This is a genomic window from Polaribacter ponticola (assembly GCF_026191475.2).
In the GTDB taxonomy this organism is placed as follows: domain Bacteria; phylum Bacteroidota; class Bacteroidia; order Flavobacteriales; family Flavobacteriaceae; genus Polaribacter; species Polaribacter ponticola.
Map to the genome: position 1 here is coordinate 2,274,456 of NZ_JAOSLC020000003.1, position 174,031 is coordinate 2,448,486.

Sequence of the window (174,031 nt, forward strand, 5' to 3'; positions counted from 1 at the left end):
AAAAATGAAGTTGATACTAAAATTGTAATTGATTGTAAATCTGAGAATGATGATTTTTTATTTAGTATTTCAGATAATGGAATAGGTATAGATAAAATAGATAACAATAAAGTTTTCGATATTTTTTTTAAGATAAATAACGAAGATAACTTTAAAGGAATTGGAATGGGTTTAGCTATTTGTAAAAAAATTATCGAATTGTATGCTGGTAAAATATGGATAGACTCAGAACTTAATAAAGGAACTATTGTTTATTTTTCTTTACCAAAAATTACATTTTGTTAAACAATTCCTTAAGCGTGCTTTTACTTAATGGCTTATTTAAAAACATAAAAATATTTTCATTAGCTTCTATTTTTTCTTTTTCTTCTGGAATTAATGTTGTTGATAAAACTATAATTCTTGGTTTATTTAAATTAAACTCACTTGTTTTTGTATATAGTTCTATAAACCTGAAACCATCCATAACTGGCATGTTTAAATCTATAAAAATTAAATTGGGTTTTATGAAATCACTTAATTTGTTGGCATAATCTCCTTGATGCATTAAGTAATCTAGAGCATCTTTTCCGTTTTTAGAAAAAACAATATTATTTGTAACAGCTAAACTATCAATTACAATCTGATGAAATCTGTTTGTAGAAATATCATCATCAACAAGCAAAATACAATTAAACTTTTTCAAAATAGTATTAATTTTTGTTGTTAAAATATAAAGTGAACGTACTTCCTTCTCCTAGTTTACTTTCTACTTCAATTTTTCCTCCAGTTTTTTCTAGAATTTTTTTAATTAGATAAAGAGCCAAACCACTACCTTCTTTAACGTCACTTGCTCTTTTGAAAAGACCAAATACATGATTTTCATGTTCTTTTAAGTCTATACCAATTCCATTATCAGAAATAGAAATACAATCGAAGTTTTTTGTAGAAAAAGATTTCACTTCAATTTTTAGATTTCTATCTAAAGACCTGTATTTAATAGCATTATTTAATACGTTTTGTAACATGCTATTTACATAAGGTTCTGAAAAAACAACAGTTTTACAGGCTTTAAAATCAGCACTAATTTCAATTTCATCAATTTTAAATTTATCTTTTAATATTGGTAATATTAATTTGTACGAGCTTTCTATATCTATTTTCTTAAAGTTATCTAAAACTAAAGTTCTTGCTTTTGCAACAGAGATTAAGTTTTCTAAAGTACTATTAGCATTTTTAATATTTTTTTCTATCCAATTGATTGCTTCAACAGAATTTGAGTTTTTTATTGTGTTGTCTTCTTTTAATAAAGAAATAAATGAAGAAATATTATTTATAGGCGCTTTTATGTCATGAGTACTTACATAAGTTAATTCTTCGAGTTCAGATAATACGTTTTTGATATCTGTAATATCTCTCCAAGAAGAAGTATTATATAAAATGTTGCCATTTTTATCTTTAACTGAAGAAACATTAAGGTTTACATCTATAGCACCACTATCTTTTTTATTTATTTTTAATTCTTTGTTGGTTACTTTTCCTGTTTTTACAAAAGTGTTAAAAGCTTCTTTTGCATCTTGTTTATAATCTTTATGGTAAAGGTCAATAATATGCATACCAATAACTTCATTTCTGCTAAAGCCTATTTTGTTTAATAATGTTTGGTTACATTCAATTATTTTACCATTTTTTGGGTTTACTGAAGCAAACATATCTGGTGCACTATCATAAAGTTTATGATATTTTTTTTCTGCAACTTTAAGTTCTTTAGTTCTTTCTAAAACTTTATTTTCTAATATTACTTGAGATTCTTTTAGTTGGGTTATATCTGTGGCTACACCAATATGTTTTATTTTGTTAGTGCCTTCTATTTTTTGAAAAAGAGTGTCTTGTGATAAAAACCATCTATACTCTCCGTTTTTATGCTTTATTCTATACTCAAATTCTAAAACTTCATTTTCTTTAGATTTACTTAAGTTTTTAAAATGAATTATCATTTTTTTAAAGTCTTCTGGATGCAATAAAGAAGGCATTAGATTTTCTTTAAAAGCAAGTATTTCTTCTTTAGTATATTCTAAGTATTTAAATATATCTTTATTAACAAACTCATTAGATTGAGTTTCTTGATTAAAAATATAAAGTATATTTGGCATAACATCTATTACCTTTTGTAAAAAAATATTTTTATTATCCATTTCTAACTCCAACAATTTTAAAGGAGTAATATCTACAAAAGAGATAACTACTCCATCTATATTTTTATTTGAGTCTATAAATGGGTTTAGTCTTTTTAAATACCATGTATCTTCTCCATGAAGTATTTCTTTTTCAAAAGAATTACCAGTTTCTAAGACAGTATTTAAAGTGTCTAAAAAACTTTTGTCTTTTTCTTCTCCAAAAGTAATGTTAAAGTGAGAAATAGATCTCCCCACATCACTTTCAATAATGTTAAAGAATTTTTTAACGCTTGGCGTAAACTTTCTAATATGTAAATTTTTATCTAAAAATATGGTACCTATTTCTGTACTATCAATAAGGTTTTCTAAATATGAGTTTACAGAGGCAACTTCTTCAATTTTTTCTTGATATTCTACATTTACAGTATGTAGTTCTTCATTTACACTTTGTAGTTCTTCATTAGTGCTTTGTAATTCTTCATTAGAGGCTAGTAATTCTTCATTGGTAGCTTGTAGTTCTTCATTAGAAGTTTCTACCTCTTCTACCATTTCTTGTAAGTTAGATTTGGTATCACTTAATTCTTGTTCTAATAAATTAATTCTTTCTCTGTCAATTTCTGCTATGTTTGTGTTTAATTCAGATATTGTATTTATATTGCTATTAAGGTTGATGTTAGATTCGTTTCTATCTATTAAAAATATAATTAAAAAAATATTATACAAGTTAGTTGTTAATGTTTTTATAGGTTTTACAACTAATGTTAGGTTTTTTATTTTATCATCTTTACCACGAAAAATAATATCTTTATAGGTTACTTTTACAGATTCTTTTTCAGCTTTTCTTAAGGCAGTACTTAAGGCCAAAGAAATTTGTTGAGGTAAAATTTTAAAAATATTAAAATTTCTTAATTTTTTTCTGGAAATTCAAAAAAATCTTTAAAATGCCCATCTGCACTTATTAAATCAAAATCTTTATCAACATAAGCACTTGCTGCTCCAGTTTCTTCTAATAAAGTTTCAGATAACGATTCTGTTAATTTCTTTTCAACTAAAGACTGGTTGTTTATTTTTTCTTTTAAATAGGGTTTGGTGCTATAATAAGATTTGTTTGCATACCCTAAATTCATTGTTTTTGTAGGTACTGCATTTTTATAAATTCGCCATTTTCTAGACATTACTTTTAAAGAAGCAGAATGTTGTCCAATAGATTCACTTGGGCCTAAAAACAAGAACTTGTCTGGTTTTAAAGCATAGTGGAAAGTACCAATTATTTTTTGCTGTAAATTTGGTTGTAGGTAAATTAATAAGTTTCTACATACAATTAAGTCCATTTTAGTTAATGGAGGATCGTTAACAATATTGTGTTGAGAAAAGATGATCATCTTTCTAATTTCTGGAGAAATAAAATACAGATCGTCTTTTTTAATAAAATACTTATTTAAAAGTTTATGAGAAATATCTGCAACAATACTTTCTGTAAAAAACCCTTTATTAGCTTTTTTTATAACTTCTTTATCTAGATCTGTAGCAAAAATTTTAACATTAATATCAATGTTATTTTTAGTCATGTACTCTTTAAGAAGTATTGCTAAAGAATAGGCTTCTTCTCCAGAAGAACAGCCTACAGACCATAATTTAATTTTATCAGTTGGTTGTGTGTGTTTAAATAACTCAGGTATAATTTCTTTTTCAATAATTGAAAAAGCTTCAGTGTCTCTAAAAAATTTTGTAACACCAATTAAAAACTCTCTATATAAAATTTCTAATTCGTTTTCATTATCATTCACAAAATTTAGATAATCTCTAATTGTTAGCGTTTTGTTTACACTCATTCTTCTAATAACTCTTCTAGAAAGTGTAGGTAGTTTGTAATCTGAAAAATCGATATTGGTTTTTTTATATACTAAAGAAATTAGCTTTGTAAATTCTTTTTTAAACTCTAAATCTTTATCAGATTTTATATTTGTTAACGTTTTTGGGTGGCTAATAAAGTTTACTAATTCTTTAGGTATATCAGATATAGGAAGTATATAATCTATTAAACCTGTGGCAATAGCACTATTTGGCATGCCATCAAATTTTGCGTTTTTTGGTTCTTGTACCATAAGCATACCTCCTTGGTCTTTTATGTATCTTAGACCTCTTGAACCATCAGATCCAGTACCAGATAAAACGATACCAATAGAATTCTCTTTTTGATCATGTGCTAATGATTTAAAAAAGATATCTATAGGTAAGTTTAATTCAAAACCTTTGGGTTTGTCTTTTAAAAATAAAGTACCATTATCTATGGTCATATTTTTTTAGGTGGAATTAAATATACATTCCCAGCTTCAATTATAGTGTTGTTTGTCACTTCATGTATAGGCAGTTTTGTGTTTCTAGAAAGTAAATCTGCCATTAGACTTTTAAAATCTGGAGATAAATGCTGTACAATTACTATAGCATGATTAAAATCTTCAGGTAAATGGGCGAAAAATATTTTTAAAGCCTCTAAGCCACCTGCAGAAGTTCCTATACCAACAATAAAAAAACTATTTTTAATAGTTTTTTTATAATTTAAATTTTCATCTAGGCTTTTAATCATTTTTCAGGAGTTTGTATTGTCGATAAGTAGTTGTTAACGTAAATATATAAATATTCTATTTAATTTATATACGTCTTTAGTTTATTGTAAAAAAAAGAGTTAACCATTAAGTCAACTCTTTATTTAATACTTCCTCCAAAGTATATTTACAAATATAATAGTTAATGATTGTTTTAAAAAGATTTCATAACGACTATAGCAGACATGAAAACAACTATTTAGGAGATGTTTAAAATTTATTTCCGATTGTAATAGGGGTAATATTTTTAATTAAAGAATATTAGAAAATTAAAATGAAGCAAAAAAAGAGCTAAACAAACTAGTTAGCCCTTTTATACACTTCCCCCAAAGTATATATGCTGTAAAGATAGTATTCAATTAAAGTTTTAAGTAGGAAATGGGAGGACTATTGCGGACAACTAAGTAACCATTAGAGTCATTTTAGGTTTTCAATCATTTAAACAACCAATTAAGACGGTAAACAACTAAAAAGGACATTATTGTTTTTGTATATTATAAATGTTGTATATTTTTGGGTCTTCTAAAAAAGAAGTGTTTAATCTACCTGCACATATAGAATTAAGTATAATTGTTTAGAGGCTATAATTAGCTATATCTTAAAAATTAATAAAACATTAAATAATGAAAACTAAAATATTAATTGTTGATGATTCTATAGATACTAGAGTTTTCGTCACTAGTATTTTAACAAACTATGATGTAATAGAAGCTAAAGATGGGGTAGAGGCTTTAGAGATTATTAGTAATAATGAAATTAACTTGTTAATTACAGATTATAAAATGCCTAAAATGGATGGTTTTGATCTAGTATTAGATATAAAAAAGAAAAACTACGATTTTCCTATCATTATTATTACGGCCTTAACCTCTTTGGAGAAGAAAAAGCGAATGTTAAGATTAGGTATAGATAATTATTTATATAAACCTTTTTTTAAAGAAGAGTTAGTTAGTATCATTGAGAGAGCAATTGTTTATCATAAAACTGTGGTTTTAACCAAGAAAAATCTTGATTTAGCTACAGGTGATCAGTCAGAATTATTTAAGTCTAAAGTTGAAAATATAATTTACACAAATGTAGATAACTTTAATTTTTCTATTGAAATTATGGCTAGAGAATTTAATATTTCAACCAAAACCCTAACCAGAAGAACTAAAGCTATATTTGGCCAAACTCCAAATCAGCTAATGATAGAATGCCGTTTAAATTCCGCTCAAGAAATACTGTTACAAAACCCAAGAATCAGTTTAAAAGAAGTGGCTAAAAGAGTAGGATTAAAAAACACTAGTTATTTAAAAAGTAGACTTACAGATAAGTTTAAGACATTTTATGAAATGTAAATAAACAATAGTTTTTATTTCCCTAAAGGAATAGCTATAACTCCTTCAAATTTTTCGCTAAAAGCTATAATCGCTTTATCTGCCTCAAGTTTTGTTTTGTAATTACCAACTTGTACTTTCCATTCTGGAGCTATATATAATAGTTTGGTGTAAACTCCAGGAAAATTTATTTTAAATTTACTTTGTAGTTTTCTAGCTTTGGTTTCGCTGCCATAAAATATTTGAACCCTATATCCAAAACCAAAATCTTTGTTAAACGATCTTTTCTTTGAAATTAAGTTTTTAATTTCTTTGCTACTATTCGTGTCGTTTTGTGCTGATATAGAGGTAGTACCAATTAATAAAAAAATAAAAAGTAAGATAAGCTTATTGTTCATGAGTAAATTTTCTACAAAAATAACGAGTAAATTTAGATTATATTCACAATAAATATTATTTAGAATTATTATAAATTAATATTTAACATTCTTTTAGCTTTTCAAAATTTAGCAATATGTAGTACTTTTGTGCAACTGTTCAAAAAGCGTTTTTTTGAGCTATTTATACACGATATTAAAAATAGTTTGTAAATATGAGAAGTGTAGCGTTACACAGTAAACTAACTAATGTATTACTAAAGAGTTTTACAATCATTCTGTTTTTTGCATTTAGCTTGTCATCTTATTCGCAAGATGTAGATGAGGCACGTCAAAAAGAAGGTAGAAAATTATTTAAATCTTTATGTGCTTCTTGCCACAAGTTAGATAAGAAATTAGTTGGACCTGCTTTAGCAGGTATAGAGGATCGTAGAGAAAACGATTGGTTGAAAGCATGGATTAAGGACAATGCTGAGTTTCAGAAAACAGATGCAGATGCTGTTGAAGCGGCAGAGTTTTCTCCAACAGCGATGACGGCTTTTCCTCAGTTAAGTGAAAAACAGGTTGATGATATTTTATATTATACAACGGTTGGAGATCCAAAAAAGAAAGTTGAAGCTGAAGTTGCTGGTGCCAGTAAAGGTTCTGATGGGCCTAAGTGGTTAGTTAATATTTTAGCATTAGCTATTATTGTTGCTTTTTTAATTATTGCTGGTTTGTTAAAAACAATTAGCGAATTAAAAGGGGCGCCAAAAACAAAAGGAGCAGTTGCTAGTTTAAGTGATGTTTGGGAAGGTTATAAGCAAAATACATTTTTAAAAGTATTAACAACAATATTTTTATTGCTAATGGGTGCTTATTTTACTTTTGGAACCTTATTTAAGGTAGGTGTTGATGAGGGGTATTCTCCTTTGCAGCCGATTGCTTTTTCTCATAAAGTGCATGCTGGTGATAATCAGATAGATTGTCAATATTGTCACTCTTCTGCAAAGCATAGTAAAACATCAGGAATTCCTTCTGTAAATGTTTGTATGAATTGTCATAAAAACATCTCTGAAGTTGCTGATGATACTAAAGTGGAGTGGGATGGTATAACTTATGGTAAGCCAGAGTTAGATAAGGAAATTGCTAAGATATATGAAGCAGCTGGTTGGGATGCAGATGAGTTAGCGTATACAGGAAATACAAAGCCGGTTAAATGGATTAGAGTTCATAATTTGCCAGATTTCGCATATTTTAACCACTCTCAACACGTAACTGTTGGTGGTCTGAAATGTCAAAAATGTCACGGGCCAGTAGAGGAAATGGATGAAATGCGTCAGTATTCTCCATTAACTATGGGTTGGTGTATCGACTGTCATAAAGAGACTAAGGTAGATTTAAAGGGTAATGAGTATTACTCTAAAATTCATAAGGAATTAGCTAAAAAATATAATGTAGATAAGGTTACCATTGCTCAATTGGGAGGTAAAGAATGTGGTAAATGTCATTATTAATTAGAATTTTAAAAAAATTAAAGATCCACTAAAGATTGTTGTTTTTCAATTTTTAAATCTTTTAATCATTAAACAAAAGCATAAATGGCTTCAAACAAAAAATACTGGAAAAGTGTTGAAGAACTTAAAGGAAGTTCTGTTGTTGAAACGCTGAGTAAAAACGAGTTTGTAGGAGAGATTTCTACGGATCAGTTTTTAGGTGATAAAGAAACATTAGAAAATTCATCTACTTCTCGTAGAGATTTCTTAAAATATGTTGGCTTTACTACTGCTGCAGCTTCTTTGGCTGCTTGTGAAGGCCCAGTTAGAAAATCAATTCCTTATGTTGTAAAACCTAACGATGTAACTCCTGGAGTTGCAGATTGGTATGCAACCTCTATGGCAGATGGATATGATTTTGCTAACGTGTTAGTTAAAACACGTGAAGGTCGTCCTATTCAAATAATGCCAAATAAAGATGCAAACGGAACAACAAGTGCTAGAGTTCAGGCAGCTGTTTTGTCTTTATATGATGAGCAACTAAGATTAAAAGAACCAACTAAAGGTGGTGAAGTTATTTCTTGGTCTGATGTAGATAAAGAAATTGGCGCAAAATTAAACGCATTAAAAGCTGCTAGTAAATCTGTTGTATTATTAACAGGTACAATGGCAAGCCCATCTACAGATAAAATAATTTCTGAGTTTATTGCTACAAATCCAAATGCAAAGCATGTTGTTTATGATGCAATTTCAGAGTCAGGAGCTGCAGATGCAATGTTAGCTATGTATGGTGAACGTGCTTTGCCAAATTATCATTTAGATAAAGCAAAAACAATTGTTTCTTTTGGTGCAGATTTCTTAGGAGATTTTCACGGAGGTTTTGAAAAGCAATTTATTGCTGGTAGAAAGCCAGAAACTGGTCACATGTCTTACCATGTGCAGTTTGAGAGTAATATGTCTTTAACGGGTGCAAATTCAGATAAAAGAGTGGTTGTAAAGCCTTCTGATCAAGTGTTTGCATTAATAAACTTATACAACGCAATTACAGGTTCTAATGTTCCTTCTAAAGAAACATCTGTAGATGCAACTGTAAAAGCAATGGCAACAGAACTAAAGAAATCTGGTTCTAAAGGTGTTGTGTTAACAGGGTTAAATGATAAAAATGCTCAATTAGTTGCATTCGCAATTAATGAAGTGTTAAATAGTGAAATTTTTGATACAAACAACACGTTAAATATCCGTCAAGGTAATGATGCTGAAGTTGCTCAATTAGTTTCAGATATGAAAGCAGGTAAAATTGCAGGATTAATTTCTTACAATGTAGACCCTATTTATTCATTATCAAATTCATCAGATTTTTCTGAAGGATTAAAAAAGTTAGAATTATCGGTAGCGTTATCAACAGAAAATAACGAAACTGTAAACTCTTCTAATTTTGCATTACCAACTCCACACTTTTTAGAGTCTTGGGGAGATACTCAATTTAACGAAGTGACTTATGGTTTAATGCAACCAACAATTCAGCCATTATTTAATACACGTCAAGTTCAAGATGTCTTATTAAAATGGTCTGGAAACGCAACAAAATATTACGATTATTTAAAAGCTTATGCTGCAGATAATGTTTTAAATGGTAGCTCATGGAATACAGCATTGCATAATGGTTTTTATAATAAAGAAACTATAGATACTATAAGTTTTGAATCTACAGTGGAGATTAATAAAGTGTTAAAAGCTTTATTTAATGCTACAAAAGCTTCTAAGTTTGAGTTAAACTTATATGCTAAAACAGGTTTAGGTGATGGTAAACAAGCAAACAATCCTTGGTTGCAAGAATTTCCAGATCCAATAACAAGAGCTTCTTGGGATAATTACTTAACAATGTCTATTACAGATGCAAAAGAATTAGGTTTTGCAAATCCTGTAAAAGATAACGGAGCTATAGATGGTGATTATGCTAAAGTATCTGTTAACGGTAAAGAAGTTATTGTTCCTGTAATGGTGCAACCTGGTCAAGCGAATGGTTCTTTTGGTTTAGCTTTAGGTTTTGGTAAAATTTTTGGGTTAAAAGAAGAAATGCAAGTTGGTGTTAATGCTTATTCATTATACGCAAACGGAAATAATATACAGTATAATGTAGCTATAGAGAAAGTATCTGGAACACATCAGTTTGCTTGTACACAAGTGCAAAAAACAATTGCTGGTCGTCATGATATTTTAAAAGTAGCCTCATTAAAAGATTACTTAAACGTTGCGCCTAAAGATCATAAGAATGGATGGAATAAGCCTGCTTATGTGTCTTACGATCATCAAGAAGTAGAGGCAAATACGATTGATTTATGGGATGAGCACAACAGAGAAGTTGGCCATCACTTTAACTTATCAATAGATTTAACTTCTTGTACAGGTTGTGGTGCTTGTGTTGTAGCTTGTCATGCAGAAAACAACGTGCCAGTTGTAGGTAAAAAAGAAGTAAGAGTTGGTAGAGATATGCACTGGTTGCGTATTGATAGATATTATTCTTCTGAGGTTGAAACTAGAGAAGAAGCTAAAGAATTAGGTTTAAGTAGAGGTGAAATGTATGAAGCATTAGAAACTGAAGCTGTAAACCCAGAGGTTACTTTTCAACCAATGATGTGCCAGCACTGTAATCATGCCCCTTGTGAGACTGTTTGTCCGGTTGCAGCAACATCACATGGTCGTCAAGGTCAAAATCAAATGGCATATAATAGATGTGTTGGTACAAGATATTGTGCAAACAACTGTCCTTATAGAGTTCGTAGATTTAACTGGTTTAATTATGCAGATAATAACGAGTTTGACTTTAATATGAATAATGACTACGGAAAAATGGTTTTAAATCCAGATGTAGTTGTGCGTTCTAGAGGGGTTATGGAAAAATGTTCTATGTGTATCCAAATGACACAAGCAACAATTCTAAAAGCTAAAAAAGAAGGTAGAGCAGTAAATACAGATGAGTTCGAAACTGCTTGTTCATCTGCATGTACAACCGGAGCAATGGTTTTTGGAGATGTTAATAACGAGAAAGACCAAGTAGCTGCATTAGCAGAAGATAAAAGAGCTTATAATGTGTTAGATTACTTACAGACGAAACCGAATGTAATTTATCAAGTGAAAGTTAAGAATACAAACGAAGCGTAATTAAAAATTAAGATATAAAAATATGTCTCATTACGAAGCACCCATAAGGGAACCTTTAGTATTAGGTGATAAAAGTTATCACGATATTACCGAAGACATTGCAAAACCTATAGAGGGTAAAGCAAACAAAAATTGGTACATCGCATTTTATATTTCTTTAGCAGCAATGCTATGGGGATTTGGGTGTATTTTTTATACCGTTGGAACTGGTATTGGAGTTTGGGGATTAAGCAAGAACATTGGATGGGCTTGGGATATCACAAACTTTGTATGGTGGGTAGGTATTGGTCATGCAGGAACACTTATTTCTGCAGTACTATTATTATTCCGTCAAAAATGGAGAATGGCAATTAACCGTTCTGCAGAAGCAATGACAATTTTTGCCGTTTTTCAAGCAGGATTGTTTCCAATTATTCACATGGGTAGACCTTGGAATGGATATTGGGTTTTACCAATGCCAAACCAATTTGGATCTTTGTGGGTAAACTTTAACTCACCATTATTATGGGACGTTTTTGCAATCTCAACGTATTTATCTGTATCATTAGTTTTCTGGTGGACAGGTTTATTACCAGATTTTGCAATGATTAGAGATAGAGCTGTGAAGCCTTTCCAAAAGAAAATTTACGCTTTATTATCATTCGGTTGGTCTGGTAGAGCTAAAGATTGGCAACGTTTTGAAGAAGTATCTTTAGTACTTGCAGGTTTAGCAACACCATTAGTACTTTCTGTACATACAATTGTATCTATGGATTTTGCTACATCTATTAACCCAGGTTGGCACTCAACAATTTTTCCACCTTATTTCGTAGCAGGAGCAATCTTTTCTGGATTTGCAATGGTACAAACATTATTAGGTATTATGAGAAAAGTTACAAATTTAGAAGATTATATTACACGTATGCACGTAGAATATATGAATATTGTAATTATCTTAACTGGTGGAATTGTAGCAGTAGCTTATGCAACTGAATTCTTTATTGCATGGTATACAGGATCTCCTTACGAGAATTATACATATTTATCTGTAGGTGCTGCAACAGGACCATATGCTTGGGCATTTTATTCTTTATTATTCTTTAATATCTTAACACCTCAGATATTATGGTTTAAGAAAATTAGAAGAAGTTTTATATGGTCATTCATTATTTCAATATTTATAAATATTGGTATGTGGTTTGAGCGTTTCGATATTATTGCAATTGTATTAAGTAAGGGACACTTACCATCAACTTGGTGGCGTTTTGAGCCAACATTTGTAGATGTAGGTATCTTTATAGGAACTATAGGATTCTTCTTTGTGTTATTCTTATTATATGCAAGAACATTCCCTGTAATTGCGCAAGCGGAAGTAAAAACGATACTAAAATCTTCTGGAGAGTTTTACAAGAAGAGAAGAGAACAAGGTATACCAACTAAACCAGCTATTGATGTAGCAAATGTAGCAGGTACATCAGATAAATCAACTAAAGAATAATTATGGAATCATCAAAAGTTATTCACGCATTTTATAATGATGATGAAGTTCTAATGGATGCAGTGAAAGCAGTTAAAGCAGAACATCATCACATAGAAGAAGTATTTTGTCCTTTTCCAGTACATGGATTAGACAAAGCAATGGGATTAGCTCCAACAAGATTAGCAATTACTGCGTTTTTCTACGGAATAACAGGTTTGTCTTTCGCAATTTGGATGACTAATTATATGATGATTCAAGATTGGCCACAAGATATTGGTGGTAAACCAAGTTTTTCTTGGTTTGAGAATATGCCAGCATTTGTACCAATTATGTTTGAATTAACAGTGTTTTTTGCAGCCCATTTAATGGTAATTACTTTTTATATGAGAAGTAGAATTTGGCCATTTAAAGAAGCAGAAAATCCAGATCCAAGAACTACAGATGACCATTTCTTAATGGAAATTCCTGTACATGATAATGTAGAAGAATTAACTTCTTTGTTATCTAAAACAGGCGCTGTAGAAATTAATGTAGTAGATAAGCACTAATCAATAATAATGAAAAACTTAAAATTAATTATCGCTTTAGTTACTCTTACAAGTATTATTTCTTGTAATGATAAACGTACACCGCAATTACAATATATGCCAGATATGTATGTATCTGTGCCTTATGACGCTAATGGTGTTGATGGAGTTAAAGGAGAACCAGTAAATCTAAAACCAGTTGCAGGTACTATTGCAAGAGGAGGATATCCTGCTTATGATATTGCTAATACCATTGAAGGTGCAGAAAAAGCAAAGTCAGATTTAAAAAACCCTTTAGAAGCTACAGAAGCTAATTTAGAAAATGGTAAGGCTATGTATACTATATACTGTGCTTCTTGTCATGGTAAAAAAGGAGATGGTAACGGAATTTTATCTCAGAGAGAAAAATTTGAAGGAATTCCTAATTACACGGATAGAGATATAAACGCAGGTAGTATTTATCATGTAATTATGTATGGTAAAAACCTAATGGGATCTCACTCCTCTCAGTTAACATACAATGAACGTTGGCAAATAGTACATTATGTTGAAAAACTACGTACAGATTTAGCTAAATAATTCCAAAAAGAAAGAATACGAAAGATATGTATCAATTCTCAGGTAAATTAAAAACATTATCATTAGCTCTAATTTTATTAGGTGCAATTGGTATTGCATTTAGTTTTTGGTCTGCTCCAAAAACATTAGAAGCTGCTAAAGAAATTATAGCACAACAATCTTCACATGGTGATGGTCATGGAACTTCTCACGAAGAAGTTAAAACTGATGCTCATCATGATGTTAAAGAAGACAATCATGCCTCTACAAAAGAAAGTCATTCAAAAGTAGAATCTCATGGAGAAAATCATGATGATGATCATGCAGAACATGTTTTTCATCAAATGCAAAATAAACCTTGGGCTGCTGTTTATGTAGCACTGTTTTTCTTCTTAGGAATTACATTGTTAGTTTTAGCATTTTATGCTTCTCAAAGAGTTGCACAATCTGGTTGGTCTGTTGTTTTGTTTAGAGTAATGGAAGCTATAACAGCGAACCTTGTTCCTACTTCGATTATAATGATTATTATTGTTGTTACAGCTGTAATGCATGTAAATCATTTATTTCCTTGGATGGGTGATGGTATCTTTGATCCAACAAGTCCAAACTACGATCCAATTATTGATGGTAAATCTTGGTGGATGAATGTTCCGGGTTGGGCAATAAGAAGTGTTGTTTATTTAGCAATATGGAATGCTTACAGATGGTTTATTCGTAAAAACTCTATTAAAGAAGATACTGCGGAAGATGGTGGTAAAACATATAAATTAAACTATAATATTTCTGTAGGTTTTATATTCTTATTCATGATTTCTGAATCTATGATGTCTTGGGATTGGATTATGGGATTAGATCCTCATTGGTTCTCAACATTATTTGGATGGTATGTATTAGCAAGCTTACTAGTAAGTGCTTTAACAGTAATTGCTTTTGTAACTATCTATTTACGTTCTAAAGATGCTTTACCAGGTGTTAATGATTCTCATATTCATGATTTAACTAAATTTATGTTTGGATTCTCTGTATTCTGGACTTACTTATGGTTTGCTCAATTTATGTTAATTTGGTATGCCGATATCCCTGAAGAAACTACATATTTCGTAGCTAGATTTAATGAATATAAATTACCATTTTTAGGTATGGTAGTAATGAATTTTGCTTTCCCAATATTATTATTACTAAACAGTGACTTTAAAAGTTTACCTTGGTTTGTTGTAATTGGTGGTATAGCAATATTAGGAGGTCATTATATAGATATATTTGTAATGATTATGCCTGCAACTGTAGGTGCGCAATGGTCATTTGGTATAGCAGAAATAAGTTCATTGTTATTCTTTTTAGGTATCTTTATTTATGCAACATTTAGTGCATTTGCTAAAGCGAATCCTATTCCAAAAGGAAATCCTTTCCTAGAAGAAAGTGAACATTTTCACTATTATAATATCGAACACAGAGGAGAAGGATCAGGAGATCATCATTAATAAAAGAAAGAATTAAATTAAATAAGAAAAGATATATATGCTAGCTCTATTTTATATTTTTATAGGTGTTGCAATAGGTGTAAGTTTTTGGCAGATTACTAGAATCATGGATTTTAGAAGTGTTATTGCTACAGACGAAGACAATACAAAACAAGGGAGAAACTCAATATTATTTATGGTGTTTTTCTATGCAATTATGATTTACTGCTTAATTGCTATGAACGTATTAATGTTACCAGAATCTGCTTCAATTGAAGGAGAACATGATGATAATTTATTTAACATTACATTTTGGTTAATTGGTATTGTACAATTTATCATGCAGTTTTTAATTTTCTTTTTTACATATAAGTATAAAGGAAATAAAAATAGAAAAGCTAAATTTTATGCCGATAGTCATAAATTAGAAATTATTTGGACTATAATACCTTCTGCTGTTCTAGTTGTTTTAGTAAGTTATGGATTATGGCAATGGAATAATGTAATGGATTTATCTGATGAAGACGATGCAGTAGTAATTGAAGTCTATGCAAGACAATTCGATTGGCAAGCACGTTATGCTGGTGAAGACAATACTTTAGGCTTAGGTAATGTAAACTACATTAAAGGTATTAATTCTATTGGAGTTGATATGAATGATAAAAATTCACAAGACGATAAGCAAGTTACAGAATTGTATTTACCCAAAGGAAAGAAAGTTCACTTTAAGTTTAGATCTCAAGATGTATTACACTCAGCTTATATGCCTCACTTTAGAGCACAAATGAATTGTGTACCTGGTATGGTAACTGAATTTGGTTTTACACCTAAATTTACTACTGAGGAGATGAGACAACAATCAGAAGTAATTGCAAAAACTGCAGGTATTAATAAAATAAGAAAAGCTAAAGGTGAAGATCTTTACGAGTTTGATTATTTGTTACTATGTAATAAAATCTGTGGAGCATCACATTACAACATGCAAATGAAAATTACTGTTGTAGAACAAGAAGAATATGATAAGTGGATTGCAGAACAACCTACTTTAGCTACTGTTATTAAATAATTAAATTAAGATACTACAAATAAATAGATTATGTCAGAACATCATCATAAAGAAACATTTGTAACAAAATACATTTTTAGTCAAGATCATAAAATGATTTCTAAGCAGTTCTTAGTAACTGGTATGATTATGGGAATCATTGGTGTGCTAATGTCTATGTTATTCCGTTTGCAAATTGCATGGCCAGAAAAATCTTTTTCTATCGTTGAAGCTTTTTTAGGACCTCATCAAACAGATGGAGTAATGAACCCAGATATGTACTTAGCATTAGTTACTATACATGGTACTATTATGGTATTCTTTGTACTTACTGCAGGATTAAGTGGTACATTTTCAAACTTATTAATTCCATTGCAAATTGGTGCTAGAGATATGGCATCTGGTTTTTTGAATATGATTTCTTATTGGTTATTCTTTTTGTCAAGTGTAATTATGGTAATATCATTATTTGTAGAAGCAGGACCAGCATCAGCAGGATGGACAATTTACCCACCTTTAAGTGCATTACCTGAAGCAATTCCAGGATCTGGTGCAGGTATGACATTATGGTTAGTTTCTATGGCTATTTTTATTGCTTCTTCTTTAATTGGATCTTTAAATTATATTGTTACAATATTTAATTTAAGAACTAAAGGGATGAAAATGACAAGATTACCACTTACAATGTGGGCTTTCTTTATCACTGCAATTATTGGTGTAGTTTCTTTCCCAGTATTATTATCAGCAGCTTTATTATTAATTTTTGATAGAAGTTTTGGTACATCTTTTTACTTATCAGATATTTTTATATCAGGAGAGGTTTTACATTACCAAGGTGGTTCTCCAGTATTATTTGAACACCTATTTTGGTTCTTAGGTCACCCAGAAGTATATATTGTATTAATACCCGCTTTAGGTATTACATCAGAAATCATATCTACAAACTCTAGAAAACCAATTTTCGGATATAGAGCAATGGTTATGTCTATTATGGCAATTGCATTCTTATCTACAATTGTTTGGGGTCACCATATGTTTATTTCAGGAATGAATCCTTTCTTAGGATCTGTATTTACATTTACAACATTATTAATTGCGATTCCTTCTGCTGTAAAAGCATTTAATTATATTACTACACTATGGAAAGGTAATTTGCAATTAAACCCTGCAATGTTATTTTCTATTGGATTAGTTTCAACATTTGTAACTGGTGGTTTAACAGGATTAGTTTTAGGAGATTCAGCTTTAGATATTGCTATTCATGATACGTATTTTGTTGTTGCACATTTCCACTTAGTAATGGGTGTTTCTGCAATCTTCGGTATGTTTGCTGGTGTATATCACTGGTTTCCTAAAATGTATGGTAGAATGATGAACAAAACAATGGGTTACTGGCACTTTTGGATTAGTATAATTTGTGCTTATGGTGTATTCTGGCCAATGCATTTTATTGGTTTAGCAGGTTTACCTAGAAGATATTATTCTAATACAGCTTTTCCGATGTTTGACGATTTAGCTGATGTTAATAAAGTAATAACAATTTTCGCATTAGTTGGAGGAATAGCTCAAATTATTTTTATTGCAAACTTCTTTATTTCAATTTATAGAGGAGCTAAAGCAACTCAAAATCCTTGGAAATCTAATACTTTAGAATGGACAACTCCTGTGGAACACATTCATGGAAATTGGCCTGGAAAAATACCAGAAGTTCATAGATGGGCTTATGATTATAGTAAAAGAGTAGATGCTAACGATGATGATAGTGATTATTTACACGGTCAGGATTATGTATTACAAACTACACCTTTATTAGATGGTGAAGAACCATCTTAGTAAAGTATAACTTATATAAAAAGCCTTTCCAATTCGGAAAGGCTTTTTTTGCTTTTTAAGAACCTTATTTTATCATCATAAATCTATTATCTTTGTTGTATGAATGAAAACTTGAATCCTGAAAACACTAATTTATCAAATGAAGATTTAGACGTTGAAAAAAAATTACGTCCTCTTTCTTTTGATGATTTTACGGGTCAAGATCAAGCATTAGAAAACTTAAAAGTTTTTGTTGAGGCTGCAAACCAAAGAGATGAAGCTTTAGATCATACATTGTTTCATGGTCCTCCAGGATTAGGGAAAACTACATTAGCTCACATTTTAGCTAATGAATTAGAAGTTGGTATTAAAGTTACTTCTGGGCCTGTATTAGACAAACCTGGAGACTTAGCAGGTTTACTTACAAATTTAGATGAACGCGATGTTTTATTTATAGATGAAATTCATCGTTTAAGTCCTATTGTTGAAGAATATTTATATTCAGCAATGGAAGATTATAAAATTGATATTATGATTGAATCTGGCCCAAATGCTAGAACTGTTCAAATCAATTTAGAACCGTTTACTTTAATTGGTGCCACAACTCGTTCTGGTTTACTTACAGCACCAATGCGTGCTCGTTTTGGTATTAGTAGTAGATTGCATTATTATAAAACGGAGTTATTAACAACAATCATTCAAAGAAGTTCTCATATTTTAGGAGTGCCTATCTCTATGGAAGCTGCCATTGAAATTGCAGGTAGAAGTAGAGGAACACCAAGAATTGCAAATGCATTGCTACGTAGAGTTCGTGATTTTGCACAGATAAAAGGTGATGGTTCTATTACGATAGAAATTGCAAAATATGCTTTAAAAGCTTTAAATGTCGATGCTCATGGTTTAGATGAAATGGATAATAAAATTTTAGAAACTATTATTGATAAGTTTAAAGGTGGTCCTGTAGGATTGAGTACAATCGCAACTGCTGTATCTGAAAATACTGAGACAATCGAAGAAGTATATGAACCTTTTTTAATTCAACAAGGGTTTATTATGAGAACCCCAAGAGGTAGAGAAGTTACAGAATTAGCATATACTCATTTAGGAAAAACAAAAGGAAGAAATCAAGGAGAATTATTTTAATAGATGCATTAAATTAGTAGCTTTATTTAAGAATAGTTACTAACTATAAAAATGAAAATAAAAAAATTATACCAATATTAGAATGGTTACCTAACTACAACACTTCACTTTTTAAAGGTGATTTAGTTGCTGGTATAACTGTAGGTATTATTTTAATTCCACAAGGTATAGCCTATGCACTTATTGCAGGTTTGCCACCAATTTATGGTTTGTATTGTGCATTAGTACCACAAATAATGTATGCTATTTTCGGATCTTCTAGACAAGTAGCAATAGGTCCTGTAGCAATGGACTCTCTAATTGTTGCAACAGGTGTTTCTACTTTGGCCTTAGCAGGTTCTGAAAGTTATATTTCTATTGCTATTTTACTGGCTTTAATGGTTGGTGGTATTCAGTTTATAATGGGCGTTTTTAGCCTTGGATTTATTGTTAATTTTTTATCTAAACCAGTTATAACAGGTTTTACATCTGCAGTTGCTCTAATTATAGGATTCAATCAATTTAGAAATTTATTTGGAGTAGATTTTGTTCAGAGCGATCAAATTCAATTTGTAGTGGAAGATATATGGATGCAGATTTCCACGTTTAATAAACATACAACAGTTATCGGATTTATTTCTGTAGTTATTATTATTGTTTTTAGAAAAATCAATAAAAAAATACCAAACGCCTTAATTGTTGTTATCCTTGGAATTATTATTATGAAATATTTCGGGAAAAACTTAAACGATGTTTCTATTGTTAAAGACGTTCCTTCTGGGTTACCTTTTTTTGGCGTTCCAGAGCTTGATTTAGATCAAATGAGAGAGTTATTACCAATTGCATTAACACTTGTTATGGTTGGTTATTTAGAAACTATTTCTATAGGTAAATCTTTAGAAGCAAAACAAGATGAATATAGAATAAGACCCAATCAAGAATTAATAGCGTTAGGGTTAAGTAATATGGTTGGCTCATTTTTTAAAGCATATCCAACTACTTCAAGCTTTTCTAGATCTGCTATCAATCAAGAAAGTGGAGCTAAAACAGGAATGGCTGCTTTAATATCTGTAGTAATGGTAATAATTACGTTATTGTTTTTAACACCATTATTTTATCATTTACCAAAAGCCGTATTAGCTGCCATTATTATAGTGGCTGTTTTTGGTTTGGTTAATTTTAAAGAAGCAGCTTTTTTATGGAAAGCTAATAATTTAGATTTCTGGTTAATGCTTTCTACATTTATTGCAACTTTATTTTTAGGTATAGAATATGGTATTATGGTTGGTGTAGGTTTATCTCTAATAGTTTTAATATTTAGAACTTCTAGGCCTTATGTTACAGAATTAGGAAAAGTACCCAACTCTAACTTTTATAGAAATAAAAACCGTTTCGAAGAAGTAATTATTGATGATGATATTTTAGTTTTTAGGTTTGATGCACAAATTTTTTATGCAAATTCAAGTTATTTTAGAGATAACTTAGACGAAATGGCAGCAAATAAAGGAAAGGCATTAAAATTGATAGTATTAGATGCAGAGAGCATTAATAGAGTAGATAGTACAGGTGTAGAAATGTTAAAAGAGCGCATTAAGTACTATAAGAAAAAAGGAGTAGTTTTTTATTTTGCAGGTGTAAAAGGTCCTGTAAGAGATGATTTTTTTAGAAGTGGTATTTTAGAAATTATAGATATCAATCACTTTTTTATGAAATCTAATCAAGCAGTAAAATTTTATAAAACTGGCGATAGAAAACATCAAGAAAAGTATGCAAAATATATACATCAAGCATACAAGTAATTAGGAATCTAATTGATAAATATCATTTTATACAGATAAAACTAAATGTAATTTTAGCAGTTTAAACGAAGTATTTTAGAATATGATTATAGAACAAATTTACACAGGTTGTTTAGCACAAGGAGCCTATTATATAGAGAGTAATGGAGAAGTAGCAATTATAGATCCATTAAGAGAAGTACAAGATTATATAGATAAAGCAGCTAAGAATAATGCTAAAATTAAATATATTTTCGAAACTCATTTCCATGCAGATTTTGTAAGCGGTCATGTTACCTTAGCAGAAAAAACGGATGCAAAAATAGTGTTTGGCCCTTCTGCAAAAACAAATTTCGATGCAATTATTGCGAATGATAATCAGGTTTTTAAAGTAGGTGATATTACAATTACAGTTTTACATACTCCAGGTCATACAATGGAAAGTAGCTGTTATTTATTAAAAGATAAGAATGGAAATAACCATGCAATTTTTAGTGGAGATACGTTGTTCCTTGGAGATGTTGGTAGACCAGATCTTGCTCAAAAAGGAGCAGTGACTGAAAAAGATTTAGCAGGTTTTTTGTTTGATAGTTTACGTAATAAAATAATGCCTTTAGCAGATGATGTTATTGTTTATCCTGCACACGGTGCCGGTTCTGCTTGTGGTAAAAACCTAAGTAAAGAAACTGTTGGTACAATTGGTAATCAGAAAAAAACCAATTATGCTTTAAGAGCAGATATGACCAAAGAAGAATTTATTAAAGAAGTTACAGACGGCTTATTACCACCGCCTGCTTACTTTCCTTTAAACGTAAAATTAAATAAAGAAGGTTATAAATCATTAGATGAGATTGTTGTAGGTTCTAAAAAACCTCTTACTGTTGCAGAATTTGAATTAATTGCAAATGAAACGGATGCTATTGTTTTAGATGTTCGTCATCAGTTTGAATTTATAAAAGGATTTATTCCTCAATCTATTTTTATAGGTTTAGGAGGTACATTCGCACCTTGGGTTGGCGCCTTAATAAAAGACATTACACAACCAATATTACTTATTACACCTGTTGGAGAAGAAGAAACAACAATAACACGTTTGTCTAGAGTTGGTTTTGATAATGTATTAGGGTATTTAGATGGTAGTTTTGATTCTTGGAAGAAATCAGGTAAAGAAATTGATACGTTAACTTCTGTTTCTGCAGATGTATTAGAACAAAAAATAAATGAAAAAGCTATTGTTTTTGATGTTAGAAAACCGGGTGAATATGAAAATGAGCATATAGAAAATGTACCAAGTATACCTTTAGATTTTTTAAATAACCATATTTCTGAGTTTCCTAAAAAAGGAGATTTTTATGTGCATTGTGCTGGTGGTTATCGTTCTGTAATTGCAGCTTCAATTTTAAAAGCACGTGGTTTTCATAATGTAATTGATGTTGCTGGCGGTTATGCTGCTATTAGAAATACAGGAATTAAAAGAACTGATGTAGCCGTTTGCCCATCAACATTAAAATAAACGAAATGAAAAATATTTTCTCTCTTCTATTGATGAGTTTCTTTTTTATCAATTGTAGTTCTCAAGAAGGTGTTAATACAATTTCTACATCAGAATTAAAAGAGATATTAAAAAAAGGAGATGTTCAATTAATAGACGTTAGAACACCTAAAGAAGTAAAAGCAGGTTTTATAGAAACAGCAAAGTTTGCCAACTATTTTGATGCTAACTTTTACACAAGAGTTTCTAAGCAATTAGATAAAACAAAGCCTGTTTATTTATACTGTAGAAGCGGAAATAGAAGTGGTAAATCTGCAAAAATATTACAAGACAAAGGTTATAAAGTCTATAATGTTTTAGGTGGATATAATAAATGGAAGCAAGAAAAATAAAAATTATGACAACAGATATTCGTATAGAAAATTTAAAGTGTGGTGGTTGTGCAGCAACCATTAAAAAAGGATTATTAAGTATAGATGCTATTGAAGAAGTAACTGTAGATGTAGAAAAATCTATAGTTTCTATAACTTCAGATAATGATAATTTAGAAATTGTAAAAGATAAATTATCTAAATTAGGATACCCAGAAGTTGGTGATAAAAATACCATTGTACATAAAGCAAAATCTTTTGTTAGTTGTGCTGTAGGTCGAATAGATTCATAAAAAAAGCGAGCTTAATACTCGCTTTTTTTATGAGTATCAATATCATAATTAGTAGATAAGCAGCTATGATTTTGAATACAGTTTTACTTTCTGATTTTTATTGATTTAGTACATATTTATCCAACATATCTAAAAATCTTTCATCACTCATTCCTGTTCGATTAAACATAATTATACTTCCAATTCCTTTATCTGGATAAATTCTTATTTCGCAGTAATAGCCACCACCACCTCCTGCATGTGTTACATACTTATTTTCGCCCAATTTCCCACTAAACCATGATAAACACATTCCAGTAGGTTTGCTACTTTTTGTAAAGTTTTCTGTAAAAAGCATTTTCTTGTATTCTTCTTTTATTAACCTACAATTAGGCTTTAATAATTCTTGTCCGTATTTCACTAAAGCAGTAGAATTTCCAACTAAACCTCCGTAAGGAGCACCATTAACATAGAAATTATTAAATGAATTCCATTTCCCTTGAGTTGTATTCATAAATTTAGATTTGTCTATCATAAAGCCCAAAATAGCATTTGAAAAACTGTATTTTTTATGATACCCTTTTGCATGCTGTTTAAAATTGCTTATAGTAAAATCCATTTCTTCATTCTTAATACCTAATATTTCTAAAATATTTACACGAATATATTCTTCATAAGAAATTCCCGAAATATTTTCAATTAGACGACCAAGAAGTACATAACCAAGATTTGAATATGTATATTTTTCATTTGGACCTGATTTTGTCTTTTTGTTTGAGGTAAAGATTTGGTTAAAAAAGTAGTTTCTGTCAAATAGCTTGTGCTCATCTGTTAGATGAATCCAACTTAAAGGTATTGGATTAGGAATGCCACTTGAGTGATTTAATAATTGACGTACGGTAATCCTAGATGAATAAGGAAAATTTGGTAAGTAAGTAATTACAGGTTGTTCTATATCAATTTTTTTCTGTTCTGCTAATTGTAAAATAGCTAAAGCTGTAAATGTTTTAGTTATAGAATATAGATTATAAGTAGTGGTTTTAGATGTCTTCTTATTGTTTTTTATGTCTGCAAATCCTCCTAGAAATTTATGTATGATAGTGTCTTGATTAAAAATAAAATACTGAACAGAAGGAGTTTTATTTTTATGAATTTGTTTAGTTAAAATAGTATCAATTTGGTTCATTTTTCTTGTTTGAGAATTGCAAGTTACACTCAACATTATGGCCATAATTATGAATGTAATTTTTATCATTTGCATATTTTAATGTTTATACAAAGATGATATAGTTCGTTACTATTTTCATTAACAAATGATAAAACCGTATTATCGTACTAATTCACGTCTAAGTCTGCTAAGAGATATATTTGTAATACCTAGATATGAAGCAATGTCTGTATGAGGAATTAGGTTTTCAAGCAAAGGATATTGTTCTCTAAATTTTAGAAGTCTTTCTTTTGCGGTTAAAGAGGCCATTCCAATTTCTTTATCCACTTTATTGGATAGTTCAGTTCGTAAGACAGTATTCCCAAATTCTCTAATGTTTAGATTGTTTACCATCAACATTTCAAATTTTTTGGCACCTATAGTTGCTAAACTAATATTAGTTAGCGATTTAAAGTTTAGCATTGATGCTTTCTTTTGTGTTCTGGTATTATATGGAGAAAGTATTGCTTTCGAACTAAAGAATGAGAGCGTTATCTCTTCACCTTCCGGACTTATTAAAAAACTCTTGCAAATTCCGTCGAGTAGGAAGTATTCTTTTTTGTTAGGTCTATCTTTTTTAATAAAAATCTCTCCTTTTTGATAATTTTCTATTTCTACAAGTGATTCTAGCTCATTTAGCGAATTGACAGATAAAGGGTATATAGAGTTTATTATTTCTTGTATCATTCTATTTGTCTTTTTAGTTGCTAATGTGAGTTTTGATAAGCGTCTTTTTAATATTGAATCAGATACAATAAAGACGACTTATACTCAATATTAGCTAAGTTAGTTTTTTTAAACTAAAAAGTCAATTGGTATATGCTCAGTTTTAACCAAAAAAATCTCAAGCTTTCACTTGAGACTTTTATCACTTTATAAAAAGTTTCTTCTAAAATTTTAAAGTAACACCCACTAAAAAATTTCTTGTTGCCTGTGGGTAAAAACCTGCACCGTCTACGGTTGTTGCAGTTCCTGGATTAGACCAAGTATCATCATAAGTATAATAATAACCTCTGTCTACATATTCTTTATTAAAGATGTTGTTTACCAATGCAGTAAATACAATAGATTTAAAAATTTTATCTGTTTCTAATTCGTAAACGAAATTTAAATCACTAGTAAAAAAACCTTCTAAAACATCTAAGTCAGATACTTTACTATTAATATTACTCATGTATTGTTTACCAACATATTTAGATAAAAAAGCAATTTGTAAGTTTTCTAAAGGTTTGTAAACCAAAGAATTTCCGAAAACAATATCTGGCGAAAAAGTAATTGGCGTATTTCCTAAATTTTGTAAAACACCATCTACGTTTGCATTAAAATCTTTATTCATATTTCTACTTAAAGAAATATTAGGTAATATAGAAAATTGCTCAGAAAGTGTAATATCTGCATCAATTTCTAAACCAAATCTATAACTTTTTCCACTAGATTCACGTAAAGGCTCTCCTGTATTTTGATCTATTGCACCCGTTAATACTAACTGATTTTGATAGTTCATATAATACAAATTGGTGTTTATTTTTACGTTATTATTAGAAAGTCTCCAACCTAATTCGAAATCGTCTAAACTTTCGTGTTGCGAAATCCCGCCTTCAAAATCGTTTCTGTTAGGCTCTTTGTTTGCTCTTGCATACGACGTATAAAAACTGTTATTGTCATCTAACTTATAAGTTAAACCTAATTTAGGGTTAAAGAAACTAAAGTCTTTATCTACATTTATAGGATCTCTGTCAGAAGTTAATCCGTTAGTTGTATAGTTTACAAATCTACCTTGTAAATCTACAAAAGCTTTAAAATTGTCAGAAAGCGTAAAAGTAGCTTTAGAAAAAACACTAAAATCAGACTTTTTAGAATTACTCTCATAATAACGGTCTCTAATATTTGTGTTAGCAGCTAAATCGCTTCCCCAAATAATTTCTCCGTAATGACTGTTTTTGTAGTAGTTTGATGAAAAACCAGAAATAACTTCTACTTTTTCATTCTTATAATTAGCATTAAAGTTTAAAACATAAAAATGATTGTCTAACCATCTATCTACAATTACATCGCTACCATCTACGATTAAATTATCGTAATCTGCGGCATCTCTACCACCTTTAAACTGTTCGTAATAACCTAAACCTCTCGTGTAGTTTAAACCAATATTAGTAGACCAATTTTCGTTTAATTTTTCGTTCCAGTGTAGTTGATAATGATCTTGACTGTAGTTGTCTGTTTCATTGTCATACGTATATGGGTTATATCTTCTATCCGTTGCTAATTGAGCAGCATCTATACCTTCCCAAGATTGGTAGGTATATTCTTTACCTCCAAAAACAATGGCTTTAATTAAAGTGTTTTCATCAGAGTAACTACCTTGTAAAAAGTACGATTTTAAATCAGAAAAAGCTCTGTCTACATAACCATCAGAATAAATTTTAGAAACACGACCTGCCAATTCAAAATGATCGTTTACTTTACCTGTTGTAAATTTTACAGTATGTTTTCTTGTGTTGTAAGAACCAAAAGAGTTAGATATTTCTCCACCAGCATCTTCAGAAATAGCATCCGTTAAAATATTTAAACTTGCACCAAAAGCACCAGAACCGTTGGTAGATGTACCAACACCACGTTGTAATTGTAAACTTTGTGTAGAAGAAGCAAAATCTCCTAAGTTTACCCAAAAACTACCCTGACTTTCAGAATCGTTAAAAGGAATACCGTTTAAAGTAACATTTACTCTAGAAGCATCAGAACCACGAACACGAATGTACGTATAACCAATACCAGCACCAGCATCAGAAGATGAGATTACGTTTGGTAAATAGTTCATTAAAACAGGAATGTCTTGCCCTAAATTACGTTTTGCAATTTCTTTTTTGGTAAGATTAGAATGCGTTACAGGCGCATCTGCTTTTACTCTAACTGCAGCTACTAAAACTTCGTCTAAAAGCGTAGCATTTGGGAATAATGTAAACTCTATTTCTTTGTTTTTAGATACGGAAATTTCTTTCGAAACCGTTTTGTATCCTAAAAAAGAAACCTGAATTGTATAATTTCCTTTACTAAGGTTTACAGAGAACAAACCATCAAAATTGGTAGAAGTTCCTGTATTGTTTTCTTTTACCAAAACAGTTGCTCCTGGTAAAGATTCATTGTTTTCATCTACTACTTTTCCTTTAAGTGTAAATGATTGGGCGTTTACAAGTATACTTGCAAACAAGAATAAAAAAAGGTAATTTTTTTCATTTTAAATAATTTAAAACGAATAAAAAGAGGTAATTATTCTTGTAATTAATATTGAATAATTAGTTGTCATTACGAGGAGTTTACGACGTGGTAATCTCAAGATTGCTTCAGAATAATTCTTCGTAATGACTTTGTTATAAATCCCTAAACAGCATTATCTGTTCTAGGTTCATTGGGTATGATCTCAGCCTTAAAAAGTTGAAAGTTTAGAAAGTTAAAAGTTGTAAAGTCTGTTGAGACTGAAAACTGTTAACTAAAAACTGCCAACTAAAATTAGCACCCCTTTATGAGAACGGCGCAAAAGTAATTTGGATTTTTTTAATAGAAAACAAAAAAGTGATTTTATTTTTAGAAGCTATTTCCAGCTTTCACTACTCGCTTTTTTTATGTTGTATTTATTTTGCTTCTGTATACTTTTAGAGGTAATTTTCTTTTTAAGAATATATCTTTTAATTTAGTTTAATATAAAAAAGAGCTCAAACATGCCGTTCAATCTGGGCTAAACTTGTTTGCTTTTTTAATGTTTAATCTAACTTTGGTTTTTTTCTTAAAGCCTTTTTTACGGAAACTCGTTTCTTATTTTCTGCTTTCCTTTTAACAGAAGCTTTACTAGGTTTAGTAGCTCTTCTTTTTTTGGGCGAATTAAATTAGTTTTTAAAACGGTAATAAAACGTTTTATAGCTATGTCTTTATTTCTGTGTTGAGAACGAGATTCTTCGCAAAATAAAATAAGAATATTCTCTTTTGTTAATTTAGATGAAAGCTTTAATTTTAAAAGTTCTTTTTCGTTAAAAGATAAAGAATTAGAGTTTTCTAAATCAAATGATAGTTCAATTTTAGAAGAAGTTTTATTTACATGTTGTCCTCCAGCACCAGAACTTCTAATCGCTTTAAAGTTTATTTCTTTTAAAATAGTTTCAATATTCATAGTGGATTATTTCTACTTATCGTTTTGCATACTGTAACATCTAGTAATTTTGTAATTCGTAAAATTGTAAAAAGATGTTTTCTTAATAATCATAAGAATTACCAAAATCGTTATTCTGATGCATAAAATGCATGTCTATATCTTGTAAAGAATCTGAAAAAGAATGTAGATTTTCTTTATCAGATATAATTTTATTAATTGCGTCTGTTGCTTTTTTTAATCGGGTTTCTCTATCTCCTTTTAATAAAATATATGGTCTGTTGTGCTTTTTTAAAGCATCTTCAAAGGCATTAAACATTTCTAAACGCAATTCTGGTCTGTCTCTTAAATCATCTTCTTCCCAAGGCGTATCTATATAAGTTAATAGATATAAATCATATTGGTTTTCGCTTGCAGCTTTGTTTAATTTTTCATCAACAAAACCACCATAAAACTCTTCTGAATATACTTTAGTTTCTAACAAATCGGTATCGCAAATAAGTACTTTATCTGCCTTTTTAGCTAAAGTATTTTCTAGTTTCATTTGCCCAATTGCAATAGGGATTAAATCACTAGCTTCACAAGTTTTACGTTCGTTATTCCATTTTTTCTGAAGATATTTTCGTGCGTATTCAGGCGCCCAAACTGTATTGTAATAACGCGCTAATTGTTTAGAAAGTGTTGTTTTTCCTGTAGATTCAGGACCAAATAAAACAACTTTTACGATGTTAATGGGTTTTTGTTTAAGTTTTTTTCCATGCTAAATAACCAAATATGGCAATAAATGTAAATCCTAAGTATTGTAAACTAGTAAATGTAAAACCTTTGTAAAAATATAAAGGTATAGAAATGATGTTACCTGCAATCCAAAAAAGCCAGTTTTCTATTTTTCGTTTTGCCATTAACCACATACCTACAAAGAAAATTGCTGTTGTAATGGTATCTGCATACGCAACCCAAGAAGTCCATTTATCGAACATTTTATAAACTACAAAAACAAAAATAAGTGTTGTAAAAAAGATATAAATAGATGTTTTCTGCTCTTTTTTTGTAGTTCTAGAAATTTGTGTAACATGTGTTTCATCAACTTTACGAGTCCAAATATACCAACCATAAACACTCATTATAAAATAATAACCGTTAATCATCATATCTCCTAAAAGTTCCCATTTTAAAAGCAGATATACAAAAATTGAAGTACTAATCATTCCCGTAGGAAAAACCCAAACCTTATTTTGTTTGGAATACCAAACAGATAAAAAACCAAAAATTACAGCAATAATTTCTAAAGTAGTTTCTGTAGTAGAATAGGTTTTATATTGACCAAAAAGGAAATTGAAAATTTCTGACATTATAGGTTTTTTAAAGTTGTAAATTTAAGGTTTTCTATTTGTTAGAAAAGAGAAACAAATAATATTAAAGATATTTTTTCCTAAAAAAATTGGTGTTTCACCAGTTTTTAATTTAAAAAAACGAGAAAAGTATCCGTAATCAGAAAAGTTAAGCATTTCAGATATAGAAGCTAAGTTATTTTCAGAATGAATAATTAGTCTTTTAGATTCTAAAATAATCCTTTCTGCAATAAGTTCATTTGTAGTTTTATTTATTGTTTTTTGTACAACTCTGTTTAAATGTTTTGTTGTTATGTTTAATTTATCGGCATAAAATTTTGGTAGTTTTTCTGTGTAAAAATTATCATTAATAAGCTTTTCTAAGTTTTCTAAAATAATAGAATAACTATGCGAAACTAGCTTTTCTGTATTCATGTTTGCTGTGTAAGCTCTAGTTAATTCGATATAAATACTATTTATTAGATTTATTATTTTTAATTCTTTTAAAAGGTTATTTTGATGAAACTCTTTATAGATTTCTTCAAATTTAGAAGTTAAGTTACTAGTTTTAGCAAAATCTAATTCTAATAAAGGCGGATTCTGATTCGAATAATAAAAAGGAAATGAGTTAAGCGTATGATCTAAAAACTTTAGTTCATAAAATTCTTGCGAATGGAAAAAAATATATCCTTCTGGTTTAGTACTAAAACTCCAAGAATGTGTTTGCCCTGGTTTTAAAAAGAAAACTTTTCCAGGTTGTACAGCGTACGAATTAAAATCAATTTCATGGCTTCCTAATCCTTCAGTAAAAATTACACATAAGTAAAAGTTATGACTGTGAGGCTTCACTATTAACTTACTATTTAATGCTACATGACTAGAAAAAGTATTGATATAGAAATCTTTTAAAGATTCAGATTCTTGAAACTGATTAATTTTTAAAACAGGTATTTTCATAATGATGTCCTAAAAGTACAAAAATTGGCGAGTAAACTATATATTAAAATTTGTTTTAACATCTTAATTTTGCAGTATTATTAAATTAAGTAATATGTCTAGTGTACTACAAGTCTTAAAATGTAAATGTCCTAATTGTAAAAAAGGAAATATCTTTAGTAATTTAGGAAACCTTCTGTTTTTTAGAGCGCCAAAAATGAATAGTACATGCAACACATGTAATTTTAAATTTGAAAAAGAACCAGGTTTCTTTTTTGGAGCTATGTTTGTAAGTTATGCTCTTGTAGTTGCAGAAATGGTTGCAAGTGTAGTTTTGTTACGATTTTTATTAGGTCTTTCTTTTGTATATGTAATAGCTTCTGTACTTATAATGGTACTTTTATTAAGTACGTTTAATTTTAGAATTTCTCGTTCTATCTGGATTTATATGTTCTATAAAAACAATTAGCATCTTTTCTAAGTAAGGAAAAAATTATTTTAGTAAGCAAATACACAGGTAAAACCTTCAAATTCTAAAAACTGAATATTGTATGAAGATTCTTCGCCATTATATCGTATTTCTCCAGAAGTTTTTTCATCAGCAAATCTAAAATCATCAACGTAAATATGATGTAGAAAGAGTAATTTTTTCTTTCCATATATTTTGTATAAACTTTCTTTTGCTCCCCAAACTATGGTTAGTTTACTAATTAAAGCATCATGATTTGCAATGGTTTTATATTCTTCTACAGGTGTAAATTTATGTGCTATTTTTAAAATTTTATCACGCTGTTTTTCAATATCAATACCAACATGTAAAGTATCAGAAATTATTAAACCAGAAAAAGTAAAGGAATGTGTAATAGAAATGTATTTTCCATCCTTTAAATGCGGTTTTCCAAACTCATCATAAATTAAATCAGCATCAGAATAACCAACTTCTTTTAATAAATGACGCACACTTAAAAAACCTTTTTGGTGTAATTCAGATTTCATTCCATTTAAACGATTTCTACTTTTATCAGTAAGTAAAACGTTCGTATTTAAATCATTAAAAGATTCTTCAATCTTCCAAATTAATACCTTTGTTGTTTTATTAACCGTTAATGTTTTGTAAAGAGCCATATATTTTAAATATCTAAGTAGTATCTTTGCACTTCGAAAAAATAGAATATAAATATACATAATATGAGCACAAAAACCGCTACATACGTACCATTTAAAGTTAAAGATATTTCTTTGGCTGATTGGGGGAGAAAAGAAATTGAATTGGCAGAAGCAGAAATGCCAGGATTAATGTCTTTAAGAGAAGAATATAAAGATAGCCAACCATTAGCAGGATCTAGAATTGCAGGTTGTTTACACATGACAATTCAAACGGCTGTTTTAATTGAAACTTTACAAGCTTTAGGGGCGGAAGTTACTTGGAGTTCTTGTAATATTTTTTCTACACAAGATCAAGCCGCTGCTGCAATTGCTGCTGCAGGAACGCCTGTATATGCATGGAAAGACATGACAGAAGAAGAGTTTGACTGGTGTATTGAGCAAACTTTATTCTTTGGAGAAGACAAAAAGCCATTAAACTTAATTTTAGATGATGGTGGAGATTTAACAAATATGGTTTTAGATCGTTACCCAGAATTAGCTGCTGGAATTAATGGTTTATCTGAAGAAACTACTACAGGAGTTCACAGATTGTATGACAGAGTAAAGGCAGGTACTTTACCAATGCCAGCAATTAACGTAAACGATTCTGTAACTAAATCTAAATTCGATAATAAATACGGTTGTAAAGAATCTGCAGTAGATGCAATTCGTAGAGCAACAGATATTATGTTAGCAGGTAAACGTGTAACTGTTTGTGGTTATGGAGATGTTGGTAAAGGTACAGCAGCTTCTTTTAAAGGTGCAGGTTCTATTGTAACTGTTACAGAAATTGATCCTATTTGTGCTTTACAAGCTGCAATGGATGGTTTTGAAGTAAAAAAATTAGAAACTGTTGTTGCAAATTCTGATATCATTATTACAACTACAGGTAATAAAGACATTATACAAGGTCGTCATTTCGAAGCAATGAAAGACAAAGTAATTGTTTGTAATATTGGACATTTCGATAATGAAATTGACATGGCTTGGTTAAACGCTAATCATGGTAATACAAAAGATACTATTAAGCCACAAGTTGATAAATACAACATTGCTGGTAACGATATTATTGTTTTAGCAGAAGGGCGTTTAGTAAACTTAGGCTGTGCAACAGGTCATCCAAGTTTTGTAATGAGTAACTCATTTACAAACCAGACTTTAGCGCAAATCGAACTTTGGAATAACAAAGAAGCGTACGGAAACGATGTGTATATGTTACCAAAACATTTAGATGAAAAAGTAGCAAAATTACACTTAGCAAAAATTGGTGTTGAGTTAACTGAGTTAAGAGAAGATCAAGCTTCTTATATTGGTGTAACTGTAGAAGGTCCTTATAAACCAGAACATTATAGATACTAAATTATAGTCATTGCGAGGAAGTAATGACGAAGCAATCTCATTTTTAGATTGTAAGAATTTTTAAAAAAACTCTTTCACTTGAGCTGAATTTATTTCAGTTTCTTTGAAGGAGTTTTTTTATTTGGGCGTTTTAGCAGGCTTTCGCTACTCGCTTTTTTGTTGAAAAAACAAAAAGAGCTCAAACAAATCGCTCAATCCTTAACGCAGCTTTCAGAATTTTTAAAGAAAACTGTTACATCGAGTGAATTTGATTTTTTATCAAATTTGTATCGAGATGTTTTATAAAGATTACTTTTTAGTATTTTGCAGAAGCTTAATCAACCTAAAATGCAACTTACCAAAAAAATAGGCTTACTTCTAGGTCCAATATTATTTTTCATCATTCAATTTACACCAATAACATTCGTATCTCAAAAAGCAGATGCAGTAATTGCAGTTGCCATTTGGATGGTAATTTGGTGGATTACAGAAACTGTAAACATAGCAGTTACCGCTTTGTTACCATTAATACTTTTTCCGCTTTTAAAAGTAATGCCAATTGCAGATGTTGGCGCAAATTATGGAAGTCCAATTATCTTTTTATTCTTTGGTGGTTTTGTATTGGCGTTGGCTTTAGAGAAAGTAAACTTACATAAAAGAATCGCTTTAAATATTGTAAAGTTGACAGGTACAACACCAGAAAAAGTGGTGTTGGGTTTTATGTTGGCAACTGCTTTTATGAGCATGTGGATTAGCAATACAGCGTCTACAGTGGTTATGTTACCAATAGCAATATCTGTTATAAAACTATTAATAGATGACAAAGACGGATTTACAAAAGGCGATAAAAATTTTGCATTAAGCATAATGTTAGGAATCGCTTTTGCAGCAAATGCAGGCGGAATTGCAACCGTTATTGGTACACCACCAAACTCAGTTTTAATAGGTTTGTTAGAAAATCAATATAACATTCAAATCTCCTTTTTAACATGGATGAGTTTTGGTTTGCCTTTTTCAATACTAATAATAACTGCAGTGTATTTTGTATTGGTAAAATGGATGTTTCCTTGCAAAGGAATTGTATTTACATCATCAGCAAATTTAATATCAGAAGAAATTAAAAAGCTGGGAAAAATATCCAAAGAAGAAAAAAGAGTACTAATTATTTTTGCAATCACCGTTTTTTTATGGATTACAAGAACTATTATTAATAGCGTATTTCCAGGATTAAAATTGTCTGATACTGTTATCAGTTTAATTGGTGCAGTTTCTTTATTTGCAATTCCTATGAATTGCAAAAAAGGAAATTTTATCTTAGAATGGAATGATACAGAAAAATTAGCTTGGGGAATTTTACTGCTTTTTGGAGGAGGTTTAGCACTCGCAAAAGGGATGGCTTCTAGTGGTTTGGTCGCTTTAATTACAGACACAATTGCAGCAGGTAATTTTAATATACTATTTACAGTTTCTCTATTAATTGTTTTAATGTTATTTATGACGGAGTTAATGAGTAATGTTGCTCTAGTTGCTGTTTTAGCTCCTGTTGTTGCTGGTATTGCAATTGGGTTAAATATTCCTATTCTTAATTTATTAATACCAGTTACAATGGCTTCTAGTTGTGCATTTATGTTACCAATGGCAACGCCACCAAACGCAATTGTTTTTGTAAGTGGCTATGTAAAAGTGAAAGAAATGGTTAGAGCAGGTGTTATTTTAAATATAATTGCTGTGGTGTTATTAATCTTGTATTATCAGTTTATAATTCCTTTATTTTTTTAATTTTAAGATTGTAAATTTTCCGTTTTTATTTAGAATAATAAAATGTAAAACACCTTTAATTGTAATTTGTTTAATTGCTTTTGCATTCTTGTTATTAAAGTAACTTCCGTCATTTAAAAAAGAAAAATTTCCTTCCTTACTTCCTAATAAAACATAGCCTTTAGAAGCATCATATTTAATGGTTTCTACTTCAGCTTCTGAGATGTTTCCAACTCCGAAAATATCAAGAAAACCATCATTATTTATATCAGTAATTTCTATACTTAATGTTGGAGAAAACTGTGCTTCATTTGGTAATTCTTGAACTTTAAATTTTCCGTTTCCTTTGTTTTTTAAAATGATTGATGCAAAACTATGTGTTTGTAAATGAGTTGCTTTTTCTAGTTTTTCTGATCCATAAATTTCTGGCATTGTAGAGGAAGCAAATGCTGCAAATGTTTTTACTTTTTTTCCTAAAAATGGAGTTTGTTGTGTAGAACATTCTTTACCACGAACGGGTAATAAATTGCCTGTTTTAGAAACTTTGCTTAAGGCAATGTCAAAACTTTTATTATCATCAAAATAATCTGCATAAATATGTAGTGGTTTCTCTTTGGTAGGATGAAATTTATTGTTTTTACCCCAATTACCAATTATATAATCTACGTTGCCGTCTTTGTCTAAATCGGCGGCTGTTATGGTTTGAAACCAACCGTTAACATTGGTAACACCTTCTATATTTTTTAAATAGAATTTATTGCTTTTGTTTTCATAAAAAGTAACAGACATCCATTCTCCAATTACAATTAAATCTAAATCTCCATCAGTATCAAAATCAGAGAAAAGAGCATCATTTATCATTTTTAGATTGGAGATATCATCAAATTTTGTATCAATAACATTGGTATATTTTCCGTTATTGTTCTCAAGAAAATAAGGTTTATCAGCTAAAGGATATTGACCATGTTTTACATTGCCGCCAATAAAAATATCTAGATCACCATCATTATCATAATCTGCATATGCAATTCCTTTTGAATTGGTTTTAATGTTTGGTAATGCACCTTTTCTAAAATTTCCTTTTCCATCATTAATATAGATTCTGTCTTGTAGTAAATTACTACCTTTTTCAACCTCATAACCACCAGAAGTTACCAATAAATCTAAATCTCCATCAGTATCAATATCTAAAAAATTGGCATCTGTATCTTCAAATTTTTTATCAATAGTAAAAAGTTTTTTATTTGTTTCTGTAAAGTTTCCGTCTTTAGTTTGAATATACATTGCCGCTTTTTCTCCTTTTGCGTTTCCAACATAAAAATCTTCTAAACCATCATTATTTATATCAGCAATTGCAAAAGCTGAGCTTCTTTCAGATTGTTTTTGCGGTAATAATATTTGGTGCTTAAAATCATCGAAATTATTTTCTTTTTGATGATAATGAATTCCAATATCTGTGGGATTAATTTTGGTAAATAATGCCGATTCAGATTTTTTTACAATTGTGTTATCAGTAGCATCCTTATAATCAATAGTAATTGTAGAATTTATTTTTTGATTTAATAATTTTTGTGATCTCCCATTTTTCCAATCTACAAGAATACTATCAATTTTAGTATTTTCACCTAACCCAAAATTTAATTTATTACTAACGGAAGATTGAAAACCTCTACTTATATATTGTTGTTTAGATTGTTTTAATTCTTCAGAAAAAACAGTAACCGTTGCGCCAATTCCTAAAATGTTTTTTTAGTACCTTTTAAAACTACAGTTACAAAGTTTTTAGTGGCATTGTTTTTATAAATAGAAGCTTCTTCTGCTTGGTTATTTACAATTAAATCTAAATCGCCATCATTATCTAAATCTGAATAAACAGCTCCGTTAGAATTAATTTTAGCTTCAAAGCCCCAATTTTTAGATGTATTTTCAAAAGTTAAATCTTGTTTGTTTCTATAAATATAATTGCTTAATTTATGAGATGGCATCATTTTAATTGCTTGTTCTAGAGAAACTTTTTTACGATTTTTAATGTTATTTCGCATTTGATTTCTAAAATCCTGATTCGATAAATCATGCTCAATTCCGTTTGTTACAAACACATCCTTAAAACCATCATTATCAAAATCTGCAATTAGTGGTGCCCAACTCCAATCTGTTTTTGCGATTCCTGCTAATTGTCCAATTTCAGAAAACATTCCGTTGCCATTATTTAGTTGCAACATATTAGACATGTATTGATGATGATATCCCATATTTACCAATTGATGAAAATTAGAAATACTCATGGTTGCCATGTTTTCTTTACCACGAATATGGTCTTCTGCCATCATATCTAAAACAATTAAATCGGGTTTTAAATCGTTATTAATGTCTGCAAAATCAGAACCCATACTATTGGAAGAAATGTGATTGAAATGTTTTAAAGCTTGGTCTTTAAAAGTTCCGTTTCCTTGGTTAATGTATAAAAAATCGGGTTCTAAAAAGTCATTTGCTACAAAAATATCTGGTAAATTATCGTTGTTAAAATCCCCAATAGAAGCACTTAATCCCCAAGCTTTATTTAAAATCCCTGCTTCCTTGGTAACATTTGTAAAGGTTGTTCCATCATTTCTAAATAATTGATCGGAATTGTATTCTTCTTTTGTAATTTGAAGTCTTGGATCTAGATTTACATTATTTCTAAAATCTTGACGATGATTTACCAAATACATATCTAAATCGCCATCAGTATCAAAATCGAAAAAATAGGCTTGTGTAGAAAAACCGAAATGATCTAAACCATAACTTGCTGCATTTTCTTTAAACGTATTGTTTTTCTGGTTGATAAATAACTTGTTTTTTCTATTCTGATGACTTTGTAAAGAACCCGATTTACAAACGTAAATATCTAACCAACCATCATTATTAATATCTACCATTGTAACACCGGTAGTCCAACCAATTTCATCAGTAACCTTTGCTTTTACAGTGATGTCTTTAAATTCAAAATCGCCATTATTTAGGTATAATTTGTTCGATTCTTGATTAGAAGTAAAGTAAATATCATCTAAACCATCATTATTAATATCTCCAACAGCAACGCCACCACCATTATAAATGTAAGCGTAATTTAAAAAATTAAAATAGAGGTTCTCTTTAACCCTATTTTTAAAATGAATGTTTGTGTTTTCTGCGGATAAAAGACTAAACTGTTTTGTTGTTTTTGTTGGGGAACTGCAAGAAAAAAATAAAACCAAAATGATTAAAAAGAAAAATGTGCTGTTCGGTTTCATTGACGAGTGTTATTTTAATTCTAAAAAGTGATTTATTAAATTGTCTATGGGTCTTCTTATAAAGCTACCTGGTTTAATTTGGTGTTTTTTTAGTTCTTTAATAATATATTTTTTACTAAAAAAAGCAATAGAACCTACAAAATGAATTGAGTTTTCTTCTAATTCATTTTTGTAATGTAAGATATGGTTTTCTACAAATTCTTTTACCCCTTTTTCGATAATTTTTTGAATGTAAATGTCTTCATCATTTTCAAATAAAAACGGAGCAAAATTGGCTAAATATTTATTAGGTGTTTTAGATTGATATATTTTTTTAATAACTTTTTCTTCGGATAAATTAAACTTACCTTCTAATGATAATGATAGTTTTTTGGGTAGTTTTTTTAAAAAATAAGCCCTTAATAATTCTTTTCCAAAATAATTACCGCTGCCTTCATCCATTAAAATATAACCCAAAGCGGGTGTTTTTTGAATGATTTTATTACCATCAAAGAAACAACAATTAGAACCAGTTCCTAAAATACATACAACTGCAGGTTTGTTTGTAGTTGCGTAAACAGCAGCCATCATATCTTCTGCTACCAATACTTTATCTGCATTAAAAAGATCTGAAAATACATTTTTTAAAATCTGATTATTACTTTCTGTATTGCAACCAGCTCCAAAAAAATAAATTTCTTTTATTTTTTCTTTATTATTTTTAATTAAAACTTCTTTACTAATCGTTTTATATAGTTTTTTCTCTTTTAAAATAGCAGGATTTAATCCTTTTGTTCTAAAACGAGTAACTTTTTTACTTGCTTTTTCTATAAGAACCCAATCGCACTTTGTAGAGCCACTTTCTGCTATTAAAATCATGAATTAATATTTAAAAAAAGTGTATGTAAAGACATTATTTTGGCAAGAATATCTTCGCCTTTTTTTCTACTTTTGAGTTTAAATTTATATGTGCAACAATGTTTTCTTTTTCGTTAGAATCTTTAATTTTAAAAGAGCCTTCTGGGAAATATACTTCTAAACCATTTGTTTCGTCTTGTAAAAATAAATCGAATTCGCCGCTAACCCAGTTTAAGAATTGATTGTATTTTTTTGTACATGAAAAAGAAGCTTCTTTTTTGAATTTAAAAATAGAGGATTCCATAAATTTTATTTTTTTGAGTTAGAAATGTCGATTAATAGGTTTAAAGAATTTACAATCATTAACTCAACATCTTCATAAGGCTTCTTTAAGATAATTAGTAGTCTATTAGCTTCTTTTAAATCGTTTTCACTAATTTTATTTTCTTGTAGAGAACTATAAATTATTTTAGAAATGGATGATAAGTTTTTAGACAAAGGTTCTAAAGAAATAAGTTTTGGATTTGAATTCATTTTAGAAAATTCAGTATAATTATTAGACCAGTCTTTTAAATATTGAAATATAAGATTAAGGTGTTTTTGTTTCTTGGTTTTTACAAAAGAAATTACTTCATTGTTAAATGCCATTGCATCTTCTGCATCTGCAGTACATGCGTCTGCAAATAATGTAAAAGGAGAGAATGTTTTATATTCTGTACCGCCTTTATTTCTAGAATACACTTTTAAAGGTTCACATATTTTAGACAACGTTTTTAAAGCTTCATTGTCTTGATAATTGCTGATGTTTCTTAAAATAAATTCTTTGTTTCTGATATGCGTAATGCCTAATTCTTCCAATTGAAAATTGATGGTTTTCAATCTTTTTTGCATGTTATCTATATCATTTACATCTTTAGAAGACCAAAAACGTTCTGCAATTGCAGCTGTTCTAGGCCATATTCTAGAATCAATTGTAAGTGGCGTAACAAGTTCGCTCCACATGGTTGCTTCTGCACCTAAAATTCTTTTACGTTCTTCTTTGGTTAATACTGCATTACCAATAGGATCTACATTATAGTGTTCTTTTACAGATAACATTCTATCTATATAATAACCCGCAGATAAAACTGCCTGATATCCTTTTTTTGCAGCTTCTATTAAAGTACTTTGGTTTAAACCTTCGTGTTTTCCACGCCAAGAATGAATTACTGCGGTTGTTGGAGTAGAGGGCGTTAAAATTTCATCCCAACCCATTAATTTTTTATCTAACTTTTTTAATATTTTTTCTAATTTGATATTAAAATAGGTTTGTAAATCGTGATTCGTTTTTAAATGATGTTTCTTTTTAAAAGCTTGAATTTCTGTGTTTTCATCCCAATGTTTTCCTTCATTTTCATCACCACCAATATGGAAATATTCATCTGGAAATAAAGGTGCAATTTCTCTAAATAGTGTTTCTAAAAAAAGGTATGTTACTTCTTTAGTTGGGTTTAATGTAGGGTCGAAAACGCCCGAAAAACGCTCAACCGTATAATTATAATTATCTTTACTTCCTAATTCTGGATACGCAGATAGAATTGCAGAGGCATGACCTGGAACATCAATTTCTGGTATTACTCTAATTCCTAAATTAGAAGCATAGTTTACAACATCTTTAATTTGTTCTTGTGTATAATACAATCCATCTGCTGCTATTTCTTGTAGCTTCGGATATATTTTAGATTCTATTCTAAAACCTTGATCGTCTGTTAAATGCCAATGAAATACATTTAGTTTTACAGAGGCCATTGCATCTAAATTACGTTTTATAACATTTATTGGGTGAAAATGACGTGATACATCAATCATTAATCCTCGCCAAACAAATCTAGGAGAGTCTTTAATTATTACACCTTCAAAATAGTACCCTTTTTCATTAAAATTAACCAATTGTAAGAGTGTTTCTAATCCTCTTAGAGCTCCAATATCTGTTTTTGCATTGATATGAATTTTATCTTTTTCGATACTTAAAGAATATGATTCATCATCATTCACCGTTAATTGCGAAATATTGCTAAAATTAATTTCTATGGATGCTTTTGTGTTTTTTTTAGGAAATCCTGTATTAATAAAAGCACCAGTTCTGTTTGCTAGTCTTCTTAAAAATTTAACAGAAGCTTTTGCTACTCGTTTATTTAAGTCGTTACCTAAAATAGAAATGGTTAGATTTTTATCAATAAAAAAAGGAGTATTATTTTCTATAACTTTTTGCGGCCAAGGCATTAAATTATACTTTTCAGATAAAGCAGTCTGAGAAAATGCAAATTGGCTAAAAACACCCAATATTATAATTAATAGAATTCTTTTCATTTTAGTTGATTTTTAAATATTTCTCAATAATTTTTCTATTGATACCTGCTGCTTCTACTTTTTCTATTCCAGATTGAATTAAAGTATCTCCTTTTAGTTCTATTAAAAAAGAAAATTGATGGTTTTTAATTTGTGCTACAGTTGTGTATTGTAGCGTTTCTGTATAGTTGTTTTTATTTAATGTGTAAGTACCTGCGCCAGAATAATAATTTTTTGTGCTATTGTATTCTTGGTTAAAGAAAGAGAAATGTGTTTTATTAATTATTTTAATAAATGAAGTATTCGATAATTCTTTTACTTTTAAAGAGTCATTTTCAATAGTTTCCGCATAAATCATTTTCCAAGTTCCTATAATAGAATTCTTATTTAAAGAACTAGATTTTTTAACTTGTGTATAATTACAAGCAACCATAAAAAATAAATGAATTATCAATTTTTTCATGTTAAAAATGGTATCTTTTAAAAGCTTCTATAGCAGCATAATCTGCCAAACCAAAATCGTTGTATTTCTTTGCAGTTAATCTGTTTCTGTCTTCAACTCTTACCCAAAATTCTCTAGAATCTCCACCTTGAAACATAACACCATCTTTTTGAGATTGATGGTAAAAGATTGCATGCCTTTTTCTTAATACTTGGTCTGGACTAAGTGGTACAGCCATTTCTATTTCATGAGAATCCCATTCGTGCCATGCACCTCTGTACAACCAAACCCAACAGTCTTTCATGTAGTCCTTATTTTTAATTTGATCTAAAGCTTTAAAAATAGCATCTAAACAAACTTTATGTGTTCCATGCGGATCAGCTAAATCTCCTGCAGCATAAATTTGATGAGGTTTGATTTCTTCTATTAATTCTATAAGAATATTTACATCAGTTTCAGAAAGTTTACCTTTTTTAATCGTTCCGGTTTCGTAAAAAGGTAAATTTAAAAAGTGTACATTTTTATCTGGTAAACCTAAATATCTTGTTGCTGCTAAAGACTCACTTTTTCTAATGTGTCCTTTTAAAAGCCTTACCTCTTTAGAGTCTATAACATCATTATCTTGTTTACTAGATAAAAAACTGATAATATTATTAGCCTTTTCTAAATCTGGGTTTAGTTCTCTAGATATTTCAGCAAATTTTAAAGCTTCTTCATCAGAAACCGCAATATTTCCAGAGGTTTGATATGCGATATGAACATCATGACCTTGAGCAACTAATCTATCAAACGTTCCTCCCATAGAAATTACATCATCATCTGGATGAGGACTAAAAATAATTACACGTTTTTTTTCTGGATTAGCTCTCTCTGGTCTGTATGTATCATCTGAGTTAGGTTTTCCTCCAGGCCAACCCGTAATTGTTTGTTGTAATGTGTTAAACATTTTTATGTTTAGATCATAAGCAGTTCCTTCTTGAGAAATTAAGCTAGACATACCGTTGTCGTTATAATCTTTATCTGTTAATTTTAAGATAGGTTTTTTTAACAAATCACTCAACCATACAACAGCTTTTAGTTTTAAAGCATCGTTCCAAATACAAGATTTAACTAACCAAGGCGTTTTTACCCTTGTTAAGTCTGAAGAAGCTTCTTCATCTAAAATAAATGAAGTATTATTATGTTGCTGCAGATATGTTGCTGGTACAAGAGAAGAAATTTCACCTTCAATAGTTTCTTGTATAATTTTACTTTTATTGGCTCCCCAAGCCATTAAAACGATTCTTTTTGCATTTTTTATGGTTCCAATTCCCATAGTAATAGCTTTTCTAGGCACATTATCTATACCTATAAAAGAAGGAGCTGCATCTACTCTTGTAATATGGTCTAACGTAATAATTCGAGTTCCAGAATTTATGTGCGAACCTGGTTCATTAAAACCAATATGACCTGTTCTACCAATTCCTAATAATTGAAAATCTAATCCGCCGTAAGATTTAATTTTCATTTCATAATCAATACAATATTGATATAGATTTTCAGAATCTATTGTGCCGTCTGGAACATGAATATTTTCAGGTAAAATATTTACATGATTAAAAAGGTGTTCATGCATAAAATAGTGATAACTCTGAATATTATTTTTTTCCATCGGATAATATTCATCAAGATTAAAAGTAATTACATTACTAAAACTTAAACCTTCCTCTTTATGTTGTCTTACAAGTTCTTCATAAACTTTAATAGGAGATGAGCCTGTAGCTAAACCTAAAATACAATTTTGGTTTTCTTTTTGCTTATCTTTTATTAATTGAGCTATTTCGTTGGCAACTAAAATAGAACCCTCGATAGAAGTGTTGTAAATAACATTATGAATTTTTTCGAACCTTGTGTCTTCAAATTGACCAACTGGTTGATATGCAGTTTTTGTATGTGTAACCATAATAATTTCTTTTCAAAATTTAGAATAATAAAAGTAGGTTTGAATCCTCTTTTTTAAAACTTTTTTCGACTAAAAACAGCAAATCACACATAAAAAACAACCGGAAATACTTTACGTATTTCCGGTTGAGTTAATTAAACAAATAATATGAAGAAACTTCTAAAAGTTACTTCCTGTATCCCACCATAATCTTGTTCCTCCAGTATCAGGCCCATTCAAAAAACCTTTTGCTATAGTTACATTAGCAGCATTTGTATTTACTTCACTTTCTACAAAATTAATTCTTCTAATTTGTATATCAGTATCAATTTTTCCAGCACTATTATTTACTACAACAGGAAATATTCTTGGATATCCAGTTCTTCTAAATTCTGACCAAGCTTCTTGTCCGTCAGGAAACATTGCAATCCATTTTTGAGTGATTATCTGCTCTAATTGCTCTTCATTACTACCAGATGCATTGTATTTTATTTTTACATCACTTGGGTAAGCAATATTATTAGTAGCATTTAAAGCATCTACAAAATCTGCAGGAGTACTTGTATTATCTGCTAAATATGCAGCAACATTTCCAATACCATGTTGTGTAAAAGATGCAGTTACACCAGCTTCGTAATTTTGAGTTGTAGTACCTGCTCCAGTCCAGTTTCTTAAAGCTGCTTCAGCTTTTAAGAAATGTACTTCTGCTGCTGTCATCCAAGTTAATGTTTCACCATCAATTACACTACCAATAGAAGAATGATCTAAATATTGCCCTTTAGCATCAATCTCAATTCCCATTCTAATACCTTTATAGTCTCCACTTAAAGTTGCATCTGCAGATGGATTGAAGTATTTTTCAATTCTATCATCATTATAACCTGTTAAAATAGATTCCATTTCGGCTCCCATTCTAATGTCTCCCCAAGAACCACTAATTACAGTTATTGGATGTGCGAAACCTGTATTTATTATCATTGAAGATTCTAGTAATCCAGCATCACTTTTTAAGGCTAATTCTCCTTGAGTTTTTGCTAATGCAGGATCGATATTAACAACACGTAGAGCTAAACGTAATCTAAGTGAATTTGCAAATTTTCTCCATAATGCAATGTCTCCGTTTAAATTAGACATATCAAATGCTGCAAATTGTGTTTCTCCTTCAAACTGTTTAAGGCCCGATATAGAAGCCGTTAAATCTGAGAAAAATGCTTCATATGCTACTTTTTGAGAATCGTACTCACCTGTAGTTGCAAAATCATTGTACTTTGTATATCTAATTGGACCATAGATATCAGACACTCTATGCATTGCCGTTACTTTAATAATGTTAGATAAATGAACAAATTTTTCTCCAGAAGCATCGCCGGTTTCGGCTACAGCATTGTTAATATCTCTTGCGTATGGCATTACACTATTATAAGCGTCTCCCCAAGGAAAACCATTCCACCCGTCTACTAACGAATAGGTCATGTTATTAACATTACCAGCAAATGGAGTTGGAGGAGTCATATATCCTGAAAAGACATCTCCCATTAAACCTTGCTGCAATTGGTAATTCCAAGCAGGAGTAACATTAAAAACATTTAAAAACATTGGAGTAAAAGATCCTCCAATATGATTATTCATTTGTGTTAAACTTTCTTGTGATAATCCGTTAGGATTTGTATTTACATCTTCAAAATCACTTGTACAGTTACTTAAACTAAGTGCGATTATCGAAGCGAATGTGTATCTTATTATTTTTTTCATCGTCTTAGAATTTTACGTTAATATTTAATCCAATACTTCTTGTTGAAGGCTGACCATAGATGTCTACACCTTGTAGTCCAATACCTGTACTTGAAGCAATGTTCGGGTCAAATGGTGCATCTTTATATAAAAAGAAAAGGTTATTTGCTATTAATGAGAATCTCATAGAATCGAAAAGTGTACTTTTAGATTGTACATTATAACCTAAAGAAACTTCTCTTAAACTTACATTTGTAGCACTATAAACATATTCTCCTAATAAACCTGCTCTACCACCAGTTTTAAGATAATAATCTTGAGCGGTCATTTGTTTTGCAGCACCATTAGCATCTACTACATTTATTATTCCACCATTTGTATTTCGTGCATCTGCTGTTGCTTGTGATACACCGTAGAAGTCATTTACTGCTTCAGTAACACTAACAACATTTCCGCCAATTTTAGCATCAATTAAGAAGTTTAAACTAAAATTTTTGTAATCAAAACTATTACTCCAACCAAGTGTAAAGTCTGGTTGAGCGTGAGCTATTGTTTCAAATCCTGTAGCCTCAATGGTTAAATTACCAGTTCCATCATCTGTTACAATTGCTAATCCATCAGTATTTCTTTTTACTGATTTACCTTGTATGCTTCCAAAATCTTCACCTTCAATTAAAGAAAAACCATAACCATTAACCCCAGGAGCATTAATAATTGCTTCACCATTTTGTAAAGACTCATGAACAGAAACAACTTTGTTTGTATTTGTAGCAAAATTTACAGAGGTATTCCAGTTAAAGTCATCTGTTAAAATAGGTTTAGCATTAATAATTAATTCTATTCCCTTGTTAGATATTTCACCAGCATTTACAATGTTTTGTGTGTAACCTTGTACGTTTGGCTCTGCATCAATAAAGAATATTTGATCTTTAGTTTTAGAACTATAGTATGTAAAATCTACACCAAGTCTGTTTTGTAAAAAACGCCATTCTGTACCAATTTCAAAAGATGTTTGTCTTTCTGGTTTTAACGTTTCACCTTCTTTAACTCCAAAAACGGGTTTCGTAAAGTTGTTTTGTCCTAAAGGAATTGTATTAATTGGGCTTGTAGCAAAAACCGGTAAATCTTTACCAACAACTGCGTACGATGCTCTTACTTTTGCAAAAGAAACGTAATCTGGCATCTCAAACATTTGTGAAAGTACATTTGTTAAACCAACTGATGGGTAAAAGAAAGAATCAGAATCTGTATTAACTAGTGTAGAAGACCAGTCTGTTCTACCTGTTACGTCTAAGAATAACATGTTTTTATAACCAAAGTTAGCAGAACCAAAAATAGATTGTACTTCTCTGTTTGATACTGTTTGTTGAATATTTCTTGTTTCTGCAAAATTAGCAATAGTAAAAATGTTTGGATATGTTAATCCTCTACCAATTCCAGAATCTAAAAATATTTGATCTCCTGTAGAATACTTTGTTAAACTCGTTCCTAAAACACCAGTAAAAGTTAAATCTTCATTGATTTCTGTGTTGTAGTTTGCAATTAAATCTATGTATTGTTGCGTATTTTCTGTTTTTTCTAAAATATATCTTCCAGTTGCTGGAGCTAAGTTTAAATCTGTACCTGCATACATTCTTTTATCAAAAGTAAAGAATGATTTATCATAACTAGCTCTAGATTGTATAGATAACTTCTCATTAACTTTGTATTTAAAAGATAAATTACCTAAAACTCTTTGTGCAATATCTTTACTTGGATTACGGTTTATTAACCAATATGGATTTTGTTGTATGTTCTCATCAAAAGATGTAGCATACTGATCCATCATATTAGTAGCAGAATTAAAATATTCGAATTTGTTTTTATAAACATTTAAGTCTATTCCTACAGGGTTTAAATATAAACCTGTTAATGGGTTAGAGTATAAACCGTTTATAGGTCTGTTGTTAATTCTTTGATCAGATAAATTAACACTTGCAGAAATTTGAAGTTTATCGTCTAAAATATTTACAGTTTCTCTAAATGTAAAATTATTTTTATTTAATTTATTATTTTCAATAACTCCGTTTGCAGTTGTGTTTGCATAAGAAAAATAGGTTTGCGCTATGTTATTACCAGCAGTTAAAGAAACAGACTGTATAGAAGTAAAACCTGTTTTAAAGAAATCGTCTATAGTATTAGATAGTCCAGATGTTTTAGCACCCCAAGACTTCGCATCAGAAACATTTCCGTTAGCCCCAATAGGTTGTCCAACAGAAGCAGATTGATACTCTGTTTGTAGTTTAGGTAAAGACATAACATTGTCTATAGTAAGACTAGAATTTAAGTTTACAGTAATTTTACCGTCTTTTCCTTGTTTTGTAGTAACAAGAATTACACCGTTGGCTCCCTGACTACCATATAAAGCAGCTGCAGAAGCACCTTTTAAAATAGTAATACTTTCTATATCATCTGGGTTAATTAAAGACATAGCATCACCACCATCTCAGTTACCAGCGTCTCCACCAAAAATTCCTCTTCCGTTACCACTATCTCCATTTTGCCCGTTACCACTGTTAGACATTGGTACACCATCTATAACATATAAAGGGTCATTGTTACTTGTAGAAGAGTTTCCTCTTAAAACAACTTTTGTTGCACCACCTACTCCAGAAGCACTTCTTGTAATTGTTAAACCAGCAGATTTACCAGATAAACTATTAATAGGGTTTGTTTGTTTTACTCTTGTTAAATCATCCCCTTTAACATCTTGAGCAGAATAAGTAAGAGTTTTTCTAGACTTCTTAATTCCAAGTGCAGTAACAACAATTTCGTCTAATTGATCTGCATCATCTTCTAAAACTACATTTATTGTATTAGATTCAGATACTGTAATTGTTTTTGTTTTCATCCCTAGAAAAGAAAAACTTAAAATGTCTCCAACAGAAGTAGTAATAGTATATTTACCATCAAAATCTGTTTCTGTTCCTTTTGTTGTACCCTGTACAACAATGCTTACTCCTGGTAAAGTAGAACCGTCTGATTTAGAGGTTACTGTACCAGAAACACTTTTTTCTTGAGCCATACTACTAAAAGTACAGGTAAAAGAAAAAACTGCTATTAGTATTGTGTAAAAATTTTTCATAAAATGTATTAAATTATTAGAATTATTCATGATAAATGTAAAAATGTTAAAGTCTGTTAAAAAATTTAATATACAAACAACATAAAATTAACAATGAATGACATTTTTTTCTAGATGAGATTAGGTTAGATCGTTTTTGTATTGATTTTGTTTTCATTAAAGTCTTATATTTACGACCTTTAGTTCTAATTTTAATTTTTTTCTTGAAGAATATTTTTAAAAACATAAGCTATAAAATACCTATTAAGTATCATTTTATATTTTGGATTAGTTATTTTATTTTAAACGTTGTTAGATGGGGTAGTTATTATCAAGACTACTGGTATTCTTTTAAATCTAATACAGTAACTGTTACTTTAGGAATGCTTTTGGCATACTTTCACGTATATTTTTTACTCCCAAAATTACTTTTTCAAAAAAATAATTAGTTATATAGTTTTCTTTTTTATTGCACTTGCTGTGTTTTATTTAGTTAGAACCGAACTTATATTTTTGTTTATAAATGAGAATGTTTGGCCAGAATCTCAAACCCCACAAAGAGCGTATGCTTTTAATCATATATTAGTCGTTTCATTAATTGGTATTTATGACATTGCATTGGCAACCACACTTAAATTAACAACTAGTTGGATTGTTGACCGAAGAAGAATGGAAGACTTAAAGTCTATGCAGTTAAAAACTGAATTACAGTTTTTGAAAGCACAAATACAACCACATTTCTTTTTTAATACTTTAAATAATCTTTATGCATTAACTTTAGAGAAATCTGCAAAAGCACCAGATGTAGTTTTAAAACTTTCTAAAATAATGGAGTATGTTTTATATGATGCTAAAGAACCAAAAACAACCTTAATTAAGGAAATAAAATATATTCAGAATTATATAGATCTAGAAAAATTAAGACATCAAGATAATGTTAATGTAAAGATCGAAATGAATGGGAATTTAGATAATTGTGTAGTACCGCCTTTATTGTTTTTACCTTTTATAGAAAACTGTTTTAAACACGGTACAAAAGAAGGAAATATATTAGATGTACTTATAAAATTTAGTGTTGTTAACAATGTGCTAACATTTTACGCTAAAAATAGTTTTATTGCTCCTTCTATAGACGAAACACAACATGGAATAGGAAATAAAAATGTACTAAGAAGATTAGAGTTGTTATTTGCAGATAAATATAGCTATCAATCTAAAATTGAAAATAAAAATTATATTATTGAATTAACTATTCAGTTATAATCTATACCTTTAAAATTATGAAAATAAAATGTGTAATTATCGATGATGAGCCTCTTGCTATTAAAGTTGTTGAAAATCATTTAAAAGAATTTCAAAATTTTGAAGTAATTGCTACCTTTAATAATCCAATAGAAGCATTACCAATTTTAGAGAAATCTGAAGTAGATGTTTTGTTTTTAGATATAAATATGCCAAAAATGAATGGTTTAGATTTTGCTAAATCATTAAACTCTAACACGAGTATTATAATAACTACAGCTTATAGAGAATATGCTGTAGAAAGTTACGATCTTAATGTTTTAGATTATTTAGTAAAACCAATACCATTTAACAGGTTTTTAAAATCGATTAACAAAGTTAGTCAACAATATTTTTTAAAAAAAGAGGTAAAACAGAAAGAGGATATTATTAATAATGAATCTTTTATGTTTTTGAAAGTTGATAAAAAATTAGTGAAGATTAATTTTGATGAATTATTATATATAGAAAGTTTAAAAGATTATATAAAAGTATTTACTTTATCTCAAACTTATTTAGTACATAAGTCATTAACAAGTATTACAGAAGAACTTCCAGATAATTTTATAAGAATACATAGGTCATTTACAATTGCTATTGATAAAGTTAAAAGTGTAGAAGGTAATTTAGTTGAAATAGCAGATACAAGAATACCAATTGGTAGAAAGTATGTAAATCATGCTCGTCGTATTATTTTAAATCTAGAATAAAAAAATATCTATTTATTATTAAAAAAGTTTGTTTGTTCCCGTTTTATTGTTGTTGGTAGAATTTTTTCTTCATAAAGAGAAAGAAGTAATAACTTTAAAACATTATTTTTTATAAAAAATTAAGATATGCCATCTAATCAACAAAAGAGCACTTTAGTACCAATTCTTATTATAGCAGGATTATTTTTTATTTTCGGGTTTGTTACTTGGATTAATGGAGCTTTAATTCCATTTATGAAAACTATAAACGAACTAACAGATGCGCAATCTTATTTAGTAGCATCTGCATCTTATATTTCTTTTGTAGTAATGGCTTTACCTGCTTCATATATCATAAATAAAGTTGGTTATAAAAAAGGAATGTCTTTAGGGTTAATTATAATGGCAATAGGAGCATTATTATTTATTCCTGCAGCTAATGCTAGAACTTATTGGGTGTTTTTAGTCGCAATATTTATACAAGGTGCAGGTATGACTTTGTTACAAACGGCTTCAAATCCATATATAACAATTTTAGGACCAATAGAAAGTGCAGCAAAACGAATAGCCATAATGGGAATTGCAAATAAAGTTGCTGGTGCTTTAGGATCTGTAATTTTTGGTGCTATTTTATTATCAGGTATTGATGGAATTAAAGACAAATTAAATGTTGTAGATCCTGAAGAAAAAGCAAATTTATTAAATGCAATGGCAGATAGTGTTGTTACACCTTATATAGTAATGGCAATCGTTTTATTTTTATTAGGTGTTTTAATTAGAAAAGCACCATTACCAAATGTAGAAGCAGAAGAAATTGAGGTTTCTGAATCTAATGAAAAAGCTAAAACAAGTATTTTTCAGTTTCCACATTTATGGTTGGGTGTTTTAGCATTGTTTTTATATGTTGGTGTAGAGGTTATAGCTGGTGATACGATTATTTCTTATGGAATCTCTTTAAACATACCAGTAGAAGAAGCTAAGTTTTTTACGTTATTTACTTTAATGGCAATGGTTGCTACTTATGCTGTAGGTGTTGTTTTAATTCCTAAATTTTTAAGTCAATCTTTAGCTTTAAGAATAAGTGCAGTTTTAGGTATTATATTGTCGTTCTGTATTGTATTTACAACTGGTTTTACTTCTGTACTTTTTGTTGCTGCATTAGGAATTGCAAATGCCTTAGTTTGGCCAGCCATTTGGCCTTTAGCTTTAACAGGTTTAGGTAAATTTACAAAAACGGGTTCTGCATTATTAATAATGGCTATTTCTGGAGGGGCAATTATACCTCCATTATATGGTGCCTTAGTAGATGGTAAAAAAGAAGAATTAATAACATCTGGAGTAAATGAAGTTAGTGCATTAGCAGAAGCTGCTTCTTTTGGATATTGGATTCTTTTACCCTGTTATGTAGTTATTCTATATTATGCTTTTTTTGGCCATAAATTAGGATTAAAAAAAGGTTAATACCTCAATGTTTAAAAAAAGAATTCAATCTGTAGATGTTTTAAGAGGTATTACAATTATAGCAATGATTGTTGTTAATACTCCAGGAACATGGAGTAGTGTATATTCACCTTTTTTACATGCAGAATGGCATGGTTTATCACCTACAGATTTAATATTTCCATTCTTTTTATTTATTGTAGGAATTTCTATTTACTTTGCATATAAAAATAAAGTTAGTAACATGCTAACTTATAGAAAAATTGGAATTAGAAGTTTAAAGTTGATAGGTTTAGGTCTTTTTTTAACTTTTTTATTCCGTATTTCCCTTTTATTAATCAATTTGAAACGGTTCGTATTCCGGGAGTTTTACAAAGAATAGGAATCGTATTTTTTATTACTTCAATCTTTTACTTAAATTTTAATTCCAAAAAACTGTTGTTAATTTCACTAGTAATTTTAATTGGTTATTGGTTAATTTTAGGCTATCTCCCTTTTGCAGATGGAACTTTACCAACTTTTAATAGAGCACTTAATAATTGGGCAAATTATATAGATTTAAAGATTTTAGGAAAACATATGTGGCAAGCAGATTATGATCCAGAAGGTTTGTTTAGTACAATACCTTCCATAGTTACTTGTATTTCTGGTGTTTTAGTTGGTAGAACCTTAGATAATCTTAAAAATATAAAACAACTTTTTTTAATTGCTTTTATATTATTAGTTTCTGGCTATGTTTTTAGTATTTGGTTACCTATTAACAAAGCAATTTGGAGTAGTAGTTTTGTTTTGGTTACAAGTGGTTATGGAACCTTAATTTTGGCTTTAATTTACTATCTGCTAGATGTAAAAGATAGAAAATTTGGAAAAATATTTAAATATGTTGGTATGAACGCGATAACAATTTATTTTTTATCAAGCTTAATCTCAAAAAGTATGTACTTAATTAAAATTGGAGACAATAACAATGTGCATGGTTATATTTATGATACTTTTTTTCGTTATAATTTCTTATCAAATGAGTTATCATCTTTAATTTATGCAGTTGTTGTAGCTATCTTTTATACTTTTTTTGCGTATTTTCTTTATAGAAAGAAAATTTTTATAAAGGTTTAAATTTTACCCTAACCAACCATCTCTATCTAAACTTCTATATTGTATAGCTTCTGCAATATGATCTGGAGAAATATCTGTAACATTTGCTAAATCTGCAATAGTTCTAGAAACTTTTAAAATTCTATCATAAGCACGAGCAGAAAGGTTTAATTTTTCCATAGCTGTTTTTAAAAGTGATAAACTTTCTGGAGATAATTTACAGAACTTACGAATCTGTTTTACGTTCATTTGTGCATTGTAATGTACGTTTTCAAATTCATCAAAACGTTTAGATTGTATTTCTCTAGAAGCTGTAACACGTTTTCTAATATCTACAGAAGATTCTCCTTTTCTTTCTTCGGATAATTTCTCGAAAGGAACCGGTGTTACTTCTATATGAATATCAATTCTATCCAATAAAGGGCCAGAAATTTTACTTAAATAACGTTGCATTTCTTGTGGAGAAGAAGTCATTGGAGAACTAGGATCATTAAAAAAACCACTAGGGCTCGGATTCATACTTGCTACCAACATAAAACTACAAGGATAGGTAACCGTAAATTTTGCTCTAGAAATAGTAACATCTCTATCTTCTAAAGGTTGGCGCATTACTTCTAAAACTTCACGTTTAAACTCTGGTAATTCATCTAAAAATAAAACTCCATTATGCGATAATGAAATTTCGCCAGGTCTTGGATACTGTCCTCCACCAACTAGTGCAACATTTGAAATTGTGTGATGCGGACTTCTGAAAGGCCGTTGATATAAAAGTCCATGATTTTTTGTTTTACCAACAACAGAATGAATTTTTGTAGTTTCCAAAGCTTCATGTAAAGTCATTGGTGGTAAAATAGAGGGTAATCTTTTTGCAAGCATTGTTTTACCAGAACCTGGAGGACCAATTAGTATAATATTATGCCCGCCAGCAGCAGCAATTTCCATGCAACGTTTTATAGATTCTTGCCCTTTTACATCAGAGAAATCAAACTCAGGGAAATCTATGTTTTTATAAAACTCAGCTCTAGTATCTACAATTGTAGGCTCAATTTTTGCATCACCATTAAAATGATTAATTACTTCTAAAATGTTTTCTACACCTAAAACTTCTAAATCATTTACAATTGCAGCTTCTTTAGCATTTTCTTTAGGTAAAATAAAATACTTAAAACCTTCTTCTCTGGCTTTTATAGCCATTGGTAAAACTCCTCTGATGGGTTGTAAACTTCCGTCTAAAGACAGTTCACCCATAATAACGTATTCTTTTATGCTTTCAGATTTTATTTGACCAGAAGCAGCAAGAATTCCCATTGCTAGTGTTAAATCATAAGCAGCACCTTCTTTTCTAATATCCGCAGGTGCCATGTTTATAATTATTTTTTTACCAGGAAGTTTGTAGTTATTGTTATTAAGAGCAGCAGAAATTCTGTAAGAGCTTTCTCTAACTGCGTTATCTGGTAAACCAACTAAATGATAACCAATTCCTTTATCAATATTTACTTCAACAACAATTGTAGTGGCTTCAATACCAAAAACGGCAGAACCATAGACTTTAACAAGCATTTTTTTCTTTAAATATAAAGAATATTGGCGAATAAAAAAATGCAACCAAAAAATTGATTGCATTTTAATAATTTTTTTGATAAAAGCTTATGCAGAATTTCTACTAGCATTAATATTACCAAATAAAGAACGCATTACCATTTTCTCATACACTTCAATTTCTTTAGCGTTTCCTTCAAATTTTTGTAAATCTTGAATTTGTTTTAAAGCGAATTGCTGTATGGTTAATAGAGGTAAAACAATACTCTCTCTAATTTCTATAGATGCTTTACCTACAGGATGGTTTTCCATTAGCTCTGTATGACCAGCAAGTTTTAATAATAAACGTTTTGTGGTTGTATATTCTGTGTAAATTACTTTCCAGAATTCTCCGTATACAGGGTCATCAGCCATGTAAGCAGTTAAGCCAAAGAAAGACTTCGTTAAACTCATCATACTATTTTCTAACAATGTTTTAAAGAAATCTGAAGCATTATAAAATTCAACAATTTCATCAAATCTACCTGCATCTTCATATTTTTTAAGTGCTGTTCCAACACCAAAGAAACCAGGTACGTTTTGTTTTAACTGACTCCAACTACCTACAAATGGTATTGCTCTTAAAGCAGAGAAATCTAATGTGTCTGAATTAGAACGTTTACTTGGTCTACTACCAATATTTGTTTTAGAATAGTATTTTAAAGTACTCATTTTTTCTAAGTACGATAAAAACTGCGGATGATTTTTAAAATCTACATAAGTATCATAACTTGTAGAAGCTAAATCTTGTATAATTTCTCTATGATGATCGTTTAACTGATCTTTGGTAAAAACTTCATTTTTAATACCAGAACTTAATAATTGTTCTAAATTAAATTGCGAAGAATCTTTTGTTCCAAAATTAGAGCTAATTGTTTGTCCTTGTATTGTTAATTGAATCTCTTTGTCTTCGATAGTTGGTCCTAAAGAAGCATAAAATTGATGCGTTTTTCCTCCTCCTCTTGCAGGTGGTCCTCCACGTCCATCAAAGAAAATTACATCAATATCAAATTCTCTAGAGATTTTAGTTAAAGCTTCTTTCGCTTTAAAAATACCCCAATTTGCCATTAAATATCCACCATCTTTTGTTCCGTCAGAAAAACCTAACATAATAGTTTGCTTGTTTTTTCTTTTAGTTAAATGATATCTATAAGGATTGTTAGTATATAAAGTACGCATTACATCGCTTGCGTTTTCTAAATCTTCTACAGTTTCAAATAACGGAATTACATCTACGGGTAAACCGTTTTCAAAACCACATAAGTTTAACATTGCAAAAGTTTGCATAACGTTTAAAGCACTTTGATTATTACTTATAATATATCTATTAGCACCGCGTTCTCCATTTCTTTTTTGAATTGTTTTTAATGCGTAAATAGATTCAATAGTTTTTACAGACATTTCATCTGTTAAAATACTTGGGTCAATATTTCCTTTTATTAAAGATAAAATAGAAACCTGTTCTTCATCAGATAAACGATGATAATTTTTAGGGAAAGTAGTATCACCAGAGGCAAGTAAATCGTCTACAATTTGTGTAAAAGCATCATGATGTACTCTACTATCTTGTCTAATATCTAAAGTAGCAAAATGGAAACCGAAAATTCTTACTTTATTTATAAAATCATTTAACTCTTCAATAAATAAAGAATTATGTTCGTTTCTTATTATCTCTCTAGCATTTTCTAATTCTTCTAATAATATTTTTTGCGAAAAATTAACTTTAGAATAACTTCTTACAACGTGTTTATATAAGCGTTTTTCTATTCTTGATAGTATTTCTTGAACACCATCAAAAGTAAAACGTCTTTTTAAACGTCTTACATCTCTATAATAACTTCTTAAAATAGATTGACGAAGTCTTTCTGCAACATCTAAAGTTATTTGTGTAGTTACAAACGGATTTCCATCTCTATCTCCACCTGGCCAAAAACCAAGATCTATAATTTCATTATCTATCGGGTTTCCGTCATAAACGTTATGCTGAATATAATTGTAAATTTTAGGTATAGAGTGATAAAAAACGTTTTCTAAATACCAAATTAAACTTACAGCTTCATCAAAAGGAGTTGGTTTCGATTTTTTATAAAAAGGAGTTTTTCCTAATTGTGCTAGTAATTTTTTAATAAGTAATAAATCGTCGTTTTGTATTGCTTTATCTAAATCTGTAATAATTCCTAAAACAGAACCTGGATAAAACTGAGTTGGATGTGCTGTTAAAACAATACGTACTTTAAAGTCTTCTAAATGTTTTTTTAAAACTTCAATTTTATCACTTAAAATAGCTGTTTCTTTAGAATTTCTTAATGTACCAATCCCATCCATATTATTTACAATAGGAAAAGCAGCGTCTTCGATAGCATCGAAAAGAACAACTTGACGTTCTATATATTGAATGAATTGAAATAGTAAATCTTTTTTCTTTTTTGGTAGGATTTTCTTGATATTTCTGGAAAAACTTTTCTACTATTTCTGTAGGAGTATTTTCGTTTTCAAATCCTTTTTTACAAATTTCATGAAAAAGTGGTAATAAAACACCAGTATTATTAATGGTATCAAAAGGGAGTGTCATAAAAATGCTGTTGTAAATTTGATATTTAGACAACACATTATCATTAAATCTTGTTAACTTCGGTAATGCAGACATATTCATTCGTTTTATGTTGTGAAATTACAAAAAACCGAAACCATAGAACGCTAGTTATTTTCAATAATAGCCTATTATAATTATCAAAATAATATTAATTATACTATAATTTTTTCAAATAGTTAATTTCTGTAGAAAAGAGTGTTTTATTAGATTAAAAAATAATTTTTTACTGCAAGTTTGGTTGGCGGCATTGTAGATTCCAGCGTGTTGGATCGTTTTTAAGTAAGAAGCCTTTTAATAAATTTTGATCTTGATACCTTTTGTAATCATCATAAATAAATTCTGATGGTTTTTTAGATAAATGCTTCGTGTTTATAGAAAATCGATTTAAATCTAAATCAATAGCATTAACAATTACAAAATCAAAATTAGCTAATTTTAGCTTCTTATTAATTTCATAAAAACCATTTTTATCAATAGAAATGTTAGAAATAGTATAAATACTTACGGGAGTTTTAGTAATTGTTTTGGTCGTTTTTTGAGCAATTAAAGTTGTGTTTAAAAGAGTAAATACAGTAAAAATTAAGTTCGTAATTTTCATAATTCTAAATATTTTTATTTACTATTAAACAACCAAAACCTTACCATTACTTTGTTTTAAAAGTTTGCAAACCTTCTTGTAACCATTTGTAATACGTATCTCTATCTGTATATTGTTGTGTGTTATTTAAGATCTCTAAATCTGGACTCATCAAAATATAATATGGCTGAGATGCATTTTTAAAATTGATTACTTGAAAAGTAGACCATTTATCTCCAATAGTTTTAATTTGTTTAATTTTTCCGTTTTTCTTTAAAAAATCGAATTGTTGGTCTTTGGGTAATTCTTTCTCATTATCATCTACATACAATGAAATTAAAATATAATTGTCTTTTAATGTTTGATAAATATCTGGCTCGCTCCATACATTTTCTTCCATTTTTCTACAATTTACACAAGCCCAACCTGTAAAATCTAATAGAATTGGTTTGTTTGCTTCTTTGGCAGCAGCAAGACCTTCATCAAAATCTTTATAACAATCTAAACCTAAAGGGCAGTCGTTTTCTTGTTCGTAAATACTATAGAATTGTGGTGGCGGAAAACCACTTAACAAGCTTAAATTCCATGTTGGTTCTTTTAAAACACCAGGGCCAATATAAATGATGAATGCAATTACTAAAGCACCAAAAGACATTCTAGAAAACGATAGTTTTTTTACTGGAGAATCGTGTGGGAATTTAATTTTAGCAAATAAGTATAAAGCTAATCCAATAAAAATAATTATCCAAATACCAATAAATACTTCACGTTTTAATAAATTCCAATGTGCAACTAAATCTGCATTTGATAAAAATTTAAAAGCTAAAGCCAATTCTAAAAAACCTAAAATCACTTTTGTAGTATTTAGCCAACCGCCAGATTTTGGTAAAGAATTTAACCAATTAGGAAACAGTGCAAATAAAGCAAAGGGTAAGGCAAGTGCTAATCCAAAACCAGTCATACCTGCTGTTAACTGCATTGCGCCTCCATCTGAAGTTAAAGAACCTGCAAGTAAAGAACCTAAAATAGGACCCGTACAAGAAAAGGAAACAATTGCTAATGTTAATGCCATAAAAAAGATACCAATAATTCCTCCAACAGAAGAAGCAGAATCCATTTTATTTCCCCAAGAACTTGGTAATGTTATTTCGTAGAAACCAAAAAACGAAAAAGAGAAAAACGTTAGAACAGCAAAAAAGAAAATGTTTAACCATACGTTTGTAGAAATTGTATTTAAAATTTCTGGGTCTAAATTATCTAAGAAATGAAAAGGAAGACTTAATAAAATGTATATAAACACAATAAAACATCCATATAAAATGGCGTTAAAAACCCCTTTCTTTTTATTTTCAGACTGTTTTGTAAAAAATGACACTGTTAATGGAATCATCGGGAAAACACAAGGTGTAAGTAGCGCTAATAAACCACCAACAAACCCAAGAAAAAAGATGCTAAAAAGACCGCTTTCACTTTCTGAACCTGAATCTGACACATTCTTAAGTAAAGAAGTATTTTTTAGATTTAATTTTAAGCTATTTGTAAGATTTTTACTTTTTTCGGTTATAGAAACTACTTCTTTTATTGTTTTTCCTCCAAGAGAAATTGTAAAAGGTTCATCAACATTTATACATGCGGTTTCACAAACCTGACCGAAAAAGTTTAACTTAATTCTAGTAATATCTTTATTTATAAGTTGAATTCTTTGGGTAATTGTTGCTTTGTCTTTAAAAACAATTTCTTCTTTTTCCCAAATATCAGAATACTTTTTAAATGTATCTTTTTCATCGGCTTTTCCTACTAGTTTATAACCAGTTTCACCTTCTTTAATTGTTATTTCTAAAGGTAAAGAAGCGTCTTCTGGATTGTGTTGTGAATATAAATACCAACCCTTATAAAGTTTAGCATTAAAAATAACATCATACTCTGTATCTGATATTTTTTTTACAGAAGTCTCAATAATTATTGGGTCTTCTGCTGTTTGTGCGAAACTCGTTATTGCTAAAAGAAAAGTTGCAATGAAAAAGATTTTTTTCATAAAATAATTTTACAAGTAAAAATGAATTATATTTTTAATTCGTCTAATAATTCTGTAAGTTTTTTGTCTGATGGTCTTGGCGCATTTGAGCTAACAATGTTTCCTTTTGGGTCAATTAAAATAAAACGAGGAATCCCTTTTATTAAATAATCTTCTATAAATTGAGATTTCCAGTCATTATCTGCATACAATTGCATACCGCCTAAATCCTTATCAACAATCATTTTTTTCCATTTATCATGGTCTTTTTCTTTGTCGATAGAGATGCTTACAAACTCTATGTTTTTATTGTGATATTTTTTTCAACCTTTTTTAATGAAGGTATTTCTGCAATACAAGGCCCACACCACGTTGCCCAAACATCTATATATACATATTTACCTTTTAAATCATCTAAAGAAGTTGAACCACCTGCATTGTTTTCATACCCAATAAATTTAGGAGAAATGTTTCCTTTTGTTACAGCTTTTAAAGCATTATAACTTTTAGTAATTTCTTCTTTATTTTCTTTATCTGTAGCAGCTGCCATATACATTTTATAGAACTCTTCTAAATCATTTGTGTATGTAATTCCGTATTTAGAAGCATTAAAAAGTAATGCGTTTTTTATTGTTTCATTTTTAATTTTACCAGAAACAGTTAACATAGCAATGTCATATTCTAAAGAATCTGTTTTTATTAGTTCTTCAGCCATTTTACGATAATTTGATGTAACTAAACCATTGTAGTTAGAAGAGAAATTAAAATCTGCTTCGTTTGTATAATCTAAAGCATCTAGTTCATCTAAAAACCCTTCAGAAGTTTTAAAATCTGGTTTTTTAGCATAATAAGAATGGTAACTTTTATATTTATTTAAATTACTTAAAAAAGCATAATTAATATTCTTTTTTTCAAGTTGTTTAAACTCGTCAGAAATTCCTTTAGTATTATAAAGTAGGTATTCTTGAGACTGTTTAAGGTCTTTAAAAGTTTTTAGATATTCATTTTCTTCTTTTATATACACATCAGTTCCTTCACCAACAGATTCTTTATATTTTAAAGCTTTCTTAGATAGATAATTTGCATACGCAGATCCTTTTCCAGTAATTTCTAAAGTAGTTTTTCGCTCTTTTGCATCATAATTTATAGAGATATTGTCACCAGCGGATAGATATAAATTTGTAGTATTTCTACCTTCGTAAACAGCAAATAAAGAGCCATTGTTTAACTTAATCGTATCGTTAAAAGAGCCGTCTTCTGCAAGCGTAATTTCTTTAACAAGAGATCTATCTGCTTGCTTAACTAAAGAAGCTTTTTCAGATGTTGCATTTATGATTTTTCCTGAAATAATAGCGTAATCTATTTTAATTTCTGGCTCACAAGAAACAATTACTATAGCAGCAATAATTAAATATATTTTTTTCATATTAGTGATTTGATTATTAAAGTTTTAAAATTACAAAATAGAATTAAGTTAATTTATAACTTTAACTAAAACTTTAAGTAGGTTCTTCGAGTTCTTGTTAATTGATAATCGTTTGTCTTGTCTATAATTTATAACCCAAATAATTTTGTTATCAGAATTACAAAGTAGCCAAGTATTTTCTTTTTCTAAAAGCGAGAATTTTTCATCTTTAAAATATTTACTCAACTTCTTTTTTCCTTGCATTCCTAACGGATAAAAATAGTCTCCATTTTCTCGTTTTCTTACAATTAACGGAAATTTTAACAAGTCTTTATCAATATAAATTGTCTGTTTATTCTCTGTTGATATCTCTTGTACACTTTCGAAAACTAAATGAATAGGGTTTAGAGTTTCTAGCTCATTTTCTTTGATGAAAAAGGATTCTTCTCTAACTTCTTTAGTTTCATTTGATTTGCTTAACAATAAGAAATCTCTATCCTTTAGTAAGCGATGTGTTTTAGAAAAAACTTGTTTACCAGATTGAGCAGATAGTAGATTGTAAACATCGTTCCATTCTGTAAAATTATATCCTTTTAATAATTGATATAAATAGGCTTTCGGATTTGACAGTTCACGTATTTTATGAATATCAATCTTTATAATTCCGTTTTTAGTAGTAATACAATCTTCGAAAACTTCAGAAATTCTATCTTCTATAACCTGTTTGCTTTCTTGTAAATTTGTTGAGGTTTTTGCAAATGAATCTAATAAATTAGGGTTGATTTCTTTTAATGACGGAATTACTTGATGCCTAATTTTATTTCTAATATATTTTGTTGATGCGTTACTAGCGTCTTCTCTCCATACGATGTTGTTTGTTTTTGCAAATGCAGCAATTTCTTCTCTTGAAAAAGCTAAAAGCGGACGCGCAATATTCCCATTAACTTTTGGGATTCCTGTAAAACCATCTAAACCTGTTCCTCTTGTTAAATTGATAAGAAAAGTTTCTAAATTATCATCTGCATGATGTGCGGTTAAAACAAAATCAAATTTATGGGTTGTAATTAATTCTTGAAACCAATTATATCTTAATTCTCTTGCCGCTATTTGTGTAGAAAGTTTATTTTCTTTTGCGTATTTTTCGGTATTAAAATGTATTGTAAAAATCTGATTAGACGATTTTTGAGATAATTTAACAACAGATTCTTTATCTAAATCACTTTCTTTACCTCGAAGATTAAAGTTGCAATGTGCTAAAGAAATATCAAAATTTAATTGATTACACAATGTTGTTAAAACAACAGAATCTAATCCGCCAGAAATAGCAATTAATAGTTTTTTGTCCTTTAAAAAAGGAAAATTAGCGTTAATATGTTTTTTGAATTTTTGTAGCATTTATACTTCAAAAATAAGGCTTTTAAAGTTGGGAATTTAGCCAATCTACAACATCTTGTAGCATTTCTTCTTTACATAAATCGTTTTGCAATTCGTGGTAACCACCTTTGTATAATTTTAACGTTGCATTATCAGATTTGTTAGCAAATTCTTGCGTTCCTTTATAATCGATAATTTTATCATCAGTTCCATGAAGCAACAACATTTTAGTAGCTAGTTTGTTCGCGTTTTCTATTGCCCATAAACCAGTGTCTATAAAGGTTAAAGAAAAATTAGGACTAATTTTATCATGAACTAAAGGATCGTTGATATACTTTTCAACTTCAACTTTATCTCTAGAAACGTCATTTGCATCTAGCTCATTTCCCATAGTTAAAGAAGGTGCAATTTTTTGTAATAGTTTACCAACTGCTAACTTAATTTTTGGTGGTTGAAAAGCTAATTTTAAAAACGGACTTGTAGCAATAACTCCTTTTAATTGATGTTTTATTCTAATAGAATAATTTACAACCACATTTCCGCCCATAGAATGCCCATATAAAAAAACAGGTTTATTTGGGAATAAAGTTGTTGCTTTTTCAATGGTTTTAGTTACACTTTCTAAAACGGCTTCAAAACTAGGGTTATGACCACGTTTTCCAGATGTTTTGCCATGACCAAAATGATCGAAAGCAACTACAGAAAAATCATTATCAGTTAATTTTTTAGCAACATGATTATAACGTCCAGAATGTTCTCCCATTCCATGTACTAAAACAACAACGGCTTTTGTGCTGTTTGCTTGCCATGTTTTACCGTAAAAATCGGTGTTGTAAATGTTGAATGTAAATTCTGATTGTGTCATACTTATTGCTTTTTTAACCAAGCTCTAATTTCTTTTCTTAAAGATTGCTCTGGTTTAGGTAATGGTATTGTTTTACCAAATTGTTTACTCCTGTTAAACTTAGAAAATGTAATTTTAAGTTGTTTCCATTCAGCCGGATACAAATCTAAAAACGTATTGAACATATTTTGCTCACTTTGTTTTTCTTTTATTTTATCAAAAATTACTTTAAATTTCTCTTCTTTATCAAGTATCATGTAGTAAATATATAAAATTGTAATTAATCAAAATCTAGGTGATCATAATCATCAGTTTCACTATTGTCTTTATAATTATTAGATTTTGATGTATCAGTAAACGTGTTAATAATTAGACCTATAAGTGCTCCAATTATTATAATTAAAAGAATAAATATCCAAAGACTAATTTCAGTTTTTGAAGAGTTCATGAGGTAAATGTAAATAAACTTATTTAGAATTCAATAATACATACTTCATTGCTTTTGCTTTTAAAAGGCATTCTTCATATTCTTTTTCCGGAATTGATTTTGCAGTAATTGCACCACCAACAGAGTAGGAAACATACTTTTTTTCTTCATTATAAAGTATACTTCTAATAACAACATTAAAATCGAAATCGCCAGTTGGTGTAAAATAACCAACGGTTCCAGAATACAAACCACGTTTGGTTTCTTCTAGGTCTTCAATAATTTTCATGGCAGAAACCTTTGGTGCTCCCGTCATGCTTCCCATTGGGAAAGTGCTTTGTAAAACATCTATTGGATGTATTTTCTCGTCAATTTCTGAAACCACAGTAGAAATCATCTGATGCACTTGTTTAAAAGTATACACTTTACAAAGTTCTTCTACTTTTACAGAACCTATTTTTGCAGTTTTAGATAAGTCGTTTCTTACCAAATCTACAATCATTACGTTTTCCGATCGTTCTTTAATATCTCTAGATAAGTCTGAAGCTATTTTTTCGTCATCAATTTTAATTCTTAAACGTTTAGCAGTTCCTTTTATGGGTTGCGATATTATTTTATTTCCTTCCTTTTTAATATACCTTTCTGGTGTTGCAGATAGTAAATATTGATGTTCAATTTTTAAAAAGGTTGCAAAAGGAGGTTCTGAGATTTCGTTTAAATGATTATAAACTTCAAGCGGATTTATAGTTGCGTTTTCTGCATAAAATTCTTGACAAAAATTAGCTTCATAAATGTTACCTCTTTTTATATGATTTAAAACTTTGTTTACTTTTTTATGATATTCGTCTTTGTGAATTCTAAGTTTAATTTTTATTTTATTTTCCTCAATGTCTTTTCGAACGCAGTCGAGAACTCCTTTATTAGTTTTTTGGATTTCCTCAAAATCTGCATCTATTTCATCATCAACCATTTTTAAATAATGAAACTCAATAGTATTCCCCTTAATAAACACTAATTTTTGAGGTTGAAAAAAATATAAATCAGCAAAGTCTAAACCATCAAAATTCTTAGAAGAAAGGCGTTCTACATCATTTTTAACATCATAAGAAATGTATCCAAAAATAAAATCTTTTGTAATTGTTTGGTATTCTCTTAGTTTTTCGAATGCATTATGGTAATCTGTCTTTATCGATGTAAATTCATCAGCAGCCAAAGCACAATCAAAACTAGAATATTGTTGATTATAGTTATTAGAATCTAACCAAGTTACGGTTTCAAACTGTTGTGCCCAAAACAATAAGTTTGTTTTAAATTTAATAATATTATCAACAGAAAAAGTACGAATTGTTCTTTGCATATGTACTGCAAAAATACAAATCTTTATGTATTAATAATCATAAAAAAAGCAACCTAAAGAGGTTGCTTTTTAATATATAATGTAATTCTAAAACAAGTTTAGAATATTATTTTATGCATTTAATGGTTTACCATCCCAAGCAGCTTTAGCAGCTTCTTTTACAGCTTCAGAATACGTTGGATGACCATGACAAATTCTAGCTAAATCTTCTGCAGATGCTCTATATTCCATTGCTACAGCAGCTTCCATAATTAAATCTGCAACACGTGCACCAACCATGTGAACTCCTAAAATTTCGTCTGTATTTTTATCAGCTAAAACTTTTACAAAACCATCTAAATCTCCACTTGCTCTAGATCTTCCTAAAGCACGCATAGAAAATTTACCAGCTTTATAAGCAACTCCAGCATCTTTTAATTCTTGCTCTGTTTTACCAACTGCAGCAACTTCTGGCCAAGTATAAATAATACCTGGAATTAAGTTATAATCGATATGTGGTTTTTCGCCTGCTAAATATTCTGCAACAACAACACCTTCTTCTTCTGCTTTATGTGCTAACATTGCTCCTTTAACAACATCACCAATAGCATAAATATTTTTAATATTAGTTTGCAAGTGGTCATTTACATCTACCATTCCTCTTTCAGTAACTTTTACACCAGCTTTTTCTAAACCTAAACCTTCTGTATAAGGTTTTCTACCAACAGCAACTAAACAATAATCACCTGTAAAAGTAACTTCTTCACCTTTTTTATTGGTTGCTTTTACAATTACTTCGTCTCCATTTCTTTCAACAGAAGTAACGCCATGGCTTGCATTTATTTTCATTCCTTGTTTCTTTAAAACTTTGGTAAGTTCTTTAGAAACATCAGCATCCATTGTAGGTGTAATTTTTGGTGCATATTCTATAACGGTAACGTCTGCGCCTAAACGCTTATAAACAGAACCTAATTCTAAACCAATAACACCGCCACCAATTACCAATAAGTGTTTTGGTACTTCTTTTAATTTTAAAGCTTCTGTAGAAGTTATAACACGCTCTTTATCTAATGTAATAAAAGGTAAAGTAGAAGGTTTTGAACCAGTAGCAATTATAATGTCTGCTCCTTCAATAACTTCTGATGAACCATCTTTTTTTGTAACTTTTACATGCGTAGCATCTTCAAAAGAACCTAAGCCTTCATAAACAGTAATGTTATTTTTGTCCATTAAATACTTAATTCCTCCTGTTGTTGTTTCTACAACATTGGCTTTTCTTTCTACCATTTTTCCAAAATCGAAAGTTGGCTTTTCAACAGAAATTCCATGCTCTTCAAAATGATGTACAGCATCATAATAATGGTGAGAAGAATCTAAAAGTGCTTTAGAAGGAATACATCCAACATTTAAACAAGTTCCTCCTAAAGTGGCATATTTTTCAATAATTGCTACTTTTTTTCCTAATTGTGATGCTCTAATTGCTGCAATATATCCTCCAGGTCCAGAACCTATAACAATAATATCGTATTTCATGTGTACTTTTGTTTTGCGTATTAAAGTAACCTTTCGGTTTTTTTCTTTTTATTATATAACAAAAATACGTATATTTTAATAGAATAAAGAGAGAATTTAGTAGTTTTACTTATTTCTAAAATTTAACACTTACCTTATGAAAATTCTTAAAAAAATAGTACTTCTAATACTTATTATTTTACTGATTTCGCAATTTTTTGGACCTGATAAAAATGAAGGTAATTTACAATCTTTAGATTATTTTATATCAGAAACTAACCCTCCAGAAAATGTATATAAAATTTTAAAAGAAAGTTGTTTCGATTGCCATAGCAACGTTACCAATTATCCTTGGTATAATAATATAACTCCCGTAAATTTTTGGTTAAATGAGCATGTAAAAGATGGTAAAAAGCATTTAAATTTCTCTAAATGGGATTCGTATTCTTTAAAGAAAAAAGAGCATAAAATGGATGAGTTACACGAAGAAGTAGCTAAGAAAAAAATGCCATTAGACTCTTATACTTGGACGCATTCTGAAGCAAATTTAACACAAGCACAGATTGATGAGATTGTTATTTGGGGAAAAAGTGTACAAGCAAATTATAAACAACAAATAAACACCAAGTAATTAATGCAACAACAAGTTTTAATTATTGGTACCGTTTGGGTAGAACCTAATTCTTCTGCTGCGGGTAGTAGAATGTTACAGCTTATAAAATTATTTTTAAAGCAAGATTTTAAAGTAACATTTGCTTCTTCTGCGCAAAAAAATGATAAGGCAATAGATTTGTCTTTTATTGGAGTAGAAGAGGTTTTTATAGAATTAAATTCTTCTTCTTTTGATGTTTTTGTAAAAAAAATAAATCCTACAATAGTTGTTTTTGATCGTTTTATGATGGAAGAACAATATGGTTGGCGTGTTGCAGAAAATTGCCCAAATGCATTGCGAATTCTAGATACTGAGGATTTGCATTTTTTAAGAAAAGTAAGACATCAACAATTAAAAAATGAGGAGGATTTTACAATAAATGCGTTATTAAATTCGATGGATGCAAAAAGAGAAATTGCAGCTATTTTAAGGTGCGATTTGTCTTTAATAATATCTACCTATGAAATGGATTTACTAAAATCTGTTTTTAAGATCGATGAAAAAATTCTGTATTATTTACCTTTTTTGTTAGATAATATTGATGAAAATCAGATCCAAAATTGGAAGTCTTTTGAAGAAAGAGAGCATTTTGTGTTTATCGGTAATTTTTTCCATAAACCAAATGTTGATGCTGTTTTAACATTAAAAGAAAATGTTTGGAACGAGATTAGAGAGTATTTACCTAAAGCAGAAATCCATATTTATGGTGCGTATGCAAATCAGCAAATAAATCAACTTCATAATAAAAATGAGGGTTTTATAATAAAAGGTTTTGCAGAAAACGCACAAGAAGTTGTACGAAATGCTCGAGTTCTTTTAGCTCCTTTACGTTTTGGAGCTGGAATTAAAGGAAAATTAACTGAAGCAATGATTTGTGGCACACCAAGTGTAACTACTAGTATTGGAGCAGAAGGAATGTGCGATCGTTTTCCTTGGCCAGGTTTTATAGAAGATAATTTTTCTGATTTTGCATTGGTTTCTTCAGAATTATATCGGAATAAAACAATGTGGAAAAGTAGTCAAGAAACTGGGGTAGATATTATAAATTATATCTATGATAAAGAAAAGTTAGGAGTACCTTTTGTCAATAAGATAAAAGAAATACAAGAAAAATTAGAAGAACATAGAACTCAGAATTTTCTAGGTAATTTACTGCAACATCAAACATTACAAGCTACAAAATATATGAGTAAATGGATTGAAAGTAAAAATGAGCTGTTGTAGTACTTTTTTTATTTCTTAAAAGAGGGTTTATAATCCAGAGGTAATGCATCTCCTAATCTTTCAAACCCCCAATAATTTTCATAATAAATATCTAGATAATTAAATAGCGAACCATTTTTATTTAATATTATTGGGTTGTTGTTTAAAAAAACGAAACTCTTCTGATAAGAGGATTGCTCGTAAGGTGGATTGTAATTCTCTTCTTCTGCTTCTTTTATGTAAAGAATAGATAAGTCTTGATCAAAATTTATGTGATATTTATTGTTGATTAAAGAAATGTCAATATTATCAATTAAAATGTGAGTTTTAGATACTTGGTCTAAATATTTTGGCTTTCTACTTCTTTCTAAAACCACGTTGGCACTATCTCTTTTGCTTTTAGAAAATTTATTTTTTTTAGAGTTTGATATTTTATAAGCAATTTTAATTTCTTTTTCAGAAGGTCTTTCTGGGTTTAAAAATCTGCTAAAATTTTTTAAAATAAAACCTTCTTGAGTGTAATTTTTGTTAATGATAGATTTATACAAATGAATGTCTGAACCATTAAATTTTTCTAATCTATTTTTAGCCCATCGTTTTTGTTTATATTTATTTCCCTTTAAAAGTTTGTATCTAGAATAGCCAGCGTATTTTATCGTTTGACGTGTAATTTTAAACTCTACTAGCTCGTAAAGAATTGTATAGCCAAGTAATTTATGTTCAAGTTCAATAGGTTTATTTGCGAAAGCTCTAAGTATGTTTTTATTAGAATCGTATGTAAATTGAATGACCTCAGGGTTTATAATGATACACTTTTTAGCTATTTTACTTCTACCAATCAGTTCTAATTTAAATCTATCTAAAAAGTAAGTACGTTTACTTTTATTTTGAATAAACCTTTTTCTCTTTTTTTATTATAAATAGTAATTTCATCTAAATCATATTTTTTTTCTTTAAGATTAAAAGTTAAAGGTTCTGTATAATCTAATGTGTTAAGCTCATAAACTTGAGATTCATAACCTAGAAAAGAAATTATTAATTTGTAAGTTCCGCTTTCTACTTTTAGGGTAAATTCACCATTTTTATCAGATGTTGTTCCAATTAAGGAACTACCAATATATATGGCAGCTCCTTGTAAAGGTGTGTTCTCATTAAAAACAGTTCCATTATTTTTATTTGGCTTGATATGTTTGTGCTTAATAGTAGTAAAAATATTAATAGAACCTGTTTCATAAAACTTATAACAATCCAGCTCTTTTTAACAAAGCATCAGGTTTTGGTTCTTGTCCTCTAAAACGTTTGTATAAAAGCATCGGTTTTTCTGTTCCTCCTTTAGATAATACATTTTCTTTAAACTTTGTAGCCACTTTTTTGTTGAAAATTCCTTTTTCTAAAAAGTATTCAAAAGCATCAGCATCTAAAACTTCTGCCCATTTATAAGAATAATAACCGGCAGAATATCCTCCTTGAAAAATATGAGAAAAAGCGGTACTCATACAGTTTTCTGCAACATCAGGATATAATTTTGTGTTTGCAAAAGCCTTACTTTCAAATTCCTTTACAGATTTTATTTCTGACGGATTTTGACTATGCCAACTCATATCTAATAAACCAAAACTAAGCTGACGTAAAGTTTGCATTCCTTCATGAAAACTTGCAGATTCTTTAATTTTTTCAACATATTTCATAGGGATAACTTCACCTGTTTCATAATGTTTTGCAAACAACTCTAAAGCTTCTTTTTCGAAACACCAGTTTTCTAAAACCTGACTTGGTAATTCTACAAAATCCCAAGAAACAGAAGTTCCGGATAAACTGTTGTAAGTAGTGTTTGCTAACATGCCGTGTAATGCATGTCCAAATTCATGAAACAATGTGGTAACCTCGTTAAACGTTAATAACGATGGTTTTGTTTCGGTTGGTTTTGTAAAATTACAAACGATAGAAACATGCGGTCTTTCGTTAATTCCGTTTTTAATTTGTTGCGATTTATATGATGTCATCCACGCTCCATTTCTTTTTCCTTTTCTAGGATGAAAATCGGCATAAAAAATAGAAACAAAGTTTCCATTTATATCTTTTACATAGTAGGTTTTAACATCTTCGTGGTATTTTTCTATGTTAGAAACTTCTTCGAACTTTAAATCGAATAATCTATTGGCAATTTCAAAAACACCATCAATTACATTTTCTAATTTAAAATAAGGTTTTAAAATTTCTTGATCTAAATCGAACAATTCTTTTTTTAACTTTTCTGAGTAATAAGAACCATCCCATTTTTGAAGTTGATCTATACCATCTAATTTTTTAGCATAGTTTTCTAAGTTTTCAAATTCTTTAATAGCAGCAGGTTTTGCTTTTTCTAATAAATTATTAGAAAACTCAATTACCTTTTCTGGTGTTTCTGCCATTCTTTCTTCTAAAACAAAATGAGCATGCGTCTTATAACCTAATAAGTTTGCTCTATTATTTCTAAGATTTACAATATCTAAAACAACTTGTTCGTTATTAAATTCGTTGTCTTTAAATGCTTTTTTACCTGAAGCAATTGCCATTTCTTTACGTAATTCTCTGTTATCTGCATATGTTAAAAACGGAATGTAACTTGGGTAATCTAGCGTAAAAATATAACCTTCTTTTTCTTTAGATTTTGCAACTTCTTTTGCAGCTTCTTTTACGCTTTCTGGTAAACCTGCTAAATCTTTCTCATTTGTTAAATGCATTTCGAATGCATTGGTTTCTGCCAAAACATTTTCGCCAAATTTTAAAGATAATTTAGAAAGTTCAGCATCAATTTTACGAAGCTTATTTTTATCATCATCTTCTAAATTTGCTCCATTTCTAGCAAAACCTTTATATTGTTTGTCTAAAAGTGTTTTTTGCTCTGCAGTTAAATCTAAAGTATCTTTAACATCAAAAACAGACTTTACTCTTTTAAATAACGCTTCATTTAGTGTAATGTCATTTCTAAATTCACTTAACCAAGGAGAAATTTCTTGTGCTATTTTCTGAATTTCGTCATTAGTTTCAGCTGAATTTAAGTTGAAAAAAATACTAGTAATTCTATTTAATTTTTCACCCGTAAAATCTAAAGCAACAGTTGTGTTTTCAAAAGTTGGTTTCTCAGAATTTATTACAATTTCATTAATTTCTGCTTTTGCAATTTTAATTGCTTCTTTAATTGCAGGTTTGTAATCTGAATTAGATATTTTTGAGAAAGGTGCTGTATTAAAATCTTGTAAAAGTGGATTCATTATGTTTTATTTCTATGTCAGGTCGAGCGCAGTCGAGACCTAAATATAACCTCTCGACTGCGCTCGAGGTAATAAAAAACTATTTTTTAACTCTTTCTGAAGCTTTTTCAACCTTTAATTTTAATTCTTCTTTGTAGGCAATTATTTTATTTAAAACTTCTTCGTTTGAAGCGCCAATAATTTGTGCAGCTAAAATACCTGCATTTTTTGCACCATCTAAAGCAACAGTTGCAACAGGTACGCCACCAGGCATTTGTAAAATTGATAAAACAGAATCCCAACCATCTATAGAATTTCTACTTTTTACAGGAACACCAATAATTGGTAACGGACTCATAGAAGCTACCATTCCTGGTAAATGCGCAGCGCCACCAGCACCAGCAATAATTACTTGAATACCTCTTTTATGTGCATTTTTAGAATAATCAACTAATTTTTCTGGAGTTCTGTGAGCAGACACAATATCTACCTCAATTTTAATATTAAAACTCTCTAAAATATCTATTGCTTCTTGCATTATTGGAAGATCAGAATCACTTCCCATTATTATTCCTACCATATTTTTATTTTGTACTGTCATTGCGAGGAGTTTGTGACAAAGCAATCTGTTTTTTATTTCAGAGATTACTTCGTTTATACTCGTAATGACGTATTATTTACTAATAACTCTAATTGTTTCTTTAACTTTTTGTGCTACTTTTCTTGCTTTATCAATATCCTTATTTACAATAGTAACATGGCCCATTTTTCTAAAAGGACGTGTTTCTTTCTTGCCATAAATATGAGGTGTAACACCATCAATTTTTAAAATATCATTTAAGTTTTTGTAAAATACATCGCCAGAAAAACCTTCTTCGCCTACTAAATTCACCATAATTCCGGCAACTTTACTTTCAGTATTTCCTAAAGGAAGATTTAAAATGGATCTTATATGTTGTTCAAATTGATTGGTATAACTAGCTTCAATTGAATAATGACCAGAATTGTGTGGTCTTGGAGCAACTTCGTTTACTAATATCTCATTTGTTTCTGTTTGAAACATTTCTACAGCCAATAAACCAACAAAATCTAAATCATTTACAACTTTTAAGGCAACTTCTTGTGCTTTTTTAGCAACCGATTTTTTAATTCTTGCCGGACAAATTACATATTCTACTTGATTAGCTTCTGGATGAAATTCCATTTCTACAACAGGATATGTTTTTGTTTCACCATCAGAATTTCTAGCAACAATAACTGCTAATTCGTTTTTAAACGGAATTAACTGTTCTGTAATACATTCTACATTTGGTAAAGATTCTAAATCGGCAAAATTTCTTACAACTTTTACACCATTTCCATCATAGCCAAAACGTGCAGCTTTCCAAACAAAAGGAAAATTAATAACTTCAGTTTCTAAGCAAATTACCAACTCTTCTAAATAAGCAAAATGAGAAAAAGGTGCTGTTGGAATTTTATGATCAAAATAAAAGTTTTTTTGATTTGCTTTACTTTGTATCGTTCGTAAGTTTTTTGGCTTCGGATAAATAGTTAAACCCTCTTCTTCTAACTTGTCTAAAGCATCAATATTTACGTTTTCTATTTCTATGGTTAAAACATCTACTGTTTTACCAAAGTTATAAACCGCATCAAAATCTAATAAATCGCCAATAACAAAATTGTTGCATATATCTGCACAAGGTGCATTTTTATTGCTTTCTAAAATTGAGGTGTAAATATCGAATTTTTGTGTTTCAGTAAGAATCATTCTCCCTAACTGACCACCACCTAAAATACCTAATTTAAAATCTGAAGAAAAATAGTTTTTCACTTGTAAAGTTGTTGTGTTTATACAAAAATAAGCATCTAAAGCATAAGAAACTACTAAAAATTACTGATTCGAATTGTGCTACCAGTTTTTATTACTCTATACTCAATTGCAGGGCATTGGTACCCGTCTGTTTGTGGTGCTCCTCCAAAATCTACGCTATATTTACTTTCGTCGCAAATACACTGTAAAATTCGATTGCTAAAAGACATTGGGTTGCTGCAATCATTAGTAGGGCACAATCTATCAAAAGCAACAAAATCTGTCCCGTTTTTATTAAAAAGTAAAATTCCTTTATTGCCACCAGAAAGTTTAGCAAAACCTCCAGGAGTTTGGGCGTTTATTAACTCTGGGTTATTTAAATCTGTAACTAAATTTAAGGGTAAAGTTTGTATACAATTAGCTAAATTACTTGTGTCAGAACAGTTTATAAACAAAGAAATACATAGTAAAGACAATATTTTTTTTAACATTATAGTTTTCGGTTTTTATAAAAACGATGACAAGTTACAAATATTTTGTACATTTGTAATCTAATCTCATTCCTGTAAAGGGTTTGAGATTTTTAAATTTAACCCATAGTAGGTTTTAAAGTAAACAGTTTTATCTTTTTTTATGAATTAATATAAAGAAATGATAAACTTTAAAAAAGAAAAGAATGAGTGATATATCTTATTATTCTCCAGAAGGATTAAAGAAATTGAAGGATGAATTGGCGCAACTAGAACAAGTTGAACGACCAAGAGTAACGCAAGAAATTGCAGATGCAAGAGATAAAGGAGATTTAAGTGAAAATGCAGAATACCATGCAGCAAAAGAGGAACAATCTCACTTAGAATTTAAAATAGCCAAATTAAAAAACGTAGTTTCAAATGCACGTATTTTAGATGAAAGTCAATTAGATACTTCTAAAATATTGATTCACTCTAATGTGAAAATTAAAAACACAACTAACGGAATGGAGTTTACTTACAGGTTAGTCGCAGATTCTGAAACAGATGTTAGAAACGGAAAATTATCTGTAAACTCACCTATTGGTAAAGGTTTGTTAGGTAAACAAGTAGGGGATATTGCAGAAATTAATGTTCCTAACGGAATTATGAAATTCGAAATTGTAGAAATTTCTAGATAAAGATTTATTAAATATAGTTTTTAAACGCTTTGCATTTGCAAAGCGTTTTTTATTTTTACAAAACAATTGAATTTACAAAACAGAAAAAAATGAGTGTTTTCACAAAAATAATTACAGGAGAAATACCAAGTTATAAAGTAGCAGAAGATGATAATTTTATTGCTTTTTTAGATATCAATCCAAATGCAAAAGGACATACTTTAGTTGTGTCTAAAAAAGAAGAAGACAAAATTTTTGATTTATCTAAAGAAGAATACAACTCTTTAATGGATTTTTCTTACAGAGTTGCAAAAGCAATAGAGAAAACAATTGCTTGTAAAAGAGTTGGAATGAGTGTAATTGGTTTAGAAGTACCTCATGTTCATGTTCATTTAATTCCTTTAAATGCAATGGCAGATATTCAGTTTTCGCAAAAAGTAAAATTGTCTAATGAAGAGTTTATTGCTTTAGCAGAAAGTATTTCAAAGAATTTTGAATAAATGAAAAAGTGGATTAAAGTTGGCTTAATTTGGGCAATAATTATGTTTTTGTTAATGGTCTTTGTTTTTCCTTATTTTAATAATGAAGAAATTACAAAAAATGGAGTTTTATCAGGTTTAATTATTTGGACTTTAGCTGGTTTAGTTTTTGGTTTTGTAATGAGGAAAAGGTATAAAGATTAAATTTTATCTAACAAAATTTCAAACGTAGTTCCTTTTTCTAATTCAGATTTTTTTACAAATATTTTGCCTTTATGGTAATCTTCCACAATTCTTTTAGAAAGTGATAAACCTAATCCCCAACCACGTTTTTTTGTAGTAAAACCAGGTTTAAATATTTGTTTAAAAAGTTTTTTAGGCATTCCTTTTCCTGTATCAGAAATGGTAATTTTTACTTTTTTAGCATCACTTTCTATTTTTAAATTTAATTCGCCTTTTCCTAACATTGCATCAATTGCATTCTTTATTAAGTTCTCTATTACCCAACCAAATAATTCTGTATTTATTTTTGTGTAAATTTCAGTATCAGAAGAAGAGAAAGAAAACGAAATTTGTTTAGAACTACGAGATTCTAAATAATCGAAAGCCTGTTTTGTAATGTCTACAATATTTTCTTTTTTAAGTTCTGGCACAGAACCTATTTTAGAAAAACGATTTGCAATTGTATTTAATCGATGTACATCTTTTTCTATTTCTTCAATATAGGTTTCATCAACTTTTTCCATTTTTAAAATAGCAATCCAACCTAAAAGAGAAGATAAAGGTGTACCTATTTGATGCGCAGTTTCTTTGGCCATTCCTGTCCAAAGTTTATTTGTTTCTGCAGCTTTGTTAGAACTGTAGAATAAATAAATTACAGCTATAAATAGCACTAGAATTAGCAATAAAGCTAAAGGGTAATAGGTGAGTTTGTTTAATAAATCTGAATCTTTATAGTAAATATATTGTTTGTTTTTTCCATCATAACTAATTTCAATAGGCTCGTTTTCAATTTTCATTATTGCCAATTGATTTTCTAAATATTCAGGATTTAGAGATTTTATAGAATCTAAGTTTTGAATGTTTAAAACAATACCTTTATCATCTACCAAAATCATAGGAACAGTGCTGTTGTTCTCAATAACTTTTAAGGGTAAGCTTACACTTGCGTTTAAATCTGTATTTGTTGCTATTTCTTTTTGTGCAGCAGCTAAAATTTCCATTTTAACCCGTTCAGCTTGTTTAAATTTTTGAAAGAAAGTATAAGTATTCCAGAGTATTAAACTAACAATTACAATAGAAATAAGAACTGTAATTCGTTTAAATAAAAGAGTATTAGATAAAATGTTCATTAAAACAAATATAAAGGTTTCTTGTATATAACTCATTTGAAGATTTGATAGTATCTTTACCTACCTAAATTTTTTATTGATGCTTACAATCGACCCAAAAGAAATACCAACTGCAAAATTACATGGTTATTTACTAGGTGCAATTGCACCAAGACCAATTGCTTTTGCAAGTACTATTGATACAGATGGTAATCCTAATTTGTCTCCTTTCTCATTTTTTAATGTTTTTGGGGCAAATCCGCCAATTATGATTTTTTCTCCTGCAAGAAGAGTAAGAGATAACACAACAAAACACACTTTAGAAAATGCATTAGCTACTAAAGAAGTGGTTATAAATGTGGTAAATTTTGATATTGTACAACAAATGTCTTTAAGTAGTACCGAATATCCAGAAGGTGTAAATGAGTTTGAAAAAGCAGGTTTTACAATGGTAAAGTCTGATGTTATAAAACCATTTAGAGTTAAAGAATCTCCTGTACAATTTGAATGTAAAGTAAAGGATGTTATTTTTACTGGTGATGAAGGTGGAGCAGGAAACTTAATTGTTTGTGAAGTTGTAAAACTGCATGTTTCTGAAGATGTTTTAGCAGATGACGGCAATATAGATCAGCATAAAATAGATTTAGTTGCAAGAGCAGGAGGTAGCTATTATACAAGGGCTAGAGATGGTTTTTTCGAAATTCCGAAACCAATTTCTACATTAGGTATTGGTATAGATTCTATTGATGCCGAAATTAGAAATAGCACGGTTTTAACTGGTAATAATTTAGGAATGTTAGGTAATGTAGAGCAACTACCAGACAGTAAAACTGTTGATAACTTTGGGAAAGAACATCCTGAATTTATTGGGTTAGAAATGGTAAAAAAACATACATTTGCCCAAGAGTATTTAAGTAAAAATGATGTAGAAAGTGCTTGGAAAGTACTTTTATTAAAATAGAAATTATGGAAGTTATTGGTAAAGTAAAATTAATTGGAGAAGTACAAACATTTGGTTCTAACGGATTTAGAAAAAGAGAATTAGTTGTTACTACAGATGAACAATACCCTCAAATGATAATGGTGGAGTTTGTGCAAGATAAATGTGATTTATTAAACAGTTATGCAGTTGGGCAAGATGTAAAAGTATCTATTAATTTAAGAGGTAGAGAGTGGATTAATCCACAAGGTGAAGCTAAATACTTTAATTCTATTCAAGGATGGAGAATAGAAAACTTGTCTCAAGGAAATCAAGCTCAAAATTTACCACCAGTAGATCAATTTCAGCCAGCTGCTAATGTTTCTGGTGCTGAGCCAGACGATTTACCATTTTAGTGTTAAAATAAATTCTAAAGGTTTTAATTTTAGAGATAAAATAAAAAGAGAGAATTCAATTAAGAATTCTCTCTTTTTATTTATCAATAACTTTACTTACTTTTCTCTCCTTTTTTAGGCATCGGTCCTCGTAAATGAACAACCAATCCATTTAAGAAATTACGTAAAATTTGATCTCCACATTCTACATATTTTGGGTGTTCTTCATTTCTAAATAAAGCACCTAATTCTCCTTTAGAAACTTTAAAGTCTACTAATGCACAAATTTCTACAATATCTGTATCTCTTAATTTATGTGCTACTCTTAATTTTTTTAAAATATCATTGTTTGTTAAACCCATGTTGCAAATGTAAGAGAATTAATTTACTACTTTAAATATTGCCCACGCATAAATTGCAAATCTTGCAAATCTAAAAAGACCAAATAATACTACTCTTTTAAAAGGATACCTAATCATACCTGCAGCAACACAAGCAATAGAAAAGGGTAGTGGGAAAATAGCACCTACTAAAATTAGAATTCCGCCCCATTTATTAGCATTCTCCAAGTTTTTAGCCATTTTAACTTCAAGATATTCTTTCAAAGATTTTATTTTTAATGCTGCTTTACCTAAGAAATAAGATATTAAACCTCCAGAATAAGAAAGAGTTGCTAAAAGCACTAAATTTAAAATAGGCTCTTCTGTTTTTTTAGTCCAAGCAATAAATATTTCTGGCGGTATTAAACCAAGTAGTGTTTCAGAAACAAAAAAAGTAATTAAAATACTTGTTCTAGAAACTGTTTCTGTAAAATGATGTAAGCCATCATTTATATTATATACGTATTTGTTAAATAAATAGATAGCAAGTATAACACCTATTATAGGTAGTATCGCCTTCTTTAGATTATTTAAAACAAAATCATAGAAGCCAGTTCTTGCATAATATTTATGCATTAACTTGGCTTGTTTTGTTTTAGATTTTTTCTTTTTCTATTCAGCATTTTTTTGAGTTCTAAATAAAATTAAAACGTTTTACAAAAATAGTGACAATATTCTAATAAATTAAAAATTTACGTTTTTTTATAAATTACTAAATTAGCCAAAAAGTACCTGAAAGAATGATTTGGCTTACAGATGAAATTAAATTTCCAGAATATCAATTTACAAATAAAGATGGAATAATTGCACTTGGTGGAGATTTATCTGAAGATAGATTAACTTTTGCTTACAAAAAGGGTATTTTTCCTTGGTTTTCTGAAGGCGATCCAATTGTTTGGTATTGTCCGCATGAGAGAATGGTATTATTTCCTGATGAAATAAAGGTGTCAAAATCTATGCGAAAAATTATTGATAAAAATAAGTTTACAATTACAGAAAATAATGCTTTTGAAGCTGTTATTTATAATTGCAAAAATATTGATAGAAATGATGGTTTTGGTACTTGGATAACGGATGATATGGAACAAGCTTATATTAATTTACATAAAGCAGGAATTGCAAAGTCTATAGAAATTTGGTTTGATAATGAGTTAGTTGGCGGTTTGTATGGTTTAGAAATAAACAATATATTTTGCGGAGAAAGTATGTTTAGTAGAGTTTCTAACGCATCAAAATTAGCTTTTATTCATTTATCAAAAAATAAAAATTATAAGCTTATAGATTGTCAAATTTATAATGAACATTTAGCAAGTTTAGGAGCGAGAGAAATAAGCAGAGATTTGTTTTTAAAGCTTTTAAAAGCGTAATATCTTGTTTGTTATTTTCAAATAAAGCATAAAAAAACCCAAGCAATTGCTTGGGTTTTTTAAATTATAGTAATTTTATTTTATTATTTCTTAGCTAATAAATCTCTAATTTCAGCTAATAAATCTTCTTGACTTGGTCCTGTTGGAGCTGCTGGAGCTGGTTCTTCTTTCTTTTTAGTTGCGTTAACACCTTTTACAATCATAAACATTACAAAAGCAACTATTATAAAATCGATAACATTTGTAATGAAATCACCATATAAAACAGCTACTTCACCAACAATTTTACCAGCGTCATCTGCAACACCTTCTTTTGCAATCCATTTTAAGTCTTTAAAATCAGTATTAAATATTAAACCTATTAAAGGAGAAACAATTCCTCCTGTAAAAGAAGTAACAACTTGTTTAAAAGCTGCACCCATAACAAAACCTACTGCAATATCTATAAGGTTACCCTTCATTGCAAAGTCTTTAAATTCTTTAACCATTCCCATTTTCTATTTTGTTTTTAATTGTTAGACTGCAAAAGTACTAAATTTTTAGTTCTTTAACATTTTTTTAACACGTTGAGAAATTGCCGTTAAGGTTTCGTAAACTATTGTTTCAGAAATATCAGCAATATTTTTTATCATATTTTGAGAATTAAAAATTATTACCTTGTCTCCTTCTTTGCATTCGATTTTGGTAACATCAACCATAATCATATCCATACAAACATTTCCAATTATTTTAGCTTTTTGATTTTTGATAAGTACATATCCTTTTTTATTTCCTAGTCTTCTAGATAAACCATCTGCATGACCAACAGGTATTGTAGCGGTTTTACTTTCTCTTTTTGCAACAAAAGCTCTATTGTATCCTACAGTTTCACCTGGTTTAATAATGTGTATTTGAGAGATAATTGAAGTTAAATTATGAGTATTTTTTAATAATGCAGTTTCTTTATCATCATTTCCAAAGCCGTATAAACCAATACCAACTCTAACCATATCAAACTGAGCTTTGGCATAATTTACAACTCCAGAAGTATTTAAAATATGTAACATAGGTTCATAACCCAAATGTTTATAAGCTTGCTGCGCTATATATGCAAAATTATTTATTTGATTTATTGTAAAATCTTGTTCTTCTAAATCTTCACTTGCTGCAAGATGAGAAAAAATAGAGGCTACCTTAACATGGTTTGTTTCCTTTAAAGTAGTTATAATTTTAGGAATATCTGTATGCCAAAACCCAAGTCTATTTAAGCCTGTATTAAATTTTAAATGAATAGGATAATTCATTAATGGAGCTTCATCAGATAGTTTTAAAAAAGCATCAAATATTTTAAAATTATACAAATTAGGTTCTAATCTATAATTTACTATAGATTGTAAATTTTGTATTTGAGGATGTAAAACTAAAATAGGTGTTTTAATATCTGCTTCACGTAAAGCTACGCCTTCATGTGTGTATGCTACAGCAAAGTAATCTACTTTATCTTGTAAAAAAGTTGCAATTTTAACGCTATTACTTCCGTAGCCAAAAGCTTTAACAACAGCTAAAATTTTAGTTTCTGGGTTTAATTTTTTTAAAATAATTTAGGTTATGTTCTAAAGCATTGCCATCAATTTCTAAAATAGTTGCATGGTTATTCATCTGTAGAACTTTCTTTTTTAGAAGCGTTTGCTTCTTGTTTATTTTTAACAGCTTTATAATAAGCTGCCCTACTTAAAGGTTCGTACTCTTGTGTTTCTCCTAACATTACAAGTTTTTCATTTTGAGCTTTTCTAAAACTATAATGTGCAAGATTACCTGTGTGAGTACAAACAGCATGCACTTTTGTTACATACTCTGCAGTTGCCATTAATGCTGGCATTGGCCCAAAAGGATTTCCTTTAAAATCCATGTCTAAACCAGCAACAATTACTCTAACTCCTCTGTTTGCTAGATCGTTGCATACAGCAACAATTTCATCATCAAAAAACTGAGCTTCATCAATACCTACAACATCTACATTATTGGCTAATAATCTAATATTTGCAGAAGCAGGAACTGGGGTAGATCTAATTCTGTTGTCGTTATGAGAAACAACCTCTTCTTCGTCATAACGAGTGTCTACAGCAGGTTTAAAAATTTCTACACGCTGTTTTGCAAATTGAGCTCGCTTTAAACGTCTAATTAATTCTTCTGTTTTTCCAGAAAACATAGAGCCACAAATAACTTCTATCCAACCAAATTGTTCTGTGTGATTTACTGTATTTTCAAGAAACATTTTGTAATTTTAAACGTTAGGTATTTATAAAATTGTTTTACTTTAGGTCTCTACAAATTTATGAATATTTACGAGTAAAAAATAACTTCAATTAACAACTTATGCACAAAAAACTGGAAAGCGATTTAATGAGTTTGGCACATAGTATTTTACAAATGAAAAATAAAGATAATGTGTTTTTATTAAAAGAAAAATCCAAGGAAATTTATGAGAAACTTTCTGTTTTGGCATTTGTAGAAGAATATATGAATTCAACACCAAATCTAAATGTGTCTAAAGTAGATTTAATTGATAAAGTTAAAGAAGCTTATAAAACTAAAGATAGTTTGGTTGCAGATAATGAAGTTCTAGAAGTTAAAATAAAAGAAGAAGAAAAAGTAGTATTTAATCTTATTGATGAGGTTTCTGAACCAGAGTTAAAAGAAGAAGTTCTTAAAAATGTTGTAGTTGAAGAAATTATAGAGCAACCTTTTGATGAATTAGAGGAAATAATGGCTTCTGCAAGTGATACAGCAACAAATTTTAAAAATGATGTAAAAGATGTTGGAGAGCGTAAGTCTGTTACGTTAGAAGAGGAATTACAAGACACTATTTCTGTAGATGTAATGGCAGATTTATTTGAGAATGCACAACCAAAATCTTTGAACGATAAATTAGCTGCCAACATTCAAATTGGTTTAAATGATAGGATTGTTTTTGTTTTAAACCTATTTAATGGTAAACAAGAAGATTATAATAGAGTAGTTTCTCAGTTAAATACTTTTAAATCAGAAAAAGAAGCAAAAAACTTTATTAATACGATGGTAAAACCAGATTATAATTGGTCTGACCATGAAGAATTAGAAATTCGTTTTTTTGAAATAATAGAACGTAAATTCGCTTAAAAATAATAACTATTGAAACCAGTTTTAATTCATACGCATTTTCATAAACGAAAAACGGGTGTTACCAGAAGCATAGAAAATGTACTGCCTTTTTTTCTGATGATTTTGAAACCTATGTATATGGTTCTAATATTGATGGAAATAAATTAGCTACTTCTAAATTAAAAGAAATTTTATTTTCTAATAAAACTCCTGTAGTTCATTGTCATAGGAACAATGAAATAATGAGAATGTTGTATTATCGTTTTTTAGGTGCAAAATTTACATTAATTGCTACTAGACACGCAGAAACTGTTCCTTCCAGATTAACAAAGTTCTTATTAAAGAAAGCAGATAAGGTTGTTACGCTTATAAAAAGTATGAGCGAAAATTTAGGAATAAAGAATACAATTGTTGGTCATGGTGTTAGAGTTGATGAGTTTGTTTCTGATGCTAACAAAAAGCTAGAAAATATTCGTCAAGAAAATATTATTTTAAATGCGGGTAGAGTAAGAAAAGCAAAAGGGCAACTCGTTTTATTAGAAGCTGTAAAAGTTTTAAAAGAGCATAAAAATTGGGCTTTAGTAATTGTTGGTAAAGTTGATAAGCCTCCATTTTTAGAAGAATTAAGAGCGATTGCAAAAAAGCAAGAAATAGAAAGTCAAGTATATTTTATTGATGAAACTAGAGATATTATCTCTTATTATCAAGCTGCAAAAATAGTTGTTGCACCAAGTTATTCAGAAGGATTTTCTTTAGTTACAGCAGAAGCAATGTCTTGTGAATGCTCAGTAATTGCTACCAAAAATGTTGGTGTTCACTCAAGTTTAATTACTCATAAAAAAAATGGTTATCTGTTTGAAGCTGGTAATATTAAGGAGTTAGAAGTTCTTTTGTTAAAATCTATAAATGATAAAATTCCCTATTTAGGGAAACAAGCAAGAGAAGAAATTGTGAAAAATTGGAGTGCAAAACAAGAAGCAAAAAATTTGATTAAAATTTATAATAAATAATGAATAAAGGACTCTATTTAGTATTTTTAATGGTTTTTGTTGCATGTAAATCTACTTATATAACTCAAGAATTTACACAAAAAAATATTCCTTCTAAGCCAGATTATTCTTTAGAAACTAATTGGGCAGTATTGCCAATAACTTATTCAAAAGAATTAAAAGAGTTTTCTTCAAAAGAAATAGATACCTTAAAAGCAGATGTGTTCTATATTTATCCAACTCTAAATACTGAAAAAGATGATATTCGGTGGAATGTACCTGTTAACGATGTAATGCAACAAGAAAAAGTTTTAAATAAAACCGTTTTGTTTCAAGCATCCGCTTTTACAACTTCTGGTAAGTTGTATGTTCCATATTATAGGCAAGCACATTTGAGGTCTTATTCAATGTTAAAAAATGGAGGAGAACATGCATTATTATTGGCATATTCAGATGTTAAAAAAGCTTTTGAAACGTATTTAGAAAAATACAATAATGGTAGACCAATTATTATAGCAAGTCATAGTCAGGGTTCTACACATGCAAAATTTTTATTAAGAGATTTTTTTGATAGCAAACCATTACAGAATAAATTAATAGCTGCTTATATTATTGGTACTGTAATTAAACCAAATCAATTTAAATCAATAAAACCTATGGTTAACCCAAATGAAATTGGAGGGTTTGTTGGTTGGAATACTTTTAAAAAAGGAAATTATCCGAAGAAAAAAGATAAATATAAAGGGAGTGTAACAACAAATCCTATTACTTGGAATTTAGATAGAACTACAGAATTAAATCAGCATAAAGGTTTTTTGTATTCTAATAAAAAAATATACGAAGAGGCCTTAGAAATAGAAGTTACAGATGGTTTAATTTGGAGTACAAACCCTAAATTTCCAATGCGTTTTTTTATGTCTTTTTTAAAAAATTATCATGTAGGAGATATCAACCTTTTTTGGAAAGACATTCAAGAAAATTCCGTTTTAAGAACAAATACTTGGTTGGTAAAAAATAAGTAATTGTAACAAATTATTGTTGTGGTCGTCTTAAAAGCAAAACCAAGACACATGAAAACATTAGCAACAATTTTCTTCGCATTTTTTATTACTACAGTTTCTGCACAAAAAGTAGCTTTCGAAAAATTTTATAAAGTAAATAAAGAAAAGTCAACTTTTTCAGTCAATTTATCAGCATCTTTAGCAGGTTCTTTTTTAGATGATGAAGATGACAGTGATTTAATGAACATCATTAAAAAATCTAGCGATTTTAAAGTAATGATTTTTGATAATGAGGATAATAATATTTCAAAAGACTTTAATAAATTTAGAAAAAAGAACAGATTAAAAACATTAGCTCGCGTTAAAGAAAACGGAAGTAAAGCCGAATTGTTTTTTATTGAAAAAAATAATTTTATAAGAGAAATTATAATTAGAACAAATAGTAACGACGATACGCTTGTGCTATTTGGCTTAAAAACTAAAATTACAAAAGATGAATTAGCAAATATGCTTGCGTCATCCGATATTTCTTTTTCTTCAAAATAAAGAATTAAAAGAGAAGGTTTTAACCAATCTTCTCTTTTAATTTTTCTACAACTTTTTTACTATTTCCAATAAAAATTTCTTCTTCTACAATAAATACAGGGCGTTTTAAAAATGTGTATTCATCTAATAAATACTGCTTATAATCTGTTTCAGATAAAGTTTGATTTTTTAAATCCATCGCTTTATACAATTTAGCTCGTTTATTAAACAATGCTTCATAACTTCCAGAAAGTTGGTGCATTTCATCTAATTGAGTAACAGTAATATTATTTGCTTTTATTTCTTGGCGTTCAAAACCATCAGTATTTACTTCTTTTAAAATTCTACGACACGTATCACAAGTTTGTAAAAAATAGACTTTCTTCATTTTTATGGATTATATTTACGATTCAAAATTACATATAAAAATGAAAATACAATTTGATGTTTTAAGAAAATCTAGAGATCTTGTTCTAAAAGAATTAGAAGGTTTAACATTGGAGCAGTTGCATACAATTCCAAATGGTTTTAAAAACAATATAGCTTGGAATGTAGCGCACTTAGTAGTTACACAACAATTATTGCATTATAAATTATCTGGCTTAAACTGTTTGTGTCCAGATGATTTAATTGAAAGTTATAAAAAAGGAACAGCACCAGCTACAAATTTTACAACAGAAGAGTTTGATGAGGTAAAAGAGTTGCTATTAGGTTTACCAGATACGTTACAAGAAGATTTTGAAGCAGGTATTTTTGAGAATTATAGCGAATATCCTACTAGTACAGGCTTTGTTTTAACTTCTATAGAATCTGCAATTGCTTTTAATAATTTTCATGAAGGTATACATTACGGTATTATTAGATCATTAATAAAACTAGTTTAATTTCTTATGGATTATTTTTTAATAGCAACAGTTTTAATAGTGCTTTCCGCAGCTTTTGGTTATATAAATACTAAGTTTTTAAAATTGCCTAACACAATTGGGCTAATGCTAATTACAATAGTTTTTACACTTGCGGTGTTTGTGTTAAGTTATTTTGATGATACTTTACTGTTAAAGGAAAAAGAGTTAATTACAAGTATTAATTTTAAAACCGTTCTTTTAGATGTAATGTTAAGTTTTCTGCTTTTTGCAGGAGCATTACATACTAATTTTCAGCAATTAAAAATTCAAAGAAAACCCGTTTTAATATTCGCTACCCTAGGTACTTTTGTTTCAACCTTTTTAGTTGGAGTTTTTGTGTATTATGCACTACAATTATTAAGTCTTAATGTAGATTTTATTTATTGTTTATTATTTGGTGCATTAATATCGCCTACAGACCCTATTGCTGTATTAGGAATCATGAAAAAAGTAGGCGCTCCAAAAAAACTAGAAACAAAAATAGTTGGAGAATCTTTATTTAATGATGGAGTAGGTGTTGTTATTTTTCTTACAATTTATCAGATTGCAAATGGCGGAAGTGATATTTCTTTTGCGCATATTTCTGAGTTGTTTTTGGTTGAAGTTGTTGGTGGTATTGTACTTGGTTTGGTAATAGGTTGGGTAACTTACAGGTTATTAAAAAGTATTGATGAATATGATACCGAAGTAATTATTACACTTGCAGCGGTAATGGGCGGAACTTTATTTGCACAAAAATTTCATTTATCGGCACCTTTAGCAATGGTAACTGCAGGATTAATTGTAGGTACAGATACAGTTAGAAAAACATCTATGAGCGAAGTTACAGAATTGTATGTAGATAAATTTTGGGAACTCTTAGATGTTCTATTAAATACTATACTTTTCGTAATGATTGGAATGGAAATTTTAGTATTAACGTTTGATTTCGATTATATTTTAGCTGGGTTTATAATCATTCCGTTGTTATTAATTGCAAGATATATTTCGTTATTATTACCTATAAAACTGTACGCTAAAAAACTAGATTTTGTGCCAAAAACAAATTTGATTATGACTTGGGGTGGTTTGCGTGGCGGAATTTCTATTGCTTTAGCACTTAGCTTAACACAAGATATGGAGCGTGATTTGTTTTTAGTAATCACATATATTGTAGTTGTGTTTTCAATACTAGTTCAAGGTTTAACGGTTGGTAAATTAATAAAGAAGTTTACATCTTAAAGTTTCAAAAAATGAAATTTAATACAAAAACAATTCACGGAGGTCAAAAACCAGAAGCAACTACAGGTGCTGTTATGCCTCCGGTTTTTATGACTTCTACTTACGAGCAATCTAGCCCAGGAGTTCATAAAGGATATGCGTATTCTAGAGGAGCTAACCCAACAAGAACAGCTTTAGAAAACAATTTAGCGTCAATTGAAAACGGTAAGCATGCTTTTGCTTTTGCATCTGGTTTAGCGGCAATAGATTGTGTTTTACGCACTTTAAAACCTGGAGATGAAGTTATCGCTGGCGATGATTTATATGGCGGAACGTATAGAATGTTTACAAGATTATTCGAAAAATACGGTTTAGAATTTTCTTATGTAGATATGAATGTTGCTACAAATGTTAAAGAAGCAATAACAGGAAAAACAAAACTTGTTTGGGTAGAAACACCAACAAACCCGTTGATGAAAATTGCAGATATTAAAGCAATTTCAACTGTAGTAAAAGAAGTAAATTCTGCTATTTTAATTGCTGTAGATAATACTTTTGCAACACCTTATTTACAACAACCATTAACTTTGGATGCAGATATTGTAATGCATTCTGCAACAAAATACATTGGCGGTCATAGCGATTTAGTTATGGGAGCTTTAATAGTTAAAGATGCAAAATTGGCTGAAGATATTCATTTTATACAATTTGCAGCTGGCGCAATTGCGGGTCCTATGGATTCTTTTTTAGCGCTAAGAGGTGTTAAAACATTACATATTAGAATGCAAAGACACTGTGAAAATGGTAAAAAAGTTGCTGAGTTTTTATCAAACCATGATAAAGTAGAAGCGGTTTATTATCCTGGTTTAGAAAACCATTTAGGGCATGAAATTGCTAAAAAGCAAATGAAAGATTTTGGCGGTATGGTTTCTTTTAAATTAAAAGATACTTCTAAAAAAGCTGCATTAACATTTTTAGAAAACACAAAAGTATTTACGCTTGCAGAATCTTTGGGTGGTGTAGAGAGTTTGGTTAGCCATCCTGTAACGATGACGCATGCTTCTATTCCTGAAAAAGAAAGAATCAAAATAGGAATTACAGATTCTTTAATAAGACTAAGTGTTGGTATTGAAGATGAAGAAGACTTACTTGCAGATTTAGAACAAGCATTAAGTTTATAAAATAAAAAAGAGAGCAATTGCTCTCTTTTTTATTTAATCGATTGTAAAAATTTCTTCTAAGAAATAATTGGCTCTTAACTCTGCATCTTTAATTCCATCATGATAAATAATGGTTTCAGCAAGTTGTTTTTTTAGAAAATTTCCGGTATCCCATTTATTGTTTTTATTTTTATCAATAATGGCTCTAATTGTATAGTTTTTAGGTTCTAATAAGTCAAAAATAATTGTCTTAGATGTATTAATGAATTTTCGCTCAATCACCAATTGATCTTTACCAGTAAGTAATTCAATAATTAAATTTTTAGAATTAACATTATTAACTTTTAGTGTAATTCTACCATAATCTTCAATTTCTTTAGTTCTAAAATTGTAATTAAGGGTATCATTTGTAATTCCATAAATATCATTAAATGCATTAGGGAAAGCTTTAAATCTATACTTGTCTTTAGGTTTTTTATTGAAAATAATACCAATTTTATTTTCTTTTTTTGACCGGAATGTTTTGTAATTTACTGCAACAGTATCTTTATCAAAAAGACTAACTTTTGAAGTATCAATTTTTATAATTGGGTTATTACTTGTTAAAAAGAAAGTGTCTCTAAAATGTAATGTGTTTTTAATAGAAGAATTCATTATTAAAGAATCTAGTTTTTTCTTTCTTAATTTTACAGTAACTGTATCTATAAAATTATTATTAGAAACTATAAAGTTTAAAGAATCTGCTTCTATTGGTGTAAACCAAAAATTTAAAGTGTCTTTTGTTTTTTCAAATTTAGAAATGCTTTTAAAGTCTTTAGGAACTTCTGAAAGCATATTAATTTGCATGTTTTTTGCATCACCTTCAAAACCAAATTCTATTTTTCCTTTTGTTACTTCTTTCCCTCTTTTAAAAAGGTAAGGTTGTTCTTCTTTAAAGAGGATAATAGATTTTTTAATAATACTGTCTTTTGGTAATTGAATGGTGTCTGTAACGTAACCAATTTTATCAGTTTTCGGATTAAAAATATAATCACTTACAGATTCTTTTAATGCAAGCATTAAATATTTTCCTTTTCTAAGGTTTGTAAAATTAAACCCAACAGAATCTATATTGTTAGTAATATAACTTGGTTTTTCTTTGTAAATAATAGAGTCGTTAAAAGCACTGTCTATTCTATACAATAATACGCTAACATCTTTTGGGTTCTTTAATGAACGAGCATCTTTAACAATTCCTTTTGCGGTTAGCGAGTCTATATAGTCACCCGTAGAAAAAACATATTTAAAATTTTCTAGTTTATTACCCTCATTATTGTCTTGTACTGCATTTCCAAAATTAAAAATGTAAGTAGTATTTAATTTTAAGGTATCTAAAATCTCAATTTTTATAAATTTACTTGGAGACCCTTGTGGAGAAATTAAAGGAGGATTTTTCATTGGAGGTGAAACAACCAATTGTTTACTTAAATCTTTAAGAACAATATATTCATTAAAATCAATTTTAATTTCCTTTTTATCGAACTTTATACTTTCATAAGCTGGATTTGCAGTAACAAATAAAGGAGCTTCTTCATCTTTTGGTCCACCTTCTGGTGTTCCTGTTCTAGCGCAATTTGATGCAAAAAAGACTAAGACTACTAAAAAAAGAAATTTGGAAACTATTCTCACAAAAAATAAATTTTATACAAATTAACAATTATTTTTTGAATATAAAATCATAAAATTCACTCTGTATATGCCATTGTTAAAATACTTATTGTACAATTTTTAGATTTTTTAAACTCTTTAACACAAGCTTCAATTGTTGCACCTGTAGTAATAACATCATCAATTAATAAAATGTGTTTGTTGTTAAAGTAAGTAGGGTTTTTTAAAATAAACTTTGTGTCATTATTACTAAAGCGTTCAAAACGAGATTTAAATGTTTGTGTTTTAGAAGATGAAATTCTTATTAAATAATTTTCGATATAAGGCGTTTTTAAATGCTCACTTAATTTTTCTCCAAATTTAGTAACTTGATTATATCCTCTTTCTTTTAATTTTTTAGGATGTAATGGAACAGGAACGATATAATCTACACTTGTAAATTCGTTGTTTTCTTTTAAGATTTCTCCTAGCCAATTACCAAAGAAAATACCAATTTCTTCATTTCCTTTATATTTTAAATCTTGAATTAGTTTTTGAGTAATTCCTTTTTTTCTATAGAATAATAAAGAATATCCTTTTTCTATTAAAACTCTTCCATAAAAAACTTGTGTTACTTTATTATCATTATAATTTAAAAAGTTAGTCAATGGTAAATCGTGCCTGCAACTAGTACAAATAGAAGTTTCATTTTCTACAAGTTTTAGCTCACAAGCAGCACATAATTTTGGATAAAAAAGATAGAATAAGTCTTTTAAAAGTCTCATCTTTACAGAACAATTTTTAGAAATATACTTAATAAATAAGAGATAGCAATTGTCTAGCAGGATAAAATTTTTTCAAGAAGCAATAAAAAACATTAAAACTTTAGGAACAGTAACACCGAGTTCGAGGTTTTTGTCTAAACGTATGTTAAAAGAAATAGACTTTGCTAAGGCAGAGGTTATAGTAGAACTAGGAGGTGGCAATGGAGCTATTACAAAATATATTCTTAAAAATTTATCGCCTAAATCTACACTTGTTTGCTTTGAAATTAACGATAATTTTTATAATCAACTACAAACGTTAGAACATCCACAACTGATTGTTTTAAAAGCTTCTGCAGCAAATATTATTTTAGAATTACAAAAGCTAAATTTTACAAAAGTAGATTATATTATCTCTAGCCTACCATTAACTATAATACCAGATGAGGTTTCTGATGAAATTTTAAAAAAATCTTTTAAAATTTTAATCAACAACGGAACATTTATTCAATACCAATATAGTTTAACTTATTTTAAAAAATTAAAGAATGTATTTAAGGAATCTATTTCTCTAGATTTTGAACCTTTAAATATTCCTCCTGCATTTATTTATCGATGTAAAAAAGTAGAATAATTTTTCTTAAAAATATGAGCAAACGTGTATCTTTGCGCTCATTATGGCAAAACAAGAAGATCAGTTTAAAAAAGTTTTATCGCACGCAAAAGAGTATGGCTATGTTTTTCAGTCTTCTGAAATATATGATGGCTTAAGTGCGGTGTACGATTATGCTCAAAATGGAGTTGAGTTAAAGAAAAATATTAGAGACTATTGGTGGAAAGCAATGGTGCAAATGCATGAAAACATTGTGGGTATAGATGCAGCTATTTTAATGCATCCAACAACTTGGAAAGCTTCTGGTCACGTAGATGCTTTTAACGATCCTTTAATTGATAATAAAGATTCTAAGAAGCGTTACAGAGCTGATGTTTTAATAGAAGATTATTGTCTTAAAATTGAAGGGAAAATAAATAAAGAAGTAACCAAAGCTGCAAAGCGTTTTGGAGATGCTTTTAATAAAGAAGAATTTCTTGCAACTAACGGAAGAGTTGTTGGTTATCAAGACAAAATAAAAACCATTTTAGCAAGAATGGGTAAATCTTTAGAAAATGAAGATTTAGCTGATGTTAAATTGTTAATAGAAGAATTAGAAATTGCAGATCCTTTAACGGGTTCTAAAAATTGGACAGAGGTAAAGCAGTTTAATTTAATGTTTGGTACCAAAATTGGTGCTTCTGCAGATAATTCTACGCAAGTTTATTTAAGACCAGAAACGGCTCAAGGAATTTTTGTGAACTTTTTAAATGTTCAGAAAACAGGACGTATGAAAATACCTTTTGGAATAGCTCAAACAGGAAAAGCCTTTAGAAACGAAATTGTTGCAAGACAATTTATTTTTAGAATGCGTGAGTTTGAGCAAATGGAAATGCAATATTTTGTAAAACCAGGAACTCAGAAACTTTGGTATGATCAGTGGAAAGAAACACGTTTAAAGTGGCATTTATCTTTAGGTATGGGCGCAGAGAACTATCGTTTTCATGACCATGCTAAATTAGCACATTATGCAGATGCAGCAGCAGATATAGAGTTTAATTTTCCTTTCGGATTTAAAGAATTAGAAGGAATCCATTCTCGTACAGATTTCGATTTAAAAGCACATGAAGAACATTCTGGTAAGAAATTACAGTATTTTGATCATGAAGAAAATAAAAGTTACACACCTTATGTTGTAGAAACTTCTATTGGTTTAGATAGAATGTTTTTAGCAGTTTTTTCTAATTCTTTAGTGGAAGAAGCTTTAGAAAACGGAACAACAAGAACTGTTTTAAAATTACCATCTGTTTTAGCACCCTTTAAGGCAGCGGTTTTACCATTGGTAAAAAAAGATGGTTTGCCAGAAGTTGCACGTAAAATTATGGAAGATCTTAAATGGGATTTTAATGTCTTTTACGATGAAAAAGATGCCGTAGGTAAACGTTATAGAAGACAAGATGCAGCAGGTACTCCTTTTTGTATAACAGTAGATCATGATACTTTAACAGATAATTCTGTTACTATAAGACACAGAGATACAATGGAACAAAAACGTGTTGCAATTGCAAGTTTGAAAGACATTATTAAAGCAGAAGTTGCTGTAAAAACTTGGCTACAAAAGATGGAAGCATAACATTTTTTTACTCAAATAAAAAAATCCGTTAGAAGATAATATTCTAACGGATTTTTATTTTTATATAAAATTTTTTTAAAATCTCCAGCCAATATTTAAACCAACTCTTGGTACTAAAACAGGTGAGTTAGAACCAAATAAATTACGACCAATACCACCATATAAATCTATTACTAAACCACTACTTGCTACATACTTTGTACCAACAGCAATACCTAACGCGCCATCTGTGTATTTAGTATCGTAAATATTTGAGTCTTTTACAGATTCTTTTTTTCCAGAATTAACACCAAAAAAACCTTCTCCAAAAAAGTTCCATTGTTCATTTGTAGAAAAATAATGACGATAATATGGTGTTATCATCATATTTTCATTATATCTAAAATCGGTAGTTTGTTTCGCTAAATTAAATTGAGCAGAAATACCAAAAGAAGATTCATCTGATATGTATTTTTCATAAGAAAATTCTAAACTTCTAACTACTAGCGCATCTGCTATATCCAACTTTAATTCTTGTTGAGCATACCCAAATGAGCCAATAAACAATGCAAATAATAAAATGATTTTTTTCATGGTTTAATTTTAATGAATAACGATTTGTTATTAATGAAAGTATGATACAAACATACTAAATTCTATAATTCTAACTTTAGAATCTATATCCAAGAGAAATTCCTCCTCTACCAACAGCCTCTAAAGAGCTATTATTTCCTCCTAAATTTCTACCTATACCTAAGTAGATTTCAGTAGTAAAACCTTTTTTAGAAATAAATTTACCACCTACAGCAATACCAACAGCAAATTCTGTTTTGGTTTCTCCGTTACCGTAATTAGAGTGGTAGTTGCCATTAATATCATAGTAATAATCGTAAGTATTATTTTTATAAGAATGCAACATACCAAAGCCTTCTACAAAAAAACCTCTAGCATACCTATTCGAAAAATACCTTCTATAAAAAGGGGTTAAAGAAAATTTTCTATACTCGTCTAAATCTAAATCATTATCAAAGCCAATAAGTAAACCAGTACCAAAAGAAGATTCTTCATTTATTAAGTACTCATATGAAACATCTAGCCATTCAAAAGCTAATAAACCTAAAGCATTAAGCTTAACTTCATGTTTTTTATTAATATCTTGAGGATATTCTTTTTCTTGAGCAATTGAAATTGCAGAGATAAATAATAAGATAAAAAATGTAATTTTTTTCATAATAGGGTTTTATTTATAAGTTAACAAAAGTATACAAAAAGTATACCAAGAACATTAAAAAACAGCTCTTAATTGTAAAGTACCAGTATGGATTGCTTTAGAGTTTTCGCTTTTTCTTCCTAAATAATTAATATTTAAGTTTAAGTAAGAATTTAATTTCTGATTAAATAATAGGCTCCAGGTGTAATTTTTGCCTCCTTGTAAGCCTTCTAACATTTGGTAGGCAACAGGTGTGTTAGATTCGCCTTTAAAATCATTTAAAAAAATATTTACATTTGCAGAAATTTGATTCTCTTTTTTACTTAAGTAAAAATATTCTACACCAAATTTTTGTTGTTTCAATTCTTCGAAATCTTCTAATTTATTTTCTTTGTTTTTAAAATGATAAAAAGCAGTAAGTCGGTTGTTTTTATTATAAAGGAAGCTAATTTTTTGTTGAATTTCTTCTGTATTAATTACATAATTTCTATTAGTAAAATTTTCTGTATCTAAAGTATTTGTAGACGTTTTTCCCATAAAATCTAAAAGCCAGAAAGTGGCGAATTTATGTGAGTAATCTATTTGATGAATCTTAATATTGTTTTCTTGATTACCGATAAAGTATTGTTGTTTTATTTTTGAGTTTCCATAAGTGAAAGTAACACTGTTTTTTTGCAAGTCTTTGTTAAAGTATAAACTGTTTCTGTAGTTTAGGTTTAAACCAATTAATGAGCTTTCATCAAAATCAAAAGGATTTAATTGAAAGGAATCTCCTATTCTTTGTTGTTCATTATCTACACTTAAAAAACTCTGATTGTAAAAATGAGATAACAATTTTTTATAGCCAGTTTTAGAACTCCAATTTTTTGGACTTAAAGTAAGGTTTTGTTGTAATTTTGCCCTTTGTGTAGCAATATAGCTAATGTTTGGTTTTGGTAATCGTAAATAGTTTGCTTGGTCTTGATATTGAGCAATTTCAAATTCATTAAAATCTTGAATTCCATCATTATTATAATCGATCCAAGTATAAAAACCTAAACCGGGTTCTGTTTTTATATACACATAATCTTGTCTTGCTATATTACCAGAAGAGGTTTCATAAATGGTACTTAAGTTAATAAAATCATTAAAGAACTTCTGATTGAAAACAATTCTAGAATTTAAAGCTTTTTCATCTTCAGAAAAATTATTTTCAGTAATTCTATAATTGGCAAATACACTAAGATTCGTATTCTTATTTTTAATTAATTTACTATTAATGTAAAATGTTTTTCTATTGTTTATTTCTGTAAACTGATTTGATTTTATACTATCATTATTTCTGTAATTAAAACCTAATTTTGCAAATATTTTGGTTGAATCTCCAATTCCGAGATAGGTTTCATATTCTTTAAATTGATGACTTGTATTGATAAAGTTTTGTGTGTTTATATCTTTTCTACTATTAGTTTCTAAGTTTACAAAGGCGCCAATCCAAGATTTTTTAAAACTTTGTTCTGCTTTTGCCTTCGCTCTAAAAAAGAATTGTCTTCTAAACTAGATGTGTTTTCTAATAAACTACTGTTTACAAAAAAAGTAGTTTTATTAAATGTTAACTTAGATTGTAAATCGTGCTTTACACCATTAAAAACATCTGTATAATTTAAATTATTAAATCTGTACAAAATAATATCATCATTTTTATTTTGTAAACTCAACTCTGTTTGAAAATAATTTTTTGTGGCATTATTAGTTAGTATATTCCAATCTCTATTAAATTCAACAGATTCCCAACCTTGTTCTGAATTAAAATTTTGCTCTACAAACTCATGATTTATGTTACTTTTTAGTTGCCATTTTTTATCAATTAAAATTTGCTCCCAACCAACTTTAGCTGCTATTGCAATATTCTGTTTGTCATCTATACTAGAAAATAAATTTGCATCATTATTACTAATTGCAATTTCGGTATTAATTTGTGTTCTTTTATTTGGGTTGTAATCAGATTGCACTACAAATACTTGTGTTTTTGATGGTGCAACTAAATTAACAATTGGCTTATAACTTCCTTGATTTACACCAACATAGAGAAAAATATTCCCAATAGCAATACTTTGGTCTAAATTATAATCACCATTATTAATACCAACATTTGTAAAAGTAACATTGTATAAATTATCTACTTCTTCAGTAGTATATTCAAAAACCTCTACATTACCAGTTGTAACTTTTTTGTATAAAATTTTATTTTCGCTAAAAGAGTCTAAAAATGCACTTTCAGAAACCATTGCATTAGTATTGTTACCTGCATTAGATAAAATTTGTTTTTGTTCTATAGAAAGATTTTGCTGTAGTGGTTGGTTTTTTGCATCATTTTCAGAATAAAAGTAACCAGCTATATTAAACTTATCACTTTTGTATGTAACTTCTTCATAGGTAATAAAACGCGTATAATTTCTATCAGAATATTGAAAGTCTATCGATATTCTCATGTCGTTTGTGATAGGGAAAGTTGTGTTAAAAGTAATTTCTCCAAGATTATAGTTAACCATATAATCTTCATTCTCTCCGCGTTTAATTTGAATTCCATTTACATAAACACTCTCACTGCCTTCAATCATTAAAATTGAAGCTTCATTATTAACGCCATAAATTTTATAAGGTCCTTGGTTTCCTTCAGTAGAAGTAAAATTATGAGTATTAAATTTTCCTCTTACAACAGCGCCAGATGCTGCTACTTTTAAATTGTTATTTATTTTAGCTTCTACCTTTAAACCAGCTACTTGTTTTGTAAAGGTTAAAAAGTAGCTTTGTTGGTTTTGTAAAGAAATATCACCAGCTTTTACCCGCCAATTATCATTAAACATCTCTATAAATATACGATCGAAATCTGTAATGTTTTGCGAGTATCCATTGTTTTGAATAGGTATGTTTGTGTCAAAAATATTTGCTCTTAAACTTACTTCTTTAGATAGTTTACCAGATATTTCTAAATCTAAAGCAGAATTAGTTACTGCGTTTTGATTGTTTCCAGAAGTAACACCTCTTGTTATAAAACCTTTTGTCTTTAGCCCCTCAAAAAACTTTACTTCAGATGTTTTTTTATTTGTTGTTAAGCTATATAATGTACCCTCATTTGTGGTTTTCTTAATAATTAATTTATCATCAAAGGGAGTATATGTTTTAGTTATAAAATCTGGAAATCTAAAATATTCTACAGTTATTTTAGAGTACTTTTTAGAATCAATAATTAAAGTTGCTTCAATAAAATCCATTTTAAATTCAGATTCAGAAATTCTTTTTTTGGTAGCGTCAAAAACTTTAAATAATTGTGAGTTGATTGTAATAGAATCTATTTGAATTGTATCTTTTTTTACTTCAAAAGTTTTAGATCTAAATTCTTTAGATTTAGTTTGTGCTTGGATATAAAAACCAAGGAAGAAGAAAGTTAATAAAAAAACTTTTTGTACATATATGAACTATACGGAAATAAAGTAAAAATAGTTTTTTATATTTTAATTAGTATAAAAAAATATCTTTTAAGTTATTGTAGAAATAAACAAAACTTAGATTTTCTAAAATTAAAAAAGAGATTGTTGTTTTACCGGGTTTTCATGAGCTAATAACCATTTTTTACGCCAAATTCCACCAGCATAACCAGTTAAAGAACCGTCTGACCCAATAACTCTATGGCAAGGTATTATAATCCAAATAGGGTTTTTACCATTTGCAGAAGCAACTGCTCTTATTGCTTTTACATCACCCAAAGCTTTACTTTGTTCTAAATAAGTTCTTGTTTTGTTATAAGGTATGTTTAAAAGTTCTGCCCAAACTCTTTTTTGAAAATCGGTTCCTTGGGGATTTAACTTTAAAGTAAAGTTGATTCTTTTACCAGAAAAATATTCATCTAATTGTAAAACACAATCTTGTAAACAAGTTGGTGTTTTTGAATGTAACAATTTATCAGAAATTGCATCATCATTTAAAACAGAAACCGATTGAATACCGTTTTCGTTCCCTATAATTTTAGCAATTCCTAAAGGTGTTTTATAATATGTGGTTTGTGTTTCTTGCATTAAACGCCGAATACATCTTTTGAATTCTGAGTTGTAATTTCTGCAATTTCTTTAAAAGAAAGGTTGTAAATATCTACTAATTTATCAACAACGTTTGTAATAAAGGCGCTTTCGTTTCTTTTACCTCTAAACGGAGTAGGAGCTAAGTAGGGAGAATCTGTTTCTAAAACAATATGTTTTATATTAATTTCATTTAAAAATTTATCTATTTTACCATTTTTAAAAGTAGCAACACCACCAATTCCTAATTTCATATTGTAAGAAATAGCTTGTTTTGCTTGCTCTAAAGTACCCGTAAAACAATGAAAAATCCCTCTTAAATCTTCACTTTTTTCAGCTTCTAAAATTTCAAAAATTTCATTGAAAGCATCTCTACAATGTATGTTAATAGGTAGCTTTTTTTCTTTTGCCCATTGTATTTGCGTTCTAAAAGCTTCTTGTTGTTGGGTTAAAAAAGTTTTATCCCAATATAAATCCATACCAATTTCTCCTATTGCACAAAAATCTCTTTTTTCTAACCATTCTTTAACAAGATTTAGTTCTTCTAAATAGTTTTCTTTTACAGATGTAGGATGCAAACCCATCATTAAAAAAACATCATCTGGGTTTTCTTTTTCTAAAGACAACATGTTTTCTGTGTATGAAGAATCTATTGCAGGAATAAAAAACCTAGAAACCCCAGCGTCTTTAGCGCGTTGAATCATTGTTTTTCTATCATTATCAAATTGATCTGAATATAAATGTGTGTGCGTATCTGTAATCATTATTGGTGTGAATTTCGAATGCAAAATTACTAAAATTTCCTTCTCAAAACAGGTATTGCTGCTCGTTTTATAAAGCTTACCTTTGCAAAAAATATTAAGAATGACTTTTGAAGATTTAGGAATCTCTAATCAATTGCAATATGCTATTGACGATTTAGGTTTTGTAAACCCAACTCCAATACAAGAACAAGCATTTTCTGTTGTAAGATCGGGTAAAGATGTTGTAGGAATTGCGCAAACAGGAACAGGAAAAACCTTTGCGTATATGTTGCCTATTTTACAAGAATTAAAGTTTTCTAAACAAAAACACCCAAGAGTATTGGTTTTAGTACCTACTCGTGAGTTGGTTATTCAGGTAGTTGAACAAATAGAGCAATTATCAAAATACATTAATAATCGTGTTTTAGGTGTGTATGGTGGTACAAACATTAATACCCAAAAACAAGCCATTTTACAAGGGCAAGATATTATAGTTGCTACACCTGGTCGTTTATATGACTTGGCATTAAGCAACGCATTAAAACTTAAATCTATTCAGAAATTAGTAATTGATGAGGTAGATGTAATGTTAGATTTAGGGTTTCGTTTTCAGTTGATGAATATTTTTGATGTAATCCCAGAAAGAAGACAAAACGTTTTGTTTTCTGCAACCATGACAGATGATGTAGATGCCTTAATTTATGATTTCTTTAAAGAACCTCAGAAAATTTCTGTAGCGGTTAGTGGAACGCCATTAGATAATATTGAACAAGTTTCTTATAATATTCCTAACTTTTTTACAAAAGTAAATTTGTTAAATAATCTTTTAAGAGATAAAGAAACGTTTCATAAAGTGTTAATATTTGTTGGTTTTAAAAGAACTGCAGATTTACTATTTAAACATTTAGAAGAAGGTTTTAACGATGAAATGTGTGTAATACACTCTAATAAAACTCAAAATTATAGAATACGTTCTATAAAACAGTTTGATGAAGGTAAAAACAGAATTTTATTAGCTACAGATGTAATGGCACGTGGTTTAGATTTTGATAAAGTTTCTCATGTTATTAATTTCGATACACCAGATTTTCCAGAAAACTATATGCACAGAATTGGTAGAACTGGTCGTGCAGAAAAAGCAGGAAAAACAATTCTTTTTTCTACAGAAAAAGAACAAGAGGCAAAAGAAAGAATTGAGACTTTAATGAATTATAAAATTCCTGTTTTAGAACTTAATGAAGATGTTGAGGTTTCTAAATTATTAACCGAAGACGAACGCCCAAAAGAAGATAGAGAGCAATCTAAAAACAGAACAACTTTAGAGTATGTTCCTGGACCCGCTTTTCATGAAAAGAGCGAAAAAAATAGTAAAACAAACCAAGGAGGTTCTTATAGAAGGGAAATAGCTGCAAAATATAAGAAACCAAAAACTAGAGGTGATAAAAATTATAATAAGCGCAATAAGAAAAAGAAAAAATAATGCAAGTTTTAACGAAGCAAGAATTGCATAATTTGGCAATGAATATTGTAGGTAAAAAATTGCAAAAAATGGGTTACGAGTTCCAAGCAATTAATAGTCAATTAAAAAGGCATCCTCAGTTTGTATTGTTTAAAAAAGGCGAACCCACTATTTTTGTATTGGTAAGAGCATCTAATAATATTCAGAACCCAAATGACTATGATGTTCTTTGGATGGAGACTTTTAAAAACCATGCAAAAAAACAAAATGCTAAAGTTTGGTTTGCTGGCGTTGGAATAGCAAATGCTGAAAGTGTAGAAAACCCTGTTTTTAAAGATCAACCTTATTATGTGGCTTTTGATGACTTTACAAAGATTTTGGAGTAAGTTCGCTAACGGTCTTGTATATGGTTTGTTGCGTATTTTAAGCACTAAAGCTAGTAAATAAAAACCGAATAGAAAATCCGAAAGGATTTTCGTAAGTAGGCTAAAACTAGCAATAAATTATATACGGATAAGGCTGATGCAAAAGCGACTTGTAATTATGGATTAACCCAAGAAGTACCTTTTTATACTGCACTTACAGATGTTCAAAGTGAATGTTTGCAGTTGTTTCGCTTGATGGATAATCAATTAAAAATAAGAACGGCTACAAAAAACAAAATTCACGGCGAAAAAGTTTTAGGAATCCCATCACCTTATGTGTATCGTTCACTAAAACGAACGCTTAAATATTTAGATAAAGAGTTAAAAGGAATAGAGCATAAATTGTTGTCTTTAGTAAAGAAAGAACATCAAAAACAGTTGACGCTATTGCAAAGTATTCCTGGTATTGGTTTGAAGACAGCGTTGTTTTTAATAGTAGTTACAGATGGTTTTAAGAAGTTTGAGACGTCATCACAATTGTGTAGTTATGCAGGAATAACACCCACAATTAGAGAAAGTGGAAGCAGTGTAAGAGGTAGAGCCAGAATAAGCAAAGTTGGTAATAGAAAATTACGGAATTTACTTTTCTTATGTTCTTTTAGCGCCTATAAACATAATAAGGGTTGTGCAGCAATATTTGAACGAATAACCAACAAAGGAAAGAGTAAAAAACTAGCATTAATCGCAGTTTCCAATAAACTATTAAAACAATGTTTTTCGATAGTTAAATCAGGAATTCCTTATGATGAAGCTCACGTTTCAGTCTTAAAAGTGAAATAAAAAAATAAAAGTTATAATGATAATTTTAGCTTGTTGAATTGGAAATAAATCGACCAAAGGAGATTTATTCTACTTCAACAATGCTAGAAGACTATTGCCTAAATTTAATGAAGAATTTGTTTGGTTTTTAACTCAGTTATTTGTTGTTCAATGGTTTAATTTAATTCAGTTAAGGTGTCATCTAAGTATTTTTTAATAATATCGAGCAAAAGATCTATCTGTTCAAGATGCGTTCTAAATTGTACAATTGCTATTCGTATCCAAAACACATTATTTATGTTCGTTGATGATAGAAATATACGTCCATCATTTTGAATGGCTTCAATTAATTCTCTGTTGAATAAATTTGCATCTTCATCTTTGGGAACATACCTAAAAATAGCAACAGAAAGTTCTGGTTCTGGACCTACTTCAAACCTTTCTATTTTTTGTATTTCATCATAAAAATACTTTGTTAGGTTTAGTTTTTCTTCTAAAGCTGCTCTAAAAGGTTTTAAACCAAATAACTTTAACGGAAGCCACATTCTCATCCCTCGAAAATGCTTTGTTTGTTCGGTAGATATGTCTGCAGGTGAAATTTCATCTTCCTTACCAATAATATCTTGCATATAGTCAGCTTGATAATGATATGCCTTTAATAGATTTTCTTTGTCTTTTATAAGTATAGCACCTGTTCCATAGGGTATAAATAGTGTTTTGTGTGGATCTAAGGTAATAGAATCGGCTTCTTTGATACCTTTAAATTTAGAATCTAATTCGTTCACCAACTTAAAAAATCCACCATAAGCACCATCTACATGAAACCATAGTTTGTGTTTTTTAGCTATAACAGCAATTGATTCCAGAGGGTCAATTGTTCCAGTATTAGTTGTCCCAAAAGATGCATTAATATAGAAAGGAATCAAACCATTTTTTCTATCTTCAATAATTACCTTTTCTAAATGTTCTGCGGAAAGTTTTAGGTTTTCGTCTAAAGGAATAAATCTTAACTTGGCTTCAGATAATCCCGAAATTCTGATAGCTTTTAATATGGAATGATGTGCTTGTTCTGTAAGATAAATAACAGATTTTTCAATATCTCGAGCTTTTATGTTATGAACTTCACGAGCTGTTACCAAGGCCATTAGATTAGCAGTTGATCCGCCAGAAGTTAAGTTGCCAAAAGAATTTTCAGGATAATCCATTAGACGACACATCCATCTGATAATCATGTTTTCTAAACGAACCGCTCCAGGTGCTGCATAAAATACTCCTGCATAACGATTGCTAATTGCTGCAATATAATCTCCAAGAGCAGAAGGATAAAGTCCTCCACCAGGAATGTAACCCATGTGTCCTCCAGAAGCTGGATTTATACCAACTCCGTCAATATTTTTTGTTGTGCTATCTAATAATGAAGTTAATTCAATCGCTTGCTCATCAATATCTAAATTGTATATATCCTTGCCATTTTTTTTAGACTGTATAAAAGCTTTTGAAGTGTCCAAGTTGTTTATGAATATATTGGAATAATCTAAAACTTCAGAGTTCCATTTTTCTCTTATACTTTCTTTAGGATCTAAAAGGCGGGATAATTTCTCTAACTCTTTAATTTTATTAATCATAGTTAAATAAAAGTTCTGAATGTTGTTGTATTGTATACTTGTGGCTAACGTTAACACGAATATGCAACGTTTGAATGTTTTATATTCGTAGTTAGCGAAGTTCGGCTTTTTAAATTAAAAAATCAATAGGAAAAACACTCTATTTAAACAAAAAAAACCAACTCAAAAGAGTTGGTTTTAAAATATTATAAAAACTAAAAATTAGTTAGCATCTTGCTCTAATAAATCAAAAAACTGATTTAATTTAGGCATAATAATAATTTTTGTTCTTCTATTTTTCGCTTTGTTTTCTGCAGTGTCATTTGGTCCTAAAGGAATGTATTGACTTCTACCAGCTGCAATTAATCTTTGAGGTTTAACACCATATTTGTATTGTAAAATTCTAGTAATAGAAGTTGCTCTTAAAGCAGATAAATCCCAATTGTCTTGAATGATGTTTCTTTTAATTGGAGTTGCATCTGTATGCCCTTCTACCATTACTTCCATTTTAGGTTGGTCGTTAATTACTTTAGCTATTTTTTCTAAAACAGTATAAGCATTATCTGTTACGTTGTAACTTCCGCTTTTAAATAAAAGCTTGTCTGAGATAGAGATAAAAACTACCGTTTTTTCAACATTAACCTCAATATCTTTATCCTGTATACCGTCTGTTAAGTTTTTAGTTAAGTGATATTTAATAGCAAGATTTAAAGAATCTTTTTGGGTCATTGCTTTTCTAACACCATTAATATATCTGTCTTTTTCACTTAATTGAGAAATAACACTTTTAATATTATCTGAAGATGACTGTGTTAAAACCGTTAAGTTTTCAACTTGTTTTAAAGCTGTTTTCTTGTCGTCTTTTAAAGATTTTACTTGTTCTGTTAAAGAAAATACTTGGGTAGATTCTTTTTCATTTTCAATTAAACATTTTTGTAAACTAGCTTTTACATTTACTAACTCTGTTTTAGCTTGGTCATGTTGTTCTTGTAATGCAACAAACTCTTTTTGTGATACGCAAGAGCTAGCTAAAATTGCAGATAATAATAGTAATGATATTTTTTTCATCGTTAAAAGATTAAATTCGAGAAACAAATTTAGCAAAAACGTAAGACAAAAAGTAGTAATAAGAATATTTTGTGAAAAATTTATGTACTATTTTTGTTTATTCATTATTAGATTTATGAAAATTAAAAAAATAGCACTTTTTGTTGCAGTTATTATATTTTTAATAGCTTGTAATCAAGAAAAAAGAAAAATGACTTTACCTTACAAGGTTTCGTATTCGGTACAAGTTATAAAATTACTTATTTAAATACCAATGTAAACTACCAAAAGTCTATAGATAGTTTGTTTTTATTGGTAAATAAATCTACATCAACTTATATCCCTACTTCAGATATTTCAAAAATTAATAATGGTGATTCTACAGTTATTGTAGACGCTATTTTTTCTGAAGTTTTTAAAAAGTCGAAAAGAATCTATAAAGAAACCAATGGTTTTTTCGATCCTACGGTTGGTAATTTAGTTAATGCTTATGGTTTTGGCCCTAAGAAAGAAATAAAAAACCTTACCCAAGCAGAAGTTAAGCAAGAAATGCTTTTAGTTGGTTTGGATAAAATTACCTTAACAGATAATAAGATTGTAAAAGAAAACCCCGCAATATATTTAGACTTTAACTCGATTGCAAAAGGTTTTGGAATTGATGTAATAGCTCGTTTTTTAAACGAAAAAAAGTAGCCAATTATTTAATAGAAATTGGAGGAGAAATTAGAGCTAAGGGAACAAAATTAAATAATGAACCTTGGTTGATAAAATTGGTTAACCCAGTAAAGTCAGAAAACAACGATGGTTTTAAAATGATAAACCTTTCTAATAAATCGATGGCTACTTCTGGTAACTACAGAAAATTTAGAGTTTCTAAAGAGGGTAAAAAATATGTACACACTGTAAACCCTAAAACAGGTTTTGCAAAAGAGAGCAATTTGTTAAGTGCATCTGTAATAGCAAATACAGATTGTGCAGACGTAGATGCGTATGCAACAGCTATAATGGCAATGGGATTAGAAAAAGCAAAAATATTTCTGAAAAAGAACAATCAATTAAAAGTTATTTTGCTATTTTTTGATTTAGAAGGAAACATTAACGAATATTCCACATATACCTACAATTAGGTATGTTACCTTTGAGTATTAATCCTTATTTTTGCTATATTGCAAGCCAAACTAAGTTTTTAAAATTATACTACTAAATAAAGCTATGAAGAATAAAGCTATGAAGAATAAACTATTAATTACACTTATCTGCTTTTTTGCATATTCCACGATAAGTTTTGCTCAGTCAGATAAAGTTATTGCTAAAGCTTATATGAAAAGGGCTAATGAAGCTGCAGGGAATATTGATTTTGAAGGTGCTCGTATTTCTTTTGATAAAGCAATAAAAAGGATGGACACTATTTTAGATAAAAAAGTAGCTGCTTTAGGCTCTATAATTTATTTCGAAATTCATCATCAAAGACCAACAGAAAAAGAACAGTTAGAATTTTTAGAGAAAGCAAGAGATTATTCTAAACAGTATTTTCTTTTAGAAAAGAATACTACATCAGAAGATTATTTAAATAATACAGAACATTCAATTCTTATTATAGAAAATATTGAAATTCTAAAGAATAAAATTCAAGCAGCAGAATTAGAGCGTTTAAGAAAAGAAAAAGAATTAAGAAGAATAGATTCTTTAAAAACAGTTTGGAAAAATAAATCTGAAGCCCTTACTTTAAAAGTAGATAGTATTTATAGTTTTAATAAAAATAATATTGCTATTTATCAAAAAGATGACTTTTTTGGGGTTATAGATGATAGAGGTAAAATATTAATTGAAGCTATCGAATATAAAGATGCATTAAGCTCAGAAGGCTTTATTCTTTTAAAGAATAAAAAAGAAGAGACCAATAAAATTTATTGTTTTAATACGAATGATAAAGCTGGATTTCTTTTACCGAGTGCTTCAGACTTCAATTCACTTTCTACACATTACGGTAAAATTATGTTACCAAGAGGTAATGGTAGACTTGTAACTTATCCTAACAATTCTTTTCAACCAATGGTTTACGATTTAAACGTAAAACAGGTTGTAAGGGTTGCTAATCAAACAGAATTATTTAAAAATTTAAAAAAGTCTGATGCCATTGGAAAGTATAATAAAGATGGCGAAGTAAAAGTTGGTAAAACTTGGTATGTATTTGGAGGTCATTTAGGAGGTGGAATTCACCCACTTTATTTAGAAGGAAATTACAATATTGATGCTTTTCTTTGTTCTATTGATGGTACGAGGCTTTTTACAGCCAATGGAACCCAATATATAGGTGCTTTTTACAATAACAAGTCACAAACAATTAAGAAAGGAAAAACGATTTGGATTAATCAAAACGGTACAAAAGTGAGTAAAGCTAAAGATGAATTCGCAGGTTATACTGGAGATTCTGAAGTAGTAAGGTTAAGTAAAGGTAACTACCAAATAATGAGAAATGGAGTAGTTATTATTGGAGATGAAGAATTGGAAAAAATGGGAGAATTCTTAAGAAAATATAGAGGAAACTAATTCTTATAACATACAGGAAGAATTTCATTCTTCATTAAACAAAATCGTTCTAGTTTTTCTGGAGCGATTTTTTTTGTGTAATCAATCTCATCAACTTTAAAACCAATAGAACGTAATTTATTAAAATAATCTCGTCCGTAAACTCTTACATGATCGTATTGACCAAAAATTTTAGCACGTTCTTTTTTATCAGTTATTGTATTATCTTCAAAAGTAACGTCTCTAGATAGGTCTTGTGGAATTTGAAATATTCCAAATCCGCCTTTTTTCATTACCCTAAAAAGCTCTTGCATTGCCTTAGTATCATCTGTAATGTGTTCTAAAACATGATTGCAAAAAACAACATTAAAAGTATTATCTTCAAAAGGAAGATTGCAAATATCTGCTTTTACATCTGCAATGGGGCTTTCTAAATCTGATGTAGTATAGTCTAAATTTTTTTGATTTCTAAATAAGTCTAAAAAACATTGTTCTGGAGCTATATGTAATGTTTTCAGTTCTTTTTTTGATGTAAAAAAAGAAGTTTCATCTTTTAAAAACAACCACATTAATCGATGTCTCTCTAAAGATAATGTTGAAGGAGAAAGTGCATTTTCTCTTTGTTTTCCATAACCATATGGTAAAAATTTTCGAAAACTTTTACCATCTATAGGATCTGTAAATTTATGACCTTTTAAAGTAAATGCAATAACTGGTCTAACTAAGTAACTTGCTTTTATTAACCAAGGTCTTGGTACTGTGTTTAATATGGATTTGAATATAGACACGTATTAACTTGCTCTAAATTCATCTTCAACATCAGTTACTATGCCTAATGCTTCATTTACATACTTAAAAGTAGAAAGTAATTCTGGTTTACCGTTAACAATAGCAATATCATGTTCAAAATGAGCAGAAGGTTTGTTGTCTAATGTTGTAATTGTCCAACCATCGGCATGTTGTCTTATTTTTTGAGTTCCTAAATTTGTCATTGGCTCAATGGCAACAACCATTCCTTCAACAAATTTTTTCCCTCTTCCTCTTTTACCATAGTTTGGCATTTCTGGATCTTCGTGCATTTCTCTACCTAAACCATGCCCAACAAGTTCTCTTACAACTCCATAACCATGTTTTTCTGTAAAATTTTGTATTGCAAAACCAACATCTCCAACTCGGTTGCCAACTTTAAATTCTCTAATACCAACGTATAAACTTTCTTTTGTAACGTCTAATAATTTTTGAATTTTAGAATCTATTTCGCCTACGGCAAAAGTATATGCATGATCTCCGTAAAAACCATTCTTCTTTGCACCGCAATCTATAGAAATAATATCTCCTTCTTTCAAAGGAGTTTTATTTGGGATTCCATGAACTATTTGTGAGTTCGGACTCATACAAAGCGTGTTTGGAAAATCATATAAACCTAAAAAACCAGGTATTGCTCCTTGTTCTCGTATAAATTCTTCTGCAAGTTTATCTAAATATAAAGTAGAAACACCAGGTTTTACCTCTTTAGCAAGCATACCTAATGTTCTAGAAACTACTAAAGCACTTTCGCGCATAATTTCTATTTCTTCTCTGGTTTTAATTTTAATCATTTTAAAAAAATTGAACCGCAAAGTTACTATATTTATTAGAATTTATTTCTTAAGAATAAGCAAGATATTTATTTGCTTTTATCGTAAGAATGTTTGTAAGGTTGACCAGAAACTATTTTTAAAATATCTTTTTCTAATGTTTCTCTAGGGTATTCTACATAACGACCAATTTCTCTACCATCTTTATAAAAAATATAAGTAGGTACTCTTATAATATTAAATCCTTGTTGAAGGTTATCTGGAGTTCTTTTACTTCTATTTACAGTTACTAACTCAAAATCATTTTCATCAAACCCAGTTTCCTCTAAAATTTTGTAAAAACGAGGAGTCTCTCTCTTGCTATCGCCACACCAAGTACCCATAAAACCTTTTATAGTATATCCTTTAATTGCTTCTGTTAGTTTTCCAATTGTTTCTTTATCAGTTGTGTATTCTTCGTACCTACTGTTAAACCAACCTTTAAAAGCTTCGTCAGAAAAAGAATCTTTGTTAGCAACGCCAACTAAATAACCATTAGTGTCTTTTTTTGCAGTAATTGCTTTTACCACTTTTTTTATTTCTTTTTTTATAACTTTGGGCTCTTCTTTTTTAGATTTAACAAGTGTGGTTTGTGTTATGTTTTGTGATGTTCCACAAGAGATAAAAAGTGCTGAGAGTATAAGGATTATTGTATTTTTCATAATTATAAAAGTGATTTTTGGGTCATTTCTTTAGGTTGTTCCACTCCAATTAACTCTAATATTGTTGGAGCAATATCACCCAATATACCACTTTTTATTGATTTGATTTCTTCATCGATTAAAATGAAAGGAACTGGGTTTGTTGTATGTGCAGTGTGAGGTGAACCATCTGGATTCATCATTGTTTCACAGTTTCCATGATCTGCAATTAATAAAGTGGAGTAACCATTTGCTAAACCAGTTTCAATTACTTCTTTTGCACATTCATCTACAGTTTCACAAGCTTTAATAGCAGCTTCCATTATACCTGTATGGCCTACCATATCTCCATTAGCAAAGTTTAAACAAACAAAATCGGCTTCACCTTTTTCTAAATCTTCACAAAGTGCATCTTTTAATTCGTAAGCAGACATTTCTGGTTTTAAATCATACGTTGCAACTTTTGGCGAGTTTCTTAAAATACGAGATTCACCATTAAAAGGTTCTTCTTGTCCGCCAGAGAAAAAGAAAGTTACATGAGGGTATTTTTCAGTTTCTGCAATTCTAATTTGTTTTTTACCAGCTTTAGATAAAACTTCACCCAATGTATTTTTAATATTATCCGTATTGTAAATTACGTTTATTCCTTTAAAAGAAGCATCATACAACGTAATAGTTGTAAAATACAAATCTAATTTTTTCATACCAAAATCAGGAAAATCATTTTGAGATAAAGCATTTGTTAACTCTCTTCCTCTATCTGTTCTGTAATTGAAAAAAATTACAGCATCGCCTTCTTTTATACTTGTTTTTGGCGAGCCATCTTTATTTGTAGCAATTATTGGTTTATGAAATTCATCTGTAATTCCTGCTTCATAATTAGTATTCATTGTAGCAATAAGGTTGTTAGATTTAGTTCCTTCTGCATTTACAATTCCGTTATAAGCTTCTTTAACACGTTCCCATCTATTATCTCTATCCATAGCATAATATCTTCCTGTAATAGTAGCTATTTCGCCACCATTATCATTCATATATTCTTGTATATCATTTATAAAATAGGTTCCAGATTTAGGATCACAATCTCTACCATCTGTAAATGCATGTAAAAACACATTATCTACGTTATTTTCTTTTGCTACGTCTATTAAACCTTTTAAATGGTCTATATGAGCATGAATTCCTCCATTAGAAACTAAGCCTAAAAGATGAACGTTCTTGTTATTTTCTTTTGCGTATTTAAAAGTATCTAATAATACTTTTTCTTTACCCAATGTTTTTTCTTTGACAGCTTTATTTATTCTAGCTAAATTTTGATAGACAATTCTACCCGCACCAAGGTTCATATGACCAACTTCTGAATTCCCCATTTGCCCTTCAGGTAAGCCAACATGCTCACCATCTGTTCGTAATTCTGCATGTGGGTATTTGTTATATAAATTATTGATAAATGGAGTTTTTGCATTATAAATTGCGGAAACTTTTGGGTCTTGTGTTATTCCCCAACCGTCTAAAATCATTAAGATAACTTTCTTGTTCATTGTTGTGTTTTATACTGTAAAAATAAGAAAGATTTTGATGGTTATTTTAAATTTTTACGAAACCGATAGCGTAAAGTTTTTTCTATTTTAAAAAGTGATTATTCTTTATTGATTTTAATTTTAGGTGGGAATTTTAAAATATATAATAAAAGAATTTTTAATAGCAAACAGTGCTTAATGAATTGTAAAATTCGTAATTTTACATAGTAAATTTTATCAAATACTTAATGGAATTACATTTTGAAATTAATGAAGTAACACAAAAGTTACCCAAACATTTACATAAGTTTATTGTTAAGCAACCTTATAATGAATACACTTCTCAGAACCAAGCTGTGTGGAGATATGTTATGAGAATGAATGTTGATTATTTAAGTAGAGTTGCTCATAAATCTTATTTAACCGGACTTACAAAAACAGGTATTTCTGTAGAAAACATTCCTCACATGGAAGGAATGAATAGAATTTTAAAAGAAATTGGCTGGTCTGCAGTTTCTGTAGATGGGTTTATTCCTCCAAATGCCTTTATGGAGTTTCAAGCATACAATGTTTTAGTAATTGCTTCAGATATGAGAACCATAAATCATATAGAATATACACCAGCACCAGATATTATTCATGAAGCTGCAGGTCATGCACCAATAATTTCAAACCCTGAGTATTCAGAATATTTAAGACGTTTTGGAGAAATTGGAAGTAAGGCTATTTCATCTTCTAAAGATTATGAAATGTACGAAGCTATTAGGCTTCTATCAATTTTAAAAGAAGACCCAAATTCATCTGAAAGTGAAATAAATGAAGCTCAAAAACAAGTGGAGTGGTTGCAAGATAATATGGGTGAATTGTCTGAAATGGCACAAATAAGAAATTTACATTGGTGGACAGTAGAGTACGGTTTAATAGGAACTTTAGAAAACCCTAAGATATATGGAGCAGGTTTATTGTCTTCTATAGGTGAGAGCGCTTGGTGTATGCAAGAAGCGGTTAAGAAAAAACCGTATTCTATAGAAGCTGCTAATATAAGTTTTGATATTACTAAGCCACAACCACAGTTATTTGTTACCCCAGATTTTGCTTATTTAAGTTTAGTTTTAAATGAGTTTGCAAATACGATGGCGTTAAGAAAAGGAGGGTTAAATGGTGTTAAAAAGTTAATAGATTCTAAAAACTTAGGAACTATTGAATTATCTACAGGGATTCAGATTTCTGGAGTTTTTACAAATGTAATTCAACATAAAAACAATAAGGTTGCCTATTTTCAAACTTTAGGTCCAACTGCTTTAGCTAATAGAGATAAAGAATTAATTGGCCACGGAATTTCTTATCATGCAAATGGATTTGGAAGCCCGATAGGGAAATTAAAAGGAATAAATTTAAATATAGAAGACATGAGCCCGAGAGATTTAAGGGCTTATGGAATTTATGAAGGTGAATTTATGACATTAGAATTTGAAAGTGGTGTAATTGTAAAAGGAAAAGCGATAACAGGAACAAGAGATTTAAGAGGTAAAATTTTAATTATTTCTTTGGATGATTGCACAGTTACTTATAAAGACGAAATTCTTTTTAAACCAGAATGGGGAATTTACGATATGGCAATTGGTAAAGAAGTTATTTCTGCATATTCTGGCTCTGCAGATGTGGCTTCTTTTGAAGATACAAGTAAAGTTTCTGAAGTTAAAACACATAAAATTAAATATTCTGAATCTGAAAAAGAATTGTATACTTTATATGAGGAGGTAAGAACTTTACGAGAAAATAAATCATCTACAGAAGAAAAAATTATAGAAATATTTAAGCAATTAAGTACAAATTTTCCTAACGATTGGTTATTACTTTTAGAGTTGTATGAATTAGCTTTAACTAATAATTTTTCTATAAAATCTAGTATTTTAAATGCATTAGAAAACTTAAAAAGTAATAAAAGTTACACAAAACTTATAGAAAATGGTTTAAATTTGCATTAACTATAAAATAGATAACATGGGCTTATTTAACATGTTTAAAAGAAAAGATATGAGTTTAGAAATTAAAGAGTATTTAGAAAAAGATGCAATAATTTTAGATGTAAGAACTCAAGAAGAATGGGATGAAGGGCATACTGAAAGCGCAAAGCATATTGTTTTAAATTTAATTCCTTTAGAAGTTGAACAAATTAAATCTTGGAATAAACCAGTAATTGCTGTTTGTAGAAGTGGTGGTAGAAGCGGGCAAGCAACTCAGTTTTTAAAACAAAACGGAGTAGATGTAATTAATGGCGGACCTTGGCAAAATGTAGATCAGCTTATATAAACATCTTTAAATTAAGTTGTTCTTTTTAGCTTTCATTACAGCTTCCATTTTACTATGTACTTGTAATTTTTTGTAAATATTTTCTATATGTTTTCTAACTGTAGAAGGAGATATAATTAAGTTTTCAGAAATGTTGTTATAATTTAAGCCTTTGCTTAGTTGTAATAGAATTTCTGTTTCCCTTTTTGTTAATTTTATATTATTAACAACTTCAGATTCGGAATTTAAAGAACTTGGGTCTCTTAATAAGTTTAATGTTTTTAACGCAATGCTTGGAGTCATTGGAGCACCACCTTCTGTTACTTCTATTATGCTTTTGTGTAAGTTTTCTGCATTTATTTCTTTTAAAAGGTAGCCATTTGCTCCGGCTTTAATTGCTTTAAATACACAATCATCATCGTCTACAACAGTTAGCATTATCACTTTAATTTGTGGATACTTATTTTTAATAAGTTCTGTAGCTTTTATACCATCCATTATTGGCATTTGAATATCCATTAAAACAACATCTATATTATGGTTTTCTTCTAGTTTGCCAATTAATTCGGCACCATTGTTAGCGTGGAATTTTATAGAAATATCATCAAAAAAAGAAAGTTTTTCTTTGATAGCTTTAACTAAAAAATAATTGTCTTCTGCAATACAAATTTTAAGGTTCATAGTTTTTTCTTTTTCAATAAATATAGCTATTATTTAAAAGCTTATTTATACGTCATTTGCCGTATTTTTTAAACTTACTTTTAAAATGATTTTAGTTCCCTTTTTCTTTTTAGAATCTATTTCTAGAAATCCGTTAACAGAATTCATTCGTTTTTTCATATTTGAAAGACCATTACCAAAATCAATTTTATCATTTTCAAAACCAATTCCATCATCTATAATTGTAGCGGTAAAATTAGTAGCTACTTTTGATAATTGAATTGTAATGTTCTTAGCTTCTGCATATTTAATAGCATTATTTATAGCCTCTTGTATTACTCTAAAAACATTCATTCCTATTAAAGAAGAAAAGCTACTATTCTTATCAATATTATATTCAACTTTAAATTGAGTAGAAGTAACAGCAATTTTTGCTTTTTCGGTAAAAGATAAAATTCTAGCGTGTAAATCTTCTACAGATATTTCGCTTTTATTCATTGCCCAAATAGTATCTCTTAATTGATGAATAGTGTCTGATGTAAACGAACTGATACTAGTTAGTTTAGATTTAAAATTGCTATTTACCTCTTTAGAAATGTATTTTAAATTATCGATTGAAGAGATAATAAACGTTAATTGAGAGCCAATGTTGTCATGTAAATCTCTTGATATTCTTAAACGTTGTTCTTGTAACCTGTTTTGAGTTTTTATTTTAGAAAGTGCATCTTTTAATGCTATTTCTTTTTGTAATTGTTTCTTTTTGTATTGATAACGATGGTAATATCCTAAAGATAAAATAGTTAGAATTATTAATGTTGCAGTTAATAGAGTTATGTATAGTTTTCTATTTTTTATAATTAACTTTTGTTTGGTTATTTCTTTTTCTTTTTCATTGGTTTCAAACTTAATTTTTAATTCAGCAATTTTCGAGTTTGTATTTCGGTTTAAAATACTGTCTTTTAATTGTGAGTATATTTTATAATATTTAAAAGCATTTTTAAAATCTTTACTTTGTTCATAGCTTTTATAAATATATTCTGTAGCATATTTTTTTAAAGGGAAATAAGAGTTTTTGTTTGCTATTTCTTCTGCTTTTTTAAAGTATTGTAATGAAGAATTAAACTGTTTTTTAGCAAAAAAAGATCACCTAAATATAGATAACTATCTGTAATCCCATAAATGTCATTCCTTTTTTTCTAATATCTAAAGATTCTTCTAACCTTTTTTCTGCTTCTTTAAATTTTCTTTGCTTAATATAAACCTGTGCAATATGGGTTTGCGCAAATGGTATACCAATACTATCTTTATTTATTATACTAAGTTTTAAAGATTTATTATGAAAATACAGTGCGCTGTCTAACTGTTCTTTTCGATGTTTTAAAACACCATAATTGTTATATGCTGCACTTAGTTCTATTGCTTTTAAATTGTTAATTTCTAATACTTTTATCCCTTTGTTCATATAAAATATAGCTTGGTTTAAATCACTATTTTTTATTTTCCAACCTAAGTTTATGTATGTATTGGCAATGTTTTCGTAGTCATTAATTTCTTCATAAATTTCTATAGCTAATAAATTATTGGCAATAGAAAGTTCTGTTTTTGATGAAAAATGATATGCCAAAGATTTGGCCTCATAGGCTTTAGCTAGAGATTTTTTATCATTAATTTTAATGGCTATTTGTTCTGCTTTTTTGGCAAGTAAAAGATATTTTTTAGCATCAATTAAAGCTTTGTCGTATTTAATTTTTAGAATAGAGTTTAAAAATTCTTTACTAGAAAGCGTATTTTCTGTAGCTAAAACATGGTCTAGATAATTTTGCTTCTGGCCAATTAAAACTGACGAAGTAAACAAAAACAGTAAAATTAAATTTTTAATCACCTTAAAAGTATAAGGCTACAATTTACAAATTATTTGAATATCAGTTCCTAAGAGTTTTTTTGAGCTAATATTTATTTTTCCATTAATTTCACTCATTCTTTTTTCCATATTAGACAAACCGTTTCCTAAATCTACAGTTTTAATATCAAAACCAGTACCATTGTCTTTAATAGAAATTTTTAAATCCTCATTATTTTTAGAAATTGAAATATTAATTTTTGAAGCTTCTGCGTATTTAATAGCATTGTTTATAGCTTCTTGTATTACTCTAAAAATATTCATCCCTTTTATAGAAGTAAGAGAAAAACTTTCACTTATTTCTTGTTTAATATCGAATTCAATATTCTCTGTTGCAGTTTTAGCTTTTTCTATGAACGATAGTATACGGGCATGTAAATCTTCAATAGTAATTTCACTTTTATTCATTGCCCAAATAGTATCTCTAAGTTGATGAATTGTATCGCCAGTAAATGAGCTAATACTAGATAATTTGTCTTTTAATTTACTATTTGCGTCTTTAGAGATGTATTTTAAATTATCTATAGATGAAATTATAAAAGTAAGCTGAGACCCAATATTGTCATGTAAATCTCTTGAAATTCTTAAACGTTGCTCTTGTAACCTGTTTTGTGTTTTTATTACAGAAAGCGCATCATTTAAATCAATTTCTTTTTGTAATTGTTTTCTTTTAAGTTGATTTCTTTTGTAAATACTTAAGAAAATTATAGCTAAAATAATAAGTATTGAAGATACAATTATAGCGTATAAATTTCTGTTTTTTATCTGTAATTCTTTTTCTAAAATCTCTTCTTTCTGTAATACTATTTCTTTTTCTTTTTTTCAGTTTGATATTTTGTTTCTAACTCTTGCAATACTTTTATATTCAATTTTTTTGCTAAACTATCTTTAAATGTTAAATATTTTTTATGATAAGTAAGAGATTTACGATAGTTTCTATTGTTCTCATAGTATTCTGTGTAATTTAAAAGAGCACTTTCAATATCTTCTGAAGTTTGATGCTTAATAGCCAAAACATAAGCACTATCTATATACTTTTTAGATTCTTTTGTTCTTTTGTTTTCTAATAGTACTTGAGCAATATTATTATAACTAGCACTTATGCCTGCAAAGTTTCCAATAATACGTTCTAGTTTTGCAGATTTGTTAAAATAATAAATAGAAGAATCTATTGCTCCTAGATAATAATGTATAGAACCAACATTATTTAAAGATTCTGCAATTCCTTTTTTATCATTTAATTTTTTTCTATTTGTAAAGAATACCTAAAGTTTTTTAAAGATGTTTCTAATTTGCCTTCATTTGCATAAACGATAGCAATGTTATTGTAAGTTTGTGAAATTCCTTTTTTATCATTTAAATTTTCAAACGTATGTTTAGCCTTGTTATAATATTCAAGAGATTTTTTATTTAAATTTAAGTAACTATAAACGATGGCAATATTATTATTTGCAGTAGCAATTTCTTTTAAACTTTTTTTTGCTTCATAAATTTTTAGCGCATTCAAATAATTTGAAATGGCATCTTTATACAGACCAAGTTTTCTGTTGCAAGCACCAATGTTAATATAAGAAGAAGCCTTAATTATAGAGTCTTTAGTAGTTTGTAAAGCTTCATTAGAATACTTTTTAGAAGTTATAAATTCTCCTAAATCTCTAAAAATAATTCCTAGATTATTTTTTGTTAAGCTTATGAGTTCTTTGTTCTTTTCTTCTTGAGCAAATTTTAATGTAGTTTTTAATAATTTTATAGCTTTTAGTTGATTTTCTTTATACGAAGCCATCGCTTCTATATTGTAATCTTTTTTTGATTGAGAAAATGAATTAACCCAAGCTAAAAAGAAAAATATTATTGTAATTTTTTTCATATTTTTTATTTAAAAACCTCACTTAAACTAAAGTCTATATTAAAAATGTCTACTTTAATTTGAAGTATTTTTCTTTGAGTAGAATTGTTGATTATTTTTATTCTTTCAGTAATATTTTTTAATTGATGTGCTTTCTTCTTTTCTGAATCCAGTTCTAAGTATAAATGTTTAAAGTGTTCTCTTTCAGATTCTTTTAATTTCTGGTAAGAGAGATAAAACCCTAATAATAGAACTATTATAATTGGGGGAATTATAAAAGGTATAAGAATTAATAGACTCATTAAAAATTTATTTTAAATAAAAAGACATACTGCTTTTTGTTTTTTCTACAATTGTTAAGAGACCGTTTACATAAAAATCGTTACTAGAACCTTTATCTTTTAATACTTTTTCTTTCTTAAAAACGTAAAGTACCCCTGTTTCTTTTTTGTTATTAGTTAGTGTCCATTGATATTTGTCTTCTAATTCTTTATAGTCATCTACTATAAATGAAAAAGTAAAGTTGTTAGATTTAAATTTTATATTAAAATCAACATTAGAGTTTCGTTTTAGGTTACCGAAATCTTTAATTTTTAAGTCTATTGTGCCTACAAGTTTTTTAACTTTATCGCTAAGGTATACATAGTCGAAATTCCAAGTTTTATTCTTTATGTAAGAAGAGTTCTTATTTGTTGAAGTTTTTTTCTCTTTCTTTTTAAGAGCTACAACTTCAACATTATCAAAGTTTCCTAATCTATTTATAAATTGTTTATCAAAATTACTACTACCTGTTACATCCCCATTTTCAAAATAGATTTCTCTAAAATAGAAATATTGATATTTACCAGATCTATAATGTTTTTTTACCCAATTATTTTTTTTATCATAAACATAGTCGTAGTTTGTTTCAGAAGTTTTTTTCTTACCTATGTTAACCGATTTTATGATATTATCATTTTTATCATAAGTATAAGATGTTTTCGAGTTTGAATATTTTCCATTAGATAAATATTTTGTTCTTAAATTATTACGATAGTTTGTAGTGTAATTGCCTGTTATGCTTCCGTCTTTACTACTATACCCCGTATAGATGTTAATTTTTTTATTCCCATTATAAGTTGTGTTGCTTTCAGAAGTAAGTTTTCCTTTTTTGTTATAAGATTTATTGCTAATTTCTCTTCCTTTTTTATCATTTACATAGGTTGTATATGATGTGTCTCCATTATTATAGATACTTTCTTTTTTTGTTAAAGAGCCTTTTTTATCATAAGTAAATTTATATTCAGAACTATATTTATCAATATGATCGCTAACATTTTTGGTGTTAATTAGTAGACCTTTAGAGTTGTAGTTATACATTTTTTTAGTTGCTTTAGCATCTGAATAAATACTATTATATAAGTAATACGTTTCTATTAGGTTTCCGTCACTATTATATCGATAAATGTTAACCGCTTTTTTTACAAAACCTCCACTTTCTTTATCGTATAAATAATAGTGCTGAATTGTTTTTCTTACTCTTTTATGTAGTTTTTTTGAAGCTAAATTATATTTTTCTGCCTGACTAAAATTTTTAAAAATAAAAATAAAAAGGAATAAGAATAGGAGTATTGCTTTTTTCATTGTCTTGTTTTTATTTATTTAATACTTTAAAGGAGGTGGTTAATATTTTATTATAGAAATAGTTAACCACCTGTAACCCTAAAAAACAATCTTAAAATTGTTACCTATCATTAAACTGACCTAACCATTTACCATCTGTTGTAGATGAAATATTTATTTCGTTTAAAGCTCCGTTGTTTTCAGAAACATCATAAGAAATCATGTCTCTACAAGTGTCTCTAAATTGAACTTCTGTTGAACCCGAAGTTGTTAACCTTGGATTTTTTATTGTTATACACTCTTGGCCTTCTACTTCTACTGTTAAAACGTTATCTAATAAGGTAAATGTTGCTTTAGTACCTTCAGAAAAAGGAGATTCTGCATCTGGAAAATGCATTGTTAAATTATAAGTACCTTCAATAGATGTAGCGGCTGTTCCAGGAGTGTCATTTGTAGTTAGGGTATAATTGCAAACATTACTACAACCTCCAGGAGTATTACCGTTATTACTTGAGCAAGCAGAAATAATAAATGCAGTTAAAAGACAGAGTGTTATTTTTTTTAGAGTTTTCATAGATGTATTTTTAAGTATTATTTTACAAATCTCTATAAATAATAGCCAAAAAAATACGGCAGATGCCGTATTTTTTTCCTTTTCATAACTTTTTAATGTTAGCTTTTTGTAGCGCTAAAAGTTCCTTCTGTTACTTCTTTTCTGTCACTTGGGCCATTATAACCAAGAAAAGTAAAAGTTCCAGAAACTTTGGTAGGTGTTTCTTCTGTAATTTCAATAGTTCCAGATCCAATATCAAAAGTAGAACTCCAGTTAGCAAACGGATTTAGGCTACCGTAAAGAATTGAGTTTGTGTTAGAAATTGCGTCGCCTGTTTTATAAGTTCCAATTCCATTATAGTTAGAAATTGTAATTCTTATATAATCTCCATTTGCATTAGAACCTCCAATAACAGCAACTCCATTTGTAATTACTGCACTAACTGTAGCTTTTAATGAAGTAAAAGATGTGCCATCTACTTTAGCTGTAAATGTACCTTCTCCCGTTAGACCTAAATCATCATCTGTAGCATCACTACAAGAGATAACAATAGAAAGACACATAAATAATAGTAAGTTTTTTAAATTTTTCATAATTTTTAATTTTTAGATTTATTCTTTTACAAAGGTCTATGAATAGTTAAAAATCAACAATAGGGCATTTGTCGTATTTATTTTTTTAAGCGTCTTTTTTTATTGTAATAACTAAAAAAGCATATTAAAAAAATACCAAATAGAAAAAGTAAACCGTAGTTTGCAATAAACATTGTAAAGCCAATTATTCCATTAGAAATTCCATCAACTTTATAAACGTTAGGAAGTTTAATTTCATCATAAGAAAAGTTATTAAAATTATTATTAGAATACAAGTCTATAGTTTTAAAATAGGATTCACTTTTTTTAGTAATTTCTTTAAAATTAAAGTTTTCTAACTTCTCCCCATATGTAATTACAAAGTTAGAATCTGGAGATTTTCCGTAATTAAACAAAGAGAATTTTAATGTTGAATTCTCTTTGTTAAAAAACAGTTTAGTTGGGGAACTTGATTTAATTTGATGAATTAAAATTTTATCTTTTAACTGTGTGTAAAAGTTACCTTTCTCTATTGGAGGTTTCCAAAGAGACCCAGTTTCTATTAAATAAATAAAAGCATTTTTTTTATTGGAGTTATAACCTCTTGTAATTTTAGCATTATTAGTATTCACTAAAAAATAAACAGTAAATTTTGTAATTTTATTTGGCGGAAAAGTAATACTCCAAACATACCAGTTATCATTTTCTTCATTTGGTTTTTTCATAAGAGTTGCAGCTTGTCCGTTTATTAATCCTTTAATTTTATATAAGCCATCGACTGTAACATTATTTGCATAATTATTATGGGTAATATTTTCGAACACATTATTTATAGGATAACCAACTTTTATAGTTAGTGTGTCTTTATTGGTGTTTTTAAAATAATAATTGCCTTTTACAGTAGCAAAACCATTGTAAATTTGCATGAAAATATTTTCAGATTTCATCTGAATTTTTTTATAAGCAATACTGTCTTTAGGATATAAGAGTTTAAAAACTCCACTTCCTCCTGCATTCCAAACACCAGGTTGTGCAGAGTTAGAAATTAGAAAACTTACGCTAATTATTAAACATATTAAATAGATAGATTTTTTCATAACATTATTAAAAAGTTGCAATTATTTTTTCTGCTTCTATCATTTTATCATTTGGTATTAGAATTCGAAACTCATCATTTATAGGGCCTTTTGAGGTAATCCATTGCACATCGAACTCAAGTAAATTTAAATTGTTTTTCGATTTTATAATTTTAAGGCTCTTAACTCTTTTTTTATTTCCATATAATTTAATTTTATGAGAGTTAATTAATAAATGATCTGAATAAATTTTAACTGATGGGTTTTTAACACCTTTTTTTAAATGCTTGTAGCTAAATTTAAACCTTAGCCATGGAATTAGAATTGCAAAAGAAATTGTAAACAGTACTCCTGTAAGTAAATTAGTTTTTCTTAAAATCATTAGCATTACTGTTCCTAAAGTTAGAATTCCAATACCAAAATAGACACTATCTTCTTTTTTGTTTTCTTTTTCTATAACAACAAATTCATTCCATTCTTTAATAGAATATTTCCATTCTGCTATTAATCTAAAATCAAGCTCCTTTTTATTCATTCTCACCAAAATCAATATATAGTTTAGAAGACGAGCTTAAATTTTATAAGCATAAATAGTGTTTTTATTAGCCTGGTAATAAAGAACTCTTTCAACTTCATCAACTTTATAAGTTGGTTTTTTATCTTTTAATAATATTTCTTTTAATTTTTTTCCAGAATCTTTATCAATTTTAACCAAGCCTACGCCAGAGCTTAGTTTTGTTAAAATAAATTTATCATTCTGTGTTTGAGCTGAGGCTTTAAAACGTTTACTCATTGCACCAAAAGAAGCTCCAGCTATTTGTGAGAATCCTTTAGCGTGATTATTCATTTGAGCGCCATAAGAATTGTATCTTCCCATACCGTTGCTATTTGCACCTGCTCTGTAAGAAGCACTTGCAGCCAAAGCCATAGAAGTAACTGCTAAAGCACCAGAAAGTACTTTCATAAAACCACTTTTAGAAGGCGATTTTAAATATTCATGAAAAATTTCTTTTCCGTTTGCATCTAATAGCATCAAATTTTGACTAGAAGACAACAAAATATTATTACCTCTCATTTCTATAGATGTTGGCATTTCTTTCTCTCCAAATTTAGGTTTTGCTATTACTTTGTATTTTCCAGAGTTTCCATCAATACTATATAAACCATCACTACAACTTAAGAGAAAACGCTTGTTTTTAGCATCGTAAGTAGAGGATACTGCTTTAGATTGTTTGTATTTTAATTTTTTACCAAATACAGATTCTCCGGTATTTTCATTAATAATATCTGCGTCTTTTGCAGTAATATATAAAATTCCAGCTTCAGTTCTTGCAAGTGTACTAATACTTGGGCCAGTTTTTAAAGGCTTTTTCCAAAGCGGAGTTCCGTCTAATTTAATTTTGTTTATACCACCAGTAACTACACCAAAAATAATTCCATCATCTTCAGTGTAAAAATGACTCACAAGTCCTTTTGTTTTTGGGGCTTTCTTCCATAAATCATCTCCAGAACTACTGTCTAAAAAATAAATTTTCGATTGTGGGTTTTTACCCTCGGTATCTGTTAAAATTGCAATTCCTTGCGGTAAATAATTAGTTTGTCTTACTTTACCTTTTAACTTATTACCTTCTTTCCAAACAGTTTTTCCACTAGAATCGATTTTGTGTATCGTAGTGTTTTTACCATTGTTATTAGATTGAAAAGCATAAATAGCATCTTTTTCTGCATTAATGGAAGTCGCATTCTTAACACTAGCTGTCCAAAGTGTTTTTCCTGTAGCTAATTCAATGGCATCAATTCCTTTCTTACGAGGTATAATCAGTTTTTCGTTTATAATATCTGCAACACCAGTTACATTATTACTTCCTTTTTGAGGTATTGTATATTCTTCTTTTCCGGTAGACAAGTCGTAAACAGCAATAGAATATCCTGCACCAATTTTTCCTTTACTTTTTCTTAATCCACTAACTACCAATTTATTTTCAGGTAAAATAATATCTCTACTATTCATAAAAGAAAATCCCTCTTCTTTAGAATCAAATAAAGTTTTTCCTGAAATTACATCTATAACAAACGTTACATCATTCATTCCGTTTGCAATAAACATAGCATAAGGTGTGTTTGGTTGTAAGTGAAAGTTTTCTTCTTTTATATTTTTACGTTTATCAAATAGAAATGTGGGTTCAGAGGTATTTGGTTGTATACCATAAACCCCTTTTGAAGTTGAAACAAGTAGTGTTCCAGGATCTGACATTTTCATCCATTTAATAGCTCCAACATCATATTTGTTATCAGGAGATTGTGCTTTTTGAGAAAATAAGATGTTTGCACTTAAAAACATTAAAGTGTAAAAACTAATTTTTAAAATGTTTTTGATTTTCATAATTTTTAGATTTAAAGTTGCACTTCAAAATTCTATTATTATAAAAATTTATACAATACGGCAAATGACGTATTTACCTTAAAATCATTCAGTAAAGATTATTAATTGTTTTTTAATCTCTTCTTTAGACACTTTTTCATTGGATAGTTTTTCTGATAAAAAATCTAATGTACTAGAGTTTTCTTTGATGGATTCTAAAGTTAAATCAATAATTAACCTAAAAGTAATTAATAAAAAAGCAGCAATAATTCCAGCACCATTATTATCTAAAATAATAAAGAAAAAGGAGAGTATTACTACAAATTGTTGTACAAAAATTCTAACATAAGGTTTAAACATAATTTCTTTTGCAGTAAACTTTTGATATTTTTTATTGTGAATATAATCGGATATAAACTTTCCTAAATGTGTAAATATGATAGCAGGTAATGCATATTTAATATCTTCTAAATTTAAAATTGAAATATAGTTTTCTATTATATTAAAAGGTTCTTTAATTATAGTTTCTTCTTTAAAGTTAAATAAAGCAAAACCAAAGATAGATTGTATGGCTATAAAGAATCCATAATGGAATAAAAAAAGAAAATTAAACTAAGTTCTGAAGATTTAGATTTACCAAATAAAATACTCCAAAGCATTTTTAACGCATTGAATACTCCTATAACAAGCGTTTCTAAAAAATAAGCAAATAAAATTGTTATAGCAGATGCTTTACCAATATATAATAGAAATAATAAGTAGATTGAGCTTAACCAAATAAAAGCATTTTGTGGTGTTGGATAGAAAATATTTTTGAGCATTTTTAAACTTTTTATAAGTAGTAAAATACATATTAAAATTAAAAATAGACAATACGTCAAATGCCTTATTTAAAAAATTATAGAAGGTAACTTTTTTTAATATTTTCTTTCTTAATCGATAGGTTTTTAAGAAATTGTTGATGCTGTTTAGATTCTTTATTGAACGGAAGATGAGAAATTCCTTTTTGTATAACATCTATTTCTTTCATTGTAGATTTTGAATCTTCAGAAAACCAAGTGGCAGTAAATTTTTCCCAAATGTAATTAATAGCAGTTTTATTTGGGTGAATCATATCTTCTTTATAAAAACGATAATCTCTTAATTCATCCATCATAATTTCATACGAAGGAAAGTAAAATGTGTTTTTTCTCGCATTAACTACGCTGTGTATTGCAGAAATTAAATGAGATTTACTTTGTGTATTTTCTATAAAACCATCTTTTAAATGTCTTACTGGCGAAACTGTAAAAATAATATTAACATTGTTATTTACAGATTTTAAAAGAGCAATTTTAGCGTCTAAAATTTCGATTATTTTATCAACAGATAACAACTCTTTTAAAAATTTTTTTTGTGGAACTTTGTGGCAATTAGCTACTATAACATCTGTTTCAATAAACCTGTAAACCCAAGAAGTACCCAAAGTAATTATAATATGGGAAGCTTCGGTTAATTTTTTGTTTGTTAAATTTATTGATGAATTTAAATTATTTAAAAGCTCATTTTTATTAGTAGAACTTAAATTTGAATGTGCATCAAAAGAGTGCCAACGTTCATTTTGAAACACTAAATCTGCATCAGTATATTTTTTCTCATTAATTACATTCGTAATTAAGTTTTCTATGGCTTTTGGGTGAAAAAGAATTCCAAATGGATTTTGTTCAGAATTAAATTTAAAATAATTTAATTTGTTTCCAATATTTTCGGTAAAACAAGATCCTAGCATCAAAATAGTAGATGTATAATCTATTAAGTTTCTAGTTTCTTTTTTTAAAGTAATTTGGGTTTGGAGTTTCATTTTTTACACTAGATAATCTTTAGCTTTTTCTAATGCTTTAGGTATTCCTCCAGGATTTTTACCACCTGCAGTAGCAAAAAATGGTTGTCCGCCACCGCCACCGTGAATTAGTTTACCCAGTTCTCTAACAACGGTACCAGCATTATAACCGCGTTCATTTGCTAATTCTTTAGAAATATAACAAGTTAACATTGCTTTGTCTTTTGTTGGGGCAGTTGCAAACAATAAAAATAAATTTTGATGTTCTTTTCCAATTTCAAAGGCTAGATTTTTAATTCCGTTAGCATCTAAATCAACTTTAGTTGCTAAAAATTGCACACCATTTATTTCTTGCAATTGATTTTTAATTTCTCCTGATAAGTTTTTAGCTTTATCCTTTAATAATTGCTCAATCTGTTTTTGTAAAGTTGTATTTTCATCTTGTAATTTTTGTACAGCTTTCACAGGATCTTTTGCGTTATTTAAGATGTCTTTTACTTCAAATAAAACTCTGTTGTTTTCAAAATAAAAATCTTTAACAGCATCGTTTGTAATGGCCTCAATTCTTCTAATTCCTGCAGCAACTGCACCTTCAGATTTAATTTTGAAGTGCCAAATATCGCCTGTATTTTTTACATGAGTTCCTCCACAAAGTTCTACAGAATTTCCAAACTTAATAGCTCTTACAGTATCTCCGTATTTTTCACCAAACAAAGCCATTGCACCTTCGTCAATTGCTTGTTGCATTGGTATATTTCTTTTTTCTTCTAAATTTAACTTCCCAGAAATTCTAGCATTTACAAAATTTTCTACATCTCTTAATTCTTCTACTGTCATTTTTGAAAAATGGGAGAAATCGAAACGTAAATATTTAGAATGTACAGATGAGCCTTTTTGCTCTACATGGCTTCCTAAAACTTCTCTAAGTGCTTGGTGTAATAAGTGTGTTGCAGTATGATTACACTCTGTTCTGTATCGTTGTTTTGCATCAACAACAGCTTTAAAATTTTCGTTTAAATGTTTAGGTAAGTTTTTTGTAAAATGAATAATTACGTTATTTTCTTTCTTAGTATCTAAAATATATACTACATCACCATGCGTATCTTTTAAATACCCTTTATCTCCAACTTGTCCACCACCTTCTGGATAAAAAGGAGTTAGGTTAAATACAAGTTGATACATTTCACCATCTTTTTTAGAAGTTACTTTTCTAAATTTTGTAATCTTAACATTGGTTTCTAAAAGATCGTAACCTACAAATTCTTCAACAGCATCATTGTGTAAAACGGTCCAGTCATCAGTAGACATTTCACTCGCTGCTCTAGATCTATTTTTTTGTTTTTGAAGTTCTTCTTGAAATCCTATCTCATCTAAAGTATATCCTTTTTCAGATAAAATTAAAGCAGTTAAATCTATAGGGAAACCATAAGTATCATATAATTCAAATGCTTTGTCTCCAGAAATTTCTTTGGTTTTTGAGGAAGATATAATTCCGTCTAATAATATTAAACCTTGATCTAATGCTCTTAAAAAAGAAGTTTCTTCTTCCTTAATTACATTTTCAATTAATTGTTTTTGAGCTTTTAATTCTGGGAATGCAGTTCCCATTTTTTTACTTAAAACATCAACTAATCTGTAAATAAAAGGTTCTTTTTTATTTAGAAAAGTAAACCCATAACGAACAGCACGTCTTAGAATACGTCTAATAACATAACCAGCACCGGTATTACTTGGTAATTGTCCGTCTGCAATAGAAAAAGCAACAGCTCTAACATGGTCTGATATTACTCGAATGGCAATATCTATTTTTTCTTCCTTATTGTAAGTTGTATTCGTTATAGCTTCAATTTCACGAATTATAGGTGTAAAAACATCAGTATCGTAATTAGATTTTACATCTTGTAAAACCATACAAAGACGTTCAAACCCCATACCGGTATCTATATGCTTATTTGGTAATTCTTCAAGAGATCCATTAGCTTTACGGTTATACTGCATAAAAACTAAGTTCCAAATTTCTACAACTTGCGGATGATCTTCATTAACTAAAGTCTTGCCATCTATTTTTGCTTTTTCTTCTGGAGTTCTAATGTCAACATGAATTTCAGAACAAGGTCCGCATGGTCCTTGTTCTCCCATTTCCCAGAAATTATCTTTCTTATTCCCTTTTAAAATTCGGTCTTCAGAAATGTATTGTTTCCAAATATCATATGCTTCAGTATCCATATTTAGGTTATCAGAATCATCAGATCCTTCAAAAACGGTTACATACAAAATGTCTTTATCAATTTTATAAACTTCAGTCAATAATTCCCAAGCCCAAGCAATAGCTTCTTTTTTAAAGTAATCACCAAAAGACCAGTTGCCTAACATCTCAAAAAGAGTGTGATGATAAGTGTCGTAACCAACTTCTTCTAAATCGTTGTGTTTTCCAGAAACACGTAAGCATTTTTGAGAATCTGTAAGTCTGTTCTTTTTTGGTTTTCCATTCCCTAAAAAGTATTCTTTAAAAGGAGCCATTCCAGAATTAACAAACATAAGAGTTGGATCGTCTTTTGTAACCATTGGAGCAGAAGGAACTACTAAATGAGATTTTTCTTGAAAAAAGTTTAAAAAAGTGGAACGAATGTCTTGAGATTTCATAAAAAAGAAGTTTCCAACTAGGTTGGATTATGTTAATTTATTTTTAAAAAACTACTTAAATTAAGCAGTTGTAAAACATTTTGTAAATTTGTTAGTTCTTATAAAGAGGATTTTAATTCTAAATCCAATTTAAAGAACAAAAATAGTACATTTAGCAATATGGCAAAAGTAAAATATTATTATGATGAGGATACTCTTTCTTACAGAAAAATTACTGTAGATAAGAGCAATTATTATAGAAGAATACTTTTTAGCGTTTTAGGCATCGTTTTAATAGCTTTTTTTGGGTTTATAGGTTTTAGTCAGATTATAATGTCTCCATCAGAAAGAGCACAAAGTCGCGAATATGAAAACTTAAAATTTCATTACGAAGTTTTAGGGAAAAGATTAGAAGAAAGTTCTAATATTTTATCACAATTACAAGAAAGAGATAATAACATTTATAGAAGTTATTTTGAAGCAAACCCAATACCAGAAGAACAACGAAAAGCAGGTTTTGGTGGTGTAAATAGATATAAAAATTTAGATGGTTTCGATAATTCTAACTTAATTAAAAAGCTAACAAAAGAAATAGATGTTTTATCAAAGCAAATGGTAGTGCAATCTAAATCTTTAGATGAAATTGTAGTTTTAGCCAAAGAAAAAGAAGATATGCTTGCTTCTATACCAGCAATTCTTCCTATTAAAAAAGATGATTTTTACGTAGCTTCTGGTTATAAAATGAGAATGCATCCTATTTTAAAAATAAATAAGTTTCATAAAGGGATGGATTTTACTGCGCCAACGGGCACACCAGTTTACGCTTCTGGAAATGGTAAAATACATAGAGCACAGAGAAGTAGTACCTTTGGTAAGGTAATTTATATTAAACATGGTTACGGTTACACTACTATTTATGCACATTTAAGTAAAATGAAAGTAAAGAGAGGGCAAGATGTAAAAAGAGGTGATTTAATAGGCTATGTTGGTAATACTGGTTTGTCTGTATCTTCACACCTACACTACGAAGTTCATAAAAATGATAGACCTCTAAACCCTATTAATTTTTATTACGGTAATTTAACTTTAGATGAATTTGCAGCTTTGCAAAAAACATCAGAACAAAGTCAATCTTTAGATTAATTATGCACGTAAATTTACCCAAAAAAATATATTATAAAATAGGCGAAGTTGCTAAAGCTTTTGGTGTAAATACATCATTAATCCGTTTTTGGGAAAAAGAGTTTGACATTATCAAACCTAAAAAAAATGCTAAAGGAAACCGTCTTTTTACTCAAGAAGACATTAAAAATTTTAAGCTGATTTTCAATTTAGTAAAAGAAAGAGGTTTTACGCTAGAAGGAGCAAAACAAAAGTTAAGAAAAAACCCGGAAAGTATATTTAATAATCACGAAATTATAACCAGATTAGAGGCGGTAAGATCAGAACTTCAAAAAATAAAAAATCAACTTTAAAATTTATTAATTATAATTTTCAATGTTTAGAAACACTATAAAATAGAGACTTTTCTTTAATTTGTATACTGTTTTTAAATTTGGATGAAATGCATAGTTATATTATTTACTATGCATGCATAATATTTTTCGCTATATTTGAGAACTTATCAATTATAAAATTAAATATTATGCCAAAAAAGTATGTAGATCTCGAAACTCTTAAATACATACTTTATGATATACACAAGTTAGAAAATTTATTGACTGCAGAAAGATTTCAAGATCACGATATGGAATCTTTAAATCTTTTTATAGATTCTGTAAAAGAGTTTTCTGACAGAGAATTGTATCCATATTTTAAAGAAATGGATGAAAACCCTGCATATCATAAAGACGGAACTGTAATTGTTCACAAACAAGTAGAAACTGTAATGCGTCAATCTGGTGAAATGGGCATTATTGCAGCCTGTTTTAATTATGAAGACGGTGGTTTGCAGATGCCAATATCTGTTTTTCAAGCAGTTTTATACATTATGGATGCGGCAAATAATCATTTACCAGGCTATCCGAGCTTAACATTAGGATCTGCAGAATTAATTGTGGAATTTGGAACTGAAGAATTAAAGAAAACCTACGTGCCAAACATGCTTTCTGGAACTTGGGGCGGAACCATGTGTTTAACAGAACCGCAAGCGGGAAGTTCTTTGTCGGATATTACTACAAAGGCAACTCCAACAGAAGATGGATTTTATAAAATAAGCGGACAAAAAATATTTATTTCTGGTGGAGATCATCAATATGCAGACAATTTTGTGCATTTGGTGTTAGCAAGAATTGAAGGCGCTCCAAAAGGAACCAAAGGGATTTCTCTTTTTGTAGTTCCTAAAAACAGACTAAAAGAAGACGGAACGTTAGAATATAATGATGTAATGACGGTTGCCGATTTTCAGAAAATGGGACAACGCGGTTATTGCACAACACATTTAGGTTTTGGAGATAAAGACGATTGTAGAGGTTGGCTTGTTGGCGAAGAACACAAAGGTTTAAACCAAATGTTTTTAATGATGAATGGCGCAAGAATTGCCGTTGGTCGTGGTGCCGCAGCAATTACAATGGCAGCTTACAGAGCATCATTACAATATGCAAATGAAAGACCTCAAGGAAGAAAATTATCTGCTGATGGAAAGAAAAATCCGACAGAAAAACAGAGTTTAATTATTGAGCATCCAGATGTTAGAAGAATGTTATTGTTGCAAAAATCAATTGCAGAAGGTTCTTTAAGTTTGGTGTTTTTGGCTTCAAAATATCACGATATTATTCATTCAACCTCATCAAAAGAAGAGAAAGAAAAATACAATTTGTTGTTAGAAATGATAATTCCGATTGTAAAAACGTTTCCTTCGGAAGCTGGAGCAGAATCGGTTGATAATGGCTTACAAGTGCTTGGTGGTTACGGATTTTGTACAGACTTCTCGTTACAACAATATTACAGAGATATTAGAATTTCTGCTTTGTATGAAGGTACAACCGGAATTCAATCCCAAGATTTGTTAGGTAGAAAAGTACCAATGCAAAACGGAAAAGGTTTGGAGTTATTGGTTGCCGAAATTATGCAAACAATTCAGTTGGCTTCTAAAGATGATGATTTAAAAAAGTATGCAAATGTTTTAGGCGAAAAACTACAACTTTCTCAAAAAGTATTGGGTCATTTAATGCCTTTTGCAATGAAAGGAAACTACGAGCGCTACTTGGCAGATGCTAATTTATTTATGGAATATATGAGCATTATTACTTTAGGTTGGTTATGGTTAGAAATGGCTGTTGATGCTAAAAACGAATTAGGTAATTCTGATAGAAAATATTCCGAAACGTTTTATGAAAGTAAAATTCATACGATGAAATTCTACTTTAAATATGAAGTTCCAAAAACAAATTCGTTAGCAGAATCTTTAATGAATAATGAAGAAATAACCATTAAAAAAGACAAAGAATACATTTTATAATGAAGATAAACGAACAATTTAATTTAGAAGGAAAAGTTGCTATAATTACCGGTTCTAGTAAAGGAATTGGAAAAGCAATAGCCAAAGGTTTAGCAGAAAACGGAGCACAAGTTGTAATTTCAAGTAGAAATCAAGAGGCTTGTGATGAAGTTGTAAAAGAATTTACAAACGAAGGTTTAAAAGCAATCGGAATTGCTTGTCATATTGGTAAAGAAGATCAGCGTAAAAATTTAGTAGAAAAAACAGTTGAAGCTTTTGGACGCATAGATATCTTGGTAAATAATGCAGCAATAAATCCAGTTTTTGGACCTATTGAAGATGTTACGCCAGAAATTTTTGATAAGATTATGGATGTAAACGTAAAAGCTCCTTGGTCTTTATCAAACTTGGTTTTACCACATTTTAAAGCGAATAAAAACGGAAGCATCATTAATATTGCATCTGTAGAATCTTTAACTCCTGGTTTCGGATTAGGGATTTACAGCACAAGTAAAGCTGCAATTTTAATGTTGACTAAAAATCAAGCAAAAGAATGGGGACAACACGGTGTAAAAGCCAATGCAATTTGTCCAGGTTTGATTAAGACAAAATTCAGTGCAGCCTTATGGCAAAACGAAAAAATATTAGGTAAGATTGAAAAATCGTTACCAAGTGCAAGAATGGGAATGCCAGAAGAAATGGTTGGTTTGGCTTGTTTATTAGCTTCTGATGCAGGAAATTATATGACTGGCGGCGTTTATACTGCTGATGGAGGTTATATGATTGCTGGATAAAACAGTTTGCAGTTTCAGTTTACAGTAAACAATAATTAGAGAGTGATTTGTCATTTCGACGATAGGAGAAATCTCATATAGCTCAATTAAATTTTAAGGAATGAACTTCGAATACTCACAAAAATCAATAGAATTACAACATAAATTATCAACTTTTATAGAAGAACACATTGTTCCTATTGAAGAAGAATTTATTGCTTTTCAAAGTGATACAAACAATATATGGAAGCGATTTCCGAAGACAGAAACGTTAAAACAAAAAGCGAAAGAAGCTGGTTTATGGAATTTGTTTTTACCAAAAGATTATGGCGATTTAAGTCCGGGTTTAACCAATTTAGAATACGCGCCACTTGCTGAAATAATGGGCGAGAAAATCTGGATTTCAGAAATTTTTAATTGTTCTGCTCCAGATACTGGAAATATGGAAGTTTTAGCAAAATACGGAAATGAAGCCCAGAAAAAACAATGGTTAGAACCTTTGATGAAAGGAGAAATTCGTTCTGCTTTTTTAATGACAGAACCACAAGTTGCTTCTTCAGATGCTACAAATATTGAAACGTCCATAGTTTTAGAAGGAGACGAATATGTAATTAACGGAAGAAAATGGTGGTCTTCTGGCGCAATGGATCCACATTGTAAAGTTGCCATTATCATGGGAAAAACCGATGTAAATGCGCACAGGCATCAACAACAAAGTATGGTGTTGGTTCCTATGAATACTGAGGGTTTAGAAATTATTCGTCCGCTTTCTGTAATGGGTTATTACGATTCTCCAGAAGGTCACGCAGAAATTCAATTAACTAATGTTCGTGTTCCAAAAGAGAATTTAATTTTGGGTGAAGGAAGAGGTTTTGAAATTGCCCAAGGTCGTTTAGGTCCTGGTAGAATTCATCATTGTATGCGTTTGGTTGGTATGGCGCAATATGCGTTAGAAACGATGTCTAAAAGAACATTAGAGAGAGAAACTTTTGGTAAAAAGTTTTATGATTATAGTAGCATTCGTCACGAAATTGCAAAATCGCAATGTGAAATTGAACAAGCACGTTTGTTAACACTTTCTGCTGCCGATAAAATGGATAAAGCAGGAAATAAAGAAGCTAAAGATATTATTGCAATGATAAAAATTGTAGCTCCAAATATGGCATTGAATGTTATTGATAGAGCCATGCAAATTTTAGGTGGAAAAGGAGTTGGTCCAGATACGTATTTACCACATTATTTTGCCATTGCAAGAATGTTACGTTTAGCAGATGGACCAGATGAAGTGCACATGTATCAATTAGGAAAAAGTTGTATTAAGAAATACGGAAATAAATAATGAGTAATCAAAAAGTAAGAAAAGGCGAAGAATTAAATGAAGTTTTGTTGAAGAAATATCTTCAAGAAAATAAATTGATAAATTCCGTAGAAAGCGATTTATTAGTCAATCAATTTACACACGGTTATTCTAACTTAACGTATTTACTTCAGATTGAAAATAAAGAATATGTGTTGAGAAAACCACCAGTTGGCGCCATTAAACGCGGTCACGATATGAGTCGTGAATTTAAAGTGCAAAGTGGTGTAAGCAAAGCGTTTTCTAAAGTGCCAAAAATGTATGCTTTTTGTGAAGATGAAGTTGTTTTAGGAAGTGATTTCTACATCATGGAAAAAGTTGAAGGGATCATTTTAAACTATAAAGAAGCGAAACAAAGAAATATTCTGCAAGCGGAATATAAAACCATTGCAAACTCTTGGTTAGATACGTTGGTAGAATTACATAATGTTGATTATAAATCGGTTGGTTTAACTGATTTAGGAAGGCCAGAAGGATATGTAGAAAGACAAGTTTCTAATTGGGGAAAACAATATCTAAAAGCAAAGACAGATGAATATCCAGAAGCAGAAATGGTAATGCAATGGATGCAAGAAAATCAACCAACAGTATATAATCATTGTTTAATTCATAATGATTTTAAGTACGATAATGTTGTTTTTAAAGATGATTCTTGGAACGAAGTTTCTGCTGTTTTAGATTGGGAAATGGCAACTTTGGGAGATCCGTTAATGGATTTAGGAACTTCACTTGGTTATTGGACAATTGCCACAGATCACAATTTTGTAAAACAAGGAATTCCGTCTCCAACAATTTTTGAAGGAAACCCAATTAGAAGTGAAATAGCGCAAATGTATGCTGAAAAATCAGGTAGAAATGTAGATAATTTGGTGTTTTATTATGCTTTCGGATTGTTTAAAATAGCAGTGATTGCGCAACAAATTTATTATCGATATAAAAAAGGTTGGACTACAGATCCGCGTTTTGCTAATTTGAATAAAGCTGCCGAATTATGCTGTAAACTGGCTCTAAAATCGATAAAAACAAATAAAATTGATTAAAAATAATCACGAACTATCAATTCGAGTGATTTTGAAGAACGAAAAAATTGTATCGAGAACTCATTAAAACTTCTCGATACAAAATTCTTGAAAAAAGAATTTCACTCGAAGTGACAATACTTAAGAAATATGGAAGAAAATCATCAAAATATAAATAAAGAAGGTTTAGCAGTTTTATCAAATTTTGATGAAAACACTCCTGTTTTTATGCTTAATTATTTGAATTATAAAGAACGAGTTTCTTCCACAGGAAAAACTGGAAAAGAAACCTATAAAGAATATATGAAAGCTGCCTTTCCTTTTTTCCAAAAGATAGAAGCAGAAATCATTTTTAAAGGAAAACCAATGGCAACTATTATTGGACCTACGGAAGAAAAATTATGGGACGAGTTGTTAATTTTAAAATACGCAAACAAAAATGAATTTTTTAAGTTGATGCAATTCAAAGAATATCCAAGAGAATTGAGAGCGTCTGCATTATCAGATTCAAGATTAATATGTTGTAAATTATAATATAACATCATAATTGTTTTAACAAGACTGATTTGCGTTAGGGATTGAAACCTTTCGACTTTGCTCAAGACAGGCTCTATCCTTTTTAGTTGTCAGTTCGAGTGAATTTTTGAAGGATGAAAAAAATTTGTATCAAGAACAAAGTAAAATATATAGTGTAAAGCCCGACTTGGTCCTGAATGTTTTCAGGATAAAAGAACGCCTAAATTAAAATTTAATAATATGGAAGTAAAAAACAAAATAGTAATTGTAACAGGAGCCGGTTCTGGAATTGGAAGAGCAACTGCAATTCATTTTGCAAAACATGGAGCAACGGTTGTTGTTTCTGATATCAATTTAGAAAAAGCTCAAAAAGTTTCGGAAGAAATTGTAACAAATAAAGGAAATGCACTACCAATAAAAGCAAACGTTGCAAAATATGAAGAAGTAGAAAACTTAATAAAAGAAACTGTTTCTGAGTTTGGAAAGTTAGATGTTATTGTAAACAATGCAGGTATTGGCCCACATTTGTTAAAAACACATGAATCTACATTAAAAGATTGGGAGCGCGTAATTTCTGTAAATCAAACTGGTGTTTTTTACTGTATGAAAGTAGCTTTAAATCAGTTTTTAGAACAAGGTTATGGTAATATTGTAAATATTGCATCATTGGCAGGTTTAAAAGCATCACCCAATAATATTAGTTATAGCGCAAGTAAATTTGCAGTTGTTGGTATGACAAAGTCTGCTGCAATGGAATATGCAACTAAAAATATTAGAGTAAATGCAGTATGTCCTGGTTACACGGAATCTGCATTGTTAAATCAATTAATTAATGCAAAACCAGAAATGGATGCCATTCTTAAAAGTGTAATTCCGATGAAACGATACGGAAAAGCAATAGAAATTGCAGATGCTGTTGTTTGGTTAGCATCAGATAATACACGCTTTATTACAGGGCAAACGATTACGTTAGATGGTGGAACATCGCTTTAAATTGTAAATAAAAAAAGGTATTTTTGTAAAACAAAAAATCAATATTAAAATTTAGAAATTATGAAAAAATGGTTAATCCCAGTAATTATTATAGCTGTAATAGGATATTCAGTTTATAGTTGGGCGGTAGGATTTAATAATACTGCAGTAACGTACCAAGAAGATGCTAAAACAACTTGGTCTAATGTAGAAAGTTCTTATCAACGTAGAAACGATTTAATAGGTAACTTAGTTAAAACTGTACAAGGTGCTGCAGATTTTGAAAAAAGTACTTTGGTTGAGGTTATTAATGCAAGAGCAAAAGCAACTTCTGTAAATATAAATGCGGGTGATTTAACTCCAGAAAAAATGGCGCAATTTCAACAAGCACAAGCGGGTATGAGTGGTGCACTTTCAAAATTATTAGTATCTGTTGAGCGTTACCCAGAATTAAAAGCAAATGCAAATTTTTTGGAATTACAAAGTCAATTAGAAGGTACAGAAAACAGAATAAATGTAGCTAGAGATCGTTTTAACGAAGGTGTAAATAAGTACAATAAACATATAAAAGTGTTTCCAAATTCTATGTTAGCAGGTTGGTTTAATTTTGACGAAATGAATCGTTTTAAAGCGAATGCAGGTTCTGAAAATGCTCCAGATATAGACTTCGATTTTAACAAGAAAAAATAAGTATAGATGTCTAAAGTAGAAGCTTTTCTTACTCCACAAGAAGAACAAGAAATTATTTCTGCTATTGTAGTTGCAGAGAAAAATACTTCTGGTGAAATTCGTGTTCATATAGAGGCTAACTCTAAAAAAGAGCATTACGATCGCGCATTAGAAGTATTTTCTCTCTTAAAAATGGACAAAACAAAAGACGCAAATGCTGTTTTAATTTATGTTGCTGTAGAGGATAAGAAATTTGTAATTTATGGTGACAAAGGAATTGATAAAGTTGTGCCAAAGGATTTTTGGAATACTACAAAAGATGTAATACAAAACCATTTTAAATTAGGTGATTTTAAACAAGGAATTGTTGATGGGATTTTAAAAGCAGGAGAAGAATTGCAAGCACATTTTCCATGGCAAACAGATGATGTAGATGAACTTTCTAATGAGATTTCTAAAGGATGAATTTTTTAAGTAAACAGTTTTTAGGAGGCAGTTTTCAGCTAGCAAGTTTGGGTAAAAAACTGGTGTTAGTTTTTGCTTTTATCTTTTCTATAAATGTTTTTGGGCAAGGATATAAAATACCCGAAAAACCAAAGTTTCAAACGAGTGTTTATGATTTTGTAAATTTACTTTCTACATCTCAAAAAACAAGTTTAGAAAGCAAACTTGTTAGATATTCAGACACAACTTCAACGCAAATTGTAATTGCAATTATTTCTAGTACTAAAGGTGAAAACATTAACTATCTAGCCGCAAATTGGGGAGAAAAATGGGGTATTGGAGATGCTGAAAAAGATAATGGTATTTTAGTTTTATTAGCTAAAGACGATAAGAAAATAGCTATTCAGAACGGAAAAGGAGTAGAGCATTTACTAACAGATTTTCAGTCGAAAAGAATTATTGAACGTGTAATTATTCCTGAATTTAGAAAAGGAGATTTTTATCGTGGTTTAGATAAAGGAGCAGAATACATTTTTAAAACCTTAAAAGGTGAGTTTAAAGGATCTCGCAAGCAAGAATCTAAAGGTTTTGATCCTGGGGTTATTTTCTTTATTTTAATAGTTGTGGTTCTTTTTATTCTTATTTCTAGAGGAAATAAGAATAATAAAGGTGGTAGAAGACGTTATAGAAAAAGATCTGTTGCTGCAGATATTTTTGAAACCATTATTTTAAGTAATTCCGGTAGAAGCGGAGGCGGTTTTGGCGGCTTTGGCGGTTCATCTTCTTCAGGTGGAGGTTTCGGCGGTGGTGGCTTCGGAGGCGGTTTTGGCGGTGGAAGTTTTGGCGGTGGTGGAGCTTCTGGTGGTTGGTAATCAACGCATTTTAATCTTCTAAAAAAAATGATAAAAAAAATCGCTATAATTTTTAGTGTATTCTTAATTTCTAGTTGTCATAATTTTGGACAATTAAAGGTTGTTGCCGATTTGTCAAAAAAAATAAAGGAAGTTTCTGGAACCGAGGTTGTACTAAAATCTGATTTAATCTGGATGATTAATGATAGTGGAAATAAACCAATTCTTTTTGGTTTAAATGAAAAAGGAGAAATAATAAAAGATATTTATATAAAATCTAAAAACCATGATTGGGAAGATTTAACTTCTGATGAAAAAGGTAATATTTATATAGGAGATTTTGGAAATAACCAGAGCACAAGAAAAAATTTACGAATTTTAAAAGTTAGCAAAAAGTATTTAAAAAAGAAGAATGCTGAGGTAGAGAAAATTGAATTTGAATACGAAAATCAGCATAAATTTCCACCTAAAAAGAAAGAGCTTTACTTTGATTCTGAAGCTTTTTTTACTTTAAGAACTTCTTCTATATATTCACAAAAAGTAGAGTAAAGAACAATTACGGAAAAACTTTTTTATATAAATTACCTGCAAAAAAAGGAAAACACATTGCTAGATTAATTGGTGAGTTCGAAAACTGTAACGATTTAGAATGTTGGGTAACTTCTGCAGATATTAATAACGATGGAAGTAAAATAGTTTTGTTAACCCAAAAAAACATTTTAATTTTTTCAGATTTTAAAAATGATGATTTCTTTTCAGGAAAATTAAAAACGATAGCGTTAGAATATAGAACTCAAAAAGAAGGAATCACTTTTAAAGATAAGAATACCTTGCTAATTACAGATGAAAAAGCACACGGAGAAGGTGGTAATTTGTATGAATTAAAGATTAATTAGAAGAGAAATTTAAAAATCAATAAAGCCCAACCTAAAGCTAAAAATAAACCTCCTAAAGGTGTAATCGGCCCTAAGAACTTTAGCTTTTTATTTTTTGCTGATGAAATTACCAATCCATATATCGAGAAAGAAAACAAGATTGTACCAATTATAAAAGCATAAGTTATATATGTATCAATACTAGATTTTGTGTCTAAATTAAACCCTAAAGTTAGTAACACAATTGCATGATACATTTGATATTTAACACCCGTTTCAAAACTGTTTAATAGATCTTGGGTTAGTTTTTTCTTTAATAAGTGTGCTCCAAAGGCTCCAAAAATAACAGCCGTAAAACCGAATAAAGAACCAAATATTAATGCTGTTTCTGTCATATAAAGTATTAAAAAGCAAATCCGAATGTAAAGGCTAATCTAGGTCCATCATTACTATTAAAAACAGAAAGATTTCCAGAAATCATATTTGCTGCGTTAAAGAAAACACCACCTCCAACAGATGTGTTAAAAGATGTGTCTTTAAAAGTTGTATTTTGTTGCCCCCAAACACTTCCGTAATCAAAACCTCCAAAAACACCAATATTTAAAGGAACTAGACTTGTTTTAAAGCGTCTTAAATTTAATCGAACATCAGAACTATGATAAAAAGAGTTTTCACCTGTAAAACGCTGATTTCTATATCCTCTTAAACCATCATTTCCGCCAATATTTGCAGCTTGATAAAATTCATATCCATCACCTAAAGTAAAATGAGATTTTAGTTTTGTAGCAAAAACCAATTGCCCGCTAGAAACTAGTTTGTGATCAAAGGAAATGGAAGGTATAAAATACCCAAAATTGTTTTTATTATCTAAGTTAGTGGTATAACCAGTTACTAAATCTATTTCCATTCCCATTGTAGGGAAAGCAGCATTGTCTGTATTTTTAAAATGGTAATTAGCTTCTGTATTTAAGAATTTCTGACTTTCAAAAATAGGGTCATTTATACTAAATTCACTGTTAACAAATCGGTTAGCAGTATTTTCTATTTTTGTAGTTTGGTAGTTGATGCCTAACTTTATTTCTGCATCTAAATCTCCTTTCCATTGTAAGAATGTACCTGCTATAAATTTTCTAATTTTTACTCTATTATAGTCTTCTTCCTTTAAATCGTCGGCTTCTAAGTTTATTGAGTTATTACCTAATCCAAAAAAGTTCATAGCAAAGTTTGGGCTAGTCATAGTTGCATTAAAACCAAGATTCCAATTACTAATTACATTTGCAATTTCAGAAGAGTAATTAAGTTCGAAACCATTAGTAGCAAAGAAGTACGAAGCAGAAAGTGTATGTTGAGAGCTAAAAGGATTTCTTTCAAATCCGTAAACTGTATATACATTAGAAAGGCCTAATTTTATACCGTCATCAGGATTAAAACCAATTGTTGGTGTTGTTAAATTCTGATTGTTTTTTAACTTTTTGTAATCATAAACATTTGTTTCATAGTCATCCGTTAATTTTACTTTTCCTTTATTGGTTGTAAACGTATTTTTCTTAGTTTTAAAATCGTAGATATTAACTTTTTTACCATTTAAAATATTGTAAGTGTCATTATTTTGACCTCCAATAATTCTAATTCTAATCACGTTTTTAGCATCACCTTTTACAACAAACGTATCATCATCATCTAAACCATAGATCCATATTTCTTTAGTATTTTTATTAGTATAGGTTCGTTGATGAAAAATAGAACCTTTTTCGCCTTTTTTTATTCTAAAAGCAGTAATCTTCGTTTGTCCGTTTTGTAATCTTTCAATGTCAAACCAATCATCTTTTTGAGTTCCTGTTATAACCTGAAATTTATTTATATGTTTAAAATAAGAGTCAGAAATTTTCTGTAAGTTTTTTCTTCGACCTTGAATTTTTCTTTTTATTGTTGATATGGTTTCATCTTTTACTTCCTCAGGAAAGTTTGTAAAAGCTTTATCAATTATAATATCTGTAATATTGTTCTGAATAAGTTTAACTTGTTCATCCCATATACTTTTACCAGCATTAGAAATTAAAACCATATCTAAAGGATAAGGTTCTAAATTAAACCATTTTGGACTTTTTAATTCTTCTGAGTAAGATTGCATTAAACGTAACGTAGGTATTATTTTTGTGGCAGTATTTAGTAATGCACCATCTCCAAAAATAGAAAAAGCCTGGTCTCTATCTCTTGGTATTGGTCTGTAAATTGTTTGTTTACCTTCTTTAAAAATTGCCCATCTCCATTGGTCTTCGTGTCTGTCCCAATCACCAATTAACATGTCGAATAAACGAGCTTTAATGTATGCTTTTTCATCTAAAATATGATGTTCGTTTTTACTTAAGTTCTTTAATAAATCGTCTGTACTAATTACTTCATCAGCAAAACCAAAACTAGCTTTATCACCATGACCAGAAGCTGCACGTTCTTCAATCATATAAAGTTCATTTCCAAATTCTGAATTAAAATGACCTAAACTATTTTGTTTAGGAATGTAATATAAAACAGGATTTGTATGATAAATACCAACAGCATCAGATAATGTACCAATTGTAAAAGGCGCATACGGATGAGAGCCTGTAAAAACATCCATTAATAAACCTTCAGTTTTAGTATCGTTAAATTGGCCTTCTATATATTGATCTTTAAAAGCCACAGCTTGTAAATACTGAACCGCATTTTTTCGTAAAGCGCGCATTACATATTCTCTACCTTTTTTATCTTGTAACCGTAATGATTTAGATTGATGACCTCCACCTTTTCTTACAGGTGTTAAACCTCCAAAAAGAGTATCTAAATCTACGGTTGGTGCAATTACTTCTGTTCCAAAATACTTTCTATAACGTTCTCCCCATAAATATCGATAAAACCCTTTTTTAGTAACCTCTTCTTTAGTGTAAATTGCTGCTTTTTTTCTGAAACTCTATTTTTAGGAAAGGTGTTAAATACCTTTCTTTCATTTGGTGATAGCACTTGAGCTTGGTATACAATTTTATCATCTTGTGCAGTATAAAAACGTACAATAGAAGAACCATCTTTATAAATGTCTAATTTAGCAAAACCTTGTGCAGCATAAGTAAATTTGGCGCCTCCAGATAATTTTGTTGCCATTGTTTTTGAACCAGAACCACTTATAATTTGTGGTAAATTGTCTTGTACAATGTACTGTAAATTATGATCGTGACCAGAAACAAAAATTGCTTTATCATTTTCTTGAGAGATGGTTACTAAATGTTTTTTTAACTGATTATATTTCTTGTTTTGAATATCTGTATTTGTAAGTCCAGAAGTTTTTCTAATTAAATTTTTTACTGTTCCTAAAATTGGCAGAGGACTTAAATGACTTTTTAGAGAAAATTTTCCTCCATGAGAACCATTTGTAAACATTGGATGGTGTAAGGCAATAATGGTTGTTTTACCGCGAGATTTTTTAATTAAGCTTTCAAATTCATCAAAAAATTTAGTTCTTGTTTTTATCTCACAATTATCATTTATGGTTGGGTGATTGTCCCAATTTGTTAAAAACCAATGTGTATCAACAATAATTAAAACAATGTCTTTAGATATTTTTACTCTTTCTAAAGGGCAACCGTTTTGTGGTAAAAAAGAATTTTTGCCTAATGCCTTTTCAACTAGTTTTTCTTCTCGTTTTAATCCGTCTAAACCGTTATACCAATCATGGTTTCCAGGAATAAATATCGATTTTCCTTTAAATTGTTTTGCAACATCTGTTTGTGCGCTTATTCTTCTTTTTGCAAGTGCATAGTTTTTGGCAGTTTTATCAGGAATACCCGTTTCGTAAACATTATCTCCTAAAAAAAGTAACGTAGCATTTTCTGTAGCATTTTCAGTTTTACTTTTTAAATAATCTAAAGCAGGAGAGTTTTTAGTTAAAGTAGAATTACCAGCATCACCAATTAAATAGAAAGAATGTACAATTTCAGCAACCTCTTTCTCAATTTTATGAATTTGTTTATCTGCTACTTGCATTTCCATTGTAGCGCAGGCGGTAATAAACAAAAAGAATAAGAAAAATTTAAATAATTTCATAAGCACGAAAATAACTCTTTTAATTTTGACTTTTGAATAGGAGTAAATCTTCTTTGGTATCTATATCAAAGAAATTTGTTGTTGTTTTTGGACAAAGAACTTTATTTCTATTCTTATTGATAAATTCTTTTGCGCCTTTATCACCCTTAATTAGTAATAAATTTGAAAAATACATTTTAGGAAAAATAACAGGAACACCTATTTTTTTCATAGTTAGAAGCAATAATTAGTTCTTTGTTTTTTTGAGACAAATTAAGCATAGTTTTTAAATAGGAAGTTTCTATTGCTGGTTGATCTCCCAATAAAACAAATACTCGATCAAAATTTAATTGTTGTTTTTTAAAATATATTAATCCAGAAACAATACTAGAACTTAAACCTATTTCAAAGTTTTTATTTTCGATAAAATGAATGTTTTTATTTGAAATTTCCGATTTGATTTTATCAGAATTTGCACCTAAAACACAATAAAGGTTCTTTGTATTAATCTCTTTTATTTTATCTAAAGTAATCTCTAAAAGGTGTTTGTTGTTTATTTTCTCTAACTGTTTTATGCTATTCATTCTAGATGATTTCCCTGCAGCTAAAACTAAAAAAGCAATATTTTTCATTGGTTAATTATGGATTTTACCATTTATTTTTCTCAGAGAAAAAGGTTCTTTTTTTCTAATTACAGATAATATTTCAGCAACAATAGAAACGGCAATTTCTTCTGGAGTTTGCGCACCAATATGTAAACCAGCAGGTGTGTAAATATGATCTAAAAACTCGTATGCAATATCTGGTACAAACTCAAAAAGCTCATTAAATAAACGTTCTCTTCTTTTAGGCGCTCCTAAAATTCCTATATATCTAGGATTGTGTTTAGCTAATTCAATTACGTATTTTAAATCTTGAACGTAACTATGATTCATAATAACAATTGCTGTATTCTCTTCTATGTTTGTAAATTCTATTGTTTCTGGAGTGTTACCAATAACCGAATTTGCTCCAGGAAAGTCTTTTAATTGTTTACTATCTTTTGCAGAGGTAATTACATCAATTTCCCAACCTAAAGTAGCAGCAACTTTACATAATTTAACTGCATCATGTTCTCCACCGATTATAATCAGTTTAAAACTAGGTTGTATTGTCTGATTAAAGCTAGCGAGGTTTTTTTGTCCTGATAATTAAATGTTTCAGAAAATACAAACTTTTCTTTGTTGTAAAAAGTTACTACAGAACCAAAGTTACCAAAGCTTTCATTTTCTTTTGTAAAAACACTTGTAATTTGTATTGTTTCTCTTTCTAAATTTGCTTTAGTAAAACGAGTAAGAAATTTATTAGAAACTAAAAAAGGCTCTATTAAAACATATAATACGCCTTCGCAACCTAACTTATATCTACCATCGTATGTAATAACTTTTGGTTTATGATCTAGAAATACACTTTTAGATCTGTGAATAATTTCTTTTTCTACACAACCACCACTAACAGCACCAACAGAATTTAAATCTTCAGAAATTAACATTCTAACTCCAGGTTTTCGATAGGATGAACCTTCTAAATACACAACAGTTGCAAGTACATTTTTCAATCCATTTTGTTGATTGATAATAGCTTGATTGATTATTACTTTGAGTTCGTGATTCATTAATAAAAACTAATATTTAGGCCTAAATATAAAACTTTTAAAATTGGTTGGAATACGATTCTTATAGCTAAAAACTAAACTAATTCAGTGTCTATAATTATTTTACTTTGTAAAGTTTTATGAACAGGACATTTAGCTGCAATCTCTTTTAACCTCTTAATTTGCTTTTCATCTAAATTTCCAACAAATTTCAGTTTCTTATTTAAGTGATCAAAACGAGTTGGTTTTTCTACATCAATATTTAAATCATCGCTATGTTTTTTAGAATAGGTTATGTAGACAAAAACCTCTTGTAAATCCCATTTTTTACGTTCTGCATACATTTTTAACGTCATAACTGTACAAGCAGCTAAACCTGCGCTTAAAAAATCGTATGGTGAAGGACCAAAATCATCGCCACCAACACTTGCAGGTTCATCGGCAATAAAAGAATGGTTTTTGGTTTGAATAGATGTTGTAAAATTATCTTCTAAGAGGTTTAAATGCCCAACTAATTGTTCTCCATCTGTAGAAAGCATGTTGTTTTCTTCAGGTTCAAAATAGCGCTCTACCCATGTATCAATCATATTACCAACATAAATACTATCTTTTGGTTTTGATAATAAATGATCTGCGTCATCTAAACTAACAAAGCTTTTTGGATGAATAGCGTTATGATAAATTTCATGCGCATTTTCTATCCCTACAACTTTATCAAAAGGAGCGTGCATTACCAAAATTGGTTTGCGTAAATCTTTAATAATTTTAGGTAAATCGGTTTTTCCAAAATCGTTTACAAATTCTTGATTTATCTTAAAAGGACGACCGCCAATTTTAACTTCTACATCGCCTTTTTCTGGAATATCGTTTATTCCGTGAGAAAATAAATGTGTTACATGACCAACAGTTGCGGGTGCACCAATAGTAGCAACAGCTTTTACGTTTTCTAATTTAGAAGCAGCAACAATAACTGCCGCTCCTCCCAAAGAATGACCAACTAATAATGAGGGTGCTTTGTAGTTTTTTTCTAAAAAAGTACTAACGTCTAATAAATCTTCTACGTTGGCAGAAAAATGACTTTCAGCAAATTCTCCTTCACTGCTTCCTAAACCTGTAAAATCGAAACGTAAAACGCCAAAACCATGATTAGATAAAGAACTACTAATATTTTTTACAGCATTAAAATTACTATTGCAAGAAAAACAATGTGCAAAAATGGCAAATTGATTTGGTTTCTGGTTTGCAGGTAATTCTAAATACGCTTGTAATTTTAAGCTTTTCCTATTTTCAATTTCTAATCTAACGGTGTTCATTTTTTTTGATTTATTAGGTAGTCGGAATAAGATGAGCAACTTTACGTTTGTCTATGTTTTTAGAAAATTTCTGTAGTAAAAATTTTAGTTTTGGGTTGATGTAATTTTTACAAAAAGGTTTATCAGGGTTTGATTGATAATAATTCTGAAACTCTACTGTATTTGGTTTAAAACTATTAAAAGATAATGTTTTGGTGATAATTTTATCATTAAAATTAGCTTGTAATTTGCTAATTATATCTAAACTTTCTTCTTTTTGTAGATTAGAAAAATAATAAATAGCAGAACGGTATTTCGTTCTCATAGAATGGTTGCTTGTGCTTTTATGCGTTAATAAATGGATTTCTATCAACGTTTTTAAAGCAATTTTATCAGGATGAAAATGAACAATAACAGCTTCTGAAAACGTATTATTTTTTTCTGTGGATGCAACCCAACCTTGTTGTACTTTATCAACACCAATCAAACTTTGAAAAACAGCTTCTGTACACCAATGGCAACCGCCACCAAAAGCAATTTTGGTTAATTCCATGCTAACTTTTTTCTTTCTGCCCAATAAGCATCAGTAGAAATTTTAAAAGAATTTAACGTTTCAATTTCATCATCAGAAAGTAAAAAATCATTTAATTTTAAATTTTCTTTAAGTTGATTTGTATTACTTGCGCCGCTTAAAACAATAGCATTTGTAATTGTTTGTTCGCAATATTTTAAAGAAATAGCATCTACACCAACATTATAATTTTTAGAAATTTGTTCTAAAATATCATACATTTTTTTATAATTCGGATATTTTTTATTGCTAAAAACCCTTCCGTTTGCTAAGGCTTCTTTTATAACAATTGATTTTTTTACTGATTAGTTTATCTAAAACCTCTTGTAAACTTTGATCTAAGAAATTATACGTTACTTGAAATACATCAAAAATAGGTTCATCATAAACTAAAACATTCAATGCTTTTTTAATTACTTCTACTTGGTTTGTTCCTGTGGTTGTTAAGCCAATTTTCAGGTTGAATTCCTTTTTTAAATAGCCTAAATACTCTAAGACTTCGGTATTTTCTAAAACACCAGTTTCTAAAGTTGCAGAATGAATTTGATACACTTTTAAGTAGTGTAGAAGCTGTTTAGAAAAAGCCCATTGTTCTTTTAATTTAGCTAAACTATGCTCTTTTACTTCGTGTACTGTTGCATTTACATCAAAATTTGCTGTGTACGTGTAACCCCATTTTGTAGCAACTTCAATGGTTTTATCATCTTTTGTTTGCAACCATTCTAATAATAATTCTTCTGCCAAACCATAACCAGGAGCCGTATCAAAATAACGGATTCCTAAATTATAAGCTTCTTCTAAAACTATAAAACTTTGTTTTCTAAATTCTGCTAAGTTAGAATTATCACAACTTTCTGTACGAACATTTATGTATTGTGGTCTTCCTAATGCAGCGGTTCCTAATCCTATCATAATTAATTTTTAAATTGTCATTTTGAGCGAAATGAAATGGAGTCGAAAAATCTATATTTATAAAATTAGATTTCTCCACAAGGTCGAAATGACAGGGTGTTTTATTTTTTATGAACTACAAGATAACATAGAGCAACCTACTTTGTTTCTTGCCCATTCTGGTCTTTTTGCAAACCATTTTTCGTTTTCTGGCTGTTCTGCGTATGGTTTTTTTAAAAGTTGAAATAGTTCGTCAATTAAAGTGTAATTTCCTTTGTCAGCTTCATCAATTGCTAATTGAGACATGTAATTACGCAACACATATTTAGGATTTACCAAATCCATTTGTTCTTTTCTTTCTTCGGATGAAATTCGTTCTATTGCAAGTCTATCCGCATATTTTTTAAACCAAGTATTCCATCTGTTTTTTACGTCTTCAGAAATGTTTTCTAAATCGTAAAAAGCATTTATAATCAATTGAAAACCTGATTTTTCATCAGTAAAATCACTTAATTTTCTAAAGAAAATCGTCATATCGGTTTCTACTAATTGTAAGTTTTCTTCTAAATCCTGAATCAGTTTTAAATCATCTTCATCAGAAGCAACTAAACCTAACTTCGATTTCATCATTTGTAAAGATTGTTTTTCAAAATCGATTTTATATTGCTCTAAAATGGTGTTTAGTGGTTCTACTTCTTCAATAATCGGATACAAAGCATTTGCCAATTGATACAAATTCCACAAACCAATATTTGGCTGATTTCCGTAACGGTAGCGCTTATGTTGTCTGTCGGTTGTATTTGGTGTCCAACCAAAATCGAAACCTTCCAACCAACCATAAGGGCCAAAATCTATGGTTAAACCCAAAATAGACATATTATCTGTATTCATCACTCCGTGTACAAAACCAACACGTTGCCAATCGATAATCATTTTTAAAGTTCTCTCAGAAACTGCCTTAAAAAAGTTAATATAACTTTCTTTGGACGGTTTTCCTAAATGCGAAAAATGATGTTTGATGGTATAATCGACTAAATTTTTTAAGTTTTCGGTGTCTTTTCTAGCAGCAAAAATCTCAAAACTTCCAAAACGTAAAAAACTTGGTGAAATTCTAGAAACAATGGCGCCTTGTTCATACGCCGGATTTCCATCGTATAAAACATCACGTAAAACATTATCACCAGACAAACTTAAAGACAAAGATCTTGTGGTTGGCACGTTTAAATGAAACATGGCTTCTGCACATAAATATTCTCTTACGGATGAACGTAAAACAGCTAAACCATCTGCCGCTCTAGAATACGGAGTTTCACCTGCTCCTTTTAATTGTACTTTCCAGTTTTTATTTTGATGTTCAACTTCAAATAAATTAATGGCTCTTCCGTCTCCTAATTGCCCTGCCCAATTACCAAATTGATGTCCGCCATAACACATTGCAAATGGTTTTGTATTCGGATAAATCTCGTTACCAGTAACAATATTTTTAAAGAATTCTGATTTTAAATCTTCTTCATAAATATTTAATTCAGCAGTCATTTCTGGCGAAACGTGTAATATTGTTGGTTTTGCAGTTTTCTTTGGATTTGCAAAAGAAAAAGCAGCATTTTCTACCTGTCTTCTTGAGTTTTCTATATTAGAATCCGCGGGTAATTCTGTAGTAAAAGTGTTTTTTATATTTAAATTCATTTGTCAGTTTTATTAAGAGATAAAAAATGTTTACTATTCATTATTAGCTTTGTCAATCCATTTTAAAAGATCTTTGTCAGAAGGATTTCTTAATTTTTTATTATTAATAGTAATTGTAGGAAAATTTAGCTTTTTATTTTCATACAAGTTACGTAATTCTTCTGCAAAAAGTTCATTCTTTTTAACATCTAAAAACGCGTAATCTAAATTACGCGTTTCTAAGAATGTTTTGTAGTATAGAGTTTTATGACAATTTTCTGTGCCAAATAATTTAATCATTTTACTTCAGTTTATCTGCGTGTAATTTTCTAAGTTTAGATAACTTTGGCTCTATTACAAAACTACAATATCCATAGCTTTGATTATTTTTGTAAAAATCTTGATGCTCTTGTTCTGCTTCATAAAAAACAGGTATTTTACTTAATTCTGTTTCAATTTTATCAGAATAATAAGGTTGAATTTGTTTCAACACTTCTTCAGCTATTTTCTGCTGATTTTCATTATGATAATAAATTACAGAACGGTATTGTGTTCCTCTATCTGCACCTTGCTGATTTAATGTTGTAGGATCATGAGTTGTCATAAAAATGACTAAAATGTCTTCAAACGAAATAATATCAGCATTAAAAGTGATTTGAATAACTTCTGCATGACCAGTTAAGCCAGAACAAATTTCTCTATAGGTTGGTTTACCAGGAACATTACCGCCAGCATAACCAGATACTACTTTTTCTACACCCTTTACTTTCTGGAATACAGCTTCTGTACACCAAAAACAACCACCGCCTAAAGTGGCAATTTGTACGTTTTTGTTCATTCTATAAATTCCCTTTCTCTAATTGCATAGACTCAGAATTAATACAATAACGCAATCCGCTTGGTTCTGGTCCATCAGGAAAAATATGCCCTAAATGCCCATCGCAAGTATTGCACATAACTTCAACCCTAACCATACCAAAAGAAATATCTTTATGATATTTAATTGCATTCTCTTTAATCGGTTGCGTAAAACTTGGCCAACCAGAATTAGAATCGAATTTTATTGTAGAATTGAATAATGGTGTATTGCAACAAATACAGTTGTATTGCCCTTCATCATAAATACTACACAAAGCCCCAGAATTAGGTCTTTCTGTACCTTTTAAACGCGTTATTCTAAACTGCTCAGAAGATAGAATTTCTTTCCATTCTGCTTCCGTTTTTTCAACTCTTTTATCTGGAGTTGGGTTTCCTTTTGTTGTAAACTTAATTACTTCTTTCCATGTTAGCATAAATAGGTTCTTTCATTTTAAAATTAGTGTAATAGGCTCAAATTTTTAGTCGAAAAACAACTATTATCCTTACAAAGGATTGAGCTGAAAGTTATAGCTAAAATTACGACAAAACTGTTAAAAATAAAAGCAAGTTTTATTTGCTTATTTTTGTTTAAAATAGAAAAATAATGAGTTTGCTTATTTCTGAAGTAGAAAAATATATTTTTAACTTATTTAATGATAAGTTAGACGTAAATTATACTTACCATAATTTAGTACATACACAAAAAGTTGTTGAAAAAGTTCTAGAGTTATCAGAAGATCTAAAATTAGATGAAACCTCAATAGAAAACTTACAAATAGCTGCATGGTTTCATGATAGTGGTTTCATATATGGAGCTAATAAACATGAAAATGAAAGTATAAAGATTCTAAAGATTTTTTTAAAGATAAAGATATAAACGATATTAGAATAAAAGAAATTTCTAGATTGATTTCGGCTACTAAAATGGGATATATTCCTACGAATGATTTAGAGAAAATTATTTCTGATGCAGACTGTGCTCATTTAGGGAGTAAAAGTTTTGAGGATAAAGCAGAGTTGTTAAGAAAAGAGTGGGAGACTACTGAAAATAAAGTATTTTCTGACTCTGATTGGATAGCTGAAAACATAACATTTTTAACCCAATCTCACAAGTATTATACAGATTATGCTTTAAAAAACTGGAGTAAAGGAAAAGAAAAGAATTTAGCCAAATTATTAAAAAATCAAAATAAATTAAAAGAAGGTTTAAAGAAGTTTAAGCAAAAAAAGGAAACCTTACTACTCAAAAAAATAAGAGTGAAGTGCCAGAAAGAGGTGTAGAAACAATGTTTAGAGTTGCTTTAAAAAACCATATGACTTTAAGTAATATTGCAGATACAAAAGCTAATATTTTATTGTCTGTAAATGCAATTATAGTTTCTTTAGCTTTATCTAACTTGTTGCCTAAATTAGATAATCCATCAAATAGTTATTTAATATTACCTACTATTGTATTTATAGTTTTTACTGTAGCATCAATAATCTTGTCTATTTTAGCTACAAGACCAAATGTTACTGAAGGAAAATTTAATAAAGAAGATGTAGCAAACAAAAAAGTAAACTTATTGTTTTTTGGGAATTTTCATCAAATGAAATTACCAGACTTTGAATGGGGAATTCAAGAAATGATGAATGACAAGGATTATTTATATGGATCTTTAACTAAAGATCTGTATTTTTTGGGCTTAGTTTTAAATAGAAAATATAAAATTTTAAGAATTACCTATACCGTTTTTATGATTGGTATTATTGTAAGTGTTTTGGCATTTGCAATCTCTTTTAGAGTTCAGGAAACTGGAAAAGTTTTATAAATCTAAGCTTCAATTTCTTTAATAAGATCGTTAAAAGTAATAGTATCTTTTTCGTTAAAATCTTTTTGATAAATTACTTCTACTCTCAAGGCTTTTAAACCAGCAACGCCTTGTAAATCTTCTAATTCTAAAAATTCAATTTTTCCTAGCTGATTTCTAGATTGTAAAAAATTAATATATTTAATATATTCTAAGGCATCCTTGTCTTGAGAATATACAATGGCAATTTTTCCAGGGATTGTTAAACGTTCGTTAGTTCCTTTTATATTTGCTTTGTCAATTCTCTTTTTAATAATTTCATATCTAATGTTGTAAGCTCCATCAACATCAAATTGTTTTTCATCCATTCTAAACTTAATAGCCATAGGATTGCTATGAACCAAAATTAATGAAGCTACTCTTAGTTCTTCATCCATGTTTTTTCGTTCATTAAAGGCTATGTTTTCCATCTCACACATGGTTTGTAATTGCCACAAACGCAAGTTGTAAAGATAAATCTCGTCAAAAGAATCTTCTTTGGTAATAGATTGCCCTATATACATGTTAAACTCTACACCATCGGTCTTGTATCTTTCAAAATAATGAGGATACATTTTCTGAGCATCTTTTTGTTTTAAGTCTATATATTTAGCAAGTTTATCGTTTAAAATATTTACGCTTTTTTCGTATCCTTTTCTTTTTCATAAACAACACCTAGTTCTTTATCTAAACGTTCCATGTAAATTTTTACTTTATCAGAAAGATTTGTATTTAATTCTTTTACATGATTAAAAACAGGATAAATGTCGCGTTTTAAAAACTCTAAAATATTTATTTCATCGCCAGCATTTAAACCTTTTTTTACATCAGTTAAATATGTAGCAACTCTAAACATAAGTTCATTATATATAGGAAGAGATTCTTTATTACAAGCTTCTTTTAAAACATTGATAGCTAAAGAAAGTTGAGTACTTAAGTCTTCTTGTATTGCTTTGTTTCTAGATTCTGAAGAGCCTTTTATATCACTTTGACCATATAACGGATAAACATCATTAAAGATAATTTCATCTAATTTAGCATTTTCATCTGTTTGATGTTCTAGGTGGTATTTTTCTGCTGCTTCATAAAAACGCCATTTCACAGCGCTATGAATGGAAGTATAATGTTCTTGTATTGTAGCTTCTAAAACGTTTTGACGTTCTTCTGAAGTTCTTTTTACAGGAGCTTCAAAAACTGGAATAATATCTTTTAGTTTATTAACATTAACAGAGTTTAGCTCATAAGCTCTTGGTGAAGCTATTTCTAGTAATGCTAAATCTCCGTTTTCTGTAGCTTCAATTGGTATTAAAATAATACTTTTAATATTTGCTTTATGTAAGTTCTGGTAAAATAAATTTTTGTTAGTGTTTTTACCATAGTTTTCTACATCAGATATAATAAAAGTTTCATGGTTTTTAAATACTTTTTCTAAGATTCCGCTGCAAAAATAATTAGAATCACAATTGATCTCGGTAGAAGTGTTTAGTATGATACTGTTAGATTTTTTAACAGCAGTTTCACAAATTTTAGTATTGATATTATCAAAAATAGAGTAGCCTAGTTTTAGGTCTTTTAAACTATAGAAATCTCTTAAGTTATTTTGTAATTTAGTTAATAATTGATCTCCACCTTCTAGTAAATTAGCTTTTATTGACGAGAGCATTTCCTCTGCAGTAACATCAAATAAATTAATAATTCCAAACCCCTTAAAAATATAGCTATTAGGAGGGAATTTTTCTCTCCATAAATCTATATTTTCAAAATTATTAAGAAGTTCTTTAAAATCGTCTTCGGTAAGAGTTGGTGCATTCTCTGTTTTAATAATTTCAGAAAAATCTCCATTAAAAGCAGCTCTGTAATATTTCATTGTTCCTGTTGTCTTATCAGGAATATTAAAATAAAAAGGTCTTTTTACATCTACTTTAAAGTTATAAACAAAGCCAAGTATAAATGTACAAGCTATAATGTACATATCATCATTTTCAAAATTACGAACGTTTAATTCATAATCTTCTCCAGCATTCTTTAAAATATTTTCGAATCTTTCTGTAAACTTAAATGATGTAAATGAAAACGGTACACTTGCCGCTTTAATTTCATTTAATTGTAAAGGTTCTGGGAATAGTGGATTAAGTAAAAGATTTATTTCTTTCTTATGTTTTTCTAATAAAGTATAATCTGAAAAGCCATCAATTAACTCAGGCTTTTTTTAAAAAGCGCTACCATTTCACTGGCAGAACCATGAAATGGATGATCAGAAAATTCCTTACCAGCATATTTTTCAAAAAGTTCAAAAACTTTTTTGAAAGAAATATTTAACTGAAGAGGTAATTCTTTTTCTTGATCTGAATTAGATTTTAAGATTTTCATTATATAAAAATTTTACGACTAAACTTATAATTAGCTTATAGAATTAGACGTTATAATTCTTTAAATGTTACAAATAACTTAAGTAATTATTTTTGTCTAAAATAAATAGTAATTGGTACACCAGATAAATCGTACATTTCTCTTAACTTATTCTCTAGAAAACGTCTGTACGGGTCTCTAACATATTGTGGTAAGTTACAAAAAAATGCAAACTGTGGTGTTGGTGTTGGTAGTTGCATGCAATATTTAATTTTTACAAACTTACCTTTTGTTGCTGGTGGCGGATAGCTTTTTACAATTTCTAACAACGCATCATTTAATTTACTTGTAGGAATTTTGAATTTTCTTCTTTCAAAAACTTCTACAGCAGTTTCTATTGCTTTAAATAAACGCTGTTTAGTTAGGGCAGAAATAAACACAATTGGCACATCTGTAAAAGGTTCAATTTGTTTTCTAACCATAGCTTCATAATCTCGCATGGTATTGGTTTCTTTGTCTACTAAATCCCATTTGTTTATTAAGATTACAACACCTTTTCTGTTTTTTTCTGCTAACCAAAAAATGTTTTGATCTTGTCCTTCAAAACCACGAGTTGCGTCAACTACTAGAATAATAACATCAGAATATTCTATTGTTCTAACAGCACGCATTACAGAGTAGAATTCTAAATCTTCTTTTACTCTAGATTTTTTTCTAATTCCTGCAGTATCTACAAGATTAAAATCGAATCCAAAACGGTTGTATTTTGTATCAATAGAATCTCTAGTTGTACCTGCAATATTGGTTACAATGTTTCTATCTTCTCCAATTAAGGCGTTTATAAATGAAGATTTACCTGCATTTGGTCTTCCAACTACGGCAAATCTTGGTAATTCTTCTTTTTCTAAGTCAACTTCTTCTGGTTCTGGCATTTTTTCTGCTAATGCATCTAATAAATCACCTGTTCCACTTCCGTTAATAGATGCGATTGTATGGTATTCTCCTAAACCTAAGTTGTAGAATTCTACAGCATCTGGTTCTCTCATTGCATTATCAACCTTGTTAACTACCGTAAAAATTGGTTTTTTTACTTTACGTAAAAGTTTTGCAACTTCTGCATCCATTGGTGTAATACCATCTTCTACATTAACCACAAAAACAATTAAATCTGCTTCATCAATAGCTAAATTTACTTGTTTTCTTATTTCACCTTCAAAGATATCATCAGAACCAGTAATATAACCACCTGTATCTATAACAGAAAACTCTTTTCCATTCCAATCAGATTTTCCATAATGTCTGTCTCTTGTAACTCCGCTTACAGAATCTACAATAGCCTCTCTTCTTTGTACCAGTCTATTAAAAAGTGTCGACTTTCCAACATTTGGTCTCCCTACAATGGCAACAATACTATTATTCATTTGAATTGAAATTTTTTGCAAAGATACAATTTAACCTACGAATAATTGTTATAACTTTATAGTGATATAAATAGTCTAAGTTATGAAAAATAGTTTTACAGCAATTGCGTTTTCGTTAGCAATTATAATTGCTGCTTATTTGATAGGAAATTCTATTATTAATAGGAATAATGGACAAGGTTCTATTTCTGTTACAGGTTTAGGAAATGCCAATTTCACATCAGATTTAATAGTATGGGAAGGTTCATTTTCTAACCGTAATCTAAATTTAAAAGAGGCTTATAACGATTTAGAAAAAGATAAAAAAGTTATTGTAACATATTTGGTTTCTAAAGGAGTAAAACCAAATGAAATTGTTTTTAAAGCTGTGCAAAGTAGAAAAAATACAAAAGCTAAATATACTAATGGTAAATATGCTGGAGAAGATTTTTTAGGTTACATTCTTACACAGTCTTTACAAATAGATTCAAAGAATGTGGAAGAAGTAGAAAAAATATCACGAGAAATTACAGAGTTACTAAACAAAGGAATTCAATTTTATTCGCAACCACCAAGATATTATTATACAAAACTAGCAGATTTAAAAGTTGAAATGATTTCTAAGGCAACAGCAGACGCAAGAGCAAGAGCTGAAAAAATTGCTGAGAACTCTGGGGGTAATTTAGGTGTATTAATTTCTGCAAAAATGGGAATATTTCAAATTACTGGACAAAACTCTAAAGAAGAGTATTCTTGGGGAGGAACTTTTAATACTTCTTCGAAAGAGAAAACAGCATCAATAACAATGAAGTTAGATTATAAATCGGAATAAATAATGAATCTTTTAGTAGAAAAAAGAAACAGTGAGGTTTCTTTAAGGCCAAGGTTTACAATTGATTTGGAAGAGAGTTCAAAAGAGCTACTTCAAAGATTTACAAATGAACTAAAAAAAGACGACTGCGGTTTTTTAGGAAATGTTGTAGATGAACATGTTTTTATTTCCGTTTCTAAAAATGAAGAGCATTTTTGGTCTCCTCAATTGCATTTAGAAATTTCAGAAATATCAAAAGACACTTCGATTTTAAAAGGATTATTTGGTCCAAAACCACAAGTTTGGACATTTTTTATGTTTATTCATTTTGTAATTGGTATTTCCTTTTTAGGGTTTAGTGTATTACTCTACACTAGAATTTCACTAAACGAGTCAATCTTTTTTCCGCTTACAATGATGATTGTTTTGCCTTTTGTTTGGACTGTTTTATATTTTTTAGGAAAAATAGGGAAGGACACAGGTAAAAATCAAATGAAAAAATTACATGATTTTATGATAAATATTATTGGAAAATAAAAACCTACATTACTTAAAATCGAAACTATAAAATAGTTATTTTAATTTGTGAAATTATTCTGTAAATTACAGAATAAAATAAAGGTTTTTAACTTTTTTTTTAGGGGGTTTATACCCTTTTTTCTGTTTTTGATAATATTGTTTGTTCGATTAATTCTTTGTTTTTAAGTGTTTTATGTTTGTTTGTTGTGTAATTCATATTTTTATTTTTTCTACTGTTTAGTTTTTTTTGTTATTATTGTTAAACCAAACCAAAGTATTTAAAATCACTAAGTTACATTTTTAGCCTTTTTTAAAGGCTTAACGTGTCGTATTTTAGAAAAATAAAAACTGCCTATGAAATCAACTATACTTTCTGCTTTTTTACTTTTTTTCACACACTTATATTATAGTCAAGATACAGTTTCTGTTTCTGGAGGCATTGCTTCTGGTTCTGGATCTGTTAGTTATTCTGTAGGACAATTATTTGTTTCTACAGTTTCTTCTAATAGCGGTTCTGTTACTAATGGTGTACAGCAAAGTTTCGAATTATTTACTTTGGTAAATCCAGAATTAAAAACATTAACTTTAAAAGCTATCACATTTCCAAACCCAACTAAAGATAATATAATGTTGTCTTTAACGGATAATGACTTAAAAGAATTGTCATATAAAGTTTATGATATTAATGGCCGTTTGGTTAGAAAAGGAAAAGTAAATAAAGAAAATACTCCCATATCTATGAATAACTTATCTAGAGGTGTATACTTACTTAAAGTAAATCAGAATAAGAAACGACTAAAAGTATTTAAAATTATAAAAAACTAAAGATGAAAAAGATATTTTTAATTTTAGCACTAGTTATAACAACAGTCTCTTTAGCACAGACGCCAGAGAAAATGAGTTATCAAGCTATAGTAAGAAATACAGATGGTAATTTATTAAGTGAAAAAACTGTGGGTATGCAAATAAGTGTTTTAAAGAGCACTTCTTCTGGTACTGCAATTTATATAGAAACACATTCTGTAACAACAAATGTTAATGGGCTAGTAACTTTAGAAATTGGAATGGGATCTGTTGTTACTGGTGATTTTTCTGTTATAAATTGGGGAGATGATAAATATTTTATAAAAACAGAAACAGATTTAGAAGGTGCTTCCAATTATACGATATCTGGAACTAGTCAATTATTAAGCGTCCCTTATGCTTTTCATGCAAAAACTGCTGGGAACCTAAAAAATTATAAAATTGGAGATTTTGCTCATGGAGGTGTTGTTTTTTGGGTAGATGAAACTGGACAGCACGGTTTGGTTTGTTCGAAAGAAAATCAAAGTACTTCTGTAAAATGGTTTGCAGGAACTTTTGGAAAAACTTTAGCCAAAGGAAATGGTTTGTATGCAGGTAAAACTAATAATACTATAATTATTATGTCTACATATGCTGTAGTAGGTGATAATGGAGACTCGTATGCAGCTAGATTGTGCAATGAGTTAGTAGTTTCAGAAAATAACAATCAATTTGGCGATTGGTATTTGCCAAGTGAATATGAATTAAGTTTAATGTATCAAAACAAAGCAGAAATAAACACAACTTCAACAGCTAATGGAGGTGAAAACCTTATAAACGATGTTTATTGGAGTTCAACAGAAGACTCAGACAACACTGCTTTGGGATTTAATTTTTCAGACGGACAGGAATCTTCAATTTTAAAAAGTTTTCAAAATCGAGTAAGAGCCATTAGGTCTTTTTAATTAAAATCAAGGAGTTAAAATTATTATTGAAAAAGTAAAATATAATTTATTGCAATCCCCCAAATTATGTGATAAGAAAACAATTTCCATAAATGAATAAAATTAAAACTGTTTTAATAGATTCTCAAGAATCTTCTTTAGCAAGGTTTAAAGATTTGTTAACTAAATTCAATGAAGTTGAATTGTTAGCAACTTTTGAAGATTCAAAAGAGGGGTTAGATTTTATTTTAAAAAACGAACTTGATTTAGCATTTGTTCAAATAGAAATGCCAAATATATCTGGTTTAGAGTTGGCTGAGGAAGTTAGTAAAAGAGGTACAGATGTTAAAATCGTTTTAGTTTCTGCGCATTCTCATTATGCAATAAAAGCATTGAAAGCATCCGTTTTTGATTATTTATTAAAACCTATTTCTATAGATGAGTTAAAAATATCTTTACAACGCTTTAATACAAAGTATAAGATTAACTTAAATAGTAGAGAACTGCAAATTATTAGAGAAATGTCTAATGGATTAAGTAGCCAAAATATAGGCGAAAAACTATTTATTAGTAGGCACACTGTAGATACTTATAGAAGATCTATCTTAGAAAAATCCGACTGCCAAAATACAGCACAGTTAATTAAGTTTGCTTTAAAAAGCGGTTTAATTTAATCTATTTATTCGCTCAATTGTACATTTTGTTCGTTAAAATACTCATTAATGAGGTTTATTAACATTGTATATGATTAGAAAGATGCAGGTTTACATTGTTAGATTTGTATTTCTCTAAGGTCTAACCACTTTATAAAAATTGAATTGAAAAAAATAAGTTATAAAACTAACCATTATGAATAAAAAAATTACTCTCGATCTTGTAGGTAAAACAAGCCTATTTAGCTTTTTGCTAATTGCTATGCTTTCATTACAAACATTTAGCCAAGTAGATTTACAAGCTACAGTTACAAACGAAACCTGTTTTGGTGATTCAAACGGTAACGTTGTTTTAAATCCTACTAACGGAACAGCTCCTTATACTTTTGGAGAATTTTTTAATGATAATTTTTCAGGAGGGATCACTTTTGGAAATTATGTAGGAACAGCGATAACAACTTCAGATACTAATTCTGAATTAAGTTTAATACCTGTCTCGGCTTCGGATTCATGGGAAAGTGCTTTTGTTAGTAATCAAACTTTTACAAGGGAAGCTGGTTTAACTTTTGAAGGTAGTGTTTATATTCCTGATTCAGATTATAAAGCAATAATGATTGGTTTTAATGATGGGTTAAATAGTGGAGAAGGTTCAGTTCAACATGGGCTTTACTTCTTTGATAATGGAGGTGATACAGATGTTACAGCAAGATGGTCTGTAGGCGCATCTGCTATAAATGGAGGAACAAGTTATACTAATAACAATGGTCAAGGTCATTGGTTAGATTTTAAAATTGTATTAAATGCTCAAGCTGGCGCAACGTATTCTGTAAAAAGAGAAGGAGAAGCAAATTATACAAATACACATACTGCTAATGTAGGTTCTTTAGCAACATTTAAAATTGGAGTACAAGCTAATGTAGGTTCTGGTGGAGTTGTTACAAGTAATACTTTGCATAAAAATTGGAGGGTATATAAGACTGCTACTGCAACAACAAATTTATCACCAGGAAGCTATACTTATAATGTTACAGATGCCAATGGAAGTTATGATTCATTAACGGTAACTGTAGCGAGCGATACTGAAGCCCCAACAATAACAATAACTAATGGAGCTATTGTAGCTCATGAAGCTAAAACTGCATATGTAGATTCAGGTGCTGTAGCAAATGATAATTGCTCAGCTACTTTAACAAATACTGTTAATAATGTTCCAGCAAGTCCAAATTTGGGGCAATATACTGTAGATTATACAGCTACAGATACAGCTGGTAATTCTGTTACATCATCTAGGACTGTTAATGTTGTAGATACTACTTTGCCAATTATTTCCTTAAACTCATCAGGAGTATTAACTATGGCGGTAGGTACTGTGTACTCCGAGTTAGGTGCTACTGCAGCGGATAATTACGATGGAGATATTTCTGCAAATATCGTAGTAGATGATTCAAATGTAAATGCATCTGTTGTAGGGGTTTATTCAGTTACTTATAATGTAAATGATTCAAGTTCAAATAGTGCAACAGAGGTAACAAGAACAGTTAATGTTGTAGACACAACAGATCCAATAGCTATTGCTAATGCGGGGCCAATTGTAATAAACTTAAATGGCACAACAACTATTACAGCTCAAGATGTTGATAATGGTTCTTCAGATAATTATGTAGCCGGAGGAATTTCTTTAAGTATAGATAAGTCAAGTTTTAATTGTAATGATTTAGGGAATAATACTGTAACCTTAACGGTAACAGATTCATCAAACAATACAAGTACAACTACAATTATTGTAAGTGTAATAGATGATGTAGAGCCTTTAAATGTTATGTTAATTAACCCTGCATATGTGCATCCAACTGGAACTGGTTATGTAGAACAAGGATTTATGTATGATGAAGAATGTTTAAATAGAACAGAAATAATTTCGAGTGACTTAGATGTAAATCAATGGGGTACTTATACCATTGTTTATAAATTAGTAGATGATTCTGGTAATGAATCAGCTACAATTACAAGAACTCAGGTTGTAAATAATACGCCTACTACCAATGCAGCTAATTTTACTGTTAATCAAGATACTAATAATCATTTATTCGATGTTTTAGATGGAGATAGTTTTGGTCCAGATGGATATAAATCATTTGTAATATCAGGAAATAGAAGCACTCAAAATGGTACACTTGTATTAAATAACAATAACACGCCTTTAGATCCTACAGACGACACTGTTACATATTCTCCAAGAGCTACATATAATGGGCCAGATTCTTTTACATATACAATAGAAGATGAAAATGGAGATTCAGTAACAACTACAGTAAATATTGTTGTAAGACCAATTGTTCCAACTGCAGTTAATGATGATGTTGCTGTTGTAAAAAATAGTAGTAATAATATTATTTCAGTTTTATCTAATGATGATTTTGGAGGTAATGGTACACATTCAGGACACTCATTAACTTTTACAAATGGTAGTAATTCAAGCGCAAGCGCAAATGGAGGAGTAATAACAGTTAGTGGTGGAAATATTTTATATTCTACACCTAACGACTTTATAGGAGTCGATTCATTTGATTACACGATTACAGACGGAGATGGTGATGCTGATACAGCTACTGTGACAGTAACAGTAAGTACAGCAACAGATACACCATCTGCAGAAGCTGATATAGTAACAGTAAATCAAGATTCAACAGGTAATTTAATAAACGTTTTAGATAACGATGATTTCGGTACCGATGGTGCTGCAGCGAACCCATTAATAGTAACTGGTTCATCTGCATTAGGAGGAACTACAGCAGTTGTAAATGGAGAAGTTTCATACGATCCGGCAGCAAATTTTGTTGGAATTGATACTTTCGAGTATACAATTGAAGATTCTAATGGAGATACTTCAATAGCTACAGTCACTGTAACTGTAACAGAGGTTGTATTAGTAAATGGTGTACCAACAGCAGAAAACGATGCGGTAACAGTAAATGCTGGTCAGATGACAGTAATTAATGTTTTAGCAGATAATGGAAATGGAGCTGATAGTTTTGGTACAGATGGGGCTATTGATAATGGTTTAACAATGACTAATGGTACAATAACAAGTGCAAGTTTAAAAGGAAGCCTAATAAGTGTAGATCGTAACGGAACGGCAACAACTTTAGATGATGTATTTAATTACACACCTTCGGCATTAGCAATTGCAGATGAAACAGATGCATTTAGCTATACAATAACAGATGCATCTGGTGATGCTTCAACAGCAACTGTCACGGTAACAGTTGTGGCTATAACAGATATTCCATCAGCAATTGCAGATGTTGCAACAGTAAATCAAGATTCAACAGGTAATTTAATAGATGTTTTAGATAACGATGATTACGGTACAGATGGTGCCGCAGCAAATCCTTTAACAGTAACTGGTTCATCTACATTAGGAGGAACTACAGCAGTTGTAAATGGAGAGGTTTCATATGACCCAGCAGCAAATTTTGTTGGAATTGATACTTTCGAATATACTATTGAAGATTCTAACGGAGACACATCAACAGCTACTGTAACAGTAACAGTTGAAGAAATAGTTGTCGTAAATGGAGTGCCAACAGCGGTAGCAGATACTGTAATAGTCGCAGTAGATAGCTCGGACAATATTATAGATGTTGCAGATAACGATAATTTTGGTACTGATGGAGAACATGGGCTTCATCCTATTACTTTAACAAACGGAAAATTATCAACTGTAAGTAATAACGGAGGAGCAATTAACGTAGTTAATGGTAATGTTAATTATACACCACCTGCAGGTTTTAACGGTTCAGATTCATTTGATTATACTATTACTGATGGTAATGGAGATGCAGACACAGCGACAGTAACTATTACAGTAGGGGCTTTACCAACTGTAGCTATAGATGATTCGTTTTCTATAGATGTAGATGTGGCAACAAATTTAGATGTTTTAGCTAATGATTTACCTGGTGCAACCATAATTTCTCATGATGCAGTAAGTTTAGAAGGACATGCAATTAGTGGAACAACATCGTTACTTACTTATACTCCAACAGGAGGGTTTACTGGTACGGATAGTTTTAATTATGTAATAAGTGGAGGTTCAATAGCTACTGTAACTTTAACAGTAGGAGTAGTACTTCCAGTAAATCCAGCTCCAACGGCTCAAAATGATGCAGTAACAGTAAATGCTGGTCAGTTGACAGTAATTAATGTTTTAGCAGATAATGGAAATGGAGCAGATAGCTTTGGTACAGATGGCGCTATTGATAATGGTTTAACAATGACTAATGGTACAATAACAAGTGCAAGTTTAAAAGGAAGCCTAATAAGTGTAGATCGTAACGGAACAGCAACAACATTAGATGATGTATTTAATTATACTCCTTCAGCATTAGCTATGTCAGATGGTACAGATACATTTAGCTATACGATTACTGATGCTACAGGAGATGCTTCTACTGGTACAGTAACAGTAACTATAGCAGCTATTACAGACGCTCCTTCAGCAATTGCGGATGCTGCAACAGTGAATCAAGATACAACAGGTAATTTAATTGACGTTTTAGATAATGATGATTATGGAACGGATGGAGCAGCTGCTGCTAATTCATTAGCAGTAACAGGTACTTCTGCATTAGGAGGTACAACTACTGTAGTAAATGGAGAAGTTTCTTATGATCCAGCAGCAAATTTTGTTGGAATCGATACTTTCGAATATACAATTGAAGATTCAAATGGAGATAAATCAACTGCTACAGTAACGGTAACTGTTGAAGAGGTAGTTGTAGTAAACGGTACACCAACTGCAGTTGACGATACTATTACTGTATTTACTGGAAGTTCTGATAATATTATTGATGTAACAGATAATGATAATTTTGGTTCAGATAATGAACATGGAAATCATCCAATAACAATGCCAAATGGAAGCTTATCAAGCGCAAGTGCACATGGAGGAGCTATTAGTGTGGGCGATAATAATACAGTAAATGATTTAACTGATGATGTTATATTATATAGTGCACCAGCAGGATTTACTGGAGTAGATACATTTGATTATACAATTACAGATGGAAATGGAGATGCTTCTACTGCTACAGTAACTGTAACTGTAAATGCAGTAACAGATGCTCCATCTGCAGTAGCAGATACAGCAACAGTAAGCCAAAACACAACAGGTAATTTAATAGATGTTCTAGTTAACGATGATTATGGTACTGATGGAGCTGCAGCTAACCCGTTAACAGTAAATGGTTCCTCTGCATTAGGAGGAACAACAGCAGTTGTAAATGGAGAAGTTTCATACGATCCGGCAGCAAATTTTGTTGGAATTGATACTTTTGAATATACAATTGAAGATTCTAATGGAGATACTTCAACCGCTACAGTAACAGTAACAGTAACTGAGGTTGTTTTAGTAAACGGAATGCCAACAGCCGAAAATGATGTAGTAACAGTAAATGCTGGTCAGATGACAGTAATTAATGTTTTAGCTGATAATGGAAATGGTGTCGATAGCTTTGGAACTGATGGTGCTATAGATAATGGATTAACTATGACTAATGGTACAATTCTAAGTGCAAGTTTAAAAGGAAGCTCAATAAGTGTAGACCGTAACGGAACATCAGCAACGTTAGATGATGTTTTTAATTATACTCCTTCAGCTTTAGCAATTGCAGATGGGACAGATACATTTAGCTATACAATAACAGATGCTTCAGGAGATGCTTCAACTGCTACAGTAACGGTAACTGTAAACCCAGCTCCAGCTTTAGGTTTTACACCAGATTCTTTTATTGTTAACCAAAATTCTACAGATAACGAATTTGATGTTATGGCAAATGATACTGATGATGCTGGTTTTGCTCCAACAGATGTTAGGTTTTTAATAGAAAGTGTAGATCATTTAACAGGTACAACTGAATACGGAGGTACAGTAACTTTAAATACTAATGGAACAGCAAATGATACATCTGATGATGTTATAAATTATACTCCAGCAGTTAATTTTATAGGAACTGACACTTTTAATTATGTACCTGGAAATGATAGAAATACTCTAGTGCAAGTAACAGTAACTGTTGAAGAAGTAATTGTAGTGAATGGAACTCCAACAGCAGTAGCAGACTTTACGTCTGTAACGGAGGGAACAAATAACAATATTATTGATGTAACAGATAATGATAATTTTGGAACAGATGGAGAACATAGTAACCACCCTCTTACATTATCAAACGGTAGAGTTTCAACTGTAAGTAATAACGGAGGTGCTATAACTGTTAGTGGTGGAAATGTATTGTATTCTGCTCCTGCAGGATTTACTGGAACTGATTCTTTTGATTATACAATTACAGATGGAAATGGTGATGCAGCTACAGCTACAGTAACAATAACAGTTGCTGCATTAAAAAGCTTATCTGTTGGTACTTCTGGCATAAAAGTGTTCGAAAATGAATTTTTAGCTTATCCTAATCCAACTAAAGGGTATTTAAAGAGTACATTATTAAGTAGTATATCTACAAAAGCAACAGTATCAATTTTTGATATTACAGGTAAAGTAGTTTATAGTTCTAATTTAGAATTAAATAAAGGGAAGAATGAATTTGAATTAAACTTAAACTTGAAAGCAGGAATAATGTTTATAAAAATTACAAGTCCAGAAGTAAATTTTGGAACCTCAAAAATTCTATTCAAATAATATTATATAAATAATATTTCAAATAAAAAAAGAGGAGCTAAATTAGCTCCTCTTTTTTTATTTGAAATTAATCTTTATAACCAAAACGTTTTAATTGGTTTTTATTACTTCTCCAGTTTTTATTTACTTTAACGTAAAGTTCTATATAAACTTTCTTTTCGAAGAATTTTTCTAAATCTTTTCTAGCTTCTGCTCCAACTCTTTTAAGTGCAGAACCTTTGTGCCCAATAATTATTCCTTTTTGAGTATCTCTCTCCACCATAATTATAGATCGTATTTTTACAATACTTTCTTCTTCAATAAAGCTCTCAGTTTCTACTTCTACGGAATAAGGAATTTCTTTTTTATAATGTGTTAAGATTTTTTCTCTAATCTTTTCATTTACAAAGAATCTTTCTGGTTTATCTGTTAATTGATCTTTTGGATAAAAAGGAGGTCCTTCTGGTAATAATTCTTTTATCTTTTCAAAAACAGCAGTTATATTAAACTTTTCTAGAGCTGAAATTACAAATACATCTGCATTTGAGACTTTGTTTTTCCAATAGTTTACTTTTTCTTCAACTTCATCTTGAGAAGATTTATCTATTTTATTTAATAAAAGAATAACAGGAATCTCACTATGAATAATCTTATTAAAAAAAGCTTCGTTTTTTAATTCCTTTTCTCCAATTTCAACCATGTAAATTAAAATATCGGCATCATCTAAGGCAGATTTTACAAAATCCATCATAGAAGCTTGTAATTCGTATGCGGGTTGTATTATTCCTGGAGTATCAGATAAAACGATTTGATGATTTTCATCATTTACAATCCCTAATATTCTATGTCTTGTTGTTTGTGCTTTAGGTGTAATAATAGATAGCTTTTCGCCTACCAAAGCATTCATTAATGTTGATTTCCCTACATTTGGATTTCCAATAATATTTACAAAACCTGCTTTATGTGTCATGCTGCAAAGATAAATAGATTTTATCCTTGATTGGATTTTAAAAAGATTAAAAAATAATTAAAATAATGCTTGGTTTGTATTTAGATTGTATTGTATATTTGCAATCCAATAATTTCGGCGATATTATGAACCGCAAGTTAAGAGCTAAGATGAAATTATTGGTAATCACAACGCGGGATAGAGCAGTAGGTAGCTCGTCGGGCTCATAACCCGAAGGTCACTGGTTCGAGTCCAGTTCCCGCTACTAAAAATAGCACAAGCCCTTTTTTTATAAGGGCTTTGTTGATTTTAGACAAATTACCGTCTCAAATTTGTCTCACATTGATGTTTAACTTTTTGCAACTGGTTTAAAAACCTGATGTAAAAAAAATGTCCACTACTCAAAAAATCAGAAACGTATTAGTTCTTGTAGATTTTGTTCCAGCAGAATTAAGAGAAAACAAAACTTGGAAGATAGTTTACTACGTTAAATGCCCTATTGATAATAAGCTTAAGAGAAAGCAAAATAGAGTCAAGCCTTTAAAAAGTATTACAGAAAGAAGAAAGCTGGCCAGAAAAATGGTTTTAGAGCTTAATAAAAAATTAGAACGAGGTTGGAATCCATTATTAAACGATAATGAGATTAGAGGTTTTGTTAAATTTTCTGATGCTGCACGTTTATTTTTAGATAGAACTGTTAAGGAAGTAAAAAATCAAGATAAAAGAGCTGATACATTAAGAAGTTACAAGTCCTTTATAAAAAACATTTCAGATTATCTTGAGGAAATTAAAGAACAAGATATGTTCGTTATCAAATTTAAAGATGAATTGGTGCGAGATTTTTTAGATGTTGTTTATTACGATCGAGATAATTCTGCAAGAACTCGTAACAATTATTTAAACTTTATCAAAACGTTTAGTGATTGGTTAATTCGTCATAAATACATATCTCAAAACCCTACTACAAGAATTGAGCTAATCCCAGAAAAAACAAAAGAACGTGAGGTTATTCCAGACGGAACTTTAAAAGAAATTTTCAAATTTTTAAAAGAGAAAAAAGAAAATTATTATATGGTTTGTTTGATTTGCTACTATTGTTTGGTCAGAAGAACTGAAATAACTAAACTTAAGGTAAGCGATGTAATTTTAAAAAATGGAGTAATTTATGTGAACAAGAATGTGGCTAAAAATAAAAAAAGTATGCCGGTTACTATACCAGATGTTTTAATTCCTTTTTTGGTAAACCATTTAAAGAATGCAGAAATGGGCGATTATTTATTTTCTGACAATTATTTACCCGGACGAAATAAACTACCTCCTAAAAAAATATCTGACGAATGGGTAAAAGTAAGAACGGCCTTGAATTTACCTAAAAAATATCAGTGGTATAGCCTAAAAGATACAGGTATTACAAATTTATTAAAGGCAGGAGTTCCTCCAATAGCTGTAAGAGATCAAGCACGTCATCATAGTATTACGCAAACAGAAGCTTATACTCCAAAAGAAATTTTAAAAGCAAACGTTGATATCAAAACAGTAAAAATTTAACTTGCTGTAACTGTAATATCAATAGTATTTGTTAAACCAACAGAATTAACTACTGTTAATCTAATAACATAATCCCCTGCTAAATTTATATAACCACTATTTGTAAAACGAGTTATAGAATGAACTGTATTTTGAGATTGAAAAATACCAGAGGCATTTCCATCAGGACTACTTAATACTTCCCATCCAAAGGTTAAATCTAAACTTTGAGGATCGGTTGAATTGTTTGCATAAATATCTATATAAAATGAACTTGGAAAACCAAATTGACCTATAGAAATTGATGCATTGAATTGTGTAACAAGTGTTGTTACAGAAGAAAAAGAAGAAGTAAAAGCTACAGGAGGTAAATAAGTAGTGTTACCAGATCCATCATCTACTACTAAATTAAAGTCTGGATAACTTTTTAATTTAAAGAGGCGAAATTTAACGCTTTCAAATAATGAATTGAGATTTGTTCTTTGCAGATTATGTACTAAAAATGAATTGTTGTAAAACCAAATAATACTTTCTGAATTCAATTTAGAAGACACATAGATAGGTAATTTTAAAGTTTGATTATACTCTTCTGAATTTAAAAGCTGAAACATCCAACGTCTTAAAAACAAGTGAATAAAACCTAATCTAGAGTATAAATTTTCTCCATCATTTATTAAAGGTTTAGCATTTGCATTGCTCTCAAAAAACAAAATAGAATTACTTTCTTGATTACAAACTGCTGGTTGACCTTCAATAAATAGTGACTTTAATGGTTGTAAAGGCATTGTAAATTCAGTATAACCAATTGCTGAAGGTATGAACTCTCCTTTCTTATTCATATAAAGTGTTTCTCCATCATCAAAAGAAATCTTATACCCTAACGATTTATTTAACTTTCTTGGAATAGATTTTGTCATATATTTTGATAAATCTATTTGTTCAATTGAAGTTTGTGTTGAGTTAAAGAAGTTAAACTTAACTGTTTTTGTAGGTTCATCAAAAACAGATGTTAAAGACATACTTTCTTTTAAATCTGAAATGTATTCTCCAACACTTTTATCTGGTAGTAAATCTTTTAAATCAATAAAATCTTTATACAAAGGCCTTTCAGTTCCTGTTATTTCATAATCTCCTTCAAGAGAGTTTTTTGTATTTGATGAACAAATAACTCTTATCTCTAAATCTTTACCAACATCCGCTGCTGCAACATGTATTTCAGCATTTATACTTTTATCAAAAGTGCTATTATCATTATTTCTTGCTATAGCGGCATCTGCTAATTGATTGTCAAAATAAACCTGAATATAGAACTCTTCGTTTGCAACAGTAAAAGAACCTTTTACATTTAATTCTATAGAATAGGATCCTTTTGAGTATAAAGCAAAAATTCTTACATACTTATTATAGGTTACAGTAGATGGAGAATATCCAGAAATATTAGATTGACTTAACGTTACTGTTAAATTGTTGTTTAAGAAGTAATCTTTATTAGTGTAAAAAATAGAATTATTATGATATTGTAATGCTTTGCTAATAGATGCGTGCGTGTTAAAATCTCCTAAAACAGTATAATCTATTTGAGAAAATATAAATTTCACTATTTCCTTCACATAAATAAAAGGTCGTATTTCACTCATCTGTTTTACTTCAATTCCAAAAGATGTTTTTAATGATTTTTCAAAATCTCCATTGGTGTTTTTATTTAAAAACTTCAAATTTGAGCCCCAATCATTGTCTTTATAGATTTCTGGATGATATACTTCAGAAAAATTAATTAAAGTATCTGGATAATCTTTTGCAATAGTATCTTTTGCATATTGGTAAATATCATTGCCTATATTTAAAACAGGCCAAGGCAACATTTTTAGAGGGATATCAAATATTGTTAATTTATCTGGACTGTAGTAAAAAATTGATTTTATACTATTATCAATATTCAAAATCATTAGTTCAGCATCGTAATACCTATCATTTCTAAATAAAAAGCCTGTAACAACATTATTACCATCTACACTATTATGAGAGCTTACAAATTCAAAAAAAGGAATAAAGCCTCGTTCGTTTGGTATGTTAAAAGGAAATGATTGTTGTTTAATCAAATCTTTTTCAAAGAAAGAATTTTCATCAGAAAAAGTAATGTCTAAATTAGAAAGGTCTAATCTAAAATCCTCTGTAATAAATATTGTCATTTTCTGAATATTTAAATGTTAGTGTTTCTTTTTGAGTGTAATTATCAGTTTCAAAAGGCATAATTTTTTGAGATAGTTTTTTAGTTAACTTCTTAAGAGTTGGAAGCTCATATATATTAAATGACCTTAACAAATCTACTATCATATTGTACTTAAACTCGTCTCTAATATATCCAGTATCTATAATAACTTCTTCTTTTTCTTCTGTAACATTAGTGCTAGAAATAGATTTATTGTTAACTACAAAAATATTTTCTGAAGATTTAAACGAAATAGGATACTTTTTTTCTCCTGTAAATTCTATAGAAGTTAAAGTTCCGTAAGAATTTTGATAAAAAAATAAAGAATGATCTACTTCTGGAGGCAAAACGTAAAACTCACCAAAATTAAAAACTGAATTATCAGAAAAAACTAATGATAAAGTAAAAGAATCAATGTTGGTTCCTATTACTTTATCTACAGGAATAAACAATGTATGTAGCTTTTTTGATGATGTATAACTAGGTAGATTAATTTCAGATATTACACCGTTGATTTCTAATCGAACTTTAACAGGAAATAATGTAGCATAAAAAGAAAAAGATAGTAGATTTTTTAAAGTAGTAGATGTGGATTGTTTTATTGGTAAAAAGTATTTACCTGCATCAACTACATTGCTGAAATTCACAAAATTTACATCTCCTAAAACCATAGAAAAGTTTATAGTTTTAGTATCTAGTTCAGTGTTGTTTTCCATTTCTTTTAAAACACAAGTAATAGCAGCGATATCAAAAGAAGTAAAATTAAAATCGGTAACATCAATTTCAGATACTTCTAATTTTTGAGTTATAATCGAATGTATATAGTTTTCAAAATATAATTCTGCTTCATTGTTAAAAAAAGGAATTTCAAAATTATGATTCCAATTAAATGCATCAAAAACAACAGATAGTTCTACTTTTAAAAAGTTAGCATTATTTACAGTAGCAACTAAAATTTTATTGTTTTCTAAAGTACCGTATAATTTATTCTCTTCGTAATTTCCTAAATAGTTCATTTTTTAACTTCTGGTATTATTAAAAATATCTTCGTGTTCCTGGTCAATTTCTTTTTGCCTTAAAAAATCCTCGTAATCCTTTACTACATAACCTTTAAATCCTGCATCAAGCTTTGAGTCTAACTTCAATAAAAGGCTCATTAACATTTGGTTCGTTTCATTGTTAGCTGAAGTTTCATTACTATCTTCATCATCAAAAATTGGAGCAGGTGTAGAAGAAGTTGTAGATAAGCCTCCATCAAAAAAGCCAGGGCCTTTTAAACGTTCACGTTCTAAATATTGAATTGTTGGTGCATAACGTGGGCTTTCGGTCATCCATTTTGGAGAAACCCATTCGTTTATATGATAAGGACCATTAGGAGTATCCATTGCAACTCCATCTTGATAATCATAACGAATTGCTTTATCTCCTGTAAACCCTCCTTGATATTCGTTATTATATGAGTTTTTTAAGTGAACATTATTTTCGTTAGAAGAGTGGGTTTCTGTCTTTTGGTTTTTAAGTTCTTTCTTATTATAAGAATTCGATGTGCGTGAATTTGAACTATAATAGTTTTTCTGATAATTAGTACTGCTATTTCTGTTATATCCTCCTTGATAATAACCAGTATCTACTTTAGCTGTTTTAGTATTTTTAATCTGATTTACTCTTGCTAAACCAGCAGATGTTGCTGCAATAGCTGCTGCAATACCTAAAGGAACACCAATAATAGGTATTTTTGAAAGTGATGTAAACGCAGATTGAGCACCTTCGTAAGTACTCATTACTGCTTCAGATATCTTCATCGCTTTCCAACCAGCTGAACCTTTATTAAAAGCTTCTGCTGCTTGACCTAAACCCTGCTTTATATTTCCAACTTTTTGTTGTTCTGTAAGTTCAGACCATTCTACTTCTTCTTTTTTAGCTTTCTTTTTACCTTTATCAAAAGCAGTATCTACTCTTTTTTGTTTAAGATTGTATTTTTTGCGAATTACTTCTTTTAATTTTTCTGCACCTTCTACAGCTTCTACTTTTGCAAGCTCTTTATCTCTTTCAATTTTTAATTCTTCTGTAGCAATCCATTTTGCTTTATCTAATAAAATTAAAACACGTTCTTGTTCAGTTGAAGCTGCTGCTGCATCTCGTTCAAACTTTTGAGATTCTTCTTCTATTCTGTTTTCTTCTTCAATAGTTTTTACACGCTCTTTAAATTCTGCATCACGTAATAATTTTAATTCTTTACGTTCTAAATCTTGTGCAGCTTCTAACTCTTTTATTTTGTTGTGATGCTGAACTAATTCCTCTTCAGATAATAAAGATTCTTCGGCTTTAGACAACACAAATTTTTCTTTTAGTTTAGCATACTTATTATCTATACCTTGTAATTCACGCTCAACACCTTGTTTTTGTTTTAGCTCACGTTCTTCTTGTATTTTTTTAAGAAGTACATCTAATTCTTCTTCTGATTTTTGAATTAACTCTTTCTTTTTTGCTGATAGTTTTTTTGGTTTTCAAGTTCTTTATTATCTACAATTGGTTTTACTGTTTTTTTATCTTCTGCTTCTTGGATTTCTCCTGCACCAGAAACAGAATCGAAATGCTCTTTTAGAATTGCACCTCTTGCTTTTTGTTGAATTTCATCAATTTTATCGCCAATTTTTCCATATTCATCTAAAGCACCAGTAGCAGAATTTTTAATAGAACTACCAAATTTTGTAAACGATTCTCCAACACCTTTAAAGTTTAAATCTTTTAAATTTGTCCAAGCATCGCCTAAATATTTAAATGCACCAATAATTTCTAAAGCCGTTTTAACCAATATTTTTTTAGTTTCAGTAAAACGCATTGGTAAATTTTGGAAAGCCAATTTTAAATCAGAGAAACCAAGCTTTACTTGTAAAAACCAATTTTGAAAATAATGTACAATTGCTCCAACTGATTTATAAAAAAAGGTTTTTGTTTTTGTCCAAACAATAGAAACATCATTAGAGAATTTTGCGTAATTGTCAGATTTTAAAGCATCATCTTGTGCCTGTTTTAATTCTAAATGAGCATCAGATAAACGCTTCATTTCTGTTTGCACTGGTGTTAACGCAGCAGCTTGTTCATTTAAAGCTTGATTGTAAACTTCTAATACTTTTTGAGATCCTGCAATGTCTTCTCCAGCCGATTTAAAAACATCTGCTGTTAATTGGGCATATTGTTGTACGTTTAATTTTGCTGTTTGAGTTTCTTTGGCAATTAATTTAATAGCATCTTTTGTAGTGATAGAGCCATCAGAAATATTTTTAAATAGTTTTTTAGTAAATTTTTCTCCAAAAGCATTTTCTAAAGCTTCTTTTGTAGAATTAGTTTGCTCAGTTAAAGCTGTATCTACTTCGTGAATGGAATCTATAAATTTATCTTTATACAATCCGTTTTCATAAGCTTTATTAATTAAGTCTATATTTTCTTTAGCAGTAAAACCAGCCTTTGCTAAAATTGGCGAAAACTCAATAACAGAATCTGTAAACTCTTTGTTGGCACTTGCACCTCTTACATAACTATCTTCTATTAAATC

163 protein-coding genes, 1 tRNA gene and 9 pseudogenes (1 of these 173 running past the window's edge) are annotated in these 174,031 nt (G+C 29.4%); 71 read left to right on the plus strand and 102 right to left on the minus strand.

Annotation, left to right across the window (positions count from 1 at the left end):
- Positions 1 to 285, plus strand: the end of a protein-coding gene (locus tag N5A56_RS15500; protein WP_265726535.1) for a PAS domain-containing sensor histidine kinase. The gene continues 861 nt to the left of window position 1, outside the view; the window shows 285 of its 1,146 coding nt (coding positions 862-1,146); the start codon falls outside the window, past its left edge; its stop codon occupies positions 283 to 285.
- Here N5A56_RS15500 and N5A56_RS15505 read toward each other — a convergent pair.
- Genes N5A56_RS15505 through N5A56_RS15520 form a run of 4 tightly spaced genes read right to left on the minus strand, consistent with a single transcriptional unit; the run spans position 272 to position 4,743 of the window.
- The gene (locus N5A56_RS15505) at positions 272 to 685 is read right to left on the minus strand and encodes a response regulator (RefSeq protein WP_265726534.1); all 414 of its coding nucleotides are present in this window, start codon (positions 683 to 685) and stop codon (positions 272 to 274) included. The genes N5A56_RS15500 and N5A56_RS15505 overlap by 14 nt on opposite strands.
- 7 nt (positions 686 to 692) lie before the next feature.
- Entirely contained in the window at positions 693 to 3,020 is a 2,328-nt protein-coding gene (locus tag N5A56_RS15510; protein ID WP_274270534.1) for a PAS domain S-box protein, read from the minus strand.
- 41 nt (positions 3,021 to 3,061) lie between these two features.
- On the minus strand, positions 3,062 to 4,453 hold the full coding sequence (locus N5A56_RS15515) for a CheR family methyltransferase (RefSeq protein WP_274270535.1): 1,392 nt from the start codon (positions 4,451 to 4,453) through the stop codon (positions 3,062 to 3,064).
- A complete protein-coding gene (locus tag N5A56_RS15520; protein ID WP_274270536.1) occupies positions 4,450 to 4,743 on the minus strand; it encodes a chemotaxis protein CheB in 294 nt (97 codons plus the stop codon). Before N5A56_RS15520 ends, N5A56_RS15515 begins: the two co-directional genes overlap by 4 nt.
- Positions 4,744 to 5,385: 642 nt before the next feature.
- Between N5A56_RS15520 and N5A56_RS15525 the strand changes: the two genes are divergently transcribed.
- The gene (locus N5A56_RS15525) at positions 5,386 to 6,102 is read left to right on the plus strand and encodes a response regulator (RefSeq protein WP_274270537.1); all 717 of its coding nucleotides are present in this window, start codon (positions 5,386 to 5,388) and stop codon (positions 6,100 to 6,102) included.
- A gap of 14 nt (positions 6,103 to 6,116) precedes the next feature.
- Here the strand turns inward: N5A56_RS15525 and N5A56_RS15530 are convergent, their stop codons facing one another.
- Complete coding sequence (locus tag N5A56_RS15530) at positions 6,117 to 6,479, minus strand: SPOR domain-containing protein (protein WP_265726531.1); 363 nt, start codon at positions 6,477 to 6,479, stop codon at positions 6,117 to 6,119.
- Between the two features lie 194 nt (positions 6,480 to 6,673).
- On the opposite strand from N5A56_RS15530, the gene N5A56_RS15535 reads away from it, so the two are divergent.
- The 13 genes from N5A56_RS15535 to N5A56_RS15595 all read left to right on the plus strand — a co-directional run bounded on the left by N5A56_RS15535 (position 6,674) and on the right by N5A56_RS15595 (position 23,012).
- Positions 6,674 to 7,954 (plus strand): c-type cytochrome, encoded by a 1,281-nt coding sequence (locus N5A56_RS15535; protein ID WP_265726530.1) that lies wholly within the window; start codon positions 6,674 to 6,676, stop codon positions 7,952 to 7,954.
- Between the two features lie 84 nt (positions 7,955 to 8,038).
- Positions 8,039 to 11,095, plus strand: a complete 3,057-nt coding sequence (locus N5A56_RS15540; protein WP_265726529.1) for a TAT-variant-translocated molybdopterin oxidoreductase — start codon at positions 8,039 to 8,041, stop codon at positions 11,093 to 11,095.
- A gap of 22 nt (positions 11,096 to 11,117) precedes the next feature.
- Positions 11,118 to 12,572, plus strand: coding sequence for an NrfD/PsrC family molybdoenzyme membrane anchor subunit (gene nrfD, locus N5A56_RS15545; RefSeq protein ID WP_265726528.1), 1,455 nt, complete (start codon positions 11,118 to 11,120; stop codon positions 12,570 to 12,572).
- A gap of 2 nt (positions 12,573 to 12,574) precedes the next feature.
- Complete coding sequence (locus tag N5A56_RS15550) at positions 12,575 to 13,102, plus strand: DUF3341 domain-containing protein (RefSeq protein WP_265726527.1); 528 nt, start codon at positions 12,575 to 12,577, stop codon at positions 13,100 to 13,102.
- 9 nt (positions 13,103 to 13,111) lie between these two features.
- On the plus strand, positions 13,112 to 13,660 hold the full coding sequence (locus tag N5A56_RS15555) for a c-type cytochrome (protein WP_265726526.1): 549 nt from the start codon (positions 13,112 to 13,114) through the stop codon (positions 13,658 to 13,660).
- Between the two features lie 26 nt (positions 13,661 to 13,686).
- Positions 13,687 to 15,120, plus strand: a complete 1,434-nt coding sequence (locus N5A56_RS15560; RefSeq protein ID WP_265726525.1) for a quinol:cytochrome C oxidoreductase — start codon at positions 13,687 to 13,689, stop codon at positions 15,118 to 15,120.
- Positions 15,121 to 15,157: 37 nt separating this feature from the next.
- A complete protein-coding gene (locus tag N5A56_RS15565) occupies positions 15,158 to 16,165 on the plus strand; it encodes a cytochrome c oxidase subunit II (protein ID WP_265726524.1) in 1,008 nt (335 codons plus the stop codon).
- 30 nt (positions 16,166 to 16,195) lie between these two features.
- Positions 16,196 to 17,977, plus strand: a complete 1,782-nt coding sequence (locus tag N5A56_RS15570) for a cytochrome c oxidase subunit I (protein ID WP_265726523.1) — start codon at positions 16,196 to 16,198, stop codon at positions 17,975 to 17,977.
- Positions 17,978 to 18,076: 99 nt separating this feature from the next.
- Positions 18,077 to 19,099, plus strand: coding sequence for a Holliday junction branch migration DNA helicase RuvB (gene ruvB / locus N5A56_RS15575; protein WP_265726522.1), 1,023 nt, complete (start codon positions 18,077 to 18,079; stop codon positions 19,097 to 19,099).
- Positions 19,100 to 19,173: 74 nt separating this feature from the next.
- Positions 19,174 to 20,877, plus strand: a complete 1,704-nt coding sequence (locus N5A56_RS15580) for a SulP family inorganic anion transporter (protein ID WP_274270598.1) — start codon at positions 19,174 to 19,176, stop codon at positions 20,875 to 20,877.
- Positions 20,878 to 20,959: 82 nt separating this feature from the next.
- Positions 20,960 to 22,369 (plus strand): MBL fold metallo-hydrolase, encoded by a 1,410-nt coding sequence (locus N5A56_RS15585; RefSeq protein ID WP_265726521.1) that lies wholly within the window; start codon positions 20,960 to 20,962, stop codon positions 22,367 to 22,369.
- 5 nt (positions 22,370 to 22,374) lie between these two features.
- Positions 22,375 to 22,740 (plus strand): rhodanese-like domain-containing protein, encoded by a 366-nt coding sequence (locus N5A56_RS15590; RefSeq protein WP_265726520.1) that lies wholly within the window; start codon positions 22,375 to 22,377, stop codon positions 22,738 to 22,740.
- Between the two features lie 5 nt (positions 22,741 to 22,745).
- Positions 22,746 to 23,012 carry a heavy-metal-associated domain-containing protein gene (locus N5A56_RS15595; protein ID WP_265726519.1) on the plus strand — a complete coding sequence of 89 codons (267 nt, stop codon included), beginning with the start codon at positions 22,746 to 22,748 and terminating at the stop codon, positions 23,010 to 23,012.
- Between the two features lie 97 nt (positions 23,013 to 23,109).
- On the opposite strand, the gene N5A56_RS15600 is transcribed toward N5A56_RS15595, so the two are convergent.
- The 7 genes and pseudogenes from N5A56_RS15600 to N5A56_RS15630 form a co-directional block, all read right to left on the minus strand.
- A complete protein-coding gene (locus tag N5A56_RS15600; protein WP_274270538.1) occupies positions 23,110 to 24,246 on the minus strand; it encodes a serine hydrolase domain-containing protein in 1,137 nt (378 codons plus the stop codon).
- Positions 24,247 to 24,318: 72 nt separating this feature from the next.
- Positions 24,319 to 24,885, minus strand: a complete 567-nt coding sequence (locus tag N5A56_RS15605; protein WP_265726517.1) for a Crp/Fnr family transcriptional regulator — start codon at positions 24,883 to 24,885, stop codon at positions 24,319 to 24,321.
- Between the two features lie 202 nt (positions 24,886 to 25,087).
- A complete protein-coding gene (locus N5A56_RS15610) occupies positions 25,088 to 27,406 on the minus strand; it encodes a TonB-dependent receptor (RefSeq protein WP_274270539.1) in 2,319 nt (772 codons plus the stop codon).
- 550 nt (positions 27,407 to 27,956) lie between these two features.
- A pseudogene (arfB, locus tag N5A56_RS15615) lies at positions 27,957 to 28,360 on the minus strand (alternative ribosome rescue aminoacyl-tRNA hydrolase ArfB).
- 82 nt (positions 28,361 to 28,442) lie between these two features.
- Complete coding sequence (locus N5A56_RS15620; protein WP_274270599.1) at positions 28,443 to 29,072, minus strand: ATP-binding protein; 630 nt, start codon at positions 29,070 to 29,072, stop codon at positions 28,443 to 28,445.
- A gap of 10 nt (positions 29,073 to 29,082) precedes the next feature.
- Positions 29,083 to 29,691, minus strand: coding sequence for a nicotinamide riboside transporter PnuC (pnuC, locus tag N5A56_RS15625; RefSeq protein ID WP_274270540.1), 609 nt, complete (start codon positions 29,689 to 29,691; stop codon positions 29,083 to 29,085).
- Between the two features lie 24 nt (positions 29,692 to 29,715).
- Entirely contained in the window at positions 29,716 to 30,627 is a 912-nt protein-coding gene (locus N5A56_RS15630; protein ID WP_265726513.1) for a helix-turn-helix domain-containing protein, read from the minus strand.
- A gap of 94 nt (positions 30,628 to 30,721) precedes the next feature.
- Between N5A56_RS15630 and N5A56_RS15635 the strand changes: the two genes are divergently transcribed.
- Positions 30,722 to 31,075: a DUF983 domain-containing protein gene (locus N5A56_RS15635; protein ID WP_265726512.1), complete on the plus strand. Its 354-nt coding sequence runs from the start codon at positions 30,722 to 30,724 to the stop codon at positions 31,073 to 31,075.
- A gap of 29 nt (positions 31,076 to 31,104) precedes the next feature.
- Here the strand turns inward: N5A56_RS15635 and N5A56_RS15640 are convergent, their stop codons facing one another.
- Positions 31,105 to 31,731, minus strand: coding sequence for a 4'-phosphopantetheinyl transferase family protein (locus tag N5A56_RS15640; RefSeq protein WP_265726511.1), 627 nt, complete (start codon positions 31,729 to 31,731; stop codon positions 31,105 to 31,107).
- Between the two features lie 63 nt (positions 31,732 to 31,794).
- Here N5A56_RS15640 and ahcY point away from each other — a divergent pair, with 63 nt between their 5' ends.
- Both ahcY and N5A56_RS15650 read left to right on the plus strand, forming a co-directional pair.
- Entirely contained in the window at positions 31,795 to 33,111 is a 1,317-nt protein-coding gene (gene ahcY, locus N5A56_RS15645) for an adenosylhomocysteinase (RefSeq protein WP_265726510.1), read from the plus strand.
- 327 nt (positions 33,112 to 33,438) lie between these two features.
- Complete coding sequence (locus tag N5A56_RS15650; RefSeq protein WP_265726509.1) at positions 33,439 to 34,869, plus strand: SLC13 family permease; 1,431 nt, start codon at positions 33,439 to 33,441, stop codon at positions 34,867 to 34,869.
- Here the strand turns inward: N5A56_RS15650 and N5A56_RS15655 are convergent.
- The 9 genes and pseudogenes from N5A56_RS15655 to N5A56_RS15695 all read right to left on the minus strand — a co-directional run bounded on the left by N5A56_RS15655 (position 34,858) and on the right by N5A56_RS15695 (position 48,533).
- Complete coding sequence (locus tag N5A56_RS15655; protein WP_337994857.1) at positions 34,858 to 36,591, minus strand: FG-GAP-like repeat-containing protein; 1,734 nt, start codon at positions 36,589 to 36,591, stop codon at positions 34,858 to 34,860. The genes N5A56_RS15650 and N5A56_RS15655 overlap by 12 nt on opposite strands.
- Positions 36,585 to 38,120: an FG-GAP repeat domain-containing protein gene (locus tag N5A56_RS15660; RefSeq protein ID WP_274270541.1), complete on the minus strand. Its 1,536-nt coding sequence runs from the start codon at positions 38,118 to 38,120 to the stop codon at positions 36,585 to 36,587. The genes N5A56_RS15655 and N5A56_RS15660 overlap by 7 nt, the downstream gene beginning before the upstream one ends.
- A gap of 9 nt (positions 38,121 to 38,129) precedes the next feature.
- On the minus strand, positions 38,130 to 38,978 hold the full coding sequence (locus tag N5A56_RS15665; protein ID WP_265726505.1) for an N-acetylglucosamine kinase: 849 nt from the start codon (positions 38,976 to 38,978) through the stop codon (positions 38,130 to 38,132).
- A 34-nt stretch (positions 38,979 to 39,012) separates the two neighbouring features.
- Complete coding sequence (locus N5A56_RS15670; RefSeq protein WP_265726504.1) at positions 39,013 to 39,261, minus strand: hypothetical protein; 249 nt, start codon at positions 39,259 to 39,261, stop codon at positions 39,013 to 39,015.
- A 5-nt stretch (positions 39,262 to 39,266) separates the two neighbouring features.
- Positions 39,267 to 41,306 (minus strand): beta-N-acetylhexosaminidase, encoded by a 2,040-nt coding sequence (locus tag N5A56_RS15675; protein ID WP_274270542.1) that lies wholly within the window; start codon positions 41,304 to 41,306, stop codon positions 39,267 to 39,269.
- A 1-nt stretch (position 41,307) separates the two neighbouring features.
- Positions 41,308 to 41,748 (minus strand): hypothetical protein, encoded by a 441-nt coding sequence (locus N5A56_RS15680; protein ID WP_265726501.1) that lies wholly within the window; start codon positions 41,746 to 41,748, stop codon positions 41,308 to 41,310.
- Position 41,749: 1 nt separating this feature from the next.
- Positions 41,750 to 43,669, minus strand: coding sequence for a glucosamine-6-phosphate deaminase (nagB, locus tag N5A56_RS15685; RefSeq protein WP_265726500.1), 1,920 nt, complete (start codon positions 43,667 to 43,669; stop codon positions 41,750 to 41,752).
- A gap of 159 nt (positions 43,670 to 43,828) precedes the next feature.
- On the minus strand, positions 43,829 to 45,400 hold the full coding sequence (locus N5A56_RS15690; RefSeq protein WP_265726499.1) for a RagB/SusD family nutrient uptake outer membrane protein: 1,572 nt from the start codon (positions 45,398 to 45,400) through the stop codon (positions 43,829 to 43,831).
- A 4-nt stretch (positions 45,401 to 45,404) separates the two neighbouring features.
- Positions 45,405 to 48,533, minus strand: a pseudogene (locus N5A56_RS15695) (SusC/RagA family TonB-linked outer membrane protein).
- Between the two features lie 462 nt (positions 48,534 to 48,995).
- On the opposite strand from N5A56_RS15695, the gene N5A56_RS15705 reads away from it, so the two are divergent.
- The 5 genes from N5A56_RS15705 to N5A56_RS15725 all read left to right on the plus strand — a co-directional run bounded on the left by N5A56_RS15705 (position 48,996) and on the right by N5A56_RS15725 (position 53,008).
- Positions 48,996 to 49,745, plus strand: a complete 750-nt coding sequence (locus N5A56_RS15705) for a sensor histidine kinase (protein WP_265726498.1) — start codon at positions 48,996 to 48,998, stop codon at positions 49,743 to 49,745.
- A 17-nt stretch (positions 49,746 to 49,762) separates the two neighbouring features.
- Complete coding sequence (locus N5A56_RS15710; protein WP_265726497.1) at positions 49,763 to 50,473, plus strand: LytR/AlgR family response regulator transcription factor; 711 nt, start codon at positions 49,763 to 49,765, stop codon at positions 50,471 to 50,473.
- Between the two features lie 126 nt (positions 50,474 to 50,599).
- The gene (locus tag N5A56_RS15715) at positions 50,600 to 51,913 is read left to right on the plus strand and encodes a sugar MFS transporter (RefSeq protein WP_274270545.1); all 1,314 of its coding nucleotides are present in this window, start codon (positions 50,600 to 50,602) and stop codon (positions 51,911 to 51,913) included.
- Between the two features lie 7 nt (positions 51,914 to 51,920).
- On the plus strand, positions 51,921 to 52,274 hold the full coding sequence (locus tag N5A56_RS15720) for a heparan-alpha-glucosaminide N-acetyltransferase domain-containing protein (protein WP_265726496.1): 354 nt from the start codon (positions 51,921 to 51,923) through the stop codon (positions 52,272 to 52,274).
- A 56-nt stretch (positions 52,275 to 52,330) separates the two neighbouring features.
- Positions 52,331 to 53,008 carry a hypothetical protein gene (locus tag N5A56_RS15725; RefSeq protein WP_265726495.1) on the plus strand — a complete coding sequence of 226 codons (678 nt, stop codon included), beginning with the start codon at positions 52,331 to 52,333 and terminating at the stop codon, positions 53,006 to 53,008.
- Between the two features lie 3 nt (positions 53,009 to 53,011).
- Here the strand turns inward: N5A56_RS15725 and N5A56_RS15730 are convergent, their stop codons facing one another.
- The 12 genes and pseudogenes from N5A56_RS15730 to lpdA all read right to left on the minus strand — a co-directional run bounded on the left by N5A56_RS15730 (position 53,012) and on the right by lpdA (position 66,668).
- Positions 53,012 to 54,547 carry a YifB family Mg chelatase-like AAA ATPase gene (locus tag N5A56_RS15730; protein WP_265726494.1) on the minus strand — a complete coding sequence of 512 codons (1,536 nt, stop codon included), beginning with the start codon at positions 54,545 to 54,547 and terminating at the stop codon, positions 53,012 to 53,014.
- Between the two features lie 87 nt (positions 54,548 to 54,634).
- Positions 54,635 to 57,212: pseudogene (locus N5A56_RS15735) on the minus strand (phosphoenolpyruvate carboxylase).
- A gap of 169 nt (positions 57,213 to 57,381) precedes the next feature.
- Complete coding sequence (locus N5A56_RS15740; protein WP_265726493.1) at positions 57,382 to 57,756, minus strand: hypothetical protein; 375 nt, start codon at positions 57,754 to 57,756, stop codon at positions 57,382 to 57,384.
- Positions 57,757 to 57,802: 46 nt separating this feature from the next.
- Positions 57,803 to 59,770, minus strand: a complete 1,968-nt coding sequence (locus tag N5A56_RS15745; protein ID WP_265726492.1) for a protein-disulfide reductase DsbD family protein — start codon at positions 59,768 to 59,770, stop codon at positions 57,803 to 57,805.
- Positions 59,771 to 59,796: 26 nt separating this feature from the next.
- Positions 59,797 to 60,051, minus strand: coding sequence for a TlpA family protein disulfide reductase (locus tag N5A56_RS15750; RefSeq protein WP_337994858.1), 255 nt, complete (start codon positions 60,049 to 60,051; stop codon positions 59,797 to 59,799).
- Positions 60,048 to 61,175: a TlpA disulfide reductase family protein gene (locus N5A56_RS15755; RefSeq protein ID WP_265726491.1), complete on the minus strand. Its 1,128-nt coding sequence runs from the start codon at positions 61,173 to 61,175 to the stop codon at positions 60,048 to 60,050. The genes N5A56_RS15750 and N5A56_RS15755 overlap by 4 nt, the downstream gene beginning before the upstream one ends.
- Before the next feature lie 48 nt (positions 61,176 to 61,223).
- Entirely contained in the window at positions 61,224 to 62,549 is a 1,326-nt protein-coding gene (gene tilS, locus N5A56_RS15760; RefSeq protein WP_265726490.1) for a tRNA lysidine(34) synthetase TilS, read from the minus strand.
- A 22-nt stretch (positions 62,550 to 62,571) separates the two neighbouring features.
- The gene (locus tag N5A56_RS15765; RefSeq protein ID WP_265726489.1) at positions 62,572 to 63,393 is read right to left on the minus strand and encodes an alpha/beta hydrolase; all 822 of its coding nucleotides are present in this window, start codon (positions 63,391 to 63,393) and stop codon (positions 62,572 to 62,574) included.
- A gap of 2 nt (positions 63,394 to 63,395) precedes the next feature.
- Positions 63,396 to 63,629 carry a hypothetical protein gene (locus N5A56_RS15770; protein ID WP_265726488.1) on the minus strand — a complete coding sequence of 78 codons (234 nt, stop codon included), beginning with the start codon at positions 63,627 to 63,629 and terminating at the stop codon, positions 63,396 to 63,398.
- A 23-nt stretch (positions 63,630 to 63,652) separates the two neighbouring features.
- The gene (locus tag N5A56_RS15775; protein WP_265726487.1) at positions 63,653 to 63,820 is read right to left on the minus strand and encodes a hypothetical protein; all 168 of its coding nucleotides are present in this window, start codon (positions 63,818 to 63,820) and stop codon (positions 63,653 to 63,655) included.
- A gap of 19 nt (positions 63,821 to 63,839) precedes the next feature.
- On the minus strand, positions 63,840 to 65,156 hold the full coding sequence (locus tag N5A56_RS15780; RefSeq protein ID WP_265726486.1) for an anthranilate synthase component I family protein: 1,317 nt from the start codon (positions 65,154 to 65,156) through the stop codon (positions 63,840 to 63,842).
- 111 nt (positions 65,157 to 65,267) lie between these two features.
- Entirely contained in the window at positions 65,268 to 66,668 is a 1,401-nt protein-coding gene (lpdA, locus tag N5A56_RS15785) for a dihydrolipoyl dehydrogenase (protein WP_265726485.1), read from the minus strand.
- A 136-nt stretch (positions 66,669 to 66,804) separates the two neighbouring features.
- On the opposite strand from lpdA, the gene N5A56_RS15790 reads away from it, so the two are divergent.
- Both N5A56_RS15790 and N5A56_RS15795 read left to right on the plus strand, forming a co-directional pair.
- On the plus strand, positions 66,805 to 67,278 hold the full coding sequence (locus N5A56_RS15790; RefSeq protein WP_265726484.1) for a heme-binding domain-containing protein: 474 nt from the start codon (positions 66,805 to 66,807) through the stop codon (positions 67,276 to 67,278).
- A gap of 3 nt (positions 67,279 to 67,281) precedes the next feature.
- Positions 67,282 to 68,523: a glycosyltransferase gene (locus N5A56_RS15795; protein ID WP_265726483.1), complete on the plus strand. Its 1,242-nt coding sequence runs from the start codon at positions 67,282 to 67,284 to the stop codon at positions 68,521 to 68,523.
- An 8-nt stretch (positions 68,524 to 68,531) separates the two neighbouring features.
- Here N5A56_RS15795 and N5A56_RS15800 read toward each other — a convergent pair whose 3' ends face one another.
- The 6 genes from N5A56_RS15800 to N5A56_RS15820 form a co-directional block, all read right to left on the minus strand.
- The gene (locus tag N5A56_RS15800) at positions 68,532 to 69,050 is read right to left on the minus strand and encodes a hypothetical protein (RefSeq protein ID WP_274270546.1); all 519 of its coding nucleotides are present in this window, start codon (positions 69,048 to 69,050) and stop codon (positions 68,532 to 68,534) included.
- Positions 69,051 to 69,361: 311 nt separating this feature from the next.
- On the minus strand, positions 69,362 to 69,754 hold the full coding sequence (locus N5A56_RS17765; RefSeq protein ID WP_420793213.1) for a carboxypeptidase-like regulatory domain-containing protein: 393 nt from the start codon (positions 69,752 to 69,754) through the stop codon (positions 69,362 to 69,364).
- Positions 69,741 to 71,756: a M3 family metallopeptidase gene (locus N5A56_RS15805; protein ID WP_265726481.1), complete on the minus strand. Its 2,016-nt coding sequence runs from the start codon at positions 71,754 to 71,756 to the stop codon at positions 69,741 to 69,743. The genes N5A56_RS17765 and N5A56_RS15805 overlap by 14 nt, the downstream gene beginning before the upstream one ends.
- Positions 71,757 to 71,835: 79 nt before the next feature.
- Positions 71,836 to 72,315, minus strand: coding sequence for a 5-(carboxyamino)imidazole ribonucleotide mutase (gene purE / locus N5A56_RS15810; RefSeq protein ID WP_274270549.1), 480 nt, complete (start codon positions 72,313 to 72,315; stop codon positions 71,836 to 71,838).
- A gap of 93 nt (positions 72,316 to 72,408) precedes the next feature.
- Positions 72,409 to 73,566, minus strand: a complete 1,158-nt coding sequence (locus tag N5A56_RS15815; RefSeq protein ID WP_265726480.1) for a 5-(carboxyamino)imidazole ribonucleotide synthase — start codon at positions 73,564 to 73,566, stop codon at positions 72,409 to 72,411.
- A 53-nt stretch (positions 73,567 to 73,619) separates the two neighbouring features.
- Positions 73,620 to 74,036 carry a phosphoribosylaminoimidazole carboxylase gene (locus N5A56_RS15820; protein ID WP_265726479.1) on the minus strand — a complete coding sequence of 139 codons (417 nt, stop codon included), beginning with the start codon at positions 74,034 to 74,036 and terminating at the stop codon, positions 73,620 to 73,622.
- A 185-nt stretch (positions 74,037 to 74,221) separates the two neighbouring features.
- Here N5A56_RS15820 and greA point away from each other — a divergent pair, with 185 nt between their 5' ends.
- From greA to N5A56_RS15835, 3 genes are all read left to right on the plus strand, one after another.
- Positions 74,222 to 74,695 (plus strand): transcription elongation factor GreA, encoded by a 474-nt coding sequence (greA, locus tag N5A56_RS15825; RefSeq protein ID WP_265726478.1) that lies wholly within the window; start codon positions 74,222 to 74,224, stop codon positions 74,693 to 74,695.
- An 89-nt stretch (positions 74,696 to 74,784) separates the two neighbouring features.
- Positions 74,785 to 75,174 (plus strand): HIT family protein, encoded by a 390-nt coding sequence (locus N5A56_RS15830; protein ID WP_265726477.1) that lies wholly within the window; start codon positions 74,785 to 74,787, stop codon positions 75,172 to 75,174.
- The gene (locus N5A56_RS15835; protein WP_265726476.1) at positions 75,175 to 75,357 is read left to right on the plus strand and encodes a hypothetical protein; all 183 of its coding nucleotides are present in this window, start codon (positions 75,175 to 75,177) and stop codon (positions 75,355 to 75,357) included.
- On the opposite strand, the gene N5A56_RS15840 is transcribed toward N5A56_RS15835, so the two are convergent.
- On the minus strand, positions 75,354 to 76,505 hold the full coding sequence (locus tag N5A56_RS15840) for a sensor histidine kinase (protein WP_265726592.1): 1,152 nt from the start codon (positions 76,503 to 76,505) through the stop codon (positions 75,354 to 75,356). The genes N5A56_RS15835 and N5A56_RS15840 overlap by 4 nt on opposite strands.
- Positions 76,506 to 76,584: 79 nt before the next feature.
- Between N5A56_RS15840 and N5A56_RS15845 the strand changes: the two genes are divergently transcribed.
- A complete protein-coding gene (locus tag N5A56_RS15845) occupies positions 76,585 to 77,445 on the plus strand; it encodes a flavin reductase family protein (protein WP_265726475.1) in 861 nt (286 codons plus the stop codon).
- Positions 77,446 to 77,450: 5 nt separating this feature from the next.
- The gene (locus N5A56_RS15850) at positions 77,451 to 77,819 is read left to right on the plus strand and encodes a DUF3127 domain-containing protein (RefSeq protein WP_265726474.1); all 369 of its coding nucleotides are present in this window, start codon (positions 77,451 to 77,453) and stop codon (positions 77,817 to 77,819) included.
- Between the two features lie 92 nt (positions 77,820 to 77,911).
- Here the strand turns inward: N5A56_RS15850 and N5A56_RS15855 are convergent, their stop codons facing one another.
- Positions 77,912 to 78,160 carry a DUF1456 family protein gene (locus tag N5A56_RS15855; protein WP_265726473.1) on the minus strand — a complete coding sequence of 83 codons (249 nt, stop codon included), beginning with the start codon at positions 78,158 to 78,160 and terminating at the stop codon, positions 77,912 to 77,914.
- Between the two features lie 18 nt (positions 78,161 to 78,178).
- Positions 78,179 to 78,754 carry a YqaA family protein gene (locus N5A56_RS15860; protein WP_265726472.1) on the minus strand — a complete coding sequence of 192 codons (576 nt, stop codon included), beginning with the start codon at positions 78,752 to 78,754 and terminating at the stop codon, positions 78,179 to 78,181.
- Positions 78,755 to 78,918: 164 nt separating this feature from the next.
- Here N5A56_RS15860 and aat point away from each other — a divergent pair, with 164 nt between their 5' ends.
- Entirely contained in the window at positions 78,919 to 79,545 is a 627-nt protein-coding gene (gene aat / locus N5A56_RS15865; RefSeq protein WP_265726471.1) for a leucyl/phenylalanyl-tRNA--protein transferase, read from the plus strand.
- Positions 79,546 to 79,628: 83 nt separating this feature from the next.
- Here the strand turns inward: aat and mscL are convergent, their stop codons facing one another.
- The 3 genes and pseudogenes from mscL to N5A56_RS15880 form a co-directional block, all read right to left on the minus strand.
- Positions 79,629 to 80,033, minus strand: a complete 405-nt coding sequence (mscL, locus tag N5A56_RS15870; RefSeq protein WP_265726470.1) for a large conductance mechanosensitive channel protein MscL — start codon at positions 80,031 to 80,033, stop codon at positions 79,629 to 79,631.
- A 51-nt stretch (positions 80,034 to 80,084) separates the two neighbouring features.
- A pseudogene (alr, locus tag N5A56_RS15875) lies at positions 80,085 to 81,183 on the minus strand (alanine racemase).
- Complete coding sequence (locus N5A56_RS15880; RefSeq protein WP_265726468.1) at positions 81,176 to 81,799, minus strand: thymidine kinase; 624 nt, start codon at positions 81,797 to 81,799, stop codon at positions 81,176 to 81,178. Before N5A56_RS15880 ends, alr begins: the two are co-directional and overlap by 8 nt.
- Positions 81,800 to 81,900: 101 nt before the next feature.
- Here N5A56_RS15880 and N5A56_RS15885 point away from each other — a divergent pair, with 101 nt between their 5' ends.
- From N5A56_RS15885 to N5A56_RS15900, 4 genes are all read left to right on the plus strand, one after another.
- A complete protein-coding gene (locus N5A56_RS15885) occupies positions 81,901 to 82,683 on the plus strand; it encodes a hypothetical protein (RefSeq protein WP_265726467.1) in 783 nt (260 codons plus the stop codon).
- A gap of 224 nt (positions 82,684 to 82,907) precedes the next feature.
- Positions 82,908 to 83,675, plus strand: coding sequence for a glycosyltransferase family 4 protein (locus tag N5A56_RS15890; protein WP_265726466.1), 768 nt, complete (start codon positions 82,908 to 82,910; stop codon positions 83,673 to 83,675).
- Entirely contained in the window at positions 83,675 to 84,676 is a 1,002-nt protein-coding gene (locus N5A56_RS15895; RefSeq protein WP_265726465.1) for a DUF3089 domain-containing protein, read from the plus strand. The genes N5A56_RS15890 and N5A56_RS15895 overlap by 1 nt, the downstream gene beginning before the upstream one ends.
- Positions 84,677 to 84,724: 48 nt before the next feature.
- Positions 84,725 to 85,201, plus strand: a complete 477-nt coding sequence (locus N5A56_RS15900) for a DUF4252 domain-containing protein (RefSeq protein WP_265726464.1) — start codon at positions 84,725 to 84,727, stop codon at positions 85,199 to 85,201.
- 19 nt (positions 85,202 to 85,220) lie between these two features.
- Here N5A56_RS15900 and N5A56_RS15905 read toward each other — a convergent pair whose 3' ends face one another.
- Positions 85,221 to 85,568 (minus strand): arsenate reductase family protein, encoded by a 348-nt coding sequence (locus tag N5A56_RS15905; RefSeq protein WP_265726463.1) that lies wholly within the window; start codon positions 85,566 to 85,568, stop codon positions 85,221 to 85,223.
- A 40-nt stretch (positions 85,569 to 85,608) separates the two neighbouring features.
- Between N5A56_RS15905 and N5A56_RS15910 the strand changes: the two genes are divergently transcribed.
- Genes N5A56_RS15910 through N5A56_RS15920 form a run of 3 tightly spaced genes read left to right on the plus strand, consistent with a single transcriptional unit; the run spans position 85,609 to position 88,466 of the window.
- The gene (locus N5A56_RS15910; RefSeq protein ID WP_265726462.1) at positions 85,609 to 86,064 is read left to right on the plus strand and encodes a DinB family protein; all 456 of its coding nucleotides are present in this window, start codon (positions 85,609 to 85,611) and stop codon (positions 86,062 to 86,064) included.
- A 6-nt stretch (positions 86,065 to 86,070) separates the two neighbouring features.
- The gene (locus N5A56_RS15915; RefSeq protein WP_265726461.1) at positions 86,071 to 87,306 is read left to right on the plus strand and encodes a cation:proton antiporter; all 1,236 of its coding nucleotides are present in this window, start codon (positions 86,071 to 86,073) and stop codon (positions 87,304 to 87,306) included.
- Positions 87,307 to 87,317: 11 nt separating this feature from the next.
- Positions 87,318 to 88,466, plus strand: a complete 1,149-nt coding sequence (locus N5A56_RS15920; protein WP_265726460.1) for a cystathionine gamma-synthase — start codon at positions 87,318 to 87,320, stop codon at positions 88,464 to 88,466.
- A gap of 33 nt (positions 88,467 to 88,499) precedes the next feature.
- On the opposite strand, the gene N5A56_RS15925 is transcribed toward N5A56_RS15920, so the two are convergent.
- Positions 88,500 to 90,113 carry an Ig-like domain-containing domain gene (locus N5A56_RS15925; RefSeq protein WP_265726459.1) on the minus strand — a complete coding sequence of 538 codons (1,614 nt, stop codon included), beginning with the start codon at positions 90,111 to 90,113 and terminating at the stop codon, positions 88,500 to 88,502.
- 56 nt (positions 90,114 to 90,169) lie between these two features.
- On the minus strand, positions 90,170 to 90,856 hold the full coding sequence (locus N5A56_RS15930; protein ID WP_265726458.1) for a ComF family protein: 687 nt from the start codon (positions 90,854 to 90,856) through the stop codon (positions 90,170 to 90,172).
- Positions 90,857 to 90,905: 49 nt separating this feature from the next.
- On the opposite strand from N5A56_RS15930, the gene N5A56_RS15935 reads away from it, so the two are divergent.
- Together N5A56_RS15935 and N5A56_RS15940 are read left to right on the plus strand one after the other, a co-directional pair.
- On the plus strand, positions 90,906 to 91,469 hold the full coding sequence (locus N5A56_RS15935; RefSeq protein ID WP_265726457.1) for a class I SAM-dependent methyltransferase: 564 nt from the start codon (positions 90,906 to 90,908) through the stop codon (positions 91,467 to 91,469).
- Between the two features lie 43 nt (positions 91,470 to 91,512).
- Entirely contained in the window at positions 91,513 to 93,060 is a 1,548-nt protein-coding gene (locus tag N5A56_RS15940; RefSeq protein WP_265726456.1) for a glycine--tRNA ligase, read from the plus strand.
- A 75-nt stretch (positions 93,061 to 93,135) separates the two neighbouring features.
- On the opposite strand, the gene N5A56_RS15945 is transcribed toward N5A56_RS15940, so the two are convergent.
- The 6 genes from N5A56_RS15945 to N5A56_RS15970 all read right to left on the minus strand — a co-directional run bounded on the left by N5A56_RS15945 (position 93,136) and on the right by N5A56_RS15970 (position 99,068).
- Entirely contained in the window at positions 93,136 to 93,633 is a 498-nt protein-coding gene (locus N5A56_RS15945) for a DUF3575 domain-containing protein (RefSeq protein WP_265726455.1), read from the minus strand.
- Between the two features lie 76 nt (positions 93,634 to 93,709).
- Entirely contained in the window at positions 93,710 to 94,270 is a 561-nt protein-coding gene (locus N5A56_RS15950; protein ID WP_265726454.1) for a DUF3575 domain-containing protein, read from the minus strand.
- Between the two features lie 54 nt (positions 94,271 to 94,324).
- Positions 94,325 to 95,311: a hypothetical protein gene (locus N5A56_RS15955; RefSeq protein ID WP_274270550.1), complete on the minus strand. Its 987-nt coding sequence runs from the start codon at positions 95,309 to 95,311 to the stop codon at positions 94,325 to 94,327.
- 395 nt (positions 95,312 to 95,706) lie between these two features.
- The gene (locus N5A56_RS15960) at positions 95,707 to 97,503 is read right to left on the minus strand and encodes a hypothetical protein (RefSeq protein WP_274270551.1); all 1,797 of its coding nucleotides are present in this window, start codon (positions 97,501 to 97,503) and stop codon (positions 95,707 to 95,709) included.
- Between the two features lie 306 nt (positions 97,504 to 97,809).
- Positions 97,810 to 98,304, minus strand: a complete 495-nt coding sequence (locus N5A56_RS15965; protein WP_274270552.1) for a methylated-DNA--[protein]-cysteine S-methyltransferase — start codon at positions 98,302 to 98,304, stop codon at positions 97,810 to 97,812.
- The gene (locus tag N5A56_RS15970) at positions 98,304 to 99,068 is read right to left on the minus strand and encodes a TatD family hydrolase (RefSeq protein WP_265726452.1); all 765 of its coding nucleotides are present in this window, start codon (positions 99,066 to 99,068) and stop codon (positions 98,304 to 98,306) included. The genes N5A56_RS15965 and N5A56_RS15970 overlap by 1 nt, the downstream gene beginning before the upstream one ends.
- 100 nt (positions 99,069 to 99,168) lie before the next feature.
- On the opposite strand from N5A56_RS15970, the gene N5A56_RS15975 reads away from it, so the two are divergent.
- From N5A56_RS15975 to N5A56_RS15985, 3 genes and pseudogenes are all read left to right on the plus strand, one after another.
- Positions 99,169 to 100,527, plus strand: coding sequence for a DEAD/DEAH box helicase (locus N5A56_RS15975; RefSeq protein WP_265726591.1), 1,359 nt, complete (start codon positions 99,169 to 99,171; stop codon positions 100,525 to 100,527).
- Positions 100,527 to 100,892 carry a Na(+)-translocating NADH-quinone reductase subunit F gene (locus N5A56_RS15980; RefSeq protein WP_265726451.1) on the plus strand — a complete coding sequence of 122 codons (366 nt, stop codon included), beginning with the start codon at positions 100,527 to 100,529 and terminating at the stop codon, positions 100,890 to 100,892. The genes N5A56_RS15975 and N5A56_RS15980 overlap by 1 nt, the downstream gene beginning before the upstream one ends.
- 114 nt (positions 100,893 to 101,006) lie before the next feature.
- Positions 101,007 to 101,711 (plus strand): annotated as a pseudogene (locus tag N5A56_RS15985) (IS110 family transposase); the annotation flags it as partial.
- Positions 101,712 to 101,866: 155 nt separating this feature from the next.
- Here the strand turns inward: N5A56_RS15985 and N5A56_RS15990 are convergent.
- Both N5A56_RS15990 and N5A56_RS15995 read right to left on the minus strand, forming a co-directional pair.
- Complete coding sequence (locus N5A56_RS15990) at positions 101,867 to 103,372, minus strand: pyridoxal phosphate-dependent decarboxylase family protein (protein WP_274270553.1); 1,506 nt, start codon at positions 103,370 to 103,372, stop codon at positions 101,867 to 101,869.
- 144 nt (positions 103,373 to 103,516) lie between these two features.
- The gene (locus tag N5A56_RS15995; RefSeq protein ID WP_265726448.1) at positions 103,517 to 104,362 is read right to left on the minus strand and encodes an OmpA/MotB family protein; all 846 of its coding nucleotides are present in this window, start codon (positions 104,360 to 104,362) and stop codon (positions 103,517 to 103,519) included.
- Between the two features lie 273 nt (positions 104,363 to 104,635).
- Between N5A56_RS15995 and N5A56_RS16000 the strand changes: the two are divergent.
- Positions 104,636 to 105,468, plus strand: a pseudogene (locus tag N5A56_RS16000) (FAD:protein FMN transferase).
- A 100-nt stretch (positions 105,469 to 105,568) separates the two neighbouring features.
- Positions 105,569 to 106,891: a hypothetical protein gene (locus N5A56_RS16005; RefSeq protein WP_265726447.1), complete on the plus strand. Its 1,323-nt coding sequence runs from the start codon at positions 105,569 to 105,571 to the stop codon at positions 106,889 to 106,891.
- On the opposite strand, the gene N5A56_RS16010 is transcribed toward N5A56_RS16005, so the two are convergent.
- From N5A56_RS16010 to gpmI, 4 genes are all read right to left on the minus strand, one after another.
- Positions 106,888 to 107,658 carry a class I SAM-dependent methyltransferase gene (locus N5A56_RS16010; RefSeq protein WP_265726446.1) on the minus strand — a complete coding sequence of 257 codons (771 nt, stop codon included), beginning with the start codon at positions 107,656 to 107,658 and terminating at the stop codon, positions 106,888 to 106,890. The genes N5A56_RS16005 and N5A56_RS16010 overlap by 4 nt on opposite strands.
- 3 nt (positions 107,659 to 107,661) lie before the next feature.
- On the minus strand, positions 107,662 to 108,468 hold the full coding sequence (gene map / locus N5A56_RS16015; RefSeq protein WP_265726445.1) for a type I methionyl aminopeptidase: 807 nt from the start codon (positions 108,466 to 108,468) through the stop codon (positions 107,662 to 107,664).
- A gap of 68 nt (positions 108,469 to 108,536) precedes the next feature.
- Positions 108,537 to 109,148, minus strand: a complete 612-nt coding sequence (locus N5A56_RS16020) for a thioredoxin family protein (protein ID WP_274270554.1) — start codon at positions 109,146 to 109,148, stop codon at positions 108,537 to 108,539.
- Between the two features lie 2 nt (positions 109,149 to 109,150).
- The gene (gpmI, locus tag N5A56_RS16025) at positions 109,151 to 110,668 is read right to left on the minus strand and encodes a 2,3-bisphosphoglycerate-independent phosphoglycerate mutase (RefSeq protein WP_265726443.1); all 1,518 of its coding nucleotides are present in this window, start codon (positions 110,666 to 110,668) and stop codon (positions 109,151 to 109,153) included.
- Positions 110,669 to 110,895: 227 nt separating this feature from the next.
- On the opposite strand from gpmI, the gene N5A56_RS16030 reads away from it, so the two are divergent.
- The gene (locus N5A56_RS16030; RefSeq protein WP_265726442.1) at positions 110,896 to 112,635 is read left to right on the plus strand and encodes an aromatic amino acid hydroxylase; all 1,740 of its coding nucleotides are present in this window, start codon (positions 110,896 to 110,898) and stop codon (positions 112,633 to 112,635) included.
- 49 nt (positions 112,636 to 112,684) lie between these two features.
- The gene (locus tag N5A56_RS16035; RefSeq protein WP_265726441.1) at positions 112,685 to 112,960 is read left to right on the plus strand and encodes a rhodanese-like domain-containing protein; all 276 of its coding nucleotides are present in this window, start codon (positions 112,685 to 112,687) and stop codon (positions 112,958 to 112,960) included.
- Positions 112,961 to 112,966: 6 nt separating this feature from the next.
- On the opposite strand, the gene N5A56_RS16040 is transcribed toward N5A56_RS16035, so the two are convergent.
- From N5A56_RS16040 to alaS, 18 genes and pseudogenes are all read right to left on the minus strand, one after another.
- Positions 112,967 to 113,620, minus strand: a complete 654-nt coding sequence (locus N5A56_RS16040; RefSeq protein ID WP_265726440.1) for a response regulator transcription factor — start codon at positions 113,618 to 113,620, stop codon at positions 112,967 to 112,969.
- A 45-nt stretch (positions 113,621 to 113,665) separates the two neighbouring features.
- The gene (locus N5A56_RS16045; protein WP_265726439.1) at positions 113,666 to 114,097 is read right to left on the minus strand and encodes a sensor histidine kinase; all 432 of its coding nucleotides are present in this window, start codon (positions 114,095 to 114,097) and stop codon (positions 113,666 to 113,668) included.
- A gap of 3 nt (positions 114,098 to 114,100) precedes the next feature.
- Positions 114,101 to 114,682: pseudogene (locus N5A56_RS17770) on the minus strand (histidine kinase); the annotation flags it as partial.
- Positions 114,683 to 114,746: 64 nt separating this feature from the next.
- The gene (locus tag N5A56_RS16050) at positions 114,747 to 115,481 is read right to left on the minus strand and encodes a tetratricopeptide repeat protein (RefSeq protein WP_265726438.1); all 735 of its coding nucleotides are present in this window, start codon (positions 115,479 to 115,481) and stop codon (positions 114,747 to 114,749) included.
- A gap of 15 nt (positions 115,482 to 115,496) precedes the next feature.
- Positions 115,497 to 115,907 (minus strand): sensor histidine kinase, encoded by a 411-nt coding sequence (locus N5A56_RS16055; protein WP_265726437.1) that lies wholly within the window; start codon positions 115,905 to 115,907, stop codon positions 115,497 to 115,499.
- 3 nt (positions 115,908 to 115,910) lie between these two features.
- Positions 115,911 to 116,306, minus strand: a pseudogene (locus N5A56_RS17775) (histidine kinase); the annotation flags it as partial.
- Positions 116,303 to 116,512, minus strand: a complete 210-nt coding sequence (locus N5A56_RS16060) for a hypothetical protein (RefSeq protein ID WP_274270555.1) — start codon at positions 116,510 to 116,512, stop codon at positions 116,303 to 116,305. The gene N5A56_RS16060 and the pseudogene N5A56_RS17775, both read right to left, overlap by 4 nt.
- A gap of 224 nt (positions 116,513 to 116,736) precedes the next feature.
- A complete protein-coding gene (locus N5A56_RS16065; protein WP_274270556.1) occupies positions 116,737 to 117,366 on the minus strand; it encodes a tetratricopeptide repeat protein in 630 nt (209 codons plus the stop codon).
- Positions 117,367 to 117,371: 5 nt separating this feature from the next.
- Positions 117,372 to 117,647, minus strand: a complete 276-nt coding sequence (locus N5A56_RS16070) for a hypothetical protein (protein ID WP_265726435.1) — start codon at positions 117,645 to 117,647, stop codon at positions 117,372 to 117,374.
- A 7-nt stretch (positions 117,648 to 117,654) separates the two neighbouring features.
- Complete coding sequence (locus N5A56_RS16075; RefSeq protein WP_265726434.1) at positions 117,655 to 118,968, minus strand: hypothetical protein; 1,314 nt, start codon at positions 118,966 to 118,968, stop codon at positions 117,655 to 117,657.
- A gap of 100 nt (positions 118,969 to 119,068) precedes the next feature.
- Positions 119,069 to 119,521 (minus strand): hypothetical protein, encoded by a 453-nt coding sequence (locus N5A56_RS16080; protein ID WP_265726433.1) that lies wholly within the window; start codon positions 119,519 to 119,521, stop codon positions 119,069 to 119,071.
- A 98-nt stretch (positions 119,522 to 119,619) separates the two neighbouring features.
- Positions 119,620 to 120,093, minus strand: coding sequence for a DUF6252 domain-containing protein (locus N5A56_RS16085; RefSeq protein WP_265726432.1), 474 nt, complete (start codon positions 120,091 to 120,093; stop codon positions 119,620 to 119,622).
- A 77-nt stretch (positions 120,094 to 120,170) separates the two neighbouring features.
- Positions 120,171 to 121,169 (minus strand): hypothetical protein, encoded by a 999-nt coding sequence (locus N5A56_RS16090; RefSeq protein WP_265726431.1) that lies wholly within the window; start codon positions 121,167 to 121,169, stop codon positions 120,171 to 120,173.
- Between the two features lie 7 nt (positions 121,170 to 121,176).
- Entirely contained in the window at positions 121,177 to 121,683 is a 507-nt protein-coding gene (locus tag N5A56_RS16095; RefSeq protein ID WP_265726430.1) for a hypothetical protein, read from the minus strand.
- 36 nt (positions 121,684 to 121,719) lie between these two features.
- On the minus strand, positions 121,720 to 123,531 hold the full coding sequence (locus N5A56_RS16100; RefSeq protein ID WP_265726429.1) for an outer membrane protein assembly factor BamB family protein: 1,812 nt from the start codon (positions 123,529 to 123,531) through the stop codon (positions 121,720 to 121,722).
- A gap of 84 nt (positions 123,532 to 123,615) precedes the next feature.
- Positions 123,616 to 124,331 (minus strand): annotated as a pseudogene (locus N5A56_RS16105) (DUF6498-containing protein).
- Between the two features lie 77 nt (positions 124,332 to 124,408).
- On the minus strand, positions 124,409 to 125,350 hold the full coding sequence (locus tag N5A56_RS16115) for a GSCFA domain-containing protein (protein WP_274270558.1): 942 nt from the start codon (positions 125,348 to 125,350) through the stop codon (positions 124,409 to 124,411).
- Positions 125,351 to 125,353: 3 nt separating this feature from the next.
- Positions 125,354 to 127,972, minus strand: coding sequence for an alanine--tRNA ligase (alaS, locus tag N5A56_RS16120; RefSeq protein ID WP_265726427.1), 2,619 nt, complete (start codon positions 127,970 to 127,972; stop codon positions 125,354 to 125,356).
- 159 nt (positions 127,973 to 128,131) lie between these two features.
- Between alaS and N5A56_RS16125 the strand changes: the two genes are divergently transcribed.
- The 13 genes from N5A56_RS16125 to N5A56_RS16185 all read left to right on the plus strand — a co-directional run bounded on the left by N5A56_RS16125 (position 128,132) and on the right by N5A56_RS16185 (position 138,887).
- Positions 128,132 to 129,094, plus strand: a complete 963-nt coding sequence (locus N5A56_RS16125; RefSeq protein ID WP_265726426.1) for a M23 family metallopeptidase — start codon at positions 128,132 to 128,134, stop codon at positions 129,092 to 129,094.
- 2 nt (positions 129,095 to 129,096) lie between these two features.
- A complete protein-coding gene (locus tag N5A56_RS16130; RefSeq protein ID WP_265726425.1) occupies positions 129,097 to 129,426 on the plus strand; it encodes a MerR family transcriptional regulator in 330 nt (109 codons plus the stop codon).
- 170 nt (positions 129,427 to 129,596) lie between these two features.
- Complete coding sequence (locus N5A56_RS16135; protein ID WP_265726424.1) at positions 129,597 to 131,411, plus strand: acyl-CoA dehydrogenase family protein; 1,815 nt, start codon at positions 129,597 to 129,599, stop codon at positions 131,409 to 131,411.
- The gene (locus N5A56_RS16140) at positions 131,411 to 132,184 is read left to right on the plus strand and encodes an SDR family NAD(P)-dependent oxidoreductase (RefSeq protein WP_265726423.1); all 774 of its coding nucleotides are present in this window, start codon (positions 131,411 to 131,413) and stop codon (positions 132,182 to 132,184) included. The genes N5A56_RS16135 and N5A56_RS16140 overlap by 1 nt, the downstream gene beginning before the upstream one ends.
- A gap of 100 nt (positions 132,185 to 132,284) precedes the next feature.
- Positions 132,285 to 133,502: an acyl-CoA dehydrogenase family protein gene (locus N5A56_RS16145; RefSeq protein WP_265726422.1), complete on the plus strand. Its 1,218-nt coding sequence runs from the start codon at positions 132,285 to 132,287 to the stop codon at positions 133,500 to 133,502.
- A complete protein-coding gene (locus tag N5A56_RS16150) occupies positions 133,502 to 134,560 on the plus strand; it encodes a phosphotransferase family protein (RefSeq protein ID WP_265726421.1) in 1,059 nt (352 codons plus the stop codon). Before N5A56_RS16145 ends, N5A56_RS16150 begins: the two co-directional genes overlap by 1 nt.
- A 129-nt stretch (positions 134,561 to 134,689) precedes the next feature.
- A complete protein-coding gene (locus N5A56_RS16155; RefSeq protein WP_265726420.1) occupies positions 134,690 to 135,073 on the plus strand; it encodes a hypothetical protein in 384 nt (127 codons plus the stop codon).
- 222 nt (positions 135,074 to 135,295) lie between these two features.
- On the plus strand, positions 135,296 to 136,048 hold the full coding sequence (locus N5A56_RS16160; RefSeq protein ID WP_265726419.1) for an SDR family NAD(P)-dependent oxidoreductase: 753 nt from the start codon (positions 135,296 to 135,298) through the stop codon (positions 136,046 to 136,048).
- 60 nt (positions 136,049 to 136,108) lie between these two features.
- A complete protein-coding gene (locus tag N5A56_RS16165; protein WP_265726418.1) occupies positions 136,109 to 136,717 on the plus strand; it encodes a LemA family protein in 609 nt (202 codons plus the stop codon).
- A gap of 6 nt (positions 136,718 to 136,723) precedes the next feature.
- Positions 136,724 to 137,161, plus strand: a complete 438-nt coding sequence (locus N5A56_RS16170; RefSeq protein ID WP_265726417.1) for a TPM domain-containing protein — start codon at positions 136,724 to 136,726, stop codon at positions 137,159 to 137,161.
- Entirely contained in the window at positions 137,158 to 138,012 is an 855-nt protein-coding gene (locus tag N5A56_RS16175; RefSeq protein ID WP_265726416.1) for a TPM domain-containing protein, read from the plus strand. Before N5A56_RS16170 ends, N5A56_RS16175 begins: the two co-directional genes overlap by 4 nt.
- A gap of 27 nt (positions 138,013 to 138,039) precedes the next feature.
- Complete coding sequence (locus N5A56_RS16180) at positions 138,040 to 138,540, plus strand: hypothetical protein (RefSeq protein WP_265726415.1); 501 nt, start codon at positions 138,040 to 138,042, stop codon at positions 138,538 to 138,540.
- Between the two features lie 149 nt (positions 138,541 to 138,689).
- Entirely contained in the window at positions 138,690 to 138,887 is a 198-nt protein-coding gene (locus tag N5A56_RS16185; RefSeq protein WP_265726414.1) for a hypothetical protein, read from the plus strand.
- Here N5A56_RS16185 and N5A56_RS16190 read toward each other — a convergent pair.
- The 14 genes from N5A56_RS16190 to msrB form a co-directional block, all read right to left on the minus strand.
- Positions 138,884 to 139,261 (minus strand): DUF423 domain-containing protein, encoded by a 378-nt coding sequence (locus tag N5A56_RS16190; protein ID WP_265726413.1) that lies wholly within the window; start codon positions 139,259 to 139,261, stop codon positions 138,884 to 138,886. The two genes, N5A56_RS16185 and N5A56_RS16190, sit on opposite strands and share 4 nt — an antisense overlap.
- A gap of 8 nt (positions 139,262 to 139,269) precedes the next feature.
- Positions 139,270 to 141,588 (minus strand): ShlB/FhaC/HecB family hemolysin secretion/activation protein, encoded by a 2,319-nt coding sequence (locus tag N5A56_RS17565; protein ID WP_337994815.1) that lies wholly within the window; start codon positions 141,586 to 141,588, stop codon positions 139,270 to 139,272.
- A gap of 116 nt (positions 141,589 to 141,704) precedes the next feature.
- Positions 141,705 to 142,880: a metallophosphoesterase gene (locus N5A56_RS17570; RefSeq protein WP_337994816.1), complete on the minus strand. Its 1,176-nt coding sequence runs from the start codon at positions 142,878 to 142,880 to the stop codon at positions 141,705 to 141,707.
- Between the two features lie 236 nt (positions 142,881 to 143,116).
- Entirely contained in the window at positions 143,117 to 143,551 is a 435-nt protein-coding gene (locus N5A56_RS16200; RefSeq protein ID WP_274270559.1) for a nucleotidyltransferase family protein, read from the minus strand.
- A gap of 3 nt (positions 143,552 to 143,554) precedes the next feature.
- Positions 143,555 to 144,070, minus strand: coding sequence for an XdhC family protein (locus N5A56_RS16205; RefSeq protein WP_337994860.1), 516 nt, complete (start codon positions 144,068 to 144,070; stop codon positions 143,555 to 143,557).
- Positions 144,049 to 144,573, minus strand: a complete 525-nt coding sequence (locus N5A56_RS16210) for an XdhC family protein (RefSeq protein ID WP_265726410.1) — start codon at positions 144,571 to 144,573, stop codon at positions 144,049 to 144,051. The genes N5A56_RS16205 and N5A56_RS16210 overlap by 22 nt, the downstream gene beginning before the upstream one ends.
- A 74-nt stretch (positions 144,574 to 144,647) precedes the next feature.
- Positions 144,648 to 145,865 (minus strand): bifunctional alpha/beta hydrolase/OsmC family protein, encoded by a 1,218-nt coding sequence (locus N5A56_RS16215; protein WP_265726409.1) that lies wholly within the window; start codon positions 145,863 to 145,865, stop codon positions 144,648 to 144,650.
- A 13-nt stretch (positions 145,866 to 145,878) separates the two neighbouring features.
- The gene (locus N5A56_RS16220; RefSeq protein WP_265726408.1) at positions 145,879 to 146,397 is read right to left on the minus strand and encodes a peptide-methionine (S)-S-oxide reductase; all 519 of its coding nucleotides are present in this window, start codon (positions 146,395 to 146,397) and stop codon (positions 145,879 to 145,881) included.
- Complete coding sequence (locus tag N5A56_RS16225) at positions 146,388 to 146,636, minus strand: aldo/keto reductase (protein ID WP_274270560.1); 249 nt, start codon at positions 146,634 to 146,636, stop codon at positions 146,388 to 146,390. The genes N5A56_RS16220 and N5A56_RS16225 overlap by 10 nt, the downstream gene beginning before the upstream one ends.
- Before the next feature lie 28 nt (positions 146,637 to 146,664).
- Complete coding sequence (locus N5A56_RS16230; protein WP_274270561.1) at positions 146,665 to 147,327, minus strand: aldo/keto reductase; 663 nt, start codon at positions 147,325 to 147,327, stop codon at positions 146,665 to 146,667.
- Positions 147,328 to 147,435: 108 nt separating this feature from the next.
- Complete coding sequence (locus N5A56_RS16235; protein WP_265726405.1) at positions 147,436 to 148,992, minus strand: protein adenylyltransferase SelO; 1,557 nt, start codon at positions 148,990 to 148,992, stop codon at positions 147,436 to 147,438.
- Between the two features lie 33 nt (positions 148,993 to 149,025).
- Entirely contained in the window at positions 149,026 to 149,271 is a 246-nt protein-coding gene (locus tag N5A56_RS16240; protein ID WP_265726404.1) for a glutaredoxin family protein, read from the minus strand.
- 1 nt (position 149,272) lies between these two features.
- Positions 149,273 to 149,809: a peptide-methionine (S)-S-oxide reductase MsrA gene (gene msrA, locus N5A56_RS16245; RefSeq protein WP_265726403.1), complete on the minus strand. Its 537-nt coding sequence runs from the start codon at positions 149,807 to 149,809 to the stop codon at positions 149,273 to 149,275.
- A 1-nt stretch (position 149,810) separates the two neighbouring features.
- Complete coding sequence (gene msrB / locus N5A56_RS16250) at positions 149,811 to 150,263, minus strand: peptide-methionine (R)-S-oxide reductase MsrB (protein WP_265726402.1); 453 nt, start codon at positions 150,261 to 150,263, stop codon at positions 149,811 to 149,813.
- A gap of 170 nt (positions 150,264 to 150,433) precedes the next feature.
- On the opposite strand from msrB, the gene N5A56_RS17575 reads away from it, so the two are divergent.
- Genes N5A56_RS17575 through N5A56_RS17585 form a run of 3 tightly spaced genes read left to right on the plus strand, consistent with a single transcriptional unit; the run spans position 150,434 to position 151,640 of the window.
- Positions 150,434 to 150,706 (plus strand): hypothetical protein, encoded by a 273-nt coding sequence (locus tag N5A56_RS17575; protein ID WP_337994817.1) that lies wholly within the window; start codon positions 150,434 to 150,436, stop codon positions 150,704 to 150,706.
- 29 nt (positions 150,707 to 150,735) lie between these two features.
- Positions 150,736 to 151,110 carry an HD domain-containing protein gene (locus N5A56_RS17580; protein ID WP_337994818.1) on the plus strand — a complete coding sequence of 125 codons (375 nt, stop codon included), beginning with the start codon at positions 150,736 to 150,738 and terminating at the stop codon, positions 151,108 to 151,110.
- A complete protein-coding gene (locus N5A56_RS17585) occupies positions 151,092 to 151,640 on the plus strand; it encodes a Pycsar system effector family protein (RefSeq protein WP_337994819.1) in 549 nt (182 codons plus the stop codon). Before N5A56_RS17580 ends, N5A56_RS17585 begins: the two co-directional genes overlap by 19 nt.
- A 2-nt stretch (positions 151,641 to 151,642) precedes the next feature.
- Here N5A56_RS17585 and N5A56_RS16260 read toward each other — a convergent pair whose 3' ends face one another.
- The 4 genes from N5A56_RS16260 to der form a co-directional block, all read right to left on the minus strand.
- A complete protein-coding gene (locus tag N5A56_RS16260) occupies positions 151,643 to 152,233 on the minus strand; it encodes a hypothetical protein (RefSeq protein WP_265726401.1) in 591 nt (196 codons plus the stop codon).
- Between the two features lie 59 nt (positions 152,234 to 152,292).
- Positions 152,293 to 153,630, minus strand: a complete 1,338-nt coding sequence (locus N5A56_RS16265; protein ID WP_265726400.1) for a hypothetical protein — start codon at positions 153,628 to 153,630, stop codon at positions 152,293 to 152,295.
- 221 nt (positions 153,631 to 153,851) lie between these two features.
- On the minus strand, positions 153,852 to 154,028 hold the full coding sequence (locus tag N5A56_RS16270; protein ID WP_265726399.1) for a hypothetical protein: 177 nt from the start codon (positions 154,026 to 154,028) through the stop codon (positions 153,852 to 153,854).
- Positions 154,029 to 154,114: 86 nt separating this feature from the next.
- The gene (gene der, locus N5A56_RS16275) at positions 154,115 to 155,428 is read right to left on the minus strand and encodes a ribosome biogenesis GTPase Der (RefSeq protein WP_265726398.1); all 1,314 of its coding nucleotides are present in this window, start codon (positions 155,426 to 155,428) and stop codon (positions 154,115 to 154,117) included.
- An 82-nt stretch (positions 155,429 to 155,510) separates the two neighbouring features.
- Here der and N5A56_RS16280 point away from each other — a divergent pair, with 82 nt between their 5' ends.
- From N5A56_RS16280 to N5A56_RS16305, 6 genes are all read left to right on the plus strand, one after another.
- A complete protein-coding gene (locus N5A56_RS16280; protein ID WP_274270562.1) occupies positions 155,511 to 156,239 on the plus strand; it encodes an SIMPL domain-containing protein in 729 nt (242 codons plus the stop codon).
- 3 nt (positions 156,240 to 156,242) lie between these two features.
- On the plus strand, positions 156,243 to 156,755 hold the full coding sequence (locus tag N5A56_RS16285; RefSeq protein ID WP_265726397.1) for a GTP-binding protein: 513 nt from the start codon (positions 156,243 to 156,245) through the stop codon (positions 156,753 to 156,755).
- A gap of 336 nt (positions 156,756 to 157,091) precedes the next feature.
- Positions 157,092 to 157,562 (plus strand): T9SS type A sorting domain-containing protein, encoded by a 471-nt coding sequence (locus N5A56_RS16290; RefSeq protein WP_265726396.1) that lies wholly within the window; start codon positions 157,092 to 157,094, stop codon positions 157,560 to 157,562.
- A gap of 2 nt (positions 157,563 to 157,564) precedes the next feature.
- On the plus strand, positions 157,565 to 158,485 hold the full coding sequence (locus N5A56_RS16295) for an Lcl domain-containing protein (protein ID WP_265726395.1): 921 nt from the start codon (positions 157,565 to 157,567) through the stop codon (positions 158,483 to 158,485).
- Positions 158,486 to 158,577: 92 nt separating this feature from the next.
- Positions 158,578 to 159,138 (plus strand): response regulator transcription factor, encoded by a 561-nt coding sequence (locus N5A56_RS16300; RefSeq protein WP_265726394.1) that lies wholly within the window; start codon positions 158,578 to 158,580, stop codon positions 159,136 to 159,138.
- A 175-nt stretch (positions 159,139 to 159,313) separates the two neighbouring features.
- Positions 159,314 to 165,811, plus strand: a complete 6,498-nt coding sequence (locus tag N5A56_RS16305; protein WP_265726393.1) for a T9SS type A sorting domain-containing protein — start codon at positions 159,314 to 159,316, stop codon at positions 165,809 to 165,811.
- 67 nt (positions 165,812 to 165,878) lie between these two features.
- Here the strand turns inward: N5A56_RS16305 and era are convergent, their stop codons facing one another.
- Positions 165,879 to 166,760 (minus strand): GTPase Era, encoded by an 882-nt coding sequence (gene era / locus N5A56_RS16310; protein ID WP_265726392.1) that lies wholly within the window; start codon positions 166,758 to 166,760, stop codon positions 165,879 to 165,881.
- A 171-nt stretch (positions 166,761 to 166,931) separates the two neighbouring features.
- Here era and N5A56_RS16315 point away from each other — a divergent pair.
- Both N5A56_RS16315 and N5A56_RS16320 read left to right on the plus strand, forming a co-directional pair.
- Positions 166,932 to 167,004: transfer RNA gene (locus N5A56_RS16315), tRNA-Met, on the plus strand.
- A gap of 125 nt (positions 167,005 to 167,129) precedes the next feature.
- On the plus strand, positions 167,130 to 168,287 hold the full coding sequence (locus tag N5A56_RS16320; protein WP_265726391.1) for a tyrosine-type recombinase/integrase: 1,158 nt from the start codon (positions 167,130 to 167,132) through the stop codon (positions 168,285 to 168,287).
- On the opposite strand, the gene N5A56_RS16325 is transcribed toward N5A56_RS16320, so the two are convergent.
- From N5A56_RS16325 to N5A56_RS16340, 4 genes are all read right to left on the minus strand, one after another.
- Positions 168,284 to 170,455 (minus strand): hypothetical protein, encoded by a 2,172-nt coding sequence (locus N5A56_RS16325; RefSeq protein WP_265726949.1) that lies wholly within the window; start codon positions 170,453 to 170,455, stop codon positions 168,284 to 168,286. The genes N5A56_RS16320 and N5A56_RS16325 overlap by 4 nt on opposite strands.
- The gene (locus N5A56_RS16330) at positions 170,427 to 171,491 is read right to left on the minus strand and encodes a hypothetical protein (RefSeq protein ID WP_265726950.1); all 1,065 of its coding nucleotides are present in this window, start codon (positions 171,489 to 171,491) and stop codon (positions 170,427 to 170,429) included. The genes N5A56_RS16325 and N5A56_RS16330 overlap by 29 nt, the downstream gene beginning before the upstream one ends.
- A gap of 3 nt (positions 171,492 to 171,494) precedes the next feature.
- On the minus strand, positions 171,495 to 172,808 hold the full coding sequence (locus tag N5A56_RS16335) for a hypothetical protein (RefSeq protein WP_265726951.1): 1,314 nt from the start codon (positions 172,806 to 172,808) through the stop codon (positions 171,495 to 171,497).
- A 137-nt stretch (positions 172,809 to 172,945) separates the two neighbouring features.
- On the minus strand, positions 172,946 to 174,031 hold a 1,086-nt coding region (locus N5A56_RS16340; RefSeq protein ID WP_274270563.1), incomplete at its 5' end, for a hypothetical protein.

What these genes read in the sequence shown, in the direction of transcription:
- N5A56_RS15860 (WP_265726472.1), bottom strand. Translation starts at nt 78,754, where the DNA reads ATGCATAAATATTATGCAAGAACTGGCTTCTATGATTTTGTTTTAAAT.
- N5A56_RS15780 (WP_265726486.1), bottom strand. Translation starts at nt 65,156, where the DNA reads ATGCAAAGAACAATTCGTACTTTTTCTGTTGATAATATTATTAAATTT.
- N5A56_RS15975 (WP_265726591.1), top strand. Translation starts at nt 99,169, where the DNA reads ATGACTTTTGAAGATTTAGGAATCTCTAATCAATTGCAATATGCTATT.
- N5A56_RS15995 (WP_265726448.1), bottom strand. Translation starts at nt 104,362, where the DNA reads ATGAAAAAAATATCATTACTATTATTATCTGCAATTTTAGCTAGCTCT.
- N5A56_RS16095 (WP_265726430.1), bottom strand. Translation starts at nt 121,683, where the DNA reads ATGAATAAAAAGGAGCTTGATTTTAGATTAATAGCAGAATGGAAATAT.
- N5A56_RS15635 (WP_265726512.1), top strand. Translation starts at nt 30,722, where the DNA reads ATGTCTAGTGTACTACAAGTCTTAAAATGTAAATGTCCTAATTGTAAA.
- mscL (WP_265726470.1), bottom strand. Translation starts at nt 80,033, where the DNA reads ATGGTTAAAGAATTTAAAGACTTTGCAATGAAGGGTAACCTTATAGAT.
- lpdA (WP_265726485.1), bottom strand. Translation starts at nt 66,668, where the DNA reads ATGAAATACGATATTATTGTTATAGGTTCTGGACCTGGAGGATATATT.
- pnuC (WP_274270540.1), bottom strand. Translation starts at nt 29,691, where the DNA reads ATGTCAGAAATTTTCAATTTCCTTTTTGGTCAATATAAAACCTATTCT.
- N5A56_RS16150 (WP_265726421.1), top strand. Translation starts at nt 133,502, where the DNA reads ATGAGTAATCAAAAAGTAAGAAAAGGCGAAGAATTAAATGAAGTTTTG.
- N5A56_RS15940 (WP_265726456.1), top strand. Translation starts at nt 91,513, where the DNA reads ATGGCAAAACAAGAAGATCAGTTTAAAAAAGTTTTATCGCACGCAAAA.
- N5A56_RS16090 (WP_265726431.1), bottom strand. Translation starts at nt 121,169, where the DNA reads ATGAAAAAATCTATCTATTTAATATGTTTAATAATTAGCGTAAGTTTT.
- N5A56_RS16035 (WP_265726441.1), top strand. Translation starts at nt 112,685, where the DNA reads ATGAGTTTAGAAATTAAAGAGTATTTAGAAAAAGATGCAATAATTTTA.
- der (WP_265726398.1), bottom strand. Translation starts at nt 155,428, where the DNA reads ATGAATAATAGTATTGTTGCCATTGTAGGGAGACCAAATGTTGGAAAG.
- N5A56_RS15675 (WP_274270542.1), bottom strand. Translation starts at nt 41,306, where the DNA reads ATGAAAAGAATTCTATTAATTATAATATTGGGTGTTTTTAGCCAATTT.
- N5A56_RS15770 (WP_265726488.1), bottom strand. Translation starts at nt 63,629, where the DNA reads ATGATACTTGATAAAGAAGAGAAATTTAAAGTAATTTTTGATAAAATA.
- N5A56_RS15930 (WP_265726458.1), bottom strand. Translation starts at nt 90,856, where the DNA reads ATGAGACTTTTAAAAGACTTATTCTATCTTTTTTATCCAAAATTATGT.
- N5A56_RS16210 (WP_265726410.1), bottom strand. Translation starts at nt 144,573, where the DNA reads ATGAATCACGAACTCAAAGTAATAATCAATCAAGCTATTATCAATCAA.
- N5A56_RS16170 (WP_265726417.1), top strand. Translation starts at nt 136,724, where the DNA reads ATGTCTAAAGTAGAAGCTTTTCTTACTCCACAAGAAGAACAAGAAATT.
- purE (WP_274270549.1), bottom strand. Translation starts at nt 72,315, where the DNA reads ATGGTAGGAATAATAATGGGAAGTGATTCTGATCTTCCAATAATGCAA.
- N5A56_RS15915 (WP_265726461.1), top strand. Translation starts at nt 86,071, where the DNA reads ATGGATTATTTTTTAATAGCAACAGTTTTAATAGTGCTTTCCGCAGCT.
- N5A56_RS16115 (WP_274270558.1), bottom strand. Translation starts at nt 125,350, where the DNA reads ATGAAACTCCAAACCCAAATTACTTTAAAAAAAGAAACTAGAAACTTA.
- tilS (WP_265726490.1), bottom strand. Translation starts at nt 62,549, where the DNA reads ATGCTACAAAAATTCAAAAAACATATTAACGCTAATTTTCCTTTTTTA.
- N5A56_RS15765 (WP_265726489.1), bottom strand. Translation starts at nt 63,393, where the DNA reads ATGACACAATCAGAATTTACATTCAACATTTACAACACCGATTTTTAC.
- N5A56_RS15570 (WP_265726523.1), top strand. Translation starts at nt 16,196, where the DNA reads ATGTCAGAACATCATCATAAAGAAACATTTGTAACAAAATACATTTTT.
- N5A56_RS15855 (WP_265726473.1), bottom strand. Translation starts at nt 78,160, where the DNA reads ATGGGTTTAACAAACAATGATATTTTAAAAAAATTAAGAGTAGCACAT.
- N5A56_RS15660 (WP_274270541.1), bottom strand. Translation starts at nt 38,120, where the DNA reads ATGAAACCGAACAGCACATTTTTCTTTTTAATCATTTTGGTTTTATTT.
- N5A56_RS15900 (WP_265726464.1), top strand. Translation starts at nt 84,725, where the DNA reads ATGAAAACATTAGCAACAATTTTCTTCGCATTTTTTATTACTACAGTT.
- N5A56_RS15880 (WP_265726468.1), bottom strand. Translation starts at nt 81,799, where the DNA reads ATGTTTCTTGAAAATACAGTAAATCACACAGAACAATTTGGTTGGATA.
- N5A56_RS16165 (WP_265726418.1), top strand. Translation starts at nt 136,109, where the DNA reads ATGAAAAAATGGTTAATCCCAGTAATTATTATAGCTGTAATAGGATAT.
- N5A56_RS16175 (WP_265726416.1), top strand. Translation starts at nt 137,158, where the DNA reads ATGAATTTTTTAAGTAAACAGTTTTTAGGAGGCAGTTTTCAGCTAGCA.
- ruvB (WP_265726522.1), top strand. Translation starts at nt 18,077, where the DNA reads ATGAATGAAAACTTGAATCCTGAAAACACTAATTTATCAAATGAAGAT.
- N5A56_RS15790 (WP_265726484.1), top strand. Translation starts at nt 66,805, where the DNA reads ATGAAAATTCTTAAAAAAATAGTACTTCTAATACTTATTATTTTACTG.
- N5A56_RS15720 (WP_265726496.1), top strand. Translation starts at nt 51,921, where the DNA reads ATGTTTAAAAAAAGAATTCAATCTGTAGATGTTTTAAGAGGTATTACA.
- N5A56_RS16040 (WP_265726440.1), bottom strand. Translation starts at nt 113,620, where the DNA reads ATGAACCTTAAAATTTGTATTGCAGAAGACAATTATTTTTTAGTTAAA.
- N5A56_RS15715 (WP_274270545.1), top strand. Translation starts at nt 50,600, where the DNA reads ATGCCATCTAATCAACAAAAGAGCACTTTAGTACCAATTCTTATTATA.
- N5A56_RS15905 (WP_265726463.1), bottom strand. Translation starts at nt 85,568, where the DNA reads ATGAAGAAAGTCTATTTTTTACAAACTTGTGATACGTGTCGTAGAATT.
- N5A56_RS15590 (WP_265726520.1), top strand. Translation starts at nt 22,375, where the DNA reads ATGAAAAATATTTTCTCTCTTCTATTGATGAGTTTCTTTTTTATCAAT.
- N5A56_RS16180 (WP_265726415.1), top strand. Translation starts at nt 138,040, where the DNA reads ATGATAAAAAAAATCGCTATAATTTTTAGTGTATTCTTAATTTCTAGT.
- ahcY (WP_265726510.1), top strand. Translation starts at nt 31,795, where the DNA reads ATGAGCACAAAAACCGCTACATACGTACCATTTAAAGTTAAAGATATT.
- N5A56_RS17565 (WP_337994815.1), bottom strand. Translation starts at nt 141,588, where the DNA reads ATGCGCGCTTTACGAAAAAATGCGGTTCAGTATTTACAAGCTGTGGCT.
- N5A56_RS15530 (WP_265726531.1), bottom strand. Translation starts at nt 6,479, where the DNA reads ATGAACAATAAGCTTATCTTACTTTTTATTTTTTTATTAATTGGTACT.
- N5A56_RS16160 (WP_265726419.1), top strand. Translation starts at nt 135,296, where the DNA reads ATGGAAGTAAAAAACAAAATAGTAATTGTAACAGGAGCCGGTTCTGGA.
- N5A56_RS15595 (WP_265726519.1), top strand. Translation starts at nt 22,746, where the DNA reads ATGACAACAGATATTCGTATAGAAAATTTAAAGTGTGGTGGTTGTGCA.
- N5A56_RS16295 (WP_265726395.1), top strand. Translation starts at nt 157,565, where the DNA reads ATGAAAAAGATATTTTTAATTTTAGCACTAGTTATAACAACAGTCTCT.
- N5A56_RS15965 (WP_274270552.1), bottom strand. Translation starts at nt 98,304, where the DNA reads ATGCAAGAAACACAAACCACATATTATAAAACACCTTTAGGAATTGCT.
- N5A56_RS15560 (WP_265726525.1), top strand. Translation starts at nt 13,687, where the DNA reads ATGTATCAATTCTCAGGTAAATTAAAAACATTATCATTAGCTCTAATT.
- greA (WP_265726478.1), top strand. Translation starts at nt 74,222, where the DNA reads ATGAGTGATATATCTTATTATTCTCCAGAAGGATTAAAGAAATTGAAG.
- N5A56_RS15665 (WP_265726505.1), bottom strand. Translation starts at nt 38,978, where the DNA reads ATGATTTTAATAGCAGAAAGTGGCTCTACAAAGTGCGATTGGGTTCTT.
- nrfD (WP_265726528.1), top strand. Translation starts at nt 11,118, where the DNA reads ATGTCTCATTACGAAGCACCCATAAGGGAACCTTTAGTATTAGGTGAT.
- gpmI (WP_265726443.1), bottom strand. Translation starts at nt 110,668, where the DNA reads ATGAACAAGAAAGTTATCTTAATGATTTTAGACGGTTGGGGAATAACA.
- N5A56_RS16305 (WP_265726393.1), top strand. Translation starts at nt 159,314, where the DNA reads ATGAATAAAAAAATTACTCTCGATCTTGTAGGTAAAACAAGCCTATTT.
- N5A56_RS15835 (WP_265726476.1), top strand. Translation starts at nt 75,175, where the DNA reads ATGAAAAAGTGGATTAAAGTTGGCTTAATTTGGGCAATAATTATGTTT.
- N5A56_RS15805 (WP_265726481.1), bottom strand. Translation starts at nt 71,756, where the DNA reads ATGAATCCACTTTTACAAGATTTTAATACAGCACCTTTCTCAAAAATA.
- N5A56_RS15680 (WP_265726501.1), bottom strand. Translation starts at nt 41,748, where the DNA reads ATGAAAAAATTGATAATTCATTTATTTTTTATGGTTGCTTGTAATTAT.
- N5A56_RS15890 (WP_265726466.1), top strand. Translation starts at nt 82,908, where the DNA reads ATGAGAATGTTGTATTATCGTTTTTTAGGTGCAAAATTTACATTAATT.
- N5A56_RS15710 (WP_265726497.1), top strand. Translation starts at nt 49,763, where the DNA reads ATGAAAATAAAATGTGTAATTATCGATGATGAGCCTCTTGCTATTAAA.
- N5A56_RS15910 (WP_265726462.1), top strand. Translation starts at nt 85,609, where the DNA reads ATGAAAATACAATTTGATGTTTTAAGAAAATCTAGAGATCTTGTTCTA.
- N5A56_RS16190 (WP_265726413.1), bottom strand. Translation starts at nt 139,261, where the DNA reads ATGACAGAAACAGCATTAATATTTGGTTCTTTATTCGGTTTTACGGCT.
- N5A56_RS17570 (WP_337994816.1), bottom strand. Translation starts at nt 142,880, where the DNA reads ATGCAAGTAGCAGATAAACAAATTCATAAAATTGAGAAAGAGGTTGCT.
- N5A56_RS16140 (WP_265726423.1), top strand. Translation starts at nt 131,411, where the DNA reads ATGAAGATAAACGAACAATTTAATTTAGAAGGAAAAGTTGCTATAATT.
- N5A56_RS15960 (WP_274270551.1), bottom strand. Translation starts at nt 97,503, where the DNA reads ATGGATTTTATTGAAGCAACTTTAATTATTGATTCTAAAAAGTACTCT.
- N5A56_RS17575 (WP_337994817.1), top strand. Translation starts at nt 150,434, where the DNA reads ATGAGTTTGCTTATTTCTGAAGTAGAAAAATATATTTTTAACTTATTT.
- N5A56_RS15670 (WP_265726504.1), bottom strand. Translation starts at nt 39,261, where the DNA reads ATGGAATCCTCTATTTTTAAATTCAAAAAAGAAGCTTCTTTTTCATGT.
- N5A56_RS16135 (WP_265726424.1), top strand. Translation starts at nt 129,597, where the DNA reads ATGCCAAAAAAGTATGTAGATCTCGAAACTCTTAAATACATACTTTAT.
- msrA (WP_265726403.1), bottom strand. Translation starts at nt 149,809, where the DNA reads ATGAACAAAAACGTACAAATTGCCACTTTAGGCGGTGGTTGTTTTTGG.
- N5A56_RS15540 (WP_265726529.1), top strand. Translation starts at nt 8,039, where the DNA reads ATGGCTTCAAACAAAAAATACTGGAAAAGTGTTGAAGAACTTAAAGGA.
- N5A56_RS16270 (WP_265726399.1), bottom strand. Translation starts at nt 154,028, where the DNA reads ATGAAAATCTTAAAATCTAATTCAGATCAAGAAAAAGAATTACCTCTT.
- N5A56_RS16240 (WP_265726404.1), bottom strand. Translation starts at nt 149,271, where the DNA reads ATGATTAAATTATTTGGCACAGAAAATTGTCATAAAACTCTATACTAC.
- N5A56_RS15795 (WP_265726483.1), top strand. Translation starts at nt 67,282, where the DNA reads ATGCAACAACAAGTTTTAATTATTGGTACCGTTTGGGTAGAACCTAAT.
- N5A56_RS16055 (WP_265726437.1), bottom strand. Translation starts at nt 115,907, where the DNA reads ATGAATAAAAGTGAAATTACTATTGAAGATTTACATGCCCGTATACTA.
- N5A56_RS16155 (WP_265726420.1), top strand. Translation starts at nt 134,690, where the DNA reads ATGGAAGAAAATCATCAAAATATAAATAAAGAAGGTTTAGCAGTTTTA.
- N5A56_RS15525 (WP_274270537.1), top strand. Translation starts at nt 5,386, where the DNA reads ATGAAAACTAAAATATTAATTGTTGATGATTCTATAGATACTAGAGTT.
- N5A56_RS15920 (WP_265726460.1), top strand. Translation starts at nt 87,318, where the DNA reads ATGAAATTTAATACAAAAACAATTCACGGAGGTCAAAAACCAGAAGCA.
- N5A56_RS15885 (WP_265726467.1), top strand. Translation starts at nt 81,901, where the DNA reads ATGCACAAAAAACTGGAAAGCGATTTAATGAGTTTGGCACATAGTATT.
- N5A56_RS15515 (WP_274270535.1), bottom strand. Translation starts at nt 4,453, where the DNA reads ATGACCATAGATAATGGTACTTTATTTTTAAAAGACAAACCCAAAGGT.
- N5A56_RS16030 (WP_265726442.1), top strand. Translation starts at nt 110,896, where the DNA reads ATGGAATTACATTTTGAAATTAATGAAGTAACACAAAAGTTACCCAAA.
- N5A56_RS15730 (WP_265726494.1), bottom strand. Translation starts at nt 54,547, where the DNA reads ATGCTTGTTAAAGTCTATGGTTCTGCCGTTTTTGGTATTGAAGCCACT.
- N5A56_RS15630 (WP_265726513.1), bottom strand. Translation starts at nt 30,627, where the DNA reads ATGAAAATACCTGTTTTAAAAATTAATCAGTTTCAAGAATCTGAATCT.
- N5A56_RS15520 (WP_274270536.1), bottom strand. Translation starts at nt 4,743, where the DNA reads ATGATTAAAAGCCTAGATGAAAATTTAAATTATAAAAAAACTATTAAA.
- N5A56_RS15650 (WP_265726509.1), top strand. Translation starts at nt 33,439, where the DNA reads ATGCAACTTACCAAAAAAATAGGCTTACTTCTAGGTCCAATATTATTT.
- N5A56_RS16300 (WP_265726394.1), top strand. Translation starts at nt 158,578, where the DNA reads ATGAATAAAATTAAAACTGTTTTAATAGATTCTCAAGAATCTTCTTTA.
- N5A56_RS16260 (WP_265726401.1), bottom strand. Translation starts at nt 152,233, where the DNA reads ATGTATCCTCATTATTTTGAAAGATACAAGACCGATGGTGTAGAGTTT.
- N5A56_RS16075 (WP_265726434.1), bottom strand. Translation starts at nt 118,968, where the DNA reads ATGAAAAAAGCAATACTCCTATTCTTATTCCTTTTTATTTTTATTTTT.
- N5A56_RS16290 (WP_265726396.1), top strand. Translation starts at nt 157,092, where the DNA reads ATGAAATCAACTATACTTTCTGCTTTTTTACTTTTTTTCACACACTTA.
- N5A56_RS16100 (WP_265726429.1), bottom strand. Translation starts at nt 123,531, where the DNA reads ATGAAAATCAAAAACATTTTAAAAATTAGTTTTTACACTTTAATGTTT.
- N5A56_RS15950 (WP_265726454.1), bottom strand. Translation starts at nt 94,270, where the DNA reads ATGAAAAAAATTACATTTTTTATCTTATTATTTATCTCTGCAATTTCA.
- alaS (WP_265726427.1), bottom strand. Translation starts at nt 127,972, where the DNA reads ATGAAATCTCAAGACATTCGTTCCACTTTTTTAAACTTTTTTCAAGAA.
- N5A56_RS16080 (WP_265726433.1), bottom strand. Translation starts at nt 119,521, where the DNA reads ATGAAAACTCTAAAAAAAATAACACTCTGTCTTTTAACTGCATTTATT.
- N5A56_RS15830 (WP_265726477.1), top strand. Translation starts at nt 74,785, where the DNA reads ATGAGTGTTTTCACAAAAATAATTACAGGAGAAATACCAAGTTATAAA.
- N5A56_RS15970 (WP_265726452.1), bottom strand. Translation starts at nt 99,068, where the DNA reads ATGATTACAGATACGCACACACATTTATATTCAGATCAATTTGATAAT.
- N5A56_RS16020 (WP_274270554.1), bottom strand. Translation starts at nt 109,148, where the DNA reads ATGAAAAATACAATAATCCTTATACTCTCAGCACTTTTTATCTCTTGT.
- N5A56_RS16320 (WP_265726391.1), top strand. Translation starts at nt 167,130, where the DNA reads ATGTCCACTACTCAAAAAATCAGAAACGTATTAGTTCTTGTAGATTTT.
- N5A56_RS15845 (WP_265726475.1), top strand. Translation starts at nt 76,585, where the DNA reads ATGCTTACAATCGACCCAAAAGAAATACCAACTGCAAAATTACATGGT.
- N5A56_RS15945 (WP_265726455.1), bottom strand. Translation starts at nt 93,633, where the DNA reads ATGAAAAAAATCATTTTATTATTTGCATTGTTTATTGGCTCATTTGGG.
- N5A56_RS16130 (WP_265726425.1), top strand. Translation starts at nt 129,097, where the DNA reads ATGCACGTAAATTTACCCAAAAAAATATATTATAAAATAGGCGAAGTT.
- N5A56_RS15640 (WP_265726511.1), bottom strand. Translation starts at nt 31,731, where the DNA reads ATGGCTCTTTACAAAACATTAACGGTTAATAAAACAACAAAGGTATTA.
- N5A56_RS16325 (WP_265726949.1), bottom strand. Translation starts at nt 170,455, where the DNA reads ATGACAATATTTATTACAGAGGATTTTAGATTAGACCTTTCTAATTTA.
- N5A56_RS16085 (WP_265726432.1), bottom strand. Translation starts at nt 120,093, where the DNA reads ATGAAAAATTTAAAAAACTTACTATTATTTATGTGTCTTTCTATTGTT.
- N5A56_RS16235 (WP_265726405.1), bottom strand. Translation starts at nt 148,992, where the DNA reads ATGAATTTAAATATAAAAAACACTTTTACTACAGAATTACCCGCGGAT.
- N5A56_RS15585 (WP_265726521.1), top strand. Translation starts at nt 20,960, where the DNA reads ATGATTATAGAACAAATTTACACAGGTTGTTTAGCACAAGGAGCCTAT.
- N5A56_RS15745 (WP_265726492.1), bottom strand. Translation starts at nt 59,770, where the DNA reads ATGAAAAAAATCTTTTTCATTGCAACTTTTCTTTTAGCAATAACGAGT.
- N5A56_RS15550 (WP_265726527.1), top strand. Translation starts at nt 12,575, where the DNA reads ATGGAATCATCAAAAGTTATTCACGCATTTTATAATGATGATGAAGTT.
- N5A56_RS16285 (WP_265726397.1), top strand. Translation starts at nt 156,243, where the DNA reads ATGAATCTTTTAGTAGAAAAAAGAAACAGTGAGGTTTCTTTAAGGCCA.
- N5A56_RS16215 (WP_265726409.1), bottom strand. Translation starts at nt 145,865, where the DNA reads ATGAACACCGTTAGATTAGAAATTGAAAATAGGAAAAGCTTAAAATTA.
- N5A56_RS16280 (WP_274270562.1), top strand. Translation starts at nt 155,511, where the DNA reads ATGAAAAATAGTTTTACAGCAATTGCGTTTTCGTTAGCAATTATAATT.
- N5A56_RS15605 (WP_265726517.1), bottom strand. Translation starts at nt 24,885, where the DNA reads ATGATACAAGAAATAATAAACTCTATATACCCTTTATCTGTCAATTCG.
- aat (WP_265726471.1), top strand. Translation starts at nt 78,919, where the DNA reads ATGATTTGGCTTACAGATGAAATTAAATTTCCAGAATATCAATTTACA.
- N5A56_RS16045 (WP_265726439.1), bottom strand. Translation starts at nt 114,097, where the DNA reads ATGAATAAAAGCGAAATATCTGTAGAAGATTTACACGCTAGAATTTTA.
- N5A56_RS15840 (WP_265726592.1), bottom strand. Translation starts at nt 76,505, where the DNA reads ATGAACATTTTATCTAATACTCTTTTATTTAAACGAATTACAGTTCTT.
- N5A56_RS15755 (WP_265726491.1), bottom strand. Translation starts at nt 61,175, where the DNA reads ATGAAAAAAATATATTTAATTATTGCTGCTATAGTAATTGTTTCTTGT.
- N5A56_RS16145 (WP_265726422.1), top strand. Translation starts at nt 132,285, where the DNA reads ATGAACTTCGAATACTCACAAAAATCAATAGAATTACAACATAAATTA.
- N5A56_RS15740 (WP_265726493.1), bottom strand. Translation starts at nt 57,756, where the DNA reads ATGAAAATTACGAACTTAATTTTTACTGTATTTACTCTTTTAAACACA.
- N5A56_RS16125 (WP_265726426.1), top strand. Translation starts at nt 128,132, where the DNA reads ATGGCAAAAGTAAAATATTATTATGATGAGGATACTCTTTCTTACAGA.
- N5A56_RS16330 (WP_265726950.1), bottom strand. Translation starts at nt 171,491, where the DNA reads ATGAACTATTTAGGAAATTACGAAGAGAATAAATTATACGGTACTTTA.
- N5A56_RS15565 (WP_265726524.1), top strand. Translation starts at nt 15,158, where the DNA reads ATGCTAGCTCTATTTTATATTTTTATAGGTGTTGCAATAGGTGTAAGT.
- N5A56_RS16265 (WP_265726400.1), bottom strand. Translation starts at nt 153,630, where the DNA reads ATGTACATTATAGCTTGTACATTTATACTTGGCTTTGTTTATAACTTT.
- N5A56_RS15980 (WP_265726451.1), top strand. Translation starts at nt 100,527, where the DNA reads ATGCAAGTTTTAACGAAGCAAGAATTGCATAATTTGGCAATGAATATT.
- N5A56_RS15690 (WP_265726499.1), bottom strand. Translation starts at nt 45,400, where the DNA reads ATGAAAAAAATAATAAGATACACATTCGCTTCGATAATCGCACTTAGT.
- N5A56_RS16225 (WP_274270560.1), bottom strand. Translation starts at nt 146,636, where the DNA reads ATGTATGATATTTTAGAACAAATTTCTAAAAATTATAATGTTGGTGTA.
- N5A56_RS15535 (WP_265726530.1), top strand. Translation starts at nt 6,674, where the DNA reads ATGAGAAGTGTAGCGTTACACAGTAAACTAACTAATGTATTACTAAAG.
- N5A56_RS15850 (WP_265726474.1), top strand. Translation starts at nt 77,451, where the DNA reads ATGGAAGTTATTGGTAAAGTAAAATTAATTGGAGAAGTACAAACATTT.
- N5A56_RS15555 (WP_265726526.1), top strand. Translation starts at nt 13,112, where the DNA reads ATGAAAAACTTAAAATTAATTATCGCTTTAGTTACTCTTACAAGTATT.
- msrB (WP_265726402.1), bottom strand. Translation starts at nt 150,263, where the DNA reads ATGCTAACATGGAAAGAAGTAATTAAGTTTACAACAAAAGGAAACCCA.
- N5A56_RS16065 (WP_274270556.1), bottom strand. Translation starts at nt 117,366, where the DNA reads ATGAAAAAAATTACAATAATATTTTTCTTTTTAGCTTGGGTTAATTCA.
- N5A56_RS16220 (WP_265726408.1), bottom strand. Translation starts at nt 146,397, where the DNA reads ATGGAATTAACCAAAATTGCTTTTGGTGGCGGTTGCCATTGGTGTACA.
- N5A56_RS15820 (WP_265726479.1), bottom strand. Translation starts at nt 74,036, where the DNA reads ATGTTAAAAAAAATATTGTCTTTACTATGTATTTCTTTGTTTATAAAC.
- N5A56_RS16200 (WP_274270559.1), bottom strand. Translation starts at nt 143,551, where the DNA reads ATGAAAAATATTGCTTTTTTAGTTTTAGCTGCAGGGAAATCATCTAGA.
- N5A56_RS16005 (WP_265726447.1), top strand. Translation starts at nt 105,569, where the DNA reads ATGAAGAATAAACTATTAATTACACTTATCTGCTTTTTTGCATATTCC.
- nagB (WP_265726500.1), bottom strand. Translation starts at nt 43,669, where the DNA reads ATGGTTACACATACAAAAACTGCATATCAACCAGTTGGTCAATTTGAA.
- map (WP_265726445.1), bottom strand. Translation starts at nt 108,468, where the DNA reads ATGATTAAAATTAAAACCAGAGAAGAAATAGAAATTATGCGCGAAAGT.
- era (WP_265726392.1), bottom strand. Translation starts at nt 166,760, where the DNA reads ATGACACATAAAGCAGGTTTTGTAAATATTATTGGAAATCCAAATGTA.
- N5A56_RS15895 (WP_265726465.1), top strand. Translation starts at nt 83,675, where the DNA reads ATGAATAAAGGACTCTATTTAGTATTTTTAATGGTTTTTGTTGCATGT.
- N5A56_RS15600 (WP_274270538.1), bottom strand. Translation starts at nt 24,246, where the DNA reads ATGATAAAAATTACATTCATAATTATGGCCATAATGTTGAGTGTAACT.
- N5A56_RS15775 (WP_265726487.1), bottom strand. Translation starts at nt 63,820, where the DNA reads ATGAACTCTTCAAAAACTGAAATTAGTCTTTGGATATTTATTCTTTTA.
- N5A56_RS16230 (WP_274270561.1), bottom strand. Translation starts at nt 147,327, where the DNA reads ATGATAGGATTAGGAACCGCTGCATTAGGAAGACCACAATACATAAAT.
- N5A56_RS16070 (WP_265726435.1), bottom strand. Translation starts at nt 117,647, where the DNA reads ATGAGTCTATTAATTCTTATACCTTTTATAATTCCCCCAATTATAATA.